Source organism: Streptomyces sp. SID5469, from assembly GCF_009862865.1.
Classification (GTDB): Bacteria; Actinomycetota; Actinomycetes; order Streptomycetales; family Streptomycetaceae; genus Streptomyces; species Streptomyces avermitilis.
Map to the genome: position 1 here is coordinate 2743793 of NZ_WWIN01000001.1, position 229864 is coordinate 2973656.

192 protein-coding genes, 3 tRNA genes, 1 pseudogene and 2 riboswitches (2 of these 198 cut by a window edge) are annotated in these 229864 nt (G+C 71.2%); of the genes and pseudogenes, 80 read left to right on the forward strand and 116 right to left on the reverse strand.

What is annotated here, in order from left to right; genetic code table 11:
• Positions 1-1560: the 3' portion of a GH92 family glycosyl hydrolase gene (locus GTY58_RS11805; protein WP_037650052.1), read on the forward strand. 2181 nt of this gene lie to the left of the window's left edge; 1560 of the gene's 3741 nt are visible here — the last part of the coding sequence; its start codon lies beyond the left edge, outside the window; it ends in the stop codon at positions 1558-1560.
• A 78-nt stretch (positions 1561-1638) separates the two neighbouring features.
• On the opposite strand, the gene GTY58_RS11810 is transcribed toward GTY58_RS11805, so the two are convergent.
• Positions 1639-4953 carry a GH92 family glycosyl hydrolase gene (locus GTY58_RS11810; protein ID WP_010983693.1) on the reverse strand — a complete coding sequence of 1105 codons (3315 nt, stop codon included), beginning with the start codon at positions 4951-4953 and terminating at the stop codon, positions 1639-1641.
• A gap of 327 nt (positions 4954-5280) precedes the next feature.
• On the reverse strand, positions 5281-6351 hold the full coding sequence (locus GTY58_RS11815) for a lytic polysaccharide monooxygenase (RefSeq protein ID WP_042492959.1): 1071 nt from the start codon (positions 6349-6351) through the stop codon (positions 5281-5283).
• 334 nt (positions 6352-6685) lie between these two features.
• On the opposite strand from GTY58_RS11815, the gene GTY58_RS11820 reads away from it, so the two are divergent.
• Positions 6686-7057 carry a hypothetical protein gene (locus GTY58_RS11820; protein ID WP_037649987.1) on the forward strand — a complete coding sequence of 124 codons (372 nt, stop codon included), beginning with the start codon at positions 6686-6688 and terminating at the stop codon, positions 7055-7057.
• A 50-nt stretch (positions 7058-7107) separates the two neighbouring features.
• Here GTY58_RS11820 and GTY58_RS11825 read toward each other — a convergent pair whose 3' ends face one another.
• From GTY58_RS11825 to acnA, 3 genes are all read right to left on the reverse strand, one after another.
• Positions 7108-8646 carry a HAMP domain-containing sensor histidine kinase gene (locus tag GTY58_RS11825; protein WP_010983696.1) on the reverse strand — a complete coding sequence of 513 codons (1539 nt, stop codon included), beginning with the start codon at positions 8644-8646 and terminating at the stop codon, positions 7108-7110.
• Positions 8643-9368: a response regulator transcription factor gene (locus GTY58_RS11830; RefSeq protein ID WP_010983697.1), complete on the reverse strand. Its 726-nt coding sequence runs from the start codon at positions 9366-9368 to the stop codon at positions 8643-8645. Before GTY58_RS11830 ends, GTY58_RS11825 begins: the two co-directional genes overlap by 4 nt.
• Before the next feature lie 132 nt (positions 9369-9500).
• Positions 9501-12218, reverse strand: coding sequence for an aconitate hydratase AcnA (acnA, locus tag GTY58_RS11835; RefSeq protein WP_010983698.1), 2718 nt, complete (start codon positions 12216-12218; stop codon positions 9501-9503).
• A 590-nt stretch (positions 12219-12808) separates the two neighbouring features.
• On the opposite strand from acnA, the gene GTY58_RS11840 reads away from it, so the two are divergent.
• A complete protein-coding gene (locus tag GTY58_RS11840; RefSeq protein WP_010983699.1) occupies positions 12809-13006 on the forward strand; it encodes a DUF4236 domain-containing protein in 198 nt (65 codons plus the stop codon).
• A 64-nt stretch (positions 13007-13070) separates the two neighbouring features.
• Positions 13071-14600 carry a UDP-N-acetylglucosamine 1-carboxyvinyltransferase gene (locus tag GTY58_RS11845; protein WP_037649985.1) on the forward strand — a complete coding sequence of 510 codons (1530 nt, stop codon included), beginning with the start codon at positions 13071-13073 and terminating at the stop codon, positions 14598-14600.
• A gap of 195 nt (positions 14601-14795) precedes the next feature.
• Here the strand turns inward: GTY58_RS11845 and GTY58_RS11855 are convergent, their stop codons facing one another.
• From GTY58_RS11855 to GTY58_RS11865, 3 genes are all read right to left on the reverse strand, one after another.
• A complete protein-coding gene (locus GTY58_RS11855; protein ID WP_010983701.1) occupies positions 14796-15470 on the reverse strand; it encodes a hypothetical protein in 675 nt (224 codons plus the stop codon).
• A 48-nt stretch (positions 15471-15518) separates the two neighbouring features.
• A complete protein-coding gene (locus GTY58_RS11860; RefSeq protein ID WP_010983702.1) occupies positions 15519-17510 on the reverse strand; it encodes a protein kinase in 1992 nt (663 codons plus the stop codon).
• 354 nt (positions 17511-17864) lie between these two features.
• Positions 17865-18446: a TetR/AcrR family transcriptional regulator gene (locus GTY58_RS11865; protein WP_237529266.1), complete on the reverse strand. Its 582-nt coding sequence runs from the start codon at positions 18444-18446 to the stop codon at positions 17865-17867.
• 168 nt (positions 18447-18614) lie between these two features.
• On the opposite strand from GTY58_RS11865, the gene GTY58_RS11870 reads away from it, so the two are divergent.
• Positions 18615-20183: an MDR family MFS transporter gene (locus GTY58_RS11870; protein ID WP_010983704.1), complete on the forward strand. Its 1569-nt coding sequence runs from the start codon at positions 18615-18617 to the stop codon at positions 20181-20183.
• A 372-nt stretch (positions 20184-20555) separates the two neighbouring features.
• Here the strand turns inward: GTY58_RS11870 and GTY58_RS11875 are convergent, their stop codons facing one another.
• Both GTY58_RS11875 and GTY58_RS11880 read right to left on the reverse strand, forming a co-directional pair.
• A complete protein-coding gene (locus GTY58_RS11875) occupies positions 20556-21245 on the reverse strand; it encodes an HAD-IB family hydrolase (RefSeq protein ID WP_010983706.1) in 690 nt (229 codons plus the stop codon).
• Positions 21235-22425, reverse strand: a complete 1191-nt coding sequence (locus tag GTY58_RS11880; protein ID WP_242432236.1) for an acyl-CoA dehydrogenase family protein — start codon at positions 22423-22425, stop codon at positions 21235-21237. Before GTY58_RS11880 ends, GTY58_RS11875 begins: the two co-directional genes overlap by 11 nt.
• A gap of 128 nt (positions 22426-22553) precedes the next feature.
• Here GTY58_RS11880 and GTY58_RS11885 point away from each other — a divergent pair, with 128 nt between their 5' ends.
• A complete protein-coding gene (locus GTY58_RS11885) occupies positions 22554-23147 on the forward strand; it encodes a TetR/AcrR family transcriptional regulator (RefSeq protein ID WP_037649979.1) in 594 nt (197 codons plus the stop codon).
• A gap of 28 nt (positions 23148-23175) precedes the next feature.
• On the opposite strand, the gene GTY58_RS11890 is transcribed toward GTY58_RS11885, so the two are convergent.
• The gene (locus tag GTY58_RS11890) at positions 23176-24168 is read right to left on the reverse strand and encodes a ScbA/BarX family gamma-butyrolactone biosynthesis protein (protein WP_202497367.1); all 993 of its coding nucleotides are present in this window, start codon (positions 24166-24168) and stop codon (positions 23176-23178) included.
• A 245-nt stretch (positions 24169-24413) separates the two neighbouring features.
• Between GTY58_RS11890 and GTY58_RS11895 the strand changes: the two genes are divergently transcribed.
• A complete protein-coding gene (locus GTY58_RS11895) occupies positions 24414-25061 on the forward strand; it encodes a ScbR family autoregulator-binding transcription factor (protein ID WP_237528767.1) in 648 nt (215 codons plus the stop codon).
• Between the two features lie 222 nt (positions 25062-25283).
• On the opposite strand, the gene GTY58_RS11900 is transcribed toward GTY58_RS11895, so the two are convergent.
• The 11 genes from GTY58_RS11900 to GTY58_RS11945 form a co-directional block, all read right to left on the reverse strand.
• Positions 25284-26843: an MmgE/PrpD family protein gene (locus GTY58_RS11900; protein WP_010983711.1), complete on the reverse strand. Its 1560-nt coding sequence runs from the start codon at positions 26841-26843 to the stop codon at positions 25284-25286.
• Positions 26844-26959: 116 nt separating this feature from the next.
• The gene (locus GTY58_RS11905) at positions 26960-27328 is read right to left on the reverse strand and encodes a nuclear transport factor 2 family protein (RefSeq protein ID WP_010983712.1); all 369 of its coding nucleotides are present in this window, start codon (positions 27326-27328) and stop codon (positions 26960-26962) included.
• Between the two features lie 91 nt (positions 27329-27419).
• Entirely contained in the window at positions 27420-28379 is a 960-nt protein-coding gene (locus GTY58_RS11910) for a diacylglycerol kinase family protein (protein WP_010983713.1), read from the reverse strand.
• A gap of 156 nt (positions 28380-28535) precedes the next feature.
• The gene (locus tag GTY58_RS11915) at positions 28536-30005 is read right to left on the reverse strand and encodes an MFS transporter (protein ID WP_010983714.1); all 1470 of its coding nucleotides are present in this window, start codon (positions 30003-30005) and stop codon (positions 28536-28538) included.
• Between the two features lie 80 nt (positions 30006-30085).
• A complete protein-coding gene (locus GTY58_RS11920) occupies positions 30086-31105 on the reverse strand; it encodes a ketoacyl-ACP synthase III family protein (protein ID WP_010983715.1) in 1020 nt (339 codons plus the stop codon).
• 330 nt (positions 31106-31435) lie between these two features.
• Entirely contained in the window at positions 31436-32227 is a 792-nt protein-coding gene (locus GTY58_RS11925) for a thioesterase domain-containing protein (protein ID WP_306292899.1), read from the reverse strand.
• Positions 32224-33327 carry an LLM class flavin-dependent oxidoreductase gene (locus tag GTY58_RS11930; RefSeq protein WP_010983717.1) on the reverse strand — a complete coding sequence of 368 codons (1104 nt, stop codon included), beginning with the start codon at positions 33325-33327 and terminating at the stop codon, positions 32224-32226. The genes GTY58_RS11925 and GTY58_RS11930 overlap by 4 nt, the downstream gene beginning before the upstream one ends.
• 38 nt (positions 33328-33365) lie before the next feature.
• Positions 33366-34970 (reverse strand): fatty acid--CoA ligase, encoded by a 1605-nt coding sequence (locus tag GTY58_RS11935; protein WP_010983718.1) that lies wholly within the window; start codon positions 34968-34970, stop codon positions 33366-33368.
• Positions 34971-35015: 45 nt separating this feature from the next.
• On the reverse strand, positions 35016-36977 hold the full coding sequence (locus tag GTY58_RS40610) for an SDR family oxidoreductase (RefSeq protein ID WP_237528769.1): 1962 nt from the start codon (positions 36975-36977) through the stop codon (positions 35016-35018).
• Positions 36914-40675: a type I polyketide synthase gene (locus GTY58_RS11940; protein ID WP_010983720.1), complete on the reverse strand. Its 3762-nt coding sequence runs from the start codon at positions 40673-40675 to the stop codon at positions 36914-36916. Before GTY58_RS11940 ends, GTY58_RS40610 begins: the two co-directional genes overlap by 64 nt.
• A 35-nt stretch (positions 40676-40710) precedes the next feature.
• On the reverse strand, positions 40711-41028 hold the full coding sequence (locus GTY58_RS11945) for an acyl carrier protein (RefSeq protein ID WP_237528771.1): 318 nt from the start codon (positions 41026-41028) through the stop codon (positions 40711-40713).
• A 192-nt stretch (positions 41029-41220) separates the two neighbouring features.
• On the opposite strand from GTY58_RS11945, the gene GTY58_RS11950 reads away from it, so the two are divergent.
• The 12 genes from GTY58_RS11950 to serS all read left to right on the forward strand — a co-directional run bounded on the left by GTY58_RS11950 (position 41221) and on the right by serS (position 53439).
• A complete protein-coding gene (locus GTY58_RS11950; RefSeq protein ID WP_010983722.1) occupies positions 41221-42852 on the forward strand; it encodes an aldehyde dehydrogenase family protein in 1632 nt (543 codons plus the stop codon).
• Positions 42853-42886: 34 nt separating this feature from the next.
• Positions 42887-44026, forward strand: coding sequence for an acyl-CoA dehydrogenase family protein (locus GTY58_RS11955; protein ID WP_010983723.1), 1140 nt, complete (start codon positions 42887-42889; stop codon positions 44024-44026).
• Between the two features lie 57 nt (positions 44027-44083).
• A complete protein-coding gene (locus tag GTY58_RS11960) occupies positions 44084-45367 on the forward strand; it encodes an aspartate aminotransferase family protein (protein ID WP_010983724.1) in 1284 nt (427 codons plus the stop codon).
• Between the two features lie 2 nt (positions 45368-45369).
• A complete protein-coding gene (locus GTY58_RS11965) occupies positions 45370-45852 on the forward strand; it encodes an SRPBCC family protein (protein WP_010983725.1) in 483 nt (160 codons plus the stop codon).
• 21 nt (positions 45853-45873) lie between these two features.
• Positions 45874-46410: a hypothetical protein gene (locus GTY58_RS11970; protein ID WP_010983726.1), complete on the forward strand. Its 537-nt coding sequence runs from the start codon at positions 45874-45876 to the stop codon at positions 46408-46410.
• Positions 46407-46961 (forward strand): flavin reductase family protein, encoded by a 555-nt coding sequence (locus GTY58_RS11975; RefSeq protein ID WP_010983727.1) that lies wholly within the window; start codon positions 46407-46409, stop codon positions 46959-46961. Before GTY58_RS11970 ends, GTY58_RS11975 begins: the two co-directional genes overlap by 4 nt.
• Positions 46958-47941: a hypothetical protein gene (locus GTY58_RS11980; RefSeq protein WP_010983728.1), complete on the forward strand. Its 984-nt coding sequence runs from the start codon at positions 46958-46960 to the stop codon at positions 47939-47941. The genes GTY58_RS11975 and GTY58_RS11980 overlap by 4 nt, the downstream gene beginning before the upstream one ends.
• Positions 47938-48945, forward strand: coding sequence for a beta-ketoacyl-ACP synthase III (locus GTY58_RS11985; protein WP_010983729.1), 1008 nt, complete (start codon positions 47938-47940; stop codon positions 48943-48945). The genes GTY58_RS11980 and GTY58_RS11985 overlap by 4 nt, the downstream gene beginning before the upstream one ends.
• Positions 48946-49050: 105 nt before the next feature.
• On the forward strand, positions 49051-49281 hold the full coding sequence (locus GTY58_RS11990) for a phosphopantetheine-binding protein (protein ID WP_010983730.1): 231 nt from the start codon (positions 49051-49053) through the stop codon (positions 49279-49281).
• The gene (locus GTY58_RS11995) at positions 49281-50501 is read left to right on the forward strand and encodes a beta-ketoacyl-[acyl-carrier-protein] synthase family protein (RefSeq protein WP_010983731.1); all 1221 of its coding nucleotides are present in this window, start codon (positions 49281-49283) and stop codon (positions 50499-50501) included. The genes GTY58_RS11990 and GTY58_RS11995 overlap by 1 nt, the downstream gene beginning before the upstream one ends.
• A 150-nt stretch (positions 50502-50651) precedes the next feature.
• Positions 50652-52172, forward strand: coding sequence for an APC family permease (locus GTY58_RS12000; RefSeq protein WP_010983732.1), 1521 nt, complete (start codon positions 50652-50654; stop codon positions 52170-52172).
• Entirely contained in the window at positions 52156-53439 is a 1284-nt protein-coding gene (serS, locus tag GTY58_RS12005; RefSeq protein WP_010983733.1) for a serine--tRNA ligase, read from the forward strand. The genes GTY58_RS12000 and serS overlap by 17 nt, the downstream gene beginning before the upstream one ends.
• Positions 53440-53518: 79 nt before the next feature.
• Here serS and fabI read toward each other — a convergent pair whose 3' ends face one another.
• The 6 genes from fabI to GTY58_RS12035 form a co-directional block, all read right to left on the reverse strand.
• Positions 53519-54301, reverse strand: a complete 783-nt coding sequence (gene fabI, locus GTY58_RS12010) for an enoyl-ACP reductase FabI (RefSeq protein WP_010983734.1) — start codon at positions 54299-54301, stop codon at positions 53519-53521.
• Positions 54298-54624 carry a ferredoxin gene (gene fdxA, locus GTY58_RS12015; RefSeq protein ID WP_010983735.1) on the reverse strand — a complete coding sequence of 109 codons (327 nt, stop codon included), beginning with the start codon at positions 54622-54624 and terminating at the stop codon, positions 54298-54300. Before fdxA ends, fabI begins: the two co-directional genes overlap by 4 nt.
• Positions 54625-54626: 2 nt before the next feature.
• Entirely contained in the window at positions 54627-56036 is a 1410-nt protein-coding gene (locus GTY58_RS12020) for an MFS transporter (RefSeq protein WP_010983736.1), read from the reverse strand.
• Between the two features lie 232 nt (positions 56037-56268).
• Entirely contained in the window at positions 56269-57366 is a 1098-nt protein-coding gene (locus GTY58_RS12025) for an acyl-CoA desaturase (protein ID WP_010983737.1), read from the reverse strand.
• 285 nt (positions 57367-57651) lie between these two features.
• Positions 57652-57852, reverse strand: a complete 201-nt coding sequence (locus tag GTY58_RS12030; RefSeq protein ID WP_010983738.1) for a hypothetical protein — start codon at positions 57850-57852, stop codon at positions 57652-57654.
• Between the two features lie 93 nt (positions 57853-57945).
• Positions 57946-58941 carry a DUF2156 domain-containing protein gene (locus GTY58_RS12035; RefSeq protein ID WP_010983739.1) on the reverse strand — a complete coding sequence of 332 codons (996 nt, stop codon included), beginning with the start codon at positions 58939-58941 and terminating at the stop codon, positions 57946-57948.
• Between the two features lie 176 nt (positions 58942-59117).
• On the opposite strand from GTY58_RS12035, the gene GTY58_RS12040 reads away from it, so the two are divergent.
• From GTY58_RS12040 to GTY58_RS12080, 9 genes and pseudogenes are all read left to right on the forward strand, one after another.
• Positions 59118-59212, forward strand: a tRNA-OTHER gene (locus GTY58_RS12040).
• 37 nt (positions 59213-59249) lie between these two features.
• A tRNA-OTHER gene (locus GTY58_RS12045) sits at positions 59250-59344 on the forward strand.
• A 37-nt stretch (positions 59345-59381) separates the two neighbouring features.
• Positions 59382-59476, forward strand: a tRNA-OTHER gene (locus GTY58_RS12050).
• Positions 59477-59510: 34 nt separating this feature from the next.
• Positions 59511-59608 (forward strand): annotated as a pseudogene (locus GTY58_RS12055).
• Positions 59609-60171: 563 nt separating this feature from the next.
• Positions 60172-60969 carry an AfsR/SARP family transcriptional regulator gene (locus GTY58_RS12060; RefSeq protein ID WP_010983740.1) on the forward strand — a complete coding sequence of 266 codons (798 nt, stop codon included), beginning with the start codon at positions 60172-60174 and terminating at the stop codon, positions 60967-60969.
• A gap of 267 nt (positions 60970-61236) precedes the next feature.
• Positions 61237-61668 carry a hypothetical protein gene (locus GTY58_RS12065; RefSeq protein ID WP_010983741.1) on the forward strand — a complete coding sequence of 144 codons (432 nt, stop codon included), beginning with the start codon at positions 61237-61239 and terminating at the stop codon, positions 61666-61668.
• A gap of 76 nt (positions 61669-61744) precedes the next feature.
• Positions 61745-63289, forward strand: a complete 1545-nt coding sequence (locus GTY58_RS12070; RefSeq protein WP_010983742.1) for an acyl-CoA carboxylase subunit beta — start codon at positions 61745-61747, stop codon at positions 63287-63289.
• Positions 63290-63304: 15 nt separating this feature from the next.
• Positions 63305-63490 (forward strand): acyl-CoA carboxylase subunit epsilon, encoded by a 186-nt coding sequence (locus GTY58_RS12075; protein ID WP_010983743.1) that lies wholly within the window; start codon positions 63305-63307, stop codon positions 63488-63490.
• Between the two features lie 76 nt (positions 63491-63566).
• Positions 63567-64007: a hypothetical protein gene (locus GTY58_RS12080; protein ID WP_174514676.1), complete on the forward strand. Its 441-nt coding sequence runs from the start codon at positions 63567-63569 to the stop codon at positions 64005-64007.
• Positions 64008-64051: 44 nt separating this feature from the next.
• Here GTY58_RS12080 and GTY58_RS12085 read toward each other — a convergent pair whose 3' ends face one another.
• Positions 64052-64450, reverse strand: a complete 399-nt coding sequence (locus tag GTY58_RS12085; protein WP_010983744.1) for a RidA family protein — start codon at positions 64448-64450, stop codon at positions 64052-64054.
• Positions 64447-65574: an acyl-CoA dehydrogenase family protein gene (locus tag GTY58_RS12090; protein WP_010983745.1), complete on the reverse strand. Its 1128-nt coding sequence runs from the start codon at positions 65572-65574 to the stop codon at positions 64447-64449. The genes GTY58_RS12085 and GTY58_RS12090 overlap by 4 nt, the downstream gene beginning before the upstream one ends.
• Between GTY58_RS12090 and GTY58_RS12095 the strand changes: the two genes are divergently transcribed.
• From GTY58_RS12095 to GTY58_RS12130, 8 genes are all read left to right on the forward strand, one after another.
• Positions 65565-67469 carry an AMP-binding protein gene (locus tag GTY58_RS12095; protein WP_237528773.1) on the forward strand — a complete coding sequence of 635 codons (1905 nt, stop codon included), beginning with the start codon at positions 65565-65567 and terminating at the stop codon, positions 67467-67469. The two genes, GTY58_RS12090 and GTY58_RS12095, sit on opposite strands and share 10 nt — an antisense overlap.
• 15 nt (positions 67470-67484) lie before the next feature.
• Complete coding sequence (locus tag GTY58_RS12100) at positions 67485-68327, forward strand: PaaX family transcriptional regulator C-terminal domain-containing protein (RefSeq protein WP_010983747.1); 843 nt, start codon at positions 67485-67487, stop codon at positions 68325-68327.
• 83 nt (positions 68328-68410) lie between these two features.
• Complete coding sequence (locus GTY58_RS12105; protein WP_010983748.1) at positions 68411-69310, forward strand: sulfotransferase; 900 nt, start codon at positions 68411-68413, stop codon at positions 69308-69310.
• Complete coding sequence (locus tag GTY58_RS12110) at positions 69292-69717, forward strand: hypothetical protein (RefSeq protein WP_107083173.1); 426 nt, start codon at positions 69292-69294, stop codon at positions 69715-69717. Before GTY58_RS12105 ends, GTY58_RS12110 begins: the two co-directional genes overlap by 19 nt.
• Positions 69714-70961 carry a glycosyltransferase family 4 protein gene (locus GTY58_RS12115; RefSeq protein ID WP_037653025.1) on the forward strand — a complete coding sequence of 416 codons (1248 nt, stop codon included), beginning with the start codon at positions 69714-69716 and terminating at the stop codon, positions 70959-70961. Before GTY58_RS12110 ends, GTY58_RS12115 begins: the two co-directional genes overlap by 4 nt.
• Positions 70958-71509 carry an adenylyl-sulfate kinase gene (gene cysC, locus GTY58_RS12120; protein ID WP_010983751.1) on the forward strand — a complete coding sequence of 184 codons (552 nt, stop codon included), beginning with the start codon at positions 70958-70960 and terminating at the stop codon, positions 71507-71509. The genes GTY58_RS12115 and cysC overlap by 4 nt, the downstream gene beginning before the upstream one ends.
• Entirely contained in the window at positions 71506-72441 is a 936-nt protein-coding gene (gene cysD, locus GTY58_RS12125; protein ID WP_010983571.1) for a sulfate adenylyltransferase subunit CysD, read from the forward strand. Before cysC ends, cysD begins: the two co-directional genes overlap by 4 nt.
• Before the next feature lie 2 nt (positions 72442-72443).
• Complete coding sequence (locus GTY58_RS12130; RefSeq protein WP_010983752.1) at positions 72444-73664, forward strand: GTP-binding protein; 1221 nt, start codon at positions 72444-72446, stop codon at positions 73662-73664.
• Positions 73665-73687: 23 nt separating this feature from the next.
• On the opposite strand, the gene GTY58_RS12135 is transcribed toward GTY58_RS12130, so the two are convergent.
• Positions 73688-75955, reverse strand: a complete 2268-nt coding sequence (locus tag GTY58_RS12135) for a bifunctional salicylyl-CoA 5-hydroxylase/oxidoreductase (RefSeq protein WP_010983753.1) — start codon at positions 75953-75955, stop codon at positions 73688-73690.
• Between the two features lie 2 nt (positions 75956-75957).
• Complete coding sequence (locus GTY58_RS12140; protein ID WP_010983754.1) at positions 75958-76785, reverse strand: enoyl-CoA hydratase family protein; 828 nt, start codon at positions 76783-76785, stop codon at positions 75958-75960.
• Between the two features lie 295 nt (positions 76786-77080).
• Here GTY58_RS12140 and GTY58_RS12145 point away from each other — a divergent pair, with 295 nt between their 5' ends.
• Entirely contained in the window at positions 77081-77536 is a 456-nt protein-coding gene (locus tag GTY58_RS12145) for an ATP-binding protein (RefSeq protein WP_037652223.1), read from the forward strand.
• On the opposite strand, the gene GTY58_RS12150 is transcribed toward GTY58_RS12145, so the two are convergent.
• The 3 genes from GTY58_RS12150 to GTY58_RS12160 all read right to left on the reverse strand — a co-directional run bounded on the left by GTY58_RS12150 (position 77496) and on the right by GTY58_RS12160 (position 81481).
• Positions 77496-78938 (reverse strand): amino acid permease, encoded by a 1443-nt coding sequence (locus GTY58_RS12150; protein WP_010983756.1) that lies wholly within the window; start codon positions 78936-78938, stop codon positions 77496-77498. The two genes, GTY58_RS12145 and GTY58_RS12150, sit on opposite strands and share 41 nt — an antisense overlap.
• A 196-nt stretch (positions 78939-79134) precedes the next feature.
• Positions 79135-80142 (reverse strand): ornithine carbamoyltransferase, encoded by a 1008-nt coding sequence (argF, locus tag GTY58_RS12155; protein WP_010983757.1) that lies wholly within the window; start codon positions 80140-80142, stop codon positions 79135-79137.
• Between the two features lie 109 nt (positions 80143-80251).
• Positions 80252-81481, reverse strand: a complete 1230-nt coding sequence (locus GTY58_RS12160) for an arginine deiminase (protein WP_010983758.1) — start codon at positions 81479-81481, stop codon at positions 80252-80254.
• 138 nt (positions 81482-81619) lie between these two features.
• On the opposite strand from GTY58_RS12160, the gene GTY58_RS12165 reads away from it, so the two are divergent.
• Both GTY58_RS12165 and GTY58_RS12170 read left to right on the forward strand, forming a co-directional pair.
• Positions 81620-82642 carry an SPFH domain-containing protein gene (locus GTY58_RS12165; RefSeq protein ID WP_010983759.1) on the forward strand — a complete coding sequence of 341 codons (1023 nt, stop codon included), beginning with the start codon at positions 81620-81622 and terminating at the stop codon, positions 82640-82642.
• The gene (locus GTY58_RS12170) at positions 82639-83532 is read left to right on the forward strand and encodes an inorganic polyphosphate/ATP-NAD kinase (protein WP_010983760.1); all 894 of its coding nucleotides are present in this window, start codon (positions 82639-82641) and stop codon (positions 83530-83532) included. The genes GTY58_RS12165 and GTY58_RS12170 overlap by 4 nt, the downstream gene beginning before the upstream one ends.
• Positions 83533-83940: 408 nt before the next feature.
• Here GTY58_RS12170 and GTY58_RS12175 read toward each other — a convergent pair whose 3' ends face one another.
• Entirely contained in the window at positions 83941-86469 is a 2529-nt protein-coding gene (locus tag GTY58_RS12175; protein WP_107083195.1) for a polynucleotide kinase-phosphatase, read from the reverse strand.
• Positions 86470-86483: 14 nt separating this feature from the next.
• Positions 86484-87971, reverse strand: a complete 1488-nt coding sequence (locus tag GTY58_RS12180) for a 3' terminal RNA ribose 2'-O-methyltransferase Hen1 (RefSeq protein WP_010983762.1) — start codon at positions 87969-87971, stop codon at positions 86484-86486.
• 163 nt (positions 87972-88134) lie between these two features.
• Between GTY58_RS12180 and GTY58_RS12185 the strand changes: the two genes are divergently transcribed.
• Entirely contained in the window at positions 88135-89061 is a 927-nt protein-coding gene (locus GTY58_RS12185) for an LLM class F420-dependent oxidoreductase (protein ID WP_010983763.1), read from the forward strand.
• Positions 89062-89138: 77 nt separating this feature from the next.
• Here GTY58_RS12185 and GTY58_RS12190 read toward each other — a convergent pair whose 3' ends face one another.
• From GTY58_RS12190 to GTY58_RS12205, 4 genes are all read right to left on the reverse strand, one after another.
• Positions 89139-89600: a DUF6099 family protein gene (locus tag GTY58_RS12190; RefSeq protein ID WP_010983764.1), complete on the reverse strand. Its 462-nt coding sequence runs from the start codon at positions 89598-89600 to the stop codon at positions 89139-89141.
• Positions 89601-89791: 191 nt separating this feature from the next.
• Entirely contained in the window at positions 89792-90124 is a 333-nt protein-coding gene (locus GTY58_RS12195; protein ID WP_010983765.1) for a nucleotide pyrophosphohydrolase, read from the reverse strand.
• Positions 90121-91338: a hypothetical protein gene (locus tag GTY58_RS12200; RefSeq protein ID WP_010983766.1), complete on the reverse strand. Its 1218-nt coding sequence runs from the start codon at positions 91336-91338 to the stop codon at positions 90121-90123. The genes GTY58_RS12195 and GTY58_RS12200 overlap by 4 nt, the downstream gene beginning before the upstream one ends.
• A gap of 101 nt (positions 91339-91439) precedes the next feature.
• Positions 91440-91829: a cell division protein SepF gene (locus tag GTY58_RS12205; RefSeq protein WP_037652219.1), complete on the reverse strand. Its 390-nt coding sequence runs from the start codon at positions 91827-91829 to the stop codon at positions 91440-91442.
• A gap of 259 nt (positions 91830-92088) precedes the next feature.
• Between GTY58_RS12205 and GTY58_RS12210 the strand changes: the two genes are divergently transcribed.
• Both GTY58_RS12210 and GTY58_RS12215 read left to right on the forward strand, forming a co-directional pair.
• Positions 92089-96147 (forward strand): bifunctional nitrate reductase/sulfite reductase flavoprotein subunit alpha, encoded by a 4059-nt coding sequence (locus GTY58_RS12210; RefSeq protein ID WP_010983768.1) that lies wholly within the window; start codon positions 92089-92091, stop codon positions 96145-96147.
• Between the two features lie 131 nt (positions 96148-96278).
• Entirely contained in the window at positions 96279-97985 is a 1707-nt protein-coding gene (locus GTY58_RS12215) for a membrane protein (RefSeq protein WP_042494356.1), read from the forward strand.
• Between the two features lie 8 nt (positions 97986-97993).
• On the opposite strand, the gene GTY58_RS12220 is transcribed toward GTY58_RS12215, so the two are convergent.
• Positions 97994-98341 (reverse strand): metalloregulator ArsR/SmtB family transcription factor, encoded by a 348-nt coding sequence (locus GTY58_RS12220; protein ID WP_010983770.1) that lies wholly within the window; start codon positions 98339-98341, stop codon positions 97994-97996.
• Positions 98342-98418: 77 nt separating this feature from the next.
• Positions 98419-98635: riboswitch (cobalamin riboswitch) on the forward strand.
• 27 nt (positions 98636-98662) lie between these two features.
• Between GTY58_RS12220 and GTY58_RS12225 the strand changes: the two genes are divergently transcribed.
• Complete coding sequence (locus GTY58_RS12225; RefSeq protein WP_171033197.1) at positions 98663-99766, forward strand: HoxN/HupN/NixA family nickel/cobalt transporter; 1104 nt, start codon at positions 98663-98665, stop codon at positions 99764-99766.
• 26 nt (positions 99767-99792) lie between these two features.
• Here GTY58_RS12225 and GTY58_RS12230 read toward each other — a convergent pair whose 3' ends face one another.
• From GTY58_RS12230 to GTY58_RS12255, 6 genes are all read right to left on the reverse strand, one after another.
• Positions 99793-100557, reverse strand: coding sequence for a YcnI family protein (locus GTY58_RS12230; RefSeq protein ID WP_010983772.1), 765 nt, complete (start codon positions 100555-100557; stop codon positions 99793-99795).
• A gap of 39 nt (positions 100558-100596) precedes the next feature.
• On the reverse strand, positions 100597-101184 hold the full coding sequence (locus GTY58_RS12235) for a hypothetical protein (protein ID WP_037652216.1): 588 nt from the start codon (positions 101182-101184) through the stop codon (positions 100597-100599).
• Between the two features lie 94 nt (positions 101185-101278).
• The gene (locus tag GTY58_RS41310) at positions 101279-106282 is read right to left on the reverse strand and encodes a NaeI family type II restriction endonuclease (RefSeq protein ID WP_010983774.1); all 5004 of its coding nucleotides are present in this window, start codon (positions 106280-106282) and stop codon (positions 101279-101281) included.
• The gene (locus tag GTY58_RS12245) at positions 106279-107223 is read right to left on the reverse strand and encodes a MoxR family ATPase (RefSeq protein ID WP_010983775.1); all 945 of its coding nucleotides are present in this window, start codon (positions 107221-107223) and stop codon (positions 106279-106281) included. Before GTY58_RS12245 ends, GTY58_RS41310 begins: the two co-directional genes overlap by 4 nt.
• Positions 107220-109349 (reverse strand): hypothetical protein, encoded by a 2130-nt coding sequence (locus GTY58_RS12250; RefSeq protein WP_037652214.1) that lies wholly within the window; start codon positions 109347-109349, stop codon positions 107220-107222. The genes GTY58_RS12245 and GTY58_RS12250 overlap by 4 nt, the downstream gene beginning before the upstream one ends.
• Positions 109346-110305, reverse strand: coding sequence for a hypothetical protein (locus tag GTY58_RS12255; protein ID WP_037652212.1), 960 nt, complete (start codon positions 110303-110305; stop codon positions 109346-109348). The genes GTY58_RS12250 and GTY58_RS12255 overlap by 4 nt, the downstream gene beginning before the upstream one ends.
• Positions 110306-110648: 343 nt before the next feature.
• Here GTY58_RS12255 and GTY58_RS12260 point away from each other — a divergent pair, with 343 nt between their 5' ends.
• From GTY58_RS12260 to GTY58_RS12270, 3 genes are all read left to right on the forward strand, one after another.
• The gene (locus GTY58_RS12260; RefSeq protein WP_010983778.1) at positions 110649-111041 is read left to right on the forward strand and encodes a helix-turn-helix transcriptional regulator; all 393 of its coding nucleotides are present in this window, start codon (positions 110649-110651) and stop codon (positions 111039-111041) included.
• Between the two features lie 228 nt (positions 111042-111269).
• On the forward strand, positions 111270-111689 hold the full coding sequence (locus GTY58_RS12265; protein ID WP_010983779.1) for a TOBE domain-containing protein: 420 nt from the start codon (positions 111270-111272) through the stop codon (positions 111687-111689).
• Between the two features lie 167 nt (positions 111690-111856).
• Entirely contained in the window at positions 111857-112525 is a 669-nt protein-coding gene (locus GTY58_RS12270; protein ID WP_010983780.1) for a DedA family protein, read from the forward strand.
• 26 nt (positions 112526-112551) lie between these two features.
• Here the strand turns inward: GTY58_RS12270 and GTY58_RS12275 are convergent, their stop codons facing one another.
• From GTY58_RS12275 to GTY58_RS12290, 3 genes are all read right to left on the reverse strand, one after another.
• Positions 112552-113490, reverse strand: a complete 939-nt coding sequence (locus tag GTY58_RS12275; protein ID WP_037652228.1) for a lysylphosphatidylglycerol synthase domain-containing protein — start codon at positions 113488-113490, stop codon at positions 112552-112554.
• Between the two features lie 401 nt (positions 113491-113891).
• A complete protein-coding gene (locus GTY58_RS12285) occupies positions 113892-115451 on the reverse strand; it encodes a hypothetical protein (RefSeq protein WP_010983782.1) in 1560 nt (519 codons plus the stop codon).
• A gap of 397 nt (positions 115452-115848) precedes the next feature.
• The gene (locus tag GTY58_RS12290; RefSeq protein ID WP_010983783.1) at positions 115849-116517 is read right to left on the reverse strand and encodes an SDR family NAD(P)-dependent oxidoreductase; all 669 of its coding nucleotides are present in this window, start codon (positions 116515-116517) and stop codon (positions 115849-115851) included.
• 121 nt (positions 116518-116638) lie between these two features.
• Between GTY58_RS12290 and GTY58_RS12295 the strand changes: the two genes are divergently transcribed.
• Complete coding sequence (locus GTY58_RS12295; RefSeq protein WP_037652210.1) at positions 116639-116821, forward strand: hypothetical protein; 183 nt, start codon at positions 116639-116641, stop codon at positions 116819-116821.
• A 104-nt stretch (positions 116822-116925) separates the two neighbouring features.
• Positions 116926-117579 (forward strand): hypothetical protein, encoded by a 654-nt coding sequence (locus GTY58_RS12300; RefSeq protein ID WP_010983784.1) that lies wholly within the window; start codon positions 116926-116928, stop codon positions 117577-117579.
• A gap of 58 nt (positions 117580-117637) precedes the next feature.
• On the opposite strand, the gene GTY58_RS12305 is transcribed toward GTY58_RS12300, so the two are convergent.
• The 12 genes from GTY58_RS12305 to GTY58_RS12360 form a co-directional block, all read right to left on the reverse strand.
• Positions 117638-117916, reverse strand: a complete 279-nt coding sequence (locus tag GTY58_RS12305) for a gas vesicle protein K (protein ID WP_010983785.1) — start codon at positions 117914-117916, stop codon at positions 117638-117640.
• Positions 117913-118140, reverse strand: coding sequence for a gas vesicle protein (locus tag GTY58_RS12310; protein ID WP_010983786.1), 228 nt, complete (start codon positions 118138-118140; stop codon positions 117913-117915). The genes GTY58_RS12305 and GTY58_RS12310 overlap by 4 nt, the downstream gene beginning before the upstream one ends.
• Positions 118141-118143: 3 nt before the next feature.
• The gene (locus GTY58_RS12315; RefSeq protein ID WP_010983787.1) at positions 118144-118959 is read right to left on the reverse strand and encodes a GvpL/GvpF family gas vesicle protein; all 816 of its coding nucleotides are present in this window, start codon (positions 118957-118959) and stop codon (positions 118144-118146) included.
• On the reverse strand, positions 118956-119315 hold the full coding sequence (locus GTY58_RS12320; RefSeq protein ID WP_010983788.1) for a gas vesicle protein: 360 nt from the start codon (positions 119313-119315) through the stop codon (positions 118956-118958). The genes GTY58_RS12315 and GTY58_RS12320 overlap by 4 nt, the downstream gene beginning before the upstream one ends.
• On the reverse strand, positions 119308-120438 hold the full coding sequence (locus GTY58_RS12325; protein ID WP_010983789.1) for an SRPBCC family protein: 1131 nt from the start codon (positions 120436-120438) through the stop codon (positions 119308-119310). The genes GTY58_RS12320 and GTY58_RS12325 overlap by 8 nt, the downstream gene beginning before the upstream one ends.
• Positions 120439-120444: 6 nt before the next feature.
• Positions 120445-121575, reverse strand: a complete 1131-nt coding sequence (locus GTY58_RS12330) for a histone H1-like repetitive region-containing protein (protein WP_010983790.1) — start codon at positions 121573-121575, stop codon at positions 120445-120447.
• Positions 121576-121581: 6 nt separating this feature from the next.
• Positions 121582-121836 carry a gas vesicle protein GvpG gene (locus GTY58_RS12335; RefSeq protein ID WP_010983791.1) on the reverse strand — a complete coding sequence of 85 codons (255 nt, stop codon included), beginning with the start codon at positions 121834-121836 and terminating at the stop codon, positions 121582-121584.
• A gap of 1 nt (position 121837) precedes the next feature.
• Positions 121838-122587 (reverse strand): GvpL/GvpF family gas vesicle protein, encoded by a 750-nt coding sequence (locus tag GTY58_RS12340; protein WP_010983792.1) that lies wholly within the window; start codon positions 122585-122587, stop codon positions 121838-121840.
• 3 nt (positions 122588-122590) lie between these two features.
• Positions 122591-123061 (reverse strand): gas vesicle structural protein GvpA, encoded by a 471-nt coding sequence (locus GTY58_RS12345; protein ID WP_010983793.1) that lies wholly within the window; start codon positions 123059-123061, stop codon positions 122591-122593.
• Positions 123062-123094: 33 nt separating this feature from the next.
• Positions 123095-123415, reverse strand: coding sequence for a gas vesicle protein (locus GTY58_RS12350; RefSeq protein WP_010983794.1), 321 nt, complete (start codon positions 123413-123415; stop codon positions 123095-123097).
• 312 nt (positions 123416-123727) lie between these two features.
• Positions 123728-123883, reverse strand: a complete 156-nt coding sequence (locus tag GTY58_RS12355; protein WP_137865257.1) for a DUF6131 family protein — start codon at positions 123881-123883, stop codon at positions 123728-123730.
• Positions 123884-124008: 125 nt separating this feature from the next.
• Positions 124009-124830: an SDR family oxidoreductase gene (locus GTY58_RS12360; RefSeq protein WP_010983796.1), complete on the reverse strand. Its 822-nt coding sequence runs from the start codon at positions 124828-124830 to the stop codon at positions 124009-124011.
• A gap of 244 nt (positions 124831-125074) precedes the next feature.
• Between GTY58_RS12360 and GTY58_RS40620 the strand changes: the two genes are divergently transcribed.
• From GTY58_RS40620 to GTY58_RS12385, 5 genes are read left to right on the forward strand one after another with little or no spacing between them, the layout of a single operon-like run.
• Positions 125075-125584 carry an SIS domain-containing protein gene (locus GTY58_RS40620; protein ID WP_048894411.1) on the forward strand — a complete coding sequence of 170 codons (510 nt, stop codon included), beginning with the start codon at positions 125075-125077 and terminating at the stop codon, positions 125582-125584.
• Positions 125581-126561 (forward strand): GNAT family N-acetyltransferase, encoded by a 981-nt coding sequence (locus GTY58_RS12370; protein WP_010983798.1) that lies wholly within the window; start codon positions 125581-125583, stop codon positions 126559-126561. Before GTY58_RS40620 ends, GTY58_RS12370 begins: the two co-directional genes overlap by 4 nt.
• Positions 126558-127907 carry an ABC transporter substrate-binding protein gene (locus GTY58_RS12375; RefSeq protein WP_010983799.1) on the forward strand — a complete coding sequence of 450 codons (1350 nt, stop codon included), beginning with the start codon at positions 126558-126560 and terminating at the stop codon, positions 127905-127907. Before GTY58_RS12370 ends, GTY58_RS12375 begins: the two co-directional genes overlap by 4 nt.
• Complete coding sequence (locus GTY58_RS12380; RefSeq protein ID WP_037652881.1) at positions 127901-128866, forward strand: sugar ABC transporter permease; 966 nt, start codon at positions 127901-127903, stop codon at positions 128864-128866. Before GTY58_RS12375 ends, GTY58_RS12380 begins: the two co-directional genes overlap by 7 nt.
• Entirely contained in the window at positions 128863-129732 is an 870-nt protein-coding gene (locus GTY58_RS12385; protein WP_037652880.1) for a carbohydrate ABC transporter permease, read from the forward strand. Before GTY58_RS12380 ends, GTY58_RS12385 begins: the two co-directional genes overlap by 4 nt.
• Positions 129733-129963: 231 nt before the next feature.
• Here the strand turns inward: GTY58_RS12385 and GTY58_RS12390 are convergent, their stop codons facing one another.
• A complete protein-coding gene (locus GTY58_RS12390; RefSeq protein ID WP_010983802.1) occupies positions 129964-131880 on the reverse strand; it encodes an ABC transporter ATP-binding protein in 1917 nt (638 codons plus the stop codon).
• Positions 131877-133670 carry an ABC transporter transmembrane domain-containing protein gene (locus tag GTY58_RS12395; RefSeq protein ID WP_010983803.1) on the reverse strand — a complete coding sequence of 598 codons (1794 nt, stop codon included), beginning with the start codon at positions 133668-133670 and terminating at the stop codon, positions 131877-131879. The genes GTY58_RS12390 and GTY58_RS12395 overlap by 4 nt, the downstream gene beginning before the upstream one ends.
• A 304-nt stretch (positions 133671-133974) precedes the next feature.
• Between GTY58_RS12395 and GTY58_RS12400 the strand changes: the two genes are divergently transcribed.
• The gene (locus GTY58_RS12400) at positions 133975-134814 is read left to right on the forward strand and encodes an NAD(P)H-binding protein (protein ID WP_037652877.1); all 840 of its coding nucleotides are present in this window, start codon (positions 133975-133977) and stop codon (positions 134812-134814) included.
• A 75-nt stretch (positions 134815-134889) separates the two neighbouring features.
• Here the strand turns inward: GTY58_RS12400 and fabV are convergent, their stop codons facing one another.
• Both fabV and GTY58_RS39580 read right to left on the reverse strand, forming a co-directional pair.
• Positions 134890-136089 (reverse strand): enoyl-[acyl-carrier-protein] reductase FabV, encoded by a 1200-nt coding sequence (gene fabV, locus GTY58_RS12405; protein WP_037652876.1) that lies wholly within the window; start codon positions 136087-136089, stop codon positions 134890-134892.
• A complete protein-coding gene (locus tag GTY58_RS39580) occupies positions 136076-149587 on the reverse strand; it encodes a type I polyketide synthase (RefSeq protein WP_042492970.1) in 13512 nt (4503 codons plus the stop codon). Before GTY58_RS39580 ends, fabV begins: the two co-directional genes overlap by 14 nt.
• A 221-nt stretch (positions 149588-149808) precedes the next feature.
• Between GTY58_RS39580 and GTY58_RS12430 the strand changes: the two genes are divergently transcribed.
• Positions 149809-150621, forward strand: coding sequence for an AfsR/SARP family transcriptional regulator (locus GTY58_RS12430; protein ID WP_010983807.1), 813 nt, complete (start codon positions 149809-149811; stop codon positions 150619-150621).
• Positions 150622-150695: 74 nt separating this feature from the next.
• Here the strand turns inward: GTY58_RS12430 and GTY58_RS12435 are convergent, their stop codons facing one another.
• The 4 genes from GTY58_RS12435 to GTY58_RS12450 all read right to left on the reverse strand — a co-directional run bounded on the left by GTY58_RS12435 (position 150696) and on the right by GTY58_RS12450 (position 153863).
• Complete coding sequence (locus GTY58_RS12435) at positions 150696-151445, reverse strand: SDR family oxidoreductase (protein WP_037650155.1); 750 nt, start codon at positions 151443-151445, stop codon at positions 150696-150698.
• 74 nt (positions 151446-151519) lie between these two features.
• Positions 151520-152176, reverse strand: a complete 657-nt coding sequence (locus tag GTY58_RS12440; RefSeq protein WP_010983809.1) for a response regulator transcription factor — start codon at positions 152174-152176, stop codon at positions 151520-151522.
• A gap of 574 nt (positions 152177-152750) precedes the next feature.
• On the reverse strand, positions 152751-153560 hold the full coding sequence (locus GTY58_RS12445) for a class I SAM-dependent methyltransferase (protein WP_010983810.1): 810 nt from the start codon (positions 153558-153560) through the stop codon (positions 152751-152753).
• A 42-nt stretch (positions 153561-153602) separates the two neighbouring features.
• On the reverse strand, positions 153603-153863 hold the full coding sequence (locus GTY58_RS12450; RefSeq protein WP_010983811.1) for an acyl carrier protein: 261 nt from the start codon (positions 153861-153863) through the stop codon (positions 153603-153605).
• A gap of 248 nt (positions 153864-154111) precedes the next feature.
• Here GTY58_RS12450 and GTY58_RS12455 point away from each other — a divergent pair, with 248 nt between their 5' ends.
• Entirely contained in the window at positions 154112-155116 is a 1005-nt protein-coding gene (locus GTY58_RS12455; RefSeq protein WP_010983812.1) for a ketoacyl-ACP synthase III family protein, read from the forward strand.
• Positions 155117-155215: 99 nt separating this feature from the next.
• Here the strand turns inward: GTY58_RS12455 and GTY58_RS12460 are convergent, their stop codons facing one another.
• The 6 genes from GTY58_RS12460 to GTY58_RS12485 all read right to left on the reverse strand — a co-directional run bounded on the left by GTY58_RS12460 (position 155216) and on the right by GTY58_RS12485 (position 162673).
• Positions 155216-156466, reverse strand: a complete 1251-nt coding sequence (locus GTY58_RS12460; protein WP_010983813.1) for a ketosynthase chain-length factor — start codon at positions 156464-156466, stop codon at positions 155216-155218.
• Complete coding sequence (locus tag GTY58_RS12465; protein ID WP_037650150.1) at positions 156459-157724, reverse strand: beta-ketoacyl-[acyl-carrier-protein] synthase family protein; 1266 nt, start codon at positions 157722-157724, stop codon at positions 156459-156461. The genes GTY58_RS12460 and GTY58_RS12465 overlap by 8 nt, the downstream gene beginning before the upstream one ends.
• A 99-nt stretch (positions 157725-157823) precedes the next feature.
• On the reverse strand, positions 157824-159023 hold the full coding sequence (locus GTY58_RS12470) for a cytochrome P450 (RefSeq protein WP_010983815.1): 1200 nt from the start codon (positions 159021-159023) through the stop codon (positions 157824-157826).
• 323 nt (positions 159024-159346) lie between these two features.
• Positions 159347-160852, reverse strand: coding sequence for an FAD-dependent oxidoreductase (locus GTY58_RS12475; protein ID WP_010983816.1), 1506 nt, complete (start codon positions 160850-160852; stop codon positions 159347-159349).
• 67 nt (positions 160853-160919) lie between these two features.
• Positions 160920-161705 carry an ABC transporter permease gene (locus GTY58_RS12480; protein ID WP_010983817.1) on the reverse strand — a complete coding sequence of 262 codons (786 nt, stop codon included), beginning with the start codon at positions 161703-161705 and terminating at the stop codon, positions 160920-160922.
• Positions 161702-162673, reverse strand: a complete 972-nt coding sequence (locus GTY58_RS12485) for a daunorubicin resistance protein DrrA family ABC transporter ATP-binding protein (protein ID WP_037650145.1) — start codon at positions 162671-162673, stop codon at positions 161702-161704. The genes GTY58_RS12480 and GTY58_RS12485 overlap by 4 nt, the downstream gene beginning before the upstream one ends.
• Positions 162674-162760: 87 nt before the next feature.
• Between GTY58_RS12485 and GTY58_RS12490 the strand changes: the two genes are divergently transcribed.
• Complete coding sequence (locus tag GTY58_RS12490) at positions 162761-163582, forward strand: TetR/AcrR family transcriptional regulator (RefSeq protein WP_237528774.1); 822 nt, start codon at positions 162761-162763, stop codon at positions 163580-163582.
• Here GTY58_RS12490 and GTY58_RS12495 read toward each other — a convergent pair.
• Both GTY58_RS12495 and GTY58_RS12500 read right to left on the reverse strand, forming a co-directional pair.
• Positions 163549-164553 (reverse strand): methyltransferase, encoded by a 1005-nt coding sequence (locus GTY58_RS12495; RefSeq protein WP_037650189.1) that lies wholly within the window; start codon positions 164551-164553, stop codon positions 163549-163551. The two genes, GTY58_RS12490 and GTY58_RS12495, sit on opposite strands and share 34 nt — an antisense overlap.
• A gap of 141 nt (positions 164554-164694) precedes the next feature.
• A complete protein-coding gene (locus tag GTY58_RS12500; RefSeq protein ID WP_037650142.1) occupies positions 164695-165636 on the reverse strand; it encodes an aromatase/cyclase in 942 nt (313 codons plus the stop codon).
• Between the two features lie 208 nt (positions 165637-165844).
• Between GTY58_RS12500 and GTY58_RS12505 the strand changes: the two genes are divergently transcribed.
• The 6 genes from GTY58_RS12505 (at position 165845) to GTY58_RS41605 (ending at position 170499) form a co-directional block, all read left to right on the forward strand.
• Positions 165845-166522 carry a TcmI family type II polyketide cyclase gene (locus GTY58_RS12505; RefSeq protein WP_010983822.1) on the forward strand — a complete coding sequence of 226 codons (678 nt, stop codon included), beginning with the start codon at positions 165845-165847 and terminating at the stop codon, positions 166520-166522.
• A complete protein-coding gene (locus GTY58_RS12510; protein WP_037650140.1) occupies positions 166519-167724 on the forward strand; it encodes a cytochrome P450 in 1206 nt (401 codons plus the stop codon). The genes GTY58_RS12505 and GTY58_RS12510 overlap by 4 nt, the downstream gene beginning before the upstream one ends.
• Positions 167725-167859: 135 nt before the next feature.
• Entirely contained in the window at positions 167860-168564 is a 705-nt protein-coding gene (locus GTY58_RS12515; RefSeq protein WP_010983824.1) for a Clp protease N-terminal domain-containing protein, read from the forward strand.
• 438 nt (positions 168565-169002) lie between these two features.
• Positions 169003-169743 (forward strand): 3-oxoacyl-ACP reductase family protein, encoded by a 741-nt coding sequence (locus GTY58_RS12520; RefSeq protein ID WP_010983825.1) that lies wholly within the window; start codon positions 169003-169005, stop codon positions 169741-169743.
• A gap of 343 nt (positions 169744-170086) precedes the next feature.
• A complete protein-coding gene (locus tag GTY58_RS41600) occupies positions 170087-170320 on the forward strand; it encodes a hypothetical protein (RefSeq protein WP_306292900.1) in 234 nt (77 codons plus the stop codon).
• A complete protein-coding gene (locus tag GTY58_RS41605) occupies positions 170260-170499 on the forward strand; it encodes a hypothetical protein (protein WP_010983826.1) in 240 nt (79 codons plus the stop codon). Before GTY58_RS41600 ends, GTY58_RS41605 begins: the two co-directional genes overlap by 61 nt.
• 281 nt (positions 170500-170780) lie before the next feature.
• Here the strand turns inward: GTY58_RS41605 and GTY58_RS12530 are convergent, their stop codons facing one another.
• Positions 170781-172109, reverse strand: coding sequence for a class I SAM-dependent RNA methyltransferase (locus GTY58_RS12530; protein ID WP_037650137.1), 1329 nt, complete (start codon positions 172107-172109; stop codon positions 170781-170783).
• A 92-nt stretch (positions 172110-172201) separates the two neighbouring features.
• Positions 172202-174253 (reverse strand): APC family permease, encoded by a 2052-nt coding sequence (locus tag GTY58_RS12535; protein WP_010983828.1) that lies wholly within the window; start codon positions 174251-174253, stop codon positions 172202-172204.
• 411 nt (positions 174254-174664) lie between these two features.
• Here GTY58_RS12535 and GTY58_RS12540 point away from each other — a divergent pair, with 411 nt between their 5' ends.
• Positions 174665-175336, forward strand: a complete 672-nt coding sequence (locus tag GTY58_RS12540; protein ID WP_010983829.1) for a TrkA family potassium uptake protein — start codon at positions 174665-174667, stop codon at positions 175334-175336.
• Positions 175336-176013, forward strand: a complete 678-nt coding sequence (locus GTY58_RS12545; RefSeq protein ID WP_010983830.1) for a TrkA family potassium uptake protein — start codon at positions 175336-175338, stop codon at positions 176011-176013. The genes GTY58_RS12540 and GTY58_RS12545 overlap by 1 nt, the downstream gene beginning before the upstream one ends.
• 142 nt (positions 176014-176155) lie before the next feature.
• On the opposite strand, the gene GTY58_RS12550 is transcribed toward GTY58_RS12545, so the two are convergent.
• The 8 genes from GTY58_RS12550 to GTY58_RS12585 all read right to left on the reverse strand — a co-directional run bounded on the left by GTY58_RS12550 (position 176156) and on the right by GTY58_RS12585 (position 184098).
• Complete coding sequence (locus GTY58_RS12550) at positions 176156-176923, reverse strand: DUF3159 domain-containing protein (RefSeq protein WP_010983831.1); 768 nt, start codon at positions 176921-176923, stop codon at positions 176156-176158.
• 3 nt (positions 176924-176926) lie between these two features.
• A complete protein-coding gene (locus GTY58_RS12555) occupies positions 176927-177325 on the reverse strand; it encodes an OB-fold nucleic acid binding domain-containing protein (protein ID WP_062804692.1) in 399 nt (132 codons plus the stop codon).
• A gap of 121 nt (positions 177326-177446) precedes the next feature.
• The gene (locus GTY58_RS12560; protein ID WP_010983833.1) at positions 177447-178163 is read right to left on the reverse strand and encodes a response regulator; all 717 of its coding nucleotides are present in this window, start codon (positions 178161-178163) and stop codon (positions 177447-177449) included.
• Positions 178157-180712: an ATP-binding protein gene (locus GTY58_RS12565; RefSeq protein ID WP_010983834.1), complete on the reverse strand. Its 2556-nt coding sequence runs from the start codon at positions 180710-180712 to the stop codon at positions 178157-178159. Before GTY58_RS12565 ends, GTY58_RS12560 begins: the two co-directional genes overlap by 7 nt.
• A gap of 123 nt (positions 180713-180835) precedes the next feature.
• Positions 180836-182050, reverse strand: a complete 1215-nt coding sequence (locus tag GTY58_RS12570) for an alginate lyase family protein (RefSeq protein ID WP_010983835.1) — start codon at positions 182048-182050, stop codon at positions 180836-180838.
• A 173-nt stretch (positions 182051-182223) separates the two neighbouring features.
• Positions 182224-182988: a DUF3710 domain-containing protein gene (locus GTY58_RS12575; RefSeq protein WP_010983836.1), complete on the reverse strand. Its 765-nt coding sequence runs from the start codon at positions 182986-182988 to the stop codon at positions 182224-182226.
• Between the two features lies 1 nt (position 182989).
• Positions 182990-183517 (reverse strand): dUTP diphosphatase, encoded by a 528-nt coding sequence (gene dut, locus GTY58_RS12580; protein ID WP_010983837.1) that lies wholly within the window; start codon positions 183515-183517, stop codon positions 182990-182992.
• Positions 183514-184098 carry a PaaI family thioesterase gene (locus tag GTY58_RS12585; protein ID WP_010983838.1) on the reverse strand — a complete coding sequence of 195 codons (585 nt, stop codon included), beginning with the start codon at positions 184096-184098 and terminating at the stop codon, positions 183514-183516. Before GTY58_RS12585 ends, dut begins: the two co-directional genes overlap by 4 nt.
• A gap of 58 nt (positions 184099-184156) precedes the next feature.
• Between GTY58_RS12585 and GTY58_RS12590 the strand changes: the two genes are divergently transcribed.
• The gene (locus tag GTY58_RS12590; protein WP_010983839.1) at positions 184157-184618 is read left to right on the forward strand and encodes a DUF3093 domain-containing protein; all 462 of its coding nucleotides are present in this window, start codon (positions 184157-184159) and stop codon (positions 184616-184618) included.
• 126 nt (positions 184619-184744) lie between these two features.
• Here GTY58_RS12590 and GTY58_RS12595 read toward each other — a convergent pair whose 3' ends face one another.
• The 4 genes from GTY58_RS12595 to GTY58_RS12610 all read right to left on the reverse strand — a co-directional run bounded on the left by GTY58_RS12595 (position 184745) and on the right by GTY58_RS12610 (position 188294).
• Complete coding sequence (locus GTY58_RS12595; RefSeq protein WP_010983840.1) at positions 184745-185680, reverse strand: hypothetical protein; 936 nt, start codon at positions 185678-185680, stop codon at positions 184745-184747.
• 13 nt (positions 185681-185693) lie between these two features.
• Positions 185694-185990: a DUF4193 domain-containing protein gene (locus GTY58_RS12600; protein ID WP_005481602.1), complete on the reverse strand. Its 297-nt coding sequence runs from the start codon at positions 185988-185990 to the stop codon at positions 185694-185696.
• 396 nt (positions 185991-186386) lie between these two features.
• Positions 186387-187634, reverse strand: coding sequence for a HAMP domain-containing sensor histidine kinase (locus GTY58_RS12605; RefSeq protein ID WP_010983841.1), 1248 nt, complete (start codon positions 187632-187634; stop codon positions 186387-186389).
• A 6-nt stretch (positions 187635-187640) separates the two neighbouring features.
• A complete protein-coding gene (locus tag GTY58_RS12610) occupies positions 187641-188294 on the reverse strand; it encodes a response regulator transcription factor (protein ID WP_010983842.1) in 654 nt (217 codons plus the stop codon).
• A gap of 450 nt (positions 188295-188744) precedes the next feature.
• On the opposite strand from GTY58_RS12610, the gene GTY58_RS39590 reads away from it, so the two are divergent.
• A complete protein-coding gene (locus GTY58_RS39590) occupies positions 188745-188918 on the forward strand; it encodes a hypothetical protein (protein WP_167544193.1) in 174 nt (57 codons plus the stop codon).
• Positions 188919-188989: 71 nt separating this feature from the next.
• Here GTY58_RS39590 and GTY58_RS12615 read toward each other — a convergent pair whose 3' ends face one another.
• Positions 188990-189808 (reverse strand): inositol monophosphatase family protein, encoded by an 819-nt coding sequence (locus GTY58_RS12615; protein ID WP_010983843.1) that lies wholly within the window; start codon positions 189806-189808, stop codon positions 188990-188992.
• A gap of 8 nt (positions 189809-189816) precedes the next feature.
• A complete protein-coding gene (locus GTY58_RS12620; RefSeq protein ID WP_010983844.1) occupies positions 189817-190944 on the reverse strand; it encodes a ferrochelatase in 1128 nt (375 codons plus the stop codon).
• Positions 190945-191105: 161 nt separating this feature from the next.
• Between GTY58_RS12620 and GTY58_RS12625 the strand changes: the two genes are divergently transcribed.
• Both GTY58_RS12625 and GTY58_RS12630 read left to right on the forward strand, forming a co-directional pair.
• Entirely contained in the window at positions 191106-192344 is a 1239-nt protein-coding gene (locus tag GTY58_RS12625) for an MFS transporter (RefSeq protein ID WP_010983845.1), read from the forward strand.
• A complete protein-coding gene (locus tag GTY58_RS12630; RefSeq protein WP_010983846.1) occupies positions 192304-193623 on the forward strand; it encodes a D-arabinono-1,4-lactone oxidase in 1320 nt (439 codons plus the stop codon). The genes GTY58_RS12625 and GTY58_RS12630 overlap by 41 nt, the downstream gene beginning before the upstream one ends.
• On the opposite strand, the gene GTY58_RS12635 is transcribed toward GTY58_RS12630, so the two are convergent.
• Positions 193547-194338 (reverse strand): hypothetical protein, encoded by a 792-nt coding sequence (locus GTY58_RS12635; protein ID WP_010983847.1) that lies wholly within the window; start codon positions 194336-194338, stop codon positions 193547-193549. The two genes, GTY58_RS12630 and GTY58_RS12635, sit on opposite strands and share 77 nt — an antisense overlap.
• A 472-nt stretch (positions 194339-194810) precedes the next feature.
• On the opposite strand from GTY58_RS12635, the gene sepH reads away from it, so the two are divergent.
• Complete coding sequence (gene sepH / locus GTY58_RS12640) at positions 194811-195857, forward strand: septation protein SepH (RefSeq protein ID WP_010983848.1); 1047 nt, start codon at positions 194811-194813, stop codon at positions 195855-195857.
• An 82-nt stretch (positions 195858-195939) separates the two neighbouring features.
• Here the strand turns inward: sepH and GTY58_RS12645 are convergent, their stop codons facing one another.
• Positions 195940-196791, reverse strand: a complete 852-nt coding sequence (locus tag GTY58_RS12645; protein ID WP_010983849.1) for a sulfurtransferase — start codon at positions 196789-196791, stop codon at positions 195940-195942.
• Between the two features lie 323 nt (positions 196792-197114).
• Between GTY58_RS12645 and GTY58_RS12650 the strand changes: the two genes are divergently transcribed.
• The gene (locus tag GTY58_RS12650; RefSeq protein WP_010983850.1) at positions 197115-197918 is read left to right on the forward strand and encodes a VOC family protein; all 804 of its coding nucleotides are present in this window, start codon (positions 197115-197117) and stop codon (positions 197916-197918) included.
• A gap of 72 nt (positions 197919-197990) precedes the next feature.
• Here GTY58_RS12650 and GTY58_RS12655 read toward each other — a convergent pair whose 3' ends face one another.
• From GTY58_RS12655 to GTY58_RS12670, 4 genes are all read right to left on the reverse strand, one after another.
• Complete coding sequence (locus tag GTY58_RS12655; RefSeq protein WP_010983851.1) at positions 197991-198641, reverse strand: thymidine kinase; 651 nt, start codon at positions 198639-198641, stop codon at positions 197991-197993.
• A gap of 61 nt (positions 198642-198702) precedes the next feature.
• Positions 198703-199890 carry a nucleotide pyrophosphatase/phosphodiesterase family protein gene (locus GTY58_RS12660; RefSeq protein WP_010983852.1) on the reverse strand — a complete coding sequence of 396 codons (1188 nt, stop codon included), beginning with the start codon at positions 199888-199890 and terminating at the stop codon, positions 198703-198705.
• Positions 199890-200477 carry a DUF5998 family protein gene (locus tag GTY58_RS12665; protein WP_010983853.1) on the reverse strand — a complete coding sequence of 196 codons (588 nt, stop codon included), beginning with the start codon at positions 200475-200477 and terminating at the stop codon, positions 199890-199892. Before GTY58_RS12665 ends, GTY58_RS12660 begins: the two co-directional genes overlap by 1 nt.
• A gap of 52 nt (positions 200478-200529) precedes the next feature.
• Positions 200530-203379, reverse strand: a complete 2850-nt coding sequence (locus GTY58_RS12670; protein WP_010983854.1) for a bifunctional GNAT family N-acetyltransferase/acetate--CoA ligase family protein — start codon at positions 203377-203379, stop codon at positions 200530-200532.
• Between the two features lie 135 nt (positions 203380-203514).
• On the opposite strand from GTY58_RS12670, the gene GTY58_RS12675 reads away from it, so the two are divergent.
• Complete coding sequence (locus tag GTY58_RS12675; protein WP_010983855.1) at positions 203515-203796, forward strand: HPr family phosphocarrier protein; 282 nt, start codon at positions 203515-203517, stop codon at positions 203794-203796.
• 280 nt (positions 203797-204076) lie between these two features.
• Here GTY58_RS12675 and GTY58_RS12680 read toward each other — a convergent pair whose 3' ends face one another.
• From GTY58_RS12680 to GTY58_RS12695, 4 genes are all read right to left on the reverse strand, one after another.
• The gene (locus GTY58_RS12680) at positions 204077-204772 is read right to left on the reverse strand and encodes a GntR family transcriptional regulator (protein ID WP_010983856.1); all 696 of its coding nucleotides are present in this window, start codon (positions 204770-204772) and stop codon (positions 204077-204079) included.
• A 196-nt stretch (positions 204773-204968) separates the two neighbouring features.
• A complete protein-coding gene (locus GTY58_RS12685) occupies positions 204969-205745 on the reverse strand; it encodes a M23 family metallopeptidase (RefSeq protein WP_010983857.1) in 777 nt (258 codons plus the stop codon).
• Positions 205746-205757: 12 nt separating this feature from the next.
• Positions 205758-205917: riboswitch (cyclic di-AMP (ydaO/yuaA leader) on the reverse strand.
• Positions 205918-206120: 203 nt separating this feature from the next.
• On the reverse strand, positions 206121-207509 hold the full coding sequence (locus GTY58_RS12690) for a pitrilysin family protein (RefSeq protein ID WP_010983858.1): 1389 nt from the start codon (positions 207507-207509) through the stop codon (positions 206121-206123).
• Positions 207506-208870, reverse strand: a complete 1365-nt coding sequence (locus GTY58_RS12695) for a pitrilysin family protein (RefSeq protein WP_010983859.1) — start codon at positions 208868-208870, stop codon at positions 207506-207508. Before GTY58_RS12695 ends, GTY58_RS12690 begins: the two co-directional genes overlap by 4 nt.
• Before the next feature lie 304 nt (positions 208871-209174).
• Here GTY58_RS12695 and GTY58_RS12700 point away from each other — a divergent pair, with 304 nt between their 5' ends.
• Positions 209175-211631: a DNA topoisomerase IV subunit A gene (locus GTY58_RS12700; RefSeq protein WP_010983860.1), complete on the forward strand. Its 2457-nt coding sequence runs from the start codon at positions 209175-209177 to the stop codon at positions 211629-211631.
• Positions 211632-211643: 12 nt separating this feature from the next.
• Here GTY58_RS12700 and GTY58_RS12705 read toward each other — a convergent pair whose 3' ends face one another.
• A complete protein-coding gene (locus tag GTY58_RS12705) occupies positions 211644-212729 on the reverse strand; it encodes a GTP-binding protein (protein WP_010983861.1) in 1086 nt (361 codons plus the stop codon).
• A 372-nt stretch (positions 212730-213101) separates the two neighbouring features.
• Between GTY58_RS12705 and GTY58_RS12710 the strand changes: the two genes are divergently transcribed.
• Together GTY58_RS12710 and GTY58_RS12715 are read left to right on the forward strand one after the other, a co-directional pair.
• On the forward strand, positions 213102-213623 hold the full coding sequence (locus tag GTY58_RS12710) for a DUF6082 family protein (protein ID WP_010983862.1): 522 nt from the start codon (positions 213102-213104) through the stop codon (positions 213621-213623).
• A gap of 265 nt (positions 213624-213888) precedes the next feature.
• Positions 213889-214125, forward strand: coding sequence for a hypothetical protein (locus GTY58_RS12715; RefSeq protein ID WP_037650118.1), 237 nt, complete (start codon positions 213889-213891; stop codon positions 214123-214125).
• A 71-nt stretch (positions 214126-214196) separates the two neighbouring features.
• Here GTY58_RS12715 and GTY58_RS12720 read toward each other — a convergent pair whose 3' ends face one another.
• On the reverse strand, positions 214197-215363 hold the full coding sequence (locus GTY58_RS12720) for a citrate synthase/methylcitrate synthase (RefSeq protein ID WP_010983864.1): 1167 nt from the start codon (positions 215361-215363) through the stop codon (positions 214197-214199).
• A gap of 96 nt (positions 215364-215459) precedes the next feature.
• Here GTY58_RS12720 and GTY58_RS12725 point away from each other — a divergent pair, with 96 nt between their 5' ends.
• The 4 genes from GTY58_RS12725 to GTY58_RS12740 all read left to right on the forward strand — a co-directional run bounded on the left by GTY58_RS12725 (position 215460) and on the right by GTY58_RS12740 (position 220374).
• Positions 215460-216716 (forward strand): citrate synthase, encoded by a 1257-nt coding sequence (locus GTY58_RS12725; RefSeq protein WP_010983865.1) that lies wholly within the window; start codon positions 215460-215462, stop codon positions 216714-216716.
• 98 nt (positions 216717-216814) lie between these two features.
• Positions 216815-217762: a sucrase ferredoxin gene (locus GTY58_RS12730; RefSeq protein WP_010983866.1), complete on the forward strand. Its 948-nt coding sequence runs from the start codon at positions 216815-216817 to the stop codon at positions 217760-217762.
• Positions 217763-217960: 198 nt separating this feature from the next.
• Positions 217961-219688, forward strand: a complete 1728-nt coding sequence (locus tag GTY58_RS12735) for a sensor histidine kinase (RefSeq protein ID WP_010983867.1) — start codon at positions 217961-217963, stop codon at positions 219686-219688.
• The gene (locus GTY58_RS12740; RefSeq protein ID WP_010983868.1) at positions 219685-220374 is read left to right on the forward strand and encodes a response regulator; all 690 of its coding nucleotides are present in this window, start codon (positions 219685-219687) and stop codon (positions 220372-220374) included. Before GTY58_RS12735 ends, GTY58_RS12740 begins: the two co-directional genes overlap by 4 nt.
• 28 nt (positions 220375-220402) lie before the next feature.
• Here GTY58_RS12740 and GTY58_RS12745 read toward each other — a convergent pair whose 3' ends face one another.
• From GTY58_RS12745 to GTY58_RS12755, 3 genes are all read right to left on the reverse strand, one after another.
• On the reverse strand, positions 220403-221464 hold the full coding sequence (locus tag GTY58_RS12745; protein ID WP_010983869.1) for an ABC transporter substrate-binding protein: 1062 nt from the start codon (positions 221462-221464) through the stop codon (positions 220403-220405).
• Positions 221465-221594: 130 nt separating this feature from the next.
• A complete protein-coding gene (locus tag GTY58_RS12750) occupies positions 221595-222470 on the reverse strand; it encodes an ABC transporter permease (RefSeq protein WP_037650112.1) in 876 nt (291 codons plus the stop codon).
• A complete protein-coding gene (locus GTY58_RS12755; RefSeq protein ID WP_037650111.1) occupies positions 222460-223275 on the reverse strand; it encodes an ABC transporter ATP-binding protein in 816 nt (271 codons plus the stop codon). Before GTY58_RS12755 ends, GTY58_RS12750 begins: the two co-directional genes overlap by 11 nt.
• 162 nt (positions 223276-223437) lie before the next feature.
• Between GTY58_RS12755 and GTY58_RS12760 the strand changes: the two genes are divergently transcribed.
• Positions 223438-224130, forward strand: a complete 693-nt coding sequence (locus GTY58_RS12760; protein WP_010983872.1) for a response regulator — start codon at positions 223438-223440, stop codon at positions 224128-224130.
• Positions 224131-224167: 37 nt separating this feature from the next.
• Here the strand turns inward: GTY58_RS12760 and GTY58_RS12765 are convergent, their stop codons facing one another.
• The 6 genes from GTY58_RS12765 to GTY58_RS12790 all read right to left on the reverse strand — a co-directional run.
• The gene (locus GTY58_RS12765; protein WP_010983873.1) at positions 224168-225760 is read right to left on the reverse strand and encodes a cation acetate symporter; all 1593 of its coding nucleotides are present in this window, start codon (positions 225758-225760) and stop codon (positions 224168-224170) included.
• Complete coding sequence (locus tag GTY58_RS12770; protein WP_037650109.1) at positions 225757-226245, reverse strand: DUF485 domain-containing protein; 489 nt, start codon at positions 226243-226245, stop codon at positions 225757-225759. The genes GTY58_RS12765 and GTY58_RS12770 overlap by 4 nt, the downstream gene beginning before the upstream one ends.
• Before the next feature lie 104 nt (positions 226246-226349).
• A complete protein-coding gene (locus GTY58_RS12775; protein ID WP_010983875.1) occupies positions 226350-227033 on the reverse strand; it encodes a response regulator transcription factor in 684 nt (227 codons plus the stop codon).
• Complete coding sequence (locus tag GTY58_RS12780) at positions 227030-228106, reverse strand: histidine kinase (RefSeq protein ID WP_078234498.1); 1077 nt, start codon at positions 228104-228106, stop codon at positions 227030-227032. The genes GTY58_RS12775 and GTY58_RS12780 overlap by 4 nt, the downstream gene beginning before the upstream one ends.
• A gap of 74 nt (positions 228107-228180) precedes the next feature.
• Entirely contained in the window at positions 228181-228726 is a 546-nt protein-coding gene (locus GTY58_RS12785; protein ID WP_037650106.1) for a DUF1453 family protein, read from the reverse strand.
• Positions 228727-229032: 306 nt separating this feature from the next.
• Positions 229033-229864, reverse strand: the end of a protein-coding gene (locus GTY58_RS12790) for a DNA topoisomerase IV subunit B (RefSeq protein ID WP_010983879.1). 1292 nt of this gene lie beyond the right edge of the window; only the last 832 of its 2124 coding nucleotides appear in the window; its start codon lies beyond the right edge, outside the window; the stop codon is at positions 229033-229035.

The following is a 229864-nucleotide window of genomic DNA, read 5'->3' on the forward strand; positions in this document are numbered from 1 at the left end:
CAGGCGGGCGAGATGGTGGACGGGTTCGTGCAGCAGTACAAGGACGGCGGCTGGACCTCGCGGTGGTCGTCGCCGGGGTACGCGGACCTGATGACGGGCACGTCGTCGGACGTGGCGTTCGCGGACGCGTATGTGAAGGGCGTCGACTTCGACGCGAAGGCGGCATACGACGCGGCGGTGAAGAACGCGACGGTCGTACCGCCGTCCTCCGGGGTGGGCCGTAAGGGCATGGCCACCTCGCCCTTCCTCGGCTACACGAGCACGGACACGTCCGAGGGCCTGTCGTGGGCGATGGAGGGCTACAACAACGACTACGGCATCGCACGGATGGGCCAGGCGCTCTACAAGAAGACCGGCAAGAAGCGGTACAAGGAGGAGGCCGCGTACTTCCTCAACCGGGCGCAGGACTACGTGAAGCTCTTCGACGGGAAGGCCGGGTTCTTCCAGGGCCGCGACGGGAAGGGCGACTGGCGGGTCGACTCGGCCACCTACGACCCGCGCGTGTGGGGTTACGACTACACCGAGACGAACGGCTGGGGGTACGCCTTCACCGCACCGCAGGACTCGCGGGGTCTGGCGAACCTGTACGGCGGCCGTGGAGCGCTGGCCAAGAAGCTCGACACGTACTTCGCGACGCCGGAGACGGCCTCGCCGGACTTCGTCGGCTCGTACGGCGGCGTCATCCACGAGATGACGGAGGCACGGGACGTCCGGATGGGCATGTACGGGCACTCCAACCAGGTCGCGCACCACGTGAACTACATGTACGACGCGGCGGGCCGGCCCTGGAAGACGCAGGCCAACGTCCGTGAGGTGCTGTCCCGCCTCTACACCGGCAGCGAGATCGGGCAGGGATACCACGGCGACGAGGACAACGGCGAGCAGTCGGCCTGGTACCTGTTCTCCGCGCTCGGCTTCTATCCGCTGGTGATGGGCAGCGGCGAGTACGCCATCGGCTCGCCGCTGTTCACCAAGGCGACGGTGCACCTGGAGAACGGCCGGGACCTGGTCGTCAAGGCGCCGAAGAACAGCGCGAAGAACGTGTACGTGCAGGGGCTGAAGGTCAACGGCAAGAAGTGGACGTCGACCTCGCTCCCCCACTCGCTGATCGCGAAGGGCGGGGTACTGGCGTTCGACATGGGCGCGAAGCCGTCGTCGTGGGGCAGCGGCGGCGGCGCGGGCCCGGTGTCGATCACGAAGGGCGACCAGGTGCCGTCGCCGCGGGCGGACGCCATCAAGGGTGGCGGTGCGCTCTTCGACGACACGTCGGCGACGAGCGCGACCGTGACATCGGTGGAACTGCCGGTCGCCGCCCGCACGAAGGCGGTCCAGTACACGCTGACGTCGTCCTCCGACCACACGGCGGCGCCGGCCGGCTGGGTCCTCGAGGCCTCGGCGGACGGCACGCACTGGACGACGGTCGACAGGCGCACGGACGAGTCCTTCACCTGGGACAGACAGACCCGGGTGTTCTCGATCGCGCATCCGGGCAAGTACGCCCACTACCGCCTGGTCCCGACGGCCGAGGCGACCCTGGCGGAGGTGGAACTGCTGTCCTGAGGGCCCCCCACGGGAGAGAAGGGGCGGACCCGGAGTCACTCCGGGTCCGCCCCTTCGGCGTGGCCGAGGTCCCGGAGGTCAGTTCACGGCGAGGGTGAAGACATGCAGGTCCGTGTTGTCGGGGAGCTTGATGCTCTTGATCTTCTTGCCGGCCGGGGCCGTGTACGGCTTGGTCGCGAAGACGTACGTGGCCACCGGGTCCTTGTCGGCGCCGGCGACATTGCGGTACGGCGTCCTCGCGACGACCTCGTTGCCGTACTGGACCGTGCCGCCGCCTCCGCCGACGGTCCAGTCGGTGAAGGACAGGTCGACCGGGTCCGTGCTGCCGTCGGTGTACGTCACCGTCGCCTTCGTCTGCTGGTTGCCGTTCACCGCGCTGCCGATGAAGCTCAGTTCGGCTGCCGGAGTGGGGAGTTCGACGGTCCGGCCGGTCGCCGAGGCGTTGTCGGGGCGGCCCGCCGGGGAGTCGGGCCAGGTGAACGTGAGGCCGTTCACCGTGCCCTGCGTGCCCGGGGTCAGACCCGCGCCCGCCAGCGCCTGGCGCGAGTAGCTCCAGCCCCCGCCGTCGTAGTCGGCCTCGTCGTGGTCGCCCACGTCGTCCGAGACGCCCGTGTTGTCGTACGCGGCCAGCAGTGAGCCGGGCGCGGCCACCGTCAGGGCCACCGGTTGCTCGTACGACGTGTCGGGCGACGTCACCGTCACCTTGACGTCGTAAAAGCCCTGCCTGGCCGCGTCGGCCGCGGTCACCGTGATCTGCTGGGCGCCGTCGGACACCGTGCCCTCGGCGGGCGTGGCCGTGACGCCGGCCGGCGTCTCGACGCGGAAGCGCACCTCGGGTCCCGTTCCGCCGCTGAGCGCCAGCGCCCTGATGTCGATCTTCGTGCTGCCGCCGGGCGCGACCGTGGCCGTGGTGGGGCCCACGCCGATCTGGTACGGCTGCTCGCCCGCGCGGAAGGACGGCGGCGCGTCGGCGGCGTCGGCACCCCAGGCGCGGTTCGGGGTCGCGGAGAGGGTGTAGTCGAGGCGGCCGCCGTCCCGTACGAAGGAGGCGGGCAGCCAGGAGCGGTCACTGGTGCGGCCGTCGACCTTCAACGACCGCACGTACGGGGCGTCCTTCGCCGCGCCCGCCGCGCGGATCTCGATGTCGTTGCCGTGCGGGCGCCTGATCTCCACGCGGGGGAACAGCGGTGAGGCCAGCACGAGTTCGGCACGGGACGGGACCTGCGGGTACATGCCGAGCGCGGAGAAGACGTACCAGGACGACATCGCGCCGAGGTCGTCGTTGCCCGGAATGCCGCCCGGCCGCGTCGACCACAGCTTGTCCATCGCCGCGCGGACCGTCTCCTGCGTCTTGTAGGGCGCTCCCGCGTAGGCGTACAGGTAGGGCACGTTGATGGACGGCTCGTTGTCCAGCTCGGACTTGTCGCCGCCGCTGCCGGTGAAGGCCCAGCTGCCGTCGGAGTCGTGGAAGAAGGCGTCCAGCCGGTCGAGCGCCGCGTCCCGGCCGCCCATGGCCGCGAACAGTCCCGCCGGGTTGTGCTGCACCATCCAGGTGTACTGGGCCGCCGTGCCCTCCACGAAGCCGTTGCCGGTGGCCGGGGTGAAGCCGGTGACCCAGCTGCCGTCGGCCTTCCGGTTGGCGATGTAGCCGCTGTTGAGGTACCCCTTGCCCGAGCCGACCCGGGCGCTCGGGGACGGGGCGGCCGCGATGTTGAAGTTGTTCTGCCACCACTGGGAGCGCCGGGCGAAGGTCGCCGCGGTCTCCTTCTCCCCCGCCGCCCGCGCCAGTTGGGACAGCGCGAAGTCGGCGCCCGACATCTCCAGGGTCTCGGCGGCCCCGCCCCACGCGTTGGAGACGGACGGCATGTAGTGGCGGTTCAGGTACTTGTCGAGGGAGGGACGCTGGCCGACCGAGAGGACCGGCTTCCCGGCCGCCGACAGGTCCTGCGACGTCGGCACGGTCGCCGCCTTCACCAACGAGTCCAGTGCGCCGCGCAGATCGAAGTCCGTGCCGCCGAAGGCACGGATACCGGCGAGGGCGGCCGGGGACGGGTCGCCGTTCATGACGTGTGTCCCGCTCGCGCCGTGCAGCCAGCGGTCCCAGATTCCCCCGTTCTGCCGGGCCAGTTCGAGCAGCGACTGCGCGATGTCGGACCCGGTGCGCGGATCGAGCAGCGTCAGCAGCTGCACCTGGGAGCGGTAGACGTCCCAGCCGGAGAACGTGCCGTACTGGGCCCGGTGCCCGCGGCCCACGACGTGCACCTTGTCGTCACTGCCCCGGTATCTGCGGTCCGCGTCGCTGATCACGTTGGGGTGCAGGAGGGCGTGGTAGAGAGCCGTGTAGAAGGTGGTGCGGTCCTCCGCCGTGCCGCCGCCGACCCCGACCGCCCCCAGACGCTCGCGCCAGGCACGGCGCGCCGCGTCCCGGACGGCCTCGAAGGAGCGGCCGCGGGGGTTCTCCACCGCGAGGTTGGCCTCGGCGCCCGCCTGGCTGACGTACGAGATACCGACCTTGACGTTGACCGGTCCCGAGCCGGGAGCGAACTCCACATAGCCGCCCGCTCCCTTGCCGGCGACGGGCCGCCCGCCCTGGGAGAAGCCGCCCGTGCCGCCGCTCGCCTCCGTGGAGCCGGGGTTCAGCCTGTCGTCCTGCCAGGTGCCGGTGGACTTGAAGGCGCGGTCGAAGCGGGCGGTGAAGTGGAGGGTGTAGTAGCCGCGCCGGCCCTCGGGATCGAGGTAGCCGCAGAAGTTGCCTGAGGTGACCGAGCCGGAGACCGTGCGGGTCGCCGGGTCGATCCGCACGGACGAATCGGTCGAGCCCACCTCGGAGTTGGCGGTGCGGATCAGCAGCGAGGCCGGCTTGTCCGCGGGGTAGGTGAAGCGGCCCGAGCCCGTGCGCGCGGTGGCCGTGAGGTCGGCGGTGACACCGGAGGAGAGCCCCACTTTGTAGTGGCCGGGCTCGGCCGTCTCGTCCTGGTGACTGAAGTCGGCCGCGTACACGGCGTCCTTGGTGTCGCTCGCCGGGGAGGAGGTGACGTCGCCCGCGTACGGGAAGAAGGGGATGTCACCGCTGCCGCCCGCGCAGCCGGTGCCGGACATGTGGGTGAGGCTGAAGCCGCGGATGCGGGTGGCGTCGTACTGGTAGCCGCCGGGGGCGGCGGTGCGGGTGGCGTCGCCGCGGGTGTTCTCGGGGCTCCAGGAGAGCATGCCGAAGGGGGTGACGGCGCCGGGGAAGACATCGCCGCCGTTCGTGGTGCCGATGAGCGGATCGACGTACGTGGTGGGGTCCCGGACGAGGTCCGGTGGGGCGGTGGTCGCCGCGAGCGCCGGGGTGGCGCCGCCGGCCACCACCAGGGTGACGGCCAGCAGGACAGATGACGGACGGAAACGCATGACGCGGCCCCTCCTCCTTCGGACGGGTCGCGCACCACAGGTCACACAAGCCGCAGGGACAGTAACGTGCGCCACCGGTACCACGGAAGACCGCGTACGAGCCGGCAGACGCGCCCCCATACCACCGCTCATCCTGGTCAACTGGCTTGACATCGTTGTCGGTTACCGGAGTAGAGTCATGTACAGACCACTCAGACAACGTTGTCGCCGCCACTGGTCGTCACAAGCCACGCTTCACCCGGTCCGGCCTACTCCCCCCAGGCCGGACCGGCTCGCGGACCGGGTGAGCCGCACCGCGCCACCCGGTCCGCCCCGAGCAGTTCGCCGTCAACCGACCTGACAGGCGAGCGCCGTCGACGGATCGCCGCCGGAGCCCCTGACGACGTATCCGAACGTCGCGCTCCTCCCCGGGTCCAGCGACCCGTTCCAGTCGGCGTTGTGCACCATCACGTCCTGCCCCTGGTACGTCGCGTTGCCGTTCCAGAGGCTGTCGACCGTCTGGCCGCTCGGCAGCGTCCAGTCGACCATCCAGCCGAGCATCGGGACGTCACCGGTGTTGGTGACGGTGACCTCGGACTGATAACCGCCGGGCCAGCTGCCCGTCGTACGACGGGTCGCGGAGCACACGCCGGGCGGGGGCTCGGTGGGGTTGCCCGGGTCGTGGACGCCCGTCACTTCGCCGTTGCCGCCGTCGAAGACGACGTCGGAGCAGGAGTAGAACGTCTCCGCGCTGTCCGAGCGCTGCCAGACCATGTAGACGAGGTGGCGGCCAGACTTGCCCGACGGAAGCCTGCCGCTCCAGGAGTAGTTGGCGTCCACCGTGCCCGGACTGCCGTTGAGCGGCGGGTGGTCGACGCTCAGGAACGGCTGGTCCTCCATGTCGTTCCAGGTGAGCGTCTTGGTGGGGTCGAAGCCGTCCTTGGTCAGGTAGACGTAGAACCAGCCCGGGTGCGCCGCCCAGGCGTTGTAGGAGAAGTCGACCGTCGCGCCCGACGTCAGGTGCGTGAGCGGCCAGTCGCTGCGCGGGAGGTCGAAGCCCGTGAAGTTGGGGTTGCCGCCGCTGCACAGCTCGCCGTCGGGCACGAAGCCCCGGGTGCGGCCCGCACCGTCCGAGCGGAGCACCGAGAACCAGTTGTAGAACGGCGTGGTACCGCTGACCTGCTGCGCGGCCTTGCACGCCGGATTGACGGGCTTGATCTCGCCGGTGTCGGTGAGTCCGTCCTGCCAGCACAGGAAGGTGCGGCTGCCGGGCTTCATGGGGGTGCCGTGGGCTGCCGCCCTTCCGCCCGCCGTGACGACCAGGCCGAGGGCCGGGACCGTGGTGAGGAGGGCGAGCAGGACGAGGAGGAGGGCTCTGTGGCGGGTGGAGAGGGGTAATCGTGCGACTGTAGGGAGCATGACAAACATCCCTCTGGTCGGAGTCGTGGGGATTCCGCGCGAGGTGGGAGCGGTACCCTCCGGCGGGTTCCGGTCCGCCGGAATATGGGAGCGCTCCCACCTCACTCGTTCGTGAAACTAGCGCGGATGGGGGCCCCTGTAAACGTCTGACACGCGAGGCCCGCGCCCGGGCGGGTGCGGCCGCCGCTCCTGGGGCCGGCGCCCCGCCTTGGACCGCCCTGCCGAGGAACCGTCGGGGAAACGCCTGGGAACTGCCCGGGAACTGGCGAGGAACCTCTTCTGCTCCAGGGACATCTACCTGTGCGAACAGCACGGGCAGGGAGGAAGCGAAGCGGTGCGGGGACCGGATGCGGGCGACGACCGCGAGGCCGACGCCGACGACGGCCTGTGGGGGCCGGCGCTGGCGAACCTCCTCATCGGGCTGCTCGCGATCCTCCCGGCCCTGTGCCTGTGCCGGCTGCTGACCCCCTACCCGCAGGCCGGCTGCGACGGCGGGTTCGCCTGCGCCGGGGAGGCCCCCGGCCACACGACCGGCGTGACGATCGGCGCCGTGCTCGGCGGAGCGGCGGTCCTCGGGCTGGTGCTGGTGGTGGACGTCCTCATGCCACGGCAGGAGGGGCGGCGGATGCGTACGTGGCTGGGAATGACCGTACTGGTGCCGATACCGTTCGTGGTGGGGCAGGCGTTCGGCTGGATCCAGGGGTGATTCAGGGTGATCCAGGGGATGGCCCGGGACGTCGGTGACGAGCGGGAAGCCTAGGGATGTGCCCGCGCGGCCTCCAGGGCACCGGACAGTGCCGGGCTTGCCGCCAGTTCCGTGGGCTCCGGCTCTGGGGCCAGGGGCAGTTCGATCGTGAACTCCGTGTGGCCCGGGGCGCTGTCGACATGGATGCGGCCGCCGTGCGCCGCCGTGATGGCCGCGGCGATGGCCAGGCCCAGGCCCGAGCCGCCCACCTTGCCGGAGGCCCGGGAGCGGGACGCGTCGGCGCGGGTGAAGCGTTCGAAGACCGTGGGCAGCAGAGCGGGCGGGATGCCGGGACCGTCGTCGCGCACGCGGATGGTGCAGGAGCCGCCCGTGGCCTCCACCGAGGCGACGACCGTCGTACCCGGTGGCGTGTGCACGCGCGCGTTGGCCAGAAGGTTCGCCACGACCTGATGGAGCCGGGCCTCGTCGCCGATGACGAGCGCCGGGACGTCGAGCGGCAGCGCCAGCTGCCAGTCGTGGGTGTCCCCGGCGGCCCGCGCGTCCCACACCGCCTCGGCGACCAGCCCCGCGAGGTCGACCTCGGCCGAGTGCAACGGCCGCCCCTCGTCGAGCCGGGCGAGCAGGAGCAGATCCTCCACCAGACCCGTCATGCGTGCCGACTCGGCGGAGACCCGGCGCCAGGCCAGGTTCGGCTCGATCCGCTCGGTGCCGCGGTTCATGAGTTCGGCGTACCCGGCGATGGAGGCCAGCGGCGTACGGAGTTCATGGCTGGCGTCGGCCAGGAAGCGGCGCATGCGTTCCTCGCTGCGGCGCATCTCCTCCTCGCCGCGCTGGCGTTCGGCGAGCGAGGACTCGACGTGGTCGATCATCCGGTTGAGGGCGGCGCCGACCTGTCCGGCCTCGCTGCCGAGGTCGGCGTCGCGGTCGGGGACCCTGGTGAGGCCGGTGACCCTGCCGTGGCCCAGCGGGGAGCGGGAGACCTCCACGGCGGTGGCGGCGACCCGCCCCAGCGGCCGCAGCTGGCGCCGGATGACGACGGCACAGGCACAGCCCGCGGCGGTGAGACCGGCCGCCGCCACGACGGCCTCGACCAGGACCAGGCCGCCGATCATGTCCTGGACGTCCCCCATCGGGAGTCCGGTGAGGACCCGGATCCCCTTGCTGTCGAGCGCGGTGACCCGGTAGGTGCCGAGGCCGGGGACGGTACGGGTGTGCTTCGAGCCGTCGGTCGCGATGCCGTCGAGAGCGGCGCGCTGGGCGGCGGTGAGCGCGCGCGGCGGGGCGTCCTGGCTGACGACCTCGGCGGCGGTGATGTACCCGTCGACGTCGAGCCGGGCGGCGAGCGTGCCGGCGGGCTGCCCGTTCTCGTGGAGGAACCCCAGGTCCGTGTCGTTCTCCGGATGGAGCCCGGCTCCGCCCTGGCTGCGCTCGGCGGCGTCGGTGACGCGCTCGTCCAGGTTGCCGAGCAGATAGGCACGCTGGGCGAAGACCGTGGTGAGCGTCATCGCGGCACAGACGACGACGAGGGTGACACCGATGAACAGCAGCAGCCGCGTCCGCAGCGAGCGCGCTCGCGGCCGGGCCGTCATCTGCCGTCCTCCGCGGACCTGATGGCGTAGCCGAGCCCGCGCACCGTGCGGATCATCGGTGCCCGCCCCTTGTCGATCTTGCGGCGCAGGTTGGAGATGTACACCTCCACGAGATTGCCGCCGCCGTCGAAGGTGCTGCTCCACACGTGCTCGAGGATCTGGGCCTTGCTCAGCACCTGGCGCGGGTGGTTCAGCAGCAGGGCGAGCAGGTCGAACTCCTTGGCCGTGAGCCCGATCGGCGTGCCGTCGCGGTGCACCTCGCGGGTCTCCTCGGTCAGGACGAGGTCGCCGAGCACCCGCACCGAGTCGTCGGCCCGGGCCCCCGCGGTGCCGGCCCGCCGCAGCAGCCCGCGCAGCCGCAGGACGACCTCCTCCAGGGAGAAGGGTTTCGTCACATAGTCGTCCGCGCCCATGGCGAGCCCTTCGATGCGGCGCTCCAGCGCGTCGCGGGCGGTCAGCATGAGCACGGGCAGTTTCGGACTCTCGTACCGCAGCCGTCTCAGCACCTGGAGTCCGTCCAGGTCGGGCAGCATTCCGTCGAGCACCACCGCGTGCGGGGCGCAGCCGCGCGCGAGGCGCAGCGCGCTGTGGCCGTCGGCCGCCGGGTAGGGCCGCCAGCCCGCTTCGGTGACGGCCACGGACAACAGCTCGGTGAGCGCGGGTTCATCGTCGACGATGAGCACACGGACGCGGCCGTTTCGGGGCCCAGGGGTGCCAGACATGTATCGATCGTGTCCCGGTCACCTGAGGGAACGCTGTGTTCCGCCTGAGCTCAGGCCATGTCCTGAAATGAACGGCGAAGGGCCGCATCCCCGGCGACGGGGATGCGGCCCTCAACTGCCTTGCCGGACCGCTTACTTGCGGATCAGGCTGCGCAGCACGTACTGCATGATGCCGCCGTTGCGGTAGTAGTCGGCCTCACCGGGGGTGTCGATGCGGACGACCGCGTCGAACTCGACGCCCGTGTCGGTGGTGACCTTCACCGTGCGCGGGGTGGTGCCGTTGTTGAGCTCCTCGACGCCGGTGAAGGAGAAGGTCTCCTCGCCGGTGAGGCCGAGGGACTCGGCGTTCGCGCCCTCCGGGAACTGGAGCGGCAGGACGCCCATGCCGATGAGGTTCGAGCGGTGGATGCGCTCGTACGACTCGGCGATGACGGCCTTGACGCCGAGGAGCGCGGTGCCCTTGGCGGCCCAGTCGCGGGACGAGCCGGAGCCGTACTCCTTGCCGGCCAGGATGGCCAGCGGGGTGCCCTGCTCGATGTAGTTGCGCGAGGCGTCGTAGATGAACGACACCGGCGCGCCCGGCTGGGTGAAGTCGCGGGTGTAGCCGCCCTCGGTGCCCGGCGCGATCTGGTTGCGCAGGCGGATGTTGGCGAACGTGCCGCGGATCATGACCTCGTGGTTGCCTCGGCGCGAGCCGTAGGAGTTGAAGTCACGACGCTCCACACCGTGCTCGGTGAGGTACTTGCCGGCCGGGGTGTCGGCCTTGATGGCGCCGGCCGGGGAGATGTGGTCGGTGGTGACCGAGTCGCCCAGCTTGGCCAGCACGCGGGCACCGGTGATGTCGGTGACCGGGGACGGCTCGTGCGCCATGCCCTCGAAGTACGGGGGCTTGCGGACGTAGGTGGACTGCGGGTCCCACTCGAAGGTGTTGCCGGTCGGGATCGGCAGCGCCTGCCACTGGGCGTCGCCCGCGAAGACGTCCTGGTAGGACTTGTTGAACATGTCCTCGCCGATGGCGTTCGCCACGACGTCGTTGACCTCGGCCTCGGAGGGCCAGATGTCGGCCAGGTAGACCGGCTTGCCGTCCTGGTCGATGCCCAGCGCGTCCTTGGTGATGTCCACCTTCATGGAGCCCGCGAGCGCGTAGGCGACGACCAGCGGCGGGGAGGCCAGGTAGTTCATCTTGACGTCGGGGTTGATGCGGCCCTCGAAGTTCCGGTTGCCGGAGAGGACCGAGGTGACCGCGAGGTCGTGCTCGTTGACGGCCTTGGAGACCTCCTCCGGCAGCGGGCCGGAGTTACCGATGCAGGTGGTGCAGCCGTAGCCGACGAGGTTGAAGCCGACCTTGTCGAGGTAGGGGGTGAGCCCCGCCTTGTCGAAGTAGTCGGTGACGACCTTGGAGCCCGGGGCGAGGGTGGTCTTGACCCACGGCTTGCGGGTCAGGCCCTTCTCCACGGCCTTCTTCGCGACGAGCGCGGCGGCGACCATGACGTACGGGTTCGAGGTGTTGGTGCAGGAGGTGATGGCCGCGACCGTCACCGCGCCGTGGTCGATCTCGTACGTCGAGCCGTCGGGGGCCGTGACGAGGGTCGGGCGGCTCGGCGCACCGTTGGGGCGGAGCGCGGGGGCGTCGGAGGCCGGGAAGGACTCCTTGCCCGCCTCGTCCACCTCGTCCACGTAGTTGCGGACGTCCTGGGCGAACTGCTGGGCCGCGTTGGCGAGGACGATGCGGTCCTGCGGGCGCTTCGGGCCGGCGATCGACGGGACGACCGTGGAGAGGTCGAGCTCGAGCTTCTCGGAGAAGTCGGGCTCGGCGGCCGGGTCGAGCCAGAGGCCCTGCTCCTTGGCGTACGCCTCGACGAGCGCGACCTGCTGCTCGTCACGGCCGGTCAGGCGCAGGTACTTCAGGGTCTCGTCGTCGATCGGGAAGATCGCGGCGGTGGAGCCGAACTCCGGCGACATGTTGCCGATGGTGGCGCGGTTGGCGAGGCTCGTGGCCGCCACACCCTCGCCGTAGAACTCGACGAACTTGCCGACGACGCCGTGCTTGCGCAGCATCTCGGTGATCGTGAGCACGAGGTCCGTGGCGGTCGTGCCGGGCTTGAGCTCACCGGTGAGCTTGAAGCCGACGACGCGCGGGATGAGCATCGAGACCGGCTGGCCGAGCATCGCGGCCTCGGCCTCGATGCCACCGACGCCCCAGCCCAGCACACCGAGGCCGTTGACCATGGTGGTGTGGGAGTCGGTGCCGACCAGGGTGTCCGGGTAGGCCTGGCCGCCTCGGACCATGACCGTGCGAGCGAGGTGCTCGATGTTGACCTGGTGGACGATGCCGGTGCCCGGCGGGACGACCTTGAACTCGTCGAAGGCGGTCTGGCCCCAGCGCAGGAACTGGTAGCGCTCCTTGTTGCGGCCGTACTCCAGCTCGACGTTCTGCGCGAAGGCGTCGTTCGTGCCGAACTTGTCGGCGATGACGGAGTGGTCGATGACCAGCTCGGCCGGCGCCAGCGGGTTGATCTTCGCGGGGTCGCCGCCGAGCTCCTTCACGGCCTCACGCATGGTGGCGAGGTCCACGACGCAGGGCACGCCGGTGAAGTCCTGCATGATCACGCGGGCGGGCGTGAACTGGATCTCCTGGCTGGGCTGCGCCTGGGAGTCCCAGTTGCCGATGGACCGGATGTGGTCGGCGGTGATGTTCGCGCCGTCCTCGGTGCGGAGCAGGTTCTCCAGCAGCACCTTCAGGCTGTACGGAAGGCGAGCCGAGCCTTCCACCTTGTCCAGCCGGAAGATCTCGTACGACTCGTCGCCCACCTGCAGCGTGCTGCGGGCGTCGAAGCTGTTCGCCGACACGACAGTCTCCTTCATTCATGTGCGCGTACCCACCGCAATCCTGCCGCCACGACCATGGGCCGATCCGCTAAGGTAAGGCTAAGTTAGGTCACCCTTACCAAGCTGGCGGCTGCGGGGCGCCTTCGGCAGATATCTCGATGTCGAGATAACTCTAGTACATGGGGGCGGGCTGGTCATGCCCGGACCGCGGTGACCTGCCTCTCCGGACCTGGGACAGTCCCAGCCTTTCTGGGGCATCGGTGGCTGCTACTCAGTCTTTCCGGGTCGGCGGTTCCGACGCGAGGGTCCGCCGTCCGTGTTCCGTACGAGTCCTGACTGCCGATGATCCCCATGATCACCGCGCTTGTGTCCTCCCGGGGCGCGGACCGCGTCCGACCCCGGAGCGGACGGGCGCCTTCACCGGAGCGTGCCTCGAATGTTCGCCGCCGCGGTCAACTGACCGGCAGACGCGTCCGGTCCGGCCCGGATCATCCGGTCCGGGCAGGGCCCGTCGGATCGACGAATCGACGGATCGGCTCAGACAGGTCAGCAGCGCGCTGCCATGCCCGCGCATTTTCCGGGTATTCGGTGCGGGACGAAAGGGGGCGCGCATGCCACTCACATTCCGCAAGAGCTTCCGCATCCTCCCCGGGGTGCGCCTGAACATAAACAAGCACTCCTGGTCCCTCACCACCGGCGGCAAGCACGGGCCTCGCCACACCCACAGCAGCACCGGACGACGTACGACATCGATGGATTTGCCCGGACCTTTCGGGTGGCGTCGTACCCGTACGGACAAGCGCCACTGACAGCTCATCACCCGAGCGGACCCCCCAGCGAGCACCATCTCATATCTGAGATAGCCTCAGCCTCATGGCAGACGATTACCTCGTACGCATCGGCAAGCTCATCCGTGACGCCCGGCAGCATCGGGGCTGGACTCAGGCGCAGCTCGCCGAGGCGCTCGGCACCAGTCAGAGCGCCGTCAATCGCATCGAGCGCGGCAATCAAAACATCAGCCTTGAGATGATCGCTCGAATCGGTGAAGCCCTGGACAGTGAGATCGTCTCTCTGGGCTACGCGGGTCCCATGCATCTGCGGGTGGTCGGCGGACGCCGTCTGTCCGGCTCGATCGATGTCAAGACCAGCAAGAACGCATGCGTGGCACTGCTGTGCGCCACGCTCCTCAACCGGGGGCGCACGGTGCTGCGCCGGGTCGCCCGCATCGAGGAGGTGTACCGCCTTCTGGAGGTGCTCGGCTCCATCGGCGTACGCACCCGGTGGATCAACGACGGCGTCGATCTGGAGATCGTGCCGCCGGCCGAGCTGGAGATGGAGGCGATCGACGAGGAGGCGGCCCGCCGCACCCGCTCGATCATCATGTTCCTGGGGCCGTTGCTGCACCGCGTGGACAGCTTCAAGCTGCCGTACGCGGGCGGCTGCGACCTCGGGACGCGCACCATCGAGCCGCACATGATCGCACTGCGCCGGTTCGGTCTGGAGATCGCCGCGACCGAGGGTCTCTACCACGCCCAGGTGGATCGGGCGGTCACCCCCGGCCGCCCGATCGTGCTGACCGAGCGCGGCGACACGGTGACCGAGAACGCGCTGCTCGCCGCCGCCCGCCACGACGGCGTCACGGTCATCCGAAACGCCTCGTCCAACTACATGGTCCAGGACCTCTGCTTCTTCCTGGAGGCCCTGGGCGTACGGGTCGAGGGCGTCGGCACCACGACGCTCACCGTGCACGGCGTGCCGAACATCGATGTCGACGTGGACTACTCGCCGTCCGAGGACCCGGTCGAGGCGATGAGCCTGCTGGCCGCCGCCGTGGTCACGGAGTCCGAGCTGACGGTGTGCCGGGTGCCGATCGAGTTCCTGGAGATCGAGCTCGCCGTCCTGGAGGAGATGGGCCTCGACCAGGACCGCTCGGCGGAGTACTTCGCCGACAACGGGCGTACGCGTCTGGTGGACCTGACGGTCCGGCCCTCCAAGCTGGAGGCGCCGATCGACAAGATCCACCCGATGCCGTTCCCGGGCCTGAACATCGACAACGTGCCGTTCTTCGCGGCGATCGCGGCCTCCGCCCAGGGCAAGACCCTGATCCACGACTGGGTCTACGACAACCGCGCGATCTATCTGACGGACCTCAACCGCCTCGGCGGCCGGTTGCAGTTGCTGGACCCGCACCGGGTCCTGGTCGAGGGGCCGACCCGCTGGCGCGCCGCCGAGATGATGTGCCCGCCCGCGCTGCGGCCCGCCGTGGTCGTCCTGCTGGCGATGATGGCGGCCGAGGGCACGTCCGTCCTGCGGAACGTGTACGTCATCAACCGGGGTTACGAGGATCTGGCCGAGCGTCTCAACACGATCGGCGCGCAGATCGAGATCTTCCGGGACATCTGAGCGGCGGGTGCCGCCGTACCCCATTTGACCTGCTCTGATGCGGGTCTGGAAGGGGTGCGGCGGCATCTCTGGACTTCTCCGGGACTTTGGGCCACCGGGCCACCGGGCCACCGGGCCAGGGAGACGACCGACTCGCCGGCCTCCAACTGCTCGGAGGCGTGGAAGTGGCGCGGGGCACAGTGGCCGTGCTCCCGGTTAGCGGCAGGTGTAGGTGAAGGACGCGGACGTCGTGTGCCGGCTGGGGGACTCGATGACCAGCCGCGCTGTCGCCTTGCTGGTGCCCTTGCCGTGGAAGGTCCACAGCAGGCGGAGGTGCGTCTCGTCCTGCCCCCTGCCCAACCGCTCTTCGCGCGGGCCCGAGGAGGTTCCGTCACTGCGGTTCCACTCGTAGGTGAACGTGCCGGCCGCCCCGTTGGTGTTCACCACCGCGACCACCTCGGCTGTTCCGTCACAGCCGAGGACGCTGCTCGTCTGCGCCGTCACCTGAGTGATCCGCAGGTCCGCCGTCTGCCGTTGCCATAACAACCAGGCCAGCACGATGGCCAGGACGACCGCCGCCAGGCGGTATCTGCGTAGCCGGTGCAGTCGGCCCCAGGGCTCCTGCTGGCTCTTGCGCTTCGCCGTGCCGCGCCAGACGTCGACGGCGGTGTCCGTCAGCCCCAGGGGCGGGACGCCCGGTCCGAAATGCAGGACGTCGGACTCGGGCGCGGGCTCGGCGCTGGTCCAGTGGGCGTCGAGGACGGTCGGGACGTAGGTGGCGTCGTCGACGTCTCTGATAGTCGGTTGCACATCCGGGTCCTGCAAGGTCGGCTCCAGGCCCGGATCCGGTAACTCCCACGGCACCACCGGACGCTCACCGCGGTCCGTCATCCTCGCCCCTCCGTTCGGCTCGCTGTCACAGACCCCGGTCGACCGACATCAGCCGGGCTCGCCCTCCACGGCCGCCGGATCCCCTTGCCGCGGGGTCACAGCTGACGTCGAACCCGAGCCGGTGCCGGTGCCGGTGCCGCCGGCGGAGTTGCCGGAGTCGGTGCCGCCCGTTGACGCGGGATCACCGTCGCTGGTCCCCGCGTTCGAGTGGCCGTGCCTCGCATCCGTACCGCCGTTGTCCGTACCGCCGTTGTCCGTCCCGCCGTTGTCCGTCCCGCCGTTCTCCGTCCCGCCGTTCTCCGTACCGCCGTTCTCCGTACCGCCGTTCTCCGTACCGCCGTTCTCCGTACCGCCGTTCTCCGTACCGCCGTTCTCCGTACCGCCGTTCTCCGTACCGCCGTTCTCCGTCCCGCCGTTCTCCGTACCGCCGTTCTCCGTACCGCCGTTCTCCGTACCGCCGTTCTCCGTACCGCCGTTCTCCGTACCGCCGTTCTCCGTACCGCCGTTCTCCGTACCGCCGTTCTCCGTACCGCCGTTCTCCGTACCGCCGTTCTCCGTACCGCCGTTCTCCGTACCGCCGTTCTCCGTACCGCCGTTCTCCGTACCGCCGTTCTCCGTACCGCCGTTCTCCGTCCCGCCGTTCTCCGTCCCGCCGTTCTCCGTCCCGCCGTTCCTCTCGACGGTGTTGTTCCCGTCGTCGGGGGAGTCCGTGCCGCTGTCCCCGGCCCCACCGCCGGAACCCGAGTCGGAACGGGTGCCGCCATCGGCGGGCGCGAGGCCGGCGCCTCCGTCTCCGTGGCCGCCACCGCCCTGGGCGCCGGATGTGCCAGCCCTGTCGGAGTCCGGGTCCGACTCGGCCGTGTCGCCGTGCTCGGTGCCCCGCGCCTCCGTCGCCGAGCCGGTGTCCTTCCGTGCGTCGAGCCTGGTGACGGCCTGGGCGTGAGCGCCGGCGTGCCCTTCGGCCCCACCCGCCGCCCAGCCGCTGGGCATCAGGCTCAGCAGCCCCACCACCGCCACGGCGGCCGCGCCGGTGAGCACATCGCCCCGCCTGCGCAGCCGACTGCGACGCCGTGCGGTCAACACGGTGCGGGCCAGTTCGGCCGAGGAGCCCACCAGACGGGCGTCCAGGCGTGAGATCGCCAGCGGCACCAGGGCCGCCGCCACCGCGGCCAGCCGGCTCTGGCCGCGTTCCTCCCAGTCGGGTCCGTACGCGTTCTCCGCCGCCCACTCCAGTTCCCGCAGGAAGTCGAGGGCACTGGGGGGCCGGAGCGCCGGGTCCTTGGCCATGCCGTGCCGGACCAGCGCGCGTACCTCTTCCGGCACCCTGTCCATCGGCACCGGCTCGTCAACGTGCTGGCGCTGGAAGTCCCATGGTTCCGGCCCCTCGAACGGGCGCACGCCGGTCACGCACTCGTAGAGGGTGGCGGTCGCCGCGTACACATCGCCGGCCGGGGTGGCGGCTTCCAATTTCCACTGCTCGGGGGGCATGTACGCACAGGTGCCGCGCAGGTTGTGGCGGTCGCCGGTGCGCGCGGAAATTCCGAAGTCCACCAGCTTGGTCTGGCCGTCCCAGTTCACCAGCACGTTTTCGGGCTTGTAGTCGCGGTGCACCACTCCGACGCCGTGCGCGGCGGCGAGCCCGAGCAGGGACCCTTTCAGCACGACGAGTGCGGCCTCGATGTCGGTGGATCCCTCCTTTTTCAGCAGCGTGCGGAGTGCGGCGCCGTAAACCAGTTCCATGACGATTGCCGCGCCCTGCTCGGCTTCGACGTACTCGTAGAGCCGCGTCACATGAGGGGATGTCAGGCCACCGAGAAGCCGGGCCTCGGCTCGCAAGGCAGTGCGAAATTCCACCTTCGAACACAGTTCCTCGTTGAGGTACTTGATCGCGACGTTCCGGCCGGTCCCGGCATGGCGGGCGATCATCACCCGACCGGCACCGCCTTTGCCCAGTTTCTTCAGATCGATATAGCCGGGGACGGTCCATGAATCGTCGCCCCGTTCGACTTTCCACCCGTCACGATCGGTCGCTCCTGCCATACTTCCCCCTGGCGTTCAGTTGTGCTGGGGATCTCTGGAAGAGACACCCGAGAGGAGATTCTTCCAGCGGGAAAAGATCCAATACAGCAAGAATTTTCACAGTTCTGCAACCGTTATCGCTGACGCCAGTTCAAGGAATAGTGACAAGAGTGGCCTTTTGTGCAGCGGATCGGAACTGTGTGGCGGCTGTGGCGATTGCGGGGCGGTATTCGCCCACCGCAGCAGGTCACGGGACTCACTGGTCCCCTTCCGGGACATCTGAGCGGCGGACGCCACCGCCCCTTGTCCGACCTGCGCGCATGCGAGTCTGGGGTTCGCGCCCCGCCCGAAGCCGGACACTCCCTCGCCCGGGCGTCAGCCCCGCCCGTGCTCGGCCGACCAGCCCCGCTCGAGGAGGTCGAAAGCGCGGCGGATCCGCTCACGGGGGTCCGGGTAGCCCTCGCCGACCCTGGGGGCCTCGAGGGCGAATCGGGCCAGGGCCGCGCAGGCCGCGTCGTCGTCCGGCGCGCCGATCTCCTCGGCGATGGCGTGGGCCACGGCGGCCTGGTGACGCATCCACATGCGATGGGCGTACGAGCGGAGTACCGGCGTGCCCTCGACGAGCGCGCGGAACGCGGCGATACGCGGGTCCTCCAGGTTGGCGCCGGAACGGATGTGCAGGATGCCCTCGCACAGCGCCGCGGGGATCGACCGGCCGGGAGCCCGGTCACGTACGGCCGACACCAGCGCCGCCTCCTGCTCCGCGTCCTCGTCGAAGACCAGCGCCTCCTTGCTCGGGAAGTGCTTGAAAAGGGTCGTCGTCGACACATCGGCGGCGTCGGCGATGTCCTTGACGCTGACCTGGTCATAGCCACGCTCAAGGAATAGATCCAGAGCCGCGTCCGCCAGAGCCTTGCGGGTGGCGGCCTTCTTCCGCTCACGGCGGCCCATCGTCATCTCGTTCATGACCCAACCCTACCCGCAGGTTGCCTCAGTAGAAGAGTTGCCTCGTTGCACTTTTTTATCGAGTGTGGTCTTCTGATGGAGCGCCGCCCGCACCACCGCGGCCCCGCGCCCTTCCTCTTCCCCTCCCCCTCCGTCTCCTGTGAAAGGAGCGACTCAGCCATGTCCGCGACTCGTCCCTCCCGGCCCGGCGGCCCGGCCGCCGAGCCGGCCGCCACCCCGCCCAACGTGCGTTGGACGCTGCTCGGCGTGATGCTCGGAATGCTGCTGGCGATGCTCGACAACACGATCGTCAGCACATCGATGCCGACGATCGTCGGCGACCTGGGCGGCATGGAGCACATCTCCTGGGTGGTGACCGCCTATGCGCTGGCCACCGCCGTCTCCACCCCCGTATGGGGCAAACTCGGCGACCTCTACAGCCGCAAGCACGCCTTCCTCGCCGCGATCACCGTCTTCCTGATCGGCTCGGTCGCCTCCGGCGCGGCACAGTCCATGACCCAGCTGATCAGCTTCCGCGTCGTCCAGGGACTGGGTGCCGGCGGCCTGGCCGCGCTCGCGTTCGCGCTGATCGGCTCCCTGGTGTCGCCGCGCGAGCGCGGCCGCTATCAGGGCATGACCGCCACCGTGATGGCGATCGGCACCGTCGGCGGCCCGCTCCTGGGCGGCCTCATCACCGGCCACCTGGGATGGCGCTGGTCGTTCTACATCAACCTGCCGCTCGGTCTGGTCACCCTGGTGTGGTGCCAGGTGATGCTGCGCCTGCCGGTCCAGCGCACCAAGGCGAGGATCGACTGGCTCGGCATCCTCCTGATGACCGTCACGATCAGCGCGGTGGTGCTCGCCGCGACCTGGGCGGGTACGACGTACGCGTGGGGCTCCTGGCAGATCGTCTCGCTGGCCGTCGTCACCGTGCTCGGCCTGACCGCGTTCATCGCCTCGCAGAAGCGCGCCGTGGAGCCGGTACTGCCGCTCCGGGTGTTCGACACCGGTAACTTCCGGCTGGCCGGAGTCATGGTCTTCGCCGCCGGCGCGGCCATGTTCGGCGCGACGCTCTACCTTCCGCTGTTCCAGCAGAGCGTTCAGGGCGCCGACGCGACGAGCTCCGGTCTGCTGCTGTTGCCGATGGTGGTTCCGATCGCCCTGGTCTCCAACATCGCGGGCAAGGTCATGTCCCGGACCGGCAAGTACAAGATCTTCCCCATCCTGGGAGCCGGCTTCCTGGCCGTGGGCCTCTTCCTGCTGTCGACCATGGACACCGGTACGTCCCGCACCGTCACTTCCTTCTACATGGTGCTGGTCGGTGTCGGGCTCGGGTTCCTGATGCAGATGACCACGACCATCGCGCAGAACAGCGTCGAGATGCGCGACATGGGTGTCGCGTCTGCGGGCGTCACGCTCTTCCGCACGATCGGCGGCTCGCTGGGCGTGGCCGTGTTCGGCTCGCTGTTCACCCGGGCCACCGAACACCACCTCCCCTCGGCGGCGTCCGGGAACGCCGACGCCTCGCTCAGCGGCTCCGCCGTGGACCGGCTGCCGCAGGGCGCCAAGGACGCCTATCTGACCGCGGTCGCCGACGGAACCCAGCAGATCTTCCTGGTCGCCGCGGCCGTCTGCCTCGCCGCTCTTCTCGCCGCGCTCGCGGTCAAGGAGGTCCCGCTCCGCGGCAAGCCCGTGGCCGCCGAACCCGCGGAGCAGCCCTCGGCAGAGAAGGCGCGGATTTGGCGCTGACGTATGCGAGTTCACGCGGCAGGGCCCAGGACGTGACGGAGCGGACGGAAGCGGCGGGACGCCGTGCGCCGGTGATCCACGCCTACGCCGCCGACCCGAACGCGACCGGCGACGCGGTGGCGAAGACCGTGGCGGGGTCGGCCGGCTCGACATCCTGGTCAACAACGCGGGCGTGCTCCTCTGTGGCCCGCTGCCGGACATCACTCTGGATTAGATCGACCGGATCATCGCGGTGAACCCGCGCGCGGCCCTCCCCGGAGCGCAGGCGAACCCGCGGCCTCCTGCCCACCGGCGCATGCCGGGCGGGCGGACGGCCGGGCTGCCGGCGAGGCGCGTGTCCCCGTCCGGAGCCGGCCGTCCGCCGGTCGGGATTCAGGTCAGGGCCGCCGGCTTCACGGGCGCGTGTGTGCCGTCGGGGGTCACCAGGGTCGCGTGGCCGACCATGTGCAGCATGGGCAGGTCGGAGGGGTGGTCGCCGTACGCGTAGCAGTCGGCGGGGTCGATGTGCGGGTGGCGGGCGAGGAGTTCGCGTGCCAGGACGCGCTTGCCGTCGCCGATCGCGGGCAGGCCCAGGAGTTCGCCGGTCAGGACGCGCCCGCAGCGCTCCAGCCGGGCACCGAGCACGTACTGCGCCCCGACCTCCTCCGCGACGAGGGGCAGCAGCGGCGGGAACGACCCGGAGACCAGGGCGACGGCCCCGCCCTCGGCCCGGTGCCGGCGCAGGGCGTCGACCGTGGCGGTGATGTAGAAGTCCGCGGCCCGGCTGCGTTCCCGGTACCAGTGGCGGGCCCGGTCCTCGACCTCGTCGACCGGGCAGCGGCGCCAGGCCCGGTGGTACTCCCGGTTGGCCTCATCGCGCGGCAGGCCACGAGCCAGCCGCGCGTACAGGTCCGCGAGGAGCTCCTCGGTGCGGCGCGCGCCCTCGGCCCCGTGCCGGAACTCGAAGTAGTGGCGGAGGAATTCAGGGCCGCTCTTGCAGCGGATGAGGGTCTCGTCCACGTCGCAGAACACCAAGTAGGAGGGCGAGAGGCTCTTTTGATGGGGTATCAGGTCAGGACTCACGTGCGGAGACCTCCAGCAGTGCGGCCGGCTGGGGTGCCGTGGCCGGGGGGCGGGGCTCGGTCAGCGAGGAGAAGACGGACGTCGCGTAGACCATCGCCGCCGCTTCCCTGCGCAGCATCTGGTGGGCGGCGACCGTGTGCACGTCGCGCCAGCTGCGTTCGAGGACGCCGGGGCCGCCGCAGGCGTGGACGCCGGCGGTGCGGAAGAGACGTTCGACCCCGTCCACGAGCAGGTCGGCGGCGGCGGCGGTGATCCGGCGGTTCCTGAGGACGTCCGCCTCGGCGCGGGTGCCCGTGTCGGCGCACCGGGCCGCGTCCTGGAGGAGGAGCTGGGCGGCCTCCATGTCGTCGGCCGAGCGCGCCAGGGCGTGGTGCAGACGGCTGCCGTCGTCCTGCGGCCGTCCCCGGGTCTGGGCCCGGGCCGCCCAGGACGACCACTCCGCCAGCGCGCGGCGGGCCGCGCCGAGCGCCGGGGCGCAGAAGAGAAGGCCGCCGGCGAGGTGACCCGGCACGGTGTGGCACCGGGACCGTCCCGGGCCGGGTGTCCCGGCCAGCAGGTCCGCCATGGGGAAGGTGCGGTGCTCGGGTACGAGGGCGGGTTCCAGCACCGCGGTGTGGCTGCCGGTGCCGCGCAGCCCGGTGCTGTGCCAGGAGTCACGTACGCGGATGTCGCCCTTCGGCACCGCGAACATGCGCGACCCCGCCGCGCCCTCCACGCCGGGCTCCGGTGCGCACAGCAGAAGCCAGTCCGCGAAGTCCACCCCGCTGACGCACTCCCACTCGCCGCTCAGCAGCCAGCCGGACGGCAGCCGGCGCGCCTCACCCGACGGCCTGACCGACGCGGAGATCCGTACGTCGGGGCCGGCCGACCACAGGTCGCGCTGCCCTTCGTACGGTAAGTAGGCCGCGAACCGGCTGTGGGCCGCCCACAGGACCGCGCACCAGGCCGCGGAGGCGCACCCCTCCCCCACCGCGGTGACCGCCGTGAGCAGGCTGTCGAACGTGCCCTCCGTGCCGCCCCAGGCGCGGGGCACGAAGTGGCGCGCGAAGCCCGCGTGGGTCAGGAGCGCGACGGTCTCGTCGCCGAGCCTGCGGGCGTCGTCGGCGGCCGTGGCATGTGCGGCGGCGCTCTCGGCCGCGGCCAGGACGGCGACCGGCAGCGCCGGCGACGTATCGTTCACGCTTTCGTCCACAGGATTGTGACGCAGCATCATCTGGCAAGCACCTCACTCGATGATTAGAATTCGTTCACGAACGTATCTTTTATGCTTCGGTCCCCGCCGTGGAGCCGGCAAAGGAGGGGAGCGTCATGCCCAAGCAGGCACGCGCCCTGCGTACCTACGACCGTGTACTCGACGCGGCCGCCTACGAGTTCGCCCGATACGGCTACACGAACGCGAACCTGCAGAACATCGCGGACCGCATCAGGCTGACGAAGGGAGCGCTCTACGGGCATTTCGCCAACAAGGAGGAACTGGCCGCCGCGCTGGACCACCACCTGTCCGCCACGCTGGGGGTACTGCTCACCGAGGCCCGGACATCGCCCCATCCGGCACTGGGCCGGCTGCAGTCCCTCGTCCTCGGTCTGGGCCGGCTCTTCCGGACGGATCTGCGGGCCCTCGCGGCGCTGCGGCTCGCGGCGGAGACGGCCCGTTCGACCGCCAAGCCGATACCTCTGCTGACGGAGACGCACGACCTCGTCCTCCAGTTGGTGCGCGAGACACAGCAGGAGGGGCACTGGGACGCGTCGATCTCCACCAGGCCTCTGGCGGACCTCATCGTGGCGGCCCTCTTCGGCACGTTCTGGACGGAGACCGACACCGGCCACCCAGGGTCCGACGGGACCGTCGACACGATGTGGGAGGCCCTGGCTCAGGCGCTCGGCGGCGCCCCGGCCCGCTGAGGCCGGCCACGGCCCGGTGAGCCGCGGGTCACCACGAGGCGAAACGTGACCAGGGAGCGCGGCTGCCCACGCACTTCCAGGTCATGTCGGCGCGGGCCAGCAGCCTCTCGCCCTGGTGGGCCGCGACGCGCAGAGCGCACTCTTCGGTCGGCACGCCCTCGGACGGACCCTTCTCGAGGGAGAGCAAAATCGTTTCCCCCAACTCGCCGAAGGCGGCGCAGTCCAGGGAGAGGCCGGCCAGGGCGAAGGCCCGGTCGCCGAGCGTCCTGCGGGACGCCTCGTGCACGGTGAGATGGCCGAGCTGCCGGAAGCCCTCCAGCATGACCATCAGCGGTACGTGATCGGTGGGGTGGTCGAAGAGCACCGCGTGATCGCGGTCGACCCGCAGCCGCCAGTCCTGGTCGGGCCGGTCCCGCTCCAGTACGCAGTCCTTCCAGCGCAGCCGGCCCACCCTGTTCGGCCGGGCGATCCTGGCGTCCGGCGCGGGACGAGGCGGGCTCACCTCGCCGCTCGCGGCCGGACGCCCCCGTAAGAGCCGGTAGCGCCGGTCGTCCAGCATCAGTCCTCGGGTGTGACCGCGTCCGCAGGGGCGGCCGTCGACCGTGAGCGTCACGTCCAGCCGCGCCCCGGCCGGCCGTCCCCGCCGGTCCCTCTCCTCGGTCCACGTACCGTTCAGCACCACCGCCAGCGGCGCGGCGCCGACGCGCAGCGCGGTCGGATCCGTGATCTCGAAGCTGACGTCCTGGCCGATGAAGCGGGACCCGACCGGCACACCGAAGTACGTGTGGGCCCCGTAGAAGTGGGCCTGGCGCAGGGTCTCCGCGAACAGCAGCGGATCGTTCAGCCCGTTCTCGTCCGGGTGGTAGAGCGCGTGATCGCGCGGCCACTGGGCCCCGACCGAGAACGCGTTCTCGCCGGTGCGCACACCGTCGGTGACAAACACCTCGGCGATGGAGCTGCGGTGCACCAGCTCTCGTGTCACCGGCTGGAGGAAACTGAGCACTTCGACCGTGGCACCCATTGATGGCGCCTTCATGGTCCTGGAATCATCGAGTACGACAGACATCTGAAAACCTCGCCTCCCCGTGGAGCAACCATGCGAGCGAACAGACGTGCGAAAGCCTTGCTAGGCATCATTAATATACCTGCGCGAAGGTATATTGCAAGGCTCGACACGGTGCGCTTCCATGGGTCAACTCCCCACGGTGGCAGGAAGGTTGGATTCCGTCGGACTCGAACAGATCGGCTCGGCACGATATGGACGTCATGAGTAGCGAGCGCAACGGACAGAGCACCCGTCTCCCGGCGGGCACCCCCTTCGACGACACCGCCCACCTCAAGCAGCAGCGTGCGATCCGCACCCGCGGCACGATCCTCAACGCCGCCGCCGCGGCGTTCGCCACGGACGGCTTCCCCCAGGTCACCATCAAGGACATCGCCGACGGCGCCGAGATGACCAAGGGAGCCGTCTACTTCCACTTCCCCAACAAGGAGGCGCTCGCCGTAGCGGTGCTGGAGGAGTTCTACCGGCGCATGCAGGAGGCCGTCAACGGCGCTCTGGAGCACGGGGACCCCACATCCCCGACGACCGTCGTCGACGTGATGAGGCGCCTCGCCCGCGCCTTCCACGAAGACGTCTTCATCCACGCCGGGGCCCGCCTGCAGATCGAACGGCCGTACATCAAGGCCGAGCTGCCGGTGCCGTACGTGGGGACGCTGAAGGTGCTCACCGAGCTCCTGGATCAGTGCCGCACCGCCGGCAACCTCCCCAAGAGCACGAAGCCCGAGGCCCTGGCCCGCGCGCTCGGCTCCGCCGTGTTCGGCGCCCAGCACATCTCCTGGGTGCTGAACGACCGCGAGGACATCGTGGAGCGGGTGGAGGAGATCATCGACGCCTTCGTGCCACTGCACTGAACGCCGGACCGCCCAGCCCCTGAGGTACGGGCGGTCCGGCAACGTCCGGAGGTGCGGCCGTCACTCCCGCCGCGAGGTCCGCGGTGCCGTGACTCACCAGGGTGGGCACGGTCACCGCGGCGGATCCCGCGCACCGGTCGTGCGTGACGCGGCGCGGCCCGTACCCCGGGAGGAAGGGCGCCTGGAACTCCCCCTGCGGTGCGCCTGAGGCTCCGCGCGTGGTCAGTCGAGGAAGGCCGCCTCTATCCAGCGGCGTACACCTCGCGGGCGCATACGGTGCAGCCGCCCCACCGTGTCGGCCACCCGACGGGGGCCGCCCACCGACAGAAACTTCTCCTGGACCATCTCGGAGTGGCGGACGCGGGTGTCCGGGCCCGCCGCGCCCACCGGGATCAGGCGGGAGCGGGTGACCGTACGGCCGTCGGTCAGCCGTACCGTGACCCGGGCGCCGGTGGCCTTGGTGGAGCGGGAGAAGTCCCGGCCGTCGGCCTCCAGCGTGCCGACGAGGTCGACGAGCGCGTCGCCGCCGAAGCCGCGCAGCCACGGCGTGGCCAGCGGGCCCGCCTCGCGCACCGCCTCGCCGAACGGCGCGTCGGACAGGAAGAGTTCGCGGGTCATCGCCGTGTCGTGCTCCAGCCGCACCCGGCGGGCCAGCGCCCAGCGTGCGGGGTCGTCCAGATGCGGTGAGGAGAAGTCGTCCACCGAGAAGTCGCCGGTCAGCAGGGTGGTGGCGACCGGGTAGGGGACGTCGAGGACGAGCGCGCCCAGCGGAGAGGCGGGGCCGTCGACGTAGCGGGCCGCGCGCTCCCCCGCGAACAGCGTGTACAAGGACGCCTCGACGACGATCTCCCGCACGTCGTCCGGGCGCAGCGGGCCGAGTTCGCGGTGGATGTCGGCGGCGCAGTCCACGGCCGCGTTGATCCGGGGCCCGCCGGGGTGCATCTTAAAGGAGAGGGTGTTGGTGTGCCAGCGGCTGCCGAGCCCCTTCGCCACCGCCTGGGGCAGCGGCACCGTCGCGAACCGGGCCAGGAAGCCGTCCTGGTGCTCGATGATGTCGGGCGCGCCGCGCAGCCCGGCGGCGGCCGCGTCACAGGCGTCCATCGCGGTGCGTACCGGCGTGAAGGTGTTGAACAGCCGGGCGTCGCTGGCCAGGAAGGCCCGCATCAGCGGCCAGTTGGGCATGGCGAAGGCCAGCCCCAGGGCGTTCTCCCACTGGTCGGCCGGGGCCCGGTCGCAGTGCAGCCGGCCGGCCACCGCGCCGGCCAGGTGGGTGTGCACGGCGCTCTGACCGCGCAGCGGGCCGAGGGTGGCGGAGGCGGTGATGCGGGCCGCGCACTCGTTGGCCGCGACGACCGCGGTCAGCAGGGAGAGCCCGTCGAGCTGACGGGCGTACGCGAAGGCGAGCGGCACCGCGACGGTGGAGTTGGACAGGTGTCCGGCGTACGCGGTGTCGTCGAGGTTGAGCCAGGAGCCGAGGGCGGCGAAGACGCCCGCGGCGGCTCGCGGGTCGCGCTGCATGGGGTGACCGAAGGCCGCCACCAGCCGGCGGCCCAGCGGGTGTTCGAGGCCGGCCCGGATCGAGGCGATCTGGGAGAGCACCTGGCTGGCCGCGAGCTTCAGGACGCGGCACGGGATGTGTTCGGGGCGCAGGTTCGCGGCCCAGTGGGACAGTTCGCGCAGCGGGGTGTCCGAGGACGGGCGCGAGCGGGCGGGCCGCGTCTGCTGCTCCCACTGCTCGCACAGGGCCCTGGCCACTCGCTCGCTGAGTACAGCTGCCGTCATGGCGCCACATCCATTGTGTCAGCGTGAACCGGGGGAACGCCCCCGGTGCCGGAGCCGGTGAACCCGGCGGCGGGAGCACCGGTCCCCCCGGTGCTCCCGCCGCCGCGTGTGGGGGATCAGGCGCCGGGGACCTTGTCCAGGAACCCGTAGACGCCCTTGATGCGGCCGTCGTCGCCGGTGACCAGGACGTCGAAGCCGATCGCGACGGGCTCGGTGCCCGGCGCGGTCACCAGGCCCCACTGGAAGCGGGCGAGGTTGTGGTGGGTGTCCACCGTGCCGTGCAGCTCGAAGGAGAGGCCCTTGAACTGCTCCTGCGCGCCGGCGACGACGGCACCGAAGCCCTCGTGGCCCTCGACGGCCGCCAGCGGATCGATGTACGGGGCGTCCGGGGCGAAGAGCTCGGCGATGCCCGCGGCGCGCTTGTCCGCGTCGGTCTCGTTCCACAGGGCGAGGTACTGGGTGACGGTGGTGGTGATGTCGCTCATGGCGGTTTCTTCTCCTTGTGTTCCGCTTGCGGGTGACCGGCGTGCCGTCAGGTCGGTTCGACGCGCCGGGGGTCGTGAGAGGTCTGGGGGGTCAGTTCCGTTCGATGGCCGGGGCCCACACGGGCAGGGCTCCGGGCTGGACCTCGAAGGTCGCCGACGGTCCGATGCCGTGCTGGTACTCGCCGTCGTGCTCCAGGGGCAGCCGGCGGCCGTCGGTGCGCTCGACGGTGATGGTGCGGCCACGCGCGTACACCGTGGCCGGGTGTCCCATGTGGTCGGCGTTCAGGGTGAGTCGGGGTACGTCCGCGGCGGTCACGCCGTCGCCGATGACACAGACGTCGAGCAGTCCGTCGTCGAGGAGCGAGTCGGGCAGGACGAGGTACCGGCCGCCGCGGTAGCGGCCGCCGCCGACGTTGGCCAGGACGGTCGGGCCCTCGTGCACCACGCGTCCGTCGACGGTGACGCGGCCCGGGTACGGGACGTACGCGGCGGCCGTGTCGGCGAACGCCTTGGTGTACAGATCCCGGCCCGTCAGCGGGATGTCCCGGGCCGTGATCAGCGCGTCGGCGATCACTCCGGAGCAGGCGCCCAGATAGACGTACTGCCGGGTCTCGGCCAGGCGCGCCAGGTCGTGCCGGCGCAGCCGGGCGCTGCCGCCCACGCCCGAGTCGGTGAGGACCGCCTTGAGGGACTCGGTCCAGGGGCGCTCCCCCCACAGCATCTTGTAGCCCGAGTTCCCGGTGCCGCCGGGCACCACGGTGAGCGCGGCGCGGCCGGGCGCGGAGGCCAGGCCCTGTACCGCCTCGCGGACGGTGCCGTCCCCGCCGATGACGACCACGAGGTCGGGTGCGTGGGCGGGCCGTTGCAGGGCGCGGCGCACGGCGACGGTCGCGTCCCCCGGTGCCGTGGTCGGGTGAAGCTCGACGTGCTCCAGGCAGGAGCCGCACAACTCGGTCACTTCACGGACCAGTTGGGGGCTGTGGCTGCCGGAGGCGGGGTTGGCCAGGACCAGGGCCCGGGTGGGGCCCAGGGCTGCGGCGCTGTCTGCCATCGGGCGAACTCCTCGGGATCGGGGTGGCACGGGGGGGCGGGTGACCGAACGGCCGGGCGTGGCCTTCATGAGGGGCCGGCGTGGCCTTCATGACTGTGTCAGGAGGCGCTGACCTGGTCCTGACGTGCGGCTGACGCCCGGCGAGCGGTCGGGGGGTCAGGCGGACGACGCCGCCTTCGGCCCCGGGATGAACTGCACGAACGCCGCCACGGCCAGCGCCAGTGGTGCCAGCAGGTAGAGGGAGGCGGTGAAGGCGTCGGCGTAGGCGGACGTGCCGGTGCCCTGTCCCAGGACGTGGTAGAAGACGACGCCGACCAGGGCCACGCCCACGGCGCCGCCCACCTGGCTGGCGGTGGACAGCACGCCCGACGCCGCTCCCGCGTAGCGCGGGTCGGTGCCGGCCAGCGCGATGGACGCCAGCGGTGCCATCACCATGGCCATGCCCGCCCCGCCGACCGTCAGCCCCGGCACCAGCCAGCCGACGGCGCCGTCCGTGCCGATGTGCTGCGCGGCGGCGAACAGCGCGGCCAGCCCCGCCGTGAGCACCAGCGCGCCGACCGCGAGGGTCTGCCGGCCGAGCGCCGCGGCGATGCGGCGTGCGCTGAGCGAGACGGTCAGGAAGCCCACGCCGAGGGGCAGGAACACCAGACCGGACTCCAGGGCGGTCAGCCCCAGGCCCTGCTGGAGGTAGAGCGCCAGGACGAGGAAGAACGACGCCATCCCGGAGTAGTACACGACCGCGGTGCTGACCCCGAACGTGAACGACCGCTGCCGGAACAGCGCGGGGTCGACCAGCGGGCTGCGGCCCGCGGCGGCGAGGCGGCGCTGCTGGACGGCGAAGACCACCAGCAGGACGGGGGCGGCGGCCAGGCTCAGCCAGGTCCACAACGGCCAGCCCTCCTGCTGTCCCTCGGCCAGCGGCAGGACGACGGCGACCAGGCCCGCGGAGATCAGCACCATGCCCAGGGGGTCGAGCCGCGCGCGGCCCTGGGCCCGGGACTCGGGCACCACCCGGGGAGCGAGGACGAGAGCCGCGATCCCCACGGGCACGTTGACCAGGAAGCAGGTGCGCCAGCCGAGTCCGGCGATGTCGGCGTGGATCAGCACGCCTCCGATGAGCTGCCCGAAGACCCCGGCGAGCCCCATGGTCAGCCCGAAGGCGTTGAACGCGCGGACCCGGGCCGGCCCGTCGTAGGCCACTCCGATGATCGCCAGGACCTGGGGCCCCATCAACGCCGAGGCCAGCCCCTGGGCGATCCGGGCCGCCACCAGCTGCGACGCGCTGGGGGCGAACCCGGCCCAGGCGGAGGACAGGGTGAACAGCGCGACGCCGATGAGGAAGAGCCGCCGCCGGCCGTACAGGTCGCCGAGCCGCCCGCCGGTGACGAGACCGGCGGCGTACGCGAGCGCGTAGCCCGCGACGATGAACTCGACGGCGGACTGGCTCGCGTGGAGATCCTGCTGGGTGGCGGGAATGGCCACGTTGACGATGAAGACGTCGAGCGTGATGACGAACGTGCCGATGAGGATGATCGGCAGGGTCGCCCAGTGTGGCGCCGAGGGTGGTTGCCGCTCCTCGGTCGCGGCTTTCTTCGGGGCGGCTTCCCGTGGAGACTCCAAGGCCATCGGGCCATTCCTTCCTTGCGTTTCTCTCCTGTGGTGCCGTCCGGGAACCGGGCTGTGCCGCGTTCCCGGACGGAGGGGGGTCACCAGGGCGGGACGTCGAGGATCTCCACCACCGCGGCGGAGAGGCTGAATCCCGCTCCCGCCGCGACGAGCAGCACGAGGTCGCCCGGTCCCACCGCGCGTTCCTTGACCAGGTGTTCGAGGCCGAGGAACTGGTCGCCCGCGCCGATGTGGCCCACCAGGCGGCCGAGGTCCCAGGTGCTCTGCTTCTCGGTGAAGCCGAGCACGTCGTAGTTCTCGGGCCAGACCCCGCGGTGGATGAGCGGTGTCACCACGCGGGATATGTCCTCGACGCTCACCTGGGCTTCGGCCAGGGCCCGCCGGGTGGTGTCCATGAGGGCGGCCTCGATGCGCTCCCAGGAGCCCTCGGCCTCGGGGGTGGCCGCGTGCTGAAGGCCGCGTTCGCGCAGCCGCAGCGGCATTTCGAGGCCGGGCGCGGTGGCGAACGGGGTCGTCCCCCGGTTCCACCGCTCCAGGGAGTTGTCGGCGCCCAGGGTGGCGGAGACGACACGGGCGAAGCCCTTCCGTCCGGACAGCACCAGAGCGGTGCCGCCGTCCGCGAAGACCAGGTTGAGCTGTACGTTCCAGCGGTCGACCCAGGGCGGGGCGAAGTTGTCTCCGGTGGTCAGCAGGACCGCGGAGGTGAAACCGGCGTCGATGTAGCCGGCGGCCAGGCACAGCGAGCCCAGCCCGGCGTTGCAGCGCTGCTGGAGGTCGAAGCCGGGAGCGGCCCGGCCCACCGTCTCGTTCGCGACGTAGGCCGCCGCGGGCCACATCTCGTGCCCCTGGAAACCGCAGGACGAGTGCAGGACGAGACCGACCTCGTCCCGCTCGATCCCGACGGCCCGCTCCAGGGCCAGCCGGCCGGCGCGGACGGCCATCTCGGGGCCGGCGACGCCGTCGGCCACGGCGATCGACTCGTAGCCCAGGTTCCGGTGCTCGTCGTCGACCAGTCCCGCCGCGATGGCCTCCTCCATGGGGACCAGGTCCGGCAGCCAGGACGCGGTCGAGGCGATGTACAGATCATTCTCGAATCTCATGGCATATCAGTCCTTCAGCAACCAGGGATCGTCGCGATGTCCTTTCCATGGGCGGCTCGGGGGCTGCGTTCCATGGTGGGTGGGGGGTTGGGGGTCGAGGTTCGTCGTACGTCGTACGTCCTCGTCGTACGTCCTCGTCGTTCGTCGTACGTCGCTCGTCGTTTCGTCGGTCGGACGGGGGGGCCGCGGTTCGTCGCGGGTTCGGGGTCGTCTGCTGCCGTCGTGCTCTGCCGGGCGCTACTGTCCCGCAGTCCCCTGATACGGCGCTGACACCGCCCGGCCGCCCGTCCGTGCACGGGCGGCCGGTGCCGGAGGCGGTCCGGTCCTCGCTCAGCTCACCAGTGCCGAGACGACGCGCTGGAGCCGCTGGGCGAAGTGCGCGGTGACGGACTGCGCGTGGGCGTCGATGTAGAAGTGGCCGCCCGGGTACTCGCTGTGGCCCAGGTAGTCGGGGCTGCGCCCGGCCCAGTGCGTCATGGCGTCCGGGTGCTCCTGGAGCGGGTCCGAGCGGCCGCCGTAGGACGCGAGCGGGCAGCTGACGCCGGCCTTGTCGTCCACGTACTGCGCGGCGACCCTGAGATCCGCCCGCAGCGCCGGGACCACCAGGGCGAGCATCTCCGGGTTGTCGTAGATCTCGGCCGGGAACGAGCCCAGCTTCTTGATCCACTCGACCATCTCGGCCGCGGGCATCCGGCTCTGCTCCTCGGTGGGCAGGAAGAAGCCCTGCGGCGACCAGCCGGACATGCCGAGCATGACCGGCGCGGGCCCGCCGTCCTCCTCCATGCGGATGGCCAGCCGGAAGGCCAGCTGGGCGCCGAGGCAGTGCCCGAAGAAGGCGAACGGCCGGTCGTCGAGGTCGTCGAGCACGGCCTCGTGCAGGGCGTCGAGCAGCGGGTCCCAGTCCTCGAACGTCGCCTCGCCACGGCGGTTGTGGCGGCCGGGCAGGGTCACCGCCTGCGGGGCGATGTCGGACGGAAGCAGGTTCTCCCAGTCGCGGTAGATGATGGCGCCGCTGCCCGCGTGCGGCAGCAGGAACAGCCGTACGGAGGCGTCCAGGGAAGGCTCGGCGGGGTGGAACCACTGGCCCTCGCGGGACATCTCCTGGCCTATGGCACTGGTCACGACTTCGCTCCTCCTACGGTGACGGTCTGCCCGCCGAGCGCGCGTACCGCGGGGAGCAGTACCTCGGCGATTTCCTTCAACTGCGGCTCCGGGTCGAGCGATCCGATCCGGAGGACGAGGTGCCGGGCGCCGGCGCGGACATAGCCGCCGAGCCACTCGGCACAGCTCTCGGCGCTGCCCCAGCCGTAGGCCTGGATGGCCGACATCTGTTCCAGGGAGCGTCCGTAGTAGTGGGTGATGTAGTGCTCCAGCTCGGACTTGGCGGCGGCGCTGTCGCTGTTGACGGTGACCGTCGCGTACAGGGCGGGCGTCACCGCGTCGGCGCCGCGGCCGGCCTCCTCGGCGAGTTCGGCGATCCTGCGCCGGGCCCTGCCGTAGGCGTCGGCGTCCGGCAGGAACGGCAGCCAGCCGTCGTAGCGGGTGGCCACGCGGGCGAGCACCTTCGGGGTGTCGCTGCCCGCCAGCCACAGCGGCGGGCCGCCGGGGGTGGCGGGAGCGGGCAGCCGGTCGAGGCGGTCCGCCTGCCAGAACCTGCCGTCGAAGTCGGTGGGGTTGCCCGGTTCCCCGGAGTTCCACGCGGTGCGCCAGAGCGCGGTGATCTCGTCGAGGCGGCCGACCCGTCCGGCGAAGGACGCGCCGACGGAGGCGAACTCCTCCTCGGTCTCGGGCATCGGGAAACCCGAGCCGAGGCCGAGTACCAGGCGGTCTCGGGCGACGTGCCCGAGGCTCGCGACCATGTTGGCGCCGATCAGCGGGTGGCGCAGGGCGGGGGTGAGGGCGGCGGTGCCCACGGTGATCCGCTCGGTGGCGGCCGCGGCGGCGGCGAGCACGACGAGGGGGTCGAGGCGGGGGCGGGCGGTCAGGGAGTCGCCGGCCCACAGGGAGTCGAAGCCGAGGCGCTCCGCCTGACGGGCGAAGTCCAGGAGGGGGGCCGCCGCGTAGGCGCCGTTGATGGCCTGCTCCCGGGTGGGGAGCAGGATGCCGATCCGCAGGGCTCGGTCGGGGGACTGCGGTTGGTTCGTCGACCGCGTGTCGTCGGGGGCTGATCGCGCGGTTCCCCGCGCCCCTTGCGGGGCACGTCCAGGGCGCTCGGCGTCCATAGGTGCTGCTTCCTCTCTCTGGCGTATGTGGCGTGCCGTCACTGGACCGCTGACGTGAGCGGATCGCGTGCCGGGGCGCTCAACCGCTCGCGCACCGCGCGCCGCAGGATCTTGCCCGACGGGTTACGGGGCAAGGTGTCGACGAAGTGGTAGGCGCCCGGGATCTTGTAGTCGGCGAGATGGCCGCGCAGGGACAGCAGGAGTTCGCGCGGACTCGCCTGGGCACCGGGGCGCAGCACGACGGCGGCGTGCACGGCCTCGCCCCAGCGCGGGTCGGGCAGCCCGACGACCGCGGAGTCCGCGACGGCCGGGTGGGCGGCGAGGGCCTTCTCGACCTCGGCCGGGTAGATGTTCTGCCCGGCGACGATGATCGTGTCGTTCATGCGGTCGCACAGGTAGATGTAGCCGTCCTCGTCGAGGTAGCCGGCGTCCCCCATGTGCAGCCACTCCCCCACCAGGGTGCGCCCGGTGGCCTCGGGCAGGTTCCAGTAGCCGAGCATCCGGGAGGGGGCGCGGACGCAGATCTGGCCGATGGCCCCGGGCGGCAGTTCGGCGCCGTCCGGGCCGACCACCTTCACCTCGTTGCCGGGGCAGGGCTTGCCGACGGACTCCAGGACCGTGCTGCCCGGGTGGTGCGCCTCGGGCGGCAGGCAGACCGCCACGCTGCCGGTCTCCGTGCTGGCGTAGATCTGCGCGAACTCGCAGTCGAACGTCTCCAGGCACTGCTTCAGCAGCGTCTCGGACATCGGGGCGGCCCCGTAGCAGATCTTGCGCAGGGAGACGAACGCGTCGGGCCCGGCGGTCCGTTCGCCCGCCATCATCTGGAGCATGGCGGGCGCGGCGAAGGTGGTGGTGACCCGGTGGGTACGGATCAGCCGCACCGCCTCCTGCGGGTCGAACTGGGGCATGATCACGCTGGTGCCGCCGGCGTTGAAGGTGTGCATGAACCAGCCGATGCCGGCGATGCCGAAGCCCGGCAGCGAGATGAGGGCGACGTCGTCGGGCAGCCAGTCGATCCAGGCGACGTCGTGGTCGCGCATGGCCTGCGGCAGGGTGAAGAAGCTGCGGTGGGCGAGGACGGCGCCCTTGGGCAGTCCGGTGGTGCCGCTGGTGTAGATCTGCACGACGGCGTCGTCGGGCCCGGTGCCCGGCTCCAGGTCGGCGTCGGGCTGGTCCGCGTACCAGGCGGGCAGTCCGGCGCCGCGGGCCGGTTCGCCTTCGGCGTCGGTGCCGTCGATCCGGATCATCGTGTGGAATTCCGGCAGGTGCGGGCGGACCTTGGTGGCGGTGGCCCAGAACTCGTCGTCGACGAAGACGAGGGTGGCGCCCGAGTCGCGCAGGATGTGGTCGACCTCGTCCGGGGTGAGCCGCCAGTTGACCGGGACCAGCACCGCGCCGGCCTTGGCGCAGGCGAGGATCACCAGGTAGTAGTTCTCCGACTCGCGCCCCAGGTAGGCGACCCGGTCACCGCGCTGTACGCCACTGACGCGCAGGGCGTGCGCGGCGCGGTTGCTCTCGCGGTGCAGCTTTCCGTAGGTGGTGATCCGGCCCTCGCAGACGATCGCCGCGTGGTGCGGACGGCTGCCGGCGTGGGCGCGGGAGGTGTGGGTGAGTGTCCAACTCCCGTTGGCTGTCGTGGTCATGGGGGCCTCCCCTTCGTCTGTCGTGGGTCGCGTGTCCGTGGTGGGTCAGGCCGCCGGCACCGGGCACAGCTGCCCGTCGAGGAAGGCGGCGAGCTGCCGTACGGTCGGGTGGTCGAGGGCGAGTGAGGCGGGCAGGGGCAGCCGGAACGCCTGCTCCAGACCGGAGGTGACGTGCCGCGCGCTCAGCGGGTCCAGGCCCAGTGAGCCGAACTCGGCCGTCGTCTCCAGCTCGTCGCCGGCCGTCAGACGCAGGACGGCGGCGACCTTCTCGCGGACCACCTGGGTGATCAGAGCGGTGCGCTCCGGCTTCGGCAGCGCGGCGAGAAGGGCCCGGTCGAGCCCGTCGTCGGCGCGGTCCGGTCGGACCAGGCGGTCGTAGAACTGGTCGCCGGTCTCGCTGTCCGCCGCATGGCGGTCCCAGTCGAACTCGCCCACCACCCGCTGGGTGCGTGGTGTGCCGCCCCACAGCCGGGCCAGGGTGTCGAGTGCCCGGGTCGGCGAGAAGAAGTGGACACCGCCGCGTTCGATCTCCCGGCTGAGGTGTTCCTCCAGGCGGGCGGACATGCCGACCCTGGCCCAGGCGCCCCAGTTGACGGAGAGTCCGGGCAGGCCCTGGCGGGTGCGCCACTCGGCGAGGCTGTCGAGGCCGGCGCTGGCGGCGGCGTAGTGCCCCTGGGCGGCGCCGCCGAGGACGGAGGCGATCGACGAGTAGGTGACGAAGAACTCCAGCTCCGGGAACGAGGCCTGGGCGGCCTCGTGCAGCAGCCAGCCGCCGTACGCCTTCGCGGCGAGCTGGGCGTCGATGGACTCCCAGGTGAGTTCGGAGATCAGCTTCTTGTCGTAGGACCCGGCGGCGTGCACGACGCCGCCGACCGGATACGGGCCCGCCGCCACCTCGGCCACCAGCCTGCGCACATCCGCGGGCCGGCTCACATCGGCGCGTACGACGGCGAGTTCGGCGTCCTCGGCGAGCTTCGCGAGGAGCGGCGTGGCCGCCTCGGTGGCCTTTCCGCTGCGGCTGACCAGGGTCAGGTGGCGGGCGCCGAGGGCGACGAGCTTGCGGGCGGTGACCAGGCCGAGGCCGCCGAGACCGCCGGTGACGAGGTAGGTGCGGTCGGGGCGGATGTCCGCGGGGGCGTCGGTCCCGGCCTGCGCGCCGGCGGACGGCTCGTCCGCCGCCTCGCCGGGCAGGTCCACCCACACCTGCGTGTCCGGGTCGAGGAGGGCGGTGCGCAGGGCCTCGCCCGTCTCGTCGAGGCCGAAGTGCCGGGCGCCGTAGTGGGGTTCGGGGTGCGGCGCGAGCACGACGGACGCGGACGGGACGGTGAGCGTGGAGCGCAGGGTCCCGGCGTGGCGTACGAGGACCTCGTCGCCGGTGGCGAATCCGGACCCGTCGCCGGCCGCGAGCACGGTGCCGGTGGCGAGGGCGCCGAGCACGGGCGGGGGTTCCTCCTCCTCCCGTTCGGCGCGTCCGGTGTCCAGGGCGGTACGGGCGTCGTCGTCGGTGAGCACGACGGAGCCGACGCGGACCTGGACCTCGTCGGCGTCCGGCGCCCGGTCCGCGGCGGCCACGAGCGCGAGGTCCGAGAGGTCCCCGGAGTCGGGGGCGCGCAGTTCGTAGCCCCCGCTCCAGGTGAGCGTGGCGTCACCGGCGAGGAGCCGGCGGACATAGCGGCGGCCGGGCCGGTGGGCGATCTGGTACTCACCGGCGGCCTCGGCCTCCCACTCGTCGAGCAGCGGCGCGAGGTCGCTGCCCGGGGCGAGGTCGACGAGCGTGGCGCGGTGGCGCGGGTACTCGGTGAGCAGGACCCGGCCGAAGCCCCACAGGGTGGCGGCGGCCAGGTGCCCGCCGTCGCCCGCCGGGTCGCCGGGCAGCCACTGGGCGCCCTCGGTCACCAGCCACAGCCGGGGCGGTACGGGCTGTCGGGCGGCGTCCAGCGCGGTCACCAGGGCCAGCAGCGCGCGGTAGTTGTCCTCGCACTCGGCGCGCATCCGGTCGGCGGACATGGCGCCCTGCCGCTGCCGCCAGACGCGGCAGACGTCGGTGACGGTCGGCGCCAGACGCGGCAGACGTCGGTGACGGTCGGGTCCTCGAGGGCCGCCTTGAGGCCGGTGGGATCGCTCAGCCGGGTCACGCGCAGGCCGGGCTGCCCGGCGAGCGCGGCGGCCCGGCCCGCCGCCGGGTCGAGCAGGAGGAGGTGGCGGCCGCCGGGAGCGGTCCGCGCCGGGGCCGCGGCGTCGGCCGAGGAGGGTGCGGCGGCGGACGTCCCCGCGGCCGCGCCCGGCAGGGCCCGCCGTACCCACTCCGGCCGGTGCAGGAACTGGCGGCGGCCCACGCGGCCCTCGGGGCGGGCGAGGTGGACGCCGAGGAGTTCGGTGACGGGTTCGCCGTTCTCCAGGAGGAGGATGTCGGCGATCCGGCGGTCCTGTTCGCCGTGCACCCGGGCGAGGACGCGGAGCTGTTCCCCGCGGGGCTTGCGGAAGTGGCGTACGCGGGAGATCTCGCGCGGCACGAAGACCGGGCCCTCGGGGTCGAGGACGACGGCGGCCTGCACCGCGGCCTCCAGGAGCTCCGCCGGCACATGCTCGGCCGCGGTGGCGTCGCGGCCGGTCAGCTCGCCGGTGACCAGGCCGTCCCGGTGCCGGGAGGCGTGCAGCAGCAGCCGCATGCGCGGGCCGTGCGGGCGGCCGACGGAGGCGAGGTCGGTGTAGATGTCCTCGTCGTCGATCCGCTGCCCGGCGGGCGTCAGTTCGGCGTCCAGCTCGGCGAGTTCGCAGACGGGTACGACCGGTTCGCGCCCGGCGGCGATCCGGGCGGTGGCGTGGGTGTCCTCCTCGCCCCCGACGAGGGTGAAGACCTCCACGTCGGCGCCGCCCTCGGAACGCGGTCGCCACCGGGTCGTCAGGGCCACCGTCGTCCCGGCGGGTATGTGCAGGGGCGTGAGCAGTTTCAGCTCGCGGACGGCGCAGCGGGTGTGCCCGCCGACCGCGTCCTGGAGGGCGAGCAGCAGGTCGACGTACGCGCCGGTCGGCAGCGTCGTACGTTCACCGTCGCCGAGGTCGGCCAGCGCGCCCAGGTCCCCGGCGGTGAACTCGGCCGTGAACTCCCGTACCCCGCTGGCGAACCGCTCCTCCGTGCCGAGCAGCAGATGGCGGGCGGCGCCGTAGGCCGCGCCCGTGCGCCGGGGTGCGATGGAGGGCGGCCGGTGGTCCTCGCGCTGGAAGGCGTAGGTGGGCAGGGACGTCTTCGCGGGGGCCGGGCGGCCCGCGTGGTAGCCGGCCCAGGAGACCGGCAGGCCCGCCGTGTAGTACCCGGCGAGCGCGGCCAGGGTGGTGTCGGCGGAGCGGTCGCCGCGGCGTAGGCTCACCGGCCACACGTGGTCGGCGGCGGTCAGACCACGCTGGGCGAGCGCGGTCAGGTCGGACCCCGGTCCGATCTCGATCAGGGCGTGCCGGCCGCGCTGGGCCACCGACCGGAGGCCGGCCAGGAAGCGTACGGGTTCGCCGAGGTGCCGCACCCAGTAGTCGGGGGTGCCGATCTCGGCGGGGCGGGCCGGCCGGCCGGTGACGTTGGAGATCAGGCTGATGGCGGGCTCGTGGAAGGTGATGCCGTCAAGGGCGGCGCGGAAGTCGTCGTACACCTCGGTCATCAGCGGCGAGTGGAGGGCGTGCGGGACAGCCGTCCGGTCGACGCGTACGCCCCGCGCCCGCAGGAGGCCGGTGACCTCGGCGAGGGCGTTCGCGCCGCCGGCGATCACACACCGGTCGGGGGCGTCGACCGCGGCGAGAGCCAGGTCCGGGTGGGCGGCGAGGAGCGGTTCGACGTCCTCGGCGGGGGCGGCGACCTCGGCCGTGCCGCCCTTCGCGCGCACCGCCCGCGTCAGCCGCGCGCGGGCGGCGACCAGCGTCACGGCGTCCGGCAGACTGAACAGCCCGGCCACGGCGGCCGCGACGACCTCGCCGATGCCGTGCCCGATGAGCACGTGGGGGCGCACGCCCCAGGACATCCACAGCCGGGCGAGCGCGTACTCCAGGGTGAACAGGGCGGGCTGGGCGTACTCGGTGCGGTCGATCGCCTCCGGGTCGGCGGCGGTGCCGCGCACCAGTGCGGCCACGGAGCGGCCCAGGTGCGGTGCGAACAGCCGGTCGCAGGCGTCGACGTGCTCGCGGAAGACCGGGAACCGCTCGTACGGCGCGGCGCCCATGCCCGCGTACTGGGAGCCCTGGCCGCTGAACATGAAGGCGGTCCTGCGGATGCCGGAGGGGCCCTCGTGGTCCCGGCCGGCCGCCTGGTCGAGCAGCCGGACGAGCGCCGCGTGGTCGGCGACCGGTCCCGCGACGCGGTAGGGGTGGTGGGAGCGGCCGACGTTGGCGGTGTAGCACAGCCCGGCCAGCGGGACGTCGGGCCGCTGGGCGAGCAACCGCCGGTAGTTCCGGGCCTGTTCGCGCAGGGCGGCGGCGCTCTTGGCGGAGAGGGTGAACAGGGGGGCGGCGGCGTCCGGGGCGGTCTCCTCGGAGTGCTTCACGGCGGGCGGCTGCTCCAGGACGACCGCGCCGACGGTGCCCGCGAAGCCGAGGCTGCTGACGACCGCGCGCCGGACGTCGGCCTGCCACGGCTCGCACGCGGTCGGTACGCGCACGAAGCGGGGCTCCCCCGCGTCGCGCCCGGAGGACGTGGTGCGGCCGGGGTGCGGGTAGACCGTGCCGGACCTGATCTGGAGCACCGCCTTGATGACGCCGACGATGCCGGACGCTGGTTCCAGGTGGCCCAGGTCGGTCTGCACCGAGCCGACCAGCAGCGGAGCGTCCTCGGTGTGCGACTCGGCGAAGACGCGGCCGACGGCGCCGGACTCGACGGAGCCGGCCGGCGAGGTGCCGGTGCCGTGCGCCTCGACGTACTGGATGTCCTCGGGGGCGAGGCGGGCCGCGGCGAGCGCGCCGCGGACGACCTTCTCCTGCACGGCGCCGTCGGGGGCGGCCGGGCCCGCGCCGTCGCCGTCCTGCGCGAGGGCGCTGCCGCGTACCAGGGCGAGCACGGTGTCGCCGTGCCGGGTGGCGTCGCCGAGCCGCTTGAGGACGACGACACCGCAGCCCTCGGCGAGCTTCCCCGCAACGCGCGGGCGGTGTGGGGCGTCGACCCCGCCGCACAGCGCGATGTCGGTCTCGCCCGCCCGCAGCCCCCGCACGGCCAGGTGCAGGGCGACCAGCGAGGACGAGCTCGCGGTGTCGACGCTCAGGCTCGGACCGCGCCAGCCCAGGAAGTACGACAGCCGGCCCGACAGCGCGCACGTGGTGACGCCGGCGGCGAGGGGGCCGTCCGGCTCCTCGTACGGCAGCGGGGCCGGTTCGGGGGCGTAGCCGCGGGAGCCGGCGCCCAGGTAGACGCCGCCGTTGCCGCGCCGCAGCGGGGTGGGGTCGATGTTGGCGTGCTCGAGGGCCTGCCACGCGGTCTCCAGCAGCATCCGCTGCTGGGGATCCAGGTAGGGGGCCTCCTTCGGCGAGATGTTGAAGAAGGAGGCGTCGAACGTGTCGAGGCGGTCGAGGGGGCCGGTCGCGCCGCGGCCTTCCCGCAGGTAGGCGTCGAACTCGTCGGGCGAGTTGCCGCCGCCGGGGAGGCGCAGACCGATTCCGACGATCGCGATCGGCTCGGGTGCCTGCCCCGGCGCCCGGTTCGTCTCTTCCGTCTGTGACTCCGTACGCGGCATGGAGCAACTCCTTGCGTCCTGGGCCTGGTCGGTCGTCAGGCGGACGGGGTGGACAGGGCGTCGGCCAGGTAGTCCACGAGCTGGGCGACCGTCGGCTCGTTGAACAGCACATTCACGTTGATGGACAGATCGAGGAGCTGCTCCAGGCTCTGCCGTATCTCGGTCAGCCGAAGTGAGGTGAGACCGAGGTCGAAATAACTGATGTCGAGGGGAAGATCCTCCGACTCGTCCATGAGAAGAACAGTCTTGAACTTCCGCAGGACGAGTGTCTCTATTTCATCGGCGATTTCGGTCCGCGGCAGTTCGCGCAGCCGCTGGATCACGGTGGTGTCGGCAGGTGGCATGGCGGTCATGCAAGCAGCGCCGGCTGACACCCCGCTGACGGCCCAAGGGCGCCGCGGCCGGGGCCTGGCTGAATCAGTCCGGTGTCAGCGGGGAGTCAGATTCGACTGTCACGATCGGGCTGTTTCGAAAAGGAATTCGCCGGAACGGAACCGAATCGGACCGAATCGAGAAATCCACTCGGGAAGTCGGAAAGGCTGATGATGCTTCGCGAAGCTGCGCAGGAGGAGAGTGCTCCGGCACCTTCCGGATTGAAGAGCTACGACCTCTACATCGCGGGCAAGGATGTCGCCGGTGACGGGTGGGTCTACACCGTCAGCGGGCGGTCCCTGCTGGAAGACGTGTTCACCAGCGTGAGCCTCAAGCGCTCGCTGGAGCAGGACCCGGAGTCCGAGGCCGCCCAGCACCCCTACGTCGTGGGCCGCTGCGCGGTCGCCGACGACAGCGCCATCGACATGGCCACCCAGGCGGCGGCCGCCGCCGCCTCGGACTGGGCGGCCGTCCCGCTGGAGCGGCGGATGCGCCTGGGCACCCGCTTCCGCGAGGAACTCCTCAAGCACCAGGACGAGTTCCTCGACATGCTGGTCGCCGAGTCGCACCCGGTGAAGCTGGCCCGCTGGGAGCTGAGCTGCCTGCTCCAGATCTACGCCCCGGGCAGTCTGCGCTGGTACATGAAGCAGATGCGGGTCGAGAAGGAGTACGCGGGCCGCAAACTGATCCTGCACCGTCAGCCCGACGGTGTGGTCGCCTTCAACCCGCCGCAGAACGCCCCGCTGCCCAGCGCCGCGCTCTGCGTACTGGCCCTGATGGCCGGCAACGCCGTGGTGGTCAGGGCACCCCGCAGTATCGCGCTGAGCACCATGTGGCTGCTGCGCGACATCGTGGCGCCGATCCTCGAGGAGTTCGACGCGCCTCCCGGCGTCCTCAACGCGGTGTGCAGCAACCCGAAGCAGACCATGGACCGCTGGATCGCCGACCCGCTGATCAACGACATCTTCTACATCGGCGGCAGCCAGGAGGGCCTGCGCTTCGAACAGCAGTGCGTCGCGCACGGCAAGAAGCCGATCCTCGAACTGGCCGGCAACGACGGCATCGTGGTGTGGAAGGACGCCGACGTGAAGTGGGCGGCCGAGGCCATCACCGAGTCCTTCTTCGGCTCCGGGCAGATCTGCATGGTCCCCAACTACGTGCTGGTCCACCCGGACGTCGCGGAGGCGCTGATCGCCGAGGTGCGTGAGCAGGTCAAGGGCATCCGGCCGGGCCTGCCCGAGGAGGAGGACGTCCTGCTGTCGCCGGTGCGCCGCAGCGAGCGGTTCTTCCGGCTGCTGCGCCAGGCCCTGGACAACGGGGGCTCGCTGGTCACCGGCGGTCACCGCACCGAGCTCGACGGGACGCCCTCGGAGACGGGTGTCTTCCTCCAGCCCACCGTCATCCGGGTGGACGGCCTGGACCGGGCCCGCACCTTCGACGTCGTGCGCGAGGAGACCTTCTTCCCGCTCATCCCGATCGTGGTGCCCGAACGCGACAACGACGACGCGCTGCTGGAGGCCTTCCTCCGCTTCGTCAACACCAACTCCTACGGGCTGCGCAACTCCCTGTGGTCGCGCTCCGACCACGTCATCGAGACCTTCGTGCGGCGCGTCGTCAACGGCGGTCTGCTGAAGGTCAACGACTCTCACATCGGCTTCCTGCCGTATCTGCCCAGCCACGGCGGCACCGGCCGCACCGGCGGCGCGTTCGGCGAGGCCAACTACCCGATGCTCAAGACCTCGCACGTGCAAGGGGTCAGCATCGCCCGCGACATCAGCCCCTACGACGCGGTCTTCGGCGCCTGAGCGCCCGACACCGTCCGCCTTCCGGAGGTTTCCCGTGCGTTCCCTCGATGCTGCTCGGGCCGTCTGCGAGCAATTCCACCCCGGTCTGCTCAAAGAGCTGGAGCAGATCCCGTTCACGGACCGGGAAAAGCCCGGCAGTCCCGTCATCGACCTCTTCCGCATCCACGGCGGGGTCGGCCTGCTGATACCCGAGGAGTACGGCGGCCACGGCGCCGCCCCGCTGGACGCGCTGCGCATCCAGCTGGCGCTGGGCGCCGTGTCCCCCTCGCTCGTCGCGGCCGTCTCCATGCACCACTTCACCGCGGCCATGCTCTACTCGCTCGCCGTCAAGGCGGGCCGGCTCACCGGCGCGCAGACCGAACTGCTGCGCCGGATCGTCCCCGACCAGCAGGTGATGGCCTCCGGCTGGGCCGAGGGCCGCACCGAGCAGAACATCCTCACCCCCGCGGTGACGGCGCGACCGGTCGACGGTGGATACCTGCTCTCCGGCTCGAAGAAACCGTGCAGTCTGTCCCGTTCGATGAGTCTGCTCACCGCGAGCATCGCCATCCACCACGACGACGGCACCGCCGAACTGGCCCTCGCCCTGGTGCCGGCCGACGCTCCGGGCCTGTCCGTCCACCCGTTCTGGGGCAACGACCTGCTCGCGGGCGCGGAGAGCGACGAGGTGCGTCTGACGGACGTGTTCGTGCCGGCGGGCATGGTCGTACGGGCGGGGGCGGACGACCCGCACCGGCTGGACGATCTCCAGACGGCCGGGTTCGTCTGGTTCGAGATGCTGATCTCCGCCGGGTACGCGGGCGGGGCCGCCGCGCTCGTCGAGCAGGTGCTGGAGCGGGAGCGCGGCAGCGTCCAGGAACGGGCCGAGCTCGCGGTCGAGATGGAGGCCGCCCTGGCGCTCCTCGAGGGTGTCGCACGGGCGATCGGCACGGAGCCGGGCGACGAGGAGTCGGTCGCCCGCGTCCTGGTCGCCCGCTACACCGTGCAGAAGGCGCTGCCGCGGATCGCCGCCCGGTCCCTGGAGCTGCTCGGCGGCCTGGACTTCATCCGTGGCTCCGCCCACGCCCAGGCGGCCGCCGCCGTGCACGCCCTCGCCTTCCATCCGCCGGGCCGCGGCGCCGCCGCCGAGCCGCTGCTGCGCTACTTCGACGGCGGCGCGCTGGTCCTGGCCTGAGTCACCGCACCGCGGGCCGTGAGCGGCCGCCCCCACCACACTTGGAGTGAGAGATCCGTGACCGTCATCCAGGAATCACCCGTCGACACCGAGGCGGAGATCCTCGGCCTGTACCGGGCCCATCTCAGCAAGGGCCGGGCCACCCTCGCCGAGCTCTTCGGCAGCCACATGGAGACGGCGTCCGAGGGCGCCTGGCTCACCACCAGCGACGGTGAGCGCTTCCTCAACGCGGGCGGCTACGGCGTGTTCATCATGGGCGCCCGCCACCCGATCGTGATGGAGGAGGTGGAGCGCCAGCTGCGGACGCATCCCACCGCGACGCGCATCCTGCTGGAGCCCACCGTGGCCCGCGCCGCCGAGGCGCTCGTCTCCGTGCTGCCCGACGGCCTGGACCGGGTGCACTTCGCGCTGTCGGGCGCCGAGGCGGTGGAGACCGGCCTCAAGCTGGCACGGGCCGGCGGCCGCAAGCGGACCATCTCGATGCGCGGCGGCTACCACGGCAAGACGCTCGGCGCGCTGTCCGCCACCGCCAAGGACGTCTACCAGGCGCCGTTCCGGCCCCTGGTGCCGGACTTCCAGCACCTGCCGTTCGGCGAAACGGACGCGCTGGAGGCGGAACTCGCGGCCCACCCCGGCGAGGTCTGCGTCATCCTCGAACCCGTACAGGGCGAGGGCGGCGTGATCATTCCGCCCGCGGGCTACCTCAAGCGCGTCGAGGAACTGGTCCGCGCCCACGACGGATTCCTGATCCTCGACGAGGTGCAGTCCGGTTTCGGCCGGCTCGGCGAGTGGTGGGGCGCGGACACCGAGGGCGTGGTGCCCGACGTGCTCCTCACCGGCAAGGCCCTCGGCGGTGGCGTCATGCCGGTCTCCGCGGCCGTGGCGACCCGCAAGGCCTTCCGCCCCTTCGACAAGGACCCGTACGTCCACACCGCCACCTTCTCCGGGCAGCCGGTGCTGATGGCCGCGGTGCAGGGCGCGATCCGGGCCATGAAGGAGGAGCGCCTGGTCACCCGGGCCATGGACCTCGGCGCGCAGCTGCTGCCGAGGATCGCGGAGATCGCGTACCGCAACATCCCCGAACTCGTCGTGGACGTGCGCGGCCAGGGGCTGCTCATCGGCGTGGAGCTCGTCGAGGCCGGACTGGCCGGCGAGCTGCTGATCGAGCTGTTCAACCACGGTGTGGTCGCCAACCACTCGATGAACGGCAGCTCGGTGGTGCGGTTCACCCCGCCCGCCGTGCTGAGCGACACCGATGTGGAGTTCCTCCTGAACTCCTTCGACCTGGCCACACGCGACCTCGTCCGGGGCGCGGCCAAGATGCCGGAAGGCGGTAACTGATCGTGCGGCACGTAGAGCTCGAAGCCCTGATACCCGCGGAGCAGGCCACGACGGTCTTCGACTCCGTACGACGCTGGGAGCGGTACCCGGACCTGGCGCCCCATGTGAAGCAGACCACCGTGCACGCCACCTACCCGGCGGAGGACGCCAGTTCGAGCTGGGAGCTGCACTTCCGCAGCGGGCTGCTGCGCTGGACCGAGGACGACGTGTTCGTGCCGGAGCGGGGCGAGATCCGCTTCGAGCAGAGCGACGGGGACTTCGACTCCTTCACCGGCACCTGGACCCTGACGCAGCAGGGCGACGACGTCGCGGTCCGCTTCGACGCCGACTTCGACTTCGGCATCCCGAGCCTGGAGGGGATCCTCGACCCGATCGCCGAGCGGGTCATCAAGGAGACCGTCGCCTGGGCCCTGACCGGCCTGTTCCCCGCCGTCCGCCTCTCGGGCGGCGTCGAGCTCACCGAGCCCGCCGCCGTCGGCGTCTAGGACCGTCCGCAGGAGCTGACCATGGACCAGGCAAATCCCTTCGAGACACCGAGGACGTACTCGCTGCACCGCGCCGAGTACCTGGTGGGCCTCGCCGTCACCACCGGTCTGATCGTCGCCCACTTCGGCGAGATCCGGTGGTGGCCCGCGATCGCCCTGTTCCTGTACATCGACCTGATCGGCTACATTCCGGGCGCGATCGCCTTCAAGCGCAGCGGTGGGCAGCCGATCTCCAAGACGTACTACGTGCTCTACAACGTCATGCACAGCCTCATCACGCAGGGCGCGGTCGCCGCGCTGTGGTGCTGGCTGGTGAAGCCGGAGTGGGCGCTTCTGGTGCTGCCGTTCCATCTCTTCGGCGACCGCGGCCTGTTCGGCAACTTCATGAAGTCGTTCGCACTGCCGTTCGAGCCGGTACGGCAGTCCGGCTATCTGCGGCTCCTGGACGACCTGGGGCTGGCCCATCCCAAGCCGGTCGGCCACGCCGTGGAGCCGACCCCGGTCGGTCACGTCCCGGCACCCCGGGTCCGCCAGGAGCAGCGGGAGGCCGTGCGATGAGCACCGCCACCGAAGTACGTGCCCCGCGGCGTCCCGTACGCCAGGACCCGGTCGAGCGCCGGCGGGCGCTGTACCACCTGGCGTCCCCGGTGTCGGTGCTGACGGTCGGCCCCGAGGAGCGGCTGCACGGCACCACGGCGAGCACCGTCACGCTGGTGTCGCGCGAGCCCCTGCTGGTGGGGGTCGTGCTGCGGGCGGGTTCGTCCTTCGCGCGGCTCGCCGCCGCCGAGGGGCGGTTCGCGATCAACGTCCTCAGCGACGAACAGGCCGTGGTGGCACGCCACTTCGCGGACAGCGGCCGCCCCGACGGCAGCGAGCAGTTCGCGGGCCTCGCGTGGACGGCGGACTCGTACGCGCACGCTCCGCTGATCGCGGGGGCGCTCGCCCACTACACCTGCCGGTTCCACTCCGCGCACGCGGCGGGCGACAGCGAGCTGCTGCTCGGCCATGTCGTCCGGGCCAGGACCGGCGACGGCCTTCCTCTGTTCAGCTACGCCGGCGGGCTGTTCGCCGGTTCCCTGCGCCCCGCGAAGGAGGCGGCCGCGTCATGACCGGTTCTGTGGCACCCGAGGCCGACTGGGACAAGGCTCCCGGTCTGCTCGACGGCGCGAAGGATCTCACCCTCGGGCCCGAGGAGTGCAACCTCGCCTACTGGTTCACCTCGGTGGCGCAGGGCACGCTGCGCGACCGGGGCGAGACCGGGCACCATGTGAACGCCACCGTGCCCGCGTTCCTGAAGGAGCCGGGGCCGCTGCGCGACGCCCTGGTGCTGGAGTTCGGCTTCCGCGGCCTGTCGGAGGAGATCGCGACGCGGCTGCTCGGCCACTATGTCGCGATCGCCCCCGGCGTCCCCGAACTGGAGTTCTACGCCACTCAGTTGATCGACGAGGCGCGGCACGCCCGGGTCTTCCGCAATCACCTGGTGGAGCTGGGCATGCCTGCCGGGACGCTCCTCAAGGACATCGACGAGATGGCCGCGGACTACCGCAAGCGGGTCCTGGACCCGGTCGTGGACTTCACCCTCGACATCGTCCGCGACCAGGCCGACTTCCCCGGCGGCGTCGCCGTGTTCGCCATCGTCATCGAGGGTGCGCTCGCCCCGGCGGCCGAGCTGAGCGAGCGCAAGTGGACCCCGCTGTCGCCGGCCACCGGCGAGATCTCGCGCGGCACCGCCATCGACGAGATCCGGCATCTGACGGTGGCCAGCACGATCCTGCGCGACCACGCGGTCGAGCACCCCGAATACCGCCCGCGCCTCCTGGAGATCCTGCGGGCCGGCGTGCGGCTGTGGGACGAGATCCCCGACCGTGAGTTCGTCATCCACCGCGAGGAACTCTTCCAGGAGGGCATGGCCCAGCACGCCGACAAGATCGGCGACTACGAGATCTGGCCGGGCGTCCGGATGCTCGACACCACGCCGGAGCAGCGCTACGACATGGCCGAGCGCTGGACCGACGAGATGGCCGAGTCGCGGATGGCGTACATGGGCCTGCCCCTGGACGTCCTCAGCAGTCCGGAGGCCGGCACATGAGCGGCGGACGCGCGGCGGTGATCACCGGGATCGGGGGCTATGTGCCTCCCGATCTGGTGACCAACGACGATCTGGCCCAGCGGCTCGACACCTCCGACGCGTGGATCCGCTCGCGCACCGGGATCGCCGAGCGGCATGTGATCGCGCCCGGCACCGCGACCTCCGACCTGGCGGTGGAGGCCGGACTGCGGGCCCTGAAGTCGGCGGGCGACGAGCACGTGGACGCGGTCGTCCTGGCCACCACGACGCCCGACCAGCCCTGCCCGGCGACCGCCCCGCAGGTGGCCGCACGGCTGGGACTCGGGCAGGTGCCGGCGTTCGACGTGGCCGCCGTCTGCTCCGGCTTCCTGTTCGGCCTCGCCACCGCGTCCGGGCTGATCGCGGCCGGGGTGGCGGACAAGGTCCTGCTGGTCGCCGCCGACGCGTTCACCACGATCATCAACCCCGAGGACCGCACCACGGCCGTCATCTTCGCGGACGGCGCGGGCGCGGTGGTGCTGCGCGCGGGCGCCGCCGACGAGCCGGGGGCCGTCGGCCCGCTGGTGCTCGGCAGCGACGGCGAGCTGAGCCATCTCATCGAGGTGCCGGCGGGCGGCTCGCGCCAGCGCTCGTCCGGCCCCACGACCGACCCGGACGACCAGTACTTCCGGATGCTCGGCCGGGACACCTACCGGCACGCGGTGGAGCGGATGACCGATGCGTCCCAGCGGGCGGCCGAACTGGCCGACTGGCGGATCGACGACGTCGACCGGTTCGCGGCGCACCAGGCCAACGCCCGCATCCTCGACTCGGTCGCGGAACGTCTCGGGGTCCCCGCCGAACGGCAGTTGACCAACATCGCCCGGGTCGGCAACACCGGCGCCGCCTCGATCCCGCTGCTTCTGTCGCAGGCGGCCGCGGCCGGCCGGCTCGGCGCCGGGCACCGGGTGCTCCTGACCGCGTTCGGCGGGGGCCTGTCCTGGGGCGCGGGGACTCTGGTCTGGCCGGAGGTCCAGCCGGTCTGACGGACCATCACCTACCAACTCCTGTGTGCAGTACGCCAGTCCGTACGCGTTCGCGTACATCCGTCACGTACGCCGGTTTCGCGTACGCCATCGAAAGGAACCGACATGCTGGAGCAGCTCAAGGAAATCCTGTCCAACAAGCTCAAGGTGTCGCCCGAGGCCATCACCCCGGAGGCCACCCGGGAGGACATCGAGCTGGACTCGCTGGCCGTGGTGGAGCTGTCGCTGCTGCTCAAGTCCGAACTGGACCTGGACGTCAGCGACGACGACCTCCTGGAAGCCGAGACCGTGGCCGACATGGTCCGGCTCATGGAGGAGCGGAGCGCGAAGGTCTGATGGCCGGCATGGACATCGCCGTCACCGGGCTCGGCCTGGTCACCCCGGGCGGTATCGGGGTCGGGCCCAGCTGGGCGGCGGTCTGCGACGGCAGGCCGGCCGCCGCCCTCGATCCGGTGCTGGCGGACAATCCCGTACGTATCTCCTGCCGGGTGCCCGACTTCGACCCGGAGCAACTGCTCAGCGCACGACGGGCGCACCGCCTGGACAGGTTCGTGCAGTTCGCTCTGGTCGCCGCCCATGAGGCGGTGGCCGACGCCGGTCTCGACCCGACCACCTGGGACGGGGCTCGGGTCGGTGTGGTGCTGGGCTGCGCGGACGGCGGTCCCGGCACGGTCGAGGAGCAGCACCGGGTGCTGCTGGAGCAGGGCGCCGACCGGGTGTCCCCGCTGCTGCTGCCCATGCAGCTGCCGAACATGCTGGCCGGTCAGACGGCCATCGAGTTCGGGGCGACCGGGCCCAACCTGGTGGTGGCCACGGCCTGCGCTTCGGGCGCGACCGCCATCGGCACGGCCCGGGACCTGCTCGCGCTCGGCCGCTGCGACGTGGTCCTGGCGGGCGGCAGCGAGGCGATGATCACTCCGCTGGTCATGGCCGGCTTCGCCCAGATGGGCGCGCTGTCGCGGCGCGAGGACGACCCGGCGTCGGCGTCGCGTCCCTTCGACGCCGACCGGGACGGCTTCGTCGCCGGTGAGGGCGCCGGGATCCTCGTCATGGAACGTGTCGAGGACGCCCGGGCCCGCGGTGCGCACATCCACGGCCGGATCATCGGCTACGGGGCCACCGCGGACGCCCACCACATGACGTCGCCGCACCCGGACGGCGCCGGCATCGAGGCGGCGGTCCGCGCGGCTCTCGCCGACGCCGGCGCGGACCCGGACGACGTGCAGCACGTGAACGCCCACGGCACGTCGACGCCGCTCAACGATCTGGCCGAGGCACGCATGATCCAGCGGACCCTGCAGGGCGACCCGCTGGTCACCTCGACGAAGGGAGTCACCGGACATCTGCTCGGCGCGGCCGGCGCGGTCGAGGCCGCGTTCGCCCTGCTGAGCATCGAGCACGAGATGGTTCCGCCGATCGCGGGCCTGTGCATCCCCGATCCCCGGATCGACATCAAGCTCGCCCAGTCGGCCACGTCGATGCCGATCGACCTCGCGCTCAGCAATTCGTGCGGGTTCGGCGGCCAGAACACGGCGCTTGCGATCGCTCCGGCCTGACGGCCGGGCCGGTCGCGGGCCGTCCCGGCGGGCGCTACCGAGGCACCACTTGTGGGGGCGGACGGCTCCGGGCCGTCCGCCCCGACCGGCTGTTCGCGGCACCCGCGGCACCCACTTTCTCGCACCCCCTCCCCTCCCGCTGGAGTCCCCATGTCCAAGATCGGTTCACCGCCGACGGATCGCCGGACGGTCGCCGTGACCGCCCCGCCCGGACGGCTCGACACCCGGCACATCCTCTTCCTCATCGTCGCGGCGGCCGCCCCGCTGTCCGCGATGGTCGGCACCGTGCCGCTCGCGTTCGCCTTCGGCAACGGCGCGGGCGTCCCGGCCGCCTTCCTCTTCGCCGGGGTCACCCTGCTGTGCTTCTCGGTGGGGTACGCCGTCAGCGTCCGCCGCACCGGCGGCAGTGGCGGCTTCTACGCCTCCGTCGCCGACGGCCTCGGCCGGCCGCCCGCCGTCGCCGCGGGCTTCGTCGCCCTGCTCGCGTACAACTGCGCCACCATCGGGCTGGCCGGTGCGCTCGGCTACTTCACCCAACTCGTCCTGGCCGCGCACGGGTTCACCGTCTCCTGGCAGTGGTGCGCCGCCGTCGGCCTGCTCGCGGTCGCCGTGCTCGGCTACCGCGAGATCGCCCTCAGCGCCCGTGTGCTCGCCCTGCTGATGCTGGGCGAGATCGGCGTGCTGGCCGCCCTGGACGTGGCGATCCTGGTGCGGCACGGCCTGTCCGCGCTGCCCACGGCCTCGTTCTCCCCGCACACGGCGACCGGCCCGGGCCTGGGCGTGGCGCTGATGTTCGCGTTCGTCTCCTTCATCGGCTTCGAGTCGGCGGCCCTGTACGGCAAGGAGGCCAGGGACCCGCAGCGCAGCGTCCCGCGCGCCACGTACGCCGCGGTCGTCCTGATCGCCGGCTTCTACGCCCTCACCAGCTGGCTCGCGGTGGGCGCCGTCGGCACCGGCAAGGTGCGCGAGGTCGCCACCCGGCAGATGGGCGACCTGTTCTTCGTCCTCGGCGACGACTTCCTCGGCAAGGCCGGCAGCACGGGCCTGCAGATCCTGCTGTGCACCAGCCTGTTCGCCGCCACGCTGGCCCTGCACAGCGCCGCCAACCGGTATGCGCAGGTGCTCGCGGAGGACGGTCTGCTGCCCGCCTCGCTGGGCGCCGAGCACCCGAGGCACCGCTCCCCGCACCGGGCGAGCGTCGCACAGAGCGTCCTGACGGCCCTGGTCGTCGGCGGTTTCGCGGTCGCCGGCCTGGACCCGTACGCCGATCTGACCACCAGCATGCTGGGTCTTGGCACCCTGGGCATCGTCGTCCTCCAGGCGTTGGCCGCCCTGTCCGTCCTCGGCCTGCGGCTGCGGCGGCCGGGCGGCAGGGCGCACTGGTGGCGGGAGCTGGTCGCACCGCTGCTCGGCTTCGCGGGACTCGCCGTCTCCGTGTGGCTGGTGGTCGGCAACTTCGACATGCTCACCGGCTCCCCCGACCCGCTGATCGCCCGCCTCCCGTGGCTGCTCGTCGCGGTGGCCGCCCTCGGCCTCGGGTACGCGGCCTGGCTGCGCGCCGCCCGCCCGGGCCGCTACCGCCTGCTGGGCACCCGCCACCTCACCACGTCCGACGAGCCCCCGGCCACCGCCGTCCCCACCTCAGGAGTCCGTCATGCACGATCCCAGTGAGCTGCTCGAAGACGGGCCGGCCGCCGTACGGCGGCTGGCCCGTCGCCGCTACGACCTCGACCTGGCCGCGCTGGAGAAGGCGGTGCGCCGCCGGTCCGAGGCGCAGGCCGAGGTGACCCGGCTGCGCACCGAGCTGAACCGCACCTCGCGGGCGCGCGGACGCTCGGGGCCGCCCTCGGAGGAGGAGAAGGAGGCCGCCCGCGCGCTGCGCGCGGATGTGCAGCAGGCGGAGGCCACGGCCCGCACCGCGGGACACGACCTCACCGAGCTGCTGCTCGGCATCCCCAACGTCCCCCTGGACTCGGTGCCGGACGGCGACACCGACCAGGAGGCGGTGGAGGTCCGCCGCTGGGGCCGGCCGCCGCACGACGCCGGCACCGACGCCCGGCACCACTCCGACATCGGCGAGTCACTCGGCATCCTGGACGGCCCGGCGGCCGCCAAGCTCTCCGGGTCCCGCTTCAGCGTCGGCCGCGGCGCCGGCGCCCGGCTGGAGCGGGCGCTGGCCGATTTCTTCCTCGACCTGCACACCGGCGAGCACGGCTACACGGAGTACTCCGTCCCGTTCCTCGTCAACCGCGACACCATGACCGGCACCGGTCAGCTCCCCAAGTTCGAGGACGATCTGTTCCGCACCCAGGTCGGCGACCGGGAACTGTTCCTGATCCCCACCGCCGAGGTGCCGCTCACCAACCTGGTGGCCCAGCAGCTCCTGGACGCCCGCGCCCTGCCGTACGCCTTCACCGCGCGTACCCCCTGCTTCCGCGCCGAGGCGGGGGCGTACGGGCGCGACACCCGGGGGATCCTGCGCCTGCACCAGTTCGAGAAGGTGGAGCTGGTCCGCGTCTGCGCCCCCGAGGACGCACCGGCGCAGCTGGAGCTCATGGTGGGGCACGCCGAGGAGTGCCTGCGCCGCCTCGAACTCTCCTACCGCGTGGTCCAGTTGCCCGCGGGCGACCTCGGCTTCTCGGCCCGGATGACGTACGACATCGAGGTGTGGCTGCCGGGCAGCGACGCCTACCGCGAGATCTCCTCGGTCTCCGACTGCGGCACCTTCCAGGCCCGCCGCGCCGACATCCGTCACAAGCGGGCCGACGGCCGCAAGGCCCCGGCCGCCACCCTCAACGGCTCGGCGCTGCCCATCGGCCGCACCGTCGCCGCCCTGCTGGAACAGGGGGTGCGGGAGGACGGCTCGGTGCTGCTGCCCGAGGCCCTCGTCCCGTACACCGGTTTCCGCCGGATCCTGCCGGGCGGGGCAACCGCGTAGTACTCGCGCGGCGACCGCACGACAAAGGGCGGGAGTCCGGGGCCGGTCCCCGGACTCCCGCCCTCGGGCGTGTCCGCCCTCACGCCCCCATCATGTGCACTCCGCCGTCCACGTGGACGATCTCGCCGGTGGTGCGCGGGAAGAAGTCGGACAGCAGTGCGACCACTCCGCGTGCGGCGGGGTCCGGGTCGACGAGGTCCCAGCCGATCGGGGCCCGGTGCTGCCAGACCTCCGCGAGTTCCCCGAAGCCGGGAATCGACTTGGCGGCCATGGAGCGCAGCGGACCGGCCGCGACCAGGTTGCAGCGGATGCCGCGGCCGCCCAGGTCGCGGGCGAGATAGCGGCTGGTCGACTCGAGGGCGGCCTTGGCGACGCCCATCCAGTCGTAGTGCGGCCAGGCGACCGTCGCGTCGAAGGTGAGCCCGACCACCGAACCGCCGCGCCGCTCCAGCAGGGGCAGGCACGCGGTGGTCAGGGACTTCAGGGAGTACGCCGACACCTGCACGGCCGTCGAGACGTCCGCCCAGTCGCCGTCGAGGAAGGAGAAGGCGCCCTGCGGCCCGTACGCGATGGAGTGCACCACCCCGTCGAGACCGTAGTGTTCGTCGGCGCCGTCGACGGACTCGCGGATCCGGTCCGCGAGCGTGTCCAGGTGCGCCTGGTCGGTGACGTCCAGCTCGATCACCGGGACCGGCTTGGGCAGCCGGGCGGCGATCCGCTCGATCAGGGAGAGCCGGCCGAAGCCGGTCAGTACGACCTCGGCGCCCTCCTCCTGCGCGAGCCGGGCGACGTGGAAGGCGATGGACGCCTCCGTGACGACGCCCGTCACCAGGATGCGCTTACCGGCGAGAACTCCGCTCATGACTGCACCACTTTCTGCGGCAGGGACCGGACCAGCGGGGAATCGGTGTCGAGGGCACCGAGGGGGGTGCCGCCGCCGGGCGAGCCGAGGGCGTCGAAGAAGTCGGCGTTGGAGCCGCGGTGGTCGCCCCACTCGGCGGGGACGTCGTCCTCGAAGTAGATGGCCTCCACCGGGCACACCGGTTCACAGGCCCCGCAGTCGACGCATTCGTCGGGCTGGATGTAGAGGGCACGCCGGCCCTCGTAGATGCAGTCCACCGGGCATTCGCCGACGCAGGACCGGTCCTTCACATCGACACAAGGCAGAGCGATGACATAGGTCATCGTCAACTCCTCTTCAGGGTAGGAATGTTCACCGGAACCGGCGCCCGGTCCACCGACGCTCCGGTGGTGCGCTCGCCCAGCGTGAGGACGGTGACGGCCAGTGCGGCCATCGCGGCGGCGATGACCGCGAACAGCGCGCCGGGCCCGTACGAGTCGAGGACGGGCAGCAGCACGAACGGCAGTGCGGCGGCACTGAGTTTGGACAGCGAGTAGGCCGCGCCGGACGCGGTGGCGCGGATCGCCGTCGGGTACTGCTCCGAGAGGTACACGTGCGACACGCTGGAGAAGACGTTGCTGCACAGCGTGTAGCCGAAGCCGAACGCGACGATGAGGGCGGGCGAGTCGGTGAAGGCGAAACCCATGCCGGCCGCGACCATCGCGGCGGCGGACGCCGCGACCAGCGTCTTGCGTTCGACGCGGTCGATGACGGGCAGCGACAGCGCCGAGCCGACGGGGTAGCCGAGGAAGCACAGGGCCGTGAAGCCCAGGCCGGCCACGATGTCGAACCCCTTGGCGGCGAGGATCTGCGGCGCCAGGGTGCCGAAGCCGTAGTAGCCGACCACGGAGAGCGCGCAGAAGATCCACAGCATCACGGTGCGGCGCCGCAGCCCGGGCGCGAAGACGTCCCGCAGCCGGACCCGCGCGGCGCCGGGTGCCTCGTACGGGGCCGGGAGGTCCTCGGCCGTCCGGCCGGCCGGCGCCTGCGCCTCCATCCGGGACACCAGCCGGTCGGCCTCCGCGGTGCGGCCGGTCGCCGCCAGCCAGCGCGGGGACTCGATCAGCTGCCGGCGCAGCACCCACACGACGGCCGAGCCGAGGGCGCCGATGACGAACAGCCAGCGCCAGCCGTCCACGCCCAGCGGGGTCAGCGGAACCAGCCACAGGGCCGCGAAGCCGACCGCGGGCACCCCGCAGAAGGCGAGCGTGTAGGCCCAGGCGATGAACCGGCCCCGCTTGGCGGCGGGCAGGACGTCGGCCAGATAGCAGTCGGACAGGGCCTGTTCGGCGCCGATTCCGATGCCGGCCAGGAAGCGGGTCGCGATCAGCCAGCCGGCGTTGGGCGAGAAGGCGCCGAGCAGGGAGAAGCCCGAGTAGATCGCGAGGTTGATCAGGAAGGCCCGGCGCCGGCCGAATCGGTCGGCGACCCGGCCGAGCACCAGCGAGCCGATGAACTGGCCGACGAACACGGAGGCCAGGACCAGTTTGAGCGAGGTGGCACCGAAGGCGAAGTCGCCCTGGAGCACCTTGGCGATGGTGCCCGACAGACTGTTCTCGAAGGTGTCGAAGAGCAGGCCTATGCCGATGACCGCGGTCAGTCTGCGGTGCATGGGCGTGATCGGCATGCGGTCCAGACGGACCCCGATCGAGACGGGAGCGGAGACTCCGCTCACCGCCGTGGTGGTCTGGGACATGGGCGTGGCTCCTTGGGGAGGGGACCGCCCGGGGCTCCGGCGGACCCGGACCCGGACGTGCGGCCCGGGGGCCGGGGCTGTGGTGACGGTGGTGCGGTGGTGCGGTGGTGCGGTGGTGCGGTAGTGCGGTGGCCGGGAAAAAGAGAAGGCCGAGAAAGCGGAGAAAGCAGAGAAAGCCGTGGCAGGCGAGGTAGCCGAGAAAGGCGGAGGAAGGGGACGTGCCGGCCGCCGGTCAGGCGGCCTGGCCCGCCTGCCGCCGGATCTGCTCCTCGACGTCGCCGCGCCGCACGGGCGCGCTGACCTCGTGCAGGAAGGAGGCGACCTCGCGGTACGAGGCCCAGAACCCGACCTCGTGATACGGCACACCGCGCTCGGCGCAGTAGGCGCGGGTGAGTTCACGGGCGCGCGCCAGGTTCTTCTGGGGCATGGCCGGGAACAGGTGGTGCTCGACCTGGTAGTTGAGGCCGCCGTAGAGGAAGTCGATGAACAGGGAGGGGCGGATGTTGCGGGAGGTGAGGACCTGGCGCTCCAGCCAGTCCAGGGTCTCCTCGTCGCCGTCGCGGACCTCCATGCCCTTGTGGTTCGGGGCGAAGATCATGCCGAAGTAGACGCCCAGGGCGGCCTGTTGGACCAGGACGAAGGCGACCGCGAGGACGGGCGAGAGGACGGTGAACACGAGCGTCAGATAGACCGCCGCCCGCGCGAGGAGCAGGAACGACTCCAGGACGGGGCGCTTGGTCTTGCCCTGGGCGATGGACAGGACGGCCGTCTTCAGCATCTTGAAGGACTCCGTGACCAGCAGCGCGAAGAACAGCACGCTCTGGTAGCGCACGATGAACTTCTGTGTGCCGCGCCGGGTCGGGTACTGCTTGATGTCGAAGATGGCGGTGCGCCGGCCGATGTCCGGGTCCATGTCCAGGTGGTTGGGGTTGCTGTGGTGCCGGTTGTGGTGGTTGACCCACCAGCCGAAGCTGACCCCGTTGACGAGGTTGGCGTGGAAGTATCCGACGGCGGAGGCGGCCTTCTTGCTGCGGAACATGGCCTTGTGGCCGGCGTCGTGCCACATGAAGGCGGACTGACCGCCGCACAGGCCCATCCACAGGGCCACCACGAGCTGCCACCACGAGTCGCCCAGCGCGAAGAACGCGGCGAACCCGACCAGCAGCAGCGTGGTGTTCAGCGCCAGCCGGCCTATGTAGTAGCGGGGATCGAGGTCGAGAAGGCCTTCCGCCTTGACCCGTTTGAGCAGTTCGGCGAACGTGGCCGAAGCGCCGGTGCGCTGCTGGGGAGCGGCGGTGGCCTCGGCTTCTTGGACGTGCGGACGCTGCATGCGTTGCTCTCCTTGGAGAAGTGCCCGAAGCGGGCGGCGGCGCCGCTGCCCCGCGGACCTGCGGGCGCCGCGAGTCGACAGTGCTTCCGCGGGCGGTGACGGAACGCGGGCGGCGCCCGCCCGGCGGGCCCGGGCCGCTGGAGCACAGCGCGGTGCTCCACCGAACCGGGCCACCGGGCGAACGTGTGTCCAGCGTTCCGTGCCGCGCTGATGTGGCACTGATACTGGGCTGATCGGCCCTGGCCGCGGGGGGCTTGCCGCCCTGAGGGCCGGGCCTGACGCCGCTCAGGCCGCGGCGGTCTGAGCCTCGCGCAGCCGGATGTCGAGCGCCTGGACGATGTCGTCCGCGGCACGGGCCACGTCCTCGTCGTCGGGGGCTCCGATGATGGCCATGAGCTGCCCGACCAGGGCGTGCTGGAGGGATTCGGTGGTCGTGGTCCCGTCGGTCGGGGTCCCGGTGGCCGGGGTCTCTTCGCTGTCACTCACTGTTTCGACTCCTCGTCGTGATCGCTGTGGTGATCTCGGTGGTGGGATCGGTGGTGGTCGTGGTGGTGGGATCGGTGGTGATCTGCCGGCAGGTCAGAAGGCCTTGCAGGCACGGAAGACGTGCGCGAAGCCGGCGAGCGAGGCGCTCGGTCCGTCGAAGGCGACGTACTCCGGGATGAGCGCGTCCGGGGCCCACTTCTGCTTGTACGAAAGCTGGGTCTGTGCCGGGTAGAGAGCGGCGCCCTCGGCCCACAGGGCGTGCATCAGCCACTGGAACGCCGGGCTGTGACCGTCGAGTTCATGGCTCGCGTCGAGGCCGGTGAAGGGCGTGAACCCGAAGTGCAGCCACTCGACGCCCTCGGCGCGGAACACCTCGATGGCGTGCGCGTTGATCGCCTCCATCAGGCCCGGGGAGCCCTCGGGTATGCGCCGGCTCAGGTCGTGCATCCAGCCGGCCCGCTCGCCGTAGACGGGCGAGTACGAGATGTACGCGACCGGGGCGCCCTCGATGGTCCCGGCGAACAGCCGTCGCTGCGCCTGCGGTTCGCCGCCGATCTGGCCCACCAGGAACTCCAGCTGCTGTGCGCCGCCCTTGGAGCCGAGCCAGGCCTCGTCGATCGTCGCTATCGCGTCCTGCCAGTCCTCGGCGGTGACCTCCTTGATCTGCAGGCCGTTGCGGTGTGCGCGGGAGATCTTGTTGCGCAGTTGCATGAAGCGGGTGCCGCGCAGCGAGAACTCGGGCAGTTGTACGGCCCAGGAGGCACCGACCTGGTTGACGGTGAAGCCGCGCCCGGCGTAGCGCTCGGCGTCGGGGCGCTGGAGCTGGACGGCGACGAGGTGCAGCCCTTCGTCCTTCACGTACTGGCGGAAGGCGTCGAGGAGGGTGTCGTAGGCGTCGGGGGCGGCGAAGGGGCCGCCGAACTGGACCGCGTAGCGGCCGGTGCGGCGGTAGACGACGACGCCGTCCGCGCCCGGGACGGTGAACGTGCTGTTGCCGCTGTTGAGCGCCAGGAATGAGCTGGGATTCTCGCTCTGGGTGTGTGTTCGGATCGCCCCGAGAATCGGGTTGTCCGTGGTGGTTGCGGGCATGCCCGTACCCCTTTCGGAAGCTGTTTCTTTTGATGCGAGTAGAGCACCGACGCCGCACCGAGGGGAAGACCGGAAAGGAATTCAACGACCACGTCAGAGACGTGTCAGCGTTTTATCAGAACCCTCTGCCAATGTTGTTCTCGTGAACGGCACGGGAAACCGAAAGCCGGGAACAAGGAGAGGTGCCCGGAGCGGCTAAACGGGGACCGAAGGCCACGCCTCAAGGTCGGGCTTCAACCAGCCCACGCAGGTTCGAATCCTGCCCTCTCCGCGACCACGGCCAGCACCACCGGCCGCGATCACCACCAGGAGAGGTGCCCGGAGCGGCTAAACGGGGACCGAAGGCCACGCCTCAAGGTCGGGCTTCAACCAGCCCACGCAGGTTCGAATCCTGCCCTCTCCGCGACCACGGCCAGCACCACCGGCCGCGATCACCACCAGGAGAGGTGCCCGGAGCGGCTAAACGGGGACCGAAGGCCACGCCTCAAGGTCGGGCTTCAACCAGCCCACGCAGGTTCGAATCCTGCCCTCTCCGCTGAGACGGCCGTCAGTGCAAACCGTCGCCATATGGAGAGGTGCCCGGAGTGGCTGATCGGGGACCGAAGAGCACGTCTCGAGGTCGGGCTTCAACCAGCCCACGCAGGTTCGAATCCTGCCCTCTCCGCCATATTGAGTCCGGTCAACGCAGAGCACCGGAATTCGCTTTTCCTGGAATTCCGAACCGTTCGCCGCATACGGACTCGGAGCCACGGCATCCGGCCACCCCGCGCGTCCCGCCCCAAGCACCGCGCATTCCGCCGATGCCGTAGGAACCGCCGGGCACCCCCCCGTCCCGGCGGAGCAACCACCCCGGCGGGCCGCCACCGAGCGCGGCCCGCCGGGGTGTGGGCGTGTCGGCGTGCCGGCGCGCCACCCAAACGGTCATTCCCGCCATCTCGACACATCCACCCCATTCCGCTTACGCGCGCTCACAGCACAACCGCCCAGGTCAGCTCACCTCCCGCCCCACTCGCAACTGATTCAACAGAAAAATACCTTCTCAAAGGAATTATTCTGTGCGAGGATGTATGCGGGAGGAAGCTCCAGGGCGGCCCCACCACCCAGCAGCCCCGGAGATCGCCACGCGCCGGCCTCCGCGCGGTCCCAGGCCGTGGTGCCGACGACCATGACGACCACCCCCCACCTGTGTTCAGCCGTCTTTGCCGAACCGAATGCCAAGGGGGAAACGGCATGCTGAGCTTCTCGATTCTCGGCGCACTCCAGATCCGTACCGCATTAGGACCCGCGGAGATCTCCGGCGATCTCCAGCGGACCCTGATCCAGACCCTTCTCGTGAACGAGGGCCAGTCCATCTCCGGCGAGAGCCTCGTCGAGGAGATGTGGGGCGAGGCCGTGCCGGACAACCAGGCCAACGCCCTACAGGCCCACATCAGCCGCCTGCGCCGCAAACTGAGGAGCCTGGAGCCCGACCGGACGACGTCCCGGGTGACCATCCACCCCTCCGGCTACCGGCTCACGATCAACGAAAGCGAGCTGGACGCGGCCGAGTTCACCAAGACCGTACGTCTGGCGGAGGTCGCCACGGCCGACGACCCGGCGGCGACCGCCCGGCTGCTCGGCGGCGCCCTCGCCATGTGGCGCGGCCCGGTCTTCGGCGACTTCCCCGGCGGCACCCTGTGCCAACTGGCCTGCGCCCGCTACGAGGAGTACCGCATGCGGGCCATGGAGCTCCGCTTCGACGCCGAGCTGCGCCTGGGCCACCACGCGGCCATGCTCGCCGAGCTCCACGACGCCCACACCAACCACCCACTGCGGGAACGCTTCTGCGAGCAGCTGATGATCGCCCTCTACCGCTCGGGCCGCCAGGCCGACGCGCTCAACGTCTACCGCCGGATGTGGCAGCACCTCTCGGACGAACTCGGCATCGAGCCCTCGCCCGCGCTGCGCCGGGTGGAGAACGCGATCCTCTCCCACGACCCGGCCCTCGCGGGCGACACCCCGGCACCGATCATCCTCCAGCCGGCCTGAGCCCGCCGCGCCCACCGGCGCCCGCCGCACCCGCCGCCCGTGCGGCCTGACCCCGCCCAGGCCGCACGGACCGACGCCGGCCCGCCCCGGTCGCACAGGCCTACGCCAGCCCCGGCCCGGTCCGGCCCGGCCGGTATCGCGCGCCCGGGTCGGGGCGGCCCGTCCCGCCCGTGTAAGCCCGCCGTCAGCGCCCGGTCAGTCCCGCTTGCGACGATCCCCACGGAAGACGAACCGCACAGAAGCAGCCCCCTACACTCGGAGACCCCCATGACCACGAGTCAGACCTCGGCCCGGCCCGCGACGACGGCCGGACGTGCGGCGGCGGCCCGCCCCCTGCGCACGTTCCTCGCGCTCGACGCCGCCGTGACCGCGGTGAACGGCCTGATCTATCTGCTCGCCGCCGGTCCCGTCGGAGACCTGCTCGACCTCGACACCGGTCTGCTGCGCGGCATCGGCGCCTTCCTCACCGTATACGGCGTCCTCGTGGCCGTCCTGGCGTCCCGCCAGGTGCCGTCGGCGGTCGCCACCAAGGCAGTGATCGAGGCCAACCTGCTGTGGGCGGTCGCGAGCGTCGCCACCGCCGTCTTCGGCTGGTTCGACCCGAACACCGTCGGCACGGTGTGGATCCCGCTCCAGGCCGCTGTCGTCGCGGGCTTCGCCGTCCTCCAGATCAACGGCCTGCGCCGGCTCGCCGGCTGACACCCCATCACAACGGCCGGACCGCCCCGCCGTCGGGCGAGCAGGCGATCGGGGCCGCCAACCGGTAAGGGGAGACATGAGGTTCCAAGTCGCGGAGCTGGCCGAGATACGGGAGCAGGTGCACGCAGGCCCCGGCGAGAAGGCCACCGCCGCACAGCACGCCAAGGGCAAGCTCACCGCCCGCGAACGGATCGGCCTGCTCCTCGACGAGGGCTCGTTCCACGAGGTGGAACCCCTGCGCCGGCACCGGGCGACCGGCTTCGGCCTGGAGGCCAAGCGGCCGTACACCGACGGAGTCGTCACAGGGTGGGGCACCGTCCAGGGCCGTACCGTCTTCGTCTACGCGCACGACTTCCGCATCTTCGGCGGCGCTCTCGGCGAGGCCCACGCCGCCAAGATCCACAAGATCATGGACATGGCCATCTCGGCGGGCGCCCCGCTCGTGTCGCTCAACGACGGCGCGGGCGCCCGCATCCAGGAGGGTGTCAGCGCTCTCGCGGGCTATGGCGGCATCTTCCAGCGCAACACCAAGGCGTCGGGCGTCATCCCGCAGATCAGCGTGATGCTGGGCCCGTGCGCGGGCGGCGCGGCGTACTCGCCCGCCCTGACGGACTTCGTGTTCATGGTCCGCGAGACCTCGCAGATGTTCATCACCGGACCGGACGTGGTCAAGGCGGTGACGGGCGAGGAGATCACCCAGAACGGCCTCGGCGGCGCCGATGTGCACGCCGAGACGAGCGGCGTCTGCCACTTCGCCTACGACGACGAGGAGACCTGCCTCGACGAGGTGCGCTACCTGCTCTCCCTGCTGCCGGGCAACAACCGCGAGACCCCGCCGTCGGTGCCGAGCGAGGACCCGCCCGACCGCCGCTGCGAGGCGCTCGTCGACCTGGTCCCGGTGGACGGCAACCGCCCGTACGACATGCGGCAGGTGATCGAGGAGATCGTCGACGACGGCGAGTTCCTGGAGGTCCACGAACGCTGGGCCACCAACATCATCTGCGCGCTGACCCGGCTCGGCGGCCAGGTCGTCGGCATCGTCGCCAACCAGCCCCGGTCCCTCGCCGGCGTCCTGGACATCGAGGCGAGCGAAAAGGCCGCGCGCTTCGTGCAGTTGTGCGACGCGTTCAGCATCCCGCTCGTCACCCTGCTCGATGTGCCCGGCTTCCTGCCGGGCGTCGGCCAGGAGCACGGCGGCATCATCCGGCACGGCGCCAAGCTGCTGTACGCGTACTGCGACGCGACCGTGCCGCGGATCTCGCTGATCCTGCGCAAGGCGTACGGGGGCGCCTACATCGTCATGGACAGCCAGTCCATCGGCGCCGATCTCACCTACGCGTGGCCGACGAACGAGATCGCCGTGATGGGCGCGGAGGGCGCGGCCAACGTGATCTTCCGCCGCCAGATCGCCGAGGCCGACGATCCCGAGGCCAAGCGTGCCGAGCTGGTCAAGGCGTACAAGGCGGAGCTGATGCATCCGTACTACGCGGCCGAGCGCGGCCTGGTCGACGACGTCATCGACCCGGCGGAGACCCGCGAGGTGCTGATCAGCTCTCTGACGATGCTGCGCACCAAGCACGCCGACCGGCCGGCCCGCAAACACGGCAATCCCCCTCAGTGACGGAGGTCCCGCCCCATGACCACCCCCTGCATACGCATCGAGAAGGGTGCGGCGACGGACGAGGAACTCGCCGCCCTCACCGTCCTGTTCCTCACCCGGGCCCCCCGGCCCGAGCCCGACACCGCACCCCCCTCCCCCGGCTCCACCACCGCCTGGCGCCCCGATCCCTTCCACGCCCCGCACAGCTGGCAGGCACCGTGAGCGACCACGCCGACCGGTCCGGCTGCCCCCGGCTCCACGCGCCGGGGGCAGCCGGCTGACTCGGCCGACTTCCTGCGTGTCCTGTCCGTGGGACGCCGTCGGTGCGGGTGTGCGGCCGGTCCACGGATGTCCCACCGGGTTCGCCGAAGGGGACACGGGCGGTTCGTCGACGAATGGGGACGATCCGTCGGCGCACTTCCCCGTCCGGCTGAGGGCCTTGGGCCGGCCGCCGGAGACGGTGGGGCCGTTCCTCGACGCGGTGGGCGACAGCCCGGCCACGGTGCGGTGGGACTTCATGGGCTGGCCCGAGGCCCCCGAAGTGGGCTTGGGCGTCGGGGGAGCCAGAGGCGCGTTCGTGACGCTGGCCGTGCGTGCTCGCGACCTCGACCTGGCGGAACCCGCGTCCGATCACACGGTCTTCGTCCATGTCAAGCAGGTCGAAGCCGAGCGCGCACCATGGCTCGCCGCGCAGGTCGGGTTGCGGGTGATCGGCGAGCTGGTGGAGGCACCGTACTGATCGGACCGGGAACCAAGCACCCCTCCCGACCCGTCGGACACGGCCTAGGCCAGCACCGCGAAGCCGTCGAGTTCGACGAGGGCCTGTTCGTCCCAGAGGCGGGCGACTCCGATGACGGCCATCGCGGGGTAGTCGCGGCCCGCCAACTCGCGCCAGATACCGCCGAGTTCGCGGGCGTGGGCGCGGTAGTCGGCGATGTCGGTGGCGTAGACGGTGACCCGGGCGAGGTCCGCCGGAACGCCGCCCGCGGCCCGCAGAGCGGTCAGCAGGTTCGTCAGCGCCCTCCCGAACTGGTCCGGCAGCGTCTCGCCGACCACCTTTCCGTCCGTGTCGAGCGCCGTCTGGCCCGCCAGGAAGACGACGCGGGTGCCGGTGACGGCGACGGCGTGCGAGAAGCCGGTGGGCGGGGAGAGCTCGGGCGGGTTGATGCGCTCGGTCCTCACGGGGCCTCCACGGTGGCGTACAACTCCTTGGCGATGACGGCCCGTTGGACCTCGCTCGCCCCTTCGTAGATGCGGGGCGCGCGGACCTCTCGGTAGAGGTGTTCGAGCAGGTGGCCGCGGCGCAGGGCACGGGCGCCGTGCAGCTGGACGGCCGCGTCGACGACGTACTGCGCGGTCTCGGTGGCGAGCAGCTTCGCCATCGCCGCGCGCCGCGGCACGTCCGGCGCCGCCTCGTCGTACGCCGCCGCGGCCGCGTAGACCATGAGGCGGGCCGCCTCCGTGCGCAGGGCCATCTCGGCGACCTGGTGCGCCACGGTCTGGAGGTCCCGCAGCTTGCCCCCGAACGCGTCGCGCCCGGAGGTGTGCGCGAGCGTCGCGTCGAGGGCCGCCTGCGCCATCCCGACCGCGAAGGCGCCCACACTCGGCCGGAAGAGGTTGAGGGTGTGCATCGCGACCCGGAATCCGTGGTCGGGCTCCCCGAGCACGTCGTCCGCCGTCACCGGTACGGCGTCGAAGGCGAGCGCGCCGATGGGATGCGGCGAGAGCATGTCGAGCGGGGTGCCGGTGAGACCGGGCCGGTCGGCGGGGACCAGGAAGGCGGTCACGCCACGGGCGCCGGCGCCGGGGGTGGTGCGCGCGAAGACGGTGTAGAAGTCGGCCTCGGGCGCGTTGGAGATCCAGCACTTCTCACCGGTGAGGCGCCAGCCGTCCGGGCCGTCGGGCTCGGCCTTCAGCGACAGCGCCGCCGCGTCCGAGCCGGCGCCCGGCTCGCTGAGCGCGAAGGCGGCGACCGCGCTGCCGTCGCTCACCCGGGGCAGCCAGCACTCCCGCTGGGCCCGGGTGCCGTACCCGTGCACCGGATACGCGCCCAGCCCCTGTAGTGCGAGCGCCGTCTCGGCCTCGGTGCACGTGTACGCCAGGGACTCCCGCAGCAGGCAGAGGTCGAGCGCCCCGGCGGTGAACAGCCGTTCCAGCAGGCCGAGTCGGCCCAGTTCGGCGACCAGGGGGCGGTTGACGTGGCCCGGCTCGCCCTTCTCCGCGAGCGGCCGCAGACGGTCCGCCGCCAGCGTGCGCAGCTCCGCCCGCCGGGCGGTCTGTGCCGGATCGAGCGAGAATGCGGTCATTGCCGGTCCCCTCTCCAGTGACCCTCCGACGGTATCGCGGACCGTTGACTGTCGTCACCAACACGATACGCTCGATGCGCGAGCCCACCACGACAAGGGGGCGAACCGCCATGGACCCGAGGAACGGCACGGATCCCAGGAACGGCACGGATCCCAGGAACGGCACGGACTCCGGGAACGGCACGGCCCCCCGGGACGCCGTCGACGACCGGCGGCCCACGGCCTCCGCCCACGTCGACACCTTCGCCCGCGACCACCTCCCGCCCCCCGAACAGTGGCCCGAACTCCACTTCGACCTGCCGGAGCTGCGCTACCCCGAACGGCTGAACTGCGCCGCCGAACTGCTCGGCCGCACCGACGCCGGGCGCCCGGCGTTCCGTACCGCGGACGGCGACGTCTGGACGTACGGACAGCTGCGCGCCCGCGTGGACCGGATCGCCCATGTGCTCACCTCCCGGCTCGGTGTCGTCCCCGGCAATCGCGTCCTGCTGCGCGGGCCCACCACCCCCTGGCTGGCCGCCTGCTGGCTGGCCGTGCTGAAGGCGGGCGCGGTCGCCGTCACGGTGCTCGCCCAGCAGCGTCCGCACGAGCTGGCGACCATGTGCGGGATCGCGCGGGTGACCCACGCCCTGTGCGACGTACGGGCCGTCGACGACCTGGCGAAGGCGGAGGTCCCCGGGCTGCGCCTCACCACGTACGGCGGCGACGCCCCCGACGACCTGCTGCGCCTGCCCGCACCGGACGAGGCGTACCCGGCCGTGGACACCGCGGCCGACGATGTCGCGCTGATCGCGTTCACCTCCGGCACCACCGGCCGCCCCAAAGGCTGTATGCACTTCCACCGGGATGTGCTGGCGACCGCCGACACCTTCTCGAAGCATGTGCTGCGGCCACAGGAGGACGATGTCTTCGCGGGCAGTCCTCCGCTCGGCTTCACCTTCGGGCTCGGCGGCCTCGTCGTCTTCCCGCTGCGGGCCGGGGCCTCGGCCCTGCTGCTCGAACAGGCCGGTCCCCGGCAGCTGTTGCCCGCGATCGCCGAGCACCGGGTCTCCGTGCTGTTCACCGCGCCGACCGCGTACCACGCGATGCTCGACGAGCTGCCGGCCCACGACACCGGATCGCTGCGGCGCTGTGTCTCGGCCGGTGAGAATCTGCCCGCCGCCACCTGGCGGGCCTGGCACGAGCGCACCGGCCTGCGGATCATCAACGGCATCGGCGCCACCGAGCTGCTGCACATCTTCATCTCCGCGGCCGACGAGCGGATCCGGCCCGGCATGACGGGCGTTCCCGTACCGGGGTGGCACGCGCGCGTGCAGGACGAGAACGGCACGCCCGTACCCGACGGCGAGCCGGGACTGCTCGCGGTGCGCGGTCCCGTGGGCTGCCGCTATCTCGCCGACCCGCGGCAGCGGGAGTATGTGCGGGGCGGCTGGAACGTCACCGGTGACACCTATGTCCGCGACCCCGACGGCTACTTCCGCTATGTCACCCGCGCCGACGACATGATCATCTCGGCCGGCTACAACATCGCCGGGCCGGAGGTCGAGGACGCCCTGCTGCGGCACCCGGACGTGACCGAGACGGCGGTCGTGGGACGGCCGGACGAGGCGCGCGGGCAGGTCGTGGTGGCGTACGCGGTGCTGCGGGCGGGCGCGCGCCGGGACGCGGAGGCGCTCGGCGCGTTCCTCAGATCCGAACTGGCGCCGTACAAGTGTCCGCGCGAGTTCGTCTTCCTGGACGCGCTGCCGCGCACGGCGACGGGCAAGCTCCAGCGGTTCCGCCTGCGCGACAACCGCCGTACGGACGTCGACTCCGTACCCCCGGAAGCCTCCGTCCCCGCGGAAACCTCCGTACCCGCGGAAGCCCCCGTGCCCGCGGAAGGTGATCATGAGTGACGTGGACGATCTAGAGTGATCAACGTGTCCGATCAGCACGCTCCCCGGTCCCTCATCGTCACGTTCTACGGCGCGTACGGCCGCTTCTTCCCCGGCCCGGTGCCGGTGGCGGAGCTGATCCGGCTGCTCGCCGCCGTCGGCGTCGACGCGCCCTCCGTCAGATCGTCGGTGTCCCGGCTGAAGCGGCGCGGCCTGCTGGTGCCGGCCCGCACGGCGGCCGGCGCGGCCGGGTACGCGCTGTCGCCGGACGCCCGCCAACTGCTCGACGACGGCGACCTGCGCGTGTACGCGACCACTCCCCCACGGGACGAGGGCTGGGTGCTCGCGGTGTTCTCCGTGCCGGAGTCGGAACGGCAGAAGCGGCATGTACTGCGCTCGCGCCTGGCCGGGCTCGGCTTCGGGACGGCGGCCCCCGGGGTGTGGATCGCCCCGGCGCGGCTGTACGAGGAGACCCGGCACACCCTGGGGCGGCTGCGCCTCGACCCGTACGTCGACTTCTTCCGCGGCGAGCACCTGGGCTTCGCCGCGACCTTCGAGGCCGTCGCGCGCTGGTGGGACCTGGCCGCGATCGCCAAGCAGCACGAGGAGTTCCTCGACCGCCACGCGCGCGTGCTGCACGACTGGGAGGCACGCGAGGACACCGAGCCCGAGGAGGCGTACCGCGACTATCTGCTCGCCCTGGACTCCTGGCGCCACCTCCCGTACGCCGATCCCGGCCTGCCCGCCGCACTGCTTCCCGAGGACTGGCCGGGCGCCCGCTCGGCCGCCGTCTTCCGGGCACTGCACGAGCGGCTGCGCGATGCGGGAGCGGCCTTCGCGGCTGGGACGGAGACACTCGACCCCGCCGGTGAAACGTGATGTGCACCACATAGGGCGGCGCTAAGGGAACCCTCAGGTTCCTCCGCCCCTCTTCTCAGATTCCCTACCTACGGTCGGGACGCATGAGTCTGATGCGCAATCTGAACCGGGCGCTCACCGCCACTACCGGCCTCCAGGTGCGTAGGGCCGCCGCCGACGCCCCGCCGCAGCCGAAGAAGACGGCCACGGCGGCGAAACCGGCCGGGCGGCCCACGCCGGTGTACCGATGTCCCGCCGACAAGGACCTCTCGACGGACCGACTGCTGCGGCGGCCGGTCTTCATCATGTCGCCCGTGCGCTCCGGCTCGACATTGCTGCGGATGCTCCTGAACGCCCACTCCCGGCTGCACTCCCCGCACGAGCTGCACATCCGCCGCCTGGAGGTCGACTACGGCAGCAAGCTGTCGCAGCGCGCCATGAGCGCCCTGGACCTGGAGCGCGGCGACCTGGAGCATCTGCTGTGGGACCGGGTCCTGCACCGGGAACTGGTCAGGTCCGGCAAGGACTTCATCGTCGAGAAGACGCCCAGCAACGCGTTCGTGTACCGGCGCATCAGGGACTGCTGGCCCGACGCGCGCTTCGTGTTCCTGCTGCGCCACCCCGTCTCCATCGCCCAGTCCTGGCACGAGGGCGACCCCGACAAGCGCACCTACGACGAGGCCGCGGCCGACGCGCTGCGCTACATGAAGGCCGTGGACAACGCGCGCAAGGGCATCACCGGCGGTCACACGGTGCGCTACGAGGACATCACCGCCGGCCCCGAGCGGGAGCTGCGCCGGCTGTGCGTCTTCCTCGGCATCGACTTCGAGCCCACCATGCTGGAGTACGGCCGGAAGGACGACTCGCAGGTCGTCAAGGGACTCGGCGACTGGCGCGACAAGATCCGCAGCGGCAGCGTACAGGCCGGGCGCTCGCTGCCCGCCGAGGACGAGATACCCGAGCTCCTGCGGCCCATGTGCAAGGCGTGGGGCTACAGCTCGTGAAGCCGCACGCCGAAATAGCGGAGGTCTGGCCGCGCGACGGATACATCCGGCTGGTCGGCCGCATCCACGGCCGCCCGGCCGACGGCTCCTGGCGGCTTCTGGTCACCCGCCGGGCCCGCGCCGAACAGCGGCTGGACTACCGGGCCCGCGTCGAGGGCGACCGGTTCGAGAGCGAGCTGCCCATCGCCGACCTCGCCGTCCCCGACGGTGCCGGAGTCGAGGAGTGGGACATCCATCTCACCGACGGCGCGGCCGAGTTGCGGGCCGGCCGGCGGCTGGACGACATCTGCGGCAAGAAGAAGATCATGGTGTTCCCCCGGCAGCTCACCCAGGACCTGAGCGTGCGGCCGTACTACACGGTCAAGGACAACCTGTCACTGGAGTGCCGTACGGGAGCCGCCTCGTGACGGACCGTCCGCCGCTCCCTCGGGTCCGCTATCTGCTGCTGCACGCCTATGGCCGCGGCGGCACCATCCGCACGGTGATGAACCAGGCCAACTCCCTGGTCGCCGCGGGCTGGGACGTCGAGCTGGTGAGCGCGGTGCGCCGCCGGGACGACATCCAGTTCCCGCTCGACGCGCGCGTGAAGGTCTCCACCGTCGTCGACCTGCGCGAGGACGCCCACGTCCCGCCGGCCGGTCCGGTGGCCCGCTGGCGCGACCGGCGCCGCGGCCGGCTGCTGGACCGGCCCGCACGGCACATCCCCGCGGGCGAGTTCGGCTACCGCTACTTCAACCGGTACGTCGAGGAACGCCTCATCGCCTACCTGCGGACGCTGACCGACGGCGTCCTCGTCACCACCCGGCCCGCGCTCAACTTCCTGGCCGCCGAGCACGCCAGCCGCGGCGTGATCCGCGTCGCGCAGGAGCACATGAACCACGGCACCCACAAGCGGGACGTGCAGCAGCGCATCCGGGAGACCTACCCGCGCTTCGACACGGTCGCCGTGCTGACCGAACGCGACCGCGAGGAGTACGAGGCACTGCTGCCCGGCACCCGCGTCGTCCGCATCCCCAACGCCGTGCACTCGCTCGACCAGGTGCCCGCCCGCCCCCGGTCGAAGATCGCGGTGGCGGCCGGGCGGCTCTTCCCGCAGAAGGGCTTCGACCTGCTGATCCCCGCGTGGGCGAAGCTCGTCGAGGCGTACCCCGACTGGCAGCTGAGGATCTACGGCAGCGGCGAGAAGAAGGCCGAGCTGCGTGCCCTCATCGAGGAGCACCACCTCTACAACCACGTGTTCCTGATGGGCCACACCGACCGGCTGGACGACGAACTCGCCAAGGCCTCCTTCTACGTGCTCAGTTCACGCTTCGAGGGCCTGCCGATGGTGATGATCGAGGCGATGAGCCACTCCCTGCCGGTGGTCGGCTTCGACTGCCCGACCGGCCCGTCGGACGTGCTCACCCACGGAGTCGACGGTCTGCTCGTGCCGCCGGAGGACCCCGACGCGCTCGCCGACGCCATGGCGAAGCTGATGAAGGACGAGGGGCTGCGCGCCGAGATGGGCGTGGCGGCGGTCCTGACGGCCGCCTCCTACGGCCCGGACGCCGTCCACCCGCGCTGGGAAGCGCTCTTCACCGAACTCGCCACACGCCCCGGCCGCCACGGACAACGGCGCCCGGGCGGCGCCGCGAAAGGACCGCACGCATGACCACCACGTCCAGGGCGCAGGGAGCCACGGTCTGGCTCGCCGGGCTGCCGAGCGCGGGCAAGACCACCATCGGCCGCATACTCGCCGGGCGGCTGAGGTCGCAGGGGCACCGCGTGGAGGTGCTCGACGGCGACGAGATCCGCCGTTTCCTCTCCGCGGGGCTCGGCTTCTCGCGCGCGGACCGCCACACCAATGCGCAGCGCATCGGCCTGGTCGCCGAGGTGCTGGCGCGCAACGGCGTCCTCGCCGTCGTCCCGGTCATCGCGCCGTACGCCGACAGCCGCGAGGCGGTCCGCAAACGGCACGAGGCGAGTGGGACGCCGTACCTCGAGGTGCATGTCGCCACCCCGGTCGAGGTGTGCAGCGAACGGGACGTGAAAGGGCTGTACGCCAGGCAGGCCGCGGGCCGGCTGAAGGGTCTGACCGGTGTCGACGACCCGTACGAGCCGCCCGTGGACCCGGCGCTCACCCTGGAGACGCAGGGGCAGACGCCCGAGGAGTCGGCGGGGGCCGTGTACGCGGTCCTGGCGGCGAGGGGTCTCGTATGACGACCGCGGCCACCGCTTCCCAGGAGACCGACAGCCCGTACGCGCTCTCGCATCTGGACGCGCTGGAGTCGGAGGCCGTCCACATCTTCCGCGAGGTGGCGGGCGAGTTCGAACGGCCGGTGATCCTGTTCTCCGGCGGCAAGGACTCCATCGTCATGCTGCACCTGGCACTGAAGGCCTTCGCACCCGCGGCGATCCCCTTCACCCTGCTGCACGTGGACACCGGACACAACTTCCCCGAGGTCCTCGCATACCGCGACCGTGTGGTCGCCGCACACGGACTGCGCCTGCATGTGGCCTCCGTACAGGACTACATCGACCGCGGTGTACTGCGCGAACGCCCCGACGGCACCCGCAACCCCCTGCAGACCGTGCCCCTGACCGAAGCCATCCAGCAGCACCGCTTCGACGCCGTCTTCGGCGGCGGCCGACGCGACGAGGAAAAGGCCCGCGCCAAAGAACGCGTCTTCTCCCTGCGCGACGAGTTCTCCCAGTGGGACCCCCGCCGCCAGCGCCCCGAACTGTGGAACCTCTACAACGGCCGCCACGCCCCCGGCGAACACGTCCGCGTCTTCCCGCTCTCCAACTGGACCGAGCTGGACGTATGGCAGTACATCGCCCGCGAACACATCGAACTCCCCGAGATCTACTTCGCCCACGAACGCGAGGTCTTCCAGCGGTCCCACATGTGGCTGACCGCCGGTGACTGGGGCGGCCCCAAGGACGGCGAGACTGTCGAGAAGCGCCGGGTCCGCTACCGCACCGTCGGCGACATGTCCTGCACCGGCGCCGTCGACTCCGACGCCACCACGCTGGACGCCGTGATCACCGAGATCGCCGCCTCCCGGCTCACCGAACGCGGCGCCACCCGCGCCGACGACAAGATGTCCGAGGCCGCGATGGAAGACCGCAAGCGCGAGGGGTACTTCTAGCCATGACCAGCACCACCACCGCCACCACCGACACCCTGCGCTTCGCGACCGCCGGTTCCGTCGACGACGGCAAGTCCACGCTGGTCGGGCGTCTGCTGCACGACTCCAAGTCGGTCCTCGCGGACCAGCTGGAGGCCGTGGAGCAGGTGTCGCGCAGCCGCGGCCAGGACGCTCCCGACCTGGCCCTCCTCACCGACGGCCTGCGCGCCGAACGCGAGCAGGGCATCACCATCGACGTGGCGTACCGCTACTTCGCGACCGCGCGCCGCCGGTTCATCCTCGCCGACACCCCCGGCCATGTTCAGTACACCCGCAACATGGTCACCGGCGCCTCCACCGCCGACCTGGCCGTCATCCTGGTGGACGCCCGCAACGGCGTCATCGAGCAGACCCGCCGGCACGCCGCCGTCGCCGCGCTGCTGCGCGTCCCGCACATCGTGCTCGCGGTGAACAAGATGGATCTCGTCGGGTACGAGGAGAAGGAGTTCGACCGGATCGTCGAGGACTTCGCGGGCCACGCGGCGGAGCTGGACCTGCCCGGCTTCACTCCCGTCCCGGTGTCCGCGCTGTGCGGCGACAACGTGGTCGAGCGCTCGGCGCACATGGACTGGTACGCGGGCCCGGCGCTCCTCGACCTCCTGGAGACGGTCCCGGTCGGCGCCGAGTCGGCCGGCGCCCCGGCCCGCTTCCCGGTGCAGTACGTGATCCGGCACGACGGGGTCCGCCACTACGCGGGCCAGTTGGTGTCGGGCTCACTGCGGGTCGGCGACCGGGTGACCGTCCACCCGTCCGGCGAGACCTCCGAGATCACCGGCATCGACGTGCTCGGCACAACGGCGCGGGCGGCGTACGCGCCGCAGTCGCTGACCCTGCGCCTGGCCGGACAGCGGGACATAGCGCGGGGCGACATGATCACCGCCGGCCCCGACGCTCCCGAGCTCACGCGGGACGTCCGGGCGGCCGTCTGCCATCTGGCCGACCGCCCGCTGCGCATCGGCGACCGGGTGCTGGTCAAGCACACGACGCGGACGGTGAAGGCACTGGTCAAGGACCTGGCCGGCGCGACCGAGCTGACCGCGAACGACCTCGGCAGGATCGCCCTCCGCACGGCCGAGCCCCTGGCCCTGGACGACTACGCCCGGGTGCGCCGCACGGGCGCCTTCCTGCTGGTCGACCCGGCGGACGGCGCGACCCTGACCGCCGGGATGGCAGACCTGTCGTAGGAGCCCGAGCCCGTTCGACGCCCTCAGGTCCCCAGTGTCAGCCGGGGCTTGGGGGCGTCCGTGCGGCCGGACTGCGGGCGCCGGCTGCCTGCCCGGTAGGGCGCGGGCCAGACGACACCCGGCCCCGTGTAGCCCTGCTCGGCCGCCGCGTGCAGGGTCCAGTGCGGGTCGTAGAGGTGCGGCCGGGCGAGCGCGCACAGATCCGTACGCCCGGCGAGGATCAGCGAGTTGACGTCGTCCCAGGAGGAGATCGCGCCGACGGCGATGACCGGGACGCCGGCCTCGCCGCGGATCCGGTCCGCGTACGGCGTCTGGTACGAGCGCCCGTACGCGGGCTGTTCGTCGGCGACCACCTGCCCGGTCGACACGTCGATCGCGTCGGCGCCGTGCGCGGCGAAGGCGCGGGCGATCTCGACGGCGTCCTCGGCCGTGGTGCCGCCCTCGGCCCAGTCGGTCGCCGATATGCGGACCGTCATGGGCCGCTCCTCCGGCCAGACGGAGCGTACGGCGTCGAAGACCTCGAGCGGGAAGCGGAGTCTGCGCGCGAGGCTTCCGCCGTACGCGTCGGTGCGGTGGTTGGTCAGCGGGGAGAGGAAGCCGGAGAGCAGGTAACCGTGGGCGCAATGGAGTTCGAGGAGGTCGAAGCCGCTGCGGGCGGCCCGCCAGGCGGCGTCCGTGAACTGCTCCCGGATGTCGGTGAGCTGAGCACGGGACAACGCGCGGGGCGTCTGGCTCCCCGGCTTGTACGGCAGCGGAGAGGCGGCCACCAGCGGCCAGTTGCCCTCCTCCAGCGGCTCGTCGATGCCCTCCCACATCAGCTTGGTGCTTCCCTTGCGTCCGGAGTGGCCGAGCTGCACGCCGATCCCGACGCCCGGCGCCCGGGTGTGCACGAAGTCGGTGATCCGCCGCCATGCCTCGGCCTGCCGTCCGGTGTAGATCCCGGCGCAGCCCGGTGTGATCCGGCCCTCGCGGCTGACACACACCATCTCGGTCATCACCAGGCCGGCCCCGCCGAGGGCCCGCGCGCCCAGGTGGACCAGGTGGAAGTCGCCGGGGACACCGTCCACCGCCGCGTACATGTCCATCGGTGACACCACGACCCGGTTGCGCAGGGTCAGTCCGCGCAGCCGGAACGGGGTGAACATCGGCGGGGTGCCGGACGGGCAGCCGAACTCGCGCTCCACGGCCTCGGTGAAGTGGGCGTCGCGCAGCCGCAGGTTGTCGTGGGTGACACGGCGGCTGCGGGTGAGCAGGTTGAAGGCGAACTGCCGGGAGGGCCGGCCGAGGTACAGCCCGATGTTCTCGAACCACTCCAGGCTGGCCCGGGCCGCGCGCTGGGTGGAGGCGACGACGGGCCGCCGCTCCTGCTCGTACGCGGCCAGGGCCTCGGGCAGCCCCGGCTGTTCCTCCAGGCAGGCCGCCAGCGCCAGCGCGTCCTCGACGGCGAGCTTCGTGCCGGAGCCGATGGAGAAGTGGGCGGTGTGCGCGGCATCGCCGAGGAGGACCAGATTGCCGTGCGACCAGCGTTCGTTGACGACCGTGCGGAAGTGGGTCCAGGCCGACTTGTTGGACCGGAGGGATCGTCCGCCCAGCGCGTCCGCGAAGATCTTGGCGCACCGCTCGACGGACTCCCGCTCGTCCAGCTCGGCGAACCCGGCCGCCTGCCACACCTCTTCGCGCATCTCGACGATGACGGTGGAGGCGTCGGCCGCATAGGGATAGCCGTGCAGCTGGAGCACGCCGTGCTCGGTCTCGGCGATCTCGAAGCGGAACGCGTCGAAGGCGAAGTCGGCGGCGAGCCAGATGTAGCGGCAGCGGTGCGTCTCGACGGAGGGCCGGAAGGCCTCCGCATACGCCTCGCGGGTGCTGCTGTGCACCCCGTCCGCGGCGATGACGAGGTCGTACGTCTCCGTGAGCCACGCGGGGTACGGCGCCTCGGTACCGAAGCGCAGCTCCACACCGAGCGAGCGGCACCGCTCGTGCAGGATCCCGAGGAGCCGCTGCCTGCCGAGCGCGGCGAAGCCGTGGCCGCCGGAGGTGTGGCGTACGCCGCGGTGCACGATGTCGATGTCGTCCCAGCGCACGAACTCGTCCCTGAGGGCCGCGTACACCACCGGGTCCGCGTGTTCGATGCCGCCGAGGGTCTCGTCGGAGAGGACGACACCGAAGCCGAAGGTGTCGTCGGGCGCGTTGCGCTCCCAGACGGTGACCTCGCGGGACGGGTCGAGACGCTTCAGCAGCGCTGCCGCGTACAGGCCCCCGGGGCCGCCTCCGACGACCGCGACCCGCATGGCTATCGCCCCTGCCACTTCGGCGGCCGCTTCTCGGTGAAGGCCGCGTGGAACTCGGCGTAGTCCGCGCCGTTCATCAGCAGCGCCTGGGTCGCGGCGTCGAGTTCGACGGAGGCGGCGAGCGGCATGTCCAGCTCGGCGGTGAGCAGGGCCTTCGTCTGGGCGTACGCGAGCGCGGGGCCCTCGGCGAGCCGGCGGGCCAGGGTCCGGGCGGCGTCGTCGGCGTGGCCCTCGTCGGTCAGCTCGCTGATCAGCCCGATGCGTTCGGCCTCGGGCGCGCGGACCGGTTCGCCGAGCATGAGGAGCCGGGTGGCGTGGCCGAGTCCGACGACCCGGGGCAGCAGATAGGCGGCGCCCATGTCGCCGCCGGACAGTCCGACGCGGGTGAAGAGGAAGGCGAAGCGCGCGGAGGGGTCGGCCACCCGGAAGTCGGCGGCCAGGGCGAGCACGGCCCCGGCTCCCGCGGCCACCCCGTGCACGGCCGCGATCACCGGGAACGGGCACTCGCGCACCGCCCGCACCACCTGGCCGGTCATCCGGTTGAAGTCGAGGAGCTGGGCGGTATCCATGGCCAGGGTCGCGCCGATGATCTCGTCGACGTCGCCGCCGGAGCAGAAGCCGCGCCCCTCACCGGCCAGCACCAGGGCACGTACGGACTTCTCGCGGGACAGCTCGGCGAGCAGGTCGCGCAGATCGGCGTAGGCGCCGAAGGTGAGCGCGTTGAGCTTCTCGGGGCGGGCCAGGGTGACGGTGGCGACCCCGTCCGCGATCTCGACCCCGAGGTGTTTCCAGTCGGGGGTGCGGGCGGCGGAACCGGTGAAGGGACTCATGACGTGCGGCCTCCTCGGGCGGGGGCGGCTGTCGGTGCCGGACTCTCCTCGAAGTTATCACTGATTTGTGACTGTCGTCACGACCGCGCGATAGCTGTGTCCCGGCGTGCCGGACGCCGTCACCGAGTCACGGCTTCTCGATAGCCCGGTAACGGCGGGCACAGCCGGGCGCGGCGGGTCGTTCGCGTGGGTACGCCGTCGGTGGCGGGGCGAAGGTTCCGCTGCGGGCCCGGCGAGCACCTCTGTCCGGGTGCGCCGTACCATTCCTGATGTTGAAAGCAGGACAGCCTGCTCCATGAACGGACCGACCTTGCACGAGCCCCCCACCCCGCCGGCCTCCTGGCGCGTCGCGCTGCCGCACACCGCCGCGGCCGTGCCCGTCGCCCGCGCCCTGGTCCGCTCGGCGCTGGCCGAGCTGAAGCACTCGGCCGACAGCGACACCGCGGAGCTGCTCACCGCCGAGCTGGTGGCCAATGCCGTGGAACACACCGCGGGCGAGGGCCCGATCGAGCTGGTGGTCGAGCTGCTGCCGACCGGCTGCCAGGTCGAGGTGCACGACCCCGACCCGGCCCCGCCGGGCAACCTCACGGTCCCCGGCCCCCGCGAGGAGCCCGACCCCTGGCAGGAACACGGGCGCGGCCTCCTGCTGATCCGCGCCCTCAGCTCCGCCTGCGGCCATCGCCCCACGGGCTCGGGCAAGGCGGTGTGGTTCAGACTGCCTGTGATACCGCCTCAGCGTCGGTTCGCGTAGCGGCCGCCGACTTCGCCAGCCGGGAGTTGCGACGCCCGTAGAGCGCGTACACCAGGCAGCCCGCCGCCAGGAAGGCGGCGAACTGGATCCAGGTCGTCCAGCCCGTCTCGTACATCAGATAGAGGCAGAAGCCGACGCCGAGCACCGGTATCACGGGGTAGAGCGGCACCCGGAAGCTGCGGGTGAGGCCCGGCTCGCGGCGCCTGAGCGCGATCACCGTGACATTGACCACGGCCATGATCGCGAGCGTGCCGATGGTGCACAGGTTGACCACCGCGTCGAGCGACGCGAAGGCCGCCGGGACCGCGAAGACGAGCGCGACGAGCAGCGTGCCGGTGACCGGCGTCGAGGTCTTCGGCGAGACCCGCTCGAAGACGCGGGGCACGAGTCCGTCGCGGGCCATGGACATCAGGATGCGGGTCTGGCCGTACATCACCGCGAGCACCACCGAGGCGATGGCGACGACCGCGCCGAAGGCGATGACCGCGCCGCCGGCCGTGGAGCCGGTGACCTCGTTGACGACGTACGACAGCGCGGCGGGCCGACCGCCGACCTGGTCGCCGCCGATGGCACCGATCGCGGCGAGTGCCACCGCGCAGTACAGGAGGGTGGCCAGGCCGAGGCAGACGAGGATCGCGATCGGGATGTCGCGGCGCGGGTTCCTGGCCTCCTCGCCGGCCGTGGTGATCGCGTCGAAGCCGATGTACGAGAAGAACGCGGCGGTGGTGCCCGCGCCGATGCCGCCGAGACCGGCGGGCGAGAACGGGGTGAGGTTGCCGTCCTTGAAGGCGCTGAACCCGATGGCGCAGAAGACGACCAGGATGGCGAGCTTCAGCACGGCCATGGCGGCGGTGGCCCGGGCGCTCTCGCGCACACCACGCACCAGGAGGACCGAGGCGAGGGCGATCACGACGACGGCGGGGAGATTGATCACTCCGCCGTCGCCGGGGCCCGCGGACAGCGCGGCGGGCAGCTCCAGGCCGGTGAGACTGTCCAGGAGTTCGTTGACGTACTGACTCCAGCCGACCGCCACGGCCGAGACGGACACGCCGTACTCGAGCAGCAGACACCAGCCGACGAGAAAGGCCGTGCGCTCGCCGAGGCCCGCGTAGGCGAAGGAGTACGAGGACCCGGAGACCGGGATCGCGCCGCCCAGCTCCGCGAAGGCGAAGGCGGTGAAGACGCAGGTGATCGCGGCGAGAACGAAGGAGACCACGACGGCGGGGCCGGCCTGGGCGACCGAGTCGGACAGGCCGACGAAGATGCCGGTGCCGACGATGGCGCCGACGCCGAAGCAGATGAGCTGGAAGAGGCCCATGGTGCGCTTGAGGCCATGGCCTTCGAGGTCGGCGCCGGATTCGGCGACGAGCAGCTCGGGGGACTTGATGCGAAGTGCGGGCATGGCGCGGTGGTGCTCTTTCCGGTGGTGCGGGTGCGACCAGAGGGGTGCCCCCGCCCGGGCGGAGCCGGGAGCTTGGGGGAAAGTCGCGCGACGGGCCGCGGAAGGGATGGCTCCGGGCCCGCCGAGGATCGTACGGGAATCAGGTCCCGCGAGGTGCCCGAGGTGACAGGCGTCGCACGACAGGTGCGGCCGTGGCTCAGGCGAGGGTGGCGACCAGGACCGCCTTGATGGTGTGCATCCGGTTCTCCGCCTCGTCGAAGACGACCGAGTGCGCGGACTCGAAGACCTCGTCGGTGACTTCGAGGGAGGTCAGCCCGTGCCGCGCGTGGATCTCACGGCCGATGTCGGTGCCGAGGTCGTGGAAGGCCGGCAGGCAGTGCAGGAACTTCACGTCGTCGTTGCCGGTGGCGCGCAGCACGTCCATCGTCACGGCGTAGGGGCCGAGCAGCCCTATGCGCTCGTCCCAGACCTCCTTGGGCTCCCCCATCGACACCCAGACGTCGGTGGCGACGAAGTCCGCGCCGCGCACGCCCTCCTTCACGTCCTCGGTGAGCGTGATGCGGGCGCCGGACGCGACGGCGAGCTGCTGAGCCACCTCGACGATCGTCTCGTCGGGCCACAGCAGCCGGGGCGCGACGATCCGGACGTCCATGCCGAGCAGGGCGCCCGTGACGAGGTAGGAGTTGCCCATGTTGTAGCGGGCGTCGCCGAGGTAGGCGTAGGCGATCTCGGTCAGCGGCTTGTCGCTGTGCTCGGTCATGGTGAGCGCGTCGGCGAGCATCTGGGTGGGGTGCCACTCGTCGGTGAGGCCGTTGTAGACAGGGACTCCGGCGTGCGCGGCGAGCTCCTCGACGACGCCCTGGCCGTGGCCGCGATACTCGATGCCGTCGAACATGCGACCGAGTACGCGTGCCGTGTCCTTGACCGACTCCTTGTGCCCGATCTGCGAGCCCGCCGGGTCGAGGTACGTCGTGGAGGCACCCTGGTCGGCCGCGGCCACCTCGAACGCGCAGCGCGTACGCGTCGACGTCTTCTCGAACACGAGCGCGATGTTGCGGCCCCGCAGATACAGCGTCTCCGTCCGGGCCTTCTTGGCGGCCTTCAGCTCGGCGGCCAGCTCGAGCAGCCCGCGGAACTCCTCCGCGGTGAAATCCAGCTCCTTGAGGAAATGGCGGCCGGCGAGGGCGGTCGGGACTGTCGCCATGGGGGCGCTCCAGGGTTAACAGGGGGACGAGGACGAAGACGCGTGGAAGTCTATACGACATCCCACATTTCTATGCGGACGGGCTTTCGGGCCGCCCCGGCCGGCGGCGCTACCCGGGCACGGCGTCCCGCTCCACCGGACAGCTCATACAGCGCGGCCCGCCGCGCCCCCGCCCCAGTTCGCTGCCCGGGATCTCTATCACCTCGATGCCCTGCTTGCGCAGATGCGTGTTGGTGGTCGAGTTGCGCTCGTACGCGACCACGACGCCCGGCTCGACCGCGAGGACGTTGCAGCCGTCGTCCCACTGTTCGCGCTCGGCCGCGTGCACGTCCTGCGTGGCGGTCAGGACGCGGATCTCACCGAGCCCGAGCGCGGCGGCGATCGCGCGGTGCATGTGCTCCGGCGGGTGGTCGGTGACCTTCAGCTCCTTCTCCCCGACGCCCGGCTCGATGGTGTACGAGCGGAGCATGCCGAGCCCCGCGTACTGGGTGAAGGTGTCGCCGTCGACCATCGTCATCACGGTGTCCAGGTGCATGAACGCCCGCCGCTTGGGCATGTCGAGCGCCACGATGGTGCGCGCGGACCCGGCCGCGAACAGCTTGTGCGCGAGCATCTCGACGGCCTGCGGCGTCGTCCGCTCGCTCATGCCGATGAGCACGGCGCCGTTGCCGATGACGAGGACGTCCCCGCCCTCGATGGTGCAGGGGTAGTCCGCCTGCCCTTCGGACCAGACATGGAAGGCCTCGTCCCGGAAGAGCGGGTGGTGCCGGTAGATCGCCTCGAAGTGCACGGTTTCACGCTGCCGCGCGGGCCAGCGCATGGCGTTGATGGAGACCCCGTCGTAGATCCAGGCGGAGGTGTCCCGGGTGAAGAGGTGGTTGGGCAGCGGACCGAGCAGGAAGTCGTCGAGGTCCATCACATGGAAGCGCACGGAGACGGGCTCGGGGTGCGCCTCCAGGAACTCCCGCTTGGTCATGCCGCCGACCAGCGCGGCGGCCAGGTCCGGGGCGGGCAGGGTCTCGAAGGCGGCCCGCAGATGGTCGGTGGCGAGCGGCCCGTACTCCTTCTCGTCGAAGACCCGGTCCAGCACGAGCGTCCTGGCGGCCGGGATGTCCAGCGCCTCGGTGAGCAGGTCGCCGAAGAGGTGGACGGCGACACCGCGGTCGCGCAGCACGTCCGCGAACCCGTCGTGCTCCGCGCGGGCCCGGCGCACCCACAGCACGTCGTCGAAGAGGAGGGCGTCCTTGTTGCTGGGGGTGAGCCTTTTGAGCTCGAGATCAGGCCGGTGCAGGATGACGCGGCGCAGCCGCCCGGCTTCGGAGTCGACATGCAGTCCCATGCCTCCATCCTGACCATTCGGGCGCGTGTTCACCCGTCGGTTGTGAGGACCCGCAGCACTTGATTTCGTCCCCTTGACGATAACCGGCATGAACGATTATCGTCGTAGTGACGAAAATACGGAGGGGGTCCACCACACATGGCCGACATCACCCGGCGCTTCGGCTGGCGCCATCTGCGCGGCGCACCGACCGCCCATGTCCGGCACCAGCGGGCGGGACGGCTGGTGCACGACGGGCCCGGGCTCAGCTTCTGGTACCGCTCCCTGACCGCCGCGCTCTCCGAGATCCCGGTGGACGACCGCGAGCTGGCCATGACGTTCCACGCCCGTACGTCCGACTTCCAGGACGTGGCGGTGCAGGCGACCGTGACCTACCGGATCAGCGATCCTGGCGTCGCCGCCGCGCGGCTCGACTTCTCCGTCGACCCCGACACGGGCGTGTGGCGCGGCGCACCGCTGGAGCAGCTGGCGACGCTGCTGACCGAGACGGCACAGCAGCACGCGCTGGACGTCCTGGCCCGTACGCCGCTGTCGGCGGCGCTGGTCGACGGGGTCGCGGCGGTACGGGACCGGGTCGCCGCCGGGCTCGCGGCCGAGCCTCGGCTGCCCGCGACCGGCATCGAGGTGGTCGCCGTCCGCGTCGTGGCGCTGCGTCCCGAGCCCGAGGTGGAGCGGGCGCTGCGCACCCCGGCCCGTGAGCAGATCCAGCAGGAGGCGGACCGGGCGACGTACGAGCGCCGTGCCGTGGCGGTGGAGCGCGAGCGTGCGATCGCGGAGAACGAGCTGGCCAGCCAGATCGAACTCGCCCGCCGCGAGGAGCAGTTGGTCGACCAGCGGGGCACGAACGCCCGCCGCGAGGCGGAGGAGCACGCGGCGGCGGACGCCGTGCGCGCGGAGGCGGAGGCCGCCCGCACCGTGCGGCTGGCCAAGGCCGAGGCGCAGGCCGCGCGCGAGGTCGGGGAGGCGCGGGCGCGCGCACAGGCGGCGTGGCTGCACGTGCACGCGGAGGTGGACGTGGCGACGCTGCACGCCCTGACGGGGACGCGGCTCGCGGAGAATCTGCCGCGGATCGATAGCGTGACCGTGTCGCCGGACGTGGTGACAGGACTGCTGTCCCGGCTCGGCGCGGCCGCGGGCGGGCCCTCGGGAGAACCGGCGTGAGTCTCGCGCCGAGGGTCGTGCTGGTCCATCGCACCACGGAGTACGAGGAGTTGGTGGCCCGGCACGGCACACCCGGTCAGGCCGCCTTCTTCCTGGCCTCGCGCGGGCGGAGCGTCGACGAGGTGGCCGAGCGGCACCGGCGGGCCCGCCGGGCGTGGGCCGAGGTGGTGGCGGCGGTGCCGCTGACGTGGCGTCAGGCCCGGGTGGAGCGACGGGACCTGGACCGGTTCCTGTTCGCCCCGGAGGACGTGGTGGTCGTGGTCGGGCAGGACGGGCTGGTGGCGAACGTGGCCAAGTACCTCGCCGGACAGCCGGTGGTGGGGATCGACGCGGACCCGGGACGCAACCCCGGGGTGCTGGTGCGGCACCGGCCCGGTGACGCGGCGGCGCTGCTCGCGTCGGCGCGCAGCGGTCACGCCGACGAGCTGACGATGGTCGAGGCGGTCGCGGACGACACCCAGCGGCTGCTCGCGCTGAACGAGATCTATCTGGGAGCGGCGGGTCATCAGACGGCCCGCTACCGCCTGGGGCTCGACGAGTACGGGGGTGCCGTCGAGCCCCAGGCGTCATCGGGGGTGCTCATCGGTACCGGGACCGGGGCGACGGGATGGATCCGCTCGGTGTGGCAGGAGCGGGGCGAAGGACTGCCGTTGCCGGCGCCCGTCGAGGACCGCCTGGTGTGGTTCGTCCGCGAGGCGTGGCCGTCGCCGGCCACCGGCACGTCGCTGGTTGCCGGTGAACTCACCGCGTCCGCCCGGCTGTCGGTGACCGTCGAGTCGGACCGGCTCATCGCCTTCGGGGACGGCATGGAGGGTGACGCGCTGGAACTGACGTGGGGGCAGACGGTGCGACTCGGGGTGGCGGCGGTCAGGCTGCGGTTGGTGGGGTGAGGCGCGGGGGCCGTGGGCCGCAGACACCGAGGGACCGAGGACGCCAACAGGCACCGAGGGGCCGGGGCCGCAGACACCCGCGGACCGCAGGCACCCGGGGCCACAAGCCACAGGCCCGAGGCCCCAGAAGCCACAGCACCCGGCGCCGCAGGGACCGAGGGCCCACGGACCGCAAACACCCAGGGCCGCGAGCCACGGGCCCGAGGCGCCGGAGGCCGCAGGCGTGCGGACGCGGGCCACAGGCACCGAGACACCACAGCCCACAAACACCCGCGGGCCGCAGACGCCCGAGCCGAAGGCCACAGGCGCCGAGAGGCCGGGGGCCGCAGGCGCCCGCGGGCCGGAGGCCGCAGGCGCTGGGCGCTGTAGGGGGCCGGGGCATCCCGGCCCCCTACAGCGCCCGTTCGTTCACAGGCGTGGGTCCACCGGCTCCGACTCCAGTGCCAGCACCCCGAACACCGCCTCGTGCACGCGCCACAGCGGCTCGCCCTCCGCCAGCCGGTCCAGGGCCTCCAGGCCCAGCGCGTACTCCCGGATCGCCAGCGACCGCTTGTGGTTCAGGAACCGCCCGCGCAGCCGTGCGAGGTTCTCGGGCCGCGTGTACTCCGGACCGTAGATGATCCGCAGGTACTCCCGCCCCCGGCACTTGATGCCGGGCTGCACCAGCCGCCCCTGCTCACCGCGTACCACCGCGCCCGCCGGCTTGACGACCATGCCCTCACCACCGCGCCCGGTCATCTCCAGCCACCAGTCGACGCCGGCCTGCACCGACTCCGGGTCGCCCGTGTCGACGAAGAGCCGTCGGGTGGTCCCCAGCAGCCCGCTCGCGTCGTGCTCGACGAGCCGGTCGAGCAGCGCGAGCTGCTCCTCGTGCGGCACGGCGGCGAGACTGCGGCCCTGGACGGCAAGGATCTGGAACGGCGCGAGGCGCACACCCTCCAGCCCGTCCGTCGCCCAGCAGTACCGCCGGTACGCGTCCGTGAACGCGGCCGCGTCCGCGGCCCGTTCGCGCTGCCTGGCCAGCAGCTCCCCGACGTCGACACCGCGCGCCGCCGCCCCCTCGAGCGCGGCCAGCGCCCCCGGGAACACCGCCCCGGACGCGGCGCCGACCGCCGCGTACTGCGTACGGAGCAGCCCGGACGCCTTCAGCGACCACGGCATCAGCTCGGCGTCCAGCAGAACCCAGTCGGTCTCCAGCTCCTCCCACAGACCCGCCGCGCCGACGGCCTCCCGCACCCGGCCGAGGATCTCCTCGGTCCTGTCCGCGTCGTCGAAGAAGGGGCGCCCGGTGCGCGTGTACAGCGACCCGGTGGGCCCGTCGGTCCCGAAGCGCTCGCGTGCCGCCTCCGCGTTCCGGCACACCAGCGCCACCGCCCGCGACCCCATGTGCTTCTCCTCGCACACGACCCGCGCGACCCCGTCCTGCCGGTACTGCGCGAAGGCCTCGGCCGGGTGCTCCAGGTAACCGTCCCGGTGCGAGGTCGCGGTCGGTGCCATGGTCGGCGGCAGGTACGGCAGCAGACGCGGGTCCACCGCGAAGCGGCTCATGACCTCCAGGGCGGCCGCCGCGTTCTCCTCGCGCACCGACACCCGGCCCGCGTGCCGGGTCTCGACGACCCTGCGGCCGCGCACGTCCGCCAGGTCGAGCGGACGGCCCTCGTGCCCGCCGGGCGCCTCGGTGGCCAGCGGCTTGGCCGGCTCGTACCAGACCCGCTCCGCCGGTACGTCGACCAGCTCGCGTTCCGGCCAGCGCAGCGCGGTGAGCTTGCCGCCGAAGACGGCGCCGGTGTCCAGGCAGATCGTGTTGTTCAGCCAGGTGGCCTGGGGAACGGGCGTGTGCCCGTAGACGACCGCCGCCCGGCCCCGGTAGTCCTCGGCCCACGGATAGCGCACCGGCAGACCGAACTCGTCGGTCTCCCCGGTCGTGTCGCCGTACAGCGCGTGCGACCGCACCCGGCCGGAGGTACGGCCGTGGTACTTCTCGGGCAGCCCGGCGTGGCAGACGACGAGCCGGCCGCCGTCGAGGACGTAGTGGCTGACCAGGCCGTCGATGAACTCCCGCACCTGGGTACGGAACTCCTCGCTCTCGCCTTCCATCTGCTCGACCGTCTCGGCCAGGCCGTGCGTGTGCTGGACCTTGCGGCCCTTGAGGTGACGGCCGTACTTGTTCTCGTGGTTGCCGGGCACGCACAGCGCGTTGCCCGAGCCGACCATGGACATCACGCGGCGCAGGACGCCGGGGCTGTCCGGGCCGCGGTCGACGAGGTCGCCGACGAACACGGCCGTACGGCCCTCGGGGTGCACGCCGTCGGCGTAACCCAGCTTGCCGAGCAGCGACTCCAGTTCGGCGGCACAGCCGTGGATGTCGCCGATGATGTCGAAGGGGCCAGTGAGGTGGGTGAGGTCGTTGAAGCGCTTCTCGGTGACCACCGAGGCGTTCTCGATCTCCTCCACACCCCGCAGGACGTGCACCTTCCTGAAGCCCTCGCGCTCCAGGTGCCGCAGGGAACGGCGGAGTTCACGCGTGTGCCGCTGAATGACCCGGCGCGGCATGTCCGCCCGGTCGGTGCGCGCCGCGTTGCGTTCCGCGCACACCTCCTCGGGCACGTCGAGCACGATCGCGATGGGCAGCACGTCGTGCTTCCTGGCCAGTTCGATCAGCTGGCTGCGGCTCTCCTGCTGCACGCTCGTCGCGTCGACGACCGTACGGCGGCCCGCCGCGAGACGCTTGCCCGCGATGTAGTGCAGGACGTCGAAGGCGTCGCGGCTGGCGCTCTGGTCGTTCTCGTCGTCGGCGACCAGACCCCGGCAGAAGTCGCTGGAGATGATCTCGGTGGGCGTGAAGTGCTTGCGGGCGAAGGTGGACTTGCCCGAGCCGGAGGCGCCGATCAGCACCACGAGAGAGAGGTCGGTCACCGCGAGAGTGCGCGCCTTCATCTGAGTCCCGTTCGTCATGCGGCCTTCTCCTCCTTCGCGGTGGTCGGCGTGTTCGAGTGCGCCGAGGTCATGGAGAACACGGCCATCTGGGTCGGCGGACCCACCTCGGGGTCGTCGGGCCCGACGGGCGTGAACTCCACGTCGTAGCCGTGCCGTTCGGCGACCCGGCGGGCCCAGGCGCGAAACTCCTCACGGGTCCACTCGAAGCGGTGGTCGCCGTGCCGGGAGTGGCCCGCCGGGAGGGTCTCCCAGCGGACGTTGTACTCGACGTTCGGCGTGGTCACGAGCACGGTCCTGGGGCGGGCCGAGCCGAACACCGCGTACTCCAGGGCGGGCAGCCGCGGCAGGTCGAGGTGCTCGATCACCTCGCTGAGCACGGCGGCGTCGTACCCCTTGAGGCGGCTGTCGGTGTACGCGAGCGAGCCCTGGAAGAGGGTGACCCGGGATGCCTGCCGCTCCCCCAGCCGGTCCAGCTTGAGGCGGCGCGCGGCAATGGTCAGCGCGCGCACGGACACGTCGACGCCGACGATCTCGGTGAACCGCACGTCCTTGAGCAGCGCCTGCACCAACTGGCCCTGTCCACAGCCGAGGTCGAGCACCCGTGCGGCACCGGACGCCTGGAGCGCCGCGATGATCGCGTCCCGCCGCCGCACGGCGAGCGGCACCGGCTTCTCCTCGGTGTCCGTCGACTCGTCGACCGCGTTGTCGATCTCCTCGACCTCGCTGTCGTCGGCCTCGGCCAGACGGACGAGTTCGAGGCGGTCCATCGCCTGCCGGGTGAGCGACCAGCGGCGCGCGAGGTACCGGCTGGTGATGAGTTTGTGCTCCGGGTGGTCCGGCAGCCAGCCCTCACCGGCCCGCAGCAGCTTGTCGACCTCGTCCGAGGCGACCCAGTAGTGCTTGGCGTCGTCGAGCACCGGGAGCAGGACATAGAGGTGGCGCAGGGCCTCGGCCAGGGTCAGCTCCGCCGACTCCAGGACCAGGCCCACGTACCGCGAGTCGCCCCACTCCGGGAACGCGGCGTCCAGCGCCACGGGCCGAGCCGTCACCGTCCAGCCGAGCGGCTCGAACAGCGCGCGCACGATGTCCGGGCCGCCGCGGGCGGGCAGCGCGGGCACCTCGATGCGCAGCGGCAGCGGCCGGGCCGGCAGGTCGGGCCTCGCCGCGCAGGTGCCCTTCATCGCGCTGGAGAACACGCTGCTCAGCGCCACGGCGAGCAGCGAGGAGGCCGCGTACGGGCGGTCGTTGACGTACTGCGCGAGCGCGGCGTCGGGGGCGCCGCCCCGGCCCTTGCCCTTGCCGCGCCGGACCAGCGCCACCGCATCCACCTCCAGCAGCAGCGCGGCCGTGCACCGCTCGACGCTCGCCTCGGGGTAGAGAACGTGCGCCGTGCCGTACGAGGTGGAGAACGCCTGCGATTTGTCGGGATGCTTGTGCAGCAGGAAACCGAGGTCGGTGGCGGGGCGCTCTGGGGTACCGGTGGCACTGATCGTCAGGAACACATGACCGAGTATGGGCGGTCGGCTCGCCCCCGACCAGGGATTTTCCCCGGACGCGGAGGGCTGGGACGTACCTGCGACACGCCGCCGCCCGCCGTGCGTCCGGTTGCCGGTGCCTACGCGGTTCAGGGCGGGGCGCCTGAGGCGAGCGGTGCATGATGGATACATGGATCTTCGAGTCTTCACAGAACCGCAGCAAGGCGCTACCTACGAGACGCTCCTCCGCGTCGCACAGGCCGCCGAAGACCTCAATTACGACGCTTTCTTCCGCTCTGATCATTACTTGCACATGGGATCCGTCGACGGGCTTCCCGGCCCCACCGACGCGTGGATCACGCTTGCCGGTCTCGCCCGCGAGACGCGCCGCATCCGGCTCGGCACGCTGATGACCGCCGGTACCTTCCGGCTCCCCGGCGTCCTCGCGATCCAGGTCGCCCAGGTCGACCTGATGTCCGGTGGGCGGGTGGAGCTCGGCCTCGGTTCCGGCTGGTACGAGGCCGAGCACGAGGCGTACGGGATCCCGTTCCCGAAGGAGAAGTTCGGCCGGCTGGAGGAGCAGCTCGCCATCGTCACCGGGCTGTGGTCGACGCCCGTCGGCGAGCGGTTCTCCTTCGACGGGACGTACTACCAGCTCAAGGACTCCCCCGCGCTGCCGAAGCCGGCCCAGGGGAAGGTTCCGGTGCTCATCGGCGGCCACGGCGCGAAGCGGACCCCCGCGCTGGCGGCCCGGTACGCGGACGAGTTCAACATTCCCTTCGCGTCCCTCGCTGATACCGAGCAGCAGTTCAACCGGGTGCGTGCCGCCGCCGAGGAGGCCGGCCGCAGGGGCGACGACCTGGTGTACTCCAACGCGCTCGTGGCCTGTGTCGGGAGGAACGACGTCGAGGTGAAGCGCCGGGCGGACGTCATCGGGCGTGATGTCGACGAGCTGAAGGCGAACGGTCTCGCCGGCTCTCCCGCGGAAGTCGTCGAGAAGATCTCCCAGTACCAGGCTGTCGGGTCGCAGCGCATGTACCTGCAGATGCTGGACCTCGACGACCTGGATCAGCTGGAGCTGATCGCCGCCGAGGTCATGCCCCAGCTCGACCGGTAGGTGCCGACAGCTGGTCGCCGACCGGTTGCCGCCGAGGGTTGCCGCCGGCCGGTTGCCGCCGAGGGGAGCGGCCGCGGTCACGGCTGAGGGAGAGCCCCGTCTCTCGCCGCCAGTCTGCGCAGCATCTCCCGTACGCGGTCCCTGGACTCGTCCGCCGCGTCGATGGCCTCCATGCACTGCCAGTACGTCCCCTCGCCGTCCGCCGCGCTGGCGAGGGCGACGAGGGCCATGCCGACCTCGGCGAGGAGGTCGCCGAGGTCGAGGAGGGCCTCACGGGCGTCCCCCAGCTCGGTGAGCTGCGCGGCGCGCAAGTCGGCGACGTCCAGCGACGGCGTGTCGAGGACGCCGCAGCCCCGGCCCGCCAGCTCCGTCAATCCCAGGGCCTCGCCCCGCAGTTCGGGCGGGCCCGACACCGCGAGGCGGCTGCCTATCGCCTGCGCCAGGGCGTACGCCTGCCACGCCTCTGTCATGATCTGCGGCGCCGCGTCGCTCCCCGCCAGGGCGCGCCTGCTCGCCACGATGAGCCGCACCACGTCCATGCGCTGCCCCCGCTCTGTGTCGACGCGCTCTCCACGCGCCCGCCCGAACTCCGTTGTCCACTACCCAGAGTGAATGCCATCGGGACGAAAAGCCAGAGGTAGCCCGAAATCTGTGGACAACAAATCGGCTGGGGACAACTCGATGACTCCGGAGAGTGACGAACGGGCGAGCAGGACCCCGCTCGTCGCCCTCAGTCGGTCCCCGGCACCGGAAACCGCTTCTCGTTGCGGTCGATCTTCGCGTCCAGGGCCGCGAGCGCGTCGATGTCCAGCACCTCGCACAGCTGGAGCAGATACGCCAGCACGTCCGCGACCTCGTCGGTGACGCGGTGGGCCGTGTCCGGGTCGTCCATCACCCGTTCCGACTCCTGCGGGGTCAACCACTGGAAGATCTCCACGAGTTCGGACGCCTCCACGCTGAGCGCGGTCGCCAGGTTCTTGGGGGTGTGGTACGGCTGCCAGTCGCGGGCGGCCGCGAAGTCCGCCAGCCGGCGCTGCAGATGGGCTACGTCCAGTTCCTTCACGCGCTCAGGTCTACCACCGTGACCCCTTCCGCCCCCGCCGCCCAGGACGTATCACTCACCGCGCCCACCAGCCGGATGTGCCCCCGCTCGCACATCCGCGCCGCCAGCCGCACCAGCTCCCGCGCCTGCCGGGGATCCATGCAGCGGTCGAGGCCGTCGGCCAGCACCGTCAGCGTCTGGAGCGCCTGCGGCACCTCGCCGGCCGGGTCGACCTCCAGGACGCCGGGACCGGTGAGCAGGACGAGCGCCAGAGCCGCGTACCGCAACTCGCCGTCGCCCAGCAGCGCCAGTGGCGTACGGGACCCGTCGCCCCGGTCGAGCAGTGCGCGTACCGTGCCGTCGCCTGCCGGTTCCGCCAGCATGTCCTCGACCGGGCCCGCGCATCCCGCGCGCACCGCCTCGACCAGCAGCGCGTGCCGCCGTCCGCACTCCGACCGCGTGCGCCACAGCACATCGGCGAGGTTGGCGCAGCCCGGCAGCAGCCGTCCCGTGCCCAGCGGCGCCGGGGCGCGCATCCGGTGCGGTCGCGGGTCGCAGGCGAAGACCGAGCGCAGCGCGACGACCATCTGCTCGGCGGCCGCCAGCACCCGGCGCTGGCCGTCCGTCTTGCCGGCCACCCGCAGGGGCAGCAGGGCGGTGCCGAGGCGGTCGTCCGGGAGCGGGCCGCGGGTCACGGGCGCGGAGCCCGCCGTGTGCCAGGCCGCCTGCACCACGCGTCGGCCCGGATCGCGCAGCGCCGTCTCCAGCAGAACGAGCCCACCGGAGGTCAGCCGCTCGCCCACGATGCGTGGTACGGGCTCCGCCTGTACGGCGACGTCGAGCCGTACGGGTCCTTCGGGGCCGTCGGTCGTGCAGCCGATCCGGAAGCCGCGCCGCCGCTGGGCGTCGGGGCGGGCCCGCTGCGGCACACAGGCGGCCGGATCCGGGAACGCCGCACCCAGTTCGGCCCCGCCGGCGAGCCGCGCGAGCGCCTCGTACGCCTGGAGGGCGCGCGACTTCCCGCACCCGCTGGGGCCGGTGAAGAGCGTCAGCGGTCCCAGTGGGAAGCCGGCCCGCCGGTGCCCGGCGAAGGCGGACAGGCGCAGCTCCGAGACGTGCGGCCGGTCGGGACGCGGCCCGGCGTCGACGACGGCGCCGGACGCCGGGGACGACAGGGAGGGCTCGAACGAGAGGGGTGCCGGGAGCGACCCGGTCGACAGGGATGACACGGTCATATGCGGACCGTAGGGGGCCGCTGTCGGGCGAACCGTTCCGCCGCCGCGACCTTCCTACGATCGAGCGACCGGCACCGCTGACGGCCGTCCGCCCGGGGTGCTCAGATCCCGGGCACCCCCACCCCCTCCATCAGCCCCTGAACCTCGGTTCCCGGCGGCGTGAGCAGGAACACATTCCGGTCGACCCGGTGCATTCCGCTCGCGAGGCCGAAGACCACGCCCGTGCTGAAGTCCAGCACCCGCTTGGCGACCTCGGTCTCCGCGCTCGTCAGGTCGAGGAGGACCGGGATCCCGCGCATCAGCGTCTCGGCGACGTCACGGGCGTCCGCGAAGATGTTGACCCGCAGGACCACGAAGCGGCGTCGCGCCTCTGTCTGCGCCTCGGGTATCGACCGGTGACCGACCGCGGACGGCCAGGCGTCCCGGCCACGCAAGGGAACGACCTGGGCGAGCCCTTCCCACTGCTCGTCGGTGACATCGTGGCTGTTCACCGGCCCTCCCCGCACTGGCTCGCACTCATTGTCTGCACCGGCCAATTCTTACTCATGGTCACCTGTTCGGCCCAACAGCGACACGGTCCGCGAGCGTCCCGACGGTCACATCGGCCGGATGGCACCCCTCCACCACCACCCTGGGCTCCCCTTCCGCCGGGGCCTCACAGTGCCCGTCCGGCGGCTGTGCAGCGGGTGTAACCCTTCAAGATCAGGCCGCGACACATCCGCGTAACGGGCAATTCGTACCGTCGTCGGCATGACCACGACCCCAGAGGCGGAGCGGACCCGGACCGCGGAGCAGGTGCGGACCGTCTGCTCGTACTGCGGTGTGGGCTGCGGAATCGTGCTCGACGTGGGGACCGGCCCCGACGGCCGTCGTACGGTCCTCAAGGCGTCCGGCGACAAGGAGCACCCCGCCAACCGCGGCCGGCTGTGCACCAAGGGCGCGACGACCGCCGACATGCTCGCCGCGCCCGGCCGGCTGACCAGCGCGCTCGTCCGCGACGACCGTGGCGCGGAGCCGGTGCCCGCGCCGGTGGACGAGGCGGTCCGCGAGACCGCCCGCCGGCTGCGCGCGATCGTCGACGAGCACGGTCCGGACGCCGTCGCCTTCTATGTCTCGGGGCAGATGAGCCTGGAGGCGCAGTACCTGGCGAACAAGCTCGCCAAGGGCTTCGTACGGACGAACCAGATCGAGTCGAACTCACGGCTGTGCATGGCGAGCGCGGGCACCGGCTACAAGCTGTCGCTGGGCGCCGACGGGCCGCCGGGGTCGTACGACGACCTCGACAAGGCGGACGTCTTCCTGGTCATCGGCTCCAACATGGCCGACTGCCACCCCATCCTCTTCCTGCGGCTGCTGGAGCGGGTGAAGGCCGGCGCCAAGCTGATCGTGGTCGATCCGCGGCGGACCGCCACGGCGGCCAAGGCGGATCTGTTTCTTCAGGTCAGGCCCGGCACCGATCTCGCCCTGCTCAACGGGCTGCTGCACCTGCTGTACGAGAACGGGCACACGGACGCCGAGTTCATCGCCCGGCACACCGAGGGCTGGGAGGCGATGCCGGACTTCCTCGCCGACTATCCCCCCGCCACCGTCTCCGAGATCACCGGGATCCCCGAGGACGACATCCGGGCGGCGGCGCGGCTGATCGGCGAGGCCGGGGAGTGGACGAGCTGCTGGACCATGGGGCTCAACCAGTCCACGCACGGCACCTGGAACACCAACGCCCTGGTCAATCTGCATCTCGCGACGGGCGCGATCTGCCGTCCGGGCAGCGGTCCCCTCTCACTGACCGGGCAGCCCAACGCCATGGGCGGCCGCGAGATGGGGTACATGGGTCCCGGGCTGCCGGGCCAGCGGTCCGTGCTCGTCGACGAGGAGCGGGCGTTCGTCGAGGAGTTGTGGGAGCTCGCGCCCGGCACGATCCGCGCGGACGGGGTCGGGCGGGGCACCGTCGAGATGTTCCGGAAGATGGCGGACGGGGACATCAAGGCGTGCTGGATCATCTGCACCAATCCCGTCGCCTCGGTGGCGAACCGGAAGACGGTCATCGAGGGCCTCGAGGCCGCCGAATTCGTGGTCACCCAGGACGTGTTCGCCGACACCGAGACCAACGCGTACGCCGATGTCGTGCTGCCGGGCGCGCTGTGGACGGAGAGCCCGGGCGTCCTCGTCAACAGCGAGCGCGTCCTCACGCTGGCCCGGCCCGTGGTCGAACCGCCGGGGGAGGCGACGGCCGACTGGCGGCTGATCGCGGCCGTGGCGCGCGAGATGGGGTACACGGAGGGGTTCGCGTACGAGAGTGCCGAGCAGGTCTTCGAGGAGATCAAGCGGGCGTGGAACCCGAAGACCGGGTGGGATCTGCGGGGGGTCACGTACGAGCGGCTGCGGTCGACGCCCGTGCAGTGGCCGGCGGCGCGGGCGGACGGGCCGGCGCGGAACCCGGTCCGGTACGTGGCGGACGGGCTGGTGTTCCCCACGGCGAGCGGGCGGGCCGTCTTCCACGCCCGGCCGCATCTTCCGGCCGCCGAACTGCCGGACGACGACTTCCCCTTCGTACTCAACACGGGGCGGGTGCAGCACCAGTGGCACACGCTGACGAAGACCGGGAAGGTCGCCAAGCTCAACAAGCTGAACCCCGGACCGTTCGTGGAGGTGCATCCGCGGGACGCGGCCGCCCTCGGGGTCGTGGACGGTGACTCGGTGGAGGTCGCCTCCCGGCGGGGGCGGGCCGTCCTGCCCGCCGTCGTGACGGACCGGGTCCAGCCCGGGTGCTGCTTCGCCCCCTTCCACTGGAACGATCTCTTCGGGGAGTACCTGAGCATCAACGCGGTCACCAGTGACGCGGTCGATCCGCTGTCGTTCCAGCCGGAGTTCAAGGTGTGCGCGGTGGCACTGGCCCGGGTCGCCTCGCCCCCTTCGGCCCTTCCCGTCCGGTCCCTCGATGCTGCGCCCCCTGCCCCCGACGGCGGCCTGACGGCCTCGTCCGCTCCCGCCGGACAGGCGGAGATCTTCGGTCTCACCCCCGGCCCGCCACCGGTGCTGACCGCGCGGGAACGCCAGTACCTGACCGGCTTCCTCGCCGGGCTCGGCTCCGGCGCGCCGGGCGTGCCCGTGCTGCCCGCGGAAGCACCCTTCAGCGCCGAGCACGCGCTCTGGGTCAACGGCGTCCTCGCCGGGATGTACTCCAGGGCCGCCACCGCTGAGGCCCCGGCGAAACCGCCCGGCCGCGAGGTCGTCGTCCTGTGGGCGTCGCAGACCGGGAACGCGGAGGAGTTCGCCGCCGCGACCGCCGAGCGGCTCACCGCGACCGGTCACCGGGCCACCCTCGTCGGCATGGACGACACGGATGTCGCCCAACTCCCGCGCACTGCTGACCTGTTGCTGATCACGAGCACCTTCGGCGACGGCGACGCACCCGACAACGGCTCCGGCTTCTGGGACGCGCTGTCCGCGGAGGCCGCCCCGCGGCTGGACGGCGTGCGCTACGCCGTCCTCGCCTTCGGCGACTCCTCGTACGACGACTTCTGCGGGCACGGACGCCGACTGGACACCCGGCTGGACGAGCTGGGCGCGGTGCGGCTCGCGCCGCGCACGGACTGCGAGCCGGACTACGAGCCGTACGCGGGAGCCTGGCTCGACCAGGTTCTCGGCGCGCTGGGCACCAAGACGGACGCCCCGAAGCCTGCCCGGCCCCGCAAGCCGGAACCCGCCATCGCCCGTCTCACCGGCAACCGGCTGCTGAGCCTGCCCGGCGCGGGCAAGGAGGTCCGCAGGTTCACCTTCGACACGAGCGGGACGGGACTGACGTACGAGGCCGGGGACGCGCTCGGCGTACGGCCGGTCAACTCCCCTGATCTGGTGGACGAGTGGCTGTCGGTGACCGGGCTCGACCACTCCACTCCCGTGGCCGTCGAGGGAGTCGGCGAGGTGCCCTTCGCCCAGGCCCTGCACCGCCATCTCGACATCACCCACATCACCCCCGACCTGCTCCGGTTCGTGTCCGAACACGCCCACGACAACCGGGAGTTGAAGAAGCTGCTGCGTCCGGACAACAAGGACGGCCTGGCGCAGTGGTCCTGGGGCCGGCAGGCCGTGGACGTGGTGGCCGAGCATCCGGTGCGGGCGACGGCCGAGGAGTGGGCGGAGGTCTTCAAGCGCCTCCAGCCCCGGCTGTACTCCATATCGTCGAGTCCGCTCGTGGACCCGCATCTGGTGTCCCTGACCGTCTCCGTCGTGCGGTACGAGGACCGGCTCGGGCGGCCGCGCGGCGGGGTCTGTTCGCCGTTCCTCGCCGACGCGGAGCACCACACACCGGTGCCGGTCTTCGTGCAGCGCTCGCCGCACTTCCGGCCCCCTGCGGACAGCTCGACGCCGATGGTGATGGTGGGCCCCGGCACCGGCGTCGCGCCGTTCATGGGCTTCCTCCAGGAGCGGCGGGCGCTCGGGCACCGGGCCCCGAACTGGCTGTTCTTCGGCGAGCAGCACCGCGCCACCGACTTCTACTACGAGGAGGAGCTGACGGCGCTGCTGGCGGACGGCACCCTCACCCGCCTCGACACCGCGTTCTCCCGTGACCAGCGCGCCAAGGTCTACGTCCAGGACCGGATCCGCGAACACGGCCCCGAGCTGTGGCACTGGCTCCAGAACGGCGCCCGGTTCTACGTCTGCGGGGACGCCTCCCGCATGGCGAAGGACGTCGACCGGGCCCTGCGGGACATCGCCGTCACCCACGGCGGTCTGACCGAGGCGGAGGCCACGGCGTACGTGAAGCAGCTGGCCGCGGAGAAGAGGTACGTCCGAGACGTGTACTGAGCCCCTCCGGGCTCTGATCCTCCATTCGGTTCCGATCCTCCATTCGGTGCCTTCTTACCGGCCTCGCACCGGACTCTTCACGTCATGGCCCGCATCGTTCACGATGTCCCATTACGTTCCGTGTCGTGCACTTGGCAGAAGCAGGGCCGTCGACAAGCGGCCGACGGGCGGGTACGCCGGCGGCGCCGGACGAGGCACCGGCACAGTGGCACCGGGTGCTGACGCTCCTCGCGTGCATCAGCCTGTTCATCGGCACGCGGCAGGTGTGGGTGCAGGCCGCCAGTCTCCGTCCGGTGGTGGCCGCGGTCATCTCCCTGTGCTACGCGGGGATCCTGACGACCGGCCTGCTGACCCTGGTGGTGCGCCGCGGCCGCGCGCTGGCGCGCCTCGATCTGGGCGTCCTGGTGATCGCGGTGACGCTCACCCTGTGCGCCTGGGTCATGAACCACGGCGGCACCGACGAGGCCGTCCTGACCATGCAGGCCGCCCGCGAGTTCATCGCCGGCCGCCCGGTGTACGAACAGCCGTGGCCCTGGCTGTTCGGCCACGGCATCGCGCTCACGCCGACCATGAGCGGCGGCTACGACTTCACGTACGGCTATCCGCCGCTCTGTCTGCTGCTGACCGCGGCGCTCCTGTGGATCGGGGGCACCGGCGCGGCCGCGGCCACCCTGGTGAGCACGGTGGCCCTGCTGGCCGGCACGGTCGTTCTGTGGTGGCTGCTGCCCGTGCGGTGGCGCTCGGCGGCCACCCTGGTGTGCCTCGGCTTCGGGCTTGTGCCGTCGTACGCCCGGTACGGGTACCCCGCCGTCGTCGCGCTCGCCCTCCTCATCCCGGTGGTGGTGCGCTGGCCACGGATGGGCGGGGGCGGCTGGACGGACTGGGGGCGGGCCGCCTGTCTGGGCGCGGCCTGCGCGGCGCAGCAGCTGCCGTGGTTCCTGACGCCGTTCCTGCTGGCCGGGGTCTACGCGCTGCGCCGCGGGGAGCGGGGCCCGCGCGCCGCCGTGGTCGCCGTGGGCCGGATCGGGGCCGTGGCCGCCGGGACCTGGCTGCTGATCAACGCGTTCTTCGTCGTCAGTGAGCCGCGCTCCTGGCTCTCCGGCATCATGCTGCCGCTCACCCAGGGTGCGGTGATCCACGGTCAGGGGCTGGTCGGGGCCTCGCTCTACTACACCGACGGCAGCGGGCGACTGGCCTGGTACTCCCATGCGAGCACGCTGCTGGCGGCGGTCCTGCTCGCGCTGCTCGTCCTGTTCATGCGCCGGCTGGGGCCGGCGGCGACGGTGCTGCCCTGGTGCACGTTCTTCCTGGCGACCCGCTCGCAGGACGGCTACTACCTGCTGATGACGCCGTTGTGGCTGGCGGCCGCCGTCACCGCGCCGCCCTCGGCCTTCGCGAGCGCCTGGCAGCCCCGGCTGCCGTTCGGGGCGCACCGGCGGCGGGCGGCCCGCGTGGGCGTCGTCGCGCTGCTGCTGGCACTGCCCCTGTCGGCGGCGGCGTACGCGGTGACCGGCGCGCCGCCCCTGCGCATGGAGGTCCTGGCCGTCCGCCGGGGCACGGGGACCGTCACCGGGCTCACCCTCCGGGTCACCAACACCGGCGGCACCACCATGCGCCCCCACTTCACGGTGACCACCAATCAGGGCATGAACCGCTACTGGTCGGTCAAGGCCGGCCCGGCGTCTGTCCCCGCCCACGGCTCGGCCCGCTATGAACTCCTGCCGCCCGACGGCAGGTTCAAGCTCCCCGAGCCAGGTGTACGCATCCGGCTGCGCGCCTTCTCCGCGTCGCCGGAGACGCTGTCGAGCACGGATGTGCGGTTGCAGCCGAAGCGTTGACGGGGCCCTCAGGTCACCTGCTCCAGCAGCTTCAGCACCACCGGGTCGATCACCCGGTACCGCACGACCCGCCCCGCCTTCTCGCCCACGACCACCTCGGCGGTGCGCAGCAGCCGCAGCGCCTGCGAGACGGCGGGGTCGTTCATGCCGGTGGCGACCGCGAGGTCGGAGACGGCGAGCGGTCCGGCCCGGTGCAGGGCGAGGAGGAGGGCGAGCCGGCCGGGGTCGGCGAGCAGGGAGAACCGGTCGGCCCAGGCGCGTACGCCGTGGGGCTCGCCGATCGCGGCGATGGCGTCACAGACCCGGTGGCCGTCGATGGTGCTCCGGTCAACGCGGTCGGCGGGGACGAGATGCATGCGCGCATTCTTCCAGGCGGCCGTATGTGATCTTTCCTACGTACGGACACCTGCGCAACTGTGCAGCCTTGCAGGTGTTCCCAGGTCAGCCCTAGGGTTGGCGGGCCGTGGTGCTCGGGAAGCCGGTGACGGCCCCTCAGGGGGTTCATGCCGGAGCGGCCCTCGCCACTGTGATCGGGGAGTTCCCGTTCCGTGCCGCCGCGGGCGGCGCCACTGGTCCCTCAGGGCCGGGAAGGCAGGGACGGGCGCGTGTACCCGTAAGCCAGGAGACCGGCCACGGCATCTCACGAAGTGATCCACGAGGTGCTGGAGCGTGACCGTATGACCCTGCCCGCGCAGTCTTCCGAGGCCGCCGCCTCCTTCCGGTGGCGGCGTGAGGACACCGTCCGTACCGCCGGGCTGCTGGCGGTGATCGCGGCCCTGCACGTGGTCGCGTTCGGCGTTCTGTTCCTGCTGGTCGTGCCCGGGCACTACGAGGTCGGCTCCAAGGCCTTCGGTATCGGCCTCGGCGTCACCGCCTACACGCTCGGTATGCGGCACGCCTTCGACGCCGACCACATCGCCGCCATCGACAACACCACCCGCAAGCTGATGGCCGACGGCAAGCGGCCGGTGTCGGTGGGGTTCTGGTTCGCGCTCGGGCACTCCAGCGTGGTCGTCGTCCTCGCCGCGCTGATCGCCGGGGGCACCCAGCTGGCGGGACGGGTCATGAACGAGGACTCCACCACGCACCAGGTGCTGGGCGTTCTGGGTACGACCATCTCCGGGTCGTTCCTCTATCTGATCGCCGCCCTCAATCTCGTCGCCCTCGTCGGCATCCTGCGGGTCTTCCGGGCCATGCGGGCGGGAACGTACGACGAGCGGGAGCTCGAACAGCACCTGGACTCGCGGGGGTTCATGAACCGCATCCTGGGGCGCTTCACCAAGTCGATCACCCGTCCCGGGCAGATGTTCCCGTTGGGCTTCCTCTTCGGGCTGGGCTTCGACACGGCCACCGAGGTCACGCTGATGGTGATGGCGGGCAGCGGTGCGGCGGCCGGGCTGCCCTGGTACGCGATCCTGTGTCTGCCGCTGCTGTTCGCGGCGGGCATGAGCCTGTTCGACACGCTCGACGGCACGTTCATGAACTTCGCCTACCAGTGGGCCTTCTCGAACCCCGTGCGCAAGGTGTTCTACAACCTGGCGATCACCGGTCTGTCGATCGCCGTGGCGTTTCTGATCGGCACCATCGAGCTGGTCGGCGTACTGCACGACAAGCTCGACCTGCGGGACTCGGTGACCGGCTGGATCGCCGGCCTCGACCTCGACAACGTGGGCTACATCATCGTCGGGCTGTTCGGGGTCGTGTGGGCGGCGGCGATCACGTACTGGCGGGTGGCCAGGGTGGAGCAGCGCTGGGCGGTCCGCCCCGCCGACGGGAACTGACGCCGGCGGGGGGGGCGGGCCGGCGGCTACTCGTCCACGGAGCGGGCGGTGGCGGTACGGCCGCGGGCGATGGCGAAGCCCGCGGCGGCCAGGCCGAGGACGCCGACGATCAGTCCGGCGATGCCGAGCCCGCGGGCGGTCGAGTCGCTGTCGGCCGCCTTGGTCTCGGAACTCCCGCTCCCGGCGGCGCTCTTGTCGCTGTCGGCGGCGGACCCGGTGTCCTCCGCGGCGCCCTTGGCGGTGAGCCGGAGCACCGGCGCCGGGTTCTCCGGCTCCTCGCCGCCCTTCGGCGTCTCCTCGATCCAGCGGGCGACGTTTCCGTCGGAGTAGGTCTGCAGCGTCTTGAAGGTCAGCTGGTCGGCGTCGTCGGGGAGCTGGCCGAAGGCGACATCGAAGTCCTGGTACTGGCCGTGCCGGATGCGGCCGCCGGTCCAGGTGATCTCGGAGACGGCGTCGGTGATGGTGCCGTCGTCCGTCTTGACCGGCGTCTTGAGCTTCGTGGTCGTCACCTTGGCACTCCAGCCGTCCTGCGGGGTGACGAGCACGCCCAGGACCGGGTGGTCGGTGGGCAGGAAGACCTGCACCTTGGTGGTGCTTGCGGTGTCCTCCTCGTTGGGAACCCGGAAGGTCACAACGCCGTCCGTGGCGCCCTTCGCGGAGCTCTCGGAGTGGACGGTGACGTGCGCGAAGGAGGCGCCCGCCGCGGTGAGGACACCGGCGGCGGCGAGAGCGGTGACGGTGCCGGCGCGGCGCAGGGTGGTGCGGATCGGGGTGGTGCGGATCGGGGACATGAGTGGGGAAACTCCGTACTCGTGCTGGGGTGTAGGGGATCAGGCGGGGTACGGGCTTCCGGCGGGCGGGCCGCGCCGGGACAGGGCGTGGCGGAGCAGGGTCCGGTGGGGGCGGCGGGGGCCGGGCGCGTACGGGCGTGCCGCGGCCGCGTACGCGGGCAGCGGTGCCGTACGCCACCAGGCCGCGAGGCCCGGGACGAACGCGACGGCCTTGCGCAGCAGCGACCACAGGGCGGCCTCGCCGCGGCGCAGGCACCAGGACGCGAGCAGGGCGGCGGCGAGGTGTGCGGCGACGGCGTGGGAGGTCATCGCGTGCGGCTGGTGGGCCATGTGCATGCCGTGGGCCGTCCCCGGCATGGGCATCCGCTCGGCCCGTGGCCGCACGGCGTCGAAGGCCAGGTGCATGCCGCCCTGCACGGTGAGCATCGCGCCGCCGATCCCGGCCAGCGACCGCTCCCGGCCGCCCAGCGCAAAGGCGGCGGCGAAGACGGGCAGGAACCCGGCCACGTCCAGCCACACCGGCGGCACGGCACCGGTCGCCAGCGCGTGTCCCCCGACGGCCAGCAGCACGCACCCGACGGCGAACACCGCCGCGCGTACGGTCCGGACCGTGGGGGATGCGTTCATCGCGGTGGATCCTGCCATGCACACGGGGGTGACGTGCGGGTTTCACGGCATCCGTGGTCCTGATCTCATGCCGGTCCGCCACGGACCGGGCGGCTCACGAGAGCCACGACGGGGCGGGGAAACCCTCCACGAACGGCACCACGGGATCGTCGGAGGCCGCGACGACCCACGTGCCGGCGCCGATGGAGACGGTGGGCCGGTCGCCGTGGCCGGGCCGGTGCGCCGCGAGCCGTACGCTCAGGAGTTCGTCCTCCGCGGGCCGGCGCAGGCGCAGCGCCTCGGCCACGGCGCGGCCCCATGAGTTGCCCCGCACCACCAGGACTCCTTCGGGACGCAGCACCACCACGGCCTCCCGTACGCGCCTCTTGTGGTCCTGCCCGCGGAGCAGGGGGCGCAGCGCGGTGACGGGGACCGGCCTGCCCTGGACCCGGCGGAAGAACTCCGCCGTACGGCCGACCGCGTCCTTCGGGGCGAGGATCGCCGCGCGGGTCGCGTCGTCGAGGTGCAGCAGGACGTTCTCGGGCAGCGGGGCGTCGCGACGCAGCCACAGCACGGCGGACCGACGGGCGGAAGTGGTCAGCACGGCCGTGCCGTCGTTCTCCGGTTCCGACGTGCGGGTGAGCGCGTCGGGCCGTACCCGGATGAGCCCGGCCGACCAGCGGGAGGCCCGGTCGTCGGCCTGCACGACCAGGCAGAGGACGTCCTGGGTGTGCGGGGAGAAACGCCAGTTCGGCCCCGTGAGCGAGAGTCGCAGTTCGAACGGGACGGGGGCGCGGCGCCCGGACGGACGCCACACCAGGTCCGTGCTCTCGCCGGCGTCGAAGGGGAACGCGCGGCACAGGGAGCGTTCCAGTTCGAGTGCGGTCAGCGCCCGCTCCCGTCCCCTGAGCTGACGAAGGTCGAAGCGGCCGGTGTTCTCCATGTCGAGCGCCGCGTCGAAGCAGTCGCGCAGGGCGCCTGCCAGGCGCCGTCCGTCCGGGTCGAGTTCGTTGAACGTCCGTGCCAGTCGGAGCAGTTCGGAGTCGTCCGCGTAAGCGTGCCCGAGCGGGGTGAGGACGACGCACACCTCCGTGCCCGCCGCGCTGGTGACCAGGTGCGGGGCGAACCGCAGCAGCGGGCGGCCGTCAGCGGTGAGTGCCTTGTACGCCTCGGGCGAGATGCAGAGGGTGGGGTGATCCGGGTAGTGGTCCGACAGCCTGCGGAACTCGGCGGAGCGGAGCATCGCCCGGGTGTACTCGACGCCCACGTCGGACGTCAGGTCGACGGGGTCCGTCTCCAGGGGGCCTACGTGCACGGCCAGTCGGGGCGGAGCCAGTTCACCGACGGCCTCCAGTTCCGCGGGGAGCCGGTCCGCCAGCTCGGTGAGGAGGGGGCCGAGCGGGACCGCTTGATCCACGAAGATCAGGCAGCTGTCGTGCCATGTGCAGGCCGCGAGCTGTTCGTCCGCGGTGACGGCCGTCCCGGAGCGGAGGGTGCGGGTCACCGTGTCGAGGATGCCCACGGCCGAGGTGTACGGGGAGGTGTCGACCGCGATGACCGTCCGGGCGGCCGGGCCCGGGTGCAGTGAGCTGTTCAGCGCGTTCCGGGCGGCCTCGCGGGCCGCCTCGTGGTCCGATCCTTCGAGCAGCGCGAGGGCCGCGCGGGCCGCCTCCTCCGCCTCGGCCGGGCGGCCCAGGCGGAGCAGGGTGTGCGCGGTACGGGCGAGGGCCTGGGCCTCCTCGTCGCGCAGGTGGCGGGTGCGGAAGTGGGCGCGGACCCGGCGCTGGGCGGTGAGGAGTTCCTCGTCCGCTCCGGTGGCGGAGAACGCGGATTCGAGACAGAGGAGGGCGTTCCCGGTCTCGGCGGTCAGACCGAGGTCCTCGAAGAACCGGGCGGCCCGCACGGCGGGCGCGACCGCCTGCACCGGCTCGTCGCGCCGCAGGAAGGCCCGGGCGAGGACGAGGGACGCGGTCGCCTCGCCGTGCCGGTCCGCGTCCTCGTGGAAGAGGAGGCAGGCCAGCCGCAGTTCCCCGACGGCCCGGTCCAGCAGTCCGCGCGCCAGCGTCAGCCGCCCGAGGAGCAGGGCGTTGGTGCCACTCAACGGGCCCTGCCAGCGGGCGACTTCGGGCCAGGACAGGGCTTCGACGGTGTGCCACGCGTCGTCCGGCCGGCCCCCCTCGTACTGGGCGTGCGCCAGCGCGGCCACGCCCCAGGCGCCCGGGACGAAGTCCGAGGTCCTTTCCAGGAACGTGTGCGCCGCCTGCTCGTACAGCGTCCGGTACGGCGTCGTGGCTCCCGCGTCCTGGAGGAGGAACAGCACCCAGGCCCCGAGCGCGGAGCGACCGGTCCGGTCGAGGAGCGCCAGCGCGTTGGGGATCCAGCCTTCCGGGAGGCGGACCGGCAGCGGGGGCGCGTCCAGACGCCTCGCGAGCGCCGTGCCGGGGCGCCTGTTCTCGTACATCGTGGCGGCCGCGGAGCGGTAGAAGTCCAGGAGCCGTGCGGCGGCCTCGCCGCGCTCCACGGCGTACGCCGTGCGCCCGTGCAGGTGGTCGTGGACGGCCCCGTGGAATCCGTACGCGTCGGGCCCCCGGCGCTCCAGCAGTCCCTCGTCGACCAGGGTGTCGAGGAGCCGGCGGGCGTCCGGGACCGGGCCCATCAGTGCCAGGGCCTCCGGGAAGGAGAACTCGCCGGTCTCCGCCACGGCCAGCTGATGCAGGGCCGTCGCGGACGCCCACGGCAGGTGGTCGAGACGGAGCCGGAGAAACCCCTCCAGGCTCAGGGGCTGTTCCCCGGCCCCGTAGAGGAGGTAGGCGAGTTCCGGCGGGTTCGCGGAGTTGAGCCAGCTGCCCAGCAGCCGCACGGTGAGGGGCCACCAGGTGGTCCCGGAGAGAAGCGGGCGCAGCAGGTCGTCGTCGCGGATCGTGCGGCGGAGGGTGGCTTCGAGCAGGGTCAGCGCGCCGTCCGCCGAGAGCGAGTCCAGCCAGACCTCGGAACAGTGCGCCGGCAGACCGGGCGGCAGGCCGCGCGCGGTGACGATGACGGCGCAGCCTTCGGGCGGTTCGCCCGCGAAACAGCGCAGCAGTTCGGGGGTGCTCGCGTCGTCCACCACGAGGAGCACCCGTTTCCCGCGCAGCGCCGAGTGGAGCGCGGCCGCGATGTCGTCGGGCTCGCGCGGGATCCCCTCCGCGGGTGTGCCGAGGAGCCGGAGCAGCAGGTGCAGTGCGGCGTCGGGCGGCAGGGGGACCCGGCGGGACCCGCGCAGATCCACGTGGAACTGCCCGTCCGGGAAGTGCTCGCGCACCAGCCGGGCGACCTGGAGGGCGAGCGCCGTCCGCCCGGCCCCCGGGGCCTCGTTCCGCGCGGTCACGAGGACCACCCGGCTCCGGCCGGAGGCGATCTGTGCCCGCATTTCCTCGGCGACCGCGTTGTACTCGACGAACACCGGTGGGGCAGGGGGAAGTCCGTCCGCCCCCGACACCCACTTCTCCCCCGTCTCCGCCAGCCCCAGCAGCTCCAGCGTCCGCCGGGAAGCCTCCGCGAACGCCTCCCGCTCCCCGCGCAGTTCGCGCGCTCCCTCCGGGTCGTAGGCCGCCGCGGACAGCAGCGCCCGGCCGTCCCCGCGGGACGCCACGTGCCGGGAGATCGCCCGGTGGATCCCCCACACCTCGTGTGCGCCCAACTGTTCCTGGAGCACGGTCTGGGCCTCGGCCGGCAGCACGAGTTCCACCGGACCCGTGCCGTCCCCCTCCAGCGCGAACACCCCGCTCGTCACCACCTCCGCCACGTCCGCGGTCGTGGCCTCGGGTACGAGTTCCTGCCGGATGACGTGCAGCAGGCGCAGGCTCAGGCGGTCGAACGGCGAGCAGAGCACGGCCAGCCGGGCCGCGCGCGGCGCCGCCGTGCGCAGGAAGCCCTTGGCGAGTGTGTCCGGCGGCAGCGGAACCCCGCGCGGCCGGGCGGGACCCGGCAGGCGTCCGGTCGGCGGGACGAGTACCGCCGTGCAGCCGTCCGGGTCGCCCCGCATCAGCGCCCGGGACCAGCGGCCCAGGGAGTGCGGGGTGAGCGAGAGGACCGGGATGGGCAGCCAGGGGTCTTCGTCCGGATCCGGCGACACGTCCAGCAGGGGTGGTGGCTCGTGCGGGACCCGGCTGCGCGTCGCGCCCGGCGCCGCGGGGGTGAACCGCACGGTGGGCAGGTTGAGGCCGCCGCGCCGCCACAGCTTGGCCGGGAGGGGGTTGAGCACCGCCGTGGGGGTCGCGCCCGCCCAGTCCCTCAGCAGATGCCACACCTCCGGGCGGCGCCAGGCCTTCGCCGTGCAGTCCGAGACCACCACGACCAGGCGGCGGCCGTCCGTCGAGCGGAGCTGACCGGGAGTGTGCGGACGCTGGGCGGTGTCGAAGGTGAGGTCCGCGACCTGGAGGGTGCGGAAGGCGCCGAGCCGGTCCAGGACCGCCGCGAACTCGGCGATCGTCTCCCGCCACACCTGCATGCCGGGTGAGCGGTCGACGACCAGCGCGAGGTCGAACCACCGCTCCGGCGCCGCCGTGAACACCGGGAGCAGTTCGCCGCTGCGGGCGTAGCCGTCGACGGTGGCGTCCATGTCCAGTTGGGCGCGGCGCCCTTCGGACCACGGCCGTTTCCACGGTCGTAGCGCCCGGGTCAGCTCCAGGGCGTGCGGCAGTACCGCCGCGCGGGGTGCGGCCACCGGATGTCCGCGCAGGGTCGTTCCGCTGCCCGGCAGCCGTTCGTGCAGGGGGAGGGCGGGCGAGGCGGCCGGGGCGGGGTCCGTGGCGTCCGGGGCCCGTGTGCCGTCGTCGTCCGGGACGGGGAACGGCTGCCGGGGCCCGGGCGCCGACGGCCGCTGTGCGCGGCCCTCGGTCTCGGGTGTGCCGGTCGCCGTCCGTGCGGGCGCGTCGACCGCCGGGTCCTGGTCCCGTGCCATCCGCGCCGCCAGCCACAGCGCCTCCGCCAGCGCCGTGCCGTCGAGGCCGGGGACGGCACCGTGCAGCGCGGACAGCAGTCGGGGCAGCGCGTCACCGGAACCACCGGAGTCCTCGCCGGAGTTCTCGAAGTCACCGGACATGTCGGAGGTACCCGTCGCGGCGGACCCGGGCGTCACGCATGGGACAGTTCCCGCAGAATCAGTTCCGCGATGGCCTGGCGGCGGTCGTCACCGGGCGCGCCGTCGCCGGTCAGCAGGTGTACGGCGTTGAGGAGCTGGTCCACGGCGAGGCTCTCGCCGGCGGTCAGCCGTTCCAGGAACACGGTGATCAGCCGTCCGGTCTCGTCCGCCGCCGCCTTCTCGGGCCCCATGTGCGCCTCGACGACCCGCAGCAGGGTTTCGGGGGTGGGCAGCGGCATCGTGAAGCGGATGCAGCGGCGCAGGAAGGCGGCGGGGAAGTCGCGGTCGCCGTTGCTGGTCATCACGATGAACGGGAACTCGGCGCACTGCACCCGGCCGCGGGCGATGAGGTGCGTCCGCTCGCCGCCGTGTTCGCGGACGGGGACCACGTCCGTGCCGTACCTGGCCAGTTCGGGGATCTCGAACTCGCCGCGCTCCAGTACGTCGAGGAGGTCGCTGGGCAGGTCCAGGTCGCTCTTGTCGATCTCGTCGATGAGCAGGGCCCGGGGGCGGGCGGAAGGCAGCAGGGCGGTGCCGAGCGGGCCCATGCGCAGGAAGGGGGCGATGTCGTCGCTGCCGCCGGGGCCCTCCAGGCGCTGGGCGTGGATGCGGCCGAGTGCGTCGTACCGGTAGAGCGCCTCGGCGAGGCTGCTGCGGGAGGTGATGTGCCAGCGCAGGACGTCACCGAGTGCGAGCTCGGCGGCCACCTGTTCGATGACCGTGGACTTCCCGGAGCCGGCCGGGCCGGTGACCAGGAGGGGGCGGCGCAGGGCGAGTGCCGCGTTCACGGCCTCGGCCAGGCGGGGCGGCGGCACGAACTGCCGGTGCTGGGAGCGGCGCGGGAACTCCCGCCAGGGCGGGGCGGGGGGCAGGACGACCTGCTCCTCGGCACCGGCCGGGGCCTGTCCGGTCCCGACGTAGAAGGGCTGCCAGGTCATGTCGGATACTCCCCGTCGGTGGTGGCGCTTTCTTCCTGTGCTGCTTCGTGGGTGAACTGCTCCTGCTCGAACCAGGTGCAGAACTCGAGCCACTCGGGGCCGTCCCACACCGTGCGCAGCCCGGCCAGCCGCCGTCGGTCGGAGGCGGCCGCGGAGGTGGCGCCTGCCGGGTCGCCGCACGTGCTCCACTTGTCGCGGTAGGCGCGGCAGAACTCCGCGGGCAGCAGATGCCAGTGGGTGTCCAGGTAGGCGCGTACGTCGTCCGGCACCGAGGCTTCGTCGTCGGGCCACAGCACGATGGGCGAGGCGGCCAGCAGCCGTTCCATCATGTCCTTGAGCCGGGACGGCCGGTGCGTCAGGGCCACGGCCCGGGTGCGCGGCCCGCTCATCAGCCGGCCGTAGGTCTCCTGGAACTGCCGGGTGTCCGACTCGCCGAGCCAGTCGGCGCGGGTGCCGTCCGGGCAGGCCCGCATCGCCTCCAGGGCCTTGCGGGCGCGGTCGTTGATCCACCAGAGGTGGTCGGGCGGCTGGATACGGTCGCTCCAGCGCAGGACCACGTCGTGATCGGCGCCGAGCCGCATCCCGAAGTCGGTCTCCTCGGGGCGCCACTGGACCAGCAGCGGGGCGGGCGCGGCGATCTCCACCCGGTACAGGGGCGCGCCCAGGACGCGCGCGTGCCGCGACGCCCAGCGCAGGACGGTGCCGAGCCGGCCCTCGACGCCGGTCCGGTCCGGGTCGCAGGGGAACTCCTCGTGGTGGCGTACGGCGTCCCCGTCGAGCAGCCAGGCCGCCAGCGACTCGGGCCAGTCGTCGCCGACCGCGGAGTGCAGGCTGACGACGAGTCGCAGGCGCGTGTCGCGGGTGCGGTCCGCCTGTCGTACGAAGGCGTCGTTGAGGTCGATCTCGGCGTCCAGGTCGGCGGCCCAGCGGCGCAGTTCGGGGGTCCCCGGGTCGACGCCCGTGTCCCGGGCGAGCGCGGCCACGAAGTCCGCCAGGGGGACGGTCCGTCGCTGACCGGCCCGTGGGCTGCGCAGCAGCAGGTGTTCCACGGCGTCGCGCAGGAGGCCGGTGCCCCTGGACTCGGGCAGGGTCGCGGTGGACGCGGGGCTCACCTCGGCGAGGGTGCGGCGCAGCAGCGGGGTGGTGAGGTCGGCACCGGGCCAGGCGGTCAGCAGGGCGGTGGTGCGCACGGCGTCGCGCAGCGCGTCCAGCACACCGAGCGCCCAGGCGCGTTCGGCGGAGGACGGGAGGGCGGACAGCGCGGGCTTCAGCGAGTCCAGGTCCCGCAGGCCGGTGACTTTGGCCGGATGGGACACCCCGGACGAGTCCGGGTCGCCGCCCAGCCGTTCCAGGGCCCTGGCCAGTTCCTCGGCGCCCACGGGTCCGAGCAGGGGACCCGTGGGAGTGCTGTGACGGGCGTTGCGGGCCAGCCACAACCGCTCCTGGGCGAGTTGGGCGCCGTCGAATTCCGTACGGAGGATGGCCTGGCCCTCCGCGCCGCCGTCGGTCCGGACGGCGTCCGCGACGGCCGCCGGGGAGAGGGTCTCGCCGGCCCCCTCGATGCCTTCGCCGCACACCTTCACCAGGGTCCGGCTGAAGCGGAGTTCGTACGCCTCCTCCTTGGCGCCGGCTCCCATGAGCAGGGCGAGCCGGGTGTCGCCCTCCCTGATGCCGCCGGCCAGGGACTTGAGGTCGGGGGCGGCGTTGCCCGCGTAGCAGGTGTCCACGAGGGCGATCACGCCGTCGAGGCCGGGGGTGTCCAGCAGTTGCGACAGCAGCGATCCGACGTCGACCATCTTCGTGGGGTTCTCGGGCTCCGAGTCGCCGGCCGCGAAGTACAGGCTGGTTCCGCCGGGCGTGCCGTGGCCGAGCAGCGCCACGACCAGGACCGCGCCCTCCGCCGCCGCGTGCCGTCCCGCCTCACGTACGGCCCGCTCCACCTCGGCCTGGGTGACGTCGGCGCCGCAGCGCAGGGTCGTCCGCTCGGGGTGGTCCTTCTCGCAGGCGCCTGCCCAGGGGGCCGTCAGGGTGTCGTGCAGGGACCTGGCCGCCTGTTCGAGCTCCGGGAGCAGGCCGAGGGCGGGGCACTGGGCCCCGATCACCAGTACGTGGCGCGGCCCGCTCATCGGCCGCCGGCGGTGGTGAGGGCCTCGACGAGCGGTCCCGCGACGGCCGGTTGTGCCAGGTACTTGGCGGCCGGGTGCACCCACGCACCGTCCGAGTCGACCCGGCCGCTGACCGGGAGAGCGCCCGCGGCGTTGGGCCGGACGAACTTCTCCAGTGCGGGCCGGGCGGCGACGAGATCGTCGCGGTCCCAGAAATTGAGCCACCGGCCGACGCACTCCGGGGTACCGAGCGGCTGCGGCCGTACCCGCGGCTGTACGGCCGTACGGATGCCGAGGGGTGAGCCCAGGGTGATCAGCAGGGGTACGGAAGCACGGTGTGCGTGGAGCGTCTCGAGGGCGACGACCGTGCCCAGGGAGTGGGCGACGACGACCGTGGGCCCCTCCCGGTCCAGGCACTCGGCGACCCGGGAGCGGATCCGGTCGTCGAGTGCGGCGCCCCGCTCGTCCGGCTCGGCGCGGTTGAGGTAGCGGGCGACCTGGCCCAGCATGCCCGCCGTGGTGCGGGCGGTCAGCCAGCCGCCCGTGGCGCGCAGGCCCGGTAGGGCCAGCAGGCTGGTCAGCGCGTTGACCGCGTGGCGGGCCGGGGCGCCGGCCCCCTGGGCCCGGCCGGTGGGCGCGAGCTGGGCTCTGGCCCGGCGCAGTGCCGCGGCCTCCGCCGGGGTCAGTTCCGGGTCGGTGAGCCGCTCGTCGACGGCCTCCTGGAGCAGGGCGACGAGCGCGTCCTCGTCCTGTGCCCCCGCGGCCGGGCCGCCCTGGGCGCCGCTCCTTCGGAACAGGTCGCCGTAGTAGGCGAAGCGGGCGTCGGCCGCCCAGCCGCCGAGGAGGCCGGAGATCCGCGCGGAGTGCCCGGCGGCACGCGCGCCGTGGGCCGTGGCGCGCAGCCACTCGTCCAGGTCGGCCCGGGCGTCCCGCGGACCGCCGATGCCGTGGACGAACACCAGTCGAGGACGACCCATCGCTTTCCCGCTCCCCCGATTCGGCGCACATGGATTCGGCACATATGCAGGACAGAGATCCTTTCGCGATCGGTGGAGCACCGGCAACCGCTGTGGAACTCTTTCCTGCACCTACGTCAGGAACCGGCGCAGAATGGCCGAAACGCAACGCCGGGCCTGCCGGTATCGGCCGTTACCGATCGGAACCCGTCAGCCACCGCGGTCACTTCCGGTTCCGCACCCGGTTCTGGTGGCGATCGCGCCGTGCTGTGGGGCCGGTGCGGGTCAGGTGTGGGGTTCCGGCTCCGACGCGCCACCGGACCCCGTTCCGGTGGCGGCCTGGCGGGCGCCTATCTTGGCGCTCATGCAGTCCTACACAATCGGCCAGGCCGCCCGGCTGCTGGGCGTGAGCCCGGACACCGCACGACGCTGGGCGGACGCCGGCCGGATGGCGACCCATCGCGACGAGGGCGGGCGACGGCTCATCGACGGGCGGGACCTGGCCGCCTTCTCGGTCGAGATCGCCAAGTCCGGCGGTGAGGAGGACGCCTCCTACACGTCCGTACGCAACGCCTTTCCGGGCATCGTCACCGCCGTGAAGCTCGGTGACGTGGCCGCCCAGGTGGAGATCCAGGCGGGGCCGCACCGGCTGGTCTCGCTGCTGACCCGGGAGGCCGTGGAGGAACTGGGTCTGGAGGTCGGCGTGGAGGCCACCGCCCGGGTGAAGTCGACGAACGTGCACATCGACCGGGCCTGAACGGGGCCCGTACGGGCGGCGGCCCGGCCGGTCGGACCCAGCGCGCCACCCTCGCCCGCGCCCTGGCCACTCACCCCGGCTGCTGCTGCGCGACGAGCCGCTCGTCGCGCTGGACGCCCGCAACCACGCGGACGCACGCGTAACCCGGCCTGAGGGGCCGGCCGGGCTACGGTGAGGCCCATAACGGCTGAAGCGTGACAAACCCCCACTCCTTGCGAGGCCCTCCCCATGAGCCTGAGTATCCGCAACCAGCTCCCCGGCACCGTCACCGCCGTCACCCGGGGCGAGGCGATGGCGACCGTCAAGGTCCGTCTGGACGGCGGCCAGGACATCACCGCGGCGATCACGGCGGACGCCGTCACCGACCTCGGCCTGACCACGGGTGCCGCCGTACGCGCCCTGGTCAAGTCCACCGAGGTCTCGCTCGCCACCGACGCGGTCGAGGGCGTGTCCATCCGCAACCAGCTGCCCGGCACGGTCGAGGGGGTCGCCGCGGGCGGCGCCATGGCCTCCGTCCGGGTGACGGTCGAGGGCGGCGAACTGACCGCCGCCATCACCAAGGAGGCCGTCACCGATCTGGGCCTGGCGCCCGGTTCCGCCGTCGTCGCTCTGATCAAGTCGACGGAGATCGCCCTGGAAGCGGTCTGAGGATCTCCGGGATCTCCGTGGCGACGCCCCAGGTCTTCCCCGGCTACGGCCCGGGGAACTGTGCGCACTCCACCATCGTCTACAGTTCCGTAGACGGTCTACATATCTGTAGTCGGTAGGGGTGCACCGTCACGCCCTGTCGTCCCCAAGCGGAAGGGCTCGCGACGATGACCCCACCTGTTCACCTGGCTGCGCAGCTCGCGGTCAACGTGCTGGACGCCCAGTCCCTCCTGGCCGCCTTCGGCGTGCTGGGTGTCGGCGTGGTGCTGTTCGCCGAGACCGGGCTGCTCGTCGGCTTCTTCCTGCCCGGTGACTCTCTGCTGTTCACCGCGGGCCTGCTGTGCACCGGGACGGCGGACCACGGGGTGAAGCTGTCGCTCGGGCCGCTGCTGGTCGCCGCCGCCGTGGGCGCGCTCGCCGGCTCGCAGGTCGGCTACCTGCTGGGCCGCAAGGCGGGCGGCGCCCTGCTCGCCCGCAGCCGCTCGGCCCGGCTGCACGAGGGGGCGAAGCGGGCCGAAGAGCTGCTGGAGCGGTACGGACACGCGAAGGCGATCGTGCTGGCCCGGTTCGTGCCGGTCGTGCGGACGGTGCTCAATCCGATGGCGGGAGCACTGGACGTGCCGGTCCGGACGTTCACCCTGTGGCAGGTCGTCGGCGGCCTCGTCTGGAGCGTGGGCCTGACCCTGGCCGGATACGCGCTGGGCTCGTCCATCCCGAACGTGGACCGTTATCTGCTGCCCATGGTCGCGGTGATCGTGGCCGTGTCGCTGATCCCGCTCGCCGCCGAGGTTCTCCGCTCCCGCAGGGCGGCCAGGGCGAAGGGAGCGCGTGGATGAACCTCGGGGAGTAACCGCCCGCCGTGTCACAGCGTCTTGCGGCGGACCAGCAGTCCGAGGACGAACAGGCCGGGGAGCAAGGGCAGCCAGACCGTCAGGAGGCGGTAGCCGAGAACCGCGGAGGCCGCCGTGGCGGCGGGGGATCCGGCGAGGGTGAGGGCCAGGGCGAGCGCGGCGTCCAGGGAGCCGATTCCGCCGGGGGTCGGGAGCAGGGCGGCGGCGCCGCTCGCCGCGAGGTACGCCAGCGCCACCAGGGCCGGCGACAGCGGTAGTTCGAGGGACTGGGTGACGGCCACCACGACCGAGGCGTGCAGCAGGGCGAAGGCCAGCGATCCGCCCCACAGGGCCGCCGCCCGGGCCGGCTGCCGGTGCACGGCGCGGACGTCCGCCAGCACCGCCCGTATGGCCCGCCGCAGCGGCCCGGACAGCAGCGCCGCGATCGCCGCGCCCACCGCGAGGACGATCGCCACCGCGACCGCGGGCACGTGCACGACCGCGGGGACGTGCGGGACGCGCAGCACGCCGGGACAGGCGAGGGCGAGTACGGCGATCAGGACGCCGCGCACCACGGCCCCGGCGACGGTCTTGACCGCGAGCGCCGTCGCCGAGCGGGCCACCGGCAGTCCGCAGCGGGTCAGGAACCGCAGGTTGACCGCGCCCGCGCCGATGCCCGCGGGCAGGACGTGGTTGGCGGCGGACGCGGCGAACTGCACCGCCACCAGCCGCCCGCCGGGCAGCGGCTGCGCCACCGCACCCTGCTGGGCGAGCGCCGACGACACCCACGTCGACACCGCCGCCGTCGCGCCCACCAGCAGCCAGCCCCGGTCGGCGGCGGCGAGCCGGTCGGCGCCGGCCTCGATGACGGGCCAGTGGTCATGGGCGAGAAAGACGGCGCCGACGAGGACGAGCAGCGCGGCAGCCGCGTGCCAGCGGGAGCGGGTCCGTGCGCGCTCGGGCGGCTCCAGCGCGTCGGGGGCGTCGGGGGCGTCGGGCGCGTCGGGCGCGTCGGGGGCGCCGGGGGCGCCGGGGGCGCCGGGCGCGTCGGGGGCGTCGGGCGCGTCGGGGGCGTCGGGGGCGTCGGGGGCGTCGGGGGCGTCGGGGGCGTCGGGGGCGTCGGGGGCGTCGGGGGCGTCGGGGGCGGACGTACTCGATGTGGTCGATGTACTCGATGTGCCGGACGGGCTCGATGCGCCGGACGGGCTCGATGTGCCGGACGGGCTCGATGTGCCGGACGGGGTCGACGCGGTGGATGCGCTGCATGCACTGGACGCGCTCGACGGGTCCGGTGTGCCGGGTGTGCTCGACCCGCCCGGCCCGCCCGGCCCGCCCGGCCCGCCCGGCCTGCCCGACCGCCTCGGCATACGCGTCATCCGCGTCCGCCCTCCCCCGCCGCCGGTGCCACGTGGATGCGTACGGCGCCGTACCGGTGGGAGGGCCAGTCGCGGGCGTAGGCCGGTGGCGAGCCGTTCGCCGGGGCGAGCGCGGCGACCGGGATCCGCGTGGCGGTCCGCAGGATGCCCGCCCGGGTGGCGTTGGCGTTGTGGCCGCTGGTCTGGGCGGAGGAGCAGCCCGTGTAGAAGGCGATCGGGATGGCCTCGCTGCCGGTCAGCAGGCACGGTGGCCGTACGCCGAGACGGTGCAGTTCGCCGGCGGTGCGGGCCCAGCCGCGGTGGGCGGCGGTGGTGCGGTCGACCGCCTTCTCGAGCACCGCGTACTGCACCGCCAGATGCCCGGCGAGGACGAGCGTCACCAGCGCCACGGCCACCGGCCGCCACGCGCGGCGCGGCACGCTGACCAGGTGGACGAGCGCGTCGGCGACCGGGATCGCGAGCAGCGCGTAGGCGGGCAGCAGAAAGCGGGGCGCGGCGTACCCGATCAGGAACAGGTACGGGACGGCGGCCGTCGTCGCGCAGGCCAGCGGGACCAGGGTGGCCGCCGTGCGCCGGGCCCGGACCGCGACGGCCAGTCCGAGGGCGGCGAGCAGCGGCAACACGAACCACCACGCCATCACGGCGACGCCCGGCATCGCCCCGGTGCACGGACGGCACAGGGCCCGCCCGCCGAGGCTGCGCAGCTGGTCGCCGACGGCGATGTTCCAGCCGAGGCCGCCCTGGATGTGGGAGGCGTCGGACAGCCGCTGCCCCAGTCCGCCGTAACTGGCATACGCCTCGACGACCCACTCGCCGGCCCCGGCCACCAGCCCGACCGCCAGAGCCGTCAGCAGCGCGGGGCGCCGCCGGCCCCGTACACACGCCAGGAGGGCGAGCAGCGGCAGGGCCGTCCAGATCGCGTCGGTGGGCCGCATCCACGCCATGAGCGCCGCGCCGGCTCCGACTCCACCGAGGGCCGCCCGGTCATAGCGGTCCGCCGGCGCGTAGCGGTCCGCCCGGCCGTAGCGGTCCGCCCGGCCATAGCGGTCCGCCCGCACGCGCAGGAAGCAGCCGACGCAGATCAGCGCGCCGATCGCCACCCAGTAGTTGGGCATCGCCTGCGGGCCGTAGAACACCGTCACCCACAGGCTCGCGAAGAGCGCGCCCGCCAGGGCGAGCACCCGCGCCGGGAACAGGCCGCGCCAGACGCGCAGCGCCAGGTACAGGCCCAGTCCGGACAGCAGCGCGAGATAGACCCGCAGCAGCGGCGTCGACGACGACCACGAGGTGATCGGTGCGACCAGCAGGGAGACGCCACGGGCGCGCGGCGCGCTGAAGAACGCGGGCGGGGCCTGCGCGCTGATCTGGCTGACGTACACGGTCTCGTCCCAGCCGAGCCCCATCCCGGGTCGTACGAGGGCGAGTTGGGCCAGGGTGAAGAGGGCCGCCAGCGCCGCGAGCGCCAGTTCCCCCCGCCCCCGCCACGAGGTGCCGACGACCGCCGGTGGCCCGGGGCGGCGACCGCCGACGAGCGTGACGTTCGAGCTGTTGGCCATCGTCCACCCCTCACCTCCTACGAGTTGCCGGATTCCCCTGACCCTGCGAGCCGTAGGGCTACGCCCAGAAACCGCAACAAAAGCGAAGATCAGGAAAAACATGGACAAGTTACCGCGCTCCACCCAGGGGTGCAGCGCGGAGGTCGAGGAGGTTCGGCCGCCCGGCGGCCTGTTCCCCACCCCTGGCGTACGTCCCGCCGGGGCCATCGACCGCCCGCGTTACGACGGACGGCGGATCCGGGATCTCCGCCTCACCCCGGACACCGAATCCGGCGGCACCGACGACGGCGCCTGCGACGGGCCTCCGTGTCCGGGGCGGCGCTCCGCGCCCCTACGCGCCGCAAGGTGGCGGACATGGCTGACCGCGCCCCGTGACCCTCCGGAGACGCGGGGTCCGTCAGGCGGCGTCGAGGTCGTCGGCGAAGTGGCGGTACCCGTGGCGGTCCTGGTGCAGGCCCCACAGGATGTCCGCCAGCACGGCCGGGTCCTTCCGCCGGTGCCCCGGAATGATCGCGCCGGGGATGATCAGCTGCGCGACGTGGATGCCGTCGCCCGCGAGCGTGTCGTGCAGCAAGTGGCCGTACGCGCTCTCCGCGGCGAAGGCGACCGAGGTGCCGGCCCGGTCGGGATGGGGGACGACCGCCGTGCCGCCGTTGACGAAGAGGACGGTGCCGCGGCCGAGGGCGCGCATCCCGGGCACCGCCTGCTGCACGGCGGCGACGGGCCCGTAGAGGGAGAACTCGATCGGGCCGACGAGATCGGCGGGCGTGGTCTCCAGCACCGGCCGCATGAACTCCCGCTGCGGGACCGGACTGTACTGCAGGACCTCGATCGGGCCGAGGGTCGCGGTCGCCGCGTCCAGGGCGGCGGTCAAGGCCTTCGGGTCGCGCACGTCGGCGGCGAAGCCCCGCGCCGTCACCCCCTCCTCGGCCAGCTCCGCGGCCAGGGCGTCGACCCGGCCCCGGTCGCGCGAGACGAGCGCGACGTCGAAGCCCTCACGGCCGAACCGCCGCGCGACCGCAGCACCGAGACCGGGACCCGCTCCGACGATGGCAATGGTGGTCATGGCTTCTCCTTGGACGTTCAGGCCAGTACCCCGGCGGCCAGGGCGACCTCGACCTCCGCGCTCGACCTCCGCGCCGCCGCCTTGCTCGCCGCAGAAGTCCCGCATCTCCTGGATCTCACAGATGCCGCCGCTCAGCGAACCGGCGGACGACCTCGGTCAGCGGCAGCGGCCGGGGCCGCCGCGCGACCACGGCTGGAACCACCCCCTGACCGGCCCTTCGGTACCGCTTACCTGGTCGGTACCGCTGACCTGGCCGCCGCCCCCGCCGGTGGGCGTCTTCCGGATGCGGCGGTGGGGCCGCTGACGGATGGTGGATGACGTCTGCCCCATCGCGGTGGCGCTCCTCGGTCACCGCGCGCACGACGGGCCGGCCGAGGCGCGCCACAGACAGGGAAAGGGAGCTATGCCATGAGCGTTGGTCTGCCCCGAAGGAAGAGACCGGTCCGATGCCGTTCGGCCACGGTCACCCTTGCCGGACTCGTCGTGGCAGCGGCGATGGGCACCGCATCGCTCGTGTCGTGCGGTACGGACGGCGGCGGCAGCGGCAGCAACAACGCGTCGTTCAGCCCGACCCCCACCGCCCCCGACACCGCGTCGTTCTCCGGCACCCCGCCGTCCGCCCTCTCCTCGCTCGGCGCGTCCGTCAAGGAATCCGCCCGGGCGGCGGCCTCGGCAGCGGCCTCGTCCGCCTCGGCCGCCGCTTCGGCCTTCGAAGCCTCGGTCTCGGCCGACGTGGCGCGGGCCAACGCGGCCGCCGAGCAGCGGCTCAAGAACGCCAAGGGCCAGGGCAACGCGATGTCCGACGTCGCGCTCACCGGCAAGCCGCGCTCCGAGACGGGTGGCGTGCTCGCCCTCGTCGTGAACATCACCAACAGGACGGACAAGACCGCCTCGTACGCCGTCCAGGTCGACTTCCGCGATCCCGACGGAAAGGTCGTCGAGACCCGCTTCGTCGGCGCGGAGAAACTCAAGCCGGGTGAGCGGGCACAGCCCCTCGCCATCAGCCGGAAGCCTCCCGAGCCTCGGCTGACCGCCGAGATCGCGAGGGCACAACGCTACTGAGCGCAGGGCACGACGTCATTGCTGAACCGAGCGGCAGGCACGGGGCGCACCCGCACCTTCAGCGTTTCGGCAGGAGGGTTCCGAGCGGTCCGAGGTCGAGGTTGAGGTCCTCCGGACGCACCCCGTGCTGCTCGCAGAGTTCCGTCATCCGCTGGTCGAGCAGCATGAGTGTGGTCCCGATCTCGTCGACCTGCTCATCGCTGAGATCGCCCTGGTCGATACGGCGAATCGCCTGGCGCTCCATCAACTGTCTGAGGAGTTCGACCACCGTCAGGACGAGGGCGACGAGGTCGCGTCCCATCTGGTCGGAGTCCAGGTCGAGCCGGGAACCGGTCACAGCGGGCCTCCGTCCGCCCAGGGCGCCGGAACGCGTTCGCTGACGGACGACAGCAGGGCGTGCAGCGACAACCGCACGAGTGGCACGTCGGCAATGGCGATGACCAGGTCACCGCTGATCACCACGCCGGTCGCCAGGACGCGGTCCAAGAGGTCGACGAGCGGCACCCCGATGGGGCCGCTCAGGGGCTCGGGGCTGTCCCAGGGCACCACGTCGCGTGTCACGGCCTACACCTCCCCGACGAATGAATAGGGCACCCACGGCCCCGACAGCTCGATGTCCGCCCCGGTCCGTTTCCGGAGCGTCCGCGCCAGGAGAGCGAACTCGTCGGCGCGGTGTTCTGCCACCAGGTAGGTGGCGTTGAGGATCTGGACCCGCCGGTCCCCGGCGGCCTGGGGCCCGTGCGGTCGCAGCCTGCGGGACGCGGTGGCGAGGCCACGGACCTCGGCGTCCACCGCTTCCGCGGTCCGTAGCGCCTCGTCCTGACGCCGCTCACGGCGCTCTTGCAGGCCCCGCTTGCGGTCCAGGTAGGCGAGGCCGGCGCCGGGCGCGGGGCGCGAGCGGTCAGCCGGAGTCGTACGGCGGTTCGGAGTCCGGTCCGTGTCGTTTGGCGGGCAGGCCGGCGCGTACACCTTCACGCCCCACTCGGCGTGGTGCGCGATGCGCCCGAGCGCCGCGTGGAACCGGTCCGCCTCACGGGCCAGGGCCTCCCGCGCCCTTTCCTCACCGTGGTAGAGCGTGGCCATCGGCAGGGGAACCGTGGGGCAGCAGGCGGCGGCCGCGGCGACGACTTCGTGGTGGGCGCGCGCGTATCGCTCCAGTTCCCGCTGGTCGGACAGGCGTGCCTGCCAGGCTTCGTCGGTGAAGTCACCCGCTCGGACGGGCTGGACGATCGCCGTCAGGGTCCCGAGCGGCAGTGTGCCCACAGCCGCCTCGTCGGTGACACCCGGCAGGCCGGCGACGACGGCCGGATCCGGGTTCCGGCAGACAGCGAACACGTAGGTGGCCTTGGCGTCCGAAGGCTCAGGGCCGCGCTCCGTCATGTGCCTCGGTCCTCCTTGGCCGCCGCTGGGGCCGATTCGTCGTCCGTCCGGGATTCGAGCGCCTTCAGACGCTCCCGCAGTTCACGGTTCTCGTCCTGTAACGCGCTACGGGCCGCGCGGGAACTGAGCGCCGGATCGGTTTCCCACCAGTCGATGCCGGCCTTCTTCGCGGTGTCCACGGACGCCACGAACAGACGGAGCCGGATGGTGAGCAGCTCGATGTCGAGGAGGTCGATCTTGATATCACCCGCGATCACGATCCCCTTGTCGAGAACGCGTTCGAGGATGTCGGCAAGGTTGGTGGTCCCCGGGCCGGAGACCGGGTAGGCCCCCTGCCGGAAATCGACGTCAGCCACGGCCTCGCCTCTGCCGTCTCTGCTTCCTCGACGGGGCTACGTCCTCGTCCTCCTCGTCCTCCTCACCCTCCTCGTCCTCCACCGCGTCTTCGTCCTCGTCCTCGTATGCGCCTTCCTCGTCCTCCGCCCCCTCCTCGTCTTCGTCCTCGTACTCGTCCGCCTCCTCCGCGGCGCCTTCGCCCTCGTCCTCGTCCTCGTCCTCGTATTCGTAGTCGGCATCGTCCTCGGCCTCGCCCTCGGCCTCGCCCTCGCCCTCCTCCTCGGGCTCCTCGCCCTCGGATTCCTCCTGCTCAGCGGCCTCTTCTTCTTCCACGGCGTCCTCGTGGGACACGACGACTTCACCGTCACGGATCTCACCGCGCCAGCCTTCGGGCTCTTCCTGAGTGAGGGAGACGTACCGCTGGAAATGCTTGAAGTCCAGTCGCAGGCGGCGCCCTTGGGCCCGCCACAGGTTGCCCGTCTTCTCGAAGAACCCGGACGGGTAGTACTCCACGACCAGGACGATCCGGGTCAGGGTGGGGGCCAGCTCATGGAAGCTGACCGCACCACGGGTGGTGCCCTTGGCTCCCTCTGAGGTCCAGACGATGCGGTCGTCGGGGATCTGTTCCTGGACCGTCGCTTTGTAACTGCGTGAGGAAGGGCCGACCTTGACCTTCCAGTTACTCCCGACCTCATCGGTCTTCGAGACGTCACGAACGCCCTTGGCGAAGCTGCTGAACTTGTCGTACTGCGTCCAGTGGTCGTAGGCGGCGCGCAGAGGCACTCCCACATCGAGAACCTCGATGATGTTCATGACCTTGCCGCCGCTGGCCTTGCGTTTCCCTTTTCCTCCGCCCAGGGCTTCCTTGGCCTTGCCCAGAACGTTGTCCTTGAGGCCCTTGGCCTTCTCGCTGACGAATGCCTTCAGCGGGGAGTCGCCCTGGAGGATGCGGGAGCCGATGGCGGGCAACCCACCACCACCCTCGGCCACATCGGTGAGCTGCCCCGTGACGTCACTCAGTTTGTCGCCCGCCTTTTCGGCGAGTTTCTCCACCTGTGCGCCGAGGAAGTTGGACAGCTCTTCGCGCAGCCGGTCCGCGCCTGACGCTTCCTCTGCGGGCTGGTCTCTCTCCGTCTTGGTCATGGCTGACTACCTCCGACGATCGGCGCGCTTGGACGCTGCTCGCTTCGACGACGTCGTCTTCCTGGCCGCGGACTTCTTGGCCGGAGCGGTTTTCTTCGCCGCGGACTTCTTCGCCGCGGACTTCTTGGCGGGAGCCGTCTTCTTCGCCGCCGCCTTCTTCGCGGCCGTCTTACCAGGCGCGGACTTCTTGGCGGGAGCGGACTTCTTCGCCGCCGCCTTCTTCGCGGCCGTCTTACCAGGCGCGGACTTCTTGGCGGGAGCGGACTTCTTCGCCGCCGCCTTCTTCGCGGCCGTCTTACCAGGCGCGGACTTCTTGGCGGGAGCCGTCTTCTTGGCCGCCGCCTTCTTCGCCGGCGTCTTCTTTGCCGGTGCAGCCTTTCGCGCCGCGGCCTTCTTGGCCGTCCGAGGCTTCTCTTCACCCGCGGGAGCGGCCTTCTCGCGTGCCTCTGGTCCCCGTGCCTTGCGGGACCGAGCCGATTGCCGAGCGCTGCGGGGTCGCCTGGGCCGCGTCTCCTCCGGCTCCGGCTCCTCTTCTTCCTCTTCCTCTTCCTCTTCCTCTTCCTCTTCTTCCTCGCCCTCGGGCTCTTCCTCCTCTTCCTCCTCCTCTTCCTCCTCCTCGTATTCGCCTTCCGGCTGTTCCTCCTCCTCTTCCTCTTCCTCTTCCTCCTCGTACGCGGCCTCCGGCTCTTCCTCTTCCTCTTCCGGCTCTTCCTCTTCCGGCTCCTCCTCTTCCTCCTCTTCTTCCTCCTCGCCCTCCGCGCCTTCCTCGTCCGGCGCGTACTCCTCCTCGCCCTCTTCCTCCTCGCCCTCTTCCTCCTCCCCCTTCTTGCCGAGCCGGGCCGTACGGTCGCTGAGGGCATCGGCCAGCGAGCTCATGCCCCGGTCGGCGGCGGCGGTCACCGCCTTACGACCCGCGTCGAGAACCTCCCCCCTCAACTGCTCCTGCAACTGCGCGAACTGCGGCATCTCGCCCAGCCTGCGCATCCCTTCCGTGGCGAGCTGACGAGGTTCGAGGCCGAATCGTCGGCCCGCCAGATAGGTCGCGATGGACAGAGCCATCCGGCCCTTCTTCGTCCGTCCCAGCACATAGCCGCCCACGACAGCGGCAGCGAGCGTCACCTTGGCCGTGTCATCCATGAGTCGTCACCTTCGATCGTTCCGCGCGGAGCCGACCTGTGCGGCGTGCAGCCGGTCGAGCAGCCGTTCCTCTTCCCGTTCGAACTCCTCCAGGCTGATGTCTCCGTCTTCGAGCTCCTGGTTCAGCACCGCCAGCTGGGCGCGGAGCACCCCCGGGTCGTGCAGCTCGCGCTCGGCTGCCTCGTTGAGCTTCTCCGCCACCCAGATCACCCCGCGGACCGGTGCGACGGGGAACGTGAGCAGGCCGGTGAGCAGTCCCATGTCAGACTCCGGCCGTACGAGCGTGAGGGGCTTCAGCGGAGACGAAGCTGTAACAGGGCAGCGGGCCCGCGAGGCGCAGCTCGACGTGTGTGCGGTGCCGGTCGGCGAATCGTTCCGCCACCCTGTGGAAGTCGTCGCTGTCGCCGCGGCTGACGAGGAACGACACGTTGAGCACGCATCCCTGGACGTCCGGCCCCGGGGCCACCGCACGGGCCAGGGGGGTGAGCTCGCGGAGAATTCGCCGCCCGGCTTCGGCGGCCCTGCTCTGCAGTGCTGTCGTCACGGCTTCGCCCAGTCGGAGGCTGGCTTCGTAACCGGGACGTCGACGCGCTTCGTCCCGCAGCCGCCGGACCTTCTTGTCCTCGGCGACGAGGTCGGCCAGTGCGTTCTGTGCCGGGAGCGCCTTGACGTTGATCTCGACCCCGTCGGAGAGCCGCTCCAGTGCCGCGACGTGGTCCGCCTCGTCGGCTGCCAGCCGGCCGCGCACCGTCTCCTCGTCCGGTGCGACCATCCCGAACCGCATGGGCAGTACCGGGCCCTCGGCCGAAAGGCGCAGCAACAGTTCCTGGTGAGCCAGCAGATCGCGCCGTCTGGCGCGCAGTTTCGGGGGAGCCTCACTGACGACGGCGGCGAGGCGCCCCTGCCGGATCGTCCGCAGCGGGGCAGCCGGGCTGCCCACGCCTCCGGCGCCCGTAGGCAGCGGTCTTCCCGCCCGGACGATCGCGTAGACGTACACACCTTCGGCTGTCACGACTCATGCCTCCACGGGTCGTCGTCGGCTCGCGCCGCTGCGGGCAGGAGCGCGCCGCTTCCTCGGCCGTTCCTCCTGCTGCTCTTCCTCGTCCTCGTCGGGCTCTTCGTCCTCGTCACGGCCGCCCCCGACCGCCTTGCGCACGGTGTCACCCACGGACTCCGCGGCCTTGCGGACCTTGCGCTTGCCCATGGACTTGACGGCACCTCCCCCGATCAGCTCCGGAACGGTGGTGCTCCCGGAGTCACGCTCCAGGTCGAGCCGGTTGCACGCTTCCGCGAAGCGCAGGTAGGTGTCCACACTCGCCACGACGATGCGCGCGTCTATCTTGAGGATCTCGATGCCGACCAGGGAGACCCGGACGAACACATCGATCACCATGCCCCGATCGAGGATGAGTTCCAGCACGTCGTACAACGTGCCGGCGCGCGGCGGACACGCCACTACCTCGTCGGAGTAGGTGGTCGGGGGCATGGGGCGTCCTTCCGGTTGTCGGGCAAACCTGGATCACTCGTCGGCGGACCCCCGCCGATAGCGGCGGACCCTGCGGTACTCCATGAGTTCGCCGTCCTGATCGAGCTGCACCTCGTACGAGGCGAGAAGGCTCGTTGTGTCCGGAATCCGGGCCAGCTCAAGGACGTCCACGACGACGCACCAGCCGTCGTCGGCACGCCTCACCGCCGAGACGCCCTCCGTGGGATGGCCGATCAGCCCCTCCAGGCTCCGGCTGGCAGCACGGGCGGCGCCTTCCGCTCCACGCACGGACGGCGTGCGGCGAGCGGCATTCGTCGAGGATTTCCCGGCGCGCGGCCGACGCTCTTCTGCCATGAATTCAAGTCTGATCGCTATCGGGCGCCGCGCACCTTGGGCGAGCCAGTCGGGCGCACGTGCCGGGGACGCACGCTGCCGACGGGTGCGTGCGGGCCGCTCCAGGGCTGCGGGCGCGGCGCCCGCAGCCCACGCCCGGCAGGGTCGAGGACGCACCGGTGCCACGTGACGTGACAGGTGATACGCACGAGGCGGCGCGCTACCTGGCAGCCAGGCGGCACCGTGCACGGCCAGACCGAACAGACCCAGACCGAACAGACAGTGCTGGACGCGCCGACGGCCGCGTGCGCCGGGAGCCGGAGAAGGGTGCCTCTACCAGTAGTGACGCCTGCCGCCCACCGCATGCCCGACGGCGCCCAGAATCCAGAGAATGAGGCCGATCACGACGAGCACGACACCGATGGTCCACAGGATCGATATGCCCGTCAGCAGGCCGATGACCAGAAGAATGACGCCCAGGACGATCATGGCGCCCTCCGATCTCGTAGGCTTTTTTTCAGTATGCGCCCGACGCATCCGCAAGGCGACGCAGAGCATCGGCGCCCCAGGGAGAGCCCCGCCCCGACGACGCGACGGTCCTCCTCCCGGGAAGGTCAGAGTTCCGCGTCGCCGCGTGGTGCGACATGGAAGTCGAACGCGAGGGTCCCCGGATCAAGGGCCGTCGCCCCACCGTCAAGGGTGAGCACTGAGCCATTGACGTACGAGGCCGCCGGGGAGAGCAGCCAGCTGATCGCCTCCGCGATTTCACGCGGTTCGCCCGGCCGGCCCAGGGGCAGGAACCTGGTCGCCTCCTCGTAGGCGGACTCCACACTGCCGTCCTTCAGGTCCGCTTCCTCGGCGAAGCGCGCCATGCGCCGGTCGGCCATCTCGCTGCGCACCCAGCTGGGACACACGATGTTGGCACGCACTCCCTGCCGCCCGTAGTCGACGGCGACGGAACGGCAGAGTTGCAGCAGGGCTGCCTTGGACGTGGCGTACGGGACGTTGCTCGCGCCGTTGCGCAGCGCGGACACCGAGGCAACCGCGACCACCGCCCCTTTCGTGTCCAGCAAGTGTGGGATCGCCGCGCGCAGGAGCAGCAGCGGACCGGTGACGTTGGTGCGCATCACGTCGTGCCAGTCCTCCAACGACACGTCCCCGACAGCTCCGCCGCGCCCGATGCCCGCGTTGAGCACGAGCCCGTCGAGTCGCCCATAGGCGGCCAGGGCCGTGCGGACGAGACCGTCGGCAGCATCGGGATCACCCACGTCGGACGGACAGGCCAGTGCCCCGGTCTCCCGTTCGAGCCGCCGCAGCGGTTCGGCCCGCCGCCCGGAGATGACCACGTGGTGCCCACCCTCACGCAGCAGCCGGGCGGTGGCTTCCCCAATGCCCGTACCTCCACCGGTCACGATCACAACTCGCTTCTCTGCCACTGCGGTTCAGGCTCCTGCTCCGGGTTCGGGAAATGCGTCCGATCCTACGTCGGGGCTGTGACACCGAACCTCGAGCACATGAGCCGGTACGCGGTGTGCGAGATGGCCGGCCGGGGCTTGGCCGGTGCGCTTTCCTCGGCCGCCCTCGGCACGAACTATGGGTGAATCATTGCGTAATTCCAGGACATTCAACTAAATTTCCGACAGCCGCTTCGAGATGTCGTCGGCAGACGGGGGGCAAAGGATGAGCACGGACGACCGCGTCGCGGTGACACCCGGGATCGCACGACCGCACGCGTCGCCCGGACTTGCCGGGCCCGACCGGCTCGGACTGGTGACCGACCGCACCGGCGCCCTCCCCGACCTGCGCCCGGCCGCGCCCAGGCTGGTCGGCGACAGCGACAGCGACGTGTACGACGTCTGCGTCGGGGTGTCCCACTCGGGAACCACGCCCGAGACCGTCAGGGCCCTCGGCCCGGCCCACCGCCCCCGCCGCGCGATAACCGCTGCCCTCACCGACGCCGCGCCCTGCCCCGTCGCCGACGCCGACGCCGCGGACGCCGCCCTCGGCACGGTGGTACGCGAAACGGGACTGCGCCAGGGCGCGATTTCCGTCCGCATCGCCCAACTCGCCATCGTGGACCGCGTCCTGATCGCCGTGACGCGGCGCACCCCGCACCAGGCCGAGGCAGCGCCGCGGGCCACGTTCGACACCGTCCATGACCTGCGTTTGGAAGGACAACCCCGTCGATGACCGATCGCACGACGACATCCCGGGCCGGGATTCGCGGCTTTCGCGCGGGCGACGGCCCGCAGTTGGTGGAGGTATGGCGCCGGAGTGCGCCTGCCGACTCCATCACCCCGGACCGCTTCCGCTCCCTGGTGCTGCTCGACGCCAATTTCGATCCGGAGGGGCTTCGGGTCGCCGTCGACGGCGACCGTGTCGTCGGCGCGGCCTACGCGGTGCGCCGTCTGACGCCGATGACCGGCACCGACCTGGAGCCGGAGCAGGGCTGGATCCCGTTCTTCTTCGTCGACCCGGCCGCCCGCGGGCACGGCCTCGGCCGCCGGCTGCTGACCGACGCCCTCGACTGGCTGCACCGCCACGGCCGCACCCGGGTGGACTTCTCCTCATACACCCCGAACTACGTCCTCCCCGGCCTGGACGCCGAGGCGTACCCGGAAGCCGCCGGGCTCCTTGAGTCCCTGGGCTTTCGCACTCTGTACGAGGCGGCGGCCATGCACCGCGGCCTGGTCGGCTATCGCGTCCCGGAGGACGTCGCGCGCCGCTCGGACGAACTGACAGCGCGGGGCTACCGGTTCGCCACCCCGTGCGACGACGACCTGGTGGACCTGATCGCGCTCGCCGGGAACCACTTCGGCCCGGACTGGGCGTGCACGATCCGGCAGTGTCTGGCCGCGGGCACACCGCTCGACCGGATCGTCGTCGCCCGGGACCCAACGGGTCGCCTGGTCGGCTGGGCGATGCACGGCACGTTCGATGCCGTGGACGAGCGGTTCGGGCCGTTCGGCGTGCTGGAGGAGATGCGCGGCACCGGACTCGGCAAGGTCCTGCTCCACCTGGTCCTGGAGCGGATGCGGGCGCGCCGCGCGCACTCCGCGTGGTTCCTGTGGACCGGCGAACAGTCCCCGGCGGGCCACCTGTACCGCAGGAGCGGTTTCACCACGACCCGGGTGTTCCGCGTGCTGCGCCGGGAGGCCGCCGGATGACGCCGTCACACCGCACCGGCGGCCTGAGCCGCCGTCACTTCGCGCTGGCGCTCCCCTCGGCGCTGCTCGCCTCCGGAGCTTTTGGATGCGCCGCGCCGCACCAGGGCACCGGGCGGCCCGGGGACCCGATCGTCCTCACCCTGCTCTCCCACTACGCGAGCGGGGAGCTCAAGAAGGCCCTGCGGGGCCCGGTCGACGAGTGGAACGCCACGCACGACCGGGTCAAGGTGCGGACGAAGGCCGTCGAGTTCACGGACCTGCTGACCACGTTCATGGTCCGGCAGGCCGCGGGCCAGGGCGCCGACATCATCCACCCGTACTGCCTGTGGAACGGCCAGCTCGTCCGGGCCGGCGTCCTGCGGCCCGCTCCGTCCGAGCACGCCGAGGAGATCACGCGCGGCTACGGCACGGCCGCGGTCGGCGCCTCGTCGGTGGGAGGCGAGGTGTACGGCTACCCCACCGAGGTGCAGACGTACGCCCTCTACTACAACAAGCGGCTGCTGCGCGAGGCCGGCATCTCCGGCCCTCCGCGCACCTGGCGGGAGCTGGAGGAGACGGCCTACCGCACCGCCGCGCGGGACCGGTACGGCAACACACTGGTCCAGGGGTTCGGGCTTTCGACCTACGACGACTCCACCACCGTCGGCCAGACCCTCGCACTGCTCAACGCCGCCGGCGGAAGGTTCGTCTCCGCGGACGGCAGGAGCACCGCCATCGACTCACCGGCCGGCCGGGCCGTGCTCGATCTGGAGCACCGCCTCGTCGTCAAAGGCGCGAGCGCCCCCGGCGTCAACGTCTACAAGGCGTTCCAGTCCGGGCAGGTGGCCATGGTGGTCAGCGCCGGCTGGTGGACCGCGAGCCTGAAGGCCCAGATGGGCAAGGACTACCGCGATGTCGGCGTCGCGCCCGTGCCCGTCCCCGAGGCGGACGACAAGCGCGCCACGCTCTCCACCGGCTTCATGCTGGGAGTCAACACGGCCAGTGACCACCCGCGCGAGGCCTGGGAGTTCCTGCGCTGGCTGAACACCGAGAAGGTGAGCGCGAAGAGCGCCGAGAAGGGCGCGACAGCGACCCGGATGAGCTCCCTACAGGTGTCGGTCGGCTCCCTGACCGGCCGCGCCGACGACATGCGGACGCTCCTGAGCGAAGGCGGCGATCCGAACCTGCGCCCGTTCCTGGACGCGCTGGCGTACGCGGTGCCGGAGCCGAACGTGCCGGGCGCGCAGCAGGCCAAGTCGCTGCTGCGCAAGAACATCGAGGCGTTGTGGACCGGTCAGCAGTCGGTCGACGAGGCGCTGCGCACCATCCGCCGTCAGGTCGATCAGGAGGTGTCGCGCTCATGGTGAACACGTTGACCCCGGAGACGACTGAGCGGGCGCACGGCCCGCGGTCCGCCGGGCCCGCCGTCAACGGCCGCGCCCAGACCCGGCGCCGGCGCCACCAGGCCGTCGTCGCCTATCTCTTCCTGGCCCCGGCGTTGCTGTTCTTCGCGGTCTTCCTGATCCTGCCGCTCGGCTTCGCGCTGCTGCTGTCGACGTCCCGCTGGGCCGGGTTCGACCTCGGCGACATCGATCCGGTCGGCCTGGACAACTTCACCGGCCTCTTCGCGGACGGATCGACGTTCCTGACGCCGATCCTCACCAATACGCTGCTGTTCGCCCTGGGCACCGTGGCCCTCGCGCTCGCCGGCTCCGTGCTCGTGGCCACCTGCATCGACAACCTGCGGTTCCAGGGACTGTGGCGCACCCTGTACTTCCTGCCGATCGTCACGACCGTCGTCGCCGTCGGCAACGTATGGAAGTACATGTACGAGCCGGGCGGCCTCGTCAACGGCGTCCTCAACGCCCTCGGTCTCGGCTCGGTGGCGTTCCTCCAGGACCCGGACACCGCGCTGCCCTCGGTCGTGGTCGTACAGGCCTGGGCGTCGGTCGGCTCGGCGATCCTCATCCTGACCGCCGGGCTGAAGTCCATCCCCGAGTCGTACTACGAGGCCGCCGCGCTCGACGGCGCCGGGCCCGGCACCGTCTTCTGGAAGATCACACTGCCGCTGCTGCGGCCGTCCCTGCTGTTCGTGTGCATCACCCAGTTCCTCACCGGCCTGCAGTCGTTCGCGCTGATCATCGTGATGACCAAGGGCGGGCCGGGTGACGCGACCAATGTGGCCGCGCTGGAGATGTACCGGCAGGCCTTCTCGTACGGCGACTGGGGCACGGCGAGCGCCGCCGCCTTCGTGCTGTTCGTGGTGGTCCTCGTGGTCACCCTGGTGCAGTTGTGGATCTTCCGGCGCAAGGGGGAGGACGCATGAACCGCCGCCGTTTCCCGTGGTTCTCGTACCTGGTGGTCGTGACCGGCGCCGTGCTCACGGTGGTGCCGTTCCTCGACATGGTGATGACGTCCTTCAAGGGGCCCGGCGAGTCCGGCACGCTGCCGTACCGGTTCCTGCCCGAGGCGTTCGACCTGTCCAACTACCGGGCGGCGGTCGCCCAGCTCGATCTGCCGGTGCTCTTCCGCAACAGCGTCATCGCCACCGCCCTGATCACCGGATCGGTGCTGCTCACGTCGTCACTCGCCGGCTACGCGCTCGCCAAACTCCGCTTCCCCGGCCGGAACTTCATCTTCCGCCTGGTGCTGTCGACGATGATGTTCCCCCCGTTCCTCTTCTTCATCCCGCACTTCCTGATCCTGGTGCACTGGCCGCTGGCGGGCGGCAACGACCTGTTCGGGCGCGGCGGCGCGGGCCTGACCGTCAGCATCGCGGCGCTCGTCGTGCCGTTCCTCGTCAACGGCTTCGGGATCTTCCTGACACGCCAGTTCATGGTGTCGATCCCGGACGAGGTCCTCGAGGCCGCGCGCATCGACGGGGCCGGCGAGTTCGCCGTGTGGTGGCGGATCGTGGTGCCGCAGACCAAGCCGGTCCTGGTGACGCTCGGGCTGCTGACCTTCGTCGACGCCTGGAACGAGTACATCTGGGCGCTGCTCGTGTCGACCGCCAACCCGGACGTGATGACCCTGCCCGTCGGCATCCAGCTCCTCCAGGACTACGTCGACCCGACCCGCACGATGCCCATCGTCATGGCGGGCCTCGCCCTGAGCATCCTGCCGGTCCTGATCCTCTTCCTGCTGCTGCAGAAGCACTACATCCGCGGCGTCATGCTCAGCGGCCTCAAATGAAGAACGAATCCGTGACGGGCGGAAGAACGAGGGCGATCCTCGCCCGCACGCCCGACGAACGCGACCCCACTCGCCGGGCGCGCCCCAGGCTCCGCCAGCGTCAACGACTGGACCTCGCGGCATGAAACGGAAGTGTCGGGACCTGATGGGTCACTTCACATGTCTTCGTGCCCGTAGCCCGGACGCTCGCGTCCCGCTCCGCGGCCGGGAGCGGGACGCGCGAGGTTCCTCTCAGTGGGCCTCGGCGGCCTGATTGGTCCAGACGGCGTACATCTGGGTGTACTTGCCGTCGGCGGCGAGGAGCTGGTCGTGCGCACCGACCTCGACGATGCGGCCCTCGTCGACGACGACGATGCGGTCGGCCTTCATCGCGGTGGAGAGCCGGTGTGCGATCAGGATCGCGGTTCGGCCCTCCAGCAGCACGTCCAGGGCCTGCTCGATCTTGGTCTCGGACTGGAGGTCCAGGTTGGACGTGGCCTCGTCCAGGACCAGCACCCGGGGCTGGGCCAGGAAGGCCCGTGCCAGGGCGACGAGTTGCCGTTCGCCGGAGGACAGCGACTGGCCCCGCTCCTGGACGACGGTGTCGAGGCCGTCGGGCAGCCGCTCGACCACGTCGACCAGGCCGACCACCCGCAGCGCCTCCCGCACCCGGCCGTCGGAGGCGTCCGGGACGGCGAAACGGATGTTGTCCCGGAGCGGCCCGGCGAACAGGAAGGGTTCCTGCGGAACGACGCCGATCTGCCGCCGGAGGGACTCTATCCGCACGTCCCGGAGGTCGCGCCCGTCGATGAGGATCCGGCCGGACGTCGGGTCGTAGAACCGGGTGACCAGTTTCGCGAGGGTGGACTTGCCGGCACCGGTGGGGCCGACGAACGCCACGGTCTCACCGGCCCGGATGTCCAGCGACACCTCGGAGATCACCGGCCGGTCGGGAACATAGCCGAACGTGACGTCTTCGAAGACGATCTCGCCCTCGACCTTCGGCAGGTCGACGGCTCCGGGAGCCTCCTCGACCTCCGCCCGCGTGCTCAGGAGCTCCCTGAGCTTCACGATCGACGACTGCCCCTGCTGGTACGTGTTGTAGAGCTGCACCAGTTGCTGGATGGGCTGGAAGAAGGCGCCCAGGGAGAGCAGGAACGTCACCAGCTCGCCGATGGTCAGCTCCCCGTCGGCGACCATGCCGGCGCCGATGGCCAGCAGAGCGAGCTGCCCAACGACACCGATGACCTGGGTGCTCGGCGTGTAGATCGAGTTGATCCGTCCGGTGCGGACATTGGCGTCGTAGTACGTGCCCGTGACCTGTCGGTGTTGCTCGATGTTGTGCTGCTGCCGGTTGTGCGCCGTTACGATGCGCACTCCCTGCAGGCTCTCGGAGAGATCGGCGATGACGGCGGCGATGGTGTCCCGCACCCGCACGTAGCCCTTGCCGGACGCCCGGTGGAACCACACGGACAGCGCGGTCAGGACGGGCACGACCAGTACGACGGTGATCAGCGCCAGCCGCACGTCGAAGGTGAACAGCACCACCGTGACAACGACCATGGTCAGGCCCTGGACGGCGAGCTGTGCCAGACCGTCCTGCAGCAACGCCTGGAGGTTCTCGATGTCGCTGGTCATCCGGGTCATGATCACGCCGGACTTCTCGCCGGTGTAGAAGTTCAGCGAGAGCCGCTGCAACTGGGTGAAGACCCGTACCCGCAGGTCGTTCATCACCCACGCGGCGATCCGCCCGGTCACCTTGACCCGCGCGGCCTGCGCGGCACCGGTGACCACCAGACTGACCAGGTACGCGATCGCGACCAGCACCAGCGTGCCGGAGTCCTTCGCCGTGATGCCGTCGTCGATGCCGATCTGGGTCAGCTTCGGACCGGCCTGGAGCGTCAGCGCCTCCAGGGCCACGAACACGCCGCCCAGCAGCGCGATCGGCCAGTACGGGCGGATCAGCCGCCGCAGACTCAGCTCGGCGCCGTCGGGATCGGGCCGGCCGTGCTCGAACACGACCTCGGGCTCGGGATGTTCCGGCTCGGTCTTCAGCAACGTGTCGACGCTCGCCTGCATCTCCGGCGGCACTCCGGCGAAGGGCAGACCTGGCGCGGTGGCCCTGCCGCCTCCGTTGAACGCGGCGCCACCTCCCGTGGGAGACGTCATCGGCCCACACTCCCCAGTTCCTCGATGGTCTCGTCCGCCTGCGCCAGCACTTCCGCGTACAGCGGCGTGCTCGCGAGCAGCTCCTTGTGCGTGCCGTCCGCGACGATCCGGCCGCCGTCCAGCAGCACCACGCGGTCGGCCAGGCTGATCGTGGACAGCCGGTGCGCGACGATCAGCGTCGTCCGGCCGGCGAACAGGGACCGCAGCCCGGCGTGGATCTCCTGCTCCACCTGGACGTCGATGGCGCTGGTGGCGTCGTCGAGCACCAGCACCGGCGGATTCAGCAGCAGCGTCCGGGCGATCGCGATGCGCTGCCGCTGCCCGCCGGACAGCGTGTAGCCGCGTTCGCCGATGACGGTGTCGTAGCCCTCGGACAGTTCGGTGATGAACTCGTGGGCCCCGGCCAGCCGGGCCACCCGCTCGATGTCGGTGAAGTCCGCGTCCGGCCGCCCGTAGGCGATGTTGTCGCGGACCGACGCCGAGAACAGGAACGGCTCGTCCAGTACGACGCCGACGGTGTCCCGCAGGCTGCGCAGGGTCAGGTCCCGCACATCGTGCCCGTCCACGCTGACGGAGCCGGCGCGCACGTCGTAGAAACGCGGCAGCAGTCTGGCCGCGGTGGACTTTCCGGTGCCGGTCCGGCCGACCAGCGCCACGGTCTCGCCGGGGCGGAGCTGCAGCGAGAACCCCTTCAGCACGTCGAGGCCGTCGCCGTAGCCGAAGGTGACATCGTCGAACCGGACGTCACCGCGCGGCCCGGTGATCTCCCGCGCGTCGGGGGCGTCCGCGATCTCCGGCTTCTCGTCCAGCACCTCGTACAGCCGCTTGGCCGCGGCCGACGACCGCTGCCCCAGCATGATCAGGTTGCCGATCACCTGGAACGGAACCTGGAGCATCAGGAGATAGGCGTTGAAGGCCAGGATCGCGCCGACGCCCAGCTCGCCGTGAATGACCAGGTATCCGCCGTACAGCAGCACGATCGCCATGCCGACGCGGGGCAGGTTCTGCACCAGGGGCGTCCACCGCGCGCGCAGATCGGCGTCCTTCACGTTCGCCCAGGCGACGCTCGTCGCGGCCTTCTGCAGCGAGGCGAGCTGGCTCCGCTCGGCCGCGAACGACTTGACCACGCGCACGCCGTTGACGTTCTCGTCCACCACGGTCGCGACATCGGCCAGCCGGGCCTGGATCAGCCAGGACACCGGGAACAGGGACCGTTGCATGCGCCGGCTCGCCACGAACATCAGCGGCATCGGCAGCATGGCCAGGATGGCCAGCGGCACGTCGATCGCCAGCATGTACGCGAACGACACCAGCGAGATACCGGACTGCACCAGCAGGTACGGCGCGAACGCCAGATACATCTGCACCGCGCGGATGTCGGAGTTGGCACGGGAGATGAGCTGCCCGCTCTGCATCCGGTCGTAGAACGGGAACGACATGGCGGTCAGGTGCTCGTACACGATGTTGCGCAGGTCGTACTCGATCCTGGCCGCGGCGCGGAAGAGCAGTTGCTTGGACAGGTAGCCGACGACCAGCATGATCACCGACATCCCGACCAGCCACCACATGTAGTGCGACAGCGGCACCCTGTCCGACACGATCGAGTTGTCCACCGCGTCCTGGATCAGCCTCGGCACCTGTACGACCACCAGCATGCTGGCCCCGGACATCACCAGGGCCGCGCTGAACATCCACCGGTGTGCCCGGACCAGCGGCCACGCTCGCCATAACCAGGACCTGCTCGGGTCGGGGTCGATCGCCGCGCTGGGCGGCGGATACGTCTTGTTCACCTGAATTCCCCTCTGTGCATGCCCTCGCGGGCGACCCACTCGGCCTGCTCAAGGCAGCATCAACTGCACGTGGAACAAGGCGTGTTCGACGGTCCACGTGTAAGCCCCACGGATGCAGGATAGCAAAAGAAGGTACGACGTACGCAGTTTGTTTTTTTCGGTGACCCGTGCGAGCCTCGGTCGCCGGGCGGGGGGCCGACGAGCGGACCCCGAGGTCGCGGAACGTGCCCTTCCGGTCCGCTCGCAGACCTGAACGGTCGATGCATGCTCCACCCGCACCATCAACCACGCGGAGGTCGGATCATTGGTTACCGTTGTCTTCGGCGCACGTGGAAACGTCGGCCGCAATGTCGCTGCCGGCCTGCTGGCCGTCGGCGAGAAGGTCAGGGGCACCAGCAGAAACCCGGAAGCGGGCGGCTTTCCGTCCACGCTGGAGGTCGTCCAGGCCGACTTGGAGCGCCCCGAGACCCTGCCCGCGGTGCTGGCCGGTGCCGACAAGGTGTTCCTGTACGCCAAACCGGAGCAGATCGAGGCATTCGTGGCGGCGGCGCAGTCCGCCGGCGTCCGGCAGGTGGTCCTGCTGTCGTCGGTGTCGGTCGTGATGGCCACCTCCGAACAGAACCCGATAGCCCGGATGCACCGGACGGTCGAGCTGGCCATCGAGCGGTCGGGGCTGGACTGGACGTTCATCAGGCCGGGCATGTTCGCCACCAACGCCCGTTGGTGGTGGGGGGAATCGATCCGCGGGGAGGGCGTCGTGCGCCTTCCGTACCCGGAAGCGCAGAACGCACCCGTCCATGAGAAGGACATGGCCGCGCTCGCCGTGACCGCTCTGACCGAGCCCGGCCACTCCCACCAGGCCTACACCGTCCACGGATCCGAGTCGCTGACGCTGCGGCGCCAGGTGGAGCACATCGGTGAGGCCCTCGGGCGCCCGATCCGGGTGGAGACGGTCTCTGTCGAGCAGGCGCGGGAGGAATTCGCCGAGAAGGCGCCGTCGAACGTGGCCGAGGCGCTACTGCGCATGTGGGCCGCCGCCGACGGCGTTCCGGCCCCGGTCTCGGTCATCGTCGACAGGATCACCGGCAGGCCCGCGCACACGTTCGCGCAGTGGGCCGCCGACCACGCCGACGACTTCCGCTGAGCCGTCCTCCTCGGCTGACCGCCGTGCGGTGGTCAGCCGAGGAGCAGCGAGATGCCCATGGGTGGACTCCGATGTCTACGACTCCGGCCAGGGCAGGTCGGTCGCGACCGGGACGGTGTAGTCGACGCCGGGGACGTCGAAGCCGTACAGGGCACGGCACTGGGCCCGGAACCACGCGGTGTCGGCCAGCGCGGTGACGGTCTCGGGAGTGATCGACCGCCAGCGTTCGGCCACCGCCGCCTGGACCGGCTCGGACAGCTCCCAGCGATCGAGGCGGATGCGGCCGGAGTCGTCCACGTCGGGCCGGCGCGCGGTGAGCTGGTGCCACAGGTCGAGCGACTGCGCCACGGGGGACGGGAAACGGTCGCCGAGAACGCCACGGAGCAGACTCACGTAGAGCGGGATGCCCGGGATGGCGGTCAGCGCCTGGGTGACCAGGGCGCCGTTCACCGAGGTGAAGGCGCGGCCGTCCACCGCGGCCAGCCGCTCGGTCAGGGCGCGCGCGGTGGACTCCAGGTGGGCCTTGGCGGCGCCGATCGTGCCCCCGCGGTAGATCGCCGAGGTCAGCGGCGAGCCGATGTACGTGAGGGCGACCGTGCGGAAGCCGCTCCGCAGCAGCCCGCGCTCGGCCAGCGCCGTGATCCAGCGGGACCAGTCCTCGCCGCCCATGACCCCCACGGTCGCGGCGGCCTCGGCCTCGGTCGCCGGGGCGACCGTGACCTCCCGCACCTGCGCGGCTCCGTCGTCGGCGAACTCCAGGTTCCGGGTGGTGTGCGGCGCGCCGAGCGGCTTGAGCACCGACTGGTAGGTCGTGCCGCTCCGCGGGTCGGTGCGCCGGGGCGCGGCGACGCTGTAGATCAGGTAGTCCACGCCGCCGAACCGCTCGGCCAGCAGATCCAGCGTCTCGGTCTTCGTGGTGTCGGCAAAGGCGTCGGCGTTGCGGAACGAGAAGTCCGCCCCGAGCTCGCGGGCGATCGCGTCGGTGGCGACCGTGCGATACCACCCGGCGGTCGCGCTGCGATGCCCGGCCGGCCGTTCGAGGCCGATCCCCACGCCGTCGATGCCGTACCGCACCAGCCCGGCGATCGTGCTCGCCAGACCGTAGCCCGAGCTCGACCCGATGACCAGCGCCGTGGGCCGCCGCGCCGGTGGCTTCTCCGGGACCGGCACCTCGGCCCGCATCAGCTCCACGCTGCGGAAGCATCCGACCGGATGCGCGTCGAGCAGAAGATAGCCACGTCCTGTCGGTTTCACGACGCGCTCAGACTGTGTCATCGATGGGGGCATCATCGGCTCCTCTGCCGGATCGGTTGTCGAGCAGTGCCTGCTTGAGGTGCTGGACCAGGTCGTCCGGTGTCGACCGGTGGAACATCGACGCGGTGTCCAGACGCACACCGGTCGCCGAGTCGAGGCGGTTCCGCAGGGTCAGGATGGACAGCGAGTCGAAGCCGAAGTCGAGCAGGATCTGGTTCGGCCGCACCACGTCGGCCGACTCCAGCCCGAGCACCGCCGAGATCTGTGTGGAGATCAGGCCGGACAGCGTCCGGTCCTGTTCGGCCTCCGCCATCGACGCGAGCCGTTGCCGCAGCGATGTGACCGAGACCGCGCCTCCGCTCGCCGTGCGTTTGCCGGTGGTCTTGACCAGCGACCTGAACAGCGGCGGCAGCGCCTCCCCGGCCTCGGCCTGCCTGGTCAGCTCGGCCAGATCCAGCCTGGCCGGGATCCACACGGGTTCGTCCGCGCGGCAGGCGGTGTCGAACAGCGCGACGGCCTCCCGCGCCCCCAGCACGCCCACTCCCGCGTTCCCGCCACGGGACGGTGCGTCGTCCGCCGTCCAGGGCCCCCAGGCCAGCGACACCGCGGGGGCGCCGCGCGCCCGGCGCCGTCGGGCCAGCGCGTCCAGCGCGACCGCTGACGCGGCCGTGGCGGCGGTTCCGGCACCACCGACGGTTCCGGCGAACGACGAGCACAGGACGAGGGTGGCCTCCCCGATCTCCTGGTCGAGGACTCCCGCGGCACCGACCATCGCGCCCACCACCTCGGCGAGCGCGTCCGGGGCTTGAGACGGTGGCGCAGACAGGGTTCTGTCGTGCGGCGGAGCCTGCGGTATGTGCACGACCATGGTCAGCGGACGCTCCGCGGGCAGACGGCCGATCAGCTCCCGCAGCGCCGTGCGGTCGGCCGGATCGCACGCCGCGGTGGTGACGGCGGCGCCCAGCGCGGTGAGTTCCGCGGTCGGCTCGGGGGCTTCGGCGCCGGTGAACAGCAGATGCCGTACCCCGTGCACGGAGACGAGGTGCCGCGCCAGTCGCTCGCCCATGGGTGTGGTCCCGCCTGTGATCAGCACGGTGCCCTCGTGGCCGGCGAACCGCTCCCTCGTACCCACCGGTGCGCCCGGGGCGAGCCGTGGCACCCTGACCCGACCCTCGCGCAGGGCCATCTGCGGCTCGCCGGACATGACGGGCCTCGGCAGCGCACGCCAGGACGCCTCGTCGGCGTCCACGTCGGCGAGGACGAACCGTCCGGGGTTCTCCGCCTGCGCGGACCGGACAAGCCCCCACACCGCGGCGCCCGCGAGGTCGGCGCCGGCAGGGTCGAAGGCCGGCACGGCGGCGGTGGTCAGGAACACCACGGTCGCCGTGGCGAGCCTCTCGGCCGACTGCACCGCGTTCAGCCGGCTCAGTGTCTCCCGCACGGTGGCGGCGACCTCCGCGCCCGTCGGCACGGTGAGCAGCAGATAGTCCGGCGCGTCCCCGTCGGCTTCGGCCAGGGCGTCGAGTCCCGGGTATGCCCGGGCGTACACGCCTGCGGCCGTCAGCCCCGCCGCGGCGCGGAGCGGATCCTCGCCCACGACGGCCCAGTTCGCCTTCCGGGGCGACGACTTCGCGAGGTGGTCGACCCATGCCTCCCGGTGGAGCACGCCGAGTTGTACGACCCCGGCGGCCCGCAGCTCCCCGGGTTCGACGGGCGTGGTACCGACGGTGAACTCGGCGACCGGATCACCCACGGTGTCGGCCAGCGTCACCGACACCGAGCCGGCGCGGTCCGGGCCGATCCGCACCCGCAGGGCGGACGCGCCGACCGCGTGCACGGCGACTCCGCGCCACGATGTCGCCAGCCGGGGGCCCTCGGTGCACGCGGCGTGGAGGGTGGCGTCGAGGAGGGCGGGGTGGATGGTGAAGGCGTCGGGCTCGGTGGGGAGGGAGATCTCGGCGTAGACGTGGTCGTTGTGGCGCCACATCCGGTGCAGCCCCTGGAACACCGCACCGTAGTGGTACCCCTGGGCGGCCAGGGTCTCGTAGGAGACGTCCACGGGCCGTGCCCCGGCGGGGGGCCAGGCCGTGAGGTCCCAGTCCGGGGACGGCGTCTCGGCGTCCAGGACACCCGTCGCGTGACACGTCCAGGACGTGGCCGTGCCCATGTCCGGCCGGGCGTCGATCCGCACCGTACGCCCGCTCTCACCGGCGGCCGGCTCGCTCACCTCCACCCGTAGCCGTACGGCGCCGTGCTCGGGCAGGACGAGCGGGGACCGCACGGTCAGCTCACGGATGCTGCCGGCGCCGACCCGGTCGGCGGCGTACACCGCCAGCTCCACGAACGCGGCGCCGGGCACCACGAGGGTGCCGGCCACCTGGTGGTCGGCCAGCCAGGGATGAGTGGCCAGGGACACCCGGCCGGTGAAGACCGTGCCGGCCGCACCCTCGACGACAGCACCGAGCAGGGGATGGCCGGCCGCGGTCAGCCCGACCGCACCGACATCACGACGGCCGGTGTCCGGGGTCAGCCAGTACCGCGTCCGCTCGAACGGATAGGAGGGCAGGGTGACATGTCCGCCACGGCTCTGGTCCGCCGGGTTCCAGCGGTCGACGGCCCCCGCGGTGAAGGCATCCCCGGCCGACCACAGGAAGCTGTCCAGGCCACCGTGATGGCGACGCAGAGTCCCGATGGCGCGGGCCGGAGTGTGCGTGCTGTCGATGGTCTCCTGCACACCGGCGACCAGAACCGGGTGCGGACTGCATTCGATGAAGGTGTCGAAGCCGTCCGCCAGCAACAACCGGGTGACGGCCTCGAACTCGACGGTTTCGCGGAGATTGCGGAACCAGTAGTCCGCGTCGAGCTCGGTGGTGTCGATCCGCCGCCCGGTGACGGTCGAGTAGAAGCGGAGGTCACCGGCTCGCGGGGTGATCGGCGCCAGCAGATCCATGACGTTCTCGCGCAGTCGGTCGACGTGGCAGGAGTGCGAGGCGTAGTCGACGGGGATACGCCAGGTACGCACGTTCTCGGCCTCGAACACGGCCTGCAGCTCGTCGAGAGCCCCCGCGCTGCCGGAGACGACCGTGGACGTCGGACCGTTGATCGCGGCGATCTCGACATCGCCGCCCCACCGCCCCAGACGCGGCCGCACCTCGTCCACCGACAGCCCGACCGACACCATCCCGCCCCGCCCGGCCAAGGCCCGGATCGCCTGACTGCGCAACGTCACCACACGCGCCGCGTCCTCCAGCGACAGAACCCCCGCCACATACGCGGCAGCGATCTCCCCCTGCGAATGCCCCACGACCGCATCCGGGCGCACCCCGTGCGCCTCCCACAACGCCGCCAGCGACACCATCACCGCGAACAACGCCGGCTGCACCACATCCACCCGCGACAGCAGCACACCACCGTCATCGCTCAGCAGCACATCCAGCAGATCCCACTCCACGAAGGCGGACAACGCCTTCGCGCACTCCTCGAGACGGGCCCTGAACACCGGAGCACCCGCATACAACTCCCGCGCCATCGCACCCCACTGCGAACCCTGCCCCGGAAACACCAACACCGTCCCGCCGGCCCCGGCGACCCCCGTCACCACGCCATCGCAAGGAGCACCCTCCGCGAGGGAACCCAGCCCCACCAGCAACTCCTCACGCGTGGCACCCAGCACCACGCCACGCCACTCGAACGCGGTACGGGCCGCCAGCGTCGCCGCCACGTCCTCCAACGGCACCCCGGTATCAGCGGCGGCCTCGGCGATCCGCCCCGCGTGGGCCCGCAGCGCCTCCTCACTCCGCGCCGACAACACCCACCCGACCGGCCCCGCCTGCTCCGTGAAAGACACCGGCCCCGCCGGCAGGACGGACCCCGCCGGCGGGACGGACTCCTGCGGCAGGACGGACTCCGACGGCGGGACGGACTCCGGCGGCAGTGACTGTTCGGCCGGCGGCGCCTGCTCCAAAATCACATGCGCGTTGGTGCCGCTGATCCCGAACGACGACACCCCCGCACGACGCGGCCGGCCCTCCGAACGCCACTCACGCGACTCGGTCAGCAGCCGAACTCCCCCGGCACTCCAGTCCACATGAGACGTCGGCTCATCCACATGCAACGTGGCGGGCAGCACCCCACGACGCAGCGCCTCCACCATCTTGATCACACCACCCACCCCGGCCGCCGCCATCGTGTGACCGACGTTCGACTTCAGCGAACCCAGCCACAACGGCCGGTCCTCCGAACGCCCCTTCCCATACGTGGCCAGCAACGCCTGCGCCTCGATCGGATCACCGAGCCTCGTCCCCGTACCATGCGCCTCCACCACATCCACATCACCCGCGCCCAGCCCCGCATCCGCCAGCGCCAGACGAATCACACGCTGCTGCGACGGACCGTTCGGAGCCGTCAACCCGTTCGACGCACCGTCCTGGTTCACCGCCGAACCCCGCAGCACCGCCAACACCCGATGCCCACGGGCACGCGCCACCGACAACCGCTCCAGCACCACAAGACCCGCACCCTCACCCCAACCGGTCCCATCCGCCGACTCCGCGAACGCCTTGCACCGCCCATCAGCGGACAGCCCACGCTGCCGGGAGAACTCCACCAACACCCCGGGCGAGGACATCACGCTCACACCACCAGCCACCGCCAGGGAGCACTCCCCGCTCCGCACCGCCCGGGCAGCCTGATGCAACGCGACCAACGACGACGAACACGCCGTGTCCACCGTCACCGCCGGCCCCTCCAAATCCAGGAAATACGCCAACCGGCCCGACGTGACGCTCCCACTGGTACCGGTGAGCAGCAGCCCATCGGCCTCCGCGGACCCCTCGTGCATCGGCGGCCCGTAGTCCTGCGACATCGCGCCGATGAACACGCCCGTGTCGCTGCCGCGCAGCGATCCGGGCTCGATCCCGGCGTCCTCCAGCGTCTGCCACATGGTCTCCAGAAGCAGTCGCTGCTGCGGGTGCATCGCCAGCGCCTCGCGCGGCGACACCCCGAAGAACCCGGCGTCGAACTCCCCCGCGTCGTCGAGGAAGTAGCCCTTGTCCACGTAGCTCTTGCCGGTCCGTCCGGGGTCCGGGTCGAACAGGTTCTCCAGATCCCAGCCACGATCGCGCGGCAGCCCGGACACGGCGTCCCGACCCGACCGCACCAGCTCCCACAGAGCGTCCGGCGACGACACGCCACCGGGAAACCGGCAGCCCATCCCGACGACGGCGACCGGATCATCGTCCTCCGCCGTGGCGGCCGCAGCGGCCGGAGCGACGGCCTGGGTGCTCCCGCCGAGCAGCTCCTCGCGCAGGAACGCGGCCAGCGCGGACGGGGTCGGCCGGTCGAACGCCACGGTGGCCGACAGCCGCAGTCCGGTGACCTCGTTGAGCCGCTTGCGGAGTTCCACCGCGGACAGCGAGTCGAGGCCGAGCTCCCTGAACGCGACGGCCGGCTGTACGGAGTCGGCGCCGGCGTGGCCGAGCACGGTGGCGGTGTGGGAGCGCACCAGATCGAGCAGCTCGCGGTCGACGTCCTCGGCCGTGTGGCCGGCCAGCCGGTCGGCGAGCGTCGACGCGGTCGCCGTGACGGCGGTCGCCGCGCGCCGCGCCCGGACCAGCCCGCGCAGAACCTCCGGCAGGGTCGCCCCCGCGGCCTGCGCACGCAGCCGGTCCAGGTCGAGCGCGACCGGTGCAGCGGTGGCCTCACCTCGGGCGAACGCCGCGTCGAACAGCGCGACGCCCTCGTCCGACGGAAGCGGCTTCAGCCCAGTGCGCGCCATGCGGGCGATGTCCGCGTCGTTCAGGCCGCGGGTCAGTTCGCTGCGCTCGCTCCAGAACCCCCACGCGAGCGAGGTCGCCGGAAGTCCGGTGGCGTGGCGGTACTGGGCGAGCGCGTCGAGGAACACGTTCGCGGCGGCGTAGTTCGCCTGGCCCGCGTTGCCGATCGTGCCCATGATCGAGGAGAACAGCACGAACGCGGACAGCCCGAGGTCCTTGGTCAGGTCGTGCAGGTTCCACGCCGCGTCCAGCTTCGGCGTGAGGACGGCGTCGATCTTCTCCGGTGTCATCCCGGCGATCAGCCCGTCGTCCAGGGTCCCGGCGGCGTGCACCACGCCGGTGAGCGGGTGGTTCGCCGGGACTGCCGCGAGCAGTGCCGAGAGCGCGCCCCGGTCGGCCACGTCGCACGCGGCGATCGTCACCTCGGCGCCCAGCCCGGACAGCTCGGCGACCAGGTCCGCGGCTCCCGAGGCGTCCGGTCCGCGCCGGGAGACCAGCAGCAGGTGCCGCACCCCGTGCTGCGTGACCAGGTGCTGGGCGAACAGCCTGCCGAGTGTTCCGGTACCTCCGGTGAGCAGCACGGTGCCGTCGGTGTCCCACCGTGACGGCGCCTCCGGCCCGCGCCGGCCCTCGGGCTCCGGCCGCCCCGGCATGCCCGCGGGTCCCCGTGGGCCGTCCTGGGAGCTCGCCCTGGCCAGTCTCGGCACCACGACCCGTCCGTCACGCAGCGCGAACTGGGTGGCGCCGCCGGCTAGCGCGGACGGCAGCGCGGCCGACGAGCGAGCGTCCTCGTCCACGTCGGCCAGGATCAGCCGGCCGGGATGCTCGCTCTGCGCGGAGCGGAGCAGCCCCCAGAGGGGCGCGGTGGACAGGTCCGGTACGGGCTCGCCGGATCCGGTCATCACCGCGCGCCGGGTCACCACGACCAGCCGCGCCTCCCCGAAGCGTTCGTCGGACACCCAGGCCTGGACCAGGTCGAGCGCACGGTACAGCGCCGTGCGGGCGGCTCCGGGGACGTCTGCCGTCTCATCCCCTTCGATGCATACGACCACGTCGGACGAGTCGCCGGGTATCGCGGACAGTTCGGTGAACCGTCGCCAGTCGACGCCGTCCGCCGTCGCCGCGCGCAGGCCGAACGGGTCGTGGCCGAGCAGCGAGAGCCGGGTGGGCGGTGCCGCGTCCGCCGACGGCGCGGGTGTCCACTCCAGGTGCAGCAGGGAGTCCCGGCTGACGGCCGCGGAGCCGAGGTCGGCGAGGTCGGCCGGAAGCATGGCCAGCGACGCCACCTCTGCCACGGGCATGCCGGCGCCGTCCGCCGCGCGCAGCCGTATCGCGTTGTCCCCCGCAGTCGTCACTGACACGCGCAGCGCGGAGGCGCCGGAGGCGTACAGCGTGGCGCCTTCCCATGCGTACGGCAGTCGTATCCGGCCGTCGCTCGGCAGGACCTGACTCATGAGTGCGGCGTGGAGGGTGGCGTCGAGGAGGGCGGGGTGGATGGTGAAGGCGTCGGGCTCGGTGGGGAGGGAGATCTCGGCGTAGACGTGGTCGTTGTGGCGCCACATCCGGTGCAGCCCCTGGAACACCGCACCGTAGTGGTACCCCTGGGCGGCCAGGGTCTCGTAGGAGACGTCCACGGGCCGTGCCCCGGCGGGGGGCCAGGCCGTGAGGTCCCAGTCCGGGGACGGCGTCTCGGCGTCCAGGACACCCGTCGCGTGACACGTCCAGGACGTGGCCGTGCCCATGTCCGGCCGGGCGTCGATCCGCACCGTACGCCCGCTCTCACCGGCGGCCGGCTCGCTCACCTCCACCCGTAGCCGTACGGCGCCGTGCTCGGGCAGGACGAGCGGGGACCGCACGGTCAGCTCACGGATGCTGCCGGCGCCGACCCGGTCGGCGGCGTACACCGCCAGCTCGGCGAAGGCGGCGCCGGGCACCACGAGGGTGCCGGCCACCTGGTGGTCGGCCAGCCAGGGATGCGTGGCCAGGGAGATCCGACCGGTGAGGACCAGGCTGGTCGCCCCCTCGGTGACCGCGCCGAGCAGGGGATGGCCGGCCGCGGTCAGCCCGCTGGCGGCGATGTCACGTCGGCTCGTGTCGGGCTCGAGCCAGTACCGCGTCCGCTGGAAGGGGTAGGTCGGCAGGTCGGCATGACGGCCGTCGTGCGGACGTGCGGGCGTGTGCTGGGTGGTGGCGCCGGCGGTGAACGCCTCGCCGGTGGAGCGCAGGAAGCTGTCCAGGCCACCGTGATGGCGACGCAGAGTCCCGATGGCGCGGGCCGGAGTGTGCGTGCTGTCGATGGTCTCCTGCACACCGGCGACCAGAACCGGGTGCGGACTGCATTCGATGAAGGTGTCGAAGCCGTCCGCCAGCAACAACCGGGTGACGGCCTCGAACTCGACGGTTTCGCGGAGATTGCGGAACCAGTAGTCCGCGTCGAGCTCGGTGGTGTCGATCCGCCGCCCGGTGACGGTCGAGTAGAAGCGGAGGTCACCGGCTCGCGGGGTGATCGGCGCCAGCAGATCCATGACGTTCTCGCGCAGTCGGTCGACGTGGCAGGAGTGCGAGGCGTAGTCGACGGGGATACGCCAGGTACGCACGTTCTCGGCCTCGAACACGGCCTGCAGCTCGTCGAGAGCCCCCGCGCTGCCGGAGACGACCGTGGACGTCGGACCGTTGATCGCGGCGATCTCGACATCGCCGCCCCACCGCCCCAGACGCGGCCGCACCTCGTCCACCGACAGCCCGACCGACACCATCCCGCCCCGCCCGGCCAAGGCCCGGATCGCCTGACTGCGCAACGTCACCACACGCGCCGCGTCCTCCAGCGACAGAACCCCCGCCACATACGCGGCAGCGATCTCCCCCTGCGAATGCCCCACGACCGCATCCGGGCGCACCCCGTGCGCCTCCCACAACGCCGCCAGCGACACCATCACCGCGAACAACGCCGGCTGCACCACATCCACCCGCGACAGCAGCACACCACCGTCATCGCTCAGCAGCACATCCAGCAGATCCCACTCCACGAAGGCGGACAACGCCTTCGCGCACTCCTCGAGACGGGCCCTGAACACCGGAGCACCCGCATACAACTCCCGCGCCATCGCACCCCACTGCGAACCCTGCCCCGGAAACACCAACACCGTCCCGCCGGCCCCGGCGACCCCCGTCACCACGCCATCGCAAGGAGCACCCTCCGCGAGGGAACCCAGCCCCACCAGCAACTCCTCACGCGTGGCACCCAGCACCACGCCACGCCACTCGAACGCGGTACGGGCCGCCAGCGTCGCCGCCACGTCCTCCAACGGCACCCCGGTATCAGCGGCGGCCTCGGCGATCCGCCCCGCGTGGGCCCGCAGCGCCTCCTCACTCCGCGCCGACAACACCCACCCGACCGGCCCCGCCTGCTCCGTGAAAGACACCGGCCCCGCCGGCAGGACGGACCCCGCCGGCGGGACGGACTCCTGCGGCAGGACGGACTCCGACGGCGGGACGGACTCCGGCGGCAGTGACTGTTCGGCCGGCGGCGCCTGCTCCAAAATCACATGCGCGTTGGTGCCGCTGATCCCGAACGACGACACCCCCGCACGACGCGGCCGGCCCTCCGAACGCCACTCACGCGACTCGGTCAGCAGCCGAACTCCCCCGGCACTCCAGTCCACATGAGACGTCGGCTCATCCACATGCAACGTGGCGGGCAGCACCCCACGACGCAGCGCCTCCACCATCTTGATCACACCACCCACCCCGGCCGCCGCCATCGTGTGACCGACGTTCGACTTCAGCGAACCCAGCCACAACGGCCGGTCCTCCGAACGCCCCTTCCCATACGTGGCCAGCAACGCCTGCGCCTCGATCGGATCACCGAGCCTCGTCCCCGTACCATGCGCCTCCACCACATCCACATCACCCGCGCCCAGCCCCGCATCCGCCAGCGCCAGACGAATCACACGCTGCTGCGACGGACCGTTCGGAGCCGTCAACCCGTTCGACGCACCGTCCTGGTTCACCGCCGAACCCCGCAGCACCGCCAACACCCGATGCCCACGGGCACGCGCCACCGACAACCGCTCCAGCACCACAAGACCCGCACCCTCACCCCAACCGGTCCCATCCGCCGACTCCGCGAACGCCTTGCACCGCCCATCAGCGGACAGCCCACGCTGCCGGGAGAACTCCACCAACACCCCGGGCGAGGACATCACGCTCACACCACCAGCCACCGCCAGGGAGCACTCCCCGCTCCGCACCGCCCGGGCAGCCTGATGCAACGCGACCAACGACGACGAACACGCCGTGTCCACCGTCACAGCCGGCCCCTCCAGATCCAGGAAATACGCCAACCGGCCCGACGTGACGCTCCCACTGGTACCGGTGAGCACATATCCGTCGACCCCGCCGTGCGGGGTGTCGAGCCGCGGGCCGTAGTCGCCCGCCATGGCGCCGATGAACACGCCCGTGTCGCTGCCGCGCAGCGATCCGGGCTCGATCCCGGCGTCCTCCAGCGTCTCCCAGGCGGTCTCCAGGAGCAGCCGCTGCTGCGGATCCATCGCCAGCGCCTCGCGCGGCGACACCCCGAAGAACCCGGCGTCGAAACCGGCGATGTCGTCGAGGAATCCGCCCTGCCGGACGTACGTCCGCCCGGAGGTCTCCGGGTCCGGGTCGAACAGGTTGTCCAGATCCCAGCCACGATCGCGCGGCAGCCCGGACACGGCGTCCCGACCCGACCGCACCAGCTCCCACAGAGCGTCCGGCGACGACACGCCACCGGGAAACCGGCAGCCCATCCCGACGATGGCGATCGGATCGTCGGCGTCGCCGTCACGAAATGCCGGGACGCTCGGCGCGCCCTCCGCGTCGCCGTGTCCGGTGAGCTTCGCGTGCAGGAACGCCGCGAACCGATCGGGGGTGGGGTGGTCGAACACCAGCGATCCCGGCAGAGCCAGACCCAGCTCCGAGGACAGCCCAGCGCACAGCTCGACCGCGGTGAGCGACGTCAGGCCGAGGTCCTTGAACGACGTCAGCGGCGTCATGTCGGCCGCGTCGTACCCCAGGACGGCCGCGAGGTGGGTGCGCACCAGATCGAGCAGGCTCCCGCGGTCGTGGACCCGCGCCGGCTCCGCGGCGGGCGCGGCCTCGCGCGCCTCGCCGATCCAGTGTCGGCGGCGCTGGAAGGCGTACGTGGGCAGCACGACCCTGCGGCCGCCGTCCAACAGCGGCGTCCAGTCCACCGGCGCCCCCGTGGCATGCAGGGTGCCGAGCGCCCTGAGCAGGGTGCGGACCTCCGCCTGCCCGGTGCGCAGCGTGGCCACCGCCGCCGGCGCCTGCTCGGCGAGGGTCTCCCGGGCCATGCCGGCGAGTACGGGGTCGGGGCCGAGCTCGAGGTAGCGGGAGACGCCCGCGTCGTGCAGGGCGCGGATGCCGTCGGCGAAGCGGACGGTGCCCCGGATCTGACGTGCCCAATAGTCGGGGTCGGTCAGCTCGTCCGTGGTGGCGGGGCGTCCGGTGAGGTTCGAGACGACGGGGATCCGGGGAGCGTGAAAGGTCAGCCCGCGGATGGCGTCGGCGAACTCGTCGAGAACTCCGTCGAGATGGTGGGAGTGGAACGCGTGGCTGACGTTCAGCCGCTTGGTCTTCACTCCTGCGGCGCGGAAGGACTCCGCGGTCGCGAGCACCGGGTCGGCGTCTCCGGAGATCACCACCGAGCGGGGCCCGTTGACGGCGGCGATGCTCACCCCTGACACGGGCAGCAGCGCCCGCACGTCGCCCTCGTCGGCGTTGACGGCCACCATCGCCCCACCGGACCGGGCGGCCTGCATCAGCCGTCCGCGCGCCTCGACGAGCGTGCAGGCGTCGGACAGCGACAGCACCCCCGCGACGTGCGCGGCCGTGACCTCACCGATCGAATGACCTATCAGATGCGTCGGACGCGCTCCGAACGACTCCATCAGCCTGAACAGCGCCGTCTCCAGCGCGAACAGCGCCGCCTGCGTGTACCGGGTCCGGCCGAGCAGGTCCGCGTCGGACCACACGATCTCCCGCAGCTCTCCGCCCAGCGACGGATCCAGTTCCGCGCACACCGCGTCGAAGGACTTGGCGAACACGGGGAAACGCGCGTACAGATCCCGTCCCATGCCGGTTCGTTGCGCGCCCTGCCCGGTGAACATGAAGGCCGTCCCGCCCTCGGCGACCGCACCGGACACGACGTTCGGCGCCGGCTGGTTGGCCGCCAGCGCGGCCAGTCCCTCGCTCAGCTCGGCCGGGTCCTCGCCGATGACGACGGCGCGGTGCGGCAGCGCGGCACGGGTGGTCGCCAGCGAGAACCCGATGTCGAGCGCGTCCGGGCCGTCCTGTGCGGCGAGGTGTCCGGCCAGCCGTTCGGCCTGGACCCGCAGGGCCCGCTCGGTGCCGCCGGACACGAGCCAGGGAACGGTGCCCGCCCGCACGCCGTGGTTCTCCTCGGCAGGGGACGGATCCAGGGCCTGCGCGAGCACAAGATGGCAGTTCGTGCCGCCCATCCCGAACGAGGACACGCCGGCCACCCGCGGCTCGTCGCCGGGCCATGCGCGCAGCTCGGCGGCGACCTCGATGCCCAGCTCGGCGAGCGGGATGTCGTCCGCCGGGGCGGCGAAGTTCAGACTCGCCGGGACCTGGCCGTGCTGGACGGCCAGGGCCGCCTTGATGAGGCCGACGACCCCCGCCGCTCCCTCCGCGTGCCCCACGTTGGTCTTCGCCGACCCCACCACCAGCGGCCGGTCCCGGTCGGCGAAGACCGCGGCCAGCGCCGCCGACTCCACGCGGTCCCCCACGGGGGTTCCGGTGCCGTGCAGCTCCACGTATCCGACCTCGGCGGACCGCGTCCCGGCGTCGGTGAGGGCCGCCCGCAGGACGTCCTCCTGCCCCGCCCGGCTCGGCGTGGTGAGCTGCTCGCCGCCGCCGTCGTTGTTCACCGCTCCGCCGCGGATCACGCACACGACGTCGTGGCCGTACGCGTGGGCGTCCGCCAGGGGCATGAGCACGACCAGGCCGGCGCCCTCGCCGCGCACGTAGCCGTTGGCGCGCCCGTCGAACGTGTAGCAGCGGCCGTCCGGCGACAACGCGCCGAACTCGCTCGCGGTCGCCGTCGACTCCGGCGAGAGGATCAGGTTGACCCCGCCCGCGAGCGCCCACGCCGACTCCCCGCGTCGCACGCTCTCGTACGCCTGGTGCACGGCAACCAGGGCGGAGGACTGTGCCGAGTCCACGACCACGCTCGGGCCGGACAGTCCCAGGAAGAAGGAGATCCGATTCGCGAGGACACCACGCTGGAGCGAGGACAGGGTGAAGCTGTCGATCGCTCCCGCGCCCTGGTCGCGCACCAGACCGGCGTAGTCGTCCCCCATCGCCCCGAGGAAGACTCCGGCCCGGCTGCCCCGCGCCGCCGACGGGTCGACTCCCGCGTGTTCGAGCGCTTCCCACGCGAGTTCCAGCATCAGCCGCTGCCGTGGGTCCATCGCCGCGGCCTCGCGGGGCGACACCCCGAAGAAGCCCGCGTCGAAATCCGCGACGCCGTCGAGCAGACCGGCCCTGGCCACCCGGGTGCCGACGTGGACGGCGCGGTCCGCGGGAACCCCACCGACGGCCTCCCGGCCGGCCGCGAGCAGCTCCCAGTACGCCTCGGGCGAGCTCGCGCCCGGAAGGCGGCACGACAGACCGACCACCGCGACGACGTCCTGACCACTCGTTTTCACGAAGTTCTCTGTCATGACAGCGGAATCTCACTCTGCTCTCGGGAAGGGTGGGCTCGGCCGGTGCCGCCGCTCGCAAACCTCTCGTCCCGGCAATGCGACGAAGGTTGTAGAGGACACGATCCGACTCGGTCACCGGGGTGGGACCTTCGCCTCGCAGCATTGCCTGCCCGGCAAAGGGATCGGCAGAGTCTGGGTCGAGGCCCGACCCGACGTTCACTGTGTGGAGGCATTAGCCCGTGTTGCGATTCCAGGCACTCGGCCGCCTAACCGTCACCAACGACCTGGGCGACTGCACGCCGACCGCGCCGATGGCGCGGCGGGTGCTGGCGCAGCTGCTCTTGTGCTCGAACAACATCGTCATGCTCGACGCGATCATCGATGAACTATGGGGTGACAAACCGCCGAAGAGTGCCGTCCCCACCGCGCAGACGTACATCTACCAGCTGCGGCGTCAGTTCGAACCGTGGGTGCCGGAGGGTACGGTCGAGCAGGTGCTCGCCACCTGCGGCACCGGCTACATGCTCCGGGTGGACCCGGACCAGCTCGACCTGGCAGCGTTTCTCCGGCTGTCCAAGCAGGGGCGGACCGCGCTCGCCGCCGGCGATCCGGCCGCGGCCGCGCGGTTACTGAGACAGGCCCTCGATCTCTGGTCGGGGCCGGCGCTCGCCGATGTGACCGCCGGCCCGTCGATCCAGGCGCACGTCGTCCATCTCACGGAGCAGCGGGCGCACACCGTCGAACTGCGCATCCAGGCGGACGCAATGCTGGGACGGCACCGGGAACTGGTCGGGGAGCTGAAGGCGATGCTGCTGACCCACCCGCTCAACGAGTGGTACCACGCGCAGCTGATCAAGGCGCTGGCCTCCAGCGGCAGGCGGAACGAATCGCTCGTCGCCTACCAGCATCTGCGCCGGACGCTGTCGGCCGAACTCGGCCTCGAACCCTCGGGGGTGCTGCGGGAACTCCATCAGGAGGTGCTGGCCGGACGCGACTCCTGGTCGGACTGGGGGGTCTCGGGGAGGCCCCTCGCGGAGCAGCTCACCCGGTAGTCACCGCCCCGCGGAAAGCACGGGGATGGATCGAGGATCGCCGCGCGGCGATCCTCGACCGCGCCGGTGTCGTCCTACCTGTTGTGCAGGAGCCGGCCGCCGTCGACGACCAGGGTGTGCCCGGTGATCCAGGATGCCTCGTCCGACAGCAGGAAGGCCACGGCGGCGCCCACGTCGGCGGGTTCGCCGAGGCGCCTCAGCGGGATGGAGCCGATGACCTTGTCCTCCCTGCCCTCGACGTTCGCCCGGGTGAAGTCGGTGAGGACCGTGCCGGACGCGACGCCGTTCACCCGGACCGCGGGGGCGAGCTCGTTCGCCATCTGCCGGGTGAAGTGGTTCAGCGCCGCCTTGGCCGTCCCGTAGGCCGTGCCGTCGGGAACGGCGAGTTCCCCGGCGATGGAGGAGATGTTGACGATGGCGCCGCCGTGCTCGCCGAGCCAGCCGTGCCAGGCCGTCTGGACCCAGGTCAGGGCGGACATCAGATTGATCTCGACGGTGCGCCGGTACGACGCCAGATCGACATCGACCAACCGGCGGGCGGTCCGCTCCGTACCGCCGACATTGTTGACCAGCAGATCGAGGGATCCGAACCGGTCGACGGCGGTCTCCACCGCGATCCGCTGGTGCTCGGGGTCGCGGGCGTCACCGGCGACCCCGAGGGCCCGTTCCTCGCCGAGTGCGGCGGCCGCCTTGCGCAGCTCGTCCTCAGTGCGTGAAGTGATCACGACGTTCGCGCCCCGCTCCACCAACGCGGTGGCGATGCCGAAGCCGAGACCGGTCCGACCGCCCGTCACCAGCGCGGTCTTGCCCTCTAAGCTTGCCACAGTCTGCGTACCTTCCCTTGATCTGCGCCTGCGGTTATTGCGCCTTGTCAGTCGGCGGCATTTCTCCCGGCGTTTCACCCGGCGCGGGCGATGAGCCCGATGGAAACCGCCTTGTTGACCGCTTCGAGCCGGGAGCGAGCGCCCAACTTCGTGAAGATGGTGCCCAGGTGGCGCTTCACGGTTCCCTCGGCGATAGTCAGTCGCCGCGAGATCTGCCGGTTGCTCATGGCCTTGCTCACCAGGGTCAGGATTTCTATCTCGCGCCGGGTGAGCTTGTCCTGGCAGTTCGCCGTCGTGGCGATGTGCGTCAGCGCCTCGACGGATATGTGGAGCACGATGCGGATGTTGTCCGCGCACACCGCGCGGATGCTGGACACCAGGTCGTTCCGGCTCGCCGACTTGTTCAGATAGCCCCGGACGCCGCAGTCGAGCAATTGGCGCACCAGCGCCGGATCGTCGGGCATGCTGACGATCAGGATTCTCGCGTTCGGCGAGGTGGAGCGGATAGCGTGCGCTGTTTCGGTCACCGACTCGTCAGGAATGTTCCCGTCGAGCAGCACGACGCCGGGCTGTTCGATCTCACAGTGCGCGATGCCGGCGGCACCGCTGGCGGCGACGCCGACGACGACCATGTCCGGTTCCACGTTGAGCGTCTCGCACACCACCTCGCGCAGCAGCGCGTGGTCGTCGATCAGTACGATCCGCAACTGGCCGGCGCGGTCAGGCTGCATGCTGCGCCCCCGGATCGGGCAGCGGTTCCCACGACGGTGCCAATATTCCCGCCAAGCGGCGTACGGAAAATCTTGCAGGCTCCGTCACGGAGCTGACGCCGATAGGCTCTGCCGTTTTCCATTCAAGCTCCCGCTTGACTTTACAGACTGCGATATTGACATGTCGTTTTATTGCTAAGGATTTTGCCGCAACAGCTGCCATAACCCCCCCATATTCGCTGGCGCGCGACATACCGTAGCCCGGGGCTCCACTTCCCAACAAGATCGAATCGAGCCGTTTTAACCTTTCTTGGTGAAGGAGTTCAGGGCGGCAAGCCCGGTACATCCCGGGCGTTGCTCCACTGCTTCGGTTCACGACTGTTCAACAGCCCGGAACCACCGTGTGGCACCCGGAGGGGGAGTCGATAAAGCGCGATCCCGGGGGTACACGGTGGCCTGTACCGGTTTGACCTGCAGTGACCGTTGAAGCCGGTACGTGCGGCGGACGGACTCACGACTCGCGCCGCGGCGGCCGACCCCTTCGGAACTACTGGGAGCCTCTCTTTCGACGCCGCCTATTTCCGGCGGATCGCCTTTACTTCGGCACCCGCACGACGGTCGTGTACGTGTGGTTGGTCACCATCTCGAATTCCGGGTCCAGGAGTTTCTCCCGGATTACGGAGAGGTCGGCTTCGGTCAGAGATGTCTGACTCAGCAGGAAAGGCTCCAGCATGGTGCTGTGCAGTCGGGCGAGCCGCGCGGTCGGCGCCCCGCCCTCCCCCGGTGCCCGGAAGTCGCGCACCGTGATGTCCCGATAGCCGGCGGCGGACAGAACGTCCGGCGTACGCGCCGCCCATTCGAAATCCATACCGGTTTCTCCGGCGAGTTTGTGCACGCCGTCGTGGTATTCCTGGAAGATGCGCGCCGTGTATGCGTCGACCGGGGACTTGATGATGCCCTCGTCAGCACAACCGCAGTACCAGTCGGTGAGCACCAGCGCACCGCCCGGCCGGAGATGTGCGGCCAGCCTCGCCGCGACCGCTTCCTTGTCGGCCACGTGCATCAGCACCAGCCGGGCGTGAATGAGATCGAACGCGTGCTCCGGCCACGGGTCCTCGACGAGGTCGTGGCGGATCGCCTCGATCCGCGGATGGCTGGGTACGTGCTGGGGCTTGAGGTCGCTGGCCACCACATGTCCGGACGTCCCCACCCTGGCGGCCAGCCAGCGGGCGACGGAGCCGTCCCCGGCGCCCACCTCCCAGCAACGCCACCCATGCCCGACGCGTACCTCCTCACCCAGGGTGCGGAAGGTCTCCCTGTTGAGGATCTCGGAGAGCAGGCCGAGCTGCTCGGGTGCTTCCGGCGCGCCGTTGTCGAAGCGTTGCTCGTGCTCTGTTCTGTACATGGTCTTCTCCTTGGTGAGCCGTCCACGCCACCGGCCCCGCAGCTAGATCGACGCGGGCAGCAGCTCGTTGACCAGTTCGACGAACTGCTTCGGGGTCGAGTTCTTGCTCGCCTTGTCGTCATCGGGCAGGCCGATGCCGAGTTCACGCTCGACCAGGAGCGTCACCTCCACCATCGCGACCGAGTCATAGCCCATATCGGCGAACGTGATGTCGGCGATATCGCCGTCCAGGTCGAATCCCTCGTCCTCGCCGGCCGCCTGGCGTATGTACCCCACCAGGTCCGCCTGAGTGAAAGTCGCCATTGTCGATCCCTTCGTCTCGTGACGTCGAAACCAACATCGCCGGGAGGCTTCGACACCCAGTCGAGTTTCGGTCGACGGAGGCTCCCGGTATTCGGCCTCGGGACCGTCGGGATGCGCGCACCGCGGCACGGCCTCTCGTACGCACCACGGCGAGGCCTCGCCTGGGCCTCGAACGAGTCTCCGCCGGACATGACGACCATGACCGGATAGGGGAAACCCGAGGCAATCCGATCCGTGGGAGGAAGAAGATGAGCGACGGACTCTACATCGCCGCCGCGAGTTCGTGGCTGCCCGAGCGGCTGACACTCGACGAGGCGGAGCAGGCCGGCCTCGCCGATCGGGCGCGGGTCTGGAACACCGGCATCGAGTCGGTGTGCGTCTCGCCGGACAAGTCGGCGCCGGAAATGGCGGTGCTGGCGGCACGGGACGCCCTCGGGCGCGCCGCGGTCGGGGCGGAGGACCTGCAGCTGCTGCTGCACGCCTGCGCGTACCACCAAGGTCATGACATGTGGCCGGCGGCGTCGTACGTCCAGCGCTTCTGCGGCGGTGGCTCCTACCCGGCCGTCGAGGTCCGCCAGATGTCCAACGGCGGCATGATCGCCCTGGAACTCGCGGCCGGCCACCTGCGCGCGTACGGCGGGTCGACCGCCCTGGTCACCACGGCCGACCGGTTCAGCCTGCCCGGCTTCGACCGGTGGCGCAGCGACCCGAGCACCATCTGCGGCGACGGCGGCACCGCGGTGGTGGTGTCCACCCGCACCGGCTTCGCCCTGCTCCGCGGACTCGCTACGGTGTCGGATCCCGGGCTGGAGCACGGCAGCCGGGGCGAGCGGTTCAGTGACGCGCCGTTGGCCGCGCGAGCGCCGATCGACCTGAACAGCGACTCCCTGGTGCGCGAACTCGGAGTGGAGGCCCTGCTCAACCGCATCGAAGCGGGGCAACGGGAGGCGTTCGACCGGGCCTGTGCCCAGGCGGACGTCAAACTCGGCGACATCGACTGGTACGTGCTGCCGAACCTGGGCCGGACCCGGATGCGGGCGCAGTACTTCGACCCGTTCGGCATCGATCCGCAGCGCTCGACCTGGTCCTGGGGCCGGCGGGTCGGGCACCTCGGCGCGGGCGACCAGTTCGCCGGTCTCGCCCATCTCGTCTCCGAGGGCGCACTGGAGCCGGGGCAGACGTGCCTGCTGGCAGGCGTCGGCGCCGGCTTCACCTGGACGGCCGGCATCCTGGAGATCATCGCCAGGCCGTGAGCCGGAGGACACCGTGTCGAGGTGCCCGCGTCACCAGCGGGTGCCTCGTCCGGGGCGACGCCGGTGGCAGCCGTCATGGACGGCTGCCACCGGCGTTCGTCATGCCGCCGTCAGCACCACCGCGGAGTTGATGCCGTCGCTGCGGGCCAGTACCAGAGCGGTGGACACGGTCGTCTCCCTCGGTCGGTCGAGCACCAGGTCGAGCTGGTCGGACCGGACGGGGTCGGTCACATTGATCATCGGCGGGATGACGCCGTGCCGCATGCTCAACGACGCCGTGGCCACGTCGAGCGCCGGGCCACCGGAGTACAGCCGGCCGGTCATCGTCTTCGGCGCGGTCACCGGAACACCCCGTGGACCGAACACGGCGGTGACGGCGGCGGCTTCCGCGCGGTCGAGTTCGCCGACCCCGGCCGCGTCCGCGAACACGACGTCGACCTCGTCGGGCGTCACACCGGCGTCCGCCAGCGCGGACTCGATCGCCCGGCGCAGCCCGGGCTCCCGTGCCGAACCGGGCCGCGGGTCGAAGGTGGTGGCGTACCCGGCGATCTCGCTGTACGGCCGGGCGCCTCGGCCGCGCGCGTGTCCGGCCTCCTCGACGACGACCATGGCGCCGCCCTCTCCGGGTACGTAGCCGGACGCGGCGGTGTCGAACGGCAGGTAGGCCTGGGTCCGGTCGGCGACCGTGCTCATCCGGCCGGTGGTCAGCTCGATCGTCCACCCGAGCGGGCACATCGCGCTCTCCACGGCGCCGCACATCACCACCGGCAGGCCGTCGACCACGTGCCGGCGGGCCTGCGCTATGGCGTCCAGGCCGCTGGTGTTCCCGGTCAGGACGCCGCCGGGGCCGTGCCACCCGTGCCGGATGGAAATCTGACCCGTGTTCACCGCGTAGAACCACGAGAACGAGAGATAGGCGCTCACATGGTCGCTGCCGAGGCTCCAGAGCTTCTCCAGCTCGCGCTGGCTGTACTCGAGGCCGCCCGCGGAGAGACCGGTGACGATGCCGACCTGGTCCTCCGGGAGCGCGGCCGGATCGAGCGAGGAGTCCCGGACAGCGGCGTCCGCCGCCATCAGCACCAGCCGGGTGGTCTGGTCGGTCTGCGGCACCAGACGTCCGGGGATGTACGCGCGCACGTCGTAGTCGGCCACCTCGCCCGCCAGTGTGGCCGGGTACTGCTCCGGATCGAAGCGGGTGACCCGGTCGATGCCGCCCCGCCCATGGAGGACGGCGTCCCAGTACTCGTCGGTGTCGAACCCGTTCGGCGCGACCACCCCGAGACCGGTGATCACCGCACGAGGACGCTCCGGCGTCGTGCCGTTGTCGTTCTCCGGGACTGCCCTACTCATCGGATCCCCCCTGGGTCAGCACCATGGCGCTCTGGAAACCGCCGAACCCGCTGCCGACCTTGAGCACCGTCCGCAGGTCCGCCTGTCGCGCCGACAGCGGCACGTAGTCGAGCCCCAGTTCCGGGTCGGGTTCGTGCAGGTTGGCGGTCGGCGGAATGAGCCCGGCGTCGATGGCCAGCGCGCATGCCGCGATCTCGATCGAGCCGATCGCGCCCAGCGAGTGCCCGATCATGGACTTGATCGAACTGACCGGCGTCCGGTAGGCGTGGTCGCCGAGAGTGCGCTTGAACGCGTCGGTCTCGTGCGCGTCGTTCTGCTTCGTACCGGAGCCGTGCGCGTTCACGTAGTCGACCTGCTCGGGCACCCGCCCGGCCATCCGCAGCGCCACCTCGATGGCCTTGGCCAGTTCCGGGCCCTCGGTCCTGAGTCCGGTCATGTGGTACGCGTTGGCGCGCACGTCCCATCCGCCGATCTCCGCGTAGACGCGCGCGCCGCGTTCCCTGGCGTGGTTCAGCTCTTCCAGCACCAGCATCGCGCTGCCTTCGGCGAGCACGAAGCCGTTCCGGGTGCGGTCGAACGGGCGGGACGCGGTGGCCGGTTCGTCGTTGCGCGGCGTCGTCGCCTTGATCGCGTCGAAGCAGGCGACGCAGATCGGTGAGAGGGACGCGTCCGAGCCGCCGGCCAGCATCACGTCGGCGGAGCCCTCGCGGATCAGCCGCGCCGCGTGGGACACCGACTCGATGCCCGCGGTGCATCCCGTGGACACCAGGGACACGGGGCCTTCCGCCCCGACCGTCCAGGCCACGTCCGCGGCGATCGACGTCGGGACGAGATAGTTGTACATGTGCGGCACCGCGTACTCGTGGTCAAGGAGCCACTTGCGGCCGCCGTCGGAGAGCACGTTGTACTCCCGGTCCAGGCTCATCGTGCCGCCGATGGCGCTGCCGACGCTGACCCCGCAGCGATGCGGGTCCGTCTCGGCCAGGTCGAGTCCGGCGTCCGCGACGGCTTCCCTGGTCGCGGCGACGGCGAGCTGCGCGCTCCGGTCCATGCGCCGGATCTCCTGCGCGGAGAAGCCCTCCGCGACCGGGTCGAAATCGCACTCGCCCGCGATCCGGGAGCGGAACCCGGACGCGTCGAAGAGCGAGATGGTGCGTATGGCCGAGGTGCCGGAGGAGATCAGCTCCCAGAACTCCTTGGCGTTTCCTCCGCCCGGGGCGCGCACTCCGATACCCGTGATGGCGATCCGGCGGGTCATCGTGCCCTCACCGCTCGCGCGCTGACTGCTGTATTCGGCATGTGGGTCTCTTTTCTGATGACGGTCCATGGCGAGAAAGCGGAATCGTCGATGCCGGGGTCAGGCATCGAAGGTGACCGGCAGGGCTTCCAGTCCTCGGACCGTGAGGCTCCGCTGCCATCGCAACTGCTCCGGCGGTACGGACAGCGCAAGGCCGGGCAGCCGGCGCAGCAGTCCGTGGAACGCGATCCGGCCCTCCAGCCGGGCCAGGGGAGCACCGAGGCAGAAGTGCGCACCCCGCCCGAAGGCCACGTGGGCGGGGTCCGCGCGGGTGACGTCGAAGTCGTCCGGTGCCGGGAACTTCGCCCCGTCCCGGTTGGCCGATGCCAGGGACAGGAGCACCGGGTGGCCCTTCTCGATGCGCGTGCCCGCCACCTCGATGGGTTCGAGCGGGAACCGCCACGTCGCCGTCTCGAACGACCCGTCGTACCGCAGCATCTCCTCCAGCGCCGAGTCCACCAGTTCCGGTCGCTCGCGCAGCAGGGCGAGTTGGTCGGGGTGGCGCAGCAGGGCCAGGGTGCCGTTGCCGATCAGATTGACCGTCGTCTCGAAGCCGCCGACCAGCAGCAGGGACATCATGGACAGCAACTCGGCCTCGTTCAGCCGGTCGTCGTCGTCCCGGGCCGCGATCAGCGCGTCGACCAGTCCGTCGGCCGGGTCCTGACGGCGCTTGTCGACCAGTCGGGTCAGATATTCGAGGAGGTCGCGCAGTCCGACCGGCCGCGCGTCACCGCGGTCGGCCTGGGCGGAGTCGGTGTTCGTCCACCGCCGGAAGTCCTTCGTCCACTGGCGGAACACGTCCTGGTCCGCCTTGGGCACTCCCAGCAGTTCACAGATCACCGTGATCGCCAGCGGGAACGCGAAGTCGCCGATCAGCTCGGCCTGCCCGCGGGGCACGATCGTGTCGAGGAGCCCGTCCGTGATGTGCTGCACCTGTGCGCGCAGGCCCTCGACGCGGCGGGCGGTGAAGGCGGTCGAGACCAGCCGACGCAGCCGCGTGTGTTCGGGCGCGTCCGTGGTCAGCAGATGCGTCCCGAGCCCGGTCCGGTCCTCCAGCGGTCTCCCCTTGCCCGCCTCCTGCCAGTCGAGCGGTGCGTTGCGCGGGTCCTTGCTCATCCGGGGATCGGACAGCAGCTTCCGCACGTCCTCGTACCGGGTCACCAGCAGTCCGTAAAGGCCGCGGCCCTCCAGGACCTGCCGGACCGGTTCCTCCGCACGTAACCACGCGTACTCGGGATAGGGATCAGCGCCGAAATCCATCCTCCGCCTCCTCTGCCTCGGTGTTCGGTTCCTGACCGGCCTCGCGTCCCACCCGGACCTGATCCCTGCCGGCCCGGCCTTCACCATCACGCGGGGAACATCCGCGAACAGGACGCGCCGAGCGCGCGTTCGCTCGAGGTCGGTGGTCGAGGGACCACATGGCGCCGATGCTCGCGGCAGCGGTTCGAGGCGAGTTCGTGTGTGGTTCGACCCAAGGAGGGGGGCGTACGGAGGCGGCCCGGGGCGCCTCCCGGCGCCGAGACAGCATGCGGCCGACACCGACCGTGCCGGTGTCGACCGCATGCCAGGGGTACGGATCCGCGTCAGGCCTTCTGCCGGCACAGGATCCGGTCGAGGACGTCCCGCAGGTGCTGCGTGCTGGTCTCCACGGCATTCCGTGTCGTGGCCGTACGCCAGCCGACGAACCCGTCCGGGCGGACGAGCACGGCGCCGTCCTCCTTGATGCCGACGGCCTCGGCCCACCCTTCGACCGCGTGCCCCGTGATGCCCAGGTCCCGTGTCGCGTCCAGCCAGTGGTCGGCCGCGGTCCCGGTGATCAGCGTGAATCCGTCGACGAGGTCGACCGTGGACCGTCCGTCCGGAAGCCACCGGTGCGGCAGGCGGCTGCCCGGGGCGCCGTCCAGGACGAGGTTCTCCATGTCGGAGAGCGGCTCCGGGTCGACCACCGCGCCGGAGTCGTACCGGTAGCCGATCACGGGGATCATGATGCCCGCCATGCCCACGGCCGCGCGGTCGGCGGCCCGGCTCGCGTCGTTGTCCCAGTGCAGGTCACGGTGCTCGGCGCGGAGCACGGTCTGTCGCATGGTGAACAGCGCGACGGGCCGGCGCTCGGCCTCGTAGGTGTCGAGCAGCGCGTCACCGCCGGCGGCCAGTTTCCACGCCAGGTTGTGGCCGTCGGCGATACCCACGTTGAGTCCGAGACCCCCGACCGGCGGCACCACGTGGGCCGCGTCACCCACGAGGAAGACGTTGCCCTGCCGGAAGCGGTCGGCGACCCGCGCCGTCGACGACCAGGGCAGCAGGCTGATGATCTCCGGCTCGATGTCGCTGACGCCGGTGGCGTCCCTGATCTGCTGCTGGATCCGCTCGACGGGGGTCTCCGGGTCACCGTTCGGGATGTGGAAGACCCAGCGGCCGGTCTCGTCGACCTTCAGCAGGATCCCGGACGCCCGCTCGTTGCGCAGGAACGTCATGGACGTCGGCGGGGTGGGCAGTTCCGCGCGGAACAGCACGTTGAGCATGTGCGAACTGCTCAGCGGTCCCGGGCCGGTCACGCCGATGCCGAGCAGGTCACGCATCCGGCTGCGGACTCCGTCGGCGGCGATCACGTAGTCCGCCGTGACGGTCCTGCCGTCCGCGGTGGTGACGCCGCCGTCCGTCACCGCGACCACCTCGCTGTCGAAGTCCACCTGGCCGCCGAGCTCCCGCAGCCGTGCCAGCGCGGCCCGGTCGACCCGGTCCTGCGGGCAGCTTCCCAGCTTCGCCGGGCCGATCTCCGGCGGCTCGAACTTGGCCGTGACGGTGGTCAGATCGGCCAGGCTCGTGCCCGTCATGAGGCCCCGGACGAGATGGTCCGTCTCTATGTCGATGCCGGCCTCCCGGAGGATCTCCGCCGACCGGTCCGTGATGCCGAAGGCCCGCGGATGGTCGTTGACCTGTGCCCGGCGCTCCAGCACATGGACCGAGACACCCTGACGGGCGAGGAAGACGGCGGTGCACAACCCGACCGTGCCGCCTCCGACGATCACTACGCGCATGCTTGTCCCTCCGAGAATGAGAACGGTGTTTTCCTCACGGGTACGTCGCACCCGTGGCGGTACTGGAGACGCCTCCGCTCACCCGCCGCGTCCCCGGGCGGGAGACGCGCGTACGGATCTAGAGTCCGGCGCGGGCGAAGCGGCGCACCGAGAGCGGCACGAAGATCAGCAACAGCAGGCCGGCCCACAGCAGGCTCGCGGTCACCGGGTGGGTCAGCGGCCACGCGGCGTCCGGCCCGGGAGCACCGGGGTTGCCGAAGAGCTCGCGCGCGGCCGCCGCGGCGGAGCTGAGCGGGTTCCACTCGCACAGCGCCCGGAGGCCGACCGGCATCCGGTCGGTCGGCACGAGGGCGTTGGACACCATGGTGAGCGACAGCGTGAGCGGTGCCAGCCGGGCCGCGGTCCGTGCCGAACGCACCACAAGGCCCAGGTAGGTGCCGACCCACGCCAGCGTGTAGCGGAACAGCAGGAGCAGGCCGATGCCGGCCAGCGCCCGCGGAACGCCGTCGTGCGGCCGCCAGCCGACGACGAGACCGCACACCATCAGGACCGCGAGGCCGTAGGCCCCGAGGATCCCCTCGGCGCCGCTCTGGCCGAGCGGCACGGACACCCGGTGGGTCGGGAGCGAACGCAGGCGCTCCATCACCCCGCGCGCCTGGTCCGTCGCCACCTCCACCATGGCGGTGGACAGAGCGGTCCCGGTCGTCATCACGAACAGGCCGGGCATCATGAACTCGCGGTAGTTCGAGGTGCCCGGCACCCCGATCGCGCCGCCGAACACGAAGCCGAACAGCACCACGAACCCGCTCGGCATCATCAGCATGGTGAGCAGGGTGCCGGGCTCGTGGCGCAGCCGGAACAGCCTTCGCTGGGTCAGCGTCCAGCCGTCGGCCAGGAGGTTCACGACACCGCCTCGGGCGTCTCGACCGGTTGCGCCGGTCCGACGGTCTGCCCGGTCATCGTCAGGAAGACGTCGTCCAAGCCGGGCTCGCGGATCCCGATGTTCCTGATCACCGCGCCGGACGCGTCCAGTTCACTCACGATCAGCGGCAGGGCGGGCGCCTGATCCACCGCGGCCACGACGATGCGCGATCCGTCGGCCTCGGGGCACCGGCCGGTCAGCCGCTCCAGCCTCGCCATGGCACTCGGCACATGGTCCGCCGACTCAACCACGACGTCGATGTGACGGCCGATCTGGGCTTTGAGCTGGGCCGGGCTGCCTTCGGCGATCAGCTGGCCGCGGTCGATCACGCCGACCGCCGTGGCGAGCCGCTCCACCTCCTCCAGACACGGGGTGGTGAGCAGGACCGTGGTGCCGTCGGCCACCAGTCTCCGCACGCTCTCCCAGATCTCGGCGCGACTGGGGGCGTCGAGCCCGGTGGTCGGCTCGTCGAGGAAAAGCACCGCGGGGGCCCGTAACAGACTGGCGATCAGGTGGATCCGGCGGCGCATGCCACCGGAGTACGTGCCGACCAGCCGATCACCGGCGTGGGCGAGACCGAACCGTTCCAGCAGCTCGTCGGCGCGCCGACGGGCGCCGCGCGAGCCGAGCCGCGAGAGGCGGCCGAGGATCCGCAGGTTCTCCCGGCCGGTCAGTCCGTCGTCGAACGAGGCGTCCTGACCGGCCAGGCCGATCACCTTCCGCACATCCGCCGGATTCCGGGCCACGTCGAAGCCGGCGACGACGGCCCGCCCGCTGCTGGGCCGGGTCAGGGTGGCCAAGATCCGCACGGCGGTGCTCTTCCCCGCACCCTTCGGGCCGAGCAGGCCGTAGACGGTGCGCGACGGCACCACCAGGTCCAGGCCGTCCAGCGCGACGACATCCCCGTACTGCTTCCTCACATCCTCGGTGTACATGATCGCGTCTTCCATGCATCAACCCTTCACCGAGTACGGTGTACGCGATTTTAGCGTAGCCAACCGAGTGCGCCGTACGCAACTTTGCGTCGGACGCGTAGGATGACTGTCGTGTCGGACTCGAACCCAATCATCTGGATGCGACCGGAGAAGCCGGCGCGAGGCCCCGCGCCGTCGCACAGTCGTAGGCAGATCGCCGCGGTGGCGATCGATATCGCGGACTCCGAAGGCATCGAAGCCGCGTCGGTGCGCGCCATCGCCAAGCGACTCGGCACCGGTGCGATGACCCTCTACCGCTACCTGCCGACCAAGGAAGACCTGTACACGGTCATGATCGACGAGGCGACCGGCTTCGAGCCGCAGGAGCCGACCGGCGATCTCCGTGCGGATCTGACGACCTTGGCACGCCGCCGCCGGCAGATCCTCCTGCGGCACCTCTGGCTCGCCCCGCTCCTCGCCACCCGCCCGATCATGGGCCCCAACTTCATGCGCGGCATGGAACGCGATCTCGCCGTTCTCGCCGGCTGCGGCCTGGGCATGGACGACACGATCCACGTGCTCAACCTGATCCACTCGTGGGTCAGCGGCGCCGTGCAGGCCGAGTTGACCGAGCGGGCGACCGCGAATCAGTCCGGCCTCGACCGCCATGCCTGGCGGCTGCGGATGGAGCCGTACCTCAAGTCCCTGCTGGAGACCGGTGAGTTCCCGCACCTGAGCCGGATGGTCCAGACCTCCGAGATCGGGGAGGCAGACGAGCGGTTCGCGAACGGCCTGGCGATCATCCTGGACGGAATCGAAGCCCGCTTCCCGACGGCCACCGGGAAGGACGGATCGCGCCGGCCGGTCGGCGACACCGGCGGTGGTGCGCCGTCGGCGCGGCGCGCGAAAGGTCAGCCAACCGCGCGCAGTTCGACGACGGAGTAACGGCCGGCCGGCGTGACCGAGGTGGTGTGCAGGCCGACGGTTCCCGCCAGTTCGGCCAGTTGCTCCAGGGTGTGCTGCCGGCCGCCGAAGTAGCCGAGCATGCGCAGGTCGCCCTCCGTCTGCACGGTCCGGTCGCCGAAGTAGTCCACGACGAGCACACGTCCCGTCGTCTGCGCCGCGTCGGCGCAGCGGCGCAGGATACGGGCGGCCGACGCGTCGTCCCAGTTGTGCAGGATGCTCGACAGCAGATATCCGTCCGCTCCGGCGGGAAGAGCGTCGAAGAAACTGCCGGCCGCGATGTCGGCCCGGTGGTCGAGACCGGCCGCGGCGATGGCCTTCTCGGCGCGGCGCACCGGGCCGGGCAGGTCGACGACCGTCCCCCTCAGGTCGGGGTGGGACTGCAGGATGGCGATCAGCATGGTGCCGTCGCCACCGCCGACATCGACCACATGACGGAGCGTTCCCCACGGATACGCCCCGGCCACGGCCGGCGAGTGCGCCGTCAACCTGGCGCCCATCAAGGTGTCGAAGGACTCGGCGCGCCCGTCGTCGGACGACAGGTCGTCCCAGAACGTCACACCGTACTGCTGCGGGAACGCGGCCTCACCCGTGCGTACCGTGTGCAACAGGTGGACGAGGCTCAACTCTGCGTGTCCCAGGGCGCCTTCGATGTCGAGTATGGCCCGCATGTCCTCGGGCGCGCCCTCGCACAGGTGGCGGCCCATGGCCGTCAGGTCGTAGGCGCCGGGCCCGGTGCCCGACAGCACGCCCGCGGTCACCAGGTGGTCCAGCAGCCGCCCCAGCGCGTCCCGGTCGGCGCCGACGGCCTCGGCCAGCGCCTCGGTCGTCCGGGCGCCCGCGGCGATGTGGTCGGCCAGCCGCAACGTCGCCGCCACCCGGACGGCCATCGGGGTCAGCAGATCGGCGGCTGCCCACACTCCCCCGCCTCGGGGGGTCGTCTCCTTGGCCATGACTTCTCCTGACTCGACGGTTCTCTGTTCGTGGGACCCGGCCGGGACGGTGTCGGTGCCGGTGCGGCAGCTCACGTCCGGCCGGGCGGTTCCTCGCCCCTCGCGCTGTGGCGAGGTCTCTCGGAGGCCGGTGCGGCCGACTCAGAAGCCGGCGCGCTCCTCCGCGTACGCCTTGGCGAGGCGGAGGTTGCTCATGCTGTTGCCGCTCAGCAGCCGTCGCAGGTACCGGCGCGCCTCGGCGACCGTCGTCGCGCCGCCCAGCTGGGACAGCGCCGAGCGCTTGATCGTGCTGGTGTGCCGGGCCTCGGCGATGACGCCTTCCGGCGTCTCGGTGAACCGCCAGTGGCCGGTGTGCGCGTCCAGCATCGTGGGCAGCGAGATCTGCTTGTACACGATCAGGTGGTTCGGGAGGCAGATCCGCACCGAGCGGACGGTGTGCGTGCTGCCGTCCGGACCCTTGGTGTCCATGTCGAAGAACTGGACGTTCGGCACGTCCTCGGTCATGGCGAGCCCCACCACGTGCGGGATGCGCTCGGGCCACAGGTCCGCCCGGTAGAGGTAGTCATAGGCGTCCTCGACGGAGCCGGCGATGAACAGCGGGTCAGTGAAGGACACGACGAGTTCGTCCAGGTCGGCCCGGCGCTCGGCCGTGTCGCGGAGCGTGGCGAGGCAGTCCTCGCTCTCCTGCGCGATCCTGTCCAGCAACGGGCCGAGATCGGCGCCGGTCGGCGCGACGACCTGGTGGCTCAGCTCGACCCGGGTCCGGTTCGGCGTCAGTTCGGTGAAGACCCACTCGCCGCGGAGGTCGGTGGCGGGCTGTTCGGGTTCCATGTGCGCGAAGGTGATGCGGCGCCCCGGCCGGTCCGTGCGGCGCACGGTCTGCCAGGCGCGGACGGCGGCGTCACCGGCCAGAGCCCAGTGCCTGACCAACTCTCCCTTCTCGTTGGCGTGGACCGTCTCCGCGTGCACCGCGGACCGGTGGAACTGCGGCCATCGCGCGATGTCCGCGATCAGGTCGAACACCGTCTCCACGTCGCCCTCGATGGTGATGGCGTGGTCAACTCGCCGCTGTGTACTCGACACAACAAGACACCTCACAAGCGTCGTCACATCCGTATCCGTCGCGACCGACGATGTCCGTCCTCGATCGACCTCGCTTCGAGGACCCTTCGAGTTCCCCGTCCGCGGTCGGCCCCGGCCGTTGACCGGGCGTCGATCCGGCGTCGAAGGCGCGGGCGCAAGCTGGGCGCACCCCCGAAACGCACCCCGCCTATTCGTAAGGAGACGCTAAATGCCGAGCATCATCACTGTCGGCGCATTCGACAGTGGTAACGTCGCCGACGTCACCAAGATCCTTCAGGAGTTCGATGGCGAGGTCGCGTCCGAACTGCCCCAGCTGCGCCGCCGCCAGGTATTCAGCTACAGCGACCTTTATGTGCACATGCAGGACTGGGACGTCGCCGACCCCGACGAGGCATACCGGATCATCAGCACCGACCCCCGGTGCACGCGGCTGAACGAACGCCTGTCGACCTATTTCGGCGATCACGCCGCGACGGAGGACTGGGACGGCCCGGTCGACCGGCCGACGGCCGAGCGTTTCTACCTGTGGCCGGCCGAGCGACTGGACGACCTGGAGCAGACGTACAGCGCGGTGATCGTCAACACCCAGCGGCAGGAACACATCCCCGAGGCGGCACGGCTGTTCGCGGAGTCGGACGCGACCGACATCCCGCAGAAGATGGGCACGCTGCGCCGCCAGATCTATCTGTGGCGCGGCATCTACCTGCACATCCAGGACTTCGCCGTAGCCAACAGCATGGAGGCGATCAGCGAGGTGTGGACGGAAGGCGATCCCCGCTTCCTCCAGCTCGTCGACGACCTCACGGAGATCATTCCGCCGTACGACCCGCAGGGCAATTCACTGGCCACCCGTTTCTACCACTGGGCTGCAGAGGTGCCGGCATGACGAAACTCCCGACCCACCCCATTCGCCGGCAGCTCCCCGGCGTGCTGCCGGCCGAGTACGAGACACTGCGGGAACGAGGCATCGGCCAGGTCGAATTGCCCACGGGCAAACTCGTCTGGATGGTGGTGAGGCCGGAATACGCCCGCATCGTGCTCTCCGACCCGCGGTTCAGCTCGGACAAGACGGACGACCGATTTCCGAAGCTGACACCCAATTCGCTGATGAAGCTGCGGTACTGCGCACCGTTCATGATCAACCTGGACGGTCCGGAACACCTGAAGAAGAAGAAGTCCATCATGGACGAGTTCTCCCCGGAAGGACTCGCCCGGCTGCTGCCGCGCCTGCGGGTCGCCGTCGAGGAGAAGATCGACGACATGCTGCGGCAGCCGACGAAGCCGGTCGACCTGGTGAAGGAGCTGGCGTTCCCCATCGCGTGGCAGCTGCAGGAGATGTTCCTCGGCATCCCCGCGGCCGAGCTGGAGACGATGCGGGACAACGTCTGGAAGCTGCTGCTCGGCACCACCACCGAGGCCGAGGAGAGGGAAGCGGCCGACCGCCTGAACGGGCACGCGGAAGAGGTCCTGAAGGAGAAGGCCAAGCACCTCGGCGACGACATGATGAGTCGTCTGATCGTGCAGGAACGCGAGAAGCACGGCGAGGTCAACTGGTACGAACTCGCGCCTCTGATGCTGTCGAACGCCCAGGGCATTCACAACTCGGTGTCCACGATGATCTCGCTGGGCGTGCTCACCCTGCTGAACCACCCGGAGCAGCGGCCGACGCTGCTCGCCCATCCGGACCGGATGACGACTGCGGTGGACGAGATGCTGCGGTACTTCTCGGTCAACGACGGAACCCCCATGCGGCTCGCCACCGAGGACATGCTCATCGGCGACACGCTGGTCAAGGCCGGTGACGGCGTGGCGGTGCCGACGCTGCCCGTCAACCGCGACCCGTCGGTGTGCCCGTATCCCCATCAGCTCGACATCATGCGGGAGGAGCCCGCCCGGCACCTGGCGTTCGGTCACGGACCGCACAAGTGTCCGGCGGACCGCCTGGTGCCGAGCCTGCTCGAGATCGTCTACACGACGCTCTTCGAGCGGGTCCCGACGCTCGCGCTCGCCGTGCCCGAGGCGGAACTGACGTACAAGTACCACTCGATCCAGGCGTTCGGCCCGGCCGAGATGCCGGTCACCTGGTAGCCGCGCAGGCCGCCGCGCTCATCGGCGACGGGCGTGGCCGCCGCGGAGCGCGGCGGCCACGCGGGCCCAGGACCGACCGAGAGAAATGACAACCTCGGGTTGACACCACCCGACTGACAACCTACGGTTGACACCATGACGCAGATCACTCCGCCGGTCAAGCTCGACGAGCTCATCACGGCGATCACCGAGAACCACACCACCGCCCTCGACCAGCTCAGCGGCGCCATCCTGCTGGCCGACCACATCGGCGAGGTCGCCGACCATCTCATCGGCCACTTCGTCGACCAGGCCCGTCACTCCGGCGCGTCCTGGACCGACATCGGCCGCTGCATGGGCGTCACCCGGCAGGCAGCCCAGAAGCGGTTCGTCGGCAAGCCCGACGCCAAGCCGTCGAATGCCTTCGAGAAGTTCTCCCAGCCCGCCCGCAGCGCGATCATCGCCGGCATGAACGAGGCCAAGACGGCCGGCAACGCCGAGATCGTCCCGGCGCATGTCCTCCTCGGCCTGCTCGGCACCGAGGGCAGTGCGGTCGGCGCCCTGCGGGCGCAGGGCATCGACCTCGACCAGGCGCGAGACACGGCGGTGGCCACCCTGCCGCCGCGCAGTGACGCCGATCCGGTGCTGATCCCGTACGACGCCCACGCGAAGAAGGCGCTGGAACTGGCGTCTCGGGTGGCCTTCCGCCTCGGCCAGGACAGCGTCAGCACCGGCCACATGCTGCTGGGGCTTCTGGAAGAGGGGGACGGCGCCGGGGTGCTGGCCTCGCTGGGCCTCGACACGGCAGCGGCCGAGCGTTTCGTGGCGGAAGCCGCCGACGAATCGTCCGTCGCCTCGTAGCGAAACCGACCGCGTCCGTCCGCGGACGTCGGCTGACAGCGTCGGACTCCCGGAATGGGAACGGCACGGGAACCGAACGGTTACGGAACGGGAGCTCCGGGCGAGGTGGAACCTGTCAAGAGGTGACACCCCGCCCGGTTGTCCTCGCGCCCCGCTCCGACCCCCTACCGGACTCGGCCCGTCGCGCCCTGTGCGCTGTGAACCGCCTACCCGGGTGCGATGGCGGCCGGACCTCCCGCGGAGGATCGGATCCCGTCCCCCTTTCCCGACCCCGTACATGCGGAGTGGTGTGATGACTTTCGACCGGACGCGGATCTTCGGCCTTCGGCGCCTACGGAGGGCACGTCAACGCAAGACCGAGATGGGAAGCCTCGCACCGGCGGCCTCCCTGACCGCGCCGCGCCGGCCAGCCGGCGCGCGTGCGGGAGCGCCTGTCTGATGGCGACGCCGGGTACCGACGGCCGTGTCGCTCTCGTCACCGGCGCTTCGGGAGCGCTCGGCGCCGCCGTGGCACGGGTCCTCGACCACCGTGGCTACCGGCTGGCGTTGCACTACACCAACGGTGAGGACCAGGCCCGCAAGGTAGCGGCCAAGCTCAGCGGGCCGAGCACCCTCGTGCGGGCGGACGTCGCCGACTGGGCTGCCACCCGGGACATGGTCGACCGGGTACGCGCTGAGCTGGGAGGCATCAGCGTCCTCGTCAACACGGGTGCGATCCGCCGGGACGGTCTCATGGCCACCCAGTCCGTCGACGACTGGACCCGGACCGTCGCCGTCAATCTGATCGGCACCTTCCATACCTGCCGGGCGGCACTCCCGGACATGCTGCGGGGCCGCTGGGGACGCATCATCAACGTCGTCTCGCCCGCCGGCCTCCTCGGCAGCCGGGGCCAGACGGCGTACTCGGCGTCCAAGGCCGGTGTGCTGGGGATGACCCGGAGCCTGGCCCTGGAGTGCGGGCGGTTCAATGTGACGGTCAACGCGCTGTCACCCGGCCTGATGGCCACCGCGCTCACCGAGGAGGTGCCGGCCGAGGTCCGCGCCACGCTCGTGGCGCGGACCGCGTTCGGCCGCATGGGCACGCCCGACGAGGTGGCCCGTGGCATCGAACTGCTGCTGGACGCCGACTACATGACCGGTCAGGTGCTGTCCATCGACGGGGGCATGTCGATCTCGTGACCGCCGTGCCGGACGGCCACCCCGCGCGCCCCGCTGGAGGAGTTCCCCGGAGCCTTCCGCGTGCGAAGTCCCGTCACCGGCACCGGACCTGACTGCGGAGGCACAAGCATCCCCTCCAGCCGGTACTGAAGCGAGGAAGGATCACGACACGACCAACCCTCGCCGCATCGTCATCGGAAGCTCGGTCCGAATGGCCACGCAGGGCCGCTCCGTGTGCACGCGGCCGGAAGATGATGCCCCATCAGGAGCTTGATCCGGCAATTCGGCATGGTGCGTACCGCACACCGTTCAGTCCTTCACCCATCGGCTGGACATCACGCTGTCCCCTCAGGAAGAGGCGCTCATCGCCAGAGCCGTCCCGAAACGGCGCAACGAGTTCACCACCGTCCGCGCCTGCGTCCACGCCGAGCCCAACTCCCCGCTTGCGGAAGGGGTACTGGAGGCCATAACCCGTCCCGAGGAACGCTCCGCCCTGGCCTCACTTGCCGCCCTGGCCGCCGCGGCGGCCAGGCCCGCATGGGACCCCGCCTCCTGTTCAGCGCCAAGGTGTCCGTACACAAGGCGTGGTACCCGGTGACCCGCCGCCGACTGGACTTCCAGGAGGCGTTCCTCGACCTCGCCCCAGACGGCACGTTCACCGCCCGCGCCCTCGTACCCGCCCCGCCCGAACTCGCCTGTGTACACGGACGTTGGGTCGCCGACAGCAGCCATGTGCTCAGCTGGACAGCAGCCACCGTGAACGCCTCGACCCACTGAACACGCCACCCGTGTGACGCCCCACTGAGCGTCACGGGACGTCAGCACCGAGAGGCGCGCGGACGGGGTCGACCAAGGCTTGGCGACTGGTCCACACCCCTTCAAGATGCCCACCGTCACACGCGTGAGCGCTTCCCCCGGCGGCCAACAATTGCGCATGACGAACCGTCAGGAATCGCGCCGTTCGTGCGTCAAGCGTGCGTCATGTGCGTCGAACATGCGTCAAGATATCGCACCTAACGCACCTAACGCCCATCACGCACACTCAGAGAAACGGCAGGTCAGAGCCCCTTTGCAGCAGGCTCCAGAATCGCCACACACTCCACATGATGCGTCATCGGAAACAGATCGAACGCCCGCAGCGTCCGCACCTTGTAGCCGCCGTCGCGGAAGTACCCGAGGTCCCGTGCCAGCGCCGCCGGGTCGCAGGCCACGTACGCGATCTTTCGCGCGCCCAGGGACACGAGCTGTTCGACCGTCTTCTTGCCCGCGCCCGCACGCGGCGGGTCGAGGACGATCAAATCGACCTCGGTGATGCCGGTGCGCGGGAGGACCGCCTCGACCTTGCCCTGTTCGATGCGCACGCGCTCGAAGGCGGCGAGGTTGTGCCGCGCGTCCTCGACCGCGCGCTTGCCGGACTCGATGCCGAGCACCGCGCCCTTGTCACCGAGCCGGTCCGCGAGCGCGCCCGCGAAGAGGCCGACACCGCAGTACAGGTCGAGCGCCATATCGCCCTTGCGCGGCAGCAGACCCTGCATGACGGCCTTGACCAGGGTGTCGGCGGCCATCGGGTGGACCTGCCAGAAGCCGCCACTGCCGACACGGTAGGTGCGGCCGTCGGCGCGCTCACGCACGAACGCCCGGCCGTGGACGCGGTGGATGCCGCCGTCCTTCTCCTCGACGCGCATGACGGAGACGGGCTTGTCGAGCTCGACGAGGGGCAGACGGGCGCCGGGCCGGGGCTCCAGGATCACCATGCGGTCCTGCGATCCCGTCGCCGCGATCGCGTCGACCGACTCCATGCCGGACCAGTCACGCTCCTCGATGCCCAGCTCGCTGACGCCCGGTGCCGCGATCATGCAGTGCTCGATCGGCTCGACCTCGTGCGAGCGGTGGCGCCGCAGCCCGGCGTTGCCGTCGGCGTCCACCGCGTACTGCACGCGGGTCCGCCACGCGGGGACCTCGCCGGCCGGGAGCTTGTCGCCCTCGGCGGGCATCACCGTGCCGTCCCAGCCCGCTTCCTCGGGCGTGAGGCCCGCGAGCCGCTGCAACTGCTCGGCGATGACCTCGCCCTTCAGTCGGCGCTGGGCGCCCGGCTTGGCGTGCTGCCAGTCGCAGCCGCCGCAGCGGCCGGGGCCCGCGTACGGACAGGGGGCCTCGACACGGTCCTTCGAGGCGTCCAGGATCTCGACGGCGTCCGCACGCAGGTACCGCGCGCCCTCCTCGCCCTCGGTGACGCGCGCGAGGACCCGCTCGCCGGGCAGCGCGTGCCGTACGAAGAGGACCTGGCCCTCGGATGTACGGGCGATGCAGTGCCCGCCGTGGGCGACGGGGCCGATCTCGACCTCGTACTCCTCCCCCACCAGCGACTTCTTCGGTTCTGCCTGCATGGTGGGGTGACTCCAGTAACGAGAGGGGGGAACGGCCGGACAACAGCCCACCAGTCTACGTGGACACCACCCGGCCGCTCACCACGAGCCCGTCAGCCCTTCGTGTTCGACGACTCCTTCGCGCGCTCCTCCGCGGGCCCGCGCCGCACCGCACCCGGCGCACTCCACTCCTGCCGCCTGCGCGCCCGCTTCTTCGCGGCCTCGGAGGACTCCAGCTGGTAGGGCACGGAGGTGACCATGACGCCCGGGGTGAAGAGCAGCCGGCCCTTCAGGCGCAGCGCGCTCTGGTTGTGCAGCAGGTGCTCGTACCAGTGGCCCACCACGTACTCGGGGATGATCACGGACACCGCGTCGCGCGGCGACTCCTTGCGCAGCCCCTTCACGTACTCGATGACGGGCCGGGTGATCTCGCGGTACGGGGAGTCGAGGACCTTCAGCGGTACGTCGATGCCGCGCCGGTCCCACTCCTCCTTCAGTGCCTTGGTCTCGGCCGGGTCGACGTTCACGCTGAGCGCCTCCAGCGTGTCGGAGCGCATCAGCTTGGCGTAGGCGAGGGCGCGCAGCGTCGGCCGGTGGATCTTGGAGATCAGGACCACGGAGTGGACGCGGGAGGGGCGGACACTGTCGTCGGACGGGCCCTCGGGGGCGGCGATCTCCTCGGCGACCCGGTCGTAGTGCTTACGGATCGCGCTCATCGTCGCGTAGAAGATGCACATGCCGAGCAGCGCGACCCAGGCGCCGTGCGTGAACTTGGTGACGAGGACGACGACCAGCACGAGCCCGGTGAAGAACGCGCCGAACGCGTTGATCGCCCGGGAGCGGACCATGTGCCGGCGCTTGGCCTGGTCCTTCTCGGTGGCCAGGTGGCGGTTCCAGTGCCGGACCATGCCGGTCTGGCTCAGCGTGAAGGAGACGAAGACGCCGACGATGTACAGCTGGATCAGCCGCGTCGAGTCGGCGCCGTAGATGACGACCAGGAGGGTCGCCGCGCCCGCGAGCAGCACGATGCCGTTGGAGAAGGCCAGGCGGTCGCCACGGGTGTGCAGCTGACGCGGCAGATAGCGGTCCTGGGCGAGGATCGAGCCGAGCAGCGGGAAGCCGTTGTACGCGGTGTTCGCGGCGAGGAACAGCACCAGCGCGGTGGCCGCGGCCAGCACGATGAACAGGAAGCTGCCCTTGCCGAAGACGGCCTCGGCGACCTGCGAGATCACCGGGTTCTGAACGTAGTCGGGGCCGACCGCGACGCCGTTGTGGATCAGGTCGTTCGCCGGGTTCTCCGCCATGCGGACGTTGGTCGCCATGGCCAGGGCGATGATGCCGCAGAACATGGTGACGGCGAGCAGGCCCATCGCCGCGAGCGTGGACGCCGCGTTCTTGGACTTGGGCTTGCGGAAGGCCGGGACACCGTTGGAGATCGCCTCGACACCGGTGAGCGCGGCACAGCCGGAGGAGAAGGCGCGCAGCAGCAGGAACACGAGGGCGAAGCCGGCGAGGCCCTGGTGCTCGGCCTTGATGTGGTAGTCGGCGGTCGGCGCGTGCATGGTGTCGTCGAGGACGAACCCGCGGAAGGCGCCCCAGGCGATCATGATGAAGACGCCCGCGACGAAGACGTACGTCGGAATCGCGAAAAGTTTTCCGGACTCCTTTACGCCGCGCAGGTTCATCAACGTGAGCAGCACGATGACGGCCACCGCGCAGGAGACCTTGTGCTCGACCACGAAGGGGATGGCCGAGCCGAGGTTCTCGATGCCGGAGGCGATGGAGACGGCGACGGTGAGGACGTAGTCGACGAGCAGCGCGCTGGCGACGGTGAGACCCGCCCTGGGGCCGAGGTTGGTGTTGGCCACCTCGTAGTCGCCGCCGCCGCTCGGGTAGGCGTGGACGTTCTGCCGGTAGGAGGCGACCACGGTGAACATCAGCACCACGACCGCGACCGCGATCCAGGGGCTGAAGTGGTACGCCGACACGCCCGCGATGGAGAGGACCAGCAGCACTTCTCCTGGTGCGTACGCCACGGAGGAGAGCGGGTCGGAAGCGAAGACGGGCAGTGCGATGCGCTTCGGCAGGAGCGTTTCTCCGAGCCGGTCACTGCGCAGTGCGCGCCCGATCAGGATCCGTTTGGGCACGTCGGTCAGTTTGGACACGCAGAGGATCGTAAGCGTTCGAACGGGAGGTCGCCCACCCGCCGTCCCGCATCGGCCCGCCAACCGTCGCCCATCTGCTCTCCGAGTGAAATCGCAGAGGCGTCACGCTGCGGATTCCGCACCTACGGCGATCCCCATGCCTATATGACAAAACCTCGCTCATTGCACCCCACGGAGGTCCCATGCATGCGCCCGCGGAGCTGATCGGCGCCGCCGCCGGACTCGTCGGCCTCGGAATCCTGACCCTTCTCAGCGTCCGCAGCATCGGCCGCCGCTGACCATGAGAACCCGCAGGCGAATGTGCACGGGGGTGCCGTCCGCGGACCGCACGTGTGTAGCTTGGGCGGCGGTCTGAGACCCTGTTGTTGGCGTTTCGACTGAGCCGTGACCATTGACACCGGAAGGACGGTCGTGCACATCGTCATCATGGGCTGCGGAAGAGTGGGCTCCGCTCTTGCCCAGACCCTGGAGCAACAGGGGCATACGGTCGCTGTGATCGACCAGGACCCCACCGCCTTCCGACGACTGGGCTCCGGGTTCGGCGGCCGTCGTGTCACCGGAGTCGGCTTCGACCAGGACACCCTGCGCGAGGCGGGCATCGAGGAGGCCGGCGCGTTCGCCGCCGTCTCCAGCGGTGACAACTCGAACATCATCGCGGCCCGGGTGGCCCGCGAGATGTTCGGCATCGAGAACGTCGCAGCCCGTATCTACGACCCGCGCCGCGCCGAGGTCTACCAGCGCCTCGGCATTCCGACGGTCGCCACCGTCCGCTGGACGGCCGACCAGATGCTGCGCCGGCTGCTGCCCTCGGGCGCCGAGCCGCTGTGGCGCGACCCCACCGGCGGGGTGCAGCTCGCCGAGGTGCACGCCTCTTCGGCCTGGGTGGGCCACAAGATCAGCAAGCTCCAGGAGGAGACCAGCGTACGCGTGGCCTTCCTCACCCGGCTGGGCGAGGCAATACTGCCGTCCTCCCAGACGGTGCTCCAGGAGGGCGACCTGGTGCACGTGATGATGCGTACGGACGACGTCGAGAAGGTCGAGGCGGCGTTCGCCGAGGGCCCTGAAGAGGAGAGCGGTCACTGATGAGGGTCGCCATTGCCGGTGCCGGTGCCGTCGGCCGCTCGATCGCGGGCGAACTGCTCGAGAACGGCCACGAGATCCTGCTGATCGACAAGGCGCCGACCGCCATCTCGGTCGAGCGCGTCCCGCAGGCGGAGTGGCTGCTCGCCGACGCCTGCGAGATCACGTCCCTGGACGAGGCGGCGCTCCAGCGCTGCAACGTGGTGATCGCCGCGACGGGCGACGACAAGGTGAACCTGGTCGTCTCGCTCCTGGCGAAGACGGAGTACGGCGTTCCGCGCGTCGTCGCCCGCGTCAACAACCCGAAGAACGAGTGGTTGTTCAACGAGGCCTGGGGCGTGGACGTCGCCGTCTCCACCCCGCGTCTGATGTCGGCCCTGGTCGAGGAGGCGGTGAGCGTCGGTGACCTGGTCCGGCTGCTGCGCTTCAGCCACGGCGACGCGAACCTGGTCGAGCTGACCCTGCCGCCGGAGTCGGCCCTGGCGGGCACGCAGGTCGGAGACGTGGAGTGGCCACAGGACACGTCCCTGGTGACGATCATCCGCGGCACCCGCGTCCTCACACCGTCCCAGGAGGACTCCCTGGAGGCGGGCGACGAACTCCTGTTCGTGGCCGCGCAGGCCCGCGAGGAACAACTGGAGGACCTGCTGTCGGTGCGCCGCGAGGACGCATCGAGCTAGTGCCGCAACAGGCAACGTGCGCCGCGATACGACGTCGGGGGCGCCCGGAGATCTCCGGGCGCCCCCGACTCGTACGGGTGACCAGGCCTGACGCACTCGCTCGTACGAGTGACCAGGCCCAAAAACGAACTCAAACGGGTGACTAGACGTCGCGGCGGTGACGCCCTGCCGTGGCCTCGCCCCGCTCCTCGCCCCGCTCCTCGGCCAGTGCCGCCTTGCGTTCCTCCTCGGCCTTCTCCGCCGCCTCCATCTCCGCGAACACGTCGATCGGAGCGGGGGCCTTGGCCAGGAACACCCAGGTGAGCCAGACCGCCAGCAGGAACGGCGGGATCTTCAGCGCGACCAGGACCCAGCCGAGTTGGGCGGTGTTGGCCCACCAGTACAGCGGGAAGAGGATCGCGCACTTGGCGAGCAGGATCAGGCCCCAGGCCCAACTTGCCTTCGCGTACGCCTTCTTGCGGCCCGGGTTGCGGGTACGCCAGGAGAGGTTCTCCTTGAAGACCGGGCCGAGGATCAGGCCGATCAGGGGCACGCCCGCGAGCGTGGTGATGATGTACGCCAGCGCCAGACCGAGCGTGTAGAGCATGCCCGGCAGGTAGAAGTCCTTGGCGTTGCCGGTCATCATCGCGAAGACCACGCCGAAGGCGACACCGAAGACACCGCTGAAGGCGTGCTTGACGGTGTCCCTCATGACGAGGCGGACCACGACCAGCAGCAGGGACACCGTGATGGCGGCGATCGCCGACCAGTGCAGGTCCTTGTTGATCGTGAAGATGGTGACGAAGAGGAGGCCGGGCACCACCGTCTCGACCATGCCCCGGACACCGCCGAACGCCTCGAAGAGCGCGGCCTCGGTCACCGCCCTGGAATCCTGCTGGGCGTCTTCCGTAGGCTTGTCGAGCGACGTCACCGGCTACTCCCGTCCGAGCGGTCTGAGTTCGTACTTCGGGTTGAACAGCACTCTGCGGCCCCGGCTCATCGAGATCCGGCCCGAAGCGATCAGCTTGCGCCCCGGCTCTATGCCGACGATGGAACGCCTGCCGAGCCACACCACGTCCAGTGCGGCCGAGCCGTCGAACAGCTCCGCCTCCAGGGCCGGGACTCCGGCCCGCGGCCGCAGCGTGACCGTGCGCAAGGTACCAGTAACGGTGACGATCTGCCGGTCATGACAGTCGCCGATGCGCGTACATCCTGCGGTCTCGGCGTCCTCGCGCAGCTCCTCGGACTCCAGGTCCTCCTGGGACGAGGAGAGCCGGTCGAGCATGCGCCGGAACCGGCCCACCGGCTTTTCGGAATGAGGAACAGCGCTCATACCGAAAGCGTACCGGGGGACGCCGACAGCAACGCACTCGCGGCGCCAACGCTCTGAACGGGCACTGACCGGCCCTGGACACTCCGCCGCCCCCGCACACTCCGCCGCCACCGCTCGCATCTCACCTCTCGAACCGATATCCCATCCCCGGCTCCGTGATGAAGTGCTTCGGATGCGACGGATCCGATTCCAGCTTGCGGCGCAGTTGTGCCATGTACACGCGCAGGTAGTTCGTCTCCGTCCCGTACGACGGGCCCCACACCTCCTGGAGCAGCTGTTTCTGGCCGACCAGGCGGCCGGTGTTGCGGACGAGCACCTCCAGCAGGTGCCACTCCGTCGGGGTGAGCCGTACGTCCCTGCCGTCGCGGTTGACCTTCTTCGCGGCCAGGTCGACCGTGAAGTCCTCGGTCTCCACGATCACGTCGTCCTCACCGCCGCCCGTGGGCTCGGCCCGGCGGACGGCGGCCCTCAGGCGGGCCAGCAGCTCGTCCATGCCGAAGGGCTTGGTGACGTAGTCGTCGGCGCCCGCGTCCAGCGCCTCGACCTTCTCGTCGGAGGAGTGGCGGGCCGAGAGCACCAGGATCGGCACCCGGGTCCAGCCGCGCAGTCCCCTGATCACCTCGACGCCGTCCATGTCGGGCAGCCCGAGGTCGAGCACCACGACGTCGGGGTGGCGGGCGGCGGCGACGTGCAGCGCGGTCGCGCCGTCGTGGGCCGAGTCGACCTCGTACTTGCGCGCCTTCAGGTTGATCACGAGGGCGCGTACGATCTGCGGCTCGTCGTCGACCACGAGCACCCTCGTCGGGGTCTGGGGGCCTCCCCCGGTCGGGCTCAGCATCTGGTCTGCCTTTCTGCTGTTGCGTGCGCGAGGCCGGGACGGCCGGCGGGGCTGTCCACCGCCGCCCCGACCGTCAGCACCATGGTGAGGCCGCCGCCGGGAGTGTCCTCGGCGTTCAGCGTGCCACCCATCGCCTCGGCGAAGCCGCGTGCCACCGCGAGACCCAGGCCGACACCGACACCGCGCGGGGCGTCGCCGTAGCGCTGGAAGGGCGCGAAGATGCGGTCCTTCGCCTCGTCGGGGACACCGGGCCCGCGGTCCACCACACGGAGTTCCACCCGGTTGGCGAGGGCGCTCGCGGCCACCAGGACCGACTCGTCCGAAGGGCTGTACTTGACCGCGTTCTCGACGAGGTTGGCCACCGAGCGCTCCAGCAGACCGGGGTCGACGGCCACCATCGGCAGACTCTCCGGGATGTCCAGCACCACGCTGTCCTCGGGCACTCCGCCGAGCGCCATCGGCACCACCTCGTCGAGGTCGATCTCGCGGATCAGCGGGGTCACGGTCCCGGTCTGCAGCCGGGACATGTCCAGCAGGTTGCCCACCAGGTGGTCGAGGCGGTCCGCGCCGTCCTCGATGCCTTCGAGGAGCTCCGCCCGGTCCTCCTCGGACCAGGCCACGTCGTCGGAGCGCAGGGAGGACACGGCCGCCTTGATCCCCGCCAGCGGGGTCCGCAGGTCATGGCTGACCGCGGCCAGCAGCGCGGTACGGATGCTGTTGCCCTCGGCGAGCGTGCGGGCCTGGTCCGCCTCGCGCTGAAGGCGCTGGCGGTCCAGGACGACGGCGGCCTGGGCGGCGAACGCGGCGAGCACCCGGCGGTCGGAGGCGGGCAGCACGCGCCCGGACAGCGCGAGGGCCATGTGGTCGCCCACGGGCATGTCCACGTCCGCGTCCTCCGGCCGGTCGACCAGCGGACGCACGCCCACACTGCCCGCGCAGGTCCACGGCGCGACGTCGCTCTCCCGCTCCAGCAGGGCGACCGACTCCATGCCGAAGGTCTCGCGGACGCGTTCGAGCAGGGCGTCCAGACTGGTCTCGCCGCGCAGCACGCTGCCCGCGAGGAAGGAGAGGATCTCCGACTCGGCACGCAGCCGGGCCGCCTGATGCGTACGGCGGGCGGCGAGGTCCACCACGGAGGCCACGGAGACGGCGACACCGACGAAGATCGCGATGGCGATGATGTTCTTGGGGTCGGCGATCGTCAGCCGGTGCAGCGGCGGCGTGTAGTAGTAGTTCAGCAGCAGCGACCCGAAGGCCGCCGAGGCGAGGGCGGGCAGCAGCCCGCCGAGCAGGGCGGCCGCCACGGTCAGCGCCAGGAACAGCAGCATGTCGTTGGCGAGGCCGAGGTCGACGGTGTTCAGCAGCAGCGCGAGGACGACCGGCCCGGCCACGCCGACCAGCCAGCCCCAGATGATCCGCGACCGGCCGAGCCGCGCACCCCGGGCGACCGGGAGACCGCGCCCCTTGGCGACCTCCTCATGGGTGACGATGTGGACGTCCAGGTCGGGTCCCGACTCGCGGGCGACCGTGGCGCCGACGCCCGGCCCGAACATGTACTGCCAGGCCTTGCGGCGCGAGGAGCCGAGCACGATCTGCGTGGCGTTGACGCCGCGCGAGAAGTCCAGCAGCGCGGAGGGTATGTCGTCCCCGACGACGTGGTGGAAGGTGCCGCCCAGGTCCTCGACGAGCGTGCGCTGGACGGCCAGCTCCTTGGGCGAGGCGGAGGTCAGCCCGTCGCTGCGGGCGATGTAGACGGCCATGACCTCGCCGCCCGCGCCCTTCTCCGCGAGGCGTGCGGCGCGCCGGATCAGCGTACGGCCCTCGGGGCCGCCCGTCAGTCCGACCACGATGCGCTCGCGCGAGCCCCATATCGCCGAGACCCGGTGCTCGCTGCGGTACTCCGTCAGGTACGCGTCGACCCGGTCGGCCACCCACAGCAGCGCCAGCTCGCGCAGCGCGGTCAGGTTGCCCGGGCGGAAGTAGTTGGACAGGGCCGCGTCGACCTTGTCCGGCTTGTAGATGTTGCCGTGCGCCATGCGGCGGCGCAGGGCCTGCGGCGACATGTCGACCAGCTCGATCTGGTCGGCCCGGCGCACCATCTCGTCCGGAACGGTCTCGCGCTGGCGTACGCCGGTTATCGACTCCACGACGTCGCCCAGCGACTCCAGGTGCTGGATGTTGACGGTCGACACGACGTCGATGCCCGCCGCGAGCAGCTCCTCGACGTCCTGCCAGCGTTTGGCGTTGCGGGAGCCCGGAACATTGGTGTGAGCGAGTTCGTCCACCAGAGCGACGGCGGGGGCCCGCCGCAGGACGGCGTCCACGTCCATCTCGGCGAAGACGGTGTCCCGGTACGCGAGCTCCCTGCGCGCGACCTGCTCCAGACCGTGCAGCATCACCTCGGTGCGCGGCCGCCCGTGGTGTTCCACGAAGGCGACCACGCAGTCCGTGCCGCGCTCGACGCGGCGGTGCGCCTCGGAGAGCATGGCGTACGTCTTGCCGACGCCCGGTGCCGCACCGAGGTAGATCCGAAGCTTGCCGCGTGCCATGGCCCCATTGTCTTCCTGTCACAGCTGTGTACGCTGCGTCGACCTTACGGCCGATCATCACGGCAAAAGGCAGGGTGAGCGCGGTCTGGAGCGTCCTTGACGGAACCCTGATACGCGGCGGGGTCAGCTCGGGTTGTCGCCGTGTGTGAGCGTCTCCCAGGCAACGAAGAGGTTGTTGCTGCCGGCCGGGCGGTTCTGCTCGGTCAGGTTCTGGGTGTTGGTCATGGCGATGCCCAGGCGGTTGTGCAGGGCGTTGTAGCCGACCTCGGTGATCGGCCCGAGCCCCCGGTTCAGGGAGCCCCCGCACAGCCAGCTCGGTGCCGCCTCGCCCAGCTGGTACTTGGCCTGGAAGCCGAGCGCCTGCCGCAGCCGCTCGCCGACGTCCGTGCCGTACAGGTCCGCGCCCTGGATACGGCTGGTCTCGGCGATGTGCGAGACGGCGGAGATGCCGTACCCGGTGTGCGTGAAGTCGCGGCAGGTCTCCTGGGTGAGCCCGGTGACGAAGGTGGACTGCCCCTGCCAGTAGCTGACGATCTTCGCGGTCGTGTCGAGATTCTGGCTCGGCACGGTCTTCGGCACAGCTCCGTCGGACGAGAGATAGATGTACGCGGCCGTACGCGTACGGAACTTCGCCATGGCCTTGTCGTACGACGTCTTGTCCTCCAGGAAGACGGAGATGCCGACGGCGGCCTCCATCATCGACAGCTCCCAGTTGCCGTTGGAGTTGGAGCCGTTGATGATCTCGGGGAGGTACACGTCGCGCAGCATGGTCGCGAAGCGGCCGGAGTTCGCCCAGGTGCCGGTGTACGTGTACTTGATGATCTCGGCCGCCTTGGGCCACGAGGAGCCGGCCCAGCCGGTCTGCAACGGCGCGTTGCTGTTGGTGTGGTCCTTGATCACCGCCGACCACGCGTCCATCAACTCGATGGCCTTCTTCGCGTACCGCTCGTCGCGGGTGATGTACCAGGCGAGGGCGTCGGTGTACGCGGCTATCGCGTCCTCACGCTCGTCCGTGCACCCGTAGTTGGGGTTGGAGTACGAGCCGCACTCGACGGTCGCGCGGGGCTTCGCGGTGCGCGTCAGCGAAGCGTACGTGCTCGCCATCATCTGGTCGTACGCGCCCTTCCAGGGCTGCGCACCGGCGTTGACCTTGGTGCGGGAGAAGTCCAGCTGACTCCTGGAGACGGTGACTCCGGGGTGCGCGAAGGTGGCCGGTGCCGCGTCGGCGCGATGGGCGGCGGGCCAGGCGAGGAGGCCGCCCACCAGAGCGGTGGCCAGGGCGGCGATGACGGCGGTGCGTGGTCTGCGACGGTGCACGCGAGAGGGCAGCTTGGGCATGTGGGGGCCATCCGTTCTCGTATGTGAACGATGAGCGCGTCTTTGAACAGGTGCACTGGCCGGAGACCATAGGTACAGACCAACTGGCCGTCAAGAGGCCGCACATGAGAACACCGGGGTACGAGAAAGGGCCGCACCCCCTTGAGGGGTACGGCCCGAAACGGCTCTCCGAACTAGCGGACCTCGGTGATCTCCGGTCCACGCTGCAACTGCCCCATGCCGCCGGAGAAGCGCGAACCGCTCTGCTCCTCCTGCTGGACACCCTCGGGGACCATCTGCGCGTCGTTCGGCAGCTTCAGGACGATCGGGTCGCGGGGCGCCATCGGACCCTCACCGCGGACCACGACCGTGTCCCGGAAGATCTGCTCCAGGAGACCGGCGGCCTGCGGCTGCACGGCACCCTGACCGGAAATGACCCCGCGCAGGAACCAGCGGGGGCCGTCCACACCCACGAACCGGACGACCTGGAAGCCGCCCGTACCGTCCGGCAGCTGTACCGGCACCTGCGCGCGCAGCTCCCAGCCCAGCGGGCCCTCGACCTCGTCGATGACACCGCCCTGCTGGGTGATGCCGCTGGCGATCTCCTCGCGGACCTCGCCCCAGATGCCCTCGCGCTTGGGGGCGGCGAAAGCCTGGAGCTGGACCGCGCTGTCCCGCAGCACGACGGTCGCCGCGACGATCGCGTCGCCCGCGACCTCGACCCGCAGCTCCATGCCCTCGACCCCGGGCACGAACAGACCGCCCAGGTCCACCCGGCCCTCGGCCGGGTCACGGACCTCGGAGCTGTCCCAGGGCCCGTCGGGCCGCGGCTCGGGCTCGAGCCGCGGCCGCTCGCGCTCGCCCTCGTCGTCCGCCTCAGCGTCGACGCCGTCGACGACCTGCTCGGCCTCGCCCGCCGCGTCCTCGGCGGCACTGCCCTTCTTGCGACGTCCGAACACGTCACTGTCCTTTCCGGTCGGATACGACCGAAGCGTATCGATTCCCACCCTGTTGCCCGTTCGTATCGGCGCCCACGGCGGCATGACCGCCGGTGGACCCGAAGCCCCCCTCGGCCCGCGCCGAATCGGGAAGCTCCGCCACCTCCTGGAAGCGGACCCTCTCGACCTGCTGGACGACCAGTTGGGCAATCCGGTCGAAGCGCTCGAACCGCACGGACTCGCGCGGGTCGAGATTCACCACGATCACCTTGATCTCCCCACGGTACCCGGCATCAACCGTCCCCGGGGCATTCACGAGGGCGACACCGCAGCGGGCGGCGAGGCCGGATCGCGGGTGCACGAAGGCCGCGTACCCCTCGGGCAGCGCGACAGACACCCCGGTGGGCAGCACGGCCCGTTCGCCGGGCTTCAGTTCGCAGCTCTCGGTGGTCCGCAGATCCGCTCCCGCGTCGCCCGGGTGCTCGTACGCCGGAAGCGGTACGTCGGGGTCGACTCGTCGGAGCAGCACGTTCAGGGGGGCACGGGTCATGGGTTCACCTCGAAGGCACGGGCACGCCGGAGCTGGTCCGGGTCGTTCATGGCCGCCCGGATCTCCTCCTGGCGGCCGTTGTCGGTGAAGTGGTCGACCTTGACCTCGACGAAAAGGGCGTCGGCGCGGACGGCCACGGGCCCCTCGGGGCCGCCGATCCGTCCGGTGGCGGTCGAGTAGATCTTGCGCCCGGCCACCGCCGTCACCTCCGCCTCCAGGTACAGCACGGTGCCGACGGGCACGGGCCGTACGAAGTCGGTCTCGAGCCGGCCGGTCACGGCGATGGTGCGCAGCAGCCAGTTCAGCGAGCCGAGGGTCTCGTCGAGAGCGGTCGCGAGCACCCCGCCGTGGGCCAGACCGGGCGCACCCTGATGGGCGGGCTGCACGGTGAACTCGGCGGTGATCGAAACGCCCTGACCCGCCCGTGCCGCCAGGTGCAGCCCGTGGGACTGCTCCTCCCCGCACCCGAAGCAGTGTCCGTAGTGCGCGCCGAGGAGTTCGCCGGGGGCGGGCGCATCGGGGTGCCGCACCGGCGTCGTGGCGTCGGCGGGGGGCTTCAGAGCTGCGGAAGTACCACTCACAGGCGCAGACCTTACCCGCGCGTCGGCACCGGGCGGACACCGTGCCAAGCTTGGATCCATGCAGCTTTCCGCGCCGCCGTACGAAGAACGCCTCACCGCCCCCCGCACCTGGTGGCTCATGTGCTTCCTGGTCGGCGTCTCGATGGCCCTGATCCTGCTCCCCTTCGGCACACTCCCGCTGCTGGGCGGCCTGGTGGGCGGCACGGCGGTCGCGGCGGTCGTGGCCAGCTCGTACGGGTCGATCCGCATCCGCGTGGTCGGCGACTCCCTCATCGCGGGCGAGGCGAAGATCCCCGTGGCGGCCCTGGGTGAGGCGGAGATCATGGACCAGGAGGAGGCGCGCGCCTGGCGCACGTACAAGGCGAACCCGCGCGCCTTCATGCTGCTGCGCTCCTACATCCCCACGGCCCTGCGGGTAGAGGTCACGGATCCCCAGGACCCGACCCCGTACCTGTATCTGTCGACGCGCGAACCGGAACGCCTGGCGGCGGCGCTGAAGGCAGCCCGCACGGAGGCGTAGCCCGCGGTCCCACCGGAGACACCGCCGGCCTCTGCGCGGCGGCGCACATCGTCGCGCGCCCGTTCACGGGCGTCCGCAATCCGGCGGCGGTGCCTGCCGGACCGGGCCGGTCGCGGGTGCCGCCCGTCAGGGCCCCAGCTCCTTGGGGATCTCCCCCAGCCGCAGCGGATCGGCCGGCTTCTCCAGCGGTGGCAGCTCCGGCAGCGCGTCCCATGGCACCTGCATCTTCCGCAGGTCCTTGCGGATACGCCCCGCAAGCCGCTTGGTGTCCCGGCGGTTCATGACCGCCCCGACCGCGGCGCCCACCATGAACGGCATCAGGTTCGGCAGATCCCGCACCGTCCGCTTCATGACCTGCTGGCGCAGTTCGCGCCTCATCTGGCCCCCGAGGGCCACATTGATCGTCGACGGCTTCGTCACGTCGATCCCGCGCTCCCCCGACCAGGAGTGCAGATACGCGGTGCTGCGCTGCGTCAGCGTGCCCGGCGGCCGCAGCCCGTACACCTCGTGCAGCTCGGCGATCAGCTTCAGCTCGATCGCGGCGACGCCGGTGATCTCGGCGGCCAGCTCGGTCGGCATCGCCGGCGGCACCGGCAGCATGGCGGCGGCTCCGATCCCCGCGCCCACCGTGGACGTGGCGTTGGCCGCGCCCGTCACAAGTTTGTCCGCGAGCTCCTCGGGTCCCAGGCCCGGGAACTGCCTGCGCAGGGTCGCGAGGTCGCGTACGGGGATACGCGGGGCGTTCTCGATGATCCGGTCCACGACGTACGCCAGGCCCGCCCTGGCCCGGCTGCCGCCCTTGCGGACACCTTCCCGGACCCCGTCACGTACGACGGCCGCCCGGCGTCTGGCGACGGGCGGAGGAGGATCCGGATCCACGGGCGCCGGAAGCCCCGAAGGGGCCGCGGCGTCCACAGTGGCGGCCGACGGTTCGAGCGAGGCTGATCCAGGCTCGGAAGAGCCCCGCTCGTCGTCACGCGCGCCGTGAGAGCCGTCGTGCGGCTCTTCGTCCGCTCCCCGGCGGGGGAAGCGGCGCTTCCAGGGAGGGGTCGAGCCAGTCACGGCCGACCCGCCCTCAGTCGCAGTCGCGGCAGATCGGCTGACCGTTCTTCTCGCGGGCCAGCTGGCTGCGGTGGTGCACCAGGAAGCAGCTCATGCAGGTGAACTCGTCCTGCTGCTTGGGCAGCACCCGGACGGCCAACTCCTCGTTCGAGAGGTCCGCTCCGGGAAGCTCCAGGCCTTCGGCGGCCTCGAACTCGTCTACGTCGACCGCCGAAGTCGACTTGTCGTTCCGCCTGGCCTTGAGCTCCTCAAGACTGTCGGAATCGACGTCGTCGTCGGTCTTGCGTGGGGTGTCGTAATCCGTTGCCATTGTCGCTCTCCCCCTCTGGGTGTCTGCGTGTGTCTTCAGCGCACGTAACGCGTGAGAGGCCGGACTTGTGCCCGCCTCGAGGCGGAGATTTTGCCTCACATCAAGGTCTGTTACTCAATCGACACCCAAGCGGACCCCTCAAGAGTGATCGGCTTGGATGGCGATGGGGACCGTACACGGTCTTCATGCCGCTCTACAAAGGCGTCTCACCGTGTACTTCCCGTGATCTGGACCCCCGAAAACCCGGATTTTCCCGGCTTTCCGGCCGTCCGCATGATCACGGAGAGTAGATGGCCGGAAAGTCGCTCTTGTGATCGATCACACACGAGCCGCCTGAATCGACGGCCCGAAAATTCCGCGCAAAGCGAACATCGGCCGCGTGTCGGCGCCATGCTCTCAGATCGGCAGGGTGACGCGCATCACGAGCCCGCCTCCTTCACGGGGCTGGGCGGCGATGTGGCCCCCGTGGGCGCGGGCCACGGACCGGGCGATGGACAGACCGAGCCCCACCCCCTTGTCGCTGCCCGTGCGCTCCGTACGCAGCCGCCTGAAGGGCTCGAAGAGGTTGTCGATCTCGTACGCGGGAACCACGGGACCCGTGTTCGAGACCACCAGCACCGCGTGCCCGTGCTGGACCTCGGTGGTCACCTCGACCCAGCCGTCCTCGGGCACGTTGTACCGCACGGCGTTCTGCACCAGGTTCAGGGCGATCCGCTCCAGCAGGACGCCATTGCCCTGGACGACCGCGGAGGCCCGCTCGCCGCGGAACTCCACGCCCTTGGCGTCCGCCTCGGACCGCGCCTGGTCGATGGCCTGCGAGGCGACCTCGGCGAGGTCGACCGGCTTGCGCTCCACGATCTGGTTGTCACTGCGGGCGAGCAGCAGCAGCCCCTCGACGAGCTGCTCGCTGCGCTCGTTGGTGGCGAGCAGGGTCTTGCCGAGCTGCTGGAGCTCCATCGGGGCGCCCGGGTCGGACAGGTGCACTTCGAGGAGCGTGCGGTTGATCGCGAGCGGGGTACGCAGCTCGTGCGAGGCGTTGCCGACGAACCGCTGCTGGGCCGTGAAGGCCCGCTGGAGCCGCTCCAGCATGTCGTCGAAGGTGTCCGCCAGCTCCTTCAGCTCGTCGTCGGGACCGTCCAGCTCGATCCGCCGGGACAGGTCCGAGCCGGCCACCGCGCGGGCGGTGCGGGTGATCCGCCCGAGCGGCGACAGGACGCGGCCCGCCATCGCGTATCCGAAGGCGAAGGCGATCACGGCGAGGCCGAGCAGCGCGAGCAGTGAGCGGCTCAGCAGGTTGTCCAGGGCGACCTGGCGCTGGTGGTCGGTGCACGCGCTGATCGCGTCGTTGAACGCCGTCAGCGGAATGTTGTTCGTGCTGACGCCCGGGCAGTCGTCGCTGGCGACCTTGATGCCGTTGCCGTCGAGGATCTTGAACAGCGGTTCGCTGCCCGTCCGCAGCGCCTGCGCGGCCAGCAGATAGATGATCGACAGCAGCAGGATGCCGGCGATCAGGAACATGCCGCCGTACAGCAGGGTGAGCCGTATGCGGATGGTGGGCCGCAGCCAGGGGAACGGCGCCTCCTGCCGCCTGGGGTCCCAGGTCGGCTTCGGGGGTGCGGCGGGCGGTGCGGGTGTCGTCGCCACGGCCGCTCAGATCCGGTAGCCGGAGCCGGGCACGGTGACGATGACAGGCGGCTCGCCGAGCTTGCGGCGCAGCGTCATGACCGTCACCCGTACGACGTTGGTGAAGGGGTCCGTGTTCTCGTCCCAGGCCTTCTCCAGGAGCTGCTCGGCGGAGACCACGGCGCCCTCGCTGCGCAGCAGCACCTCCAGAACGGCGAACTCCTTCGGCGCGAGCTGCACCTCCTTGCCGTCGCGGAAGACCTCGCGGCGGTTGGGGTCGAGCTTGATGCCGGCGCGCTCCAGGACGGGCGGCAGCGGCACACTCGTCCGCCGGCCGAGAGCACGCACGCGTGCCGTCAGCTCGCTGAACGCGAACGGCTTGGGCAGATAGTCGTCGGCGCCGATCTCCAGACCCTCGACGCGGTCGCTGACGTCGCCGGACGCGGTGAGCATCAGCACGCGCGTGGGCATGCCGAGCTCGACGATCTTGCGGCAGACGTCGTCGCCGTGCACGAGCGGGAGGTCGCGGTCGAGGACGACCACGTCGTAGTCGTTGACGCCGATGCGCTCCAGGGCGGCCGCACCGTCGTACACGACGTCGACGGCCATGGCCTCCCGGCGCAGTCCGGTGGCCACCGCATCGGCGAGCAGCTGCTCGTCCTCGACGACGAGTACGCGCACGTCGCTGTCCTTCCTCTGTCCACCCGCGTAGCGCCTCCTGGGCGCACGCGGGCGGGGTCTGATGGGGGTCCCCCCGCTCGAGCGCAGCCGAGAGGGGGGAGGGTGAGGCCTCCATCCTGCCCGTTTCGGCCATAAACCGGCTGTAAGGCGGGTTGGCGGAGCAGGGACGACGGTCCGCGGGGCCGGGAATGCGAGATTTTCTCTTCGGGTTTGAGGTTTCCGCGGAAGAGAGTGGGGGGAGGACGGCTTTACATCCCGCGATCACGCTCTGCATGTGGCACGCCACCATGTGGTGGGCCACTGGCCGCTTTCCGCGGAGCGGGCGTGGGTGTCCGGCACCGTCGCCGCCCAGCACGGGCTGCGCTGGGCACCTACTGGAGACGTGATCGCCCCTTCCGAACGGCACACCCCCGTGCCACCGACCCACGACCCAGGACGAGGGGGCGCAGCATGGACGCATTCACCACAGGAATTCTGCAGCGCATAAGGGCTACCGAGTCCGACCTGACGCGGGCTCGCGAGACAGGCGACGACTTCCTCGCGGAGGTCGAGCAGGCAGAGCTCGACGACCTGCGCCGCCTCGCCGCCGAGCACGGTGTGGAGGTCGGCGCGACACGCGTCTGATCAGCTTGTGCAGGAGCGGGGCCCCGGCAGATCCAGGCCGGGGCCCCGCTTCGTGCCGCGGACGGCGGCACTCAGTCGTGCCAGGCCCCGAGGTCCTCCAGGCGGGTCTGGAGCGCCTCGAAGAGGCCGGGCGGGGCGGCGATCGTCAGGTCGGTCGAGAGGGGCTCTCCGGGGCGTCCACCGGTCAGCGCGCCCGCTTCCCGCGCGATGAGGTCGCCCGCCGCGTAGTCCCAGGGGTTCAGTCCGCGCTCGTAGTACGCGTCCAGGCGGCCGGCCGCCACGTCGCACAGGTCGATCGCGGCCGAGCCGCCGCGGCGGATGTCCCGGACCTCGGGGACGAGCTGCCGGACGACCTCGGCCTGCCGGGCCCGGCGCTCGGCGAGATAGCCGAAGCCCGTACCGACGAGGGCCAGTCCGAAGGCGGGCGCGGGCCGCACGCGCGCGGGGAGGTCGTTGACGAAAGCGCCCTGCCCCAGGACGGCGCTGTAGGTCTCGCCGCGCATCGGCGCGTGCACCACGCCGACGAGCGTCTCGCCGTCCTTGCGCGCGGCGATGGAGACGGCCCAGCTGGGCAGGCCGTACAGATAGTTGACGGTTCCGTCGATGGGGTCGATGACCCACTGGACACCGCTCGTCCCCTCGACGTCGGCGCCCTCCTCGCCGAGCACGCCGTCGTCGGGCCTGCGGTCGGCCAGCAGGCCGGTGATCAGCTTCTCGGAGGCGATGTCCATCTCGGTGACGACGTCGACGGCGCTGGACTTGGTCGCGGCCACCCCGAGGTCGTCGGGGCGGCCGTCGCGCAGGAAGGCTCCCGCGCGGGCCGCGGCGTCGAGCGCGATCTCCAGGAGTTCGGCCTTGAGGTGGTCCAGGTGCTCGGACTGGTCGGTCACGGTGCTCCTCACGCGTACGGGCTGTCGGCGCCCGCGGCGGCGGGCTTGGGGGCGCGGGCGGGGCAGCAGCCCACCGGACACAGCTGGTGGCTCGGGCCCAGCGCGCCTAGGGCGCACGGGGTCACCTTCTGTCCGCTCTCGACGGCGGCACGCTCCACGACCAGCTCGCGGACCGCGGCGGCGAACCGCGCGTCGGCGCCCACGGTGGCCGAACGGCGCACCGGCAGCCCCAGCTCCTCGGCCTTCGCCTTCGCCTCCGTGTCGAGGTCGTACAGGACCTCCATGTGGTCGGAGACGAATCCGATCGGCGCCATCACCACGGCCGGCACCCCGGCGCCGTGCAGCTCCTGGAGGTGGTCGCAGATGTCCGGCTCCAGCCAGGGGATGTGCGGGGCCCCGGAGCGGGACTGGTAGACCAGCTGCCAGGGATGGTCGATCCCGGTCTCCTCCCGCACGGCGTCCGCGATCAGCCGCGCGACGTCCAGGTGCTGCTTCACATACGCCCCGCCGTCCCCGTGCTCCTCGACGGGTCCGGAGGTGTCCGCGGCGGCGGTGGGGATGGAGTGCGTGGTGAAGGCGATGTGCGCGCCCGGGCGCACGTCCTCGGGCAGCTCGGCGAGGGACCTCAGCACGCCCTCGGTCATCGGTTCCACGAAGCCGGGGTGGTTGAAGTAGTGCCGCAGCTTGTCGACCCTCGGCACCTCCAGACCCTCGGCCTCCAGGGTGGCCAGGGCGCCCGCGAGGTTCTCGCGGTACTGCCGGCAGCCCGAGTACGAGGCGTACGCGCTGGTGGCCAGGACCAGGATGCGACGGCGGCCGTCGGCTGCCATCTCGCGCAGGGTGTCGGTCAGGTAGGGCGCCCAGTTGCGGTTGCCCCAGTACACGGGCAGGTTCAGACCGTGCTCGGCGAAATCCTTGCGGAGGGCGTCGAGGAGAGCGCGGTTCTGGTCGTTGATGGGGCTGATTCCGCCGAACAGGAAGTAGTGCTGCCCCACCTCCTTGAGCCGTTCCCTGGGGATGCCGCGTCCCCGCGTCACGTTCTCCAGGAACGGGACCACGTCGTCCGGGCCCTCCGGACCTCCGAACGAGAGGAGCAGCAGGGCGTCGTAAGGGCTGGCATCGAGTGCTTCGGGCATGTCTACGATCCTGCCACCCGCCGCCGACAACGATCTCGTCACCCGCCCGACGGGCCGTGGCCTCCGCCGGGACGTGCGGGTTCCTGGGTGCATTAGGGTTACCTAACTCGTAAGCTGTATCGACCAGCTTCGCGCCTTACCGGACTCACCGGAGACCCCTCGTGCCAAGCCCCTACCGCGCCCTGTTCGCCGCCCCAGGCTCCAAGGGCTTCTCCGCCGCGGGCTTCCTCGGCCGGATGCCGCTGTCCATGATGGGCATCGGCGTGGTGACGATGATCTCCCAGCTCACGGGGCGGTACGGGCTCGCCGGCGCGCTGTCGGCCACCATCGCGCTGTCCGCCGCGGCGCTCGGTCCGCAGATCTCCCGGCTGGTGGACCGGCACGGGCAGCGGCGTGTGCTGCGCCCGGCGACGCTCTTCGCGCTGACCGCGGCCGCCGCGCTGCTGCTGGCCGCGCACTACGACTGGCCGGACTGGGTGCTGTTCGTCTGCTCCGCCGGCATCGGCTGCGTACCGAGCCTCGGCGCGATGACCCGGGCCCGCTGGGCGAACCTGTACCGGGACACCCCGCAGCTGCACACGGCGTACGCGTTCGAGTCCGTCGTGGACGAGGTGTGCTTCATCTTCGGCCCGATCATCTCGATCGGCGTCTCCACGGTCTGGTTCCCCGAGGCGGGTCCCCTGCTCGCGGCCGTCTTCCTGGCCCTCGGTGTCTTCTGGCTGACCGCTCAGCGGGCCACCGAACCCGAGCCGCATCCGCACGAGCAGCACAGCGGCGGCTCGGCACTGCGCGCGGCCGGACTACAGGTCCTGGTGGCCACGTTCGTGGCGACCGGAGCGATCTTCGGGGCCGTCGACGTGGTCACCGTGGCCTTCGCCGAGGAGCAGGGCCACAAGGCGGCCGCGAGCGTCGTACTGGCGCTGTACGCGGCGGGTTCCTGCGTCGCGGGAGTCGTCTTCGGGCTGCTGCGCTTCACGGGGGCGGCCGAACGCCGGTGGCTGCTGGGCATATGCGCGATGGCCGTGAGTATGATCCCCCTCCTACTGGTCGGAAACTTGCCGTTCCTGGCCGTGGCGCTGTTCGTTGCGGGCCTGTCCATCGCACCCACGATGATCACGACGATGTCCCTCATCGAACAGCACGTACCACGCGCGAAACTGACCGAGGGAATGACCTGGGTGAGCACCGGGCTCGCGGTCGGCATCGCGCTCGGCTCCTCCGTTTCCGGCTGGGTGATCGACGCCGCCGGTGCGCGTGCCGGGTACGGGGTTCCGGCGGTGTCCGGGGCCGTCGCGGTCGCGGTCGGTTTCCTCGGGTATCGCCGGCTGAGCAGGCCGGCTCCGCAGCGGGGAGGGTCCCATGAGCACCACAGTGAGCGGGAAGAGCGGCACGTGGCGTAACTGGGCGGGGAACGTCACCGCCCGGCCGGTACGGGAGGTCACTCCCGCTTCCGTCGAGGAACTCTCCGCCGCCGTACGGAAGGCGGCCGACGAGGGCCTGCGGGTGAAGGCCGTCGGAACCGGACACTCCTTCACGGCCGCCGCCGCGACCGACGGTGTATTGATCCGCCCTCAACTGCTGACGGGGATCCGCGGCATCGACCGCGAGGCCGGCACGGTCACCGTGGAGGCCGGCACCCCGCTCAAGAGACTCAACGTGGCTCTCGCGCGCGAGGGTCTCTCGCTCACGAACATGGGCGACATCATGGAGCAGACGGTCTCCGGCGCGACCAGCACCGGAACTCATGGCACGGGCCGTGACTCGGCCTCGATCGCCGCCCAGATCAAGGGCCTTGAGCTGGTCACTGCCGACGGCTCGGTGCTGACCTGCTCCGAGAAGGAGAATCCGGAGGTCTTCGCGGCGGCCCGCATCGGGATCGGCGCCCTGGGAGTGGTCACCGCGATCACGTTCTCCGTAGAGCCCGTTTTTCTGCTCACGGCCCGCGAGGAGCCGATGAGTTTCGACAAGGTCACCGCCGACTTCGACGAACTCTTCGCCGAGAACGAGCACTTCGAGTTCTACTGGTTCCCGCACACCGGCAACTGCAACACCAAGCGCAACAACCGCAGCGCGGGACCGGAGAGGCCGGTCGGACAGCTCAGCGGCTGGATCGAGGACGAGTTCCTCTCCAACGGCGTCTTCCAGGTGGCCAATCTGCTCGGCCGAGCCGTGCCCGCGACCATACCCACCCTCGCCAGGGTCTCCAGCCGGGCCCTGTCCGCCCGCACGTACACCGACATCCCCTACAAGGTGTTCACCTCTCCGCGCCGGGTGCGCTTCGTGGAGATGGAGTACGCGGTTCCCCGCGAGGCCCTCGTGGAGACGCTGCGCGAACTGAAGTCGATGGTCGACCGCTCCCCCTTGCGGGTGAGTTTCCCCGTCGAGGTGCGCACGGCCCCGGCCGACGACATCACGCTCTCCACCGCGTCCGGCCGGGACAGCGCGTACATCGCCGTCCACATGTTCCGGGGCACGCCGTACCAGGCGTACTTCACCGCCGCAGAGCGGATCTTCACCGCGCACGAGGGGCGGCCGCACTGGGGCAAGGTGCACACGCGCGACGCGGAGTACTTCAGCGGGGTCTACCCGCGCTTCGGCGAGTTCACGGCGCTGCGGGACCGGCTTGACCCGGAACGGCGCTTCGGGAACGACTACTTGCGTCGGGTGCTGGGGTCGTAGCCGAGACGCTGGGCGTCGGGGTCGCACTGGGCAGGCTGCCGTCGGAGCCGGCGTCCGGGCTCTTCGTGGCACTGGGCGTCGGCGTCGGGTCCTGTGTCGTACCGCCCTCGCCGCTCTCCGAGGAGGCGTCGTCCGACGGCGCAGGGCGGACGCTGGACGGCGTCCGTGAGGGGGACGGCGAATTGTCCGTCGTCGGCGGCGTCTTGGTGCGGCCGGCCAGCGCGCCCCCGACCGTGGTGCTGACCCCGCCGCTGAAGCTGTCGCCGGAGACCAACTCGTAGGTGGTGATCCCGGCCATCGTGACGCCGAACACGAGGGTGGCGGCGACCACCGGTCGCTTCCAGCTCTTGACCCGCGCCCGGTAGACCGTGCCGTCCGTGAACTCACCCGAAGCCGCGGCCGCCACCGGCCGGACCGGCTCACCGGGCCGGCGGCCGGCCGACACGCGCGGCTTGGGCTGCACGGTGACCTCGCGCAGCTGCTCACCGGTGCGACTGAAGAAGTGCTGGAAGACCGTGCCGCCGCAGGTGGCGACGACGCTGATCAGGCCGGCGCCCAGGATGGTCCCGTAGACGCCGAAGCAGGAGGCGAGTTTGGCGGCCACCACCGCGGCCACGGCACTGCCCGCGACCTGAGGGACGCTCAGGTCCAGCCTCTTCCTCCCGGGCTCCTCCTCGCTATCCGGCCTCGCACCGACTTCCGGCTTCTCACGCATACCCGGAGCTTGCCTGCCTTTCCCGTACTTGATCGACCCACTGCACTAGAGGGGGACGTATGGGCGAAACCATTGGTTCCGCTTCTGCCGGATACGTGAACTACGCCACGTTTGAGGGGCACGAAAACGGCACACCGGGCAGTCAACTCCCACCCTCCACCAGAAGTTGAGCGGCGTGCCGATCCACGTAAGTGGCCCGAATGGAGTACTGTTGCGAGCCCTGGGTCCGGTCTCCCGCCAGGGTGTCCGGGGCCTTCCAGGACCGCCGGGAGGGGGCTAGTTGCACAGGGTGATGGAGTTCGTCACTTAGCGTTGCGAACAGGTAACCGTGCCATAACGGCGATCCAGGGCCCGTGCCCGACACGCCGGGCAACTCGGCAAGGTTGTGGCAGGCTGCACCCGGGCAGGCCACACTCGACTAGCGGAAGCAGCGACGCACGTGACGTCGGCAGGCACCACCCGGGAGGTCCCCATGCCCGAACTGCGTGTCGTGGCCGTCTCCAATGACGGCACACGGCTGGTGCTGAAGGCTGCGGACAGCACGGAGTACACGCTTCCGATTGACGAACGGCTCCGCGCCGCCGTGCGCGGCGACCGTCCCCGCCTCGGCCAGATCGAGATCGAGGTGGAGAGCCATCTCCGCCCCCGAGACATCCAGGCGCGGATACGTGCCGGCGCGTCCGCCGAAGAGGTGGCCCAGCTCGCCGGCATCCCGGTCGATCGCGTACGCCGCTTCGAGGGGCCCGTGCTGGCCGAGCGCGCCTTCATGGCCGAGCGGGCCCGCAAGACCCCCGTCCGCCGGCCCGGCGAGAACGCCGGTCCCCAGCTCGGTGAGGCCGTCCAGGAGCGACTGCTGCTGCGCGGCGCCGACAAGGACACCGTCCAGTGGGACTCCTGGCGCCGCGACGACGGCACCTGGGAAGTGCTGCTGGTCTACCTGGTCGCGGGTGAGCCGCACTCGGCGAGCTGGACGTACGACCCGCCGCGGCGGCTCGTCCAGGCCGTCGACGACGAGGCGCGCTCGCTGATCGGCGAGTCCGACGACCTCGCGGCGCCCGAGCCCAGCTTCCCGTTCGTGCCGCGGATCGCACGCCTGCCGCGCGACCGCCCGCTGGACCGCGCCCTGGACCGCCAGACGGAACGTCCCGCCCTGCCGTCGCAGGCACCCGAGCCCGCGGAGGAGAGCACGGCTGAGCGCGACTCGCTCACCAGCCTCCTGGAGGCGGTTCCCAGCTTCCGCGGGGACATGGTGGTGCCCGAGCGGCCCGCGGAAATTCCCGCAGGACAGGACGAGCCCGCCCCCGAGCCGGAGGCGGAGGAGCCCCCGGCGGCATCGGCTTCGGCCGGTTCCGCGTACGCGGACGTGCTCATGCCCCGCTCGGTCGGCAGCCACCGCGACCGACTGGTCGGCGCGACCGACCGCCAGGCCGAGGCGGACGGCGTCCGTCCGGGCCGCAGAGCGGCCGTGCCGAGCTGGGACGAGATCGTGTTCGGGACACGACGCAAGAAGCAGGAATAGCCGGCCGAGCCGGAGCGACCGGTCGAGTCATCGACAGTACGAGGACGGGGTCCGCGCCGAGTCGGCGCGGACCCCGTCCTCATCACTGGGGGTCGGGACCCGCGGCGACGGGACGGCTGCCGGCCGCCGACCACTCCGACCAGGACCCCACGTAGAGCGCGGCCGGGATTCCGGCGACCGCCAGCGCGAGCACCTCGTGCGCGGCGGAGACCCCCGAGCCGCAGTACACGCCGACCTCGGCCGCGTCGTTCACGCCGAGCGACTTGAAGCGGTCGGCCAGTTCGGCAGCGGGCCGGAACCGGCCGTTCTCGGCCACGTTCTCCGTGGTCGGGGCCGACACCGCGCCCGGGATGTGGCCGCCGACCGGGTCGATCGGCTCCACGTCACCGCGGTAGCGCTCGGCGGCCCGCGCGTCGAGCAGCAGACCGGTACGGGCGAGCGCCGCGGCGCCGTCGGCGTCGAGAAGCGGCAGGGCGCCGGGCGCGGGCTCGAAGTCCCCGGCGACCAACTCCTCGGTCTCCGTGGTCACCGGTCCGCTCCACGCCGCGAGGCCGCCGTCAAGCACTCGCACCGCCGGGTGACCCGTCCAGCGCAACATCCACCACGCGCGCGCGGCGGCCCAGCCCTGCCCACCGTCGTACACGACCACCGGCCGCCGCGCCGAGACACCGGCGGCCCGCATGGCCTCGCCGAAGTGCGCGAGATCCGGCAGCGGATGCCGTCCGGCAGGGCCCGCGGGGCCGGCCAGATCGGCGTCCAGATCCACGAAGACGGCGCCGGGAACGTGCCCGGACGCATACGCGGCCCGGCCGTCGAACGGGGCGGCACCACCCGCCTTGGCTGTGCTCAGCTGCCAGCGGACGTCCAGGAGGGTCGGCGGGTTCGGCCCCGCCAGCTCGCTCGCCAGTTCGGATGCGGAGATGATGACGTTCATGGCCCCCATCCTTGCGCACGGGGTGGCCACCCGGCCCAGGTCCGGCTACTCTGCTCCGCCGGACAGGTCTGATCACAAGGCGTATGGGATCGGGCACGTGCCGTACAGGCGAGCGACATCGCGCGATCATCACCCGGAAACACACAGGACACCGCACATCGGGCATCCTCCGCGAAAGAACTCATGTCCGGCGGTGCCGCCGGAGGGCGCGATGCGACCGGTGGTGCGAGCATCGGCACCGGGCGTGCACGCGCGATATCGCGGTACCCGTGTACCCAGGCGGAAGTGAACGGCCACCGCGAGGGGCCGAGAAGAGAGTGACGATGACCGAGGCACGGGGGCCGGCCGGCCGCAACGGCACCACAGACGCCGGGTACACGCCGGGCACACCCTGCTGGGTGAGTCTGATGGTGCACGGGATGGCCGCGACCCAGGAGTTCTACGGCGCGCTGTTCGGCTGGGAGTTCCAGCCGGGCCCGCAGCAGCTGGGGCCGTATGTGCGGGCGCTGCTGGACGGCCACGAGGTGGCCGGGATCGGCCAGCTGCCGCCCGACCGGCACCTGCCCGTCGCCTGGACGCCGTACCTCGCCTCGGAGGACGTGGACGCGACGGCCGAGACCGTGCGGCACCGCGGCGGCACGGTGGGCGTCGGCCCCCTGGACGCCGCCGAGGCCGGCCGGATGGCCATCGCGTCGGACCCGATGGGCGCGGTGTTCGGCATCTGGCAGGAGTCCGCACACCTGGGCCCGAGGCTGACCGGGGTGCCCGGCACCCCCACCTGGAACGAGCTGCTGACCTACGACTCCACGAGTGTCGCCAAGTTCTACGAGGCGGTCTTCGGATACGAGGAGGAGCCGGTGGTCTCCGCCGACTTCGACTACATCACCCTCAAGGTCGAGGGCCGCCCGGTCGCGGGCATCCACGGCGTCGGCAACGCCGTCCCCCGCGACCGGGGGCCGCACTGGATCACGTACTTCCAGGTCGCGGACGTGGACGAGACGGCCGCTCAGGTGACGGACCTGGGCGGTCACGTCCTGCGTCCCCCGGCGGAATCGGCCCACGGCCGCGCCGCGACGGTGGTGGACCCGGAGGGGGCGATGTTCTCGGTGGTCACCACGAGCGGCTGAGGAGGCGCGGGAGACGCGGCTTTCATCCGCCGAAAACTCGTCCGAGCCCTCGGGACGGTCGGCAGGTGGCCGTCAGGCGGAAGTGACCGGCAGAACGTCCGGCGAGATCGCGGCGGCGTATGCGGAGGCGCTGGTCATCCGGCGGCGGTGGTGGCGCCGGCACAGCACCTCGTAGCCGACCTCCGCCGCCGGGCGGTTCACGTCACCGACGACGACCTGCTCGCCTTCCACGACCATCTCGCCGCCCACCGTGCGGGCATTGTGCGTGGCCCGCGCCCCGCACCAGCACATCGCCTCGACCTGAAGGGTCTCGATCCGGTCCGCCAGCTCGATCAGCCGCTGCGAGCCGGGGAAGAGCTTCGTACGGAAGTCGGTGGTGATACCGAAGGCGAAGACGTCCAGGTCCAGGTCGTCCACGACGCGCGCCAGCTGGTCTATCTGCTCCGGCGCGAGGAACTGCGCCTCGTCCACGATCAGGTAGTCGACCTTGCCGCCCTTCGACATCTGATCCACCAGATACGCGTGCAGATCCATGCCCGGAGCCGCCTCGACCGCCTCCGTCACCAGGCCGAGCCGCGACGACAGCTTTCCCTCCCCGGCACGGTCGTCGCGCGTGAAAATGACGCCCTGCAGGCCCCTCGCCGACCGGTTGTGTCCGATCTGGAGCGCCAACGTCGACTTCCCGCAGTCCATCGTTCCGGAGAAGAACACGAGCTCGGGCATGGCGGGTTGAGAACCTTTCAGGGCAGGGAGAAGAGAGGGCTTCGCAAGGGGGTGGCGAGCGTCAGGTGCGTACTTCCAGCAGAGGCACCAGCTGTTCCACCGGCGTCATCGAACCGTGGTTGCCGACCATCGCCGACTCCTTCGGCTCCCGCTCGGAGGCGATGATCAGCACGTCGTCGCGGGCCGCCGCGACCACGTCGCCGATGCGCGCGTACACCCGCTCGTCGACGTCGGGCCCGAACCAGCCCGCGGCGATCGCCTCGTCCCGCGAAGCGATCCAGAACTGCTCGCCGAGCACCTCGCGCCAGCAGGTCAGCACGTCCACCTGGGCGCCCGGCACCGCGTACACATGACGAGCCCGGCCCTCGCCGCCCAGCAGGGCGACCCCGGCACGCAGCTCCCAGTCCTCGTCGAAGTCGATGCGGTGCTGCTCGTCGAACGGGATGTCGATCATGCCGTGGTCGGCCGTGACGTAGAGCGCGGAGCGCGGCGGCAGCTGCTCCGCCAGTCGCTGGACCAGTCGGTCGACGTACATGAGCTGGCCACGCCACGGGTCCGAGTCGACGCCGAAGCGGTGGCCCTTGCCGTCCACCTCGGCGTAGTACGTGTAGACCAACGAGCGGTCCCCGGCGGCCAGTTGTTCGGCGGCCAGGTCCATGCGGTCCTCGCCGGACAACCGCCCGTGGAACGTTCCACCGCTCAGCGCGACCTTGGTCAGCGGGGTGTTCTGGAAGGTGGGGGACGAGACCTGGGCCGTGTGCACCCCCGCCGCGTCCGCGAGCTGGAAGACCGTGGGGTACGGCTGCCAGGCGCGCGGATCGGTCCACGGCTGCCAGCGGAGCTGGTTCATCAGCTCGCCGGTCTCCGGGTTGCGCGCGCTGTAGCCGGGCAGGCCGTGCGCGCCGGGCGGCAGGCCGGTGCCGACGGAGGCGAGGGAGGTCGCGGTCGTCGCCGGATAGCCGGCGGTGATCGGGCGGCCCGTGCCGCCGCGCGAGGACTCCAGGAGGGACGCCATGAAGGGCGCCTCCTCCGGGTGCGCCCTCAGCTGCTCCCAGCCGAGCCCGTCGATCAGGAAGACGCAGTTCCGGTCGGCGGCGGTCAGCTCCTGTATGGCGGCCCGCTGGCCGGGCACCTCCATGCCCGCCGCGAGCGTGGGCAGCAGGTCGGCCAGCGAACCGGCACCGTACTCGGGAAGGGGGGCGGAGTCGACGGCCAGCGGTTCCGGGTCGTCCCAGGTGGGCAGAGCCATCAGCGCGCGACGTCCGCGGTGGCCTCGGAGAGGGACTGTGCGAAGACCAGGGCCTGGCGCACCGTCTCGGGGCCGTCCCCGGCCTCGCTGACGCGCAGGCTCAGATCGTCCGCCGTCGAGTTGCCCGTGTATCCGTGGTCCGCCTCGCAGTTGGGGTCGCCGCAGGCGGCGGGCTCCAGGTCGATACGGGAGACCGCGCCCCAGCCGATGGTCAGGACGACCTCGCGGGGCAGGGTGCCCGGCTTGTACGACTCGGGGTTGGCGACCACCCGGCTGACGACGACCGACGAGATCCGGCCGAGCTTCACGGACTCCGTCGATGTCGTGGCGTACGGCGTCGGCGAGGTGGTGTCGGCGGCCTGCTCGTCGGTGTGGCTCACGATGAAGCGGTTGCCGGTGAGGACGAGCACGGTCACATGCCGTCGCACCTCGTTGGCGTCGAACGTCGTCTCCTGGTGGACCAGGTACGACCGGATGGCCTCGCCGCCGATCGCGGCCTCCACCGCCTCGGCCACGAGGGCCGGGTAGTAGCCGCTGCGCTCGATCGCCGCACGCAGCCCCTGGGTCGTCGTACTGGTCTTGGCCATGACGTCCATCCTACGGTGGCCCACTGACTGCGAGGCACCGCTCGGCGTCCACTCAGTACACCGGAAGCGTTCTCGGGCCCAGGTCGTCGCGGACGGGCGGCGGTGCGAGCCGTACGGTCGCCCCGAGCACGCTCAGGCCGTGCTGGGCCACGACCACGGGCTCCAGGGTCACGGCGACGACCTCGGGATGGTCGTCCACCAGCCGCGACACCCGCAGCATCAGTTCCTCCAGCGCAGGCGTGTCGACCGGCGCCGAGCCCCGCCAGCCGAAGAGGAGCGGCGCCGTCCGGATCGACCTCACCAGCGAGGTGGCCTCGCGGTCGGTGACCGGAATCAGCCGGTGCGCTATATCCCCGAGCAGCTGCGAGGCGGCCCCGGCCAGCCCGAACGACAGTACGGCCCCGGCCGCCGGGTCGATCACCGCGCGTACGACCGTGTCGACACCGCGCGGCGCCATCCCCTGCACGACCGGCCGCAGCTCCTCCGGCTTTCCGAACATTTCGGTCAATTCGGCGTACGCGCGCCGCAGTTGCTCCTCGTCCGCGAGATCGAGCCGTACGCCGCCCAGATCGGCGCGGTGCCGCAGGTGCGGGGCGGTGGCCTTGAGGGCGACCGGGTAGCCGATGGCGCGGGCGGCCTCGGCGGCGTCGTCGGGCGTCGGCGCGGGCAGTGCCCTGCGTACGCCGATGCCGTACCGCGAGAGCAGCGCGCAGGTCTCGTCGGTCCCGAGGGTCAGCCCCTGTCCGCTCGCGAGCAGCCGGTCGATCAGCTCGGCGGCACCCTTCTGGTCGATGTCGTCGTACTCGGGCACCTTGCCGGGGTCGGCGGCGTCACGCCGCCACTGGGCGTATTTGACGGCTTCCGCGAGGGCCCTGACGGCGCGTTCCGCGGCGGGGAAGGCGGGGATGAGGCGGGCCCCGTCGGGGGCTTGCGCCGCGGCGGACAGGCGTTCCGCGGGGCGATGCGGGTCCCCGCGCTCGGCCGAAGCCGGCAGCGACGGCGGGTGGCCCGCCACGTCGGTCGGCTGCGGTGCGGTGCTGGCCGCCGCGGACAGCGCCTCGGCGAGCCCACCCAGCTCCACGTGCACCACCAGCACCGGCTTCGCCGGAGCCGCCGCAGCGGCGGAACGCAGTGCCTCCGCAAGGGCCTGGTCGGCCGCCGACGTCTCCCCCACCGCGGGGATGGCCGTCACGACCACGGCGTCGCACCCGTCGTCCGCCAAGGCCCGCGCCAGCGCCGCGTGGAAGTCCTCCGCCGAAGCCGCCGTCGTCAGGTCCAGCGGGGGAAGCGGTCGCAACCCCTCGGCCAAACAGGCGTCGTACGTCAGCAGCCCGAGCGACTCGGAGTTCCCGAGGATGGCCACCCGGGGCCCCGACGGCAGCGGCTGCCGCGCGAGCAGCAGGCCCGCGTCCACCAGCTCGGTGATCGTGTCCACCCGGATGACCCCGGCCTGCCGCAGCAGCGCGGACACGGTGGCGTGCGGGAGCCGTGTGGCCCGTACGGCATGCCCTTGCGGCGCGGCCCCGCCGTGGCGCGCGCCCTGCACCACGACCAGCGGCTTCGCCGCCGCCGTACGCCGGGCGAGGCGGGTGAACTTGCGGGGGTTGCCGATGGACTCGAGGTACATCAGGGCGACATCGGTGTCGGGGTCGTCGTACCAGTACTGGAGTACGTCGTTGCCGGACACGTCCGCGCGGTTGCCGGACGACACGAAGGTCGACACGCCCGTGTCCCCGGTGACGCCGCCCCCGCGCCGGTGCAGCCGGGACAGCAGCGCGATCCCGATGGCGCCGGACTGCGCGTACAGACCGATCCGGCCGGGTCGCGGCGTCTCGGGCGCGAGCGAGGCGTTGAGGCGCACCTCGGGGGACGTGTTGATGACCCCGAAGGCGTTGGGACCGATGAGGCGCATCCCGTAGGTACGGATCTGGCGCACCAGCTCGCGCTGGCGCTCGCGCCCCTCGGGGCCGCTCTCCGCGTAACCGGACGAGACGACCACGAGCCCCTGCACCCCGTGCTCGCCGCACTCGGCCACGGCCTCGGGGACGTGCGCCGCCGGCACGGCGACGACGGCCAGGTCGACGGGCTCGGCGATGTCCAGGACGGAGCGGTGCGCGGGCACCTCGTCGAAGTTCTTCAGGTCCTCGGGGAACGCCCTGTTCACGGCGTACAGACGACCGGTGAAGCCAGCGTCGCGGAGGTTGCCGAGGATGCTGCGGCCCACTCCGCCGGGGGTGCGGCCCGCGCCGATCACGGCGACCGCGCCGGGCGCGAGCAGCCGCTGCACGGACCGCGCCTCGGCCCGCTGCTCCCGGGCCCGCTGCACGGCGAGCGAACGGTCCGTGGGCTCCAGGTCGAACTCCAGGCGTACGACGCCGTCCTCGAAGCTGCGCTTCTGGGTGTACCCGGCGTCCGTGAACACCTTGATCATCTTGCTGTTGGCGGGGAGCACCTCGGCGGCGAACCGGCGGATGTCCCGCTCCCTGGCGACGGCCGCGATGTGCTCGAGGAGGGCAGAGGCAACACCCCGCCCCTGGTGCGCGTCCTGCACGAGGAAGGCGACCTCGGCCTCGTCGGCGGGCGCGGAGGCGGACAGGCCGGCGGCATTAATACGGTCATAGCGTACGGTGGCGATGAACTCGCCGCCGATCGTGGCCGCGAGTCCCACCCTGTCCACAAAGTCGTGGTGCGTGAAGCGGTGGACGTCCTTGGCGGACAGGCGCGGGTACGGGGCGAAGAACCGGTAGTACTTCGACTCGTCCGAGACCTGCTCATAGAAGCTGACAAGTCGCTCGGCGTCGTCGACGGTGATGGGCCTGATGCGCGCGGTACCGCCGTCGCGCAGCACCACGTCGGCCTCCCAGTGGGCGGGGTACTCGTGCCGGTCCGACGCGGTCTGCATGGGCCCCACAGTACGGCTCGCGTCCGACAACAGCGCGAGGCAGGCTAAGGGGAACCCGACAGGGACCGCCGGGCACGCATCACGTTATGGGACACTGGTCTAGACAACCTGAGACACCTGAAGGGCAGCATCAACATGGCTGAGCGCCGCGTCAACATCGGCTGGGCCGAGGGCCTCCACGCCCGCCCCGCGTCCATCTTCGTCCGGGCGGCCACGGCCTCCGGCGTTCCCGTGACGATCGCCAAGGCGGACGGCAACCCCGTCAACGCCGGCTCCATGCTGGCTGTCCTCGGCCTGGGTGCCCAGGGTGGCGAGGAGGTCGTGCTCGCCTCCGACGCCGAGGGTGCGGACGCGGCCCTCGACCGGCTGGCGAAGCTGGTCTCCGAAGGGCTCGACGAGCTTCCCGAGACCGTCTGAGGTGAGCCCTCGGGCCGTCCGAGGTGAGCCCTCGGACCGCCGGGGTGTCCCTTCTTCGCGTCCGAGCCGGTGTCGCTCGCGCGGGCGCGGTGGCGCGACGTTCGGGACGTTCGGGACGTTCCTCAATTGATGATGCGGTGGCCGTCGCTTCGAAGACACCATTCCGCACATACTTTGAAAGGCTCGCCCGAAATATCGGGCGGGCCTTTCGTATTTCTGTCTCACGGGCAGCAGAAATAATCTCCCGCGAATTCCATCCTCTTTGTATACGGCGCCCTTGTTAATGCCGCAGGCTCGTCATGTTTACGGGATGTTGCGAAGTCCTCACACGTTCCGGGCGGTCTCCGCCGCCGGGAAAACGGAGCCGGTGCACCGCACTCGCGCGTTCGGTGTGCAGGGCCGTGATCGCCCGGGCCCGCTCACTGTCGCCGCGCGCGACGGCGTCCACGATGCCGCCGTGCTCCGCCCAGGACTCCGCCGGGTTGGCCGGCGCCTCCACCGCGTACATCCAGGCGATCTTGTGCCGCAGCTGGGCCAGCGTCGAGGTCAGGGCGGGGCTCCCGGAGGCCTGCGCGAGCGTCTCGTGGAACCAGCCCCCCAGGGACCGCAGATCCTCGCTGCTCCCCCTCCTGGACCGCTCCTGCCCCAGCCTGACGAGGCCGCGCAGCACCTTGAGGTGGGCCTCGGTGCGACGCTGGGCGGCGCGCGCGGCGCCCAGCGGCTCCAGCAGCATGCGCATCTCCAGCAGGTCGGAGGCCTCCTGCTCGGTGGGCTCCGCGACGCACGCGCCCGCGTGCCGACGGGTGACGACGAACCCCTCCGCCTCCAGCGTGCGCAGGGCCTCGCGCACGGGGACGCGCGAGACGCCGTAGCGCCGCGCGAGGAGTTCCTCGGTGAGCCGGCTGCCGCGCTCGTAGACACCCGCGACGATGTCATCACGGATCGCCGTGCATACCGAGTGCGCCGGAATACGCATGACCGACCTCCGTCTTAATCCCCGTGAAACGTCGCCGATTGACGTGTGTTCAGGCGACTCTATTGCAGCGGGACGGAATTTCCGATGGCAGGCCGGAATCCATGGATATTTTTTGGACAGACAGCAGTTCGAAACAACGAAGGTCCCGGCTCGGTGAGCCGGGACCTCGGAAGGGACGTGCCTGTCGGGCAGGTTGTCAGACGTTCACGCCGTGCGAGCGCAGGTACGCGACCGGGTCGATGTCCGAGCCGTACTCCGCGGTCGTACGGGCCTCGAAGTGGAGGTGGGGCCCCGTGGTGTTGCCCGTGGCGCCCGAGATGCCTATCTGCTGGCCCGGGGTGACCGTCTGACCGACGGAGACGCCGATGGACGACAGGTGGCCGTACTGCGTGTAGGTGCCGTCGTTCATCTTGATGACGATGTTGTTCCCGTACGCGCCGCCCCAGCCGGCCTCCACGACGGTGCCGGAGCCGACCGCGTGGACGGAGGTGCCGGACGCGGCGTGGAAGTCGACGCCGGTGTGGCTGCCCGAGGACCAGAGGGAGCCGCCGGACTTGTAGCCCGTGGAGACGTACGAGCCGGCGATCGGGGCCACAAACGTGTTCAGACGCTTGCGCTCGGCCTCACGGGCGGCGCGCGCCTTGGCGGCGTGCTCCTTCTCGGCCAGCTCGGCGGCCTTCTTGCGCGCGGCCTCCTCGGCCTTCTTCTTGGCGGCGGCCTCTGCGGCGGCCTGCTCCTGGGCGACGGCCTGGGCGTCGACCTGGGCGGCGACCGAGTCACCGATGGAGACGGCCTGAGTCAGCCCGGTCTGCTCGACGGAGGGTTCGGCGGAGGGCTCGGCGGCGAGCGCCGGAGCGGCCAGGGTGCCGATGACGCCGGTGGTGGTGAGCGCCGCGACGCCCACGGCGTGCGTGGTCGTGCGCTTCGTGCGGCCCGGACGACGGTGCTTCCCGGTGGCGCGGGTGAACGCCATGAAGTGGCTGGTCCTTTCCTTCCTTCTCGCCTACCGGGTTAGCTGACGGGTTCGGAGCAGGAAGGTCTCCTACGGGCTCCCTCAGGAGAGGGTGCCCGATTCACCCCAGGGACTGCGATGGGTCCCCGGCTCCCCTGGCTCGCGCCATACGGGGACTCGGCGATGACTGTCCGGTGCCGCGGGCGCGGCGCACTGCCTGACGAACAGCCGGACTGACGCTAAGCGTGGGCTCTTTCAATCAACAAACGGATCGAGGTTTTTGTAGCGCACGCCACAGGTCAGACGCATCACCTCTATGGCAATACGGACAAACTCTCAGCAAACAGGGCCCTGGTGACTCTTCAGTCACCAGGGCCCCGCGGTGTTCCGCTGCTTCTACTCGGCTGCCACGACGCTCACTTCGCCGATACCGAGGGCCTTGACCGGCTCCGCGATCTGGGCGGCGTCACCCACGAGGACGGTCACCAGACGGTCCATCGGGAAGGCGTTCACGGCGGCCGCGGTGGCCTCCACCGTGCCTGTGGCGGCGAGCTGTTGATACAGCGTCGCCTGGTAGTCGTCCGGCAGGTGCTGCTCGACCTGGTCGGCCAGGGTGCCCGCGACGGCCCCGGCGGTCTCGAACTTGAGCGGCGCGACGCCCACCAGGTTCTGCACGGCGATGTCGCGCTCGGCGTCCGTCAGCCCTTCGGCCGCGAGCGTGCGCAGCACCTTCCAGAGGTCGTCGAGCGCGGGGCCGGTGTTCGGCGTGTCGACGGAGCCACTGATCGCGAGCATCGCGACGCCCGTACCGTCGGGGGCTGAGCGCAGCACCTGACCGAACGCCCGCACACCGTAGGTGTAGCCCTTCTCCTCGCGCAGGACCCGGTCCAAACGGGAGGTGAGGGTGCCGCCCAGGCAGTACGTGCCGAGCACCTGGGCGGGCCACACGCGGTCGTGCCGGTCGGCGCCGACGCGGCCGATGAGCAGCTGCGTCTGAACGGCTCCGGGGCGGTCCACGATGATCACGCGGCCGCTGTCGTCGGCGGTCACCGGGGGCACCGGCCGCGGCTCGGCGGACGAACCCGTCCAGGCTCCGAGCGTCTCGGCGAGCAGCCCGTCGAGGTCGACGCCGGCGAGGTCGCCGACGACCACCACCGTGGCCGTGGCGGGGCGTACGTACCTCTCGTAGAAGGCGCGCACGGCGGCCGAGTCGATTTTCTGGACGGTCTCCTCGGTGCCCTGGCGGGGGCGCGACATGCGCGACGTGGCCGGGAACAACTCCTTGGAGAGCTCCTTGGCGGCGCGGCGGGCCGGGTTGGCCGTCTCGTGCGGGATCTCGTCCAGCCGGTTGCGCACCAGGCGCTCGATCTCGCTGTCCTCGAACGCCGGTGCCCGGAGGGCGTCGGCGAGCAGTCCGAGCGCCTTCGGGAGGCGGGAGACGGGGACTTCGAGGGACAGGCGTACGCCGGGGTGGTCGGCATGCGCGTCGAGGGTGGCGCCGCAGCGCTCCAGCTCGGCGGCGAACTCCTCGGCGGTGTGCTTGTCGGTGCCTTCGGAGAAGGCACGCGCCATGATCGTGGCGACGCCGTCGAGGCTCGCCGGCTCGGCGTCCAGGGGTGCGTCGAGGAGCACCTCGACGGCGACGACCTGCTGGCCGGGGCGCTGGCAGCGCAGCACGGTCAGGCCGTTGTCGAGCGTGCCGCGCTCGGGCGCCGGGAACGCCCAGGGCCTGGCCTCGCCGGCCTGGGGCTGCGGGTGGAAGTCCATGGTCGCGAGCTCGTTCACTTCGCCGACTCCTCGTTCTCGTCGGTGGTTTCGGCGGCTTCCACGTCCTCCGCCTCGGCTGCGACGGGCTCGTACACGAGCACCGCGCGGTTGTCGGGGCGCAGGCGGGCCTTGGCGACCTCCTGGACCTCCTCGGCGCTGACGTCGAGCACGCGCTGGACAGCGGTCAGGGCGAGCTGCGGGTCGCCGAACAGGACCGCGTAGCGGCACAGTTCGTCGGCGCGGCCCGCGACCGTGCTGAGCCGGTCCAGCCACTCGCGCTCCAACTGGGCCTGGGCGCGCTCCATCTCCTCGGCCGTGGGGCCCTCCTCGGCGAACCGGGCCAGCTCCTCGTCGACGGCCGCCTCGATCACTGGGACCTCGACGTCGCCGGACGTCTTCACGTCCAGCCAGCCCAGGGAGGGCGCCCCGGCGAGCCGCAGCAGACCGAAGCCGGCCGCGACGGCCGTACGGTCACGGCGTACGAGCCGGTTGTAGAGGCGGGAGGACTCGCCGCCGCCGAGGACGGTCAGCGCCAGGTCGGCCGCGTCGCACACGCGCGTGCCGTCCTCCGGGAGGCGGTAGGCGGCCATCAACGCGCGCGCGGGGACCTCCTCCTCGACGACCTCGCGCAGCTGCTCACCGATGGTGTCGGGCAGCGAGCCGTCGCGCGGCTGGGGCTTGCCGTCGTGTGCGGGGATGGACCCGAAGTACTTCTCGACCCAGGCGAGCGTCTGCTTCGGGTCGATGTCGCCGACGACCGACAGGACGGCGTTGTTGGGCGCGTAGTAGGTGCGGAAGAACTCGCGCGCGTCCTGCAGCGTCGCCGCGTCCAGGTCGGCCATCGAGCCGATCGGGGTGTGATGGTACGGGTGGCCCTCGGGGTACGCGAGGGCGGTCAGCTTCTCGAAGGCGGTGCCGTACGGAACGTTGTCGTACCGCTGCCGGCGCTCGTTCTTGACGACGTCCCGCTGGTTCTCCATGGACTCGTCGTCGAGGGCGGTGAGCAGGGAGCCCATGCGGTCGGCCTCCAGCCAGAGGGCGAGCTCCAGCTGGTGCGCGGGCATGGTCTCGAAGTAGTTCGTGCGCTCGAAGCTGGTCGTGCCGTTGAGCGAGCCGCCGGCGCCCTGCACCAGCTCGAAGTGACCGTTGCCCTTGACCTGTCCGGACCCCTGGAACATCAGGTGCTCGAAGAGGTGGGCGAGACCCGTACGCCCCTTGACCTCGTGGCGCGAGCCGACGTCGTACCAGAGGCACACCGCCGCCACCGGGGTCTGGTGGTCCTCGGAGAGCACCACGCGCAGGCCATTGGCCAGGCGGTGCTCGGTCGCTGTCAGGCCGCCGGAGCCTGCCTCAGCTGTGGCCGTGTGACCCATGGGCATGTACGTCCCTTCGATCGCGGATGCTTCTGTGGCACACCGCAGATTTCCTGCCGGTCCTGCCACTGTATGCAAGCGCGCAGACAGGTGCCGAAGTTCCCGCGCCTCGTACGCCGAGAGCGAGACTCGGGTGTGCGGTGCAGGGGAACTCGGCCACGCCGGGGACGGCCCGGGCGCCGTGTTGACGAGGCCTGCCGGAAGCCCCCTGGAAGCCGTACGGACGGGTCGTGGTCCGCGTTGTCAGTGGGGCGGTCCACAATGGACCGCGTCAGATCCCGTTCATGTTGGTGAAGGAGCCGCAGCAGCGATGGCCCGCCGCAGCACGAAGACCCCGCCGCCCGACGACTTCGAGGAGAGGATCCTCGACATCGACGTCGTCGACGAGATGCAGGGCTCCTTCCTCGAGTACGCGTACTCGGTCATCTACTCCCGTGCCCTGCCGGACGCCCGCGACGGCCTCAAGCCGGTGCACCGCCGGATCGTCTATCAGATGAACGAGATGGGCCTGCGCCCCGACCGCGGCTATGTGAAGTGCGCCCGCGTCGTCGGCGAGGTCATGGGTAAGCTCCACCCGCACGGCGACGCGTCGATCTACGACGCCCTGGTGCGCCTCGCGCAGCCGTTCTCCATGCGCCTGCCCCTGGTCGACGGCCACGGCAACTTCGGTTCCCTGGGCAACGACGACCCGCCGGCCGCGATGCGTTACACCGAGTGCCGGATGGCCGACGCGACGTCACTGATGACGGAGTCGATCGACGAGGACACAGTCGACTTCTCGCCGAACTACGACGGCCAGGAGCAGGAGCCGGTGGCCCTCCCGGCCGCCTTCCCGAACCTGCTGGTGAACGGCTCGTCGGGCATCGCCGTCGGCATGGCCACCAACATGCCGCCGCACAATCTCGGCGAGGTCATCTCGGCCGCCCGCCACCTCATCCGCTACCCGGGCGCCGACCTCGAGACGCTGATGAAGCACGTCCCGGGCCCGGACCTGCCCACCGGAGGCCGGATCGTCGGTCTCACCGGCATCCGCGACGCCTACGAGTCGGGTCGCGGCACCTTCAAGATCCGCGCCACGGTGTCGGTGGAGGACGTGACGGCGCGCCGCAAGGGCCTGGTCGTCACCGAACTGCCCTTCACCGTCGGCCCGGAGAAGGTGATCGCCAAGATCAAGGACCTGGTCGGTTCGAAGAAGCTCCAGGGCATCGCCGACGTGAAGGACCTCACGGACCGCGCGCACGGCCTGCGCCTGGTCATCGAGATCAAGAACGGCTTCGTGCCGGAGGCGGTCCTGGAGCAGCTCTACAAGCTGACGCCGATGGAGGAGTCCTTCGGCATCAACAACGTCGCCCTGGTGGACGGCCAGCCGCTCACGCTCGGCCTCAAGGAACTCCTTGAGGTCTACCTCGACCACCGCTTCGAGGTCGTACGGCGTCGGTCGGAGTTCCGTCGCGGCAAGAAGCGCGACCGTCTGCACCTGGTCGAGGGCCTCCTCGTCGCGCTCCTGGACATCGACGAGGTCATCCGCCTCATCCGCTCAAGCGACAACTCGGCGCAGGCGAAGGAGCGCCTGATCGAGCGCTTCTCGCTGAGCGAGGTGCAGACGCAGTACATCCTGGACACGCCGCTGCGCCGGCTCACCAGGTTCGACCGCATCGAGCTGGAGTCGGAGCGCGACCGGCTGAACGGCGAGATCGACGAGCTGACCGGCATCCTGGAGTCGGACGCGGAGCTGCGCAAGCTGGTCTCCGGCGAGCTGGCCGCGGTGGCCAAGAAGTTCGGCACCGACCGCCGTACGGTGCTCCTGGAGTCCGCCGGGTCGACGGCCGCCACCGTGCCGCTCCAGGTGGCGGACGACCCGTGCCGTGTCCTGCTGTCCTCGACGGGCCTCCTCGCCCGTACGGCGAACGGCGCCCCCTTCGGGGAGGACGCCGACGGCAGGCGCACCAAGCACGACGTGATCGTGTCGGCGGTCCCGGCGACGGCTCGGGGCGAGGTGGGCGCGGTGACGTCCTCCGGCCGTCTGCTCCGGCTGAACGTGATCGACCTGCCACGGCTGCCGGAGACCACATCGGCGCCCAACCTCTCCGGGGGCGCGCCGATTTCGGAGTTCCTCTCCTCGCTGGAGGGGGACGAGACGGTGGTCTGTCTGACGACGCTCGACGAGTCCTCGCCCGGCCTGGCCCTGGGCACGGAACAGGGTGTCGTGAAGCGCGTGGTCCCCGACTACCCCTCGAACAAGGGGGAGTTGGAGGTCATCACGCTCAAGGACGGCGACCGGATCGTCGGCGCGATCGAGCTGAGCACGGGCGAGGAGGACCTCGTCTTCATCACGGACGACGCCCAGCTGCTGCGCTACCAGGCCTCCCAGGTGCGCCCGCAGGGCCGTGCGGCGGGCGGCATGGCGGGCATCAAGCTCACGGACGGCGCGAAGGTGATCTCCTTCACGGCGGTCGACCCGGCGGCCGATGCCGTGGTCTTCACGGTGGCGGGCTCGCGCGGCACGCTGGACGACTCGGTGCAGACCACGGCCAAGCTGACACCGTTCGACCAGTACCCGCGCAAGGGCCGTGCCACGGGCGGCGTGCGCTGCCAGCGGTTCCTGAAGGGCGAGGACTGCCTGTCCATCGCCTGGGCGGGACCGGTGCCTGCGCGGGCCGCGCAGAAGAACGGCACCCCGGCGGAGCTGCCGGAGATGGACCCGCGCCGCGACGGCTCGGGTGTGTCGCTGGCGAAGACGGTGGCGGTGGTGGCGGGACCGGTGTAGGCCCGCTGCGGATCAGCCGGCCTGCTCGGCCTCGGCCGTCTCCTGCCGTTGCTCCTGCTCCTGCTCCTGCTCCTGTACGTAGCGGAGGACGCCCCACATGCTGTGCTCGTCGGCGTGTGGGGCGTCGTTCGTGCACGCGTCCAGCTCCTTGTGCAGGGCGGCCGTGTCGATGCCGGACCCGATGAGGACGAGCTGGGTGAGGCGGGGGCCGGCGGGCGCCCAGGGCTCCGGGTAGAACCGCAGGAACCGGCCGACGGCATGCACGGCGTACCGGTTGCGAGGATCGGCGGTGCCGAAGTCGACGTACCCCTTGATGCGGTACAGCCCCTCGGGCCTGCTGTCGAGGAAGTCCATCATCCGACGCGGATTCATGGGCGCTTCGGAGGTGAAGGAGACGGAGTCGTAGGCGGCGTGCAGGTGACCGTGATGGTCCTCCTCACCGCGGTGTTCGTGCAGGTCGTCGAAGGAAAGCTGCCCGATGCGCTCCCCCGTGGGCCGGCAGTCGAAGAGGAGCTCGGGGTCGACCCGGCCGTAGGTGGCGGGCACGACGGCGGCTCGGTCGGTGAGTGAGCGGACGGCCCGGAGCACCCGCTCCCCGTCATCCGCCCGATCGATCTTGTTGACGACGACAAGATCGGCCATGGCGAGGTGCCGGTCGACCTCGGGATGCTTCGCGCGCGTGGCGTCGAACTCGGCGGCGTCGACGACCTCGACGAGGCCCCCGTACACGACCCGCGCATTCTCACTGGCGAGCACCATGCGCACCAGCTCCTGGGGCTCCGCGAGCCCGCTGGCCTCGATGACGATGACGTCGACACGCGCGGAGGGGTGCGCGAGCCGCTCCAGGTAGAGGTCGAGTTCGCCGGCGTCGACGGCACAGCACAGGCACCCGTTCCCGAGGGAGACGGTCGAGTCACCGAGAGCCCCGGCGACGGCCATGGCATCGATCTCGATGGCACCGAAGTCGTTGACGATGGCACCGATCCGGCTCCCTCCGCTGCGATGGAGGAGGTGATTGAGCAGGGTGGTCTTGCCGGAGCCCAGGAATCCGGCGAGGACGACGACCGGGATCTGCTGCGGACTCGACGACTGGCTCAACGTGCGCCCCTTCTCACACCGGTGCGTGCGCCGGCTCGTGTACCGGCGGACGCTCGAGAGAGGCTCATGGCTCGGCTCGCGCCGAATGGGGCCGGCTCTCGTACGACGAATTACTGCCGACCCAGGATACGAGCGGGTGGAAACACCGCGAAGTGAACGATTGTTAGCGGCGCTCGCGGGGCACACGTTGGGCATGGCGCCGGGAAACGCGACCCACACATCCCTCCGTGCGCCTCCTCTCCGCCTCCCTGCCGATCAGAGCCGCTCGGCACTCTGGGAGACGGCAAGCGCGCCGCCCACCGCTCGCCGGTCCCCATATCCGTCGCCCCGCACCCGACGACCGGCGGATGGTCGCCTGAATCGGGGGTTGACATGGCCACACAGAACTCTGGGATGCGGAGGCTCGGCTCCGCCACCAGGGCCAGGCTCGCGGTCGCGGTCAGCGCGGTCGTGGAACGCAGCACGCGCCAGCGTCGGCGCGCCGTACTCACCGAACAGCACCGCCTCCACTTCGACCTGCTGTGCAAGGCCATGGACGACCCTGCGCTGGCGGCGGTCCTGGATACGTACGAGCGCGAGATCCCGCCGGAGACACAGCGCCAGTACCTCTTCGCGAACGCTCTGTACGTCAACGCCCTGTACTTCCACCGGATCGGCGCTCTGAACCTCGTCGAACTCCACGGACACCTTCGCGTGATCTGCCGCAACCGGATCTTCCGTGAGTACTGGACCGCCACGCAGCACCATCGCGAGAGCCTGCCCGATTCGTCCGAAGAGGCCGCACTGGGTCGGATGACCGAGGGTCTGGTGCAGGAATTGAACAACTTGGCCGACGACACGGACGACGGCGATCTCGAGGAGTGGTGGGTGGTGGGGCAACCGCCAGGCGAGTGACGGTTCAGCCGCGACCCGCGTGTGCTTACGAGACTTGGGAGACGCGTGGGGCACGGAGCCGATACTCTGCCCGCAGCTTGCCCCGGGCAAACATCTTGCAAGGCGGCACTGTTTTGCGCAGGGCTGCACCCCCACAAGGACGGCCCACTCATGAGCATCCGTGGGCCCACTCATGAGCTTCACTGGACGCGAGAGAAAGGTCATCAGCCCGCGCAGCGTCCGGCGCGCCCTCTCGGCCCGTCCCTCGACCGACCTAGGAACGGACTTGAAGATCGTGCGTCGAGTCGGCGCCTCGCCCCGGGAGCGCGGGAGCGCTTCGGGGCAGACCTGCCCCGACATCTTCGAACTCAGCGACGGAAACTTCGCTGTCATCGGCACCGAAGCCACAGCTGACCTTGACGGCGAACTGCCGCCCGACGCAGCGCGCGCAGAGTACGAACGCATCGTTGTCATCAGCCGCGAGACGCTGGTGCGAGCCAAGGCGGACATTCCGGATGCGTGATTGAAGTTCTTCTCTCACTTTGCCGCAACAGGCCTCGATGCTCACGCGTCGAGGCCTGAGCCATGCGACCGTCAAACCATCAGTGGCACCGCCACCGGCGGTACCGGCCCCACATACCGGGCCGCCGGTCGGATGATCTTCGGGTCCTCCGCCTGTTCCAGGATGTTGGCGCTCCAGCCGACCACCCGGGCCGCCGCGAACGTGGGAGTGAACATCTCCCGTGGCAGGCCGCAGAGTTCCATGACCACGCCCGCGTAGAACTCCACGTTCGTGTGGAGTTCACGGCCCGGCTTCAGTTCCGCGAGGATCGCCTCCACATGGCGTTCGACCTCGACCGCGAAGTCCACCAGCGGGCCACCGAACTGCTCCGCGACGCCGCGGAGCATGCGGGAGCGGGGGTCCTCCGTGCGGTAGACGGGGTGCCCGAAGCCCATGATGCGGTCGCCGGCCAGGACGCGCTCGCGTATCCAGGAGTCGATGCGCTCGGGCGTACCGATCGCGTCCAGGGTGTCGAGGGCCCGGCTGGGCGCCCCTCCATGGAGCGGCCCGGACAGCGCTCCCACCGCGCCCACCAGGGCCGCCGCCACATCCGCACCCGTCGATGTGATCACTCGGGCTGTGAAGGTTGATGCATTGAATCCGTGGTCAATGGTTGAGATCAAGTACTGCTCGATCGCCCTGGTCCTGGCCGCGTCCGGCTCCGAGCCCGTCAACATGTAGAGGTAGTTCGCCGCATAGGAGAGGTCCTCGCGAGGCTCCACGGGATCCAGCCCCTGCCCGAGTCGGTACAGCGCCGTCAGGAGTGTGGGCACGGCGGCCGATGCCATGACGGTGTCGGCGCGGCGCTGTTCCCGGTCGATGTCGTACACCGGCCGGAACCCCTTGGCGGCACCGAGCAGGGACAGCGCCGTGCGCAGCCCGGCGAGCGGTCCGGAGCGGCCCGCGGCGGCGGCCACGGCCGGCAGCGTGGCCCTCACCCCATCCGGCAGCCACCGCAGCGCCGCGGTCCGCGCGGTGAAGACGGCCCGCTGCTCCGCGTCCGGCAGTTCGCCATGAACCATCAGATGCCAGACGTCCTCGAAACCGCGGGTCTGCGCGAGTTCGACGGCCGAGTACTGGCGGTAGTGGTAGAAGCCTTCCAGCCCTCTGACATCACCCAATGAGGTGTCGGTGACGACAACGCCGGCAAGGCCCCGTGGGACGTCGACAGAAGTGGATGCGGCCCGGTTGATCGGCATGATTCCTCCCTGAACTTGATTCGACTGTCCATGCTTGACTCGATGTCTGTCAATATTGATTGGATCAATACTCACCGTACAGATACGGTGGCGTCCATGACGGACCACGAAGCCGCGCCCACGCACCCCGATCGGCGACTGAGCACCAAAGAGGCCGCCGAACTGCTCGGCGTGAAGCCCGAGACCGTGTACGCCTATGTGAGCCGCGGCCAGCTCAGCAGCCGCCGCGAGCCCGGCGGGCGCGGCAGCACCTTCGACGCCAAAGAGGTGGCGGCGCTCGCCCGGCGCAACAGGCGTGAGCCGAGCGGGAGTTCGGCCATCGGCGGCGAGCTGTCCGTCCGCACACGGATCACCCTCATCGACAAGGACCGGTACTTCTTTCGCGGCGTCGACGCGACCGAACTCGCCGCGCGGCACTCCTACGAGGAGATCGCCGAGTGGCTGTGGACCGGTCGGCTGCGGCCCGGAGTCACCTTTGCCGCTCCGGACGCGTCCGTCGCCGTCGCCCGCCGCGCCGTCGATGCCCTGCCCGAGCACAGCGGTCCGACCGACCGGCTGCGCGTCGCGACGATCGCCGCCGCGACCGCGGACCCGCTCCGCTTCGACCTGTCCGAGGACGCGGTCCTCGGCACCGCACGCACCCTCATCCCCACCCTCGTGGCCGCCCTCCCGCCCCTGCGCCGCGACCACCGCGACGAGGGCCCGCTCGCCCGGCACCTGTGGGGACGGCTCACCGGCCGCGCACCCGACGCGGCATCAGTTCGCGTACTGGACACGGCACTCGGGCTGCTCATCGACCACGACCTGGCCGCCTCGACGCTCGCGGTCCGTGTCGCCGCCTCGGCCAGGGCCCACCCGTACGCTGCCGTCTCGGCGGGTCTCGGCGTGCTCGAGGGCCCCCTGCACGGCGCGGCCAGCGGCCTCGCGCACCGGTTGCTCCTGGACGTCCTGGACCAGGGCAGCGCAGCCCCCGTGGTCGCCGACGAACTGCGTGCCGGTCGCCGTATCCCCGGTCTCGGCCACCGGCTCTACCCCGGCGAGGACCCGCGCGCGCGTGCTCTGTTCGCCCTCCTGGAAGAGGTACCCGACGCGGCCCCCGCCCTTGCCGCTGCCCATGACGTCGTGGCCACCACGGCCCGCCACGCGCCCCTGCACGCCAACGTGGACCTGGCTCTCGCGGTCCTCACGGTCTCCTCCGGCATGCCCGCCTCCGCCGGCGAGACCGTCTTCGCCGTCGCCCGTACGGCGGGCTGGATCGCACATGCCCTGGAGGAGTACGAGGAGCGTCCGCTGCGGATGCGCCCGAGTGGCCGATACGTAGGGGCGCGGCCTCCGCAACCGCTCCCCCGGTAGCGCCTTCACGCCTCCGCTGCACTCCCGACGCGCCCCTGCCGCGCCCCGTCCGCGCGGCTGGAAGTCATCCCGCCCCAAGTCAGGTTAGGCTCACCTCTGTGAGTACGTGCGCGACCGTGTCCCGGGACCTCGACGAGCCCCTCGCGGGGACCGCGGCGACCGCGAGGACATGGCTGCTCCTCGAACAGCCCGGCCCCTGGGGCACCAAGGCGCTCACTTCGAGCCACCTGGACCAGGCGCTCGGCCGCGCTCTCGAAGCGGCCGCCGAGGGGACCGGCGTACGGATCGCGCTCATCCGCCGCCCCGGCCGCCACGCCGACTGCGGCACGCCGGCCGTACGACAGGTGTACGCGGCCCACACGGTTCCCGGAAACGTATGGCTGCACGGCGCCATGACGTCCGATCCCGAGCAGTTGCTCGACCTCGACTTCACCGCGCTCGGCATGGGCGACCCGCACACCTTCGACAGACTCCTAGGGGGCCGTCCCCACACGGGCGACCCCCTCGCCCTCGTCTGCACCAACGGCAAGCGCGACCGCTGTTGCGCCCTCCTCGGCCGCCCCCTGGCAGCCGAACTGGCCGCCTCCGGAGTGACCGGCGCATGGGAGGTCACCCACCTCGGCGGCCACCGTTTCGCCCCCACGCTGCTGATCCTGCCGTTCGGCTACGCGTACGGCCGGGCCGAGGCCCCGCACATCAAGGAGGTCCTCCAGGGCGTACGCGAAGGGCGTGTGGTCGTCGAGGGATGTCGCGGTCGCTCCGCCTGGGAGCGGCCGGGACAGGCCGCGGAGCTGGCGGTGCGTACGGCGGCCCACGAGTACGCCGCGGACGCGCTGACCGTCGTCGCCACGGACGGCACCGCACCACGCTGGGAGGTCACCGTCGCCCACGCCGACGGCCGCCTCTGGCGCGTCATCGTGGCCCAGGGCGCCTCGCTGCCACCCCGCCCGGAAAGCTGCGGCTCGGCGCTCGGCTCCCCGGCGCGCATGGACGTGGTGGCGGTACGGGAGCTGATTCCCACGGAGATCGACGCCACGTCCCGCTGACGCCGCCGTGGGCGCCCGTCCTCGCGGTGAGCGCCCCACCTCAGATGGGCGAACGCCGAAACCCCCGCATACCGCCGCCCCACCGCTACGCGGCGCACACCCGCTTATCCGCTGATCACAGCTCTCACACCAGCCTCGCAAGAGATCCATGCCACACCCCCTACGGCACGGCGCGCCCCTCCCCGTACCGTCGTACACATGAGCCCCACTCCCCCTGTACGACGACTGCGCCTGGGTCTGCCCCGGCGGGTGTTCTCGCAGGTCCTGCTGATGCAGGTGTCGATCGCCGCAGGTGTCGCCGTACTCGCGACCGGGCTGTTCCTCGCCCCGCTCAGCGCCCAGCTGGACGACCAGGCGATGCGCAGGGCCCTCGCGATCGCGCAGACCACGGCGGCCCAGCCGCAGATCGCCGAGGACTTCCAGGCGACACGGCCGTCGGTCGGCGGGCCCGTGCAGACCGAGGCCGAGCGGATCCGTAAGGCCAGCGGGGCCGAGTACGTCGTGGTGATGAACATGGACGGTGTGCGCTGGTCGCACACGGACCCGACGCAGATCGGCAAGGTCGTCTCGACCGACCCCAGGGAGGCCCTGGCGGGCAAGGACGTCATGCAGATCGACAACGGCACCCTGGGCCGCTCGGCCCGCGGCAAGGTGCCGCTGCGCAACGCCGACGACAAGATCGTCGGCGCGGTCTCGGTCGGCATCGAGTACGACAGCGTGCGAGCCCGGCTGATCCTCGCCATACCGGGGCTGTTCGCATACGCCGGCGCCGCCCTGGCCATAGGCGCGGTGGCCGCCTACCTGATCTCCCGAAGGGTGCAGCGGCAGACGCGCGACCTGGCGTTCTCCGACATCTCGGCACTGCTCGCCGAGCGTGAGGCGATGCTGCACAGCATCAGGGAGGGCGTTGTCGCCCTGGACCGCGGCGGCCGCGTACGCCTCCTGAACGACGAGGCGCAGCGCCTGCTCGGGCTCGACGCGGAGGCCATCGGTCAGTCGCTGGACGACACGCTCGGACCGGGGCGTACGACCGATGTGCTGGCCGGACGCGTCACGGGCACCGATCTGCTCACCGTGCGCGGCCAGCGCGTACTGGTCGCCAACCGCATGCCCACCGACGACGGTGGCGCGGTCGCCACGCTGCGCGACCGCACCGAGCTGGAGCAACTGGGCCGCGAACTCGACTCCACCCGGGGCCTGATCGACGCCCTGCGCGCGCAGGATCACGAACACGCCAACCGCATGCACACGCTCCTCGGGCTGCTCGAACTGGACATGTACGACGACGCCGTGGAGTTCGTCGGCGAGGTGGTCGGCGACCACCGGACCACCGCGGAGCAGGTCACCGAGAAGATCCACGACCCGCTGCTCGCCGCCCTGCTGGTAGGGAAGGCGACCGTCGCCGCCGAGCGGGGCGTGGCCCTGTGGATCTCGGACCGCACCCTGCTGCCCGACCGGCTGATCGACCCCAGGGGGCTGGTCACCGTCGTCGGCAATCTGGTCGACAACGCGCTGGACGCGGTCGCGGGCACACCGCACGCGCGCGTGGAGGTCGAATTGCGCGCCGAGGGTCGTACGACGGTTCTCAGGGTGCGCGACACCGGACCCGGAATCCCCGTGGAACGGCGAGAGTTGATCTTCACGGACGGATGGACCACCAAGAAGCCGCCGGCCCACGGCAAACGCGGCATCGGTCTCTCCCTGGTGCGCCGTCTCGCCGAACGGCAGGGCGGGAGCGCCCGGGTGGACGAGGCGGACGGCGGAGGCGCGGAGTTCACCGTCGTACTGCCGGAGGCGCTCACCGAACCCGCTCCGGCACCGGAGACGGCTCCTACGGAGGACTCTCTTCCGGGGAACACCCCTACGGAAGAACTGATTCCGGCGCCGGACACCTCGGCGCCGACCACCAAGGAGGAGTCGCGATGACCCGGCCGATCGAAGTCCTGGTCGTGGACGACGACACCCGAGTGGCGCGGGTCAACGCGGCCTATGTACAGAAGGTGGCCGGCTTCCATGTCGCGGGCGAGGCGCACAACGCGGCCGAAGCCCTGCGCCAGATGGAGACACTGCCCCACCTGGATCTGGTTCTCATGGACCACTATCTGCCGGACGAGACGGGTCTCGCGGTCGTCCAGGAGATGCGCAGGCGCGGCCACCAGACCGACGTGATCATGGTGACCGCGGCCCGTGACATCTCGACCGTCCAGGCGGCGATGCGGCACGGCGCACTCCAGTACCTCGTCAAGCCCTTCGCCTTCGCGGGCCTGCGCGCCAAGCTGGAGGCATACGCGGAGCTGCGTCGCACGCTGGACGGCGGCGGCGAGGCCGAACAGGCCGAGGTGGACCGGATCTTCGGCGCCCTGTCAGCGGGCTCGGAGCCGGGGTTGCCCAAAGGGCACTCCCCGACCACCGCGGAGCTCGTGCGTCGCGCCCTGGTGGCCGCCGAGGGCCCCCTGTCGGCCCAGGAGATCGCCGAACGGACCGGGCTGAGCCGCCAGACCGCCCAGCGTTATCTGAAGCTCCTGGAACGCACGGGACGGGCCACACTGACCCTGAAATACGGCGACGCGGGCCGCCCGGAGCATCGCTACGTGTGGGCGACCCGCGTCTGAGGGCCCGGTCCGGGCCGAGGGCTCCGGCTCAGCCGGTGACCTTCTCGACGAACTCCGTGGTGTACGTCTTGCTCAGGTCGATCTTGGCGTTCTTGATGTTGGGATTGAAGGCCTTGAGGACCCTCTCTACCGTCTCGGGACCGTCCTTGGGCATCACGCCGTCGTCCGTGAACATCGGCAGCGTGGTCTTGATCGCCCCCGCGTAGAGCGTCTTGTTGCCCTGGGAGTAGTCGGCGGGCATCTTCTCGGCGATCTGGGACGCGGTGTGCGTGGACATCCACTTGAGGGTCTTCACGAAGGCGTTGGCGAGCTTCTGGACGGTGTCCTTGTGGCTGTTCACCCACTCCGTCTGCATGTAGAGGCTCGACGACGGGTACGGACCGCCGAGCGCCTCCTTCGACCCACGCGGCGTACGCATGTCGATGAGTACCTTGCCGAGGTTCTTCGCCAGGATGTTGGCGACCGTCGGGTCCGTGGTCATGCCGCCGTCGATGGAACCCTTCTGGAGGGCGGAGATGAAGGTCGGCCCCGCGCCGACGGCGACCGGGCTGAACTCGCTGACGCTGACGCCGTTCTTGACCGCCAGGTATTTGGTGAGGAAGTCGGTCGAGGAGCCGAGCCCAGTGATGCCGAGCTTCTTGCCCTTGAAGTCCTTGGGCGACGTGATGTCGTCGGCATGCCTGTTGGAGACGATCTCCACCTCACCGGGCGCATGCGAGAACTGCACCACGGACTCCACGTCCTTGCCCTTGGTCTGCAGGTCGAGGGTGTGGTCGTAGAAGCCGACGGCACCCTGCACCTGTCCGGAGACGAGTGCCGTCTCCGCCTGCACGCCGGCGGGCTCGCTCAGCAGCTCCACGTCGAGGCCCTCGGCGTCGAAGTAGCCGAGCCGCTGGGTGAGCATCGCGGGAAGGTAGATGACCTTGTCCAGGCCGCCGACCATGATCTTGACCTTCACGCCCTTGCCGTCGCCCTTGCTGCCGGAACCGGACGACGCGGTGCTCGCCGCGTCGTTGGCACAGGCGGTGAGGGAGGAGAGAGCGAGCAGGCCGGCCGCTGCCAGGGCGGTGTATCTGGCGGTCATGCGCATGGTGGTTCACGTCCTTGTGAGAAGGCGGTGCGGGAGGTGGTGCGGGGAAATGGGTGCCCTGAAGAGGGCGATCAGCGAAACAGGTGTCCTGGAGAGGCGATCAGCGAAGTGGGGCCCCTGAAGAGGGCGATCAGCGCTCGGAATCCGACGGCTTCCACCGGAAGATGCGGCGCTCGGCGAAGGTGAGCAACCCCTCGGCGACCAGCGCGACCACGGCGAGGATGACCATCGCGGCGTACACACCTGCCGCGTTGAAGGTGCCCTGGGACTGCGCGACGAGCAGACCGATGCCCTTGGTGGCACCGATGTACTCGCCGACGATGGCGCCGATGAGCGCGAAGCCGAAGCTGACGTGGAGGCTGGTGAAGATCCACGAGGTCGCCGACGGAATGACGACCTGAAGTGTCACCCTGCGGTCGCTGGCGCCCAGGATGCGGGCGTTGGCGACCAGGTTGCGGTCGACCTCGCGGGCGCCCTGGAAGGCGTTGAAGAAGACCGGGAAGAACACGAGGACCACGGCCGACGCGACCTTGGAGGCCGGCCCGAGCCCGAACCAGATCACGAAGATCGGTGCCAGCACGATCCTCGGTATGGAGTTGAGCACCTTGATGTATGGACCAAGGACATCGGCGAGCAAGTTGATGCGCCCGAGCGCAATGCCGAAGACGACACCGGCCACTACGCCGATGACCCAGCCGAGCAGCGCCTCATGGAGCGTGAACCAGATCTGCTCGCCCAGGGAGCCGAGCGCGGTGCCGTGGGTGACCCAGGTGTAGATCTGGTCCCAGATCTTCGAGGGCATCGAGAAGTTGAAGGGGTCGATGACCTTGGCCCGGGCGCACGCCTCCCACAGACCGAGCACGGCCACCAGGAGCAGGGCCCGGGCGAGGGTGATGACGACCTTGCGTCTGCGGGCGGCACGCGCGCGTGAATGCGCGCGGCCCGTCTTGGTGGTCTCGGTGGCGGTCACCGCGACGACGGCCCCGGGCATGAGGTCAGGCGACATGGGCGGCACCCCTCTCACGGGTGATGCGGACCTCTTCGCCGAGGGACGACCAGATCTCGCGGTAGATCTCGATGAACCGCGGCTCCAGGCGCACCGATTCGACCTTGCGCGGCCGTGGCAGATCGATGTCGAAGACCTGCTTCACGGTCGCGGGACCCGCGGTCATCACGACGACCTTGTCGGCCAGCGCGATGGACTCCTCCAGGTCGTGGGTGACGAAGACGACGGAGGCACCCGTGCCCTCCCACAGCTCCAGCAGCTCGTCCGACATCAGTGCCCTGGTCTGCACGTCGAGCGCCGAGAAAGGCTCGTCCATGAGCAGGATCTGGGGGTCGTTGACGAAGGTGGCGGCGAGGGCGACGCGCTTGCGCTGGCCGCCGGAGAGCTGGTGCGGATAGCGGTCCTCGAAGGCCGTGAGGCCGACCCGGGCCAGCCACTCGCGCGCCTTCTGCTTCGCCTCCGCCTTCGGTACGCCGCGGAACCGCGGGCCCGCCATGACGTTGGACAGGACCGTACGCCAGGGGAAGGTGGCGTCCTGCTGGAAGACGAAGCCGACCTTGTCGCCGACACCGGCAACCGGCTCGCCGGTCACCAGGACTTCACCCTCGGTGGGCTCTTCCAGGCCGCTGACGAGGGTCAGCGTGGTCGACTTCCCGCAACCGGTGGGGCCGACGACGGCCACGAACTCGCCACGGCCGACGGTCAGGTCCAGTTCCCTGACGGCCGTGTGCAGCCCCCCGGACGGGGTCTTGAAGATCTTGCTCGCGCCCCGCAGCTCGATGGCGGGGCTGGTGTCTGCGCTCATGGGCCGGGACCGTAGATGTGGCGCGGGCCACAGCATCAGTCTTCTGGGCGCAAGGGCTTCTTCTGCTTGCAAGAGTCTGTTGTGCTCGTTTTGCTCGCGCTACAACAGCGGAGCCGAAACACGGGCTTAACAGCTCGCCAGGCCTTGAGAGAAAGAGGCCCGATGATTGACGTCCTGGTCGTGGACGACGACTTCCGTGTCGCCGAGATAAACGCCAAGTACGTGGGAAAGGTTCCCGGCTTCCGGGTGGCCGCCCGCGCGCACAGCGCTGCCCAGGCCCTGGCCGCGGTGGAGCGCGCGCCCATCGACCTGGTGCTGCTCGACCACTATCTGCCCGACCAGACGGGTCTCGAGCTGGTCCACCGCATGCGCGAACGCGGTCACGGCACCGACGTCATCATGATCACTGCGGCCAGCGACGTGACGACCGTGCAGGCGGCGATGCGTCTGGGCGCCCTGCACTATCTGGTCAAGCCGTTCACCTTCGCGGCGCTGCGCACCCGCCTCGACTCGTACGCCGCCCTGCGCCGCACCGTCGACCGTGTGGGCGGCCGGGGCGTGGCGGGACAGGAGCAGGTCGACCGCATCTTCGGCGCCCTGCGCACGACACCGGCCCCGTCGTCGCCCGGGCTGCCCAGCGGCCACTCGGAGCCGACGACGGACCTGATCTGCGACGTCCTCCACCAGGCCGATCACCCCCTGTCGGCCCACGAGGTGGCCGCCGAGACGGGCCTGAGCAGATCCACGGCCCAGCGCTATCTGCGTCACCTGGAACAGGTGGGACGGCTACGGCTCTCACTCAAGTACGGCGACACCGGGCGACCGGAGCACCGGTACGCGTGGGTGGCGCCGTAGAACGATCGCGCACGCCCCCTGGCGGCGCCGGGCGCCGTCAGACCGCACCGGCCCCCGTGAGCGACCGCACCTCGGCCTCCGCGTGCTTCGCCTCGTCCGCCGGCTCCACCGAAGTGACCGTGCCGAGCCAGCCCGCGAGGAAGCCCAGCGGGATGGACACGATGCCGGGGTTCTGCAAGGGGAAGTACTGGAAGTCGACGCCCGGGAAAAGCGATTCGGGGCTCCCCGTCACCACCGGAGAGAGCAGCACGAGCCCCAGCGCGGGCACCAGGCCCCCGTAGACCGACCACACCGCGCCACGTGTGGTGAAGCTGCGCCAGAACAGCGAATACATGAGCACCGGAAGATTCGCGGACGCGGCGACCGCGAAGGCCAGGCCCACCAGGAAGGCCACATTGAGATCCCGGGCGAGCAGTCCGAGGGCGATCGCGACCACGCCGACACCGACCGCCGCGGTCCGTGCGACGGCCACCTCGCTCCGCGGCTTCGCATGCCGACGCCGCAGCGACGCGTAGAGATCGTGAGCCACGGACGCCGAGGAGGCGAGCGTGATCCCGGCGACGACCGCGAGAATCGTGGCAAACGCGACGGCGGCGACGATCGCAAACAGAACCGTTCCTCCGGTGGAATTCGTCCCACCGCCCAGATCGAGCGCCAGCAACGGAACCGCCGTGTTCCCCGCCGCGTTCGACCTGCGCACGGCCTCGGGTCCGACGATCGCGGCCGCACCGAAGCCCAGCACGATCGTCATCAGATAGAAGCCGCCGATGAGCCCGACCGACCAGACGACCGAGCGGCGCGCGGCGCGTGCGGTCGGCACGGTGTAGAAGCGGGACAGGATGTGCGGCAGCCCCGCCGTACCGAGCACCAGGGCCAGGCCCAAACTGATGAAGTCCAGCCGCGCGGTCCAGTCCCCGCCGTACTTCAGCCCTGGCGCGAGGAAGGCCTCACCGTGCCCGCTGCGCTCCATCGCCGTACGCAGCAATTGGTCGAAGTCCCCTTGGAACCGCACCAGCACGAGCACGGTCAGCGCGATCGTGCCGCTGAGCAGCAGCACCGCCTTGACGATCTGGATCCAGGTGGTGGCCCGCATCCCTCCCATCGACACATAGATCACCATGAGCGCGCCGACGCCGATCACCGTCCAGGCGCGCGCTGCCCCGCTTGAACCCCCGAGCAGCAGCGCGACCAGGCTGCCCGCCCCCACCATCTGCGCCACCAGATACAGAACGGACACGGTCACCGACGAAGTTCCCGCCGCGATGCGCACCGGACGCTCGCTCATCCGCGCCGCGACCACGTCCGCGAGGGTGAAGCGCCCGCAGTTGCGCACCAGTTCGGCGACCAAGAAAAGCACCACCAACCAGGCGACCAGGAAGCCCACCACATACAGCAGCCCGTCGTACCCGTAGAGCGCGATGAGCCCTGTGACCCCCAGGAAGGACGCGGCCGACATGTAGTCGCCCGCGATGGCAAAACCATTCTCCATGGGTGAGAACAGGCGCCCGCCCGCGTAGAACTCCTCCGCCGAACCATGCCGGTGACGGCTCACCCACGTCGTGATCGCCAGTGTCACCGCAACGAAACCGCTGAACAGCAGCAGCGCCAGCGTCTGATGATGGCCGGTCACAGCTGACCACCTCCCGCACTCCGCGTCAGCTCCTGGGTGTCCCAGCGCAGGTCGAGCGCGGCCCGGTCCCTGCGCAGCCGGGCGTGCCGCGCGTACGCCCAGGTGAACAGGAACGTGGTGAGGAACTGACCGAGCCCGGCCAGCAGGCCCACGTTCACCGAGCCGGCCACGGGGCGCGCCATCAGCCCGGGCGCCGTCGTAGCGGTCACCACATAGCCCACGTACCAGGTGAAGAACACGATCACGCCTGGAACCACAAATCTGCGATACCGGCTGCGCACCTCCTGGAAGGCAGCGCTTCGCTGCACCTCCAGATAGACGTCGGCCGCACCACCCACCCGGCCCTCGTGCTCCCGGCGCGCGGGCGGCACCACGGGAGCGGGCGCCCCCGTACTGTCCAACTCGCCCCAGCCGGAGGCGAGCGCGTCGTACCAGGGGTCGTCGAAGCCGACCTCTCCGGCGTCGCGGCCGTCCTGCTTCTCCACCGAACTCTCCTTGTCCGCAGCCCGTTTCGGCCACGTGCCCAAGGATGGACAGATCGGGAAGATCTCTGACTCTTCTCCCCGCCCACTTCACCCCATCAGGTGACTTACTCGGCGGGGGGCCGCACAAGTCCCTTCCCATAGGCGTAACGGACCGCCTGAGCACGGTCCTTGAGTCCCGTCTTGGCGAAGAGATTGTTGATGTGGGTCTTCACCGTGGCGGTGGAGACATGGAGCCTGCGTGCGATCTCGTGGTTGCTGAGGCCCTCGGCGATCAGCACGAGCACCTCTGCCTCCCGTGCGGTGAGCCCGTCCGGTACCTCCGAGGATGCGGCCTGTCCCCGTTCCGGCTCCGACAGCCGCTCCAGCAACCGCCGTTGAATACTCGGCGAGAGCCCCGCGTCCCCCGACAGCACGCTCTCCACGGCCCGCACGATCTCGTCGCCGCCCGCGTCCTTGGTGAGATAGCCACGAGCGCCCGCTCTGAGCGCCGGAAACAGTGACTCGTCGTCGGCGTACGTGGTGAGCACGACGACCTGGGTCCCAGGGTGCTCGGCCCGGATCCGCCGGGTCGCCTCGACACCGTCGCAGCGTGGCATCCGCAGGTCCATCAGCACAACGTCCGGGTTGAGTTCGGCGACCAGCTTCACTGCCTCGTGCCCGTCACCGGCCGCGCCGACGACCTCGATCCCGGGCAGCAACCCCAGCAGCATGACGATGCCCTCGCGCACCACGGTCTGATCGTCCGCCACCACGACCCGCGCCGGCTTCCGGCTCTCCTCCTCCGTCATGCAGGCACCTTCAGCGTCACCACGAACCCCTTCTCCTCCCGGCCGGCCTCCAACGAGCCTCCCAGCAGCTCCGCACGCTCCCGCATGCCCAGCAGACCGTACCCGGCCCCCGAGCCGGTGAGATCGCCCGGCTTCCCGCCCGAGTCCCGCACATGCAGCGTCACTTGACGCTCGCCGTACTCCAGCTTCACCTGCACCTTCGCGCCCGGAGCGTGCTTACGAACATTTGTCAGGGCTTCCTGTGCGACCCTGCGCACCGCCTGCGAGGCCTCGGCCGTCAAAAGCCGCCGCTCACCCGAGACGGTGACGTCCGCGCCGTCCTCGAAGGCGACGAGCTCGCTCAGGAAGTCCTCGAGCGGGGATATCTCGCCCCGCAGCGCGGAGAGCGCCTGCCGGGTCTCGGCGAGGCCCTCGCGCGCCATCCCGCGTGCCGCCACAACCCGCCCGAGTATCTGCTCCCGGTCGGCTCCTCGCTCGATCAGCAACCTGGCCGCCTCCAGATGCACCAGCTGCGCCGAGAGGCTGTGCGCCAGCACGTCATGAATCTCCCGCGCGATCCTGGCTCGCTCCGCCAGCGCCGCCGACTGCGTCTCGGCCGCCCGCGCCGCGCGCTCCTGAGCGAGCAGACGCTGGGCGCTCCCACGAGCCTCGGCGTCGAGACGCAGCACATACCCGGCGAGAAATAGCCCCGCGATGGTGGCGGCGGTGGTCAGCCACACATCGTTGTCGACCGCCGCATACGCCGCCAGGGCAGCTGTGGTCACGGGCAGGGCGGCCGCGAGAGGAAGCCGCTCCAGCGCACTGACGGCACACCCGCACCAGATGACGAGGGCAGGGACCTGGAAGCCGGCGGTCTGCGCCACGATCGCGATTCCGAGAAGCACCGCGATCAACGCCAGCGACGGCCAGAGCCGGTGCTGAAGTGTGGTGCGGAAGAAGGCCCAGGAGGCGCCTGCGGCCAGGAGCACACCCGCCGCGGCTGCGACCGCACCCCAGCCGTGCACGTGGCTGCTGCTGAAGGCACCCCACAGCAGCATGGCGAGGACCAGCGCCCGCACGGTCCAGGCGAGCATGCGCCGAGGCCGCGAGAGCCCTTCCCGCCCGAGTGCCTCACGGGAGGGCCAGCGTGTCCAGGCGCTCTCGGTCGTCACACTCGCTCCTTCCGCGAGGGCTGAGGCACGCTCCACGAGGGCTGGGCGACGCCGTCACCGTATGCCCTGCTCCCACCGTCCGCCGGACCCAGGGAATGCACCCGCCAGATCAGGACCCCGGAGCGGAGCAGCAGCGTCGCCGCGAGGGCGAGAAGCAGCGCGGGGCTCTCCTGGCGCACGCCGAGGAGCACACCGAGGCCGAACAGTCCGACGCGCAGGACTATGCCGACGATCCACACCCCCACGCTCGCCTTGGTGCTCTTGCTCCACACGGTGCCGTCCGCGTCCGTCCATATCCGGGTCGTCCAAGCCCAGCCGACGCCGGTGGCGACGCCTATGAGCAGTTCGGCGCCGAGCAGTATCCCCGACCCCGTGCGGTGGTGGGCGTCGAGCAGGCCGGGCTCGCGCACGGCCAGGAAAGCGAGCACGGCGGGAACGATCCACCAGCGCCGGTCCGCGTTGATCTTTTGCATGCGGAACTGCCGGGCGACGACCAGCACGACGACGGCGAGGATCAGGAGGGCATGGGTGAGCCCGGACATCACGGCCTCCGTGGCGAACGAGAACGGATGCCGACAGCGGCTGCCGTCGACACCTTCGACGCTACGGAAATCGGCAGGTCAGCAGATCGGAGCCGGGGTGGATCGTGGGTGGATCCCTCAGTGAGACGGTTCTCCACCCGCGGGTGGAGAACCCCGACGGACACCGTCGGCGGCCAGCGCAGATGGCCCTGCTCACCTGCGCTGGGGCTGTGAGCGAGGGTGGGGCCACCCACCGGGACCGACGGGACACCATCCAGCCCCGACCCGCTCCGAGTGCACCGAGCGGGAACCGGGACCCGCGATGGCCTACGCGTCGATTCGCGACCGATCCAACGTGGCCGCCGAACTGGAGATGAACTCCTTGCGCGGAGCCACATCATTGCCCATCAGCAGATCGAACACCTGCTCGGACGCTTCCAGATCGGAAATGTTGATCCGCCGCAGAGTACGGTGCCGCGGATCCATCGTCGTCTCTGCCAGCTGGTCCGCGTCCATCTCGCCCAGACCCTTGTACCGCTGGATCGAGTCCTTGTAGCGCACATTCTTGCGCTGCAACTCCAGCAGCGTCTCCCGCAGCTCCCGGTCCGAGTACGTGTAGACGTACTTGTCCTGCCCCTTCTTCGGCTGGCTGAGTTCGATCCGGTGCAGCGGCGGAACCGCGGCGAACACCCGCCCGGCCTCGACCATCGGCCGCATGTAGCGCTGGAACAGCGTCAGCAGCAGGATCCGGATGTGAGCACCGTCGACATCGGCGTCGACGAGAAGAATGATCTTCCCGTAGCGCGCCGCGTCGATGTCGAAGGTCCGGCCGGACCCCGCTCCTATGACCTGAATGATCGCCCCGCACTCGGCGTTCTTGAGCATGTCCGTGACCGAGGCCTTTTGGACGTTGAGGATCTTGCCGCGGATCGGCAGCAGCGCCTGGAACTCGGAGTTCCGGGCGAGCTTGGCAGTACCGAGCGCGGAGTCTCCCTCGACGATGAACAGCTCGCTGCGCTCGACGTCGTCGCTGCGGCAGTCCGCGAGCTTGGCGGGCAGCGAGGAGGACTCCAGGGCCGTCTTCCGGCGCTGCGCGTCCTTGTGCTGGCGGGCCGCGATGCGCGTACGCGCGGCGGCGACAGCCTTCTCCAGGACGACC

Bases quoted from the DNA above. Each gene is read 5' to 3' on its own strand.
- GTY58_RS12185 (WP_010983763.1), top strand. From the start codon at position 88,135: ATGGATCTTCGAGTCTTCACAGAACCGCAGCAAGGCGCTACCTACGAG.
- GTY58_RS12630 (WP_010983846.1), top strand. From the start codon at position 192,304: ATGAGCACCACAGTGAGCGGGAAGAGCGGCACGTGGCGTAACTGGGCG.
- GTY58_RS12560 (WP_010983833.1), bottom strand. From the start codon at position 178,163: ATGCTGAGCCCGACCGGGGGAGGCCCCCAGACCCCGACGAGGGTGCTC.
- GTY58_RS11815 (WP_042492959.1), bottom strand. From the start codon at position 6,351: ATGCTCCCTACAGTCGCACGATTACCCCTCTCCACCCGCCACAGAGCC.
- GTY58_RS12710 (WP_010983862.1), top strand. From the start codon at position 213,102: ATGGCCACACAGAACTCTGGGATGCGGAGGCTCGGCTCCGCCACCAGG.
- GTY58_RS12190 (WP_010983764.1), bottom strand. From the start codon at position 89,600: ATGGACGTGGTGCGGCTCATCGTGGCGAGCAGGCGCGCCCTGGCGGGG.
- GTY58_RS12600 (WP_005481602.1), bottom strand. From the start codon at position 185,990: ATGGCAACGGATTACGACACCCCACGCAAGACCGACGACGACGTCGAT.
- GTY58_RS12445 (WP_010983810.1), bottom strand. From the start codon at position 153,560: ATGTACAGAACAGAGCACGAGCAACGCTTCGACAACGGCGCGCCGGAA.
- fabI (WP_010983734.1), bottom strand. From the start codon at position 54,301: ATGAGCGGAGTTCTCGCCGGTAAGCGCATCCTGGTGACGGGCGTCGTC.
- GTY58_RS11845 (WP_037649985.1), top strand. From the start codon at position 13,071: ATGGCAGACGATTACCTCGTACGCATCGGCAAGCTCATCCGTGACGCC.
- GTY58_RS12780 (WP_078234498.1), bottom strand. From the start codon at position 228,106: ATGCTCGCCTGGACCGTGCGGGCGCTGGTCCTCGCCATGCTGCTGTGG.
- GTY58_RS11885 (WP_037649979.1), top strand. From the start codon at position 22,554: ATGCCCAAGCAGGCACGCGCCCTGCGTACCTACGACCGTGTACTCGAC.
- sepH (WP_010983848.1), top strand. From the start codon at position 194,811: ATGCCCGAACTGCGTGTCGTGGCCGTCTCCAATGACGGCACACGGCTG.
- GTY58_RS11840 (WP_010983699.1), top strand. From the start codon at position 12,809: ATGCCACTCACATTCCGCAAGAGCTTCCGCATCCTCCCCGGGGTGCGC.
- GTY58_RS12315 (WP_010983787.1), bottom strand. From the start codon at position 118,959: ATGACGGAGCGCGGCCCTGAGCCTTCGGACGCCAAGGCCACCTACGTG.
- GTY58_RS12135 (WP_010983753.1), bottom strand. From the start codon at position 75,955: ATGCGGGTCGCGGTCGTCGGAGGCGGCCCCGGGGGCCTGTACGCGGCA.
- GTY58_RS12285 (WP_010983782.1), bottom strand. From the start codon at position 115,451: ATGGCCAACAGCTCGAACGTCACGCTCGTCGGCGGTCGCCGCCCCGGG.
- GTY58_RS12375 (WP_010983799.1), top strand. From the start codon at position 126,558: ATGACGCCGTCACACCGCACCGGCGGCCTGAGCCGCCGTCACTTCGCG.
- GTY58_RS12460 (WP_010983813.1), bottom strand. From the start codon at position 156,466: ATGAGTAGGGCAGTCCCGGAGAACGACAACGGCACGACGCCGGAGCGT.
- GTY58_RS11865 (WP_237529266.1), bottom strand. From the start codon at position 18,446: ATGACGATGGGCCGCCGTGAGCGGAAGAAGGCCGCCACCCGCAAGGCT.
- GTY58_RS12570 (WP_010983835.1), bottom strand. From the start codon at position 182,050: ATGCCCAAGCTGCCCTCTCGCGTGCACCGTCGCAGACCACGCACCGCC.
- GTY58_RS12270 (WP_010983780.1), top strand. From the start codon at position 111,857: ATGACCCCACCTGTTCACCTGGCTGCGCAGCTCGCGGTCAACGTGCTG.
- GTY58_RS12700 (WP_010983860.1), top strand. From the start codon at position 209,175: ATGGCCCGCCGCAGCACGAAGACCCCGCCGCCCGACGACTTCGAGGAG.
- GTY58_RS12145 (WP_037652223.1), top strand. From the start codon at position 77,081: ATGAACGGACCGACCTTGCACGAGCCCCCCACCCCGCCGGCCTCCTGG.
- GTY58_RS12725 (WP_010983865.1), top strand. From the start codon at position 215,460: ATGACGGACCACGAAGCCGCGCCCACGCACCCCGATCGGCGACTGAGC.
- GTY58_RS11920 (WP_010983715.1), bottom strand. From the start codon at position 31,105: ATGAGATTCGAGAATGATCTGTACATCGCCTCGACCGCGTCCTGGCTG.
- GTY58_RS12565 (WP_010983834.1), bottom strand. From the start codon at position 180,712: ATGGCACGCGGCAAGCTTCGGATCTACCTCGGTGCGGCACCGGGCGTC.
- GTY58_RS12655 (WP_010983851.1), bottom strand. From the start codon at position 198,641: ATGCCCGAGCTCGTGTTCTTCTCCGGAACGATGGACTGCGGGAAGTCG.
- GTY58_RS12465 (WP_037650150.1), bottom strand. From the start codon at position 157,724: ATGACCCGCCGGATCGCCATCACGGGTATCGGAGTGCGCGCCCCGGGC.
- fdxA (WP_010983735.1), bottom strand. From the start codon at position 54,624: ATGACCTATGTCATCGCTCTGCCTTGTGTCGATGTGAAGGACCGGTCC.
- GTY58_RS12660 (WP_010983852.1), bottom strand. From the start codon at position 199,890: ATGGCTCTGCCCACCTGGGACGACCCGGAACCGCTGGCCGTCGACTCC.
- GTY58_RS12350 (WP_010983794.1), bottom strand. From the start codon at position 123,415: ATGGCAGAAGAGCGTCGGCCGCGCGCCGGGAAATCCTCGACGAATGCC.
- GTY58_RS12160 (WP_010983758.1), bottom strand. From the start codon at position 81,481: ATGGGACTGCATGTCGACTCCGAAGCCGGGCGGCTGCGCCGCGTCATC.
- GTY58_RS11900 (WP_010983711.1), bottom strand. From the start codon at position 26,843: ATGACGGCAGCTGTACTCAGCGAGCGAGTGGCCAGGGCCCTGTGCGAG.
- GTY58_RS12355 (WP_137865257.1), bottom strand. From the start codon at position 123,883: ATGATCGTCCTGGGCGTCATTCTTCTGGTCATCGGCCTGCTGACGGGC.
- GTY58_RS12680 (WP_010983856.1), bottom strand. From the start codon at position 204,772: ATGCGTATTCCGGCGCACTCGGTATGCACGGCGATCCGTGATGACATC.
- GTY58_RS12555 (WP_062804692.1), bottom strand. From the start codon at position 177,325: ATGAGCGCTGTTCCTCATTCCGAAAAGCCGGTGGGCCGGTTCCGGCGC.
- GTY58_RS11935 (WP_010983718.1), bottom strand. From the start codon at position 34,970: ATGACCACGACAGCCAACGGGAGTTGGACACTCACCCACACCTCCCGC.
- GTY58_RS12490 (WP_237528774.1), top strand. From the start codon at position 162,761: ATGACTGTCGTGTCGGACTCGAACCCAATCATCTGGATGCGACCGGAG.
- GTY58_RS12450 (WP_010983811.1), bottom strand. From the start codon at position 153,863: ATGGCGACTTTCACTCAGGCGGACCTGGTGGGGTACATACGCCAGGCG.
- GTY58_RS11945 (WP_237528771.1), bottom strand. From the start codon at position 41,028: ATGACCGCCATGCCACCTGCCGACACCACCGTGATCCAGCGGCTGCGC.
- GTY58_RS11825 (WP_010983696.1), bottom strand. From the start codon at position 8,646: ATGACGGCCCGGCCGCGAGCGCGCTCGCTGCGGACGCGGCTGCTGCTG.
- GTY58_RS12785 (WP_037650106.1), bottom strand. From the start codon at position 228,726: ATGTCCGGGCTCACCCATGCCCTCCTGATCCTCGCCGTCGTCGTGCTG.
- GTY58_RS11930 (WP_010983717.1), bottom strand. From the start codon at position 33,327: ATGGACGCCGAGCGCCCTGGACGTGCCCCGCAAGGGGCGCGGGGAACC.
- GTY58_RS11915 (WP_010983714.1), bottom strand. From the start codon at position 30,005: ATGGCCTTGGAGTCTCCACGGGAAGCCGCCCCGAAGAAAGCCGCGACC.
- GTY58_RS11995 (WP_010983731.1), top strand. From the start codon at position 49,281: ATGGCCGGCATGGACATCGCCGTCACCGGGCTCGGCCTGGTCACCCCG.
- cysC (WP_010983751.1), top strand. From the start codon at position 70,958: ATGACCACCACGTCCAGGGCGCAGGGAGCCACGGTCTGGCTCGCCGGG.
- GTY58_RS12140 (WP_010983754.1), bottom strand. From the start codon at position 76,785: ATGAGTCCCTTCACCGGTTCCGCCGCCCGCACCCCCGACTGGAAACAC.
- GTY58_RS12260 (WP_010983778.1), top strand. From the start codon at position 110,649: ATGCAGTCCTACACAATCGGCCAGGCCGCCCGGCTGCTGGGCGTGAGC.
- GTY58_RS12510 (WP_037650140.1), top strand. From the start codon at position 166,519: ATGACGAAACTCCCGACCCACCCCATTCGCCGGCAGCTCCCCGGCGTG.
- GTY58_RS12290 (WP_010983783.1), bottom strand. From the start codon at position 116,517: ATGACCACCATTGCCATCGTCGGAGCGGGTCCCGGTCTCGGTGCTGCG.
- GTY58_RS12090 (WP_010983745.1), bottom strand. From the start codon at position 65,574: ATGACCGCATTCTCGCTCGATCCGGCACAGACCGCCCGGCGGGCGGAG.
- GTY58_RS12105 (WP_010983748.1), top strand. From the start codon at position 68,411: ATGAGTCTGATGCGCAATCTGAACCGGGCGCTCACCGCCACTACCGGC.
- GTY58_RS12675 (WP_010983855.1), top strand. From the start codon at position 203,515: ATGGCTGAGCGCCGCGTCAACATCGGCTGGGCCGAGGGCCTCCACGCC.
- GTY58_RS12200 (WP_010983766.1), bottom strand. From the start codon at position 91,338: ATGACCGTGTCATCCCTGTCGACCGGGTCGCTCCCGGCACCCCTCTCG.
- GTY58_RS11810 (WP_010983693.1), bottom strand. From the start codon at position 4,953: ATGCGTTTCCGTCCGTCATCTGTCCTGCTGGCCGTCACCCTGGTGGTG.
- GTY58_RS12645 (WP_010983849.1), bottom strand. From the start codon at position 196,791: ATGAACGTCATCATCTCCGCATCCGAACTGGCGAGCGAGCTGGCGGGG.
- GTY58_RS12665 (WP_010983853.1), bottom strand. From the start codon at position 200,477: ATGGCCAAGACCAGTACGACGACCCAGGGGCTGCGTGCGGCGATCGAG.
- GTY58_RS12455 (WP_010983812.1), top strand. From the start codon at position 154,112: ATGAGCGACGGACTCTACATCGCCGCCGCGAGTTCGTGGCTGCCCGAG.
- GTY58_RS11895 (WP_237528767.1), top strand. From the start codon at position 24,414: ATGAGTAGCGAGCGCAACGGACAGAGCACCCGTCTCCCGGCGGGCACC.
- GTY58_RS12210 (WP_010983768.1), top strand. From the start codon at position 92,089: ATGACCACGACCCCAGAGGCGGAGCGGACCCGGACCGCGGAGCAGGTG.
- GTY58_RS12390 (WP_010983802.1), bottom strand. From the start codon at position 131,880: ATGACGTCTCCCACGGGAGGTGGCGCCGCGTTCAACGGAGGCGGCAGG.
- GTY58_RS41605 (WP_010983826.1), top strand. From the start codon at position 170,260: ATGGGACCCCGCCTCCTGTTCAGCGCCAAGGTGTCCGTACACAAGGCG.
- GTY58_RS12505 (WP_010983822.1), top strand. From the start codon at position 165,845: ATGCCGAGCATCATCACTGTCGGCGCATTCGACAGTGGTAACGTCGCC.
- GTY58_RS12250 (WP_037652214.1), bottom strand. From the start codon at position 109,349: ATGAGCGGGCCGCGCCACGTACTGGTGATCGGGGCCCAGTGCCCCGCC.
- GTY58_RS11970 (WP_010983726.1), top strand. From the start codon at position 45,874: ATGGACCAGGCAAATCCCTTCGAGACACCGAGGACGTACTCGCTGCAC.
- GTY58_RS12520 (WP_010983825.1), top strand. From the start codon at position 169,003: ATGGCGACGCCGGGTACCGACGGCCGTGTCGCTCTCGTCACCGGCGCT.
- GTY58_RS12740 (WP_010983868.1), top strand. From the start codon at position 219,685: ATGACCCGGCCGATCGAAGTCCTGGTCGTGGACGACGACACCCGAGTG.
- GTY58_RS39590 (WP_167544193.1), top strand. From the start codon at position 188,745: ATGGACGCATTCACCACAGGAATTCTGCAGCGCATAAGGGCTACCGAG.
- GTY58_RS12265 (WP_010983779.1), top strand. From the start codon at position 111,270: ATGAGCCTGAGTATCCGCAACCAGCTCCCCGGCACCGTCACCGCCGTC.
- GTY58_RS12325 (WP_010983789.1), bottom strand. From the start codon at position 120,438: ATGACCAAGACGGAGAGAGACCAGCCCGCAGAGGAAGCGTCAGGCGCG.
- GTY58_RS11905 (WP_010983712.1), bottom strand. From the start codon at position 27,328: ATGAGCGACATCACCACCACCGTCACCCAGTACCTCGCCCTGTGGAAC.
- GTY58_RS12590 (WP_010983839.1), top strand. From the start codon at position 184,157: ATGCAGCTTTCCGCGCCGCCGTACGAAGAACGCCTCACCGCCCCCCGC.
- GTY58_RS12685 (WP_010983857.1), bottom strand. From the start codon at position 205,745: ATGGCGTTCACCCGCGCCACCGGGAAGCACCGTCGTCCGGGCCGCACG.
- GTY58_RS12650 (WP_010983850.1), top strand. From the start codon at position 197,115: ATGACCGAGGCACGGGGGCCGGCCGGCCGCAACGGCACCACAGACGCC.
- GTY58_RS12255 (WP_037652212.1), bottom strand. From the start codon at position 110,305: ATGGGTCGTCCTCGACTGGTGTTCGTCCACGGCATCGGCGGTCCGCGG.
- GTY58_RS12095 (WP_237528773.1), top strand. From the start codon at position 65,565: ATGCGGTCATTGCCGGTCCCCTCTCCAGTGACCCTCCGACGGTATCGC.
- cysD (WP_010983571.1), top strand. From the start codon at position 71,506: ATGACGACCGCGGCCACCGCTTCCCAGGAGACCGACAGCCCGTACGCG.
- GTY58_RS12370 (WP_010983798.1), top strand. From the start codon at position 125,581: ATGACCGATCGCACGACGACATCCCGGGCCGGGATTCGCGGCTTTCGC.
- GTY58_RS12295 (WP_037652210.1), top strand. From the start codon at position 116,639: ATGCCGCCGCTCAGCGAACCGGCGGACGACCTCGGTCAGCGGCAGCGG.
- GTY58_RS12150 (WP_010983756.1), bottom strand. From the start codon at position 78,938: ATGCCCGCACTTCGCATCAAGTCCCCCGAGCTGCTCGTCGCCGAATCC.
- GTY58_RS12385 (WP_037652880.1), top strand. From the start codon at position 128,863: ATGAACCGCCGCCGTTTCCCGTGGTTCTCGTACCTGGTGGTCGTGACC.
- GTY58_RS11860 (WP_010983702.1), bottom strand. From the start codon at position 17,510: ATGGCAGGAGCGACCGATCGTGACGGGTGGAAAGTCGAACGGGGCGAC.
- GTY58_RS12775 (WP_010983875.1), bottom strand. From the start codon at position 227,033: ATGACGGAGGAGGAGAGCCGGAAGCCGGCGCGGGTCGTGGTGGCGGAC.
- GTY58_RS12750 (WP_037650112.1), bottom strand. From the start codon at position 222,470: ATGTCGCCTGACCTCATGCCCGGGGCCGTCGTCGCGGTGACCGCCACC.
- GTY58_RS12635 (WP_010983847.1), bottom strand. From the start codon at position 194,338: ATGCGTGAGAAGCCGGAAGTCGGTGCGAGGCCGGATAGCGAGGAGGAG.
- GTY58_RS12300 (WP_010983784.1), top strand. From the start codon at position 116,926: ATGAGCGTTGGTCTGCCCCGAAGGAAGAGACCGGTCCGATGCCGTTCG.
- GTY58_RS40620 (WP_048894411.1), top strand. From the start codon at position 125,075: ATGAGCACGGACGACCGCGTCGCGGTGACACCCGGGATCGCACGACCG.
- GTY58_RS12515 (WP_010983824.1), top strand. From the start codon at position 167,860: ATGACGCAGATCACTCCGCCGGTCAAGCTCGACGAGCTCATCACGGCG.
- GTY58_RS12230 (WP_010983772.1), bottom strand. From the start codon at position 100,557: ATGTCCCCGATCCGCACCACCCCGATCCGCACCACCCTGCGCCGCGCC.
- GTY58_RS11990 (WP_010983730.1), top strand. From the start codon at position 49,051: ATGCTGGAGCAGCTCAAGGAAATCCTGTCCAACAAGCTCAAGGTGTCG.
- argF (WP_010983757.1), bottom strand. From the start codon at position 80,142: ATGGCGACAGTCCCGACCGCCCTCGCCGGCCGCCATTTCCTCAAGGAG.
- GTY58_RS12735 (WP_010983867.1), top strand. From the start codon at position 217,961: ATGAGCCCCACTCCCCCTGTACGACGACTGCGCCTGGGTCTGCCCCGG.
- GTY58_RS12000 (WP_010983732.1), top strand. From the start codon at position 50,652: ATGTCCAAGATCGGTTCACCGCCGACGGATCGCCGGACGGTCGCCGTG.
- GTY58_RS12620 (WP_010983844.1), bottom strand. From the start codon at position 190,944: ATGCCCGAAGCACTCGATGCCAGCCCTTACGACGCCCTGCTGCTCCTC.
- GTY58_RS12020 (WP_010983736.1), bottom strand. From the start codon at position 56,036: ATGTCCCAGACCACCACGGCGGTGAGCGGAGTCTCCGCTCCCGTCTCG.
- GTY58_RS12335 (WP_010983791.1), bottom strand. From the start codon at position 121,836: ATGGGACTGCTCACCGGCCTGCTCACGTTCCCCGTCGCACCGGTCCGC.
- GTY58_RS12440 (WP_010983809.1), bottom strand. From the start codon at position 152,176: ATGCAGCCTGACCGCGCCGGCCAGTTGCGGATCGTACTGATCGACGAC.
- GTY58_RS12245 (WP_010983775.1), bottom strand. From the start codon at position 107,223: ATGACCTGGCAGCCCTTCTACGTCGGGACCGGACAGGCCCCGGCCGGT.
- GTY58_RS12745 (WP_010983869.1), bottom strand. From the start codon at position 221,464: ATGCGCATGACCGCCAGATACACCGCCCTGGCAGCGGCCGGCCTGCTC.
- GTY58_RS12235 (WP_037652216.1), bottom strand. From the start codon at position 101,184: ATGAACGCATCCCCCACGGTCCGGACCGTACGCGCGGCGGTGTTCGCC.
- GTY58_RS12380 (WP_037652881.1), top strand. From the start codon at position 127,901: ATGGTGAACACGTTGACCCCGGAGACGACTGAGCGGGCGCACGGCCCG.
- GTY58_RS12720 (WP_010983864.1), bottom strand. From the start codon at position 215,363: ATGCCGATCAACCGGGCCGCATCCACTTCTGTCGACGTCCCACGGGGC.
- GTY58_RS12165 (WP_010983759.1), top strand. From the start codon at position 81,620: ATGGCCGACATCACCCGGCGCTTCGGCTGGCGCCATCTGCGCGGCGCA.
- GTY58_RS12495 (WP_037650189.1), bottom strand. From the start codon at position 164,553: ATGGCCAAGGAGACGACCCCCCGAGGCGGGGGAGTGTGGGCAGCCGCC.
- GTY58_RS11975 (WP_010983727.1), top strand. From the start codon at position 46,407: ATGAGCACCGCCACCGAAGTACGTGCCCCGCGGCGTCCCGTACGCCAG.
- GTY58_RS11940 (WP_010983720.1), bottom strand. From the start codon at position 40,675: ATGCCGCGTACGGAGTCACAGACGGAAGAGACGAACCGGGCGCCGGGG.
- GTY58_RS12075 (WP_010983743.1), top strand. From the start codon at position 63,305: ATGACCACCCCCTGCATACGCATCGAGAAGGGTGCGGCGACGGACGAG.
- GTY58_RS12755 (WP_037650111.1), bottom strand. From the start codon at position 223,275: ATGAGCGCAGACACCAGCCCCGCCATCGAGCTGCGGGGCGCGAGCAAG.
- GTY58_RS12695 (WP_010983859.1), bottom strand. From the start codon at position 208,870: ATGCCCATGGGTCACACGGCCACAGCTGAGGCAGGCTCCGGCGGCCTG.
- GTY58_RS11950 (WP_010983722.1), top strand. From the start codon at position 41,221: ATGCTTCGCGAAGCTGCGCAGGAGGAGAGTGCTCCGGCACCTTCCGGA.
- GTY58_RS11890 (WP_202497367.1), bottom strand. From the start codon at position 24,168: ATGGGTGCCACGGTCGAAGTGCTCAGTTTCCTCCAGCCGGTGACACGA.
- GTY58_RS12175 (WP_107083195.1), bottom strand. From the start codon at position 86,469: ATGAAGGCGCGCACTCTCGCGGTGACCGACCTCTCTCTCGTGGTGCTG.
- GTY58_RS12345 (WP_010983793.1), bottom strand. From the start codon at position 123,061: ATGCCCCCGACCACCTACTCCGACGAGGTAGTGGCGTGTCCGCCGCGC.
- GTY58_RS12065 (WP_010983741.1), top strand. From the start codon at position 61,237: ATGACCACGAGTCAGACCTCGGCCCGGCCCGCGACGACGGCCGGACGT.
- GTY58_RS12060 (WP_010983740.1), top strand. From the start codon at position 60,172: ATGCTGAGCTTCTCGATTCTCGGCGCACTCCAGATCCGTACCGCATTA.
- GTY58_RS12760 (WP_010983872.1), top strand. From the start codon at position 223,438: ATGATTGACGTCCTGGTCGTGGACGACGACTTCCGTGTCGCCGAGATA.
- GTY58_RS11830 (WP_010983697.1), bottom strand. From the start codon at position 9,368: ATGTCTGGCACCCCTGGGCCCCGAAACGGCCGCGTCCGTGTGCTCATC.
- GTY58_RS12485 (WP_037650145.1), bottom strand. From the start codon at position 162,673: ATGGAAGACGCGATCATGTACACCGAGGATGTGAGGAAGCAGTACGGG.
- serS (WP_010983733.1), top strand. From the start codon at position 52,156: ATGCACGATCCCAGTGAGCTGCTCGAAGACGGGCCGGCCGCCGTACGG.
- GTY58_RS12470 (WP_010983815.1), bottom strand. From the start codon at position 159,023: ATGGATTTCGGCGCTGATCCCTATCCCGAGTACGCGTGGTTACGTGCG.
- GTY58_RS40610 (WP_237528769.1), bottom strand. From the start codon at position 36,977: ATGTCCGCCGACCGGATGCGCGCCGAGTGCGAGGACAACTACCGCGCG.
- GTY58_RS11870 (WP_010983704.1), top strand. From the start codon at position 18,615: ATGTCCGCGACTCGTCCCTCCCGGCCCGGCGGCCCGGCCGCCGAGCCG.
- GTY58_RS12530 (WP_037650137.1), bottom strand. From the start codon at position 172,109: ATGCAGGCAGAACCGAAGAAGTCGCTGGTGGGGGAGGAGTACGAGGTC.
- dut (WP_010983837.1), bottom strand. From the start codon at position 183,517: ATGACCCGTGCCCCCCTGAACGTGCTGCTCCGACGAGTCGACCCCGAC.
- GTY58_RS11980 (WP_010983728.1), top strand. From the start codon at position 46,958: ATGACCGGTTCTGTGGCACCCGAGGCCGACTGGGACAAGGCTCCCGGT.
- GTY58_RS12670 (WP_010983854.1), bottom strand. From the start codon at position 203,379: ATGCAGACCGCGTCGGACCGGCACGAGTACCCCGCCCACTGGGAGGCC.
- GTY58_RS11855 (WP_010983701.1), bottom strand. From the start codon at position 15,470: ATGACGGACCGCGGTGAGCGTCCGGTGGTGCCGTGGGAGTTACCGGAT.
- GTY58_RS12070 (WP_010983742.1), top strand. From the start codon at position 61,745: ATGAGGTTCCAAGTCGCGGAGCTGGCCGAGATACGGGAGCAGGTGCAC.
- GTY58_RS12545 (WP_010983830.1), top strand. From the start codon at position 175,336: ATGAGGGTCGCCATTGCCGGTGCCGGTGCCGTCGGCCGCTCGATCGCG.
- GTY58_RS12330 (WP_010983790.1), bottom strand. From the start codon at position 121,575: ATGGATGACACGGCCAAGGTGACGCTCGCTGCCGCTGTCGTGGGCGGC.
- GTY58_RS11985 (WP_010983729.1), top strand. From the start codon at position 47,938: ATGAGCGGCGGACGCGCGGCGGTGATCACCGGGATCGGGGGCTATGTG.
- GTY58_RS12225 (WP_171033197.1), top strand. From the start codon at position 98,663: ATGACCCTGCCCGCGCAGTCTTCCGAGGCCGCCGCCTCCTTCCGGTGG.
- GTY58_RS12025 (WP_010983737.1), bottom strand. From the start codon at position 57,366: ATGCAGCGTCCGCACGTCCAAGAAGCCGAGGCCACCGCCGCTCCCCAG.
- GTY58_RS11910 (WP_010983713.1), bottom strand. From the start codon at position 28,379: ATGGCAGACAGCGCCGCAGCCCTGGGCCCCACCCGGGCCCTGGTCCTG.
- GTY58_RS39580 (WP_042492970.1), bottom strand. From the start codon at position 149,587: ATGACAGAGAACTTCGTGAAAACGAGTGGTCAGGACGTCGTCGCGGTG.
- fabV (WP_037652876.1), bottom strand. From the start codon at position 136,089: ATGACACAGTCTGAGCGCGTCGTGAAACCGACAGGACGTGGCTATCTT.
- GTY58_RS12220 (WP_010983770.1), bottom strand. From the start codon at position 98,341: ATGCATCTCGTCCCCGCCGACCGCGTTGACCGGAGCACCATCGACGGC.
- GTY58_RS12130 (WP_010983752.1), top strand. From the start codon at position 72,444: ATGACCAGCACCACCACCGCCACCACCGACACCCTGCGCTTCGCGACC.
- GTY58_RS12035 (WP_010983739.1), bottom strand. From the start codon at position 58,941: ATGCCCGCAACCACCACGGACAACCCGATTCTCGGGGCGATCCGAACA.